Source organism: Polaribacter aestuariivivens (assembly GCF_005885675.1).
GTDB classification, from domain to species: Bacteria; Bacteroidota; Bacteroidia; order Flavobacteriales; family Flavobacteriaceae; genus Polaribacter; species Polaribacter aestuariivivens.
Map to the genome: position 1 here is coordinate 403,700 of NZ_VANR01000001.1, position 230,686 is coordinate 634,385.

Annotated in this window: 217 protein-coding genes, 6 tRNA genes and 2 pseudogenes (2 of these 225 cut by a window edge); 116 read left to right on the top strand and 109 right to left on the bottom strand. The window is 29.4% G+C overall.

The window, feature by feature from the left end:
- Nucleotides 1-142: the start of a division/cell wall cluster transcriptional repressor MraZ gene (locus tag FDT66_RS01735; protein WP_138534422.1), read on the bottom strand. It extends 326 nt beyond the left edge of the window; the window shows 142 of its 468 coding nt (coding positions 1-142); the start codon lies at nucleotides 140-142; its stop codon lies off the left edge, out of view.
- A 207-nt stretch (nucleotides 143-349) separates the two neighbouring features.
- Here FDT66_RS01735 and FDT66_RS01740 point away from each other — a divergent pair, with 207 nt between their 5' ends.
- Genes FDT66_RS01740 through FDT66_RS14105 form a run of 6 tightly spaced genes read left to right on the top strand, consistent with a single transcriptional unit; the run spans nucleotide 350 to nucleotide 4,528 of the window.
- A complete protein-coding gene (locus tag FDT66_RS01740; protein WP_138534423.1) occupies nucleotides 350-1,114 on the top strand; it encodes an alpha/beta fold hydrolase in 765 nt (254 codons plus the stop codon).
- Between the two features lie 42 nt (nucleotides 1,115-1,156).
- Complete coding sequence (yihA, locus tag FDT66_RS01745) at nucleotides 1,157-1,768, top strand: ribosome biogenesis GTP-binding protein YihA/YsxC (RefSeq protein WP_138534424.1); 612 nt, start codon at nucleotides 1,157-1,159, stop codon at nucleotides 1,766-1,768.
- Nucleotides 1,769-1,788: 20 nt separating this feature from the next.
- Nucleotides 1,789-2,475: an RluA family pseudouridine synthase gene (locus FDT66_RS01750; RefSeq protein WP_138534425.1), complete on the top strand. Its 687-nt coding sequence runs from the start codon at nucleotides 1,789-1,791 to the stop codon at nucleotides 2,473-2,475.
- A 32-nt stretch (nucleotides 2,476-2,507) separates the two neighbouring features.
- On the top strand, nucleotides 2,508-3,542 hold the full coding sequence (locus FDT66_RS01755; protein ID WP_138534426.1) for an alkane 1-monooxygenase: 1,035 nt from the start codon (nucleotides 2,508-2,510) through the stop codon (nucleotides 3,540-3,542).
- A 6-nt stretch (nucleotides 3,543-3,548) separates the two neighbouring features.
- Nucleotides 3,549-4,286 carry a nitroreductase family protein gene (locus tag FDT66_RS01760; protein WP_138534427.1) on the top strand — a complete coding sequence of 246 codons (738 nt, stop codon included), beginning with the start codon at nucleotides 3,549-3,551 and terminating at the stop codon, nucleotides 4,284-4,286.
- 2 nt (nucleotides 4,287-4,288) lie between these two features.
- Nucleotides 4,289-4,528 (top strand): hypothetical protein, encoded by a 240-nt coding sequence (locus FDT66_RS14105; protein WP_138534428.1) that lies wholly within the window; start codon nucleotides 4,289-4,291, stop codon nucleotides 4,526-4,528.
- Here FDT66_RS14105 and FDT66_RS01770 read toward each other — a convergent pair.
- Nucleotides 4,515-6,899 carry a penicillin acylase family protein gene (locus tag FDT66_RS01770; protein ID WP_138534429.1) on the bottom strand — a complete coding sequence of 795 codons (2,385 nt, stop codon included), beginning with the start codon at nucleotides 6,897-6,899 and terminating at the stop codon, nucleotides 4,515-4,517. The two genes, FDT66_RS14105 and FDT66_RS01770, sit on opposite strands and share 14 nt — an antisense overlap.
- A 74-nt stretch (nucleotides 6,900-6,973) precedes the next feature.
- Between FDT66_RS01770 and FDT66_RS01775 the strand changes: the two genes are divergently transcribed.
- From FDT66_RS01775 to FDT66_RS01790, 4 genes are all read left to right on the top strand, one after another.
- Complete coding sequence (locus FDT66_RS01775; RefSeq protein ID WP_138534430.1) at nucleotides 6,974-8,137, top strand: DegT/DnrJ/EryC1/StrS family aminotransferase; 1,164 nt, start codon at nucleotides 6,974-6,976, stop codon at nucleotides 8,135-8,137.
- A 1-nt stretch (nucleotide 8,138) separates the two neighbouring features.
- Nucleotides 8,139-9,149, top strand: a complete 1,011-nt coding sequence (gene galE / locus FDT66_RS01780) for a UDP-glucose 4-epimerase GalE (protein WP_138534431.1) — start codon at nucleotides 8,139-8,141, stop codon at nucleotides 9,147-9,149.
- A 279-nt stretch (nucleotides 9,150-9,428) separates the two neighbouring features.
- Nucleotides 9,429-9,623, top strand: a complete 195-nt coding sequence (locus tag FDT66_RS01785) for a hypothetical protein (RefSeq protein WP_138534432.1) — start codon at nucleotides 9,429-9,431, stop codon at nucleotides 9,621-9,623.
- Nucleotides 9,624-9,732: 109 nt separating this feature from the next.
- Entirely contained in the window at nucleotides 9,733-12,567 is a 2,835-nt protein-coding gene (locus tag FDT66_RS01790) for a M16 family metallopeptidase (RefSeq protein ID WP_138534433.1), read from the top strand.
- A gap of 74 nt (nucleotides 12,568-12,641) precedes the next feature.
- On the opposite strand, the gene FDT66_RS01795 is transcribed toward FDT66_RS01790, so the two are convergent.
- Nucleotides 12,642-16,031: a T9SS type A sorting domain-containing protein gene (locus tag FDT66_RS01795; RefSeq protein WP_138534434.1), complete on the bottom strand. Its 3,390-nt coding sequence runs from the start codon at nucleotides 16,029-16,031 to the stop codon at nucleotides 12,642-12,644.
- Nucleotides 16,032-16,176: 145 nt separating this feature from the next.
- Nucleotides 16,177-17,061: an ACP S-malonyltransferase gene (fabD, locus tag FDT66_RS01800; RefSeq protein ID WP_138534435.1), complete on the bottom strand. Its 885-nt coding sequence runs from the start codon at nucleotides 17,059-17,061 to the stop codon at nucleotides 16,177-16,179.
- Between the two features lie 188 nt (nucleotides 17,062-17,249).
- On the opposite strand from fabD, the gene FDT66_RS01805 reads away from it, so the two are divergent.
- From FDT66_RS01805 to FDT66_RS01865, 13 genes are all read left to right on the top strand, one after another.
- Nucleotides 17,250-17,960, top strand: coding sequence for a DUF547 domain-containing protein (locus FDT66_RS01805; RefSeq protein ID WP_138534436.1), 711 nt, complete (start codon nucleotides 17,250-17,252; stop codon nucleotides 17,958-17,960).
- Nucleotides 17,961-18,001: 41 nt separating this feature from the next.
- Complete coding sequence (locus tag FDT66_RS01810) at nucleotides 18,002-18,337, top strand: arsenosugar biosynthesis-associated peroxidase-like protein (RefSeq protein ID WP_138534437.1); 336 nt, start codon at nucleotides 18,002-18,004, stop codon at nucleotides 18,335-18,337.
- Nucleotides 18,338-18,492: 155 nt separating this feature from the next.
- Nucleotides 18,493-19,548, top strand: a complete 1,056-nt coding sequence (gene arsS / locus FDT66_RS01815) for an arsenosugar biosynthesis radical SAM (seleno)protein ArsS (protein ID WP_138534438.1) — start codon at nucleotides 18,493-18,495, stop codon at nucleotides 19,546-19,548.
- Nucleotides 19,549-19,562: 14 nt separating this feature from the next.
- The gene (locus tag FDT66_RS01820) at nucleotides 19,563-20,240 is read left to right on the top strand and encodes a TIGR04282 family arsenosugar biosynthesis glycosyltransferase (protein ID WP_171032294.1); all 678 of its coding nucleotides are present in this window, start codon (nucleotides 19,563-19,565) and stop codon (nucleotides 20,238-20,240) included.
- A 70-nt stretch (nucleotides 20,241-20,310) separates the two neighbouring features.
- Nucleotides 20,311-23,505: a SusC/RagA family TonB-linked outer membrane protein gene (locus FDT66_RS01825; protein WP_138534440.1), complete on the top strand. Its 3,195-nt coding sequence runs from the start codon at nucleotides 20,311-20,313 to the stop codon at nucleotides 23,503-23,505.
- A gap of 10 nt (nucleotides 23,506-23,515) precedes the next feature.
- Entirely contained in the window at nucleotides 23,516-24,955 is a 1,440-nt protein-coding gene (locus FDT66_RS01830) for a SusD/RagB family nutrient-binding outer membrane lipoprotein (protein ID WP_138534441.1), read from the top strand.
- Nucleotides 24,956-25,001: 46 nt separating this feature from the next.
- A complete protein-coding gene (locus FDT66_RS01835; protein WP_138534442.1) occupies nucleotides 25,002-26,336 on the top strand; it encodes a sodium:solute symporter family transporter in 1,335 nt (444 codons plus the stop codon).
- Nucleotides 26,321-27,148 (top strand): metallophosphoesterase family protein, encoded by an 828-nt coding sequence (locus FDT66_RS01840; RefSeq protein ID WP_138534443.1) that lies wholly within the window; start codon nucleotides 26,321-26,323, stop codon nucleotides 27,146-27,148. Before FDT66_RS01835 ends, FDT66_RS01840 begins: the two co-directional genes overlap by 16 nt.
- A 10-nt stretch (nucleotides 27,149-27,158) precedes the next feature.
- Nucleotides 27,159-27,653, top strand: a complete 495-nt coding sequence (locus tag FDT66_RS01845) for a rhodanese-like domain-containing protein (protein WP_138534444.1) — start codon at nucleotides 27,159-27,161, stop codon at nucleotides 27,651-27,653.
- Nucleotides 27,646-28,260, top strand: coding sequence for a TIGR04282 family arsenosugar biosynthesis glycosyltransferase (locus tag FDT66_RS01850; protein ID WP_138534445.1), 615 nt, complete (start codon nucleotides 27,646-27,648; stop codon nucleotides 28,258-28,260). The genes FDT66_RS01845 and FDT66_RS01850 overlap by 8 nt, the downstream gene beginning before the upstream one ends.
- Nucleotides 28,261-28,266: 6 nt before the next feature.
- On the top strand, nucleotides 28,267-28,968 hold the full coding sequence (locus tag FDT66_RS01855) for a DM13 domain-containing protein (RefSeq protein WP_138534446.1): 702 nt from the start codon (nucleotides 28,267-28,269) through the stop codon (nucleotides 28,966-28,968).
- 44 nt (nucleotides 28,969-29,012) lie between these two features.
- Entirely contained in the window at nucleotides 29,013-29,828 is an 816-nt protein-coding gene (locus tag FDT66_RS01860) for a purine-nucleoside phosphorylase (protein WP_138534447.1), read from the top strand.
- Nucleotides 29,829-30,713: a sterol desaturase family protein gene (locus FDT66_RS01865; protein ID WP_138534448.1), complete on the top strand. Its 885-nt coding sequence runs from the start codon at nucleotides 29,829-29,831 to the stop codon at nucleotides 30,711-30,713.
- Between the two features lie 108 nt (nucleotides 30,714-30,821).
- Here FDT66_RS01865 and FDT66_RS01870 read toward each other — a convergent pair.
- The 6 genes and pseudogenes from FDT66_RS01870 to FDT66_RS01895 all read right to left on the bottom strand — a co-directional run bounded on the left by FDT66_RS01870 (nucleotide 30,822) and on the right by FDT66_RS01895 (nucleotide 37,084).
- A pseudogene (locus FDT66_RS01870) lies at nucleotides 30,822-31,549 on the bottom strand (metallophosphoesterase family protein).
- Between the two features lie 11 nt (nucleotides 31,550-31,560).
- The gene (locus tag FDT66_RS01875; protein WP_317130831.1) at nucleotides 31,561-32,838 is read right to left on the bottom strand and encodes a BamA/TamA family outer membrane protein; all 1,278 of its coding nucleotides are present in this window, start codon (nucleotides 32,836-32,838) and stop codon (nucleotides 31,561-31,563) included.
- Complete coding sequence (locus tag FDT66_RS01880; RefSeq protein ID WP_138534449.1) at nucleotides 32,838-34,238, bottom strand: hypothetical protein; 1,401 nt, start codon at nucleotides 34,236-34,238, stop codon at nucleotides 32,838-32,840. The genes FDT66_RS01875 and FDT66_RS01880 overlap by 1 nt, the downstream gene beginning before the upstream one ends.
- 7 nt (nucleotides 34,239-34,245) lie before the next feature.
- Entirely contained in the window at nucleotides 34,246-35,079 is an 834-nt protein-coding gene (locus FDT66_RS01885; RefSeq protein ID WP_138534450.1) for a universal stress protein, read from the bottom strand.
- Between the two features lie 70 nt (nucleotides 35,080-35,149).
- Complete coding sequence (locus tag FDT66_RS01890) at nucleotides 35,150-36,151, bottom strand: glycoside hydrolase family 113 (protein WP_138534451.1); 1,002 nt, start codon at nucleotides 36,149-36,151, stop codon at nucleotides 35,150-35,152.
- A 27-nt stretch (nucleotides 36,152-36,178) separates the two neighbouring features.
- Complete coding sequence (locus FDT66_RS01895) at nucleotides 36,179-37,084, bottom strand: transporter family protein (RefSeq protein WP_138534452.1); 906 nt, start codon at nucleotides 37,082-37,084, stop codon at nucleotides 36,179-36,181.
- A 167-nt stretch (nucleotides 37,085-37,251) separates the two neighbouring features.
- Between FDT66_RS01895 and FDT66_RS01900 the strand changes: the two genes are divergently transcribed.
- From FDT66_RS01900 to FDT66_RS01935, 8 genes are all read left to right on the top strand, one after another.
- Nucleotides 37,252-38,601, top strand: a complete 1,350-nt coding sequence (locus FDT66_RS01900; protein WP_138534453.1) for an NAD(P)/FAD-dependent oxidoreductase — start codon at nucleotides 37,252-37,254, stop codon at nucleotides 38,599-38,601.
- A gap of 3 nt (nucleotides 38,602-38,604) precedes the next feature.
- Complete coding sequence (locus FDT66_RS01905; RefSeq protein WP_138534454.1) at nucleotides 38,605-40,227, top strand: 4Fe-4S binding protein; 1,623 nt, start codon at nucleotides 38,605-38,607, stop codon at nucleotides 40,225-40,227.
- Nucleotides 40,217-40,753, top strand: coding sequence for a toxin-antitoxin system YwqK family antitoxin (locus FDT66_RS01910; RefSeq protein ID WP_246034730.1), 537 nt, complete (start codon nucleotides 40,217-40,219; stop codon nucleotides 40,751-40,753). Before FDT66_RS01905 ends, FDT66_RS01910 begins: the two co-directional genes overlap by 11 nt.
- Nucleotides 40,750-41,445, top strand: a complete 696-nt coding sequence (locus FDT66_RS01915) for a glycosyltransferase family 2 protein (RefSeq protein WP_138534455.1) — start codon at nucleotides 40,750-40,752, stop codon at nucleotides 41,443-41,445. The genes FDT66_RS01910 and FDT66_RS01915 overlap by 4 nt, the downstream gene beginning before the upstream one ends.
- 1 nt (nucleotide 41,446) lies before the next feature.
- Nucleotides 41,447-42,937 (top strand): cellulose synthase family protein, encoded by a 1,491-nt coding sequence (locus FDT66_RS01920; RefSeq protein WP_138534456.1) that lies wholly within the window; start codon nucleotides 41,447-41,449, stop codon nucleotides 42,935-42,937.
- On the top strand, nucleotides 42,937-44,337 hold the full coding sequence (locus FDT66_RS01925) for a glycosyltransferase 87 family protein (RefSeq protein WP_138534457.1): 1,401 nt from the start codon (nucleotides 42,937-42,939) through the stop codon (nucleotides 44,335-44,337). Before FDT66_RS01920 ends, FDT66_RS01925 begins: the two co-directional genes overlap by 1 nt.
- Before the next feature lie 61 nt (nucleotides 44,338-44,398).
- On the top strand, nucleotides 44,399-45,427 hold the full coding sequence (locus tag FDT66_RS01930; RefSeq protein ID WP_138534458.1) for a LacI family DNA-binding transcriptional regulator: 1,029 nt from the start codon (nucleotides 44,399-44,401) through the stop codon (nucleotides 45,425-45,427).
- Between the two features lie 34 nt (nucleotides 45,428-45,461).
- Nucleotides 45,462-46,271 carry an HAD family hydrolase gene (locus FDT66_RS01935; RefSeq protein WP_138534459.1) on the top strand — a complete coding sequence of 270 codons (810 nt, stop codon included), beginning with the start codon at nucleotides 45,462-45,464 and terminating at the stop codon, nucleotides 46,269-46,271.
- Between the two features lie 13 nt (nucleotides 46,272-46,284).
- Here FDT66_RS01935 and FDT66_RS01940 read toward each other — a convergent pair whose 3' ends face one another.
- Together FDT66_RS01940 and FDT66_RS01945 are read right to left on the bottom strand one after the other, a co-directional pair.
- Entirely contained in the window at nucleotides 46,285-47,238 is a 954-nt protein-coding gene (locus FDT66_RS01940; protein ID WP_138534460.1) for a carbon-nitrogen hydrolase family protein, read from the bottom strand.
- Nucleotides 47,239-47,246: 8 nt separating this feature from the next.
- The gene (locus tag FDT66_RS01945) at nucleotides 47,247-48,038 is read right to left on the bottom strand and encodes a DUF2797 domain-containing protein (RefSeq protein ID WP_171032295.1); all 792 of its coding nucleotides are present in this window, start codon (nucleotides 48,036-48,038) and stop codon (nucleotides 47,247-47,249) included.
- 82 nt (nucleotides 48,039-48,120) lie between these two features.
- Here FDT66_RS01945 and FDT66_RS01950 point away from each other — a divergent pair, with 82 nt between their 5' ends.
- The gene (locus FDT66_RS01950) at nucleotides 48,121-49,629 is read left to right on the top strand and encodes a GH3 auxin-responsive promoter family protein (RefSeq protein ID WP_138534462.1); all 1,509 of its coding nucleotides are present in this window, start codon (nucleotides 48,121-48,123) and stop codon (nucleotides 49,627-49,629) included.
- 5 nt (nucleotides 49,630-49,634) lie between these two features.
- Here the strand turns inward: FDT66_RS01950 and FDT66_RS01955 are convergent, their stop codons facing one another.
- The 5 genes from FDT66_RS01955 to FDT66_RS01975 all read right to left on the bottom strand — a co-directional run bounded on the left by FDT66_RS01955 (nucleotide 49,635) and on the right by FDT66_RS01975 (nucleotide 56,126).
- Nucleotides 49,635-51,512, bottom strand: coding sequence for a hypothetical protein (locus FDT66_RS01955; RefSeq protein WP_138534463.1), 1,878 nt, complete (start codon nucleotides 51,510-51,512; stop codon nucleotides 49,635-49,637).
- A 56-nt stretch (nucleotides 51,513-51,568) separates the two neighbouring features.
- Nucleotides 51,569-52,546: a polyprenyl synthetase family protein gene (locus tag FDT66_RS01960; protein WP_138534464.1), complete on the bottom strand. Its 978-nt coding sequence runs from the start codon at nucleotides 52,544-52,546 to the stop codon at nucleotides 51,569-51,571.
- Nucleotides 52,547-52,616: 70 nt separating this feature from the next.
- Entirely contained in the window at nucleotides 52,617-53,654 is a 1,038-nt protein-coding gene (gene rlmN / locus FDT66_RS01965) for a 23S rRNA (adenine(2503)-C(2))-methyltransferase RlmN (protein ID WP_138534465.1), read from the bottom strand.
- 119 nt (nucleotides 53,655-53,773) lie between these two features.
- Complete coding sequence (gene queA / locus FDT66_RS01970; RefSeq protein ID WP_138534466.1) at nucleotides 53,774-54,823, bottom strand: tRNA preQ1(34) S-adenosylmethionine ribosyltransferase-isomerase QueA; 1,050 nt, start codon at nucleotides 54,821-54,823, stop codon at nucleotides 53,774-53,776.
- Between the two features lie 73 nt (nucleotides 54,824-54,896).
- A complete protein-coding gene (locus FDT66_RS01975; RefSeq protein WP_138534467.1) occupies nucleotides 54,897-56,126 on the bottom strand; it encodes a 3-phosphoshikimate 1-carboxyvinyltransferase in 1,230 nt (409 codons plus the stop codon).
- Nucleotides 56,127-56,182: 56 nt separating this feature from the next.
- On the opposite strand from FDT66_RS01975, the gene FDT66_RS01980 reads away from it, so the two are divergent.
- The gene (locus FDT66_RS01980) at nucleotides 56,183-59,287 is read left to right on the top strand and encodes a VPS10 domain-containing protein (RefSeq protein WP_138534468.1); all 3,105 of its coding nucleotides are present in this window, start codon (nucleotides 56,183-56,185) and stop codon (nucleotides 59,285-59,287) included.
- Nucleotides 59,288-59,373: 86 nt separating this feature from the next.
- Nucleotides 59,374-59,991: a type IV pili methyl-accepting chemotaxis transducer N-terminal domain-containing protein gene (locus FDT66_RS01985; protein ID WP_138534469.1), complete on the top strand. Its 618-nt coding sequence runs from the start codon at nucleotides 59,374-59,376 to the stop codon at nucleotides 59,989-59,991.
- A 2-nt stretch (nucleotides 59,992-59,993) separates the two neighbouring features.
- On the opposite strand, the gene FDT66_RS01990 is transcribed toward FDT66_RS01985, so the two are convergent.
- Entirely contained in the window at nucleotides 59,994-60,242 is a 249-nt protein-coding gene (locus tag FDT66_RS01990; RefSeq protein WP_138534470.1) for a hypothetical protein, read from the bottom strand.
- 1 nt (nucleotide 60,243) lies between these two features.
- Complete coding sequence (locus tag FDT66_RS01995) at nucleotides 60,244-60,570, bottom strand: nucleotide pyrophosphohydrolase (RefSeq protein ID WP_138534471.1); 327 nt, start codon at nucleotides 60,568-60,570, stop codon at nucleotides 60,244-60,246.
- Nucleotides 60,571-60,769: 199 nt separating this feature from the next.
- On the opposite strand from FDT66_RS01995, the gene FDT66_RS02000 reads away from it, so the two are divergent.
- Nucleotides 60,770-62,269 (top strand): nucleotidyltransferase family protein, encoded by a 1,500-nt coding sequence (locus tag FDT66_RS02000; RefSeq protein ID WP_138534472.1) that lies wholly within the window; start codon nucleotides 60,770-60,772, stop codon nucleotides 62,267-62,269.
- A gap of 1 nt (nucleotide 62,270) precedes the next feature.
- Complete coding sequence (locus FDT66_RS02005; protein WP_138534473.1) at nucleotides 62,271-63,407, top strand: DGQHR domain-containing protein; 1,137 nt, start codon at nucleotides 62,271-62,273, stop codon at nucleotides 63,405-63,407.
- Between the two features lie 152 nt (nucleotides 63,408-63,559).
- On the opposite strand, the gene FDT66_RS02010 is transcribed toward FDT66_RS02005, so the two are convergent.
- The 5 genes and pseudogenes from FDT66_RS02010 to FDT66_RS02025 form a co-directional block, all read right to left on the bottom strand.
- Entirely contained in the window at nucleotides 63,560-64,114 is a 555-nt protein-coding gene (locus FDT66_RS02010; RefSeq protein ID WP_138534474.1) for a thioredoxin family protein, read from the bottom strand.
- 130 nt (nucleotides 64,115-64,244) lie between these two features.
- The gene (locus tag FDT66_RS02015; RefSeq protein ID WP_138534475.1) at nucleotides 64,245-65,459 is read right to left on the bottom strand and encodes a BaiN/RdsA family NAD(P)/FAD-dependent oxidoreductase; all 1,215 of its coding nucleotides are present in this window, start codon (nucleotides 65,457-65,459) and stop codon (nucleotides 64,245-64,247) included.
- Nucleotides 65,460-65,547: 88 nt separating this feature from the next.
- Nucleotides 65,548-66,477 (bottom strand): GYDIA family GHMP kinase, encoded by a 930-nt coding sequence (locus FDT66_RS02020; RefSeq protein WP_138534476.1) that lies wholly within the window; start codon nucleotides 66,475-66,477, stop codon nucleotides 65,548-65,550.
- 83 nt (nucleotides 66,478-66,560) lie between these two features.
- A complete protein-coding gene (locus FDT66_RS14275) occupies nucleotides 66,561-67,028 on the bottom strand; it encodes a DUF1569 domain-containing protein (RefSeq protein ID WP_394347912.1) in 468 nt (155 codons plus the stop codon).
- Nucleotides 67,020-68,288, bottom strand: a pseudogene (locus FDT66_RS02025) (hydroxymethylglutaryl-CoA reductase, degradative); the annotation flags it as partial. The gene FDT66_RS14275 and the pseudogene FDT66_RS02025, both read right to left, overlap by 9 nt.
- Nucleotides 68,289-68,430: 142 nt before the next feature.
- Between FDT66_RS02025 and FDT66_RS02030 the strand changes: the two are divergent.
- From FDT66_RS02030 to FDT66_RS02040, 3 genes are all read left to right on the top strand, one after another.
- Nucleotides 68,431-70,623: a S9 family peptidase gene (locus tag FDT66_RS02030; RefSeq protein WP_171032296.1), complete on the top strand. Its 2,193-nt coding sequence runs from the start codon at nucleotides 68,431-68,433 to the stop codon at nucleotides 70,621-70,623.
- Between the two features lie 21 nt (nucleotides 70,624-70,644).
- The gene (locus tag FDT66_RS02035) at nucleotides 70,645-72,153 is read left to right on the top strand and encodes a peptide MFS transporter (protein ID WP_138534479.1); all 1,509 of its coding nucleotides are present in this window, start codon (nucleotides 70,645-70,647) and stop codon (nucleotides 72,151-72,153) included.
- A 96-nt stretch (nucleotides 72,154-72,249) separates the two neighbouring features.
- The gene (locus FDT66_RS02040; RefSeq protein ID WP_138534480.1) at nucleotides 72,250-72,768 is read left to right on the top strand and encodes a thioredoxin family protein; all 519 of its coding nucleotides are present in this window, start codon (nucleotides 72,250-72,252) and stop codon (nucleotides 72,766-72,768) included.
- 2 nt (nucleotides 72,769-72,770) lie between these two features.
- Here the strand turns inward: FDT66_RS02040 and FDT66_RS02045 are convergent, their stop codons facing one another.
- From FDT66_RS02045 to surE, 5 genes are all read right to left on the bottom strand, one after another.
- Nucleotides 72,771-74,786 (bottom strand): ComEC/Rec2 family competence protein, encoded by a 2,016-nt coding sequence (locus FDT66_RS02045; RefSeq protein WP_171032297.1) that lies wholly within the window; start codon nucleotides 74,784-74,786, stop codon nucleotides 72,771-72,773.
- Nucleotides 74,787-74,848: 62 nt separating this feature from the next.
- Nucleotides 74,849-75,325, bottom strand: a complete 477-nt coding sequence (locus FDT66_RS02050; RefSeq protein ID WP_138534481.1) for a C40 family peptidase — start codon at nucleotides 75,323-75,325, stop codon at nucleotides 74,849-74,851.
- Complete coding sequence (lpxB, locus tag FDT66_RS02055; RefSeq protein WP_138534482.1) at nucleotides 75,326-76,435, bottom strand: lipid-A-disaccharide synthase; 1,110 nt, start codon at nucleotides 76,433-76,435, stop codon at nucleotides 75,326-75,328.
- 1 nt (nucleotide 76,436) lies between these two features.
- Nucleotides 76,437-76,724 carry a hypothetical protein gene (locus FDT66_RS02060; protein ID WP_138534483.1) on the bottom strand — a complete coding sequence of 96 codons (288 nt, stop codon included), beginning with the start codon at nucleotides 76,722-76,724 and terminating at the stop codon, nucleotides 76,437-76,439.
- Complete coding sequence (gene surE / locus FDT66_RS02065) at nucleotides 76,712-77,482, bottom strand: 5'/3'-nucleotidase SurE (RefSeq protein WP_138534484.1); 771 nt, start codon at nucleotides 77,480-77,482, stop codon at nucleotides 76,712-76,714. The genes FDT66_RS02060 and surE overlap by 13 nt, the downstream gene beginning before the upstream one ends.
- 131 nt (nucleotides 77,483-77,613) lie before the next feature.
- On the opposite strand from surE, the gene FDT66_RS02070 reads away from it, so the two are divergent.
- The 3 genes from FDT66_RS02070 (at nucleotide 77,614) to FDT66_RS02080 (ending at nucleotide 80,847) form a co-directional block, all read left to right on the top strand.
- On the top strand, nucleotides 77,614-78,111 hold the full coding sequence (locus FDT66_RS02070; protein WP_138534485.1) for a hypothetical protein: 498 nt from the start codon (nucleotides 77,614-77,616) through the stop codon (nucleotides 78,109-78,111).
- A gap of 92 nt (nucleotides 78,112-78,203) precedes the next feature.
- Nucleotides 78,204-80,336, top strand: coding sequence for a carboxy terminal-processing peptidase (locus tag FDT66_RS02075; RefSeq protein WP_138534486.1), 2,133 nt, complete (start codon nucleotides 78,204-78,206; stop codon nucleotides 80,334-80,336).
- 73 nt (nucleotides 80,337-80,409) lie between these two features.
- The gene (locus tag FDT66_RS02080) at nucleotides 80,410-80,847 is read left to right on the top strand and encodes an acyl-CoA thioesterase (protein WP_138534487.1); all 438 of its coding nucleotides are present in this window, start codon (nucleotides 80,410-80,412) and stop codon (nucleotides 80,845-80,847) included.
- Between the two features lie 16 nt (nucleotides 80,848-80,863).
- Here FDT66_RS02080 and FDT66_RS02085 read toward each other — a convergent pair whose 3' ends face one another.
- Together FDT66_RS02085 and FDT66_RS02090 are read right to left on the bottom strand one after the other, a co-directional pair.
- Complete coding sequence (locus FDT66_RS02085; protein WP_138534488.1) at nucleotides 80,864-81,841, bottom strand: type I phosphomannose isomerase catalytic subunit; 978 nt, start codon at nucleotides 81,839-81,841, stop codon at nucleotides 80,864-80,866.
- 59 nt (nucleotides 81,842-81,900) lie between these two features.
- Nucleotides 81,901-81,982, bottom strand: a tRNA-Leu gene (locus tag FDT66_RS02090).
- Between the two features lie 102 nt (nucleotides 81,983-82,084).
- On the opposite strand from FDT66_RS02090, the gene FDT66_RS02095 reads away from it, so the two are divergent.
- The 3 genes from FDT66_RS02095 to FDT66_RS02105 are packed head-to-tail and all read left to right on the top strand — an operon-like array spanning nucleotide 82,085 to nucleotide 87,463.
- Nucleotides 82,085-83,482: a dipeptidase gene (locus FDT66_RS02095; RefSeq protein ID WP_138534489.1), complete on the top strand. Its 1,398-nt coding sequence runs from the start codon at nucleotides 82,085-82,087 to the stop codon at nucleotides 83,480-83,482.
- 4 nt (nucleotides 83,483-83,486) lie between these two features.
- Nucleotides 83,487-85,814, top strand: coding sequence for a S9 family peptidase (locus tag FDT66_RS02100; protein WP_138534490.1), 2,328 nt, complete (start codon nucleotides 83,487-83,489; stop codon nucleotides 85,812-85,814).
- 5 nt (nucleotides 85,815-85,819) lie between these two features.
- A complete protein-coding gene (locus tag FDT66_RS02105; RefSeq protein WP_138534491.1) occupies nucleotides 85,820-87,463 on the top strand; it encodes a M1 family metallopeptidase in 1,644 nt (547 codons plus the stop codon).
- 16 nt (nucleotides 87,464-87,479) lie between these two features.
- Here the strand turns inward: FDT66_RS02105 and FDT66_RS02110 are convergent, their stop codons facing one another.
- Genes FDT66_RS02110 through FDT66_RS02125 form a run of 4 tightly spaced genes read right to left on the bottom strand, consistent with a single transcriptional unit; the run spans nucleotide 87,480 to nucleotide 89,349 of the window.
- Nucleotides 87,480-88,136, bottom strand: coding sequence for a DUF2490 domain-containing protein (locus FDT66_RS02110; protein WP_138534492.1), 657 nt, complete (start codon nucleotides 88,134-88,136; stop codon nucleotides 87,480-87,482).
- Entirely contained in the window at nucleotides 88,136-88,387 is a 252-nt protein-coding gene (locus FDT66_RS02115) for a hypothetical protein (RefSeq protein WP_138534493.1), read from the bottom strand. Before FDT66_RS02115 ends, FDT66_RS02110 begins: the two co-directional genes overlap by 1 nt.
- A gap of 15 nt (nucleotides 88,388-88,402) precedes the next feature.
- On the bottom strand, nucleotides 88,403-88,720 hold the full coding sequence (locus FDT66_RS02120; protein WP_138534494.1) for a hypothetical protein: 318 nt from the start codon (nucleotides 88,718-88,720) through the stop codon (nucleotides 88,403-88,405).
- Entirely contained in the window at nucleotides 88,720-89,349 is a 630-nt protein-coding gene (locus tag FDT66_RS02125; protein ID WP_138534495.1) for a peptidylprolyl isomerase, read from the bottom strand. Before FDT66_RS02125 ends, FDT66_RS02120 begins: the two co-directional genes overlap by 1 nt.
- 112 nt (nucleotides 89,350-89,461) lie before the next feature.
- Here FDT66_RS02125 and FDT66_RS02130 point away from each other — a divergent pair, with 112 nt between their 5' ends.
- The 3 genes from FDT66_RS02130 to FDT66_RS02140 all read left to right on the top strand — a co-directional run bounded on the left by FDT66_RS02130 (nucleotide 89,462) and on the right by FDT66_RS02140 (nucleotide 93,427).
- Nucleotides 89,462-89,833 carry a BlaI/MecI/CopY family transcriptional regulator gene (locus tag FDT66_RS02130; protein ID WP_138534496.1) on the top strand — a complete coding sequence of 124 codons (372 nt, stop codon included), beginning with the start codon at nucleotides 89,462-89,464 and terminating at the stop codon, nucleotides 89,831-89,833.
- On the top strand, nucleotides 89,830-92,193 hold the full coding sequence (locus FDT66_RS02135; RefSeq protein ID WP_138534497.1) for a M56 family metallopeptidase: 2,364 nt from the start codon (nucleotides 89,830-89,832) through the stop codon (nucleotides 92,191-92,193). The genes FDT66_RS02130 and FDT66_RS02135 overlap by 4 nt, the downstream gene beginning before the upstream one ends.
- 133 nt (nucleotides 92,194-92,326) lie before the next feature.
- On the top strand, nucleotides 92,327-93,427 hold the full coding sequence (locus FDT66_RS02140) for a DUF4407 domain-containing protein (RefSeq protein WP_138534498.1): 1,101 nt from the start codon (nucleotides 92,327-92,329) through the stop codon (nucleotides 93,425-93,427).
- A 107-nt stretch (nucleotides 93,428-93,534) separates the two neighbouring features.
- Here the strand turns inward: FDT66_RS02140 and FDT66_RS02145 are convergent, their stop codons facing one another.
- Genes FDT66_RS02145 through ade form a run of 3 tightly spaced genes read right to left on the bottom strand, consistent with a single transcriptional unit; the run spans nucleotide 93,535 to nucleotide 96,303 of the window.
- Nucleotides 93,535-94,125, bottom strand: coding sequence for a PhnA domain-containing protein (locus FDT66_RS02145; RefSeq protein ID WP_138534499.1), 591 nt, complete (start codon nucleotides 94,123-94,125; stop codon nucleotides 93,535-93,537).
- Entirely contained in the window at nucleotides 94,122-94,673 is a 552-nt protein-coding gene (locus FDT66_RS02150) for a 5-formyltetrahydrofolate cyclo-ligase (protein WP_138534500.1), read from the bottom strand. The genes FDT66_RS02145 and FDT66_RS02150 overlap by 4 nt, the downstream gene beginning before the upstream one ends.
- Before the next feature lie 7 nt (nucleotides 94,674-94,680).
- Nucleotides 94,681-96,303 carry an adenine deaminase gene (gene ade / locus FDT66_RS02155; protein ID WP_138534501.1) on the bottom strand — a complete coding sequence of 541 codons (1,623 nt, stop codon included), beginning with the start codon at nucleotides 96,301-96,303 and terminating at the stop codon, nucleotides 94,681-94,683.
- A 76-nt stretch (nucleotides 96,304-96,379) separates the two neighbouring features.
- Between ade and FDT66_RS02160 the strand changes: the two genes are divergently transcribed.
- Nucleotides 96,380-97,090, top strand: coding sequence for a peptidoglycan DD-metalloendopeptidase family protein (locus tag FDT66_RS02160; RefSeq protein ID WP_138534502.1), 711 nt, complete (start codon nucleotides 96,380-96,382; stop codon nucleotides 97,088-97,090).
- Between the two features lie 57 nt (nucleotides 97,091-97,147).
- The gene (locus FDT66_RS02165; RefSeq protein ID WP_138534503.1) at nucleotides 97,148-100,417 is read left to right on the top strand and encodes an amidohydrolase family protein; all 3,270 of its coding nucleotides are present in this window, start codon (nucleotides 97,148-97,150) and stop codon (nucleotides 100,415-100,417) included.
- A gap of 87 nt (nucleotides 100,418-100,504) precedes the next feature.
- Here the strand turns inward: FDT66_RS02165 and FDT66_RS02170 are convergent, their stop codons facing one another.
- Nucleotides 100,505-100,873, bottom strand: coding sequence for an MmcQ/YjbR family DNA-binding protein (locus FDT66_RS02170; protein WP_138534504.1), 369 nt, complete (start codon nucleotides 100,871-100,873; stop codon nucleotides 100,505-100,507).
- A 70-nt stretch (nucleotides 100,874-100,943) separates the two neighbouring features.
- Between FDT66_RS02170 and FDT66_RS02175 the strand changes: the two genes are divergently transcribed.
- A complete protein-coding gene (locus FDT66_RS02175; protein WP_138534505.1) occupies nucleotides 100,944-101,924 on the top strand; it encodes a magnesium and cobalt transport protein CorA in 981 nt (326 codons plus the stop codon).
- Nucleotides 101,925-102,016: 92 nt separating this feature from the next.
- Here FDT66_RS02175 and FDT66_RS02180 read toward each other — a convergent pair whose 3' ends face one another.
- From FDT66_RS02180 to ruvC, 5 genes are all read right to left on the bottom strand, one after another.
- Nucleotides 102,017-102,364, bottom strand: a complete 348-nt coding sequence (locus tag FDT66_RS02180) for a DUF4260 domain-containing protein (RefSeq protein ID WP_138534506.1) — start codon at nucleotides 102,362-102,364, stop codon at nucleotides 102,017-102,019.
- Between the two features lie 3 nt (nucleotides 102,365-102,367).
- Complete coding sequence (locus tag FDT66_RS02185) at nucleotides 102,368-103,117, bottom strand: cyclase family protein (protein WP_138534507.1); 750 nt, start codon at nucleotides 103,115-103,117, stop codon at nucleotides 102,368-102,370.
- Nucleotides 103,118-103,207: 90 nt separating this feature from the next.
- On the bottom strand, nucleotides 103,208-104,350 hold the full coding sequence (hemW, locus tag FDT66_RS02190; RefSeq protein WP_138534508.1) for a radical SAM family heme chaperone HemW: 1,143 nt from the start codon (nucleotides 104,348-104,350) through the stop codon (nucleotides 103,208-103,210).
- A gap of 35 nt (nucleotides 104,351-104,385) precedes the next feature.
- Nucleotides 104,386-104,751: a four helix bundle protein gene (locus FDT66_RS02195; protein WP_138534509.1), complete on the bottom strand. Its 366-nt coding sequence runs from the start codon at nucleotides 104,749-104,751 to the stop codon at nucleotides 104,386-104,388.
- Nucleotides 104,752-104,877: 126 nt separating this feature from the next.
- Nucleotides 104,878-105,429, bottom strand: a complete 552-nt coding sequence (ruvC, locus tag FDT66_RS02200) for a crossover junction endodeoxyribonuclease RuvC (protein WP_138534510.1) — start codon at nucleotides 105,427-105,429, stop codon at nucleotides 104,878-104,880.
- Nucleotides 105,430-105,493: 64 nt separating this feature from the next.
- Here ruvC and FDT66_RS02205 point away from each other — a divergent pair, with 64 nt between their 5' ends.
- Both FDT66_RS02205 and FDT66_RS02210 read left to right on the top strand, forming a co-directional pair.
- Nucleotides 105,494-106,453, top strand: coding sequence for a hypothetical protein (locus tag FDT66_RS02205; protein ID WP_138534511.1), 960 nt, complete (start codon nucleotides 105,494-105,496; stop codon nucleotides 106,451-106,453).
- Nucleotides 106,450-107,604, top strand: coding sequence for a glycosyltransferase family 2 protein (locus FDT66_RS02210; protein WP_138534512.1), 1,155 nt, complete (start codon nucleotides 106,450-106,452; stop codon nucleotides 107,602-107,604). Before FDT66_RS02205 ends, FDT66_RS02210 begins: the two co-directional genes overlap by 4 nt.
- 102 nt (nucleotides 107,605-107,706) lie before the next feature.
- Here FDT66_RS02210 and FDT66_RS14200 read toward each other — a convergent pair whose 3' ends face one another.
- The 3 genes from FDT66_RS14200 to FDT66_RS02220 are packed head-to-tail and all read right to left on the bottom strand — an operon-like array spanning nucleotide 107,707 to nucleotide 109,081.
- Complete coding sequence (locus tag FDT66_RS14200; protein WP_262709553.1) at nucleotides 107,707-107,838, bottom strand: hypothetical protein; 132 nt, start codon at nucleotides 107,836-107,838, stop codon at nucleotides 107,707-107,709.
- Nucleotides 107,839-107,889: 51 nt separating this feature from the next.
- A complete protein-coding gene (mnmD, locus tag FDT66_RS02215) occupies nucleotides 107,890-108,546 on the bottom strand; it encodes a tRNA (5-methylaminomethyl-2-thiouridine)(34)-methyltransferase MnmD (RefSeq protein ID WP_138534513.1) in 657 nt (218 codons plus the stop codon).
- A gap of 25 nt (nucleotides 108,547-108,571) precedes the next feature.
- Entirely contained in the window at nucleotides 108,572-109,081 is a 510-nt protein-coding gene (locus tag FDT66_RS02220) for a DUF4920 domain-containing protein (RefSeq protein ID WP_138534514.1), read from the bottom strand.
- 122 nt (nucleotides 109,082-109,203) lie between these two features.
- On the opposite strand from FDT66_RS02220, the gene FDT66_RS02225 reads away from it, so the two are divergent.
- The 3 genes from FDT66_RS02225 (at nucleotide 109,204) to FDT66_RS02235 (ending at nucleotide 111,618) form a co-directional block, all read left to right on the top strand.
- Nucleotides 109,204-110,262, top strand: a complete 1,059-nt coding sequence (locus FDT66_RS02225; protein ID WP_138534515.1) for a branched-chain amino acid aminotransferase — start codon at nucleotides 109,204-109,206, stop codon at nucleotides 110,260-110,262.
- Between the two features lie 114 nt (nucleotides 110,263-110,376).
- The gene (locus tag FDT66_RS02230) at nucleotides 110,377-111,324 is read left to right on the top strand and encodes an MBL fold metallo-hydrolase (protein WP_138534516.1); all 948 of its coding nucleotides are present in this window, start codon (nucleotides 110,377-110,379) and stop codon (nucleotides 111,322-111,324) included.
- A 108-nt stretch (nucleotides 111,325-111,432) separates the two neighbouring features.
- Entirely contained in the window at nucleotides 111,433-111,618 is a 186-nt protein-coding gene (locus FDT66_RS02235; protein ID WP_138534517.1) for a hypothetical protein, read from the top strand.
- Here the strand turns inward: FDT66_RS02235 and FDT66_RS02240 are convergent.
- On the bottom strand, nucleotides 111,602-111,988 hold the full coding sequence (locus FDT66_RS02240) for a pyrophosphohydrolase domain-containing protein (RefSeq protein ID WP_138534518.1): 387 nt from the start codon (nucleotides 111,986-111,988) through the stop codon (nucleotides 111,602-111,604). The two genes, FDT66_RS02235 and FDT66_RS02240, sit on opposite strands and share 17 nt — an antisense overlap.
- A gap of 210 nt (nucleotides 111,989-112,198) precedes the next feature.
- Here FDT66_RS02240 and FDT66_RS02245 point away from each other — a divergent pair, with 210 nt between their 5' ends.
- Entirely contained in the window at nucleotides 112,199-112,363 is a 165-nt protein-coding gene (locus tag FDT66_RS02245; RefSeq protein ID WP_317130832.1) for a hypothetical protein, read from the top strand.
- Nucleotides 112,364-112,368: 5 nt separating this feature from the next.
- On the opposite strand, the gene FDT66_RS02250 is transcribed toward FDT66_RS02245, so the two are convergent.
- Complete coding sequence (locus tag FDT66_RS02250) at nucleotides 112,369-113,133, bottom strand: hypothetical protein (protein ID WP_138534520.1); 765 nt, start codon at nucleotides 113,131-113,133, stop codon at nucleotides 112,369-112,371.
- Nucleotides 113,130-113,690 (bottom strand): DNA-3-methyladenine glycosylase I, encoded by a 561-nt coding sequence (locus FDT66_RS02255; protein WP_138534521.1) that lies wholly within the window; start codon nucleotides 113,688-113,690, stop codon nucleotides 113,130-113,132. The genes FDT66_RS02250 and FDT66_RS02255 overlap by 4 nt, the downstream gene beginning before the upstream one ends.
- Nucleotides 113,691-113,786: 96 nt before the next feature.
- Between FDT66_RS02255 and FDT66_RS02260 the strand changes: the two genes are divergently transcribed.
- The gene (locus FDT66_RS02260) at nucleotides 113,787-114,221 is read left to right on the top strand and encodes a DUF6146 family protein (protein ID WP_138534522.1); all 435 of its coding nucleotides are present in this window, start codon (nucleotides 113,787-113,789) and stop codon (nucleotides 114,219-114,221) included.
- Here the strand turns inward: FDT66_RS02260 and FDT66_RS02265 are convergent.
- Nucleotides 114,218-114,706, bottom strand: coding sequence for a dihydrofolate reductase (locus FDT66_RS02265; RefSeq protein WP_138534523.1), 489 nt, complete (start codon nucleotides 114,704-114,706; stop codon nucleotides 114,218-114,220). The genes FDT66_RS02260 and FDT66_RS02265 overlap by 4 nt on opposite strands.
- Before the next feature lie 300 nt (nucleotides 114,707-115,006).
- Here FDT66_RS02265 and FDT66_RS02270 point away from each other — a divergent pair, with 300 nt between their 5' ends.
- Nucleotides 115,007-115,303 carry an isoamylase early set domain-containing protein gene (locus FDT66_RS02270; RefSeq protein ID WP_138534524.1) on the top strand — a complete coding sequence of 99 codons (297 nt, stop codon included), beginning with the start codon at nucleotides 115,007-115,009 and terminating at the stop codon, nucleotides 115,301-115,303.
- A 68-nt stretch (nucleotides 115,304-115,371) separates the two neighbouring features.
- Here FDT66_RS02270 and FDT66_RS02275 read toward each other — a convergent pair whose 3' ends face one another.
- The 5 genes from FDT66_RS02275 to FDT66_RS02295 form a co-directional block, all read right to left on the bottom strand.
- Nucleotides 115,372-116,196, bottom strand: a complete 825-nt coding sequence (locus FDT66_RS02275) for a thymidylate synthase (RefSeq protein ID WP_138534525.1) — start codon at nucleotides 116,194-116,196, stop codon at nucleotides 115,372-115,374.
- A 153-nt stretch (nucleotides 116,197-116,349) separates the two neighbouring features.
- Nucleotides 116,350-117,774, bottom strand: coding sequence for a NupC/NupG family nucleoside CNT transporter (locus FDT66_RS02280; RefSeq protein WP_138534526.1), 1,425 nt, complete (start codon nucleotides 117,772-117,774; stop codon nucleotides 116,350-116,352).
- A 12-nt stretch (nucleotides 117,775-117,786) separates the two neighbouring features.
- Nucleotides 117,787-118,401: a bifunctional nuclease family protein gene (locus FDT66_RS02285; RefSeq protein WP_138534527.1), complete on the bottom strand. Its 615-nt coding sequence runs from the start codon at nucleotides 118,399-118,401 to the stop codon at nucleotides 117,787-117,789.
- A gap of 328 nt (nucleotides 118,402-118,729) precedes the next feature.
- Nucleotides 118,730-119,692, bottom strand: a complete 963-nt coding sequence (locus FDT66_RS02290) for an electron transfer flavoprotein subunit alpha/FixB family protein (protein WP_138534528.1) — start codon at nucleotides 119,690-119,692, stop codon at nucleotides 118,730-118,732.
- A gap of 76 nt (nucleotides 119,693-119,768) precedes the next feature.
- Nucleotides 119,769-120,515: an electron transfer flavoprotein subunit beta/FixA family protein gene (locus FDT66_RS02295; RefSeq protein ID WP_138534529.1), complete on the bottom strand. Its 747-nt coding sequence runs from the start codon at nucleotides 120,513-120,515 to the stop codon at nucleotides 119,769-119,771.
- A gap of 219 nt (nucleotides 120,516-120,734) precedes the next feature.
- Between FDT66_RS02295 and FDT66_RS02300 the strand changes: the two genes are divergently transcribed.
- From FDT66_RS02300 to FDT66_RS02315, 4 genes are all read left to right on the top strand, one after another.
- Nucleotides 120,735-121,712: a pyruvate dehydrogenase complex E1 component subunit beta gene (locus FDT66_RS02300; RefSeq protein WP_138534530.1), complete on the top strand. Its 978-nt coding sequence runs from the start codon at nucleotides 120,735-120,737 to the stop codon at nucleotides 121,710-121,712.
- 174 nt (nucleotides 121,713-121,886) lie between these two features.
- Entirely contained in the window at nucleotides 121,887-122,414 is a 528-nt protein-coding gene (locus FDT66_RS02305; RefSeq protein WP_138534531.1) for an inorganic diphosphatase, read from the top strand.
- A gap of 122 nt (nucleotides 122,415-122,536) precedes the next feature.
- A complete protein-coding gene (locus tag FDT66_RS02310) occupies nucleotides 122,537-124,987 on the top strand; it encodes a sodium-translocating pyrophosphatase (RefSeq protein ID WP_138534532.1) in 2,451 nt (816 codons plus the stop codon).
- 81 nt (nucleotides 124,988-125,068) lie between these two features.
- Nucleotides 125,069-126,073 (top strand): App1 family protein, encoded by a 1,005-nt coding sequence (locus FDT66_RS02315; RefSeq protein ID WP_138534533.1) that lies wholly within the window; start codon nucleotides 125,069-125,071, stop codon nucleotides 126,071-126,073.
- A gap of 76 nt (nucleotides 126,074-126,149) precedes the next feature.
- Here the strand turns inward: FDT66_RS02315 and FDT66_RS02320 are convergent, their stop codons facing one another.
- The 3 genes from FDT66_RS02320 to FDT66_RS02330 form a co-directional block, all read right to left on the bottom strand.
- Nucleotides 126,150-126,311, bottom strand: coding sequence for a DUF1328 family protein (locus FDT66_RS02320; RefSeq protein WP_138534534.1), 162 nt, complete (start codon nucleotides 126,309-126,311; stop codon nucleotides 126,150-126,152).
- A gap of 187 nt (nucleotides 126,312-126,498) precedes the next feature.
- Nucleotides 126,499-126,948 carry a ferritin-like domain-containing protein gene (locus FDT66_RS02325; RefSeq protein ID WP_138534535.1) on the bottom strand — a complete coding sequence of 150 codons (450 nt, stop codon included), beginning with the start codon at nucleotides 126,946-126,948 and terminating at the stop codon, nucleotides 126,499-126,501.
- A 158-nt stretch (nucleotides 126,949-127,106) separates the two neighbouring features.
- The gene (locus FDT66_RS02330) at nucleotides 127,107-127,541 is read right to left on the bottom strand and encodes a hemerythrin domain-containing protein (RefSeq protein ID WP_138534536.1); all 435 of its coding nucleotides are present in this window, start codon (nucleotides 127,539-127,541) and stop codon (nucleotides 127,107-127,109) included.
- Nucleotides 127,542-127,685: 144 nt separating this feature from the next.
- On the opposite strand from FDT66_RS02330, the gene FDT66_RS02335 reads away from it, so the two are divergent.
- Nucleotides 127,686-128,720: a helix-turn-helix domain-containing protein gene (locus FDT66_RS02335; protein ID WP_138534537.1), complete on the top strand. Its 1,035-nt coding sequence runs from the start codon at nucleotides 127,686-127,688 to the stop codon at nucleotides 128,718-128,720.
- Between the two features lie 98 nt (nucleotides 128,721-128,818).
- On the opposite strand, the gene FDT66_RS02340 is transcribed toward FDT66_RS02335, so the two are convergent.
- From FDT66_RS02340 to FDT66_RS02380, 9 genes are all read right to left on the bottom strand, one after another.
- Nucleotides 128,819-129,019 (bottom strand): DUF6327 family protein, encoded by a 201-nt coding sequence (locus FDT66_RS02340; protein ID WP_138534538.1) that lies wholly within the window; start codon nucleotides 129,017-129,019, stop codon nucleotides 128,819-128,821.
- A gap of 7 nt (nucleotides 129,020-129,026) precedes the next feature.
- A complete protein-coding gene (locus FDT66_RS02345) occupies nucleotides 129,027-129,374 on the bottom strand; it encodes a phage holin family protein (RefSeq protein WP_138534539.1) in 348 nt (115 codons plus the stop codon).
- A 3-nt stretch (nucleotides 129,375-129,377) separates the two neighbouring features.
- Nucleotides 129,378-129,770: a YtxH domain-containing protein gene (locus FDT66_RS02350; protein ID WP_138534540.1), complete on the bottom strand. Its 393-nt coding sequence runs from the start codon at nucleotides 129,768-129,770 to the stop codon at nucleotides 129,378-129,380.
- Nucleotides 129,771-129,874: 104 nt separating this feature from the next.
- Nucleotides 129,875-130,726, bottom strand: a complete 852-nt coding sequence (locus tag FDT66_RS02355; RefSeq protein WP_138534541.1) for a 5-oxoprolinase subunit C family protein — start codon at nucleotides 130,724-130,726, stop codon at nucleotides 129,875-129,877.
- Nucleotides 130,723-131,451 (bottom strand): 5-oxoprolinase subunit PxpB, encoded by a 729-nt coding sequence (pxpB, locus tag FDT66_RS02360; RefSeq protein ID WP_138534542.1) that lies wholly within the window; start codon nucleotides 131,449-131,451, stop codon nucleotides 130,723-130,725. Before pxpB ends, FDT66_RS02355 begins: the two co-directional genes overlap by 4 nt.
- Nucleotides 131,444-132,175, bottom strand: coding sequence for a 5-oxoprolinase subunit PxpA (gene pxpA / locus FDT66_RS02365; protein WP_138534543.1), 732 nt, complete (start codon nucleotides 132,173-132,175; stop codon nucleotides 131,444-131,446). Before pxpA ends, pxpB begins: the two co-directional genes overlap by 8 nt.
- Nucleotides 132,176-133,402, bottom strand: a complete 1,227-nt coding sequence (locus FDT66_RS02370) for an Nramp family divalent metal transporter (RefSeq protein ID WP_138534544.1) — start codon at nucleotides 133,400-133,402, stop codon at nucleotides 132,176-132,178.
- An 85-nt stretch (nucleotides 133,403-133,487) separates the two neighbouring features.
- A complete protein-coding gene (gene pckA / locus FDT66_RS02375) occupies nucleotides 133,488-135,098 on the bottom strand; it encodes a phosphoenolpyruvate carboxykinase (ATP) (RefSeq protein ID WP_138534545.1) in 1,611 nt (536 codons plus the stop codon).
- A gap of 93 nt (nucleotides 135,099-135,191) precedes the next feature.
- On the bottom strand, nucleotides 135,192-135,572 hold the full coding sequence (locus FDT66_RS02380; RefSeq protein ID WP_138534546.1) for a DUF423 domain-containing protein: 381 nt from the start codon (nucleotides 135,570-135,572) through the stop codon (nucleotides 135,192-135,194).
- A gap of 73 nt (nucleotides 135,573-135,645) precedes the next feature.
- On the opposite strand from FDT66_RS02380, the gene FDT66_RS02385 reads away from it, so the two are divergent.
- Nucleotides 135,646-137,016 carry a saccharopine dehydrogenase family protein gene (locus FDT66_RS02385; RefSeq protein WP_138534547.1) on the top strand — a complete coding sequence of 457 codons (1,371 nt, stop codon included), beginning with the start codon at nucleotides 135,646-135,648 and terminating at the stop codon, nucleotides 137,014-137,016.
- Between the two features lies 1 nt (nucleotide 137,017).
- Here FDT66_RS02385 and FDT66_RS02390 read toward each other — a convergent pair whose 3' ends face one another.
- The 4 genes from FDT66_RS02390 to FDT66_RS02405 all read right to left on the bottom strand — a co-directional run bounded on the left by FDT66_RS02390 (nucleotide 137,018) and on the right by FDT66_RS02405 (nucleotide 138,981).
- Nucleotides 137,018-137,686: a tRNA1(Val) (adenine(37)-N6)-methyltransferase gene (locus FDT66_RS02390; protein WP_138534709.1), complete on the bottom strand. Its 669-nt coding sequence runs from the start codon at nucleotides 137,684-137,686 to the stop codon at nucleotides 137,018-137,020.
- 115 nt (nucleotides 137,687-137,801) lie between these two features.
- A tRNA-Ser gene (locus tag FDT66_RS02395) sits at nucleotides 137,802-137,888 on the bottom strand.
- A gap of 3 nt (nucleotides 137,889-137,891) precedes the next feature.
- Complete coding sequence (gene rimM, locus FDT66_RS02400) at nucleotides 137,892-138,416, bottom strand: ribosome maturation factor RimM (RefSeq protein ID WP_138534548.1); 525 nt, start codon at nucleotides 138,414-138,416, stop codon at nucleotides 137,892-137,894.
- 19 nt (nucleotides 138,417-138,435) lie between these two features.
- Complete coding sequence (locus tag FDT66_RS02405; protein WP_138534549.1) at nucleotides 138,436-138,981, bottom strand: 30S ribosomal protein S16; 546 nt, start codon at nucleotides 138,979-138,981, stop codon at nucleotides 138,436-138,438.
- Nucleotides 138,982-139,421: 440 nt separating this feature from the next.
- Between FDT66_RS02405 and FDT66_RS02410 the strand changes: the two genes are divergently transcribed.
- The 4 genes from FDT66_RS02410 (at nucleotide 139,422) to FDT66_RS02425 (ending at nucleotide 146,404) form a co-directional block, all read left to right on the top strand.
- Nucleotides 139,422-139,868: a ferritin-like domain-containing protein gene (locus tag FDT66_RS02410; RefSeq protein ID WP_138534550.1), complete on the top strand. Its 447-nt coding sequence runs from the start codon at nucleotides 139,422-139,424 to the stop codon at nucleotides 139,866-139,868.
- Nucleotides 139,869-140,026: 158 nt separating this feature from the next.
- On the top strand, nucleotides 140,027-144,364 hold the full coding sequence (gene dnaE, locus FDT66_RS02415; protein WP_138534551.1) for a DNA polymerase III subunit alpha: 4,338 nt from the start codon (nucleotides 140,027-140,029) through the stop codon (nucleotides 144,362-144,364).
- Nucleotides 144,365-144,440: 76 nt separating this feature from the next.
- A complete protein-coding gene (locus FDT66_RS02420) occupies nucleotides 144,441-145,748 on the top strand; it encodes a D-arabinono-1,4-lactone oxidase (RefSeq protein ID WP_138534552.1) in 1,308 nt (435 codons plus the stop codon).
- Between the two features lie 5 nt (nucleotides 145,749-145,753).
- A complete protein-coding gene (locus tag FDT66_RS02425) occupies nucleotides 145,754-146,404 on the top strand; it encodes an HAD family hydrolase (RefSeq protein WP_138534553.1) in 651 nt (216 codons plus the stop codon).
- Nucleotides 146,405-146,471: 67 nt separating this feature from the next.
- On the opposite strand, the gene gldA is transcribed toward FDT66_RS02425, so the two are convergent.
- The 6 genes from gldA to FDT66_RS02455 form a co-directional block, all read right to left on the bottom strand.
- Nucleotides 146,472-147,365: a gliding motility-associated ABC transporter ATP-binding subunit GldA gene (gene gldA / locus FDT66_RS02430; protein WP_138534554.1), complete on the bottom strand. Its 894-nt coding sequence runs from the start codon at nucleotides 147,363-147,365 to the stop codon at nucleotides 146,472-146,474.
- Nucleotides 147,366-147,400: 35 nt separating this feature from the next.
- Nucleotides 147,401-148,210, bottom strand: a complete 810-nt coding sequence (locus FDT66_RS02435; protein ID WP_246034733.1) for a hypothetical protein — start codon at nucleotides 148,208-148,210, stop codon at nucleotides 147,401-147,403.
- Between the two features lie 23 nt (nucleotides 148,211-148,233).
- The gene (locus FDT66_RS02440) at nucleotides 148,234-150,984 is read right to left on the bottom strand and encodes a carboxypeptidase-like regulatory domain-containing protein (RefSeq protein WP_138534555.1); all 2,751 of its coding nucleotides are present in this window, start codon (nucleotides 150,982-150,984) and stop codon (nucleotides 148,234-148,236) included.
- Nucleotides 150,985-151,020: 36 nt separating this feature from the next.
- Nucleotides 151,021-151,860 carry a GLPGLI family protein gene (locus FDT66_RS02445; RefSeq protein WP_138534556.1) on the bottom strand — a complete coding sequence of 280 codons (840 nt, stop codon included), beginning with the start codon at nucleotides 151,858-151,860 and terminating at the stop codon, nucleotides 151,021-151,023.
- Nucleotides 151,861-151,955: 95 nt separating this feature from the next.
- Nucleotides 151,956-152,795, bottom strand: coding sequence for a GLPGLI family protein (locus tag FDT66_RS02450; protein ID WP_138534557.1), 840 nt, complete (start codon nucleotides 152,793-152,795; stop codon nucleotides 151,956-151,958).
- A 4-nt stretch (nucleotides 152,796-152,799) separates the two neighbouring features.
- Nucleotides 152,800-153,162, bottom strand: a complete 363-nt coding sequence (locus FDT66_RS02455) for a hypothetical protein (protein ID WP_138534558.1) — start codon at nucleotides 153,160-153,162, stop codon at nucleotides 152,800-152,802.
- A gap of 120 nt (nucleotides 153,163-153,282) precedes the next feature.
- Between FDT66_RS02455 and FDT66_RS02460 the strand changes: the two genes are divergently transcribed.
- The 3 genes from FDT66_RS02460 to FDT66_RS02470 all read left to right on the top strand — a co-directional run bounded on the left by FDT66_RS02460 (nucleotide 153,283) and on the right by FDT66_RS02470 (nucleotide 156,205).
- Nucleotides 153,283-154,857 (top strand): sensor histidine kinase, encoded by a 1,575-nt coding sequence (locus FDT66_RS02460; protein ID WP_138534559.1) that lies wholly within the window; start codon nucleotides 153,283-153,285, stop codon nucleotides 154,855-154,857.
- Nucleotides 154,850-155,527: a response regulator transcription factor gene (locus FDT66_RS02465; RefSeq protein ID WP_138534560.1), complete on the top strand. Its 678-nt coding sequence runs from the start codon at nucleotides 154,850-154,852 to the stop codon at nucleotides 155,525-155,527. The genes FDT66_RS02460 and FDT66_RS02465 overlap by 8 nt, the downstream gene beginning before the upstream one ends.
- 63 nt (nucleotides 155,528-155,590) lie before the next feature.
- The gene (locus tag FDT66_RS02470; RefSeq protein ID WP_138534561.1) at nucleotides 155,591-156,205 is read left to right on the top strand and encodes a deoxynucleoside kinase; all 615 of its coding nucleotides are present in this window, start codon (nucleotides 155,591-155,593) and stop codon (nucleotides 156,203-156,205) included.
- A gap of 55 nt (nucleotides 156,206-156,260) precedes the next feature.
- On the opposite strand, the gene FDT66_RS02475 is transcribed toward FDT66_RS02470, so the two are convergent.
- Genes FDT66_RS02475 through FDT66_RS02485 form a run of 3 tightly spaced genes read right to left on the bottom strand, consistent with a single transcriptional unit; the run spans nucleotide 156,261 to nucleotide 159,138 of the window.
- Complete coding sequence (locus tag FDT66_RS02475; protein ID WP_138534562.1) at nucleotides 156,261-157,409, bottom strand: cystathionine gamma-synthase; 1,149 nt, start codon at nucleotides 157,407-157,409, stop codon at nucleotides 156,261-156,263.
- A 28-nt stretch (nucleotides 157,410-157,437) separates the two neighbouring features.
- On the bottom strand, nucleotides 157,438-158,679 hold the full coding sequence (locus tag FDT66_RS02480; protein WP_138534563.1) for a cation:proton antiporter: 1,242 nt from the start codon (nucleotides 158,677-158,679) through the stop codon (nucleotides 157,438-157,440).
- A gap of 3 nt (nucleotides 158,680-158,682) precedes the next feature.
- A complete protein-coding gene (locus FDT66_RS02485; protein WP_138534564.1) occupies nucleotides 158,683-159,138 on the bottom strand; it encodes a DinB family protein in 456 nt (151 codons plus the stop codon).
- A 42-nt stretch (nucleotides 159,139-159,180) separates the two neighbouring features.
- Between FDT66_RS02485 and FDT66_RS02490 the strand changes: the two genes are divergently transcribed.
- Nucleotides 159,181-159,531 (top strand): arsenate reductase family protein, encoded by a 351-nt coding sequence (locus tag FDT66_RS02490; RefSeq protein WP_138534565.1) that lies wholly within the window; start codon nucleotides 159,181-159,183, stop codon nucleotides 159,529-159,531.
- A 72-nt stretch (nucleotides 159,532-159,603) separates the two neighbouring features.
- Here FDT66_RS02490 and FDT66_RS02495 read toward each other — a convergent pair whose 3' ends face one another.
- From FDT66_RS02495 to FDT66_RS02505, 3 genes are read right to left on the bottom strand one after another with little or no spacing between them, the layout of a single operon-like run.
- Complete coding sequence (locus FDT66_RS02495) at nucleotides 159,604-160,077, bottom strand: hypothetical protein (protein ID WP_138534566.1); 474 nt, start codon at nucleotides 160,075-160,077, stop codon at nucleotides 159,604-159,606.
- Nucleotides 160,078-160,101: 24 nt separating this feature from the next.
- Entirely contained in the window at nucleotides 160,102-161,085 is a 984-nt protein-coding gene (locus tag FDT66_RS02500) for a glycosyltransferase family 4 protein (RefSeq protein ID WP_138534567.1), read from the bottom strand.
- A gap of 2 nt (nucleotides 161,086-161,087) precedes the next feature.
- On the bottom strand, nucleotides 161,088-161,930 hold the full coding sequence (locus FDT66_RS02505; protein ID WP_138534568.1) for a hypothetical protein: 843 nt from the start codon (nucleotides 161,928-161,930) through the stop codon (nucleotides 161,088-161,090).
- Nucleotides 161,931-162,052: 122 nt separating this feature from the next.
- Between FDT66_RS02505 and FDT66_RS02510 the strand changes: the two genes are divergently transcribed.
- From FDT66_RS02510 to FDT66_RS02550, 9 genes are all read left to right on the top strand, one after another.
- Nucleotides 162,053-162,706 (top strand): thymidine kinase, encoded by a 654-nt coding sequence (locus FDT66_RS02510; protein ID WP_138534569.1) that lies wholly within the window; start codon nucleotides 162,053-162,055, stop codon nucleotides 162,704-162,706.
- Nucleotides 162,703-163,803: an alanine racemase gene (alr, locus tag FDT66_RS02515; RefSeq protein WP_138534570.1), complete on the top strand. Its 1,101-nt coding sequence runs from the start codon at nucleotides 162,703-162,705 to the stop codon at nucleotides 163,801-163,803. Before FDT66_RS02510 ends, alr begins: the two co-directional genes overlap by 4 nt.
- A 54-nt stretch (nucleotides 163,804-163,857) precedes the next feature.
- The gene (gene mscL, locus FDT66_RS02520) at nucleotides 163,858-164,265 is read left to right on the top strand and encodes a large conductance mechanosensitive channel protein MscL (RefSeq protein WP_138534711.1); all 408 of its coding nucleotides are present in this window, start codon (nucleotides 163,858-163,860) and stop codon (nucleotides 164,263-164,265) included.
- A 175-nt stretch (nucleotides 164,266-164,440) separates the two neighbouring features.
- A complete protein-coding gene (locus FDT66_RS02525; RefSeq protein ID WP_138534571.1) occupies nucleotides 164,441-166,303 on the top strand; it encodes a discoidin domain-containing protein in 1,863 nt (620 codons plus the stop codon).
- Nucleotides 166,304-166,462: 159 nt separating this feature from the next.
- A complete protein-coding gene (locus FDT66_RS02530; protein WP_138534572.1) occupies nucleotides 166,463-167,884 on the top strand; it encodes a discoidin domain-containing protein in 1,422 nt (473 codons plus the stop codon).
- Between the two features lie 142 nt (nucleotides 167,885-168,026).
- A complete protein-coding gene (locus tag FDT66_RS02535) occupies nucleotides 168,027-168,557 on the top strand; it encodes an RNA polymerase sigma factor (protein ID WP_138534573.1) in 531 nt (176 codons plus the stop codon).
- Nucleotides 168,558-168,560: 3 nt separating this feature from the next.
- Entirely contained in the window at nucleotides 168,561-169,322 is a 762-nt protein-coding gene (locus FDT66_RS02540; protein WP_138534712.1) for a HEAT repeat domain-containing protein, read from the top strand.
- A gap of 12 nt (nucleotides 169,323-169,334) precedes the next feature.
- Nucleotides 169,335-170,129, top strand: a complete 795-nt coding sequence (locus tag FDT66_RS02545) for a DUF4097 family beta strand repeat-containing protein (protein ID WP_138534574.1) — start codon at nucleotides 169,335-169,337, stop codon at nucleotides 170,127-170,129.
- 125 nt (nucleotides 170,130-170,254) lie between these two features.
- The gene (locus FDT66_RS02550; RefSeq protein ID WP_138534575.1) at nucleotides 170,255-171,004 is read left to right on the top strand and encodes a DUF4097 family beta strand repeat-containing protein; all 750 of its coding nucleotides are present in this window, start codon (nucleotides 170,255-170,257) and stop codon (nucleotides 171,002-171,004) included.
- A 111-nt stretch (nucleotides 171,005-171,115) separates the two neighbouring features.
- Here the strand turns inward: FDT66_RS02550 and aat are convergent, their stop codons facing one another.
- Nucleotides 171,116-171,763, bottom strand: a complete 648-nt coding sequence (gene aat / locus FDT66_RS02555; RefSeq protein ID WP_138534576.1) for a leucyl/phenylalanyl-tRNA--protein transferase — start codon at nucleotides 171,761-171,763, stop codon at nucleotides 171,116-171,118.
- A 120-nt stretch (nucleotides 171,764-171,883) separates the two neighbouring features.
- Here aat and FDT66_RS02560 point away from each other — a divergent pair, with 120 nt between their 5' ends.
- Both FDT66_RS02560 and FDT66_RS02565 read left to right on the top strand, forming a co-directional pair.
- Entirely contained in the window at nucleotides 171,884-172,513 is a 630-nt protein-coding gene (locus tag FDT66_RS02560) for a YqaA family protein (RefSeq protein ID WP_138534577.1), read from the top strand.
- 53 nt (nucleotides 172,514-172,566) lie between these two features.
- Nucleotides 172,567-172,812, top strand: a complete 246-nt coding sequence (locus tag FDT66_RS02565; RefSeq protein ID WP_138534578.1) for a DUF1456 family protein — start codon at nucleotides 172,567-172,569, stop codon at nucleotides 172,810-172,812.
- Nucleotides 172,813-172,930: 118 nt separating this feature from the next.
- Here the strand turns inward: FDT66_RS02565 and FDT66_RS02570 are convergent, their stop codons facing one another.
- Complete coding sequence (locus FDT66_RS02570) at nucleotides 172,931-173,302, bottom strand: DUF3127 domain-containing protein (RefSeq protein WP_138534579.1); 372 nt, start codon at nucleotides 173,300-173,302, stop codon at nucleotides 172,931-172,933.
- 14 nt (nucleotides 173,303-173,316) lie between these two features.
- Nucleotides 173,317-174,177, bottom strand: coding sequence for a flavin reductase family protein (locus FDT66_RS02575; RefSeq protein ID WP_138534580.1), 861 nt, complete (start codon nucleotides 174,175-174,177; stop codon nucleotides 173,317-173,319).
- Nucleotides 174,178-174,255: 78 nt separating this feature from the next.
- Between FDT66_RS02575 and FDT66_RS02580 the strand changes: the two genes are divergently transcribed.
- Entirely contained in the window at nucleotides 174,256-175,407 is a 1,152-nt protein-coding gene (locus FDT66_RS02580; protein ID WP_138534581.1) for a sensor histidine kinase, read from the top strand.
- A 34-nt stretch (nucleotides 175,408-175,441) separates the two neighbouring features.
- Here FDT66_RS02580 and FDT66_RS02585 read toward each other — a convergent pair whose 3' ends face one another.
- Nucleotides 175,442-175,831: an HIT family protein gene (locus FDT66_RS02585; RefSeq protein WP_138534582.1), complete on the bottom strand. Its 390-nt coding sequence runs from the start codon at nucleotides 175,829-175,831 to the stop codon at nucleotides 175,442-175,444.
- A gap of 114 nt (nucleotides 175,832-175,945) precedes the next feature.
- Nucleotides 175,946-176,419 (bottom strand): transcription elongation factor GreA, encoded by a 474-nt coding sequence (gene greA / locus FDT66_RS02590; RefSeq protein WP_138534583.1) that lies wholly within the window; start codon nucleotides 176,417-176,419, stop codon nucleotides 175,946-175,948.
- 152 nt (nucleotides 176,420-176,571) lie between these two features.
- Between greA and FDT66_RS02595 the strand changes: the two genes are divergently transcribed.
- From FDT66_RS02595 to FDT66_RS02615, 5 genes are read left to right on the top strand one after another with little or no spacing between them, the layout of a single operon-like run.
- Nucleotides 176,572-176,991 carry a Rieske (2Fe-2S) protein gene (locus tag FDT66_RS02595; RefSeq protein ID WP_138534584.1) on the top strand — a complete coding sequence of 140 codons (420 nt, stop codon included), beginning with the start codon at nucleotides 176,572-176,574 and terminating at the stop codon, nucleotides 176,989-176,991.
- Between the two features lie 48 nt (nucleotides 176,992-177,039).
- Complete coding sequence (locus FDT66_RS02600; RefSeq protein ID WP_138534585.1) at nucleotides 177,040-178,197, top strand: 5-(carboxyamino)imidazole ribonucleotide synthase; 1,158 nt, start codon at nucleotides 177,040-177,042, stop codon at nucleotides 178,195-178,197.
- A 2-nt stretch (nucleotides 178,198-178,199) separates the two neighbouring features.
- Nucleotides 178,200-178,685, top strand: coding sequence for a 5-(carboxyamino)imidazole ribonucleotide mutase (purE, locus tag FDT66_RS02605; protein ID WP_138534586.1), 486 nt, complete (start codon nucleotides 178,200-178,202; stop codon nucleotides 178,683-178,685).
- 40 nt (nucleotides 178,686-178,725) lie between these two features.
- Entirely contained in the window at nucleotides 178,726-180,741 is a 2,016-nt protein-coding gene (locus FDT66_RS02610) for a M3 family metallopeptidase (RefSeq protein WP_138534587.1), read from the top strand.
- A gap of 48 nt (nucleotides 180,742-180,789) precedes the next feature.
- Nucleotides 180,790-182,004, top strand: coding sequence for a carboxypeptidase-like regulatory domain-containing protein (locus FDT66_RS02615; RefSeq protein WP_138534588.1), 1,215 nt, complete (start codon nucleotides 180,790-180,792; stop codon nucleotides 182,002-182,004).
- A gap of 29 nt (nucleotides 182,005-182,033) precedes the next feature.
- Here FDT66_RS02615 and FDT66_RS02620 read toward each other — a convergent pair whose 3' ends face one another.
- Both FDT66_RS02620 and FDT66_RS02625 read right to left on the bottom strand, forming a co-directional pair.
- Complete coding sequence (locus tag FDT66_RS02620) at nucleotides 182,034-183,275, bottom strand: glycosyltransferase (protein ID WP_138534589.1); 1,242 nt, start codon at nucleotides 183,273-183,275, stop codon at nucleotides 182,034-182,036.
- Nucleotides 183,276-183,749, bottom strand: a complete 474-nt coding sequence (locus tag FDT66_RS02625; RefSeq protein ID WP_138534590.1) for a heme-binding domain-containing protein — start codon at nucleotides 183,747-183,749, stop codon at nucleotides 183,276-183,278.
- Nucleotides 183,750-183,885: 136 nt separating this feature from the next.
- Here FDT66_RS02625 and lpdA point away from each other — a divergent pair, with 136 nt between their 5' ends.
- The 8 genes from lpdA to FDT66_RS02665 all read left to right on the top strand — a co-directional run bounded on the left by lpdA (nucleotide 183,886) and on the right by FDT66_RS02665 (nucleotide 192,918).
- Entirely contained in the window at nucleotides 183,886-185,286 is a 1,401-nt protein-coding gene (gene lpdA, locus FDT66_RS02630; RefSeq protein WP_138534591.1) for a dihydrolipoyl dehydrogenase, read from the top strand.
- Nucleotides 185,287-185,434: 148 nt separating this feature from the next.
- Nucleotides 185,435-186,397, top strand: coding sequence for a ribosome small subunit-dependent GTPase A (gene rsgA, locus FDT66_RS02635; RefSeq protein ID WP_138534592.1), 963 nt, complete (start codon nucleotides 185,435-185,437; stop codon nucleotides 186,395-186,397).
- Nucleotides 186,398-186,403: 6 nt separating this feature from the next.
- Nucleotides 186,404-186,856: a D-aminoacyl-tRNA deacylase gene (dtd, locus tag FDT66_RS02640; protein WP_138534593.1), complete on the top strand. Its 453-nt coding sequence runs from the start codon at nucleotides 186,404-186,406 to the stop codon at nucleotides 186,854-186,856.
- Nucleotides 186,856-187,506, top strand: a complete 651-nt coding sequence (locus FDT66_RS02645; RefSeq protein ID WP_138534594.1) for a TatD family hydrolase — start codon at nucleotides 186,856-186,858, stop codon at nucleotides 187,504-187,506. Before dtd ends, FDT66_RS02645 begins: the two co-directional genes overlap by 1 nt.
- Complete coding sequence (locus tag FDT66_RS02650; RefSeq protein ID WP_138534595.1) at nucleotides 187,503-188,216, top strand: tRNA threonylcarbamoyladenosine dehydratase; 714 nt, start codon at nucleotides 187,503-187,505, stop codon at nucleotides 188,214-188,216. Before FDT66_RS02645 ends, FDT66_RS02650 begins: the two co-directional genes overlap by 4 nt.
- A 79-nt stretch (nucleotides 188,217-188,295) precedes the next feature.
- Nucleotides 188,296-188,931 carry a YceI family protein gene (locus FDT66_RS02655; RefSeq protein WP_138534596.1) on the top strand — a complete coding sequence of 212 codons (636 nt, stop codon included), beginning with the start codon at nucleotides 188,296-188,298 and terminating at the stop codon, nucleotides 188,929-188,931.
- Nucleotides 188,932-189,027: 96 nt separating this feature from the next.
- Entirely contained in the window at nucleotides 189,028-190,950 is a 1,923-nt protein-coding gene (locus FDT66_RS02660) for a DUF3857 domain-containing protein (protein ID WP_138534597.1), read from the top strand.
- Nucleotides 190,951-190,956: 6 nt separating this feature from the next.
- Nucleotides 190,957-192,918, top strand: a complete 1,962-nt coding sequence (locus FDT66_RS02665) for a DUF3857 domain-containing protein (RefSeq protein WP_138534598.1) — start codon at nucleotides 190,957-190,959, stop codon at nucleotides 192,916-192,918.
- Nucleotides 192,919-192,976: 58 nt separating this feature from the next.
- On the opposite strand, the gene FDT66_RS02670 is transcribed toward FDT66_RS02665, so the two are convergent.
- Together FDT66_RS02670 and FDT66_RS02675 are read right to left on the bottom strand one after the other, a co-directional pair.
- Entirely contained in the window at nucleotides 192,977-193,603 is a 627-nt protein-coding gene (locus FDT66_RS02670; protein WP_138534599.1) for a CPBP family intramembrane glutamic endopeptidase, read from the bottom strand.
- 4 nt (nucleotides 193,604-193,607) lie between these two features.
- Nucleotides 193,608-194,066, bottom strand: a complete 459-nt coding sequence (locus tag FDT66_RS02675) for an Lrp/AsnC family transcriptional regulator (RefSeq protein WP_138534600.1) — start codon at nucleotides 194,064-194,066, stop codon at nucleotides 193,608-193,610.
- A gap of 157 nt (nucleotides 194,067-194,223) precedes the next feature.
- Between FDT66_RS02675 and FDT66_RS02680 the strand changes: the two genes are divergently transcribed.
- The 10 genes from FDT66_RS02680 to FDT66_RS02725 all read left to right on the top strand — a co-directional run bounded on the left by FDT66_RS02680 (nucleotide 194,224) and on the right by FDT66_RS02725 (nucleotide 208,275).
- Entirely contained in the window at nucleotides 194,224-195,423 is a 1,200-nt protein-coding gene (locus tag FDT66_RS02680) for an aminotransferase class I/II-fold pyridoxal phosphate-dependent enzyme (protein WP_138534601.1), read from the top strand.
- Nucleotides 195,424-195,513: 90 nt separating this feature from the next.
- A complete protein-coding gene (locus FDT66_RS02685) occupies nucleotides 195,514-196,731 on the top strand; it encodes a hypothetical protein (protein WP_138534602.1) in 1,218 nt (405 codons plus the stop codon).
- Nucleotides 196,732-196,752: 21 nt separating this feature from the next.
- Nucleotides 196,753-198,066, top strand: a complete 1,314-nt coding sequence (locus FDT66_RS02690) for an anthranilate synthase component I family protein (RefSeq protein WP_138534603.1) — start codon at nucleotides 196,753-196,755, stop codon at nucleotides 198,064-198,066.
- A gap of 21 nt (nucleotides 198,067-198,087) precedes the next feature.
- Entirely contained in the window at nucleotides 198,088-198,324 is a 237-nt protein-coding gene (locus FDT66_RS02695; protein ID WP_138534604.1) for a hypothetical protein, read from the top strand.
- Between the two features lie 23 nt (nucleotides 198,325-198,347).
- The gene (gene tilS, locus FDT66_RS02700; protein WP_138534713.1) at nucleotides 198,348-199,652 is read left to right on the top strand and encodes a tRNA lysidine(34) synthetase TilS; all 1,305 of its coding nucleotides are present in this window, start codon (nucleotides 198,348-198,350) and stop codon (nucleotides 199,650-199,652) included.
- Nucleotides 199,653-199,709: 57 nt separating this feature from the next.
- Nucleotides 199,710-201,089 (top strand): TlpA family protein disulfide reductase, encoded by a 1,380-nt coding sequence (locus tag FDT66_RS02705; RefSeq protein ID WP_138534605.1) that lies wholly within the window; start codon nucleotides 199,710-199,712, stop codon nucleotides 201,087-201,089.
- 15 nt (nucleotides 201,090-201,104) lie between these two features.
- On the top strand, nucleotides 201,105-203,072 hold the full coding sequence (locus FDT66_RS02710) for a protein-disulfide reductase DsbD family protein (protein WP_138534606.1): 1,968 nt from the start codon (nucleotides 201,105-201,107) through the stop codon (nucleotides 203,070-203,072).
- 292 nt (nucleotides 203,073-203,364) lie between these two features.
- A complete protein-coding gene (locus tag FDT66_RS02715) occupies nucleotides 203,365-205,944 on the top strand; it encodes a phosphoenolpyruvate carboxylase (RefSeq protein ID WP_138534607.1) in 2,580 nt (859 codons plus the stop codon).
- Between the two features lie 149 nt (nucleotides 205,945-206,093).
- The gene (locus tag FDT66_RS02720) at nucleotides 206,094-207,629 is read left to right on the top strand and encodes a YifB family Mg chelatase-like AAA ATPase (RefSeq protein ID WP_138534608.1); all 1,536 of its coding nucleotides are present in this window, start codon (nucleotides 206,094-206,096) and stop codon (nucleotides 207,627-207,629) included.
- A gap of 40 nt (nucleotides 207,630-207,669) precedes the next feature.
- Nucleotides 207,670-208,275: an MCP four helix bundle domain-containing protein gene (locus FDT66_RS02725; RefSeq protein WP_138534609.1), complete on the top strand. Its 606-nt coding sequence runs from the start codon at nucleotides 207,670-207,672 to the stop codon at nucleotides 208,273-208,275.
- 136 nt (nucleotides 208,276-208,411) lie between these two features.
- Here FDT66_RS02725 and FDT66_RS02730 read toward each other — a convergent pair whose 3' ends face one another.
- The 4 genes from FDT66_RS02730 to FDT66_RS02745 form a co-directional block, all read right to left on the bottom strand.
- Nucleotides 208,412-210,814, bottom strand: coding sequence for a helix-turn-helix domain-containing protein (locus tag FDT66_RS02730; protein WP_138534610.1), 2,403 nt, complete (start codon nucleotides 210,812-210,814; stop codon nucleotides 208,412-208,414).
- A gap of 214 nt (nucleotides 210,815-211,028) precedes the next feature.
- Nucleotides 211,029-211,613: a hypothetical protein gene (locus FDT66_RS02735; protein WP_222927905.1), complete on the bottom strand. Its 585-nt coding sequence runs from the start codon at nucleotides 211,611-211,613 to the stop codon at nucleotides 211,029-211,031.
- Nucleotides 211,614-211,713: 100 nt separating this feature from the next.
- Nucleotides 211,714-212,940 carry a 2-oxoglutarate dehydrogenase complex dihydrolipoyllysine-residue succinyltransferase gene (gene odhB, locus FDT66_RS02740; protein ID WP_138534611.1) on the bottom strand — a complete coding sequence of 409 codons (1,227 nt, stop codon included), beginning with the start codon at nucleotides 212,938-212,940 and terminating at the stop codon, nucleotides 211,714-211,716.
- 146 nt (nucleotides 212,941-213,086) lie between these two features.
- Nucleotides 213,087-215,819 (bottom strand): 2-oxoglutarate dehydrogenase E1 component, encoded by a 2,733-nt coding sequence (locus FDT66_RS02745; protein ID WP_138534612.1) that lies wholly within the window; start codon nucleotides 215,817-215,819, stop codon nucleotides 213,087-213,089.
- A 182-nt stretch (nucleotides 215,820-216,001) separates the two neighbouring features.
- On the opposite strand from FDT66_RS02745, the gene FDT66_RS02750 reads away from it, so the two are divergent.
- From FDT66_RS02750 to FDT66_RS02760, 3 genes are all read left to right on the top strand, one after another.
- A tRNA-Asn gene (locus tag FDT66_RS02750) sits at nucleotides 216,002-216,075 on the top strand.
- 21 nt (nucleotides 216,076-216,096) lie between these two features.
- Nucleotides 216,097-216,168, top strand: a tRNA-Gly gene (locus FDT66_RS02755).
- A 23-nt stretch (nucleotides 216,169-216,191) separates the two neighbouring features.
- A tRNA-Leu gene (locus FDT66_RS02760) sits at nucleotides 216,192-216,277 on the top strand.
- 263 nt (nucleotides 216,278-216,540) lie between these two features.
- On the opposite strand, the gene FDT66_RS02765 is transcribed toward FDT66_RS02760, so the two are convergent.
- The 9 genes from FDT66_RS02765 to pdxA all read right to left on the bottom strand — a co-directional run bounded on the left by FDT66_RS02765 (nucleotide 216,541) and on the right by pdxA (nucleotide 223,106).
- Nucleotides 216,541-217,236 (bottom strand): LytR/AlgR family response regulator transcription factor, encoded by a 696-nt coding sequence (locus tag FDT66_RS02765; protein WP_138534613.1) that lies wholly within the window; start codon nucleotides 217,234-217,236, stop codon nucleotides 216,541-216,543.
- A gap of 12 nt (nucleotides 217,237-217,248) precedes the next feature.
- Nucleotides 217,249-217,566 carry an Hpt domain-containing protein gene (locus FDT66_RS02770; protein ID WP_138534614.1) on the bottom strand — a complete coding sequence of 106 codons (318 nt, stop codon included), beginning with the start codon at nucleotides 217,564-217,566 and terminating at the stop codon, nucleotides 217,249-217,251.
- A gap of 1 nt (nucleotide 217,567) precedes the next feature.
- Complete coding sequence (locus tag FDT66_RS02775; RefSeq protein WP_138534615.1) at nucleotides 217,568-218,017, bottom strand: Lrp/AsnC ligand binding domain-containing protein; 450 nt, start codon at nucleotides 218,015-218,017, stop codon at nucleotides 217,568-217,570.
- 83 nt (nucleotides 218,018-218,100) lie between these two features.
- Complete coding sequence (gene accC, locus FDT66_RS02780) at nucleotides 218,101-219,441, bottom strand: acetyl-CoA carboxylase biotin carboxylase subunit (RefSeq protein WP_138534616.1); 1,341 nt, start codon at nucleotides 219,439-219,441, stop codon at nucleotides 218,101-218,103.
- An 83-nt stretch (nucleotides 219,442-219,524) separates the two neighbouring features.
- Nucleotides 219,525-220,007 (bottom strand): acetyl-CoA carboxylase biotin carboxyl carrier protein, encoded by a 483-nt coding sequence (accB, locus tag FDT66_RS02785; RefSeq protein WP_138534617.1) that lies wholly within the window; start codon nucleotides 220,005-220,007, stop codon nucleotides 219,525-219,527.
- A 26-nt stretch (nucleotides 220,008-220,033) separates the two neighbouring features.
- Nucleotides 220,034-221,029 (bottom strand): beta-ketoacyl-ACP synthase III, encoded by a 996-nt coding sequence (locus tag FDT66_RS02790; protein ID WP_138534618.1) that lies wholly within the window; start codon nucleotides 221,027-221,029, stop codon nucleotides 220,034-220,036.
- 153 nt (nucleotides 221,030-221,182) lie between these two features.
- A complete protein-coding gene (gene rpmF / locus FDT66_RS02795) occupies nucleotides 221,183-221,377 on the bottom strand; it encodes a 50S ribosomal protein L32 (protein ID WP_068361688.1) in 195 nt (64 codons plus the stop codon).
- Between the two features lies 1 nt (nucleotide 221,378).
- Entirely contained in the window at nucleotides 221,379-221,915 is a 537-nt protein-coding gene (locus FDT66_RS02800) for a YceD family protein (protein ID WP_138534619.1), read from the bottom strand.
- 156 nt (nucleotides 221,916-222,071) lie between these two features.
- The gene (gene pdxA / locus FDT66_RS02805) at nucleotides 222,072-223,106 is read right to left on the bottom strand and encodes a 4-hydroxythreonine-4-phosphate dehydrogenase PdxA (protein WP_138534620.1); all 1,035 of its coding nucleotides are present in this window, start codon (nucleotides 223,104-223,106) and stop codon (nucleotides 222,072-222,074) included.
- A 59-nt stretch (nucleotides 223,107-223,165) separates the two neighbouring features.
- On the opposite strand from pdxA, the gene FDT66_RS02810 reads away from it, so the two are divergent.
- Nucleotides 223,166-223,750: a riboflavin synthase gene (locus FDT66_RS02810; RefSeq protein WP_138534621.1), complete on the top strand. Its 585-nt coding sequence runs from the start codon at nucleotides 223,166-223,168 to the stop codon at nucleotides 223,748-223,750.
- On the opposite strand, the gene FDT66_RS02815 is transcribed toward FDT66_RS02810, so the two are convergent.
- The 3 genes from FDT66_RS02815 to FDT66_RS02825 form a co-directional block, all read right to left on the bottom strand.
- Entirely contained in the window at nucleotides 223,747-223,932 is a 186-nt protein-coding gene (locus FDT66_RS02815) for a PID-CTERM protein-sorting domain-containing protein (protein ID WP_138534622.1), read from the bottom strand. The genes FDT66_RS02810 and FDT66_RS02815 overlap by 4 nt on opposite strands.
- Nucleotides 223,933-224,088: 156 nt before the next feature.
- A tRNA-Ile gene (locus FDT66_RS02820) sits at nucleotides 224,089-224,162 on the bottom strand.
- 63 nt (nucleotides 224,163-224,225) lie between these two features.
- Nucleotides 224,226-225,197: a polyprenyl synthetase family protein gene (locus FDT66_RS02825; RefSeq protein ID WP_138534623.1), complete on the bottom strand. Its 972-nt coding sequence runs from the start codon at nucleotides 225,195-225,197 to the stop codon at nucleotides 224,226-224,228.
- A 128-nt stretch (nucleotides 225,198-225,325) separates the two neighbouring features.
- Between FDT66_RS02825 and FDT66_RS02830 the strand changes: the two genes are divergently transcribed.
- The 4 genes in view from FDT66_RS02830 to FDT66_RS02845 are tightly spaced (at most 10 nt apart) and all read left to right on the top strand, a layout consistent with a single transcriptional unit that may run on beyond the window.
- On the top strand, nucleotides 225,326-225,922 hold the full coding sequence (locus tag FDT66_RS02830) for a TetR/AcrR family transcriptional regulator (protein WP_138534624.1): 597 nt from the start codon (nucleotides 225,326-225,328) through the stop codon (nucleotides 225,920-225,922).
- 1 nt (nucleotide 225,923) lies between these two features.
- Nucleotides 225,924-227,330 (top strand): TolC family protein, encoded by a 1,407-nt coding sequence (locus FDT66_RS02835; protein WP_138534625.1) that lies wholly within the window; start codon nucleotides 225,924-225,926, stop codon nucleotides 227,328-227,330.
- 10 nt (nucleotides 227,331-227,340) lie between these two features.
- Complete coding sequence (locus tag FDT66_RS02840; protein ID WP_138534626.1) at nucleotides 227,341-228,513, top strand: efflux RND transporter periplasmic adaptor subunit; 1,173 nt, start codon at nucleotides 227,341-227,343, stop codon at nucleotides 228,511-228,513.
- 7 nt (nucleotides 228,514-228,520) lie between these two features.
- A protein-coding gene (locus tag FDT66_RS02845) for an efflux RND transporter permease subunit (RefSeq protein WP_138534627.1) crosses the window boundary here: on the top strand, nucleotides 228,521-230,686 show its 5' portion. It continues 1,332 nt past the right edge of the window; 2,166 of the gene's 3,498 nt are visible here — the first part of the coding sequence; it begins with the start codon at nucleotides 228,521-228,523; its stop codon lies beyond the right edge, outside the window.

A 230,686-nucleotide genomic window follows, 5' to 3' on the forward strand; every position in this document is an offset into this window, starting at 1 on the left:
CTAAACACGGTTGAAAAACAGCCCTTTTTATAACAAACCCATCATTAAGAACTGGTTGCAATTGCTTCTTTAGAGCTGATGAGAACATCACTCTACCTTTAGCATCTGCCTTACATTCATATGTACCAATTAAATTAATCACGAAACTTTTAAGTTTATTATAAGTATCAAAAATATATAAAATTTACCACTTTTTACCACTTTTTACCACATTGTTAATAAATATTTCATTTTTTGGATATTTTTATTTCCATAGACTTTAAAAAATGAATGTCAGTCATTTACGAAAACGTTACCTATGTGATAAAAAAGAATTACATTTGCGTTTAAGTGAACACAAAAAAAATCAATGACTGAGCAGTTAAAAACCGAAGGGAAATTTACATATGCAGAAGCTGGAAAAGGACCTGCTATTATTGTTTTACATGGATTGATGGGAGCTTTGAGTAATTTTGGTGATACTTTTAATCATTTCTCCAACAATGGCTATCATGTTTTAATTCCTGAATTACCTTTATATTCTTTACCTCTTTTAAAAACCAATGTGAAAAGCATGGCTTCTTTTTTGAAAGATTTTATGGAATTTAAAAAATTAGACAAAGCTATTTTATTAGGTAATTCTTTAGGTGGGCATATTGGTTTATATTTTACAAAACATTATCCAAAAAAAGTAAATGCACTTGTATTAACAGGAAGTTCTGGTTTGTATGAAAAAGCTATGGGTGACAGTTTTCCAAAAAGAGGAAACTACGAATTTATAGAAGAAAAAACGAGAGCCGTATTTTACGATCCAAATATAGCAGACAAACAAATGGTTGACGATGTTTTTAAAATTGTGAACGATAGAAGTGCTGTAATTAGAACTTTAGCCATGGCTAAAAGTGCTATTAGACACAATATGGCTAACGATTTGCCTGATATGAAACAACCAACTTGTATTATTTGGGGAAAACAAGATACAGTTACACCACCTGAAGTTGCTGAAGATTTTCATAAATTATTACCTGATTCTGATTTATTTTGGATTGACAAATGTGGACATGCTGCAATGATGGAAAGACCTGAAGAGTTTAATAAAATTCTTTTAGATTGGTTTACCTCTAGAAACATATAATTTTCTTCCAAAGAAATATTTACTCAAATTGTATTATTTAAAATGAAAATTACATCTGCCGAATTTGTAATGAGTAACAGCAATGTTACCAAAGCTCCAAAAGATAGATTGCCAGAATATGCCTTTATTGGACGATCTAATGTTGGTAAATCATCATTAATTAACATGTTAATGGAGCGTAAAGATTTGGCAAAAATCTCTGGAAAACCTGGAAAAACACAGTTAATAAATCATTTTAAAATTAATGACGAATGGTTTTTGGTTGATTTACCAGGTTACGGTTACGCGCAAGTTTCTAAAAAGAAAAGAGTCATTTTTCAATATTTTATTGAAAACTACTTTAAAGAAAGAGAACAACTTGTATGTACTTTTGTTTTAATTGACTCAAGACATGATCCTCAAAAAATTGATTTGGATTTTATGCAGTTTTTAGGTGAAAATCAAATTCCCTTTTGCATAGTTTTTACCAAAGCCGATAAGTTAGGAAGCTCGAAATTAAACAAACAAATCACTTCTTACAAAAAGAAATTATTACAGTATTGGGAATCGTTACCCAACACTTTTTTAACCTCATCTTCAACAGGACTTGGAAGAAAAGAATTTTTAGAGTTTATTGATGGTGTTAATGAAGATGTTGCTGAAGATTTCAAATAACAGTCTTAACAAAAGACAACATGCAATCAAACAAAGAAAATTTAGAGGTTTTATTTGAAGACAATCATATTATTATTGTCAATAAAAAAGCTGGTGATATTATACAAGGTGATAAAACTGGTGACAAACCTTTAAGCGATGTTGTTAAAGAATATGTAAAAGAAAAATACAATAAACCTGGTAACGTTTTTATTGGAACTGTACATAGGTTAGACAGACCTACATCTGGCATTGTAATTTTTGCAAGAACCTCTAAAGCATTAGAACGATTAAATAAAATGCTGCGTGACAAAACAATTAACAAAACATATTGGGCGCTTGTAAAAAATACTCCAAAAAAAACTGCTGATACACTAATAAACTTTTTAAAAAAAGATACAAAAAAAAATAAATCTTTTGTTTACAAAAAAGAAATAGAAGGTTCTAAAAAAGCTATTTTACACTATAAGCTAATCAAAAAATTAGATAATTACTCACTTTTAGAAATTGATTTAGAAACTGGTAGGCATCACCAAATTAGAACACAACTAGCAAATATTGGTAGCACCATAAAAGGCGACTTAAAATATGGAGCAGATAGAAGCAATAAAGATGGAAGTATTAGCTTACATGCAAGAAAAATTGAATTTATACATCCAGTTTCAAAAGAAAAAATTTTAATTACGTCTCCCACTCCCAATGACCCAATTTGGAACGCGTGCAACTAAATACTATCTTTAGAAAAATTTATTTTTTCTAAATGAAAGCTATAAAATATTTTTCGGTTCTATTAATTCCGTTTGCTAATTACATTTCATTCACAAATTACGGATGGCTCACTTTTTTACCAGTACTTTTTGTGTTTGGCTTTGTTCCTTTATTAGAGTTTTTCATAAAACCTAATAAAAATAATTTCACGAAAGAAGAAGAAAAAACTGAAAAACAAAACAAACTTTATACTTACTTATTATACTTAATTTTACCTATTCAAATTGTATTTTTAATATTCTTTTTTAACTCAATTCAAAATCCCGTCCTAGAAACTTATGAAATTATAGGTAGAATTTTAGGAATGGGAATTATGTGTGGTGTTTTAGGTATAAATGTTGGTCATGAATTAGGTCATAGAAATAATAGGTTTGACGAATTTATAGGAGAACTCTTATTATTAACTTCTTTAAACACACACTTTTTACCATATCATAATGGAGGTCATCATTATAACGTAGCCACTCCAAAAGATGCTGCAACTGCAAGAAAAAACGAATGGATTTTTATCTTTTGGATTCGTTCTCATTTTTCTAGTTACACTACAGCTTGGAGTTTAGAAAATACTAGAATGAAAACAGCCAACAAAACTTGGTTTCATCATAAAAACAGAATGATAGTTTATACAATTTCTACTTTTTTTTTAATTAGCATCATCTTCTTTTTTTACGGAAAATTTATAGGGATTTCATTTATTTTAGCAGCTATTGTTGGTATTTTGCTGCTTGAAACTGTAAATTATATTGAGCATTATGGCTTACTAAGAAAACAAAATGAAAACGGACGTTATGAACGTGTAAAACGGAATCATTCATGGAATTCAGACCATCAAGTTGGTCAAGTTTTATTATTTAATTTGAGTAGGCATTCAGATCATCATTACAATGGTGCAAAACATTACCAATTATTAAAATCAGTACCAGAAAGTCCACAAATGCCAACTGGTTATCCAGGTATGATGTTATTATCTTTAATACCACCCATTTGGTTTTTGGTAATGAATAAAAAACTAAAAAAACTCTCGTAACTATTTATGAATGAAGAAAAAACTGTTTCAGAAGCAATTAAATTTAGACGATCTGTTAGAATTTATGACGCAGAAAAATCAATAAATAAAAAAATAGTAAAAAAGTGTTTAGAACAAGCAGCTTTAGCACCCAATAGTAGCAATATGCAGTTGTGGGAATTTTATCATATTACTTCCAAAAAAACTATCGATCAAATCGCTCCTTTTTGTTTCAATCAAAATGCAGCAAAAACCGCACAACAATTGGTGGTTTTTGTTACCAGAAAAGATTTATGGAAACAAAGAGCAAAAGCTAATTTAGTTTTTATAGACAGTAATTTTGGTAAAAACAATCCAAAAAAAGAACAATCTAGCAGAGAAAAAACTGCTAGAAATTACTATGGAAAAATAATTCCATTTGCATATGCTGATTTTTTAGGAATTTTAGGTTTTCTTAAATATATTATGGTTTCTGTGATTGGAATTTTTAAACCAATGTACAGACAAGTTAGAAATAGCGATATGCGAATTGTTGCTCATAAAACTTGTGGTTTAGCAGCAGAAAATTTTATGATTTCTATGGCTGCAGAAGGTTATGACACCTGCCCAATGGAAGGCTCAGATACTCTGAGAGTTAAGAGTTTATTAAACTTACCTTATGGAGCAGAAATAAACATGATTGTTTCTTGTGGAATTAGAACTGAAAAAGGCATTTATGGTGAGCGTTTTAGAATTCCTTTTGAAGAAGTTTATAGGGAAATTTAAATATGTTGGATTTCTTTGGTTTTGAAATATTATATCTGATTTGTAACTTTATAGGTGGCACAATTAGATGGATTTACGGATCTATTTATAGAACGATTTTTAGAAAGCCAAAATTCAAATATAAAGAGTATGTTTTTGGAATAGAAAATTCAAAAAATCATTTTGATATTTTTGGGCATCATTTTAATAACTTAATAATTACAGTTCTATTTATAGCAATAATTGTATCTATTCTTTCTTAGACTTTAAAACTAAAATATTTTCACTTTTTTGAATGTCAGAATCATTTAAATACATTTTTACAAACTCGCCTTTTACATATTTTTCAGCTTGATCTTTATAATGTTCACTAAAAACACGACCAGATTGTCCTGTTGGTAAAATAGATAAACTATTTTCTACATCAGAAAAATCTATAACTCTTCTGGTTGATGGACCTGCAGTAATTTTATAAACACCTGTAGAATCTAAATTAAAAATTTGATTATTTATTACCTCATTACCTCCAATTGTTTCAAAAGGACCTACATTAAAAAATTTACGCAAAATACCACCAGCTTTACCAATCGCATGTTCGTGTTCTACAGAAATAACTCTATTCCAATACCAATCTTCAACATTTGTTCCAAGTTGATTTTCTAAAAACGAAAATGCTTTTTTATAGGAACTTGTAATAATTTCTTGTCTGTTTTCAACTACATCTTTGGTTTTAATATTATCCCACCAAACAGATTGTGCTTTATTAATTTGTAATGGTAAAACCTGATCTTGTAATTGAGAATTCATAAACAAATTAAAACTGTTACCCAACTCATCTTTATAAGTTGCTACTAAAAACTCATATAAAAAACGGTTGTAAATTGTAGCACCAACAGAGTTTTTTAAATAGTTTCCATCCCAATTTCCTAAAATTGAAATAGCTTTTTTTTCTGAAGCTGATAAATTAGATTGATTTATATTTTTTATAAAATCGTTTGCAATTTTTGACGCTGTCGAAGATTTTACGTCATATAACATATCAGCAACATCATTTTTTGTAAAATCATTTTTAACCTGTAACAACTCAGTAATTCTTTTTGCTCTATCTTGTGGCTGATAATAACCAGAGTATAATTTACCTCTTACAGAATCTGGCTGATTATTTGCCGAATACACGTAATTAGTAATTGGATTTATAGCTTGCGGATTCTCACTAAAAGGTAAAAATTCTACAATATCATCTTTACCGGAAGCGCCATTTAAATATGTTTTAGATGATAAACTATCTCTTAATTGATATAATTTTGCGGAGGCAAACCAAGCAATATTTCCTATGGCATCACCATACATTACGTTTAAACCTGGTGCATGAATTTTTGAAACTGCATTTTTAAAAGTAACTAATGATTTAGCATGTGACATTTCATAAGAAACATCTAACTGTTCATTTTTTAATTGCGTATAAATCCAATTCATAGCTATAGGCCTATCATCTTCTAAATGAGAAATAATACCATTCATTATTGGACCATGTCTACTAACTTTCACCTGAAATGTAGTATCTTTTTCATTTTTTACAGAAATCGTTTTATCAATAATTTTATAATTCTTATAACCTTCTGCAGTTAAATATTCGTTTTTATTGTTCGGACTGTTTTCTTCTACATAAAAATTTAAATCGTCATTTGCTAGCATTGTTAAACCATAAGCGTATTGTTTGTTATGACCTAATAAAGGAAAAGGCATCAACGCAATATTAAAACCATAAACTTCAAAATTTGGTGTTTTTATATGGTTTTGATACCAAACTGATGGTTGTGAATATCCAATATGTGGGTCATTTGCGAAAATTACTTTTCCGTTTTTTGTTTTTTCTGGTCCTAAAACCCAAGAGTTACTGCCTATAAATGTAGCAACTGGCAAGCTGCTCATAATTTTATTTACAGCAACAGACATATTTTCCTTAATTTCAGAAACTTCAGTTTTATTAATCGTTAAATTTTCTGTATTAACTTGTACCAATTCATTAAAATAGGTTGTTCCTAATTTTTCTTTGATTTCAGTTAGCAAAGGGTCTGTTTTATGTGCAACTGCAAAACTAAAAGCCATATAACCAAAAACATTGTAAACATCTTTAATTGTATAATTTTCTTTTTCAATTCCAAGCAAGGTAAATTCTAAAGGCGTTTTACCTTCATTTATATATTGATTTATTCCATTCAAATACGATTGAGTTAACACGTACGCTTCTGAATTCTTATCTAAAGTGGCAATGGTTTCAGCAGCAGCCTCTTCAATTCCTAATCCTGCAAAAAACACATCAGTTTTTAAAAGTTCTTTTCCAAAAATTTCCGATAATCTTCCAGCTGCAATTCGTCTGATTAACTCCATTTGCCATAACCTATCTTGAGCATGCACATATCCTAAAGCAACATAAGCATCTTTTTGATTTTTTGCATTTATGTGAGGTACTCCAATATCGTCAAAATGAATAGTTACATCTTCAGAAATGTTTTTAATTTCTATTTCTCCAGCATAAACAGGTTGTAACGTTTTAGCGTAGAACCAACCAGCAACAAAAATTAAAACTGCAATAAGTAGTAAGAAAATAAGTGTTTTTTTAATAATTTTCATGGAAATCTATTTGATAAATTCAAAGATAATGGAATTATATCGTATTTTTGGGTTGTTTAAAAATTCACTACTTCATGAAAAAAATTCAAATGGTAGACCTTCAAGGTCAATATGCAAAAATCAAAGAAACTGTTAACAATTCTATTGAACAAGTTTTAGAAACATCCGCATATATAAATGGGCCTTTGGTTCATGAATTTCAAGCAGATTTAGAAAAATATCTAAACGTGAAACACGTAATTCCTTGTGCAAACGGAACTGATGCATTACAAATTGCGATGATGGGTTTAGGTTTAGAGCAAGGTGATGAAGTAATTACTGCTGATTTTACTTTTGCAGCCACTGTAGAAGTAATTGCACTACTAAAATTAACTCCTGTTTTGGTTGATGTAGAAAAAGATACTTTTAATATTGATATTGAGGCATTAAAAAAAGCAATTACACCAAAAACAAAAGCAATTGTACCTGTACATTTATTTGGACAAGTTGCAAATATGGATGCTGTTATGGAAATTGCTAAAAAACATAATTTATTTGTAATTGAAGACAATGCACAAGCTATTGGTGCAAATTACACATTTAAAGATGGTACAAAAAAGAAAGCAGGAACTATTGGAAATGTTGGTACAACTTCATTTTTTCCATCAAAAAATTTAGGTTGTTATGGTGATGGTGGCGCCATTTTTACAAATGACGATAATTTAGCGCACACTATTAGAGGAATTGTAAATCATGGAATGTATGAAAGATATTATCATGATGTTGTTGGAGTAAACTCTCGTTTAGATTCAATACAAGCTGGCGTTTTAAAAGCAAAATTACCTAACTTAAATGAATATTGTGATGCTCGTAGAAATGCTGCTCGATTTTACAATAATGCCTTTAAAAACAATCCAAACATAATTACACCAACTACAAAATCTAACGCCACGAATAACTGTAGCGAAATTTGTGATGTTTGTGATTGTCATGTTTTTCATCAATATACACTACAAATCACCAATGGAAAACGAGATGAATTACATAAACATTTATTAGAAAAAGGAATTCCTAATGCCATTTATTATCCAGTAGCTTTACATGCACAAAAAGCATATAAAGATGGACGATATTTAGAAAGTGACTTTCCTGTTACAAACGAATTGATAAAAACCGTAATTTCGTTACCTATGCACACTGAATTAAGCATAGATCAATTAGAATTTATTACAAATACAATCAACAATTACGTCAACTAAAATGAAAAAAATATTAGTAACTGGAGGATTAGGCTTCATTGGATCACACACAGTTGTAGAGTTACAAAACGCAGGTTTTGAAGTGATTATTATCGACGATTTATCAAACACAACAATTAATGTTTTAGACAATATCATTGAAATTACTGGTAAAAAACCTGATTTTCATCAAATTGATTTACGAATAAAAAATGATGTTAAAAACTTTTTTGACAAGCATCAAGTAGATGGAATAATCCATTTTGCTGCCTTTAAAGCTGTTGGAGAAAGTATGCACAAACCTTTAGATTATTATGAAAACAATTTAAGTGCTTTGGTTTATCTCTTACAAGAAATGAGAGATAGAAAAATAGATAATTTTATTTTTTCTTCTTCCTGCACTGTTTATGGGCAAGCAGATGAATTGCCAATTACAGAAAAAGCACCTGTTAAAAAAGCTGAATCTGTTTACGGAAACACAAAACAAATTGGTGAAGAAATAATTGAAGACGCAAGTAAAGCTCATGGAATAAATGCAATTGCATTACGCTACTTTAACCCTATTGGAGCTCATGAAAGTGTGAAAATTGGTGAATTACCTTTAGGAGTTCCTCAAAACTTAATTCCTTTTGTAACACAAACTGCAGCTGGTATTCGTAAAGAATTATCGGTTTTTGGCGATGATTACCCTACTTCAGATGGAACAGCAATTAGAGATTATATTCATGTTGTAGATTTAGCAAAAGCACACATTGCAGCTTTACAGCGTTTAATTAACAAGAACAATAAAAAGAGTTTCGAATTTTTTAATGTAGGTTCTGGAACAGGAAGCTCTGTTTTAGAGGTAATTAAAGCCTTTGAAAAAGCTTCTGGAAAACCTTTAAATTATAAAATTGTAGGCAGACGTGAAGGTGATATTACTGCTGCATATGCAGATACAACAATTGCAAACAAAGCATTAAATTGGAAAACTGAAAAAAGTTTAGACGAAGCTTTAGATTCTGCATGGAAATGGCAATTAAAACAAAAATAACTTTTAGTAAATTTTAGTTTTACGCAGAAATCGTTCATTTTTAATTAAAAAATAGTTAAAATGAACGATTTTTTACGTTTTTTACTCAAAAAACATGTTTTTTTACTTTTGAATATGACAATCATACCGCTAATGAATTGTCATATATTTAATTATAATTCAATATAACTTTCAATCTAACATTTATAGGCTCATTTTTAAGGTTTTAACTCTTAAAACTTGATTTTACTTTCAATCTCTCTTAACTTTGTAGGTAATTATTAATGATAAATGAAACCAATGAAACTGATTAGAATTAAAAGAAAGACTCAATTAGAGCAACGTCATACAAGAAAAATGGGCGTTTTAAGTACTAACGTTACTTATATTAAAAAAACATTTTTAAACTTAATTCCTTTAAAAACACTCCACAAATACAGAGAAACCTATTACGGTGAAATAAAAGACTGTGAAGATTGTGTTTTAGCAAAATAAAAAAAACCTCAAACGTATGTTTGAGGTTTTTTTTGCGTTTTATTTAACAATGAACTTAGACAGTATTCTTCTTAATTTATTAATTTTATGTTTTTAAAATCAATCAATTATGAAAAAAATTTTTATTGCTTTTTTAGCAATTATTTCTTTTGTCGCATGTGAAAAAACATCAAAAGAAAAAGCACCAGAATTAAGTATTAATTATAAAAAAATTGAACTAGATAATGGTTTAGATGTAATTTTTCATGTGGATAAGTCAGATCCAGTAGTAGCTGTAGAATTGATGGTTCATGTAGGTTCTGCAAGAGAAATTGAAGGAAGAACAGGTTTTGCACATTTATTTGAACACTTATTGTTTTTAGAATCTGAAAACTTAGGCAAAGGTGGTTTAGATAAAATGAGTGCAAGAATTGGAGGTTCTGGAGCAAATGGCTCTACCTCTAGAGACAGAACAAATTATTTACAAACAGTACCAAAAGATGCGTTAGAAAAAATGATTTGGGCTGAAGCTGATAAACTAGGTTGGTTTATAAACACAGTAACAGAACCTGTTTTAGCCAAAGAAAAACAAGTTGTAAAAAACGAAAAAAGACAACGAGTAGATAATGCTCCTTATGGACATAACCAATATGTTATTGGAAAAAATTTATATCCAAAAGACCATCCATACAATTGGCAAGTAATTGGATCTTTAGAAGATTTACAGAATGCCACATTACAAGATGTTAAAACCTTTTTTAAAAAATGGTATGTACCAAATAATGCCACTTTAGTATTATCTGGAGACATAGATATAGAACAAGCTACAAAGTGGGTTCATAAATATTTTGATGAAATTCCAAGAGGTGAAGAAATTCCGTCTTTAGAAAAAAGACCTGGATATGTGGCAGCAACAAAGTATTTATATTATGAAGATAATTTTGCAAGAGTACCACAACTAACTATGGTTTGGCCTACTGTAGAGTCTTATCATCCTGATGCTTATGCTTTAGATGTTTTAAGTCAATATTTAACAGATGGAAAATCAGCTCCGTTAAATCAAGTTTTAATTGATGATTTAAAACTTACTTCTTATGTAGGAATGTTTTCTAGAAACTCAGAGTTAGCAGGAGAAATGCAACTTTCTATAAGAGCATTTAATAATAAAAAATTAGATGAAGTTTTAGCGGGTGTTAAAAAGGGATTTGAAAAATTTGAAAAAGAAGGTATTTCAGAAAAAGATTTAAACCGAATTAAAGCAGGACAAGAAACTAATTTTTACGGAGGTTTATCTAGCGTCTTAGGAAAAGGAACCAATTTAGCTTCGTATAATACCTATACTGGAAATCCTGGTTTTGTAACCGAAGATTTAAAAAACACAATAGCAGTAACTACTGAAGATGTTGTTCGTGTATATGAGAAATATATTAAAAACAAAAACTACATTGCAACTAGTTTTGTACCAAAAAACGCTTCAGAACTTGCTTTAGAAGGCTCTGTATTGGCAGATGTAGTAGAAGAAAAAATTGTAATTGGTGCCGAAGAAAATTTCGACCCAAAAATTGCAGCAACATATGAAAAAACACCCTCTTCTTTTGACAGAAGTATAGAACCAGAATATGGTGAAACGCCTTTATTAGCTGTTCCTGAAGTTTATAAGAATAGTTTAAAAAATGGGTTGAAAATTTTTGGTATTGAAAACGATGAAGTTCCATTGGTTCGTTTCAATTTAACTATTGATGGTGGTCAGTTATTAGAATCTATGAACAAATTAGGTGTTGCTAATTTAACAGCTTCATTATTAAATAAAGGAACAAAAAATAAAACGGTTAAAGAACTAGAAGAAGCCATTCAAGAATTAGGTGCTTCAATTTATGTATATTCTGGAAAAGAGGATATTACAATTTCTGGAACTACTTTAGCTAAAAATTACACAAAAACGTTGGCTTTAGCTCAAGAAATGCTTTTAGAACCAAGGTTTGATAATAATGAATTTGATTTACTTAAAAAAGCTACAATTGCTAGTTTACGCCAACAAGAAGCAAACCCAAATGCTGTGGCTAGAAATACCTATAACGAATTAATTTATGGGAAAGACAATATTCGTTCTAAAAATACTTTAGGAACTATTGAGTCTGTTGAAAATATTAATTTAGAAGATGTAAAAAACTTTTATAACCAATATATTTCTCCTTCTGTAGCGAAAATGTTAGTAGTTGGTGATATTTCTGAAAAAGACGTAGTAGCTTCTTTAAGTGATTTAAATGAAAAATGGACTGCGAAAGAAGTTACCATTCCTGAATATAAAACTCCAGAAGCACCAACAAAACCAACTGTTTATTTTTATGACATACCAAATGCTAAACAATCTGTTTTACAATTTGGTGCACCAGCTTTAGCGGTAACAGACAAAGACTATTATCCTGCTTCCGTTATGAACTACATTTTAGGTGGTGGTGGTTTTGCATCAAGATTAACGCAAGAATTACGAGAAGGAAAAGGATATACTTATGGAATTCGTTCTGGTTTTTCTGGAACAAAAGCCAAAGGTGCTTTTACGATTTCAAGTGGTGTTCGTTCTAATGTTACATTAGAATCTGCACAAGCAGTAAAGAAAATTTTAGAAGAATATCCAGATACATTTTCTGATAAAGATTTAGAAACCACAAAAAGCTTTTTAATTAAAAGTAACGCAAGAGCTTTTGAAACTGCTGGTGCAAAATTAAGAATGTTGTCGAATATTAGCGATTATGGTTTAGAAACTGACTATGTAAAAGAGCAAGAAAAAATTGTAAATAACATGACAAAAGAACAAATTAAAGATTTGGCTAACAAATATGTAAATCCAAATAAAATGATTTGGTTGGTTGTGGGTGATGCAGAAACACAACTGGCAAGAATGAAAGAATTAGGTTATGGTGAACCTATTTTACTTAATAAAACTGCAGAAAAAATTAAAAAGTAAAATTAAAACTTTCTACAAATTAAAAACCCCAATTTCAACATATGAAATTGGGGTTTTGTTTTAATTAAATCAAATTACTCTTTAACAACTCTTTTTATTGTTATTCCATTATCTGTAAAAATCTTTACCAAATAAATACCTGAAGCAAAATTTGTAAAATCTATCAAATCATTTTTAGCAACTTTTATTTTTTTACCCTGAACAGAATACACTTCAACTTTTTGTAATACCAAACTATTATTTAAGCTTATACTTAATTTGTTTTTTATTGGATTCGGAAATACAAAAGTATTTTTTGAAACATCTAATTGTTCTGTAGAAAGAATTTTGGCTCTACATTCAGCTTCGTTTGCAACAAACTCGCTTTTTGAATCTTTAGTCCATGTAGATAAATAGGCTGCGTTTACATCATCTACCAAAATACACGATAAGTTTGGGGTATTTACTGCGTTAAAAGATGTAATATTTGCGTTATTACCGTTCTGAAAACTTACCGTTTTTAAATTCGAATTGTTGCTAATATCTAAACTTGTTAAACTTGTAAAAGAATTTAAGTCTAATACTTCAAAATTATTATTACTTAAAACAATAACCTCTAAAGACATTGCTACAGTTTTATGTATCGTTTTGATTTTTCCAGTTCTTTTTGAAATCACACTAAAAGTAGAACCTGTTAAAGGACTTAAATCTGTGATTCCGTTTCCAGAAATATTCAAGGTTGTAATTCCTGTAAATGCCTGTAAACCCTCAACATCTGTAATACCAGTTCCACTTAAATCTAATGTTCCTGTATATGCAGCAGCTTCTGCAATACTTATTGTACCATCTCCACTAGTATCAATTGCAGGTACAATTGCTAACAAAGCTGAGGTGGTTGCAGGCGCTGTCATTACAGACCAAGTCGCAGAACAATCTAAACTAAATGAGGTTTGTGCATCTTTATTTGTCCAGTTTGTATTAGCATACGCTAAATCACTAACTTCAACACAATTTAAATTTACATTATTTCTAATGTCGAAAGCAATATTAGAAACATTTGGAAAAGAACCTAGTAATGCAGAATTGTTGCCGTTATTTAAATTTAAACTCTCTAATTCATTATTATCAACTAACAAACTGATTAACTTACTATTTTGAGAAAGGTCTAAATTTTTCAACTTGTTATTAGAACCTATCAAATACTCTAAATCTACAGCTGTAGAAGTTCCTAATGTTGTTATCAAATTATCTTTTAAACTTAAAGATTTTAATTTAGAATTATTTGAGATATCCAAACTAGTTAATTGGTTTGAAGCTACATCCAAAATTTCTAAATTGGGTTGATTTGAAATATCTACACTCGTTAATTGATTGCCTGTTAATGTTAAATTTTTTAAATTAACATTATTAGATATCACCAAATTATTTATTTGATTGTTGGGCACTGTTAATACTTCAAGATTAATATTACTAGAAACATCTATAGCTGTAAGTGATCCAGAGAGGTTTTTAAATTCTTCTAAATTAGGCAAACCACTTAAATCTACGTTTGTGATTAAATCATAACCTAATTGTATGTACTCTAAATTTGGTAAATTACCAAATGTTACAGCACTTAAAGCAGCATTGAAACCCAATGAAATTCTTTTTAATTTTAAATTGGAAGAAAAATCAATATTGGTAATCATGCTTGTAAACAAACCACCAAAAATTTCTAAATCTCTAAAATCTTCTAAACCTGTTATATCAGCTAAACCTAAACTAGATACATCTAAAGTTGTTACAGTATTAATTTTGTGAGTAAAAACTTTTTGATCGTTTGCAACACCATTTCCCATACTATTTACATCTCCTAAAGCAACTACACTTCCATTTCTGTCATGGGTTTCTAAATAATTTTCGAAAACTGCATCTGGAATATTTGTTTCTGGATAGCTACAATTTAAACTAAATGAAGTTTGAGTGTCTATTTGAGATCCATAATTTCCATTCCAAAAACTAACATCTGCAACTTGGATACAAGTTAAATTAGCGTTATTTCTAACATCAAATGAACTTACAGTGTATCCATTTTGGATATTTAAACCACGTAAGTCATTATTATTTAAAGTAAATTTCTGTAAAGATGTATTTGAATTTAAATCTAAAAATTCAATACTATTATTACTACAATCTAACCATTCTAAACTTAAGTTTTTAGAAACATCTAAATTTTTAATATTATTTTGATTGATCCATAATTCTTTTAAAACAGTATTTTTTGAAATATCAATATTAATTAACGAATTACTATTCAAATACAATTTTTCTAAAATTGTATTTTTAGCTACATCTACAGTTGTAATTGTATTACCATTCGCATTTAACTCAGTTAATGAGTCAAAATCGGCAATTCCTGTTAAATCAGATATTGATTGATTTGAAATATCTAACGTTACAACTGAATTGATATTAGAAGTTGTTACTTTATCATCATTCGCAATACCATTTCCCATGCTATTAGCTTCTAAAAAAGCTTCAAAATTATCATCTGGCACATATGTTTGTGGATTTGAACAATCTTCATTAAAAATAGCTCCATTATTTTGGTGCCAATTAGCAAGACCATTAATTGGAATTCCAGCATCTACCTCAACGCAAGTTAACATTGGATTTCCTAAAAGCTGAACAAAATCTATAGTTGCAGTTGTTCCTGTTTTTAAGTTTAAAGTGGTTAAAGAATTATTATTGGAAAGAACTACAGTTTTTAATCCTGTTAAAGTAGATAAATCTAAAGATACCATTGCAGAGAGTGAAGATGTTAAAATTTCTTCTAAAGAACTTAATCCAGAAACATTTAAAGTGGTTAAACTGGTAAATTGTTGTAAATTCAACTTTTTCAAAGAGCTTAACGTACTAAAGTCTAATGATGAAATCATTGTAGAATTTGTAAGTAAAACTTCTTCAAGTGTAGTTAAACCAGTAATATTTAAGGTTGATAAACCTACAGAACCACTAATATTTAGTTTTACTAATTTCGTATTTGAACTTAAATCTGCAGAAACTAATGCACTAAGACTTTGAAAAGTAGCGTCTTCTAAATTATTTAAGTTAGAAACATCTATTGAACTCAAATTAGGAAAATTTCCTAAGTAGATTTTTTTCAAATTAGTTAAAGTTGGTAAATTTACGGAAGCAACGTTAACATTATTTCCTAAAAATTGAAAATCTTCTAAAGCTGTAAAATCTTCCAAACCAGTTAAATCTTCAATATTTAAAAAAGACAAATACAATTTAGTTACTACATTAATTTTAGTAGTTGTTACCAAATCATTTCCATCTGTTCCATCGCCTAAACTATTAGGATCACCAACTGGAACTACTAAACCTGCAGCATCATGGGTTTCTAAATATGTTTCAAAAGCATCATCTGTGACTGTAGTTTGCGCATTGGTTTTAACAACTAAAAAGAAAGCGAGAAATAAAAAAAGTAATTTTGTTTTCATGGTGTATGTTTTTGTTCAAGCGAAACTAGATGCTTTTTTTAGAAAAAAGTCAAGGAAAAACACCCTAAAATTTTAATTTACAATATTATAAAACAAAAAACCCAAGCAAATTGCTTGGGTTTTATAATTATAATTTATAAAAAATTTACTCAAAAGAAGCACCACTTGCAGTAACGTTTCTATCAATTTTTCGCATTAAACCTTGTAAAACTTTTCCTGGTCCAACTTCTATAAATTCTGTTCCTCCATCAGCAACCATTGCTTGGATAGACTGCGTCCATCTTACAGGTGCTGTTAACTGAATCATTAAATTTTTCTTTATTTCGTCTGCGCTAGTAACTGCACTTGCTGTTACATTTTGATAAACAGGGCAAGTTGGTTCGTTAAATTCAGTCGCTTCAATTGCAGCTGCCAATTCTTCTCTTGCAGGTTCCATCATTGGTGAATGAAATGCACCTCCAACAGGTAATAAAATTGCTCTCTTTGCTCCTTTTTCAGTTAAAACTGCACAAGCTTTTTCAACTGCTTCAATTTCTCCTGAAATAACCAATTGCCCAGGACAATTGTAATTTGCAGCAACTACAATTCCATCAATTTCTGCACACGTTTCCTCTACTACTTTATCATCCAACCCTAATACTGCAGCCATTGTTGACGGAGCTATTTCACAAGCTTTTTGCATCGCCAAAGCACGTTTAGACACCAATTTTAAACCATCTTCAAATGATAAAACACTATTAGCAACTAAAGCAGATAATTCACCTAAAGAATGTCCAGCAACCATTTCTGGCTGAAAAGAATCTCCTAAAACTTTTGCTAAAATTACTGAATGTAAAAAAATTGCAGGTTGTGTAACCTTTGTTTCTTTTAATTGCTCTGCTGTTCCTTCGAACATTATATCTGTAATAGAAAAACCTAAAATATCATTCGCTTTTTCAAAATATTCTTGCGCCAAAGAAGATTTTTCGTACAAATCTAATCCCATTCCAGTATATTGTGCTCCTTGACCTGGAAATATATATGCTTTCATTTTTTTGTATTTTTATTCATTTAATTAGCAGCAAAAATAATCATTTTTATGAGAAGCGATTTTCAACTTCTCATTATATCTATATTTTAAATATAAAAAGAAAATTTCACCAATAATATTTAATAATTTTAAAGTTAAAACTGTAATTAAATAAAAAAAATGCGTCTAAAAAATAAACAAGCACAAAAATGAAAAATTTACTTTTAGCACTTATTGTCGTTTTTACATTTTATAATGTATCTGCACAAACATCAACATACAACGATTTACTGCAAAAACATGTTACTGAAAATGGAATTGTAGATTATAAAGCCTTTAAAAAAGACGAAGCTAAATTAGATAGTTACATTTCTTATTTAGAAAAAACTTCTCCAAACGATTCTTGGTCAGAAAATAAGCAGAAAGCTTTTTGGATTAATGCTTATAATGCATATACCATTAAAATAATATTAGACAATTATCCATTAAAAAGTATTATGGATATTAAAAAAAACGGAAAAACCGCATGGAAAATACCTTTTGCTAAAGTTGGTGGAAAAACATATACTTTAGATCATATTGAACATGAAATTTTACGTAAAAAATTATTTGACCCTAGAATTCATGTTGGTGTAAATTGTGCTTCTGGTTCTTGTCCGAAATTAGGAAACATAGCATTTACAGAAGAAAATATAGATACAACTTTAGAAAAATTAATGAAAGAGTTTGTAAATGATTCTTCAAGAAACAAAATTTCAACAAAAAGGATTCAAATTTCATCTATATTTGATTGGTTTAAAGAAGATTTTACCAAGAATGGTTCTGTAATAGATTATTTAAACAAGTATTCTGATACAGAAATAAAAAACAGCGCAAAAACAAGTTATTTAAAATATGATTGGAGTTTGAACGGGAAATAATTTTATTATCTTTCGCTTTTCAATCACAATAAAAACAATTGATGTCTAAAACATATTACGATTCAGCCGATTTAAGAAAATTTGGGAAAATAACAGAATGGAGTGAAGAACTTGGAAACAAGTTTTTTGATTATTATGGAAAAGTATTTGAAGAAGGTGCTTTAACTGCTCGTGAAAAATCATTAATAGCTTTAGCTGTTGCCCACACAGAACAATGTCCTTACTGTATAGATGCTTACACAAAAGACACTTTGCAACGAGGTGTTACCAAAGAAGAAATGATGGAAGCAATTCACGTTGGTGCTGCCATTAAAAGTGGCGCAACTTTGGTACATGGAGTTCAAATGATGAATAAGGTGAATAAGTTAGAAATGTAAGTAGAGAAACTTTTTTTTTACGAAAAGTAAAAAATAAGTGAATCGTTTAAAACTCTTTTTAGCGGAATCTCTAATTTCAAAAAAACCAACAGACAAATTTCTTCGTAAATACTATAAACCATCCTTAAAAAGATACTGAAACAAGTTTAGCATATATGGCTACAAAATCATTAAAAGCAAGAAATAACGATATCGCAAATACCTCTCGTCAAATGGAAATTCTTTCAAGCGGAATTTTTGAAACAGGAGAATTACCAACATTTGCAGCAAAAATTAAAGAAACAGGTCAATTTCCATTACGCCCTAAAAAATTAGAAATTCTTCAAATAAATTTAGGTTACATGTGTAACCAAGTATGTGAACATTGTCATGTAGATGCTGGTCCTGATAGAAAAGAAATCATGACTGTAGAAACTATGAATCAGTGTTTGGAAGTGATTAAAAAAACGGAAGCACACACGTTAGATTTAACTGGTGGTGCTCCTGAAATGAATCCAAATTTTAGATGGTTTGTAGAAGAAGCAAGTAAAGCAGGAATTAAAGATTTTATTGTGCGTTCTAATTTAACCATTATTAGAGCCAATAAAAAATATTACGATTTACCAGAATTCTTCAAAAAACACAATGTACACGTAGTTTCGTCTATGCCACATTGGACTCGTGGAAAAACCGACAAACAACGTGGAAAAGGTGTTTTTGATTTATCTATAAAAGCATTGCAAGAATTAAATGCGGTTGGTTATGGAATTCCAGGGTCTGACTTAAAATTAGACTTGGTTTATAATCCTTCTGGAGCATTTTTACCTGGCGATCAACAAGCATTAGAAAATGATTTCAAAAAAGCTTTGAAAGAAGATTTTGATATCGACTTTCATAGTCTCTTCGCGATTACCAATTTACCAATTAGTCGTTTTTTAGATTATTTAATTGCTTCAGATAATTATGAAGATTATATGCACTCTTTGTTAGATGCATACAATCCTGCAGCTGTAGAAAATGTAATGTGTACAAACACGTTATCCGTAAGTTGGGATGGTTGGTTGTTTGACTGTGATTTTAATCAGATGCTAAATTTAAAAGTAGCTAGCAAAGTAAAACACATCAAAGATTATAACGAAGAATTATTACAAGACAGAAATATTATTATCAACCAACATTGCTATGGCTGTACTGCTGGTGCAGGAAGTAGCTGTCAAGGTGTTGTAGCATAAAAAAATACTATTCGTTGGAAAACAAAACTGCTATTTTAATTTTTGCAAACTCTGCTGAAAAAGAAGTGGAAAGAAAATCGTTTCTTTCTACCGAAATTTTTTCTGCATTAAATAGGCAAACTTTAAAAATAGTTGAAAAATCTAAAATTAAATACTTTCTTTTTTCTGAAAAAGAACAAGTTGGTAATAATTTTGGTGAACGTTTTTCAAATGCTATAGAAACTCTTTTTAATAAGGGCTTTGATAATGTAATTACTATTGGTAATGATACACCTCACTTAAAGGTTCGCCATTTACTAGAAACTGAAAAGAGTTTGGTTTCTAACGATTTGGTTTTAGGTCCTTCAAAAGATGGAGGTTTTTATTTAATGGGAATTAAAAAAGCTCATTTTAATAAAAAAACCTTTTTAAAATTACCTTGGCAAACTAGTCGTTTACAGAAGTGTATTTCCACCATTTCAAAATCTAAAAATTTAGAAATTACTTTTTTAGAAATCTTAAATGATCTTGACAAGTCAGAAGATATTCAATTGATAATTGATAGCTTCAAAAAGCTTTCAATTTCAATTTTACATCTTTTAAAAAGATATATAAAACTTCAAAAATTATTTGTTTTTGCTACTTTTTTCAACATAAAAAAAGTATTTCATGCTCCAAACTTCAATAAAGGTTCACCTATTGTTTTTGCGTAAATAGCCATTGTATTGATAAAACTCAATACTAAAATTTCAAAATTTATTTTACACAAAAAATCAAACCTAAATGAAACATATTTTTATGTGGATTTTTATGCTATGTGTTAGCATAACATTTGCACAAACTAAAGTAACAGGTACTGTTACTGATAAAAATTCTGGTGAAAAATTACCAGTAGTAAGCGTTACCAACCAACAAGGAAATGGAACCACTACAGATGAAAATGGAAATTATTCCATAATTGTAAACTCAACTTCAGATATTTTAACCTTTACATATTTAGGTTATAAAACTCAAAAAATTACAGTTGGAAACCGAATGAACATTAATATTTCTTTGGTTGAGGAAGAAACTAATTTAAACGAAATTGTAGTAACAGCATTAGGTTTAAATAGAAAAACCAAAGAACTAGGTTACGTAGTTCAAGAATTAAAAGCAAAAGAATTAACAGAAGTTAAAACAGCCAATTTTTTAGATAACTTATCAGGAAAATTAGCAGGTGTTACTATTTCACAAGGTGCAACTGGTGTTGGTTCTTCTTCAAAAATAACCATTCGTGGTGAAGCTTCTTTCTCAAACAATAATCCACTTTTTATTGTAGATGGAACTCCAATAAATAACAACACGGTTTTTAACTTTACTGATGAATCTGCAACAGGTTTTCAAGAAATTGATTTTGGAAACGGAGCTATGGAAGTTAATCCAGATGATATTGAATCTGTAACCGTTTTAAAAGGACCTAGTGCTGCTGCTTTGTACGGAACAAGGGCTTCTAACGGAGTTATTGTAATAAACACAAAAGATGGTAGCAAAAAGAAAGGTTTAGGAATTAGTATTAACTCATCTTTAACCTTGGACACTGCTTTTCGTTTGCCAGAATTTCAAAATGAATATGGACAAGGAAATGGTGGTAATTTTGCCTACGTTAATGGACTTGGAGGTGGAGTTAATGATGTGATTTCTTATTCTTGGGGACCAAGGTTAGATGCTGGAAATTTAATTCCTCAATTCGATTCTCCAGTAATTTTAGCAGATGGAACTATAGTTCGTGGTGGAGATACTTCTTTATACAGTGGAAATACAATTACACCAACTTTATTCAAATCAAATCCAGATAATTTGAAAGATTTTTATCAAACTGGTGTAACCACAATTAATAATATTTCTATAAATGATAGTTTTGAAAGAGGTTCTTACAGATTGTCTTTTACAGATTTAGATAGCGAATCTATTATTCCTGGAGTAAATTTAGAGCGCAAAACTTTGGCTTTAAAAACGAATTTTAATCCAACAGAAAAAACACGAGTTACCTCTACTATAAATTATGTAAATTCAAGTAGTGATAACAGACCTTCAAATGGTTATGGAAGTGAAAATGTAAATTATTCTTTAGTAGCTTGGGGACCAAGATCTTTAAACATAGATAGTTTAAGAGATTATTGGCAACCAGGTTTAGAAGGCGTTCAACAATACAATTTCAATTATAGGTATTTTGACAATCCTTTTTTTATTTTGAATGAAAATACCAACTCTTTTAATAGAGATCGTGTTTTTGGAAACATTGCTGTAAATCATAAATTCACTGAGAAATTAAGCGTTTCTTTTCGATCTGGAATGGATTATTCTTCTGAAAAAAGACAGTTTAATCGTAATTTTAGTTCAAACCGTTTCGCAAATGGAGCGTATGCAGAACACGATGTTTTTTACAGAGAAATAAACACAGATTTCTTACTAAATTATACAGATAATTTTGGAGATTTTTCTTTTGATGCTTCTTTTGGAGGAAACAGATTAGATCAAACAGCATCTACAAAACAAGCGCAAACTACTAATTTAGCGCAACCAGGTATTTTTAGTTTAAACAATGCAGCTTCACCTGTTGAGTTTTTTCAATTTAATTCTAAAAAAAGAATTAACTCTTTATACGGAATTGCAAAGTTTGGGTATAAAGATTATTTATATTTAGATATCACTGGGAGAAATGATTGGTCAAGTGCTTTGGCAACTCCTTTTTCTGTGGATGGTGTTTCTTTCTTTTACCCATCAGTTTCTACAAGTTTTATTTTATCAAACGCAACAGAATTACCTAAAAGTATTTCTTTTGCGAAGTTAAGAGCAAGTGTTGCTCAGGTTGGTAATGATACAAATCCATATCAAACTTCTGGAGCTTTTGTATCACAAACTGCATTTAATGGGCAACCTACTTTTAGCAATCAAGATTTTATACCAAATGCAAATTTAAAGCCAGAAATTACTACCTCATATGAAATTGGAGCTGATGTAAGGTTTTTTAAAGATCGTTTAAATGTAGATTTTACATATTATAATTCTACAACAAAAGATCAAATTATTTCTTTGCCAATTGCAGTCTCATCAGGGTACAATCAACAAGTTGTAAATGGTGGACGTGTAAATACGCAAGGTGTTGAAGTTATTTTAGGAGGAACTCCAATTAAAAATGAAAATTTTAGATGGAATACTACTTTTAATTTTGCCACAAATAGAGCTGTAATTAAAGATTTACCTCAAGAAGATGGTCGTTTAACATTAGCTTATAGTAGAATTTACGATAGTGCCAACCAAACTGTATTTTTTCAAGTTGAAGAAGGTGGCAGAGTTGGAGACATGTATGGAACCGGTTATCAAAAAAACGAAAATGGCGATTTTTTAATAAATGATGATGGTACTTTTATTGCTGATAACACATTGAAGAAAATTGGAAATTACAATCCTGATTTTACTTTAGGATGGAGTAACAGCTTCAGCTATAAAAATTGGAATGCAAGTTTCTTATTCGATTGGAGACAAGGTGGAGAAATTGTATCAAGAACACGTGCTTTAGGAAACGTTGGTGGCCAATTAGCAGAAACTGCTTTTAGACCAGATGCTGGAATTGTAGCTCAAGGAGTTAATGTGAATACAGGACAACCTAACACAGTTGCAGTTGGCGCAGAAAGTTATTACAGGCAGTTTTACGATAGAAATCACGAAGAAAACAATGTTTATGACGCTTCTTTTTTAAAGTTACGTCAATTTTCAATTGGATATCAACTAAACTTAAAAGAAGGCTTTTTAGGGTTAGAAGATTCATCTACTTTAAACTTTTCTATCATTGGTAATAATTTGTTTGTAATTACAGAAAACCCTCATTTTGACCCAGAACAATTAGCAGTTCAAGGAAATGGTTTTGTAAGTGGTGTAGAAGATATGAGTTATGCTACTAGTAGAAGTTTAGGATTTAAAGTAGGGTTTAATTTTTAAGAAAGTTATTATGAAAAAATTTATATATATCATCGCAATTTTAGCAATTACATTTGCAAGTTGCACTAAAGATTTTGAAGAAATAAATACAAATCAAAACTCGCCAGTTTCCGTGCAACCAAGTCTACTTTTAAGACAAGTTATTTATGATTATGGTGAGCAAATGAGTTACGAAGGTTTTGCTGCAGGTAACTTGTTATCACAACATTATGCTCTTTTAGATTTCAATTTATTTGACAGACACGATTTAAAAAGTCCACAATTAGGTGGAAATCCTTGGCCAATATTTTTCACCAATTTACGTGACAATGAAATTATACTCAAAAAATCTCGTGAAACACCTGCTTTCGCTGTTTATGAAGGACCATCTTTAATTTTAAAAGCATATATGGCTGCAGCATTAACAGATATTTTTGGTGATGTTCCTTACTTTGAAGCATTTAATGGTGTAGATGGAACTGTAACTCCAAAATACGATTTACAGGAAGACATTTATCAAAAAGAAAAAGGAATTTTAGATAATTTAGATAAAGGAATTGCTGCAATAAAAGCATATAAAGCTGCAATTCCTCTAGAAGGAGATATATTATTTAATGGCGATTTAAATGCTTGGGTACGTTTTGCAAATTCTTTAAAAATTAAATATTTAATGCGCATTTCTGGTAAAGTTGATGTTTCAAATCAGTTACAAACCATTTTTACAGCTGGAAATTACATTAAAAATAATAGTGAAAATGCCACTTTTGATTTTACAAACACAGCTCCAAATAATTTTAGATTTGCGCAGTTAAGAGATGGAGATTTTACAAATTTTGTAATGTCAGAAACTGCTGAAGAAATTTTTGCTGATTTAGATGATAACAGAGTAACTACTTTTTATCAACCTTTTAAAAATTCTAATTCCAACGAATATAACGGTTTAATCAACGGAATTAATGCCTCTACCACTACTCCATCTCCAAATGACTATTCTTTAGTGGGTACAATTTTTAGAGAAGATACTTCTACTTTAGACGCAAATTTTATGACTGCTTGGGAAACTAGTTTTTTATTGGCAGAAGCTGCTCAAAAAGGTTTGATTTCCACAAACGTAGAAACTTTATACAACAATGCAGTTACATTGGCTTTTGAATATTGGAATACAAATTTACCAGCAATATATTTAGCTGGAAATGCTAATTTAAACGCAGTAGGAAAAACACCATTAGAGCAAATTATCACTCAAAAATGGATTGCAAATACAATTAATGGTTACGAAAGTTGGATTGAATTCAGAAGAACAGGATTTCCAGCTTTAAAAAATGTTGCTGCAAGTTTAAATAACGGTTTAATTCCTGTAAGAATGCCATATCCTGCAGATGCAGCTGCATTAAATGCAGAAAATTATAAAGTTGCAGAAACTGCAACAAACGGAAATAGTTTAGATGTAAAAGTTTGGTGGAACGAGTAAAAAAATGAATCCTTTTGTTTTAATATAAAGGGGTTTTTATAAAAATATGGATATAATTAATTGGCAATGGCTTTTGGTAATAAGTTCAAGTTTAATCTTGTTCTTTTTATCTCCGCTCGCAAAAACAACAGACCAGTTTTTTAAGGCTGTAAACCAAAAAAAAGCACCTAATACTTTAGTATTAACTGGAAGCTTAATCATTTCTTGGATTTTTGCAAAAAGTATTACAAATGCAGCAAATTTAGGTTTGTCTTTTGGTATTGTTGGTGGAGTTGCCTATGCTGGTTATTATCTTTCTTTTGCAGTTGCTGGTGTTATTATTTATCAATTACGAGTAAAAGGTGGTTTTACGAGTATTCATCAATTTTTAACATCTAGATTCGGAAAAAAAGCAGTGGCTGTTTTCTCTATTCTAATAGCTTTTCGGCTTTTTAATGAAGTTTGGAGTAACACCATGGTTATTGGAAGTTATTTTGGAGAACAGGAAAGTGCTTCTTATTATTGGTCTATTCTTGTGTTTACAATTTTAACCTTAGGTTATGCTTTAAAAGGTGGTTTGAGTAGCTCTATTTTTACAGATGTCATTCAAATGGTTTTATTTTCTGTTTTGCTAATTATTATTTTAGCGACTATTTTTTCTGCTGAAGAATTTACAACGAAAGAAATCATTACGTCAGGAAAATGGAGTTTTGAACTAGGTTTAAACCTCTTTTTTGCGGCTCTTATTCAATCTTTTAGTTATCCTTTTCACGATCCTGTTTTAACAGATAGAGGTTTTATAAGTTCACCAAAAGTAACACGTAAAAGTTTTTTATGGGCAAGTATTTTAGGTGCAATTTGTATTATTTTATTTAGTGTAATTGGTGTATATGCGCAGTCACAAGGTATGAAAGGGCAAGCAGCTGTAGAAGTTGGTAAAGCCTTGGGTGTTGTAATTTTATTGGTGATAAACTTTATTATGATTACTTCTGCTGCTTCTACATTAGACTCTACATTTTCATCATTTTCTAAGTTATTATCTGTAGATTTAAATTTAGGAAAAACGGTTTCTTTCGGAAGAATTTCCATGATAATTGTGGCAGTTTTAGGAACATTACCCGTATTTTTTGGAGCAGAAATTTTATCGGCAACCACCATTTCTGGAACGATGGTTATCGGGTTAACACCGGTTTTTATCTTTTGGAATATAAAAGTGCCAAAAATCAGTTTTTATGCAAGTGTAAGTTGTGGTTTAATTTTTGGAATACTTTTAGTTTTTAACAAGTTTCCTGAGTCACTAATTTTTACAAAAGGAAAATATGCAGATTTACTTTGGGTAAATCTTTGGGGTATTTTAAGTTGTATCATTTTATATTTTATTCCAAAATGGATCAAGAAATAAAACATTTAGGCAAAATATCGGGTAAAACACTCATTTTTGGAGGTGTTTACAGCAATTTACAAGCTTTGGAAGCTTTAAAACAAATTGCTGAAAAAGAAAATATTTCGCCAGAAAATTGTATTTGCACTGGAGATATTGTGGGTTATTGTGCACAACCTGAAGAAACTGTGCAATTATTAAAATTATGGGGAGTTCATAGTATTGCTGGAAATGTAGAAATTCAATTAAGAGAAAATGCAGCAGATTGTGGCTGTGATTTTAGAGAAGGTTCACGTTGTGATGGTTTTTCTCAACTTTGGTATCCTTATGCACAAAGTAAATTGTCTGAAAATTCGTTGGAGTTTTTAAAAACAATTCCCAATCATATTTCCTTTGAATATGGAAATAAACGAGTAGTTGTTGTACATGGTTCTTATTTTAATGTATCAGAATTTATTTTTAAATCTACAGATTGGGCAGTAAAAGAACCCAATTTTGAAGCAACAAATGCTAATGTTATAATTGGCGGACATTGTGGTTTGCCTTTCAATCATCAAGAAAAAGACAAACTTTGGTTGAATGCAGGAGTAATTGGAATGCCAGCTAATGATGGAAATTCATCAGTTTGGTATGCTGTTTTAGATGATTCAGATAATAGTTTTAACTTTACACATAAAACACTAGAGTACAATTACAAACTAACCAGTAAATTAATGCAAAATGGCTTGCTTCCTGAAGAATATTCAAGAACAATTGTCACAGGAATTTGGGATAATACAGAAATTTTACCTCCAATTGAAACTGGTTTACAAGGCTTTGGAATTCAACTTTAAAATTTAAAAAATGAAAAAAATATTCATCCTTTTATTATTAGTTTCCACAACAGTTTCTGCACAAAAAAAACTAGATAAATTATTAGATAAGTGGAATACCAGAAATGTACCTTACATTTCTGTAGAAACACTAGCGTTACCAAAAACAAAAGCTATTTTACTAGACGCTAGAGAAGAAAAAGAATTTAATGTTAGCCATTTAAAAGGTGCAATTCGTGTTGGTTATGATGATTTTAAATTAAAAGAAACTTTAAAAAAAATACCAAAAGATAAAAACACCAAAATAGTGGTGTATTGTTCTTTAGGAATTCGCTCAGAAACTGTTGCTCACAAATTAATTGAAGAAGGTTACACAAACGTTTACAATTTATATGGAGGCATTTTTGAATGGAAAAACGCCAATTTTAAAGTAGTAGATACACTTGGAAACGAAACTGAAAAGGTACATGCTTTCAGTAAAAACTGGGGCAAATGGCTTAAAAAAGGAAAAAAAGTTTATGAATAAAAACCTACTGCTAATATTTACTAGAAATCCTGAATTAGGAAAAGCAAAAACTCGTTTAGCAAAAAAAGTTGGTGACGAAACTGCTTTAGAGATTTATAAGTTTTTATTAGAAAGAACCAGAAATATTTCTTCGGAAGTAAAAACTGCAGATAAAGCTGTTTATTATTCCGTAAAAATTCGAGAAAATGATATTTGGAACCCTGAAATTTTTCAAAAACACCAACAATTTGGCGAAGATTTGGGCATTCGAATGAAAAATGCTTTCAAAAACGGATTTGATGCTGGCTACAAAAAAGTATTAATTATTGGGAGTGATTTATACGATTTATCGTCTAAAAATATAGAAAAAGCGTTTCATGAATTAGATACTAATGATGTGGTTATTGGACCTGCAGAAGATGGAGGTTATTATTTATTAGGCATGAATTCTTTGGAAGAAAATGTCTTTAAAAATAAAGATTGGGGAACAGAAACTGTTAGAAAAGACACTTTAACAGATTTAAAAAACAAAAAAGTGAAATTATTAGAGTTTAAAAACGACATAGATGTATATGAGGATATTGAAAACATCCCAGAAATCATGAATACGTTTATCAACTCTAAATAATTTTGTATGAAAACAACACTACTTTCACTATTTTTTGTATTCCTTTTTTTTCAAACAAATGGACAGTGTTCAGAAAATTTGAATGGCTTTGGTAACAATCCAGATGATAGTTCTTACAATGTTACTGGCGACGTTTCTATCACATTAAACACAAACAATACTGTTACATTAAAATTAGCTAGTAATTTCAGTACAGCTTCTGGACCAGATGTTCGTGCTTTTTTAGTTGATTCTAATGGAAAATCGGATGCTGTTTTAGCACAAACTTTAATTGCCGATTTGAATCATTTTGAAATTGGCTTAACACAACCAAGTGGAGCACAAACTTATACTGTTGCAATTCCAACTGGAAAAGACATCACAAAATTTGATAAAGTTTTCTTTTACTGTTTACAATTCAATCATTTTTGGGATTTAGGAACATTTAATAATTTTACTTCATCAAACTGCAGTGTTTTATCTGTGAATAGTTTTGACATCCAGAAAATAAAAGTATATCCAAATCCAGCAAAAACCGAAATTCGAATTCAAAATATGAATGCAAATTCTGCAGAAATTCGTATTTTTAATGTTTTAGGAAAACAAGTTTTTTATCGAAAGAAAAACGCATTAAAAGTAATTGACGTTTCTTTCTTACAACCAGGAATTTATATGATTAAATTTTCTGTTGAAAATGCGTCTAAAACTCAAAAATTGGTAATTCAGTAATTGATTTTAATACTGAATAATCATAATAAATAAATTCAGTATACATGAAACTACAACAATTAAAAGAAACAATTGGTTTTTTAAAATCTAACGGAGTTATAAACCCAGAAATAGGAATCGTTTTAGGTACAGGTTTAGGCAAATTAGTAGATGAAATATCTATTATATCTGAAATTACATATGCAGATATTCCTCATTTTCCACAAGCTACTGTAGAGTTTCATTCCGGAAAATTAATTTATGGAAACTTATCTGGTAAAAAAGTAATTGTAATGTCTGGTCGTTTTCATTTATACGAAGGTTACAATCCATGGGAAGTTACTTACGGCATTAGAACAATGCATGGTTTAGGTATTAAAAACTTACTTATTTCTAATGCAGCTGGCGCTATAAATTTAAATTATAAAAAAGGTGATTTAATGCTGATTGAAGACCACATAAACCTTCAAGGAAGCTCACCTTTGGCATTTAAAGGAGCCAAAGATTTTGGAAATATTTTTGCAGATATGTTAGAACCTTATTCGAAAGAGATTAATGTACAACTAAACTTAATTGCTACAGAACAAAAAATTCAGTTACACAAAGGTGTATATGCCAGCGTTATTGGTCCGCAATTAGAAACAAGAGCAGAATATAGAATGTTGCAAATTTTAGAAGCAGATGCAGTTGGAATGAGCACAGTGCCAGAAGTTATTGTTGCCAAACAACTAAATTTACCTTGTGCTGCTATTTCTGTATTAACAGATGAATGCGATCCTAAAAACTTACAACCTGTAGATATTGCAGAAATTATTGCCATTGCTGGTGAAGCTGAGCCAAAAATGATTACACTTTTTAAAGAAGTAATTAAGATATTGTAAATGAACAAGTACATAGAAATCATAAAAGACTCCTATTCCAGTTACTGGAATTATCTTAAAAATTCTGTTTTAATGGAACTGAATTGGGAGAATTATTTTTATGGTTTAATTATTATTTCTTTAGTAGTTTGGGGGTTAGAAGCTATTTTTCCTTGGCGAAAAAACCAATCATTATTCAGAAAAGATTTTTGGTTAGACACTTTTTACATGTTTTTTAATTTCTTTTTATTAAACTTAATTGTGTTGATTGCTTTATCAAATTCTGCAGCTGAAATTTTTAATGATATTTTAGGAATTATAGGTTTACAGCTCTCTAATTTTCAGTTATTAGATATTAATAAACTACCATTTTTTGCACGAATTTTTATCTTTTTTATTGTAGTAGATTTTGTGCAATGGTGGACACACAGATTATTACATAGATCTGAATTTTTATGGAATTTTCATAAAATACATCATTCAGTAAAAGAAATGGGCTTTGCCGCACACTTGCGTTATCATTGGATGGAACCTGTAGTTTATAATTCTTTACGTTATATTCCATTAGCTATTATTGGAGGTTTTTCTGCACAAGATGTAGCTTTTGTACATTTTTTTAATATTACCATTGGACATTTGAATCACGCAAACATCAATTGGGATTATGGTTGGCTAAAATACATTTTAAACAATCCAAAAATGCACATTTGGCATCACTCAAAAGAATTACCAGAAGAAAGAAAATACGGTGTAAATTTCGGTCTTACACTAAGTATTTGGGACTATATTTTTAAAACAAATTACATACCACATTCAGGAAAAGATATTGAATTGGGTTTTGATGGTGATGAAAACTTCCCTAAAGGTTTTTTAAAGCAAGAATTGTATCCTTTAAGTAAAAAGTAAACCTGTTTTTCTTGCGAAACGCAGAAAAGTAAAAAAAAATTTAAAGTAATTTATATTGATATATTAGGGGTTTCTCCACAAAGTTGATAAGATAATCTTCTGAAAAGTCTATTTATTCCTCCCTTTTTCATTTGGATATAAGCTTGGTAATTACTTTGAACATACTCTTTTGTTACTACGTTCATCGCACAAATTTTTCCTGTAAATGCTGCACCAGTATCAATATTCCAAATATTTAGAGCATTCATAGGTTTTTCTATATTAAAATTTAAAGTAGGTGTATGCCCTATAAAAATTTCATTATAATGTTTAACTCTTTTAGGATAAAATGCCGAATTTTCATCTATTTTTTGATTTGCAATCAGAGCCATTTCCCATAAAGTTCTGTCAAAATAAAAATTTTCTTTAAAAATTTCTTTTTCAACACCATGCATTGATGTAAAACCAGCATGTAAAAACAAACGATTTTCATCATCTAAATAATACAAAGGCATATTTTCGAAAAAGGTTAAATGTTGCTTTTTTTCTTCAATAGAAAAACCTTCGTAACTATCAATAGTTTCTTTTCCTCCATACATATACCAAGTAGGATTTACCTCCTCTTTTTTCAACCAATTTTCACACCAAACATCATGGTTTCCTTTGATAAAAATACAGTTAATTTTTTCTGATAAATTAATTAAAAACTGAACTACTTGAGCAGATTCGCTCCAACCATCTACATAATCACCCATAAAAATTAAGGTGTCTTTTTCTGTTATTTCCATTTTATTTAAAACCTGAAGTAAGGCTTTTAAGCCTCCATGTATATCTCCTATTGCAAAGGTTCTTTTCATAATTTATTTTTTTAAAAATATTGTCCGATTCCAAAAACCAACCCTCCTTTTGAATTGCTTTTACCATCATAAACCTTAAAACCGTAATCGATTCTAAACGTTGCATTGTATACTTTTTTACTGATAAAACGAAGTCCGAAACCACTATAAATTCTTAATTTTTCGTTTTTTAAAAAATCGTTTAACTCTCCTCCTGGATCTCTCCAAGAACCTATATCAGTAAAAATATTTGTTTGTATTGCCAACCAATTTTTATCATAAATTGTATATCTAAATTCAGAGTTTAAAGTTGCAACTCCTGTTCCTCTATCAACTAAAAAACCAACTCCTCTAATATTTACGTTATTGTCTAATGCAAATGGTGCAAATGGAGAATTTTCGTTTGTTGATAATCCAAAACGTAACCTGTTTGCCCAATTTCCTTTGTTTCCAACTCTTTTAAAATATAAAAAATCATTCCAAGCAATTAAAAATTCATTTTGAAAATCGTTTTCTGTTAGTACATATTGTGCATATAAAATGCTTTTAAAACCATTTACGTATTGATAAAAATAATTCAAAGTATCATAGGTATAAACAAGTTTAAAAAGAGCTTTATTTAAATTTAATTTTTGAGGCACTGAACTATCTGTAGCTCCAGATAAATAGGTATAATCTTCAGAAAAAATATTTACACCAAAATCTATACTATTTTTTAGGTTGAATTGATGTAATGCTAAGACTTCAAAAGAAATGTTATTGTATAAATAATTGGCTGATGTATTGTTGAAAAACAAAGGTTCTTCACTTTTCCAGTTTTGATGGTTCACAGCCAAACCCCATTTTTTAGCAAATAAATTTGGTGCTCTAAAGTTTACACCGTATGAATTGAATCCATTATTTTGATAAAAACCTCCGAAAGTAATATTTCTACCAAATAAATTATAGTCATACAAACCAATTTTAAAAGCAAACTGCTTGTTTGTTGTGGTCCAAAAATTAACTTCTGGAATAATAGTGAAATTTTCTTCTAAAAAAAATAGTACTTCATAGTTATTTTTCTCGACAAAATGCACCTCGTAAAAAGCATTACTAATAGCAGGTAATCTTTTTAAAAATATTAAATCATTCTCTAACTTTATAGAATCTAATTTTTGATGTTTTTTAGTTGTAAGTATTTTGTTTACAAAAGAACTTTTTAATTTTTCTGCACCTTTTATTTTTACCTGAATTACTTGATTTTCTTGTGAATGTAAAAAGCCTGCAAAAAGCAAAAAAAGAGTAAGAAAAAAGAAATTCTTACGCATCATTATTCAACAATAAACGTTTTTTGAATTACTAAATTCACCCAATTATCGGAACTTATTCCTAATAAATTAAATGTATTTTCATCGTCTAAAACCAATGCTGGAGGAGTAGTTCTATTCAAATTATCAATTACATTAGAATCATCATAATACGTAAAAGTTTTTTCTGTAGTAAATGTACCTGAAAGAAAAGTATTATCACTTTTTGTTAGTATTTGTAAGTATTTTTCGTTTTCTGGAAAAGTACCATCTTGCCAAGTAAAAGTTGGTTTTAAAGTTTCTGAGTAAGTAATTTCTACTGTACTTTTCCACTCTGTTGTTCTGGTTTGATTTTTTGTTCTTATTGGTTTTGAAATGTGTAATTTACCATCAGTAATATAAGTTACCACACACCAAACTTCTTTAGATCTGTTGTTGGAAAAACGCCTGAATTGATCACCAAAAACAGCAACGTTTGTTAGGTTTTTTCTTCTGTAATTTGAAAAATCTGTTTCATCTACAGTTGTATTTTCAGTTTCATAATATCTAAAATCGAAAGAATTTATTATAGGATAATAGTAAATATAGGTGGTTTCTTTATTTCCGTTTGCATTTCCAGCAAAAGCGAGTGCAGTGTCTAATGTTTTGTCTGAATTTACTGCTATGTATTCTTCTAAATTTCTTGGAATAAATTGTTTTTCAATAATAAGATTTACCCAATTATCTTCACTAACTCCCATTAAAGTGAAATTATAAATTTCATCTTCTACCAAATCTTCTGGAGTTGAAGTGTTAATATTTAAAACAACATTACTTGTGTCGTAAAACTGAAATGTTTTTTCTGTAGTATATGTGCCTGAAATAAAAGAATTTTCTTCATCAGAAATTACTTGAAAATAAATTACATTTTCTTTAATAGTACCATCTTCCCAAGTAAATTTTGGTGATAAAGTTGTTGGATATGTTATGTTTGTTGAGGCTGAATATTCTGTTGGTTTGGAGGTGTTTTTTAGTTTTATTGGGTCTGAAATATGTAATTTACCTTCTGTTAAATACGTTACCAAACACCAAGTTTCTAATGAACTTGGACGAGAAAATCTTTCTAGCTTACCTCCAAAAACAGCTTCTTGGGTTAAAGAACTTCTTCTGTAGTTTGAAAAATTAGTTTGGTCTGCATTTGCATCTTCCATTTCATAGTAACGTATATCTGTTGCTCCTTCTACAGGGTAGTAAAAAATATAATTTAAACTTGTATTTGCTTCAGCATTTGTAGCACAAGCAATTAAATTATCTATTTCACGGTTTGAATTTTCATCAATATATTGTTGTAAATTTCTTGGTACTACAACATCACCTCCATCATCAGAACAAGAAAAAAATACTGAGACAAAAAGTATAAAAAATAAAAAACGCTTACTATTCATTAATAATTTAAATTTTAAAAGTAATAATTGGTAATGCTGAATGGTTGCTTAAATCTTCAGAAATGCTTCCAGAAAAGATATGTGACAAACCTTTTCTGCCATGAGTTGCTGTTGAAATTAAATCTGCACCTATTGCATTTGAAAAATTTAAAATACCTTGTTCTATAGATCTTTCACAAACAAAATGTACATTTATTAACCTATCTATATTTCCTTCGGCTTTCATTAAAAATTGATGCGCTAAAGCATCCATTTCTGCAGTTGTTTTAAAGTTTTCGTTTGGTAAATTTACATACAAAATATGTTTTTTTGCTTCAAATAAATCCAAAGTTTTTAGCATTTCTTTAAATGCAGGAATAGATTCTTCTGAAAAATCTGTAGCAAAAACAATATCTTTAAAATTTACATCATGTAATTCATTTTTAATAACCAAAACAGGAATTTCTGAGTATCTAACTACTTTTTCTGTATTGGATCCTATAAAAAACTCTTTTAATCCGCTAACTCCGTGTGAACCCATTATAATTAATTCGGCACCAACTTCTTTGGCTACTACATTTACTTCACTAAAAACTTTGTAGTGCTTTATAATTGGCACAACTTTTACGTCTTTCAGATACTCTTTTTCTAAAAAAGTTTTGAATCTTTTTTCGGCTATCTTTAAAAAAAATACTGCTTTTTCTTGTTGATAACTTGGGCTTTCTGCTAAGTTAACTTCTTGTAAATCTAACATATGCAATGCAATGATAGATGCATTTATTTTTTTTGCTAATTGTGCAGCTGTTTTAAGTGCATTTTCTGAGTGATTTGAAAAATCTACGGGTACAACTATTTTTTTCATAAGTATTGTTTATTTAAACTACTCAAATTTAAAGCAATCTATTAGCATAAAACAGGATATTTATCATGTTTTATTGAGAATACAAAGTTCTTAAAAGTTCTTCTGCAGGTTTATTTTGCGGTGTAAATCTGTTGTTTTTTTCTCCTCCAACTCTTTCATGACTATGAAACCATTTCCATACAAAACCACCAGCAAACCAATTTTCTTTCCAAAATTGATTGTGTATTGCTTGCAATCCGTTTACTTGTGCTTGTAAATTTACACTATCTTCTACTCTATTGGAGTTCCATGGTTCTTTTCCTGAAAAATCGACACTTCTGTAACCAAATTCGGTAAATAAAACAGGTTTATTAAATTGTTTTTGAACTTTTATTATTTCGTTTTTATGTGGCGTCCAACCCAATTCAAAATCTGCTACTGATGGCGATTTTTTATCTGTTAGAGGAAAATAAGCATCTACACCTATAAAATCTAATTCACTCCAAAAAGGCACTCTTTTAAACTCGTCCCAATTTGCAGCGTAGGTTAATTTTCCTTTGTAAACTTTTCTAATTTCTTTAATTACTTTTTGCCAATAATCGGGTCTGTTTATTACAAATTGTTCTAATTCTGTACCAATACAAAAAATATCTGCTTTTAATTTTTCAGCAGCGTTTGCATAAGTTAATATAAAACTTAAGTAAGAATTTTCTAAAACTTGCCAGCTTTCTTCAGAAGTCATTTTTATATTTCCTGTAAATTCGCCGCGATAAACCCAAATATGTGGCTTTACCATAATTTTTACACCTTCTTTTTGAAATCTTTCTGCGTATTGTAATAACCCATTTTTAGTTTCTCCAAACCATTGTCTGTTCGTATTATGAATTATTTTTGGTGTTGAAAGGTTTCTAATAAAACCAAAAGGCATCAACGCAACATAATTGCTTTGTGCCTTTAAAACTGGTGTTATATGTTTGCTGTTTATAGAATCTCTTGATGCTACAAAACTGACTCCATTAATTTTTTTAGTTTGACTTTTACAAGAAAAATTTAAAATAATTAACAGTAGTAAAAGGAAGTTTTTTGTTTTCATAAATCTCCCTAAAAATACTTCTTTTTGTTAAAACAACGCTCTTAAACCAATGTTAAAACTTTCTCCTAAACCAGTTGCATTACCTCTTACGAATTTACTGTACAAAGCTTCTAAGTTTAATACGTCTGTTAATTGGTATTTACCTCCAAAACCTACTGTTGTAAAATCTTGTGTAAAATCTCCAAACCTATTTGTATGTTGTACAAAACCTAAAACTGTAGATTTATCTGATGGAAAATAACTCAAAAATAAACCAGGGTTTAAAATAAATGTATTTGAGGCAAAACTACCTTCAATAGTTGTTCTTCTTCCTAGGTTATCTGTAGTACTTACATCTTCTTTACCAAAAAAGTATTGCGTATTAAGTTCTGTAAATAATTGCCATTTTCCGCTAGAAAAAGTGTGGTCATAAAAAAATCTATTTTGAATATTCCAAGCTGCTTCATCTAAAAAAACATCATTTTTTGTTTCGTTTTTTACTAATGGAATATGAATGGAAGATTGTACAGAAAAATTACCAATGTTCTCAAAAGGTTGCCATTTTAATGATGGAGCAATTGTTGTTATTGCTGCTCTTTCATCAAAACTAAATACAGACAAAGCATTTCTACCACCAATATTATTAGAACGAAACTCTACAATTACACCTAAGTTTACTCTATTGTTATCAGAAATTCCAGTAAAAACTTCTACTGTAGATGTTAGGTAATTTTCTCTTGGCTTTGTTCTCTTTGTGCCATCAGGTCCAAACAAGTCTTTTGTTTCTGTATATAAGTTATTAAAAAACTTAATATCCCATTGATTTTTGTCTAATAATTTTGAAGGTGTGTAGGTTTGAATGTTGCTTTTATTATCATCATCTTCTTGTGCAAAAGACTGAAAACTAACTATTAAAACAGCTGTAATAAAAACTCTTGAAATTAATTTACTCATTTTGGTTGATTTTATTTTGTTGGATATTTAAAAAAACTCAAACATTAAGTCTATGCTTTTATGAAATACTTACAAACCAAAAACTTTATTTAAAACAATTCTAAACTGTATTTTAATATTAAGTTCTTAACTTTAACTGCGACATAAAAAGTAATAATCAATCAACTATGGAACATATCGTTATTATAGGTAATGGAATTTCTGGTGTAACTGCTGCAAGACATATTAGAAAAAATTCTGATAAAAAAATTACAATTGTTTCAGCAGAAACCAAGTATTTTTTTTCCAGAACCGCACTCATGTATATTTACATGGGACATATGAAATTTGAACATACACAACCTTATGAAAACTGGTTTTGGGAGAAAAATAACATTCATCTTAAAGAAGGTTTTGTGGCTGCTGTGAATACAGAAAAAAATCAACTTGAATTTACAAATGGTGAAACACTTTCTTACGACAAACTAATTATTGCCACTGGCTCTAAACCAAATAAATTTGGTTGGCCTGGTCAAGATTTATCTGGTGTTATGGGAATGTATCACAAACAAGATTTAGACAATTTAGAAAAATATGCGCCAGATAATGAAACTTGCAAGAGAGCTGTTATTGTTGGTGGTGGTTTAATTGGTATTGAACTTGCAGAAATGTTAAGAAGCCGAAAAATTCCGGTTACATTTTTAGTAAGAGAAGATAGTTTTTGGAATGGTGTTTTACCGGCACAAGAATCTGAAATGATTAATAAACATATCAAAGAACATCATATAGATTTACGTTTAAGTACAAATTTAAAAGAAATTAAAGCTGATGAAAACGGACAAGTAAAATCTATAATTATTGAAGAAACTGGTGAAGAAATTCCATGCAATGTTGTTGGTTTAACAGCAGGAGTTACTCCAAATATCGATTTTCTAAAAACCTCTGGAATTGAAACAGATAAAGGCGTAAAAGTAAACCGCTTTTTAGAAACAAATATTAAAAACATATACGCAATTGGAGATTGTGCTGAACAACATGAAGCTATAGGACGAAGAAGAAACATTGAAGCTGTTTGGTATACAGGTAGAATGATGGGCGAAACTTTAGCACAAACAATTTGTGGTAACAAAACAGCATACAAACCTGGACATTGGTTTAATTCTGCAAAATTTTTAGACATCGAGTATCAAACGTATGGTTGGGTTTTTAGTGAAAGAAACAAGAAAGAAAACGAAGCCTATTTTCAATGGAAACATCCAAAAGAAAATAAATGTATAACCATTTCTTTTGATAAAAATTCAAAATTATTTTTAGGAATAAACACTTTTGGAATTAGAATGCGTCATGAAATTTTTGACAACTGGCTTACTCAAAAAAAATCAATAGAACATGTTTTAGAGCATTTACTTGATGCCAATTTTGACCCAGAATTTTACAAACTTCATGAAAAAGAAATTGTAACAAAATTCAATAAAGAAAATAATACAAACATTCAACTGAAAAAGAAAAGTTGGAAACGAATTTTTAGCAAAGCATAAAAGATGAAAGCAATAAAATATACAGGTTTAGTAATCTTTTTAATAGGATTAGCCATTTTTACAGGAAGTATTTTTACAGGTTCTTTTAATTTAACTTCTGCTGAATTAGATGAGTTTATTAAAGAAAAAAAGTATAAAAACGAATACATCAAAGAAGAACTTACAGAAGCAGTTGTAACTTCAAAAAAAATAAACATTTTTGAATTTTCTACACTTGTAAGAAATGCCTTTGAAGAAGCAAATAAACCTTATTACAATTTAATTGACAAATACAATAAGGAAAAAAAATGGGACAAAAAAGGGGCTCAGTATCAATATATTATTAACGGCAAACCTCATACTTTAAGCTACACTTTGGCAAAAAAAGCTGGTAGCGGTTTTGTAAAAGAAAATGTAGGCTTATTGTGGTTTTTAACTTTTGGATTGGCAATTATTGGCGCTTTACTTTTTATGCTTCCAAATTTAATTTTACTAGGAAAACCAGGTATTAAAAATGATCATATTTATCACAACTCAGCTACAAACAGAGGTTTTATTGCTTGGTTGGTTTTAATTTATTTGGTTGTGTTTTATCTAGTGCTTTATTTTTATCCAGATTATATTGTAAACTGGACATTTATTTTAGATCCTATAAGTAATGCTCTAAATGGAGGTGCTGCCTCTCAATGGTTTGTATATGGATTTTTATACTGCGTTGTAATGTTAACCATGGCTGTAAGAATGTATATAAAATACAGGCATAACAAGTATCAAATTATTAGAACAACTTCAGTGTTGTTTTTTCAGATTGTTTTTGCGTTTTTAATTCCGGAAATCATGAGTAGCCTAAACATGCCAGGGTATGATTTTAAAAATGCGTTTCCTTTAGATTATGATTTTTTCTTTGAATGGAACTTAAAATCATTAACAGAAAGTGGAGGAATAGGAATTTTTATTTTGGTTTGGGGTATCGTTTTAACCTTAATTATAGTGCCAGTAATGGTATATTTTTTCGGGAAAAGATGGTATTGTTCTTGGGTTTGTGGTTGTGGAGGATTGGCTGAAACACTTGGTGATCCTTACAGACAACATTCTGATAAAAGTTTAAACGCCTGGAAATTAGAGCGATGGTTAATTCATGCTGTATTAGTCTTTTCATTAGTTATGACCATAATAACACTCTATTGTTATTTTTCTGGAGCTCAATCTTTTTTAGGCATTAATTCTCAATGGATAAAAGATACCTACAGTTTTTTAATTGGTGCTTGGTTTGCTGGTGTTATTGGTACAGGTTTTTACCCTATTTTCGGAAATAGAGTTTGGTGTAGATTTGGATGTCCTTTAGCTGCATATTTAGGTTTGGTACAACGTTTTAAATCAAGATTTAGAATTACCACAAATGGAGGTCAATGTATTTCTTGTGGAAATTGTTCTACTTATTGTGAAATGGGAATAGATGTAAGAGCTTATGCCCAAAAAGGAGAAAATATCATACGTTCTAGCTGTGTTGGTTGCGGAGTTTGTTCTGCAGTTTGTCCAAGAGGTGTTTTAAAATTAGAAAATGGTCCTGAAGATGGTAGAATCAATCCAACAGAAATTTTACTTGGAAATGATGTTGATTTGATGGACTTGGTAAATGAAAAATAAAAACTTTAACAACATTAAACGTAAGAGAAAAATATTACACCTATTTTATTCTAAAGCAATCATTGTTATTATTTTATTTTTTTGCTCAACAAATGTTTTTTCACAAAAAAAATATGAAAAAGAGTTTTATAAAAATGGGCAAATAAAGCAAGAAGGTTGGGTTTTAAATGAAAACAAGGTAGATTATTGGAAATTTTATTACGAAAATGGTAGTTTGCAAAAAGAAGGTCACTACAAAAACAATTTAGAAATAAAATATTGGTATTTTTACCGCCCAAATTCGATAGTAGAAAAGGAAGGTCATTTTAAAAATGGTGTAAAATTGAATTGGTGGTTATTTTATGACAAAAAAGGTATTATAAACCATAAATGTCAACTAAAAAATAATCAAAAAAATGGATATTGCTTAATGTATAGTAATAAAAAATTAGTGAAAGCTAGTAAATATAAAAAAGGAGTAAAAATAAAAGAATGGACAGATTTTTCTTCATTTAAAGAAGAAAACAATCTAAATGACCTAAGATGACAAACCCACTAATTAAAGTAATTATTCCTGCTTACAATGAACAAGATTCCATTGCAAACGTAATAAATGATATACCTAAAAATGTTCAAGAAGTTATTGTTGTTAGCAATAACTCTACAGATAAAACAATAGAAAACGCTACGAATGCAGGTGCTACAGTTTTAACTGAAAACAAAAAAGGATATGGTTACGCATGTTTAAAAGGAATGGAACACATACATAATCAAGAAATACAACCAGATATTGTTGTATTTTTAGATGGTGATTATTCTGATTATCCAGAACAATTAACAGAATTAGTAGCTCCTATTATTCAAAATAATATCGATTTTGTTGTTGGTGCTCGCGTAAAAGAATTGCGAGAAAATGGCGCCATGACACCACAGCAAATTTTTGGTAATTGGCTGGCAACTTTTTTAATGAAAGTTTTTTTTAATGCTAAATTTTCAGATTTAGGACCATTTAGAGCCATAAAATATAATAAGTTATTAGCATTAAAAATGGAAGATAAAACCTATGGCTGGACAGTAGAAATGCAATTGAAAGCATTGAAACAAAAATTATCTTACATAGAAATTCCTGTAAAATACAGAAACAGAATTGGAGTATCCAAAGTTTCTGGAACTGTAAAAGGAAGTGTTATGGCAGGTATTAAAATTTTAGGTTGGATTTTTAAATACAGTTTTAAATAAAATGATTTTAGAATACATCATCATAATAATTTATTCTATTTCGCTATTGCTTATATTTTTATATGCTTTGGCTCAATTAAACTTACTTTTTAACTATTTAAAAGCAAGAAAAAAAGTAGATACTTCAGAAAAATTCGACTTTAATAATAAAGAAGAAATACCCTATGTAACCATACAATTGCCAGTTTATAATGAATTGTATGTAATGAAACGCTTGTTAAAAAATATTGCAAAATTAGAATATCCAATAGATAAGTTAGAAATTCAGGTTTTAGATGATTCTACAGACGAATCTGTTGAAACTACTGCAAAACACATCAAAAAAATACAAGAAAAAGGAATTGACATACAACATATTAGAAGAAGTAACAGACAAGGTTTTAAAGCAGGTGCTTTAAAAGAGGGTTTAAAGATTGCAAAAGGTGAATTTATTGCCATTTTTGATGCAGATTTTTTACCACAAACAAACTGGTTGTTAGAAACTGTACCGTATTTTAAAAACGAAAAAATTGGTGTTGTTCAAACAAGATGGGGTCATATTAACAGAAACTACTCTACATTAACAAAAATACAAGCATTTGCTTTAGATGCTCACTTTACGTTAGAACAAGTGGGTAGAAACAGTAAGGGCCATTTTATAAATTTTAATGGAACTGCTGGAATTTGGCGAAAAGAATGTATTTATGATGCTGGAAACTGGGAAGGAGACACCTTAACTGAAGATTTGGATTTGAGCTATAGAGCTCAACTAAAAAAATGGGAATTTAAATATTTAGAAAGAGTTGAAACACCTGCAGAATTACCAGTGGTAATTAGCGCAGCTAGATCTCAACAATTTCGATGGAATAAAGGTGGTGCAGAAAATTTTCAAAAAATGATGCGAAGAGTAATTACTAGCAAAAACATATCATTAAAAACAAAAATTCACAGTTTATTACATTTGCTAAACAGCTCAATGTTTACCTGTATTTTTTTAGTTGCAGTGTTAAGTATACCAATGTTATATATTAAAAATGAATACGAACATTTAAAAGTATACTTTTATGTAATGAGCTTCTTTGTAATAAGTTCATTAATCTTTTTTGTTTGCTATTGGTATATGTATAAAAACATTTATGGTGGTGGTTTTTTAAACTTCATTAAATATATTGGTGCTTTTTTCACGTTTTTTTCAATTGCAATGGGCTTTTCTTTACATAATACTATTGCTGTTTTAGAGGGGCATTTTGGTAAAAAAAGTGAATTTGTTAGAACCCCAAAGTTTAACATAAAAAATATTAAAGACGCTTGGAAAACAAATAAGTATATCAAGAAAAAACCATCAATACATGTGGTTATTGAAGGTGCTTTGGCTATATATTTTGCCTTTGGTATGTACAGTGCATTTATTGTAGGAAATCAAGGTGGTGATTTTGGTCTCTTTCCATTTCATTTAATGCTTTTTATTGGTTTTAGTTATGTGTTTTTCAAATCTATATTTTCAAAAGCATAATGCCTTTTTCAGAAAAAAATAAAGCAATTTTTCTAATTAGTTTTAGCATAATTTTCTATTTTATTTTTGCCTATTTTTTAGAAAGAACTTCATTTTTTTCACTCATAACTCTTTGGTTTTCTTTATTTGCTTGTTTTTATTTTTTATTAAAAAACAACAACATTTCCTTTACTACTTATGCAGGTATTGCTATTCTTTTTAGATTAATTTTTCTGTTTGCAATACCAAATTTATCGCAAGATTTTTATAGATTCATTTGGGATGGGCGCATGATATTAAACGGATTTAATCCGTATTTATCATTACCAGAAACATTTATCCATCAAAACCTAGCACCAGTTTCAGATTCAAATACTTTGTATACTGGTATGGGAACTTTAAACGGTAGTCATTACACAAATTACCCTCCAGTAAATCAATTATGTTTTTTAATTGCAGCCATTTTTTCTAGCAAAAGTATTTTTGGTGCTGTAATTGTTTTAAAATTAATCATCATTTTAGCAGATATTGGAATTTTATATTTCGGAAAAAAATTATTAGAACGTTTAAAATTACCAGTTAAAAACATTTTTTGGTACATTTTAAATCCTTTCATTATTATTGAAATGACAGGTAATTTACATTTTGAATCTGTAATGTTATTTTTTTTAGTTTGGGGTTTTTATAAGTTACACCAACAAAAATGGATTTGGGCTGCAATTTTAATAGCTTGTTCAATTTCAGTAAAACTTATTCCTTTATTGTTTTTACCACTCTTTTTTCAATGGTTTGTGAAAAAAAATAATAATGAAGCTACAGTTGGAACAACTTCATTCGCTAAACAAAAATTGAATTATAAAGGTTTTTTAAATTTAATAAGTTTTTATACAATTATTATTGCAATTACAATGCTGTTGTTTTTACCCTTTTATTCATCAGAATTAATAGCAAACTACTCAAATTCTGTAGGTTTATGGTTTCGTAACTTTGAGTTTAACGCTAGTTTCTATTATGTTTTTAGAGAAATAGGCTATTTATTTAGAGGCTATAATGAAATTGCTATTATTGGTAAAATTACACCTATAGTAACAATTCTATTTTTGATTATTGTTGCTTTTTCAAGAAACAATAAAACCTTAATTCAATTAATTACTGCCATGTTGTTTTGCCTATGCTTTTATTACTTTACAGCAACAACAGTACATCCTTGGTACTTGGCGACACCACTTATTTTATCCGTTTTTACAAAATATAAATTTCCTGTAGTTTGGTCATTAGTTATTATTTTAACTTATCAAGCCTATGCAAATACTCCTTGGAAAGAAAATTTATGGCTTGTTTTTATAGAATATTTAATTGTTTTTTCTTTCTTAATTTTTGAACTCCGAAAAAAAAATCAAAATAAAGAAATTTTAAAATAACAATAGTATTATCTATTTATGCTGAGTTTTTTGTATTTTAGTTGCCTATATTTTATCATATATGAAAAGACTTACTATAAAAGACATAGCCAAAGAGTTTGATGTTTCGATTTCAACAGTTTCTAAAGCCTTAAATGATAGTTATGAAATTAGTGTAAGTACAAAAGAAAAAATTCAAAAATACGCTAAAGACAATAATTACAAACCTAACTTCAACGCATTAAGCTTAAAAAATAGGCAAACAAAAACTATTGGAATTTTAATTCCGAATATGTTAAATTACTTTTTTGCCCAAGTTTTTAATGGCATGGAAAAAGTAGCCAACGAAAAAGGTTATAAAATTATTTCTTGTATTTCTAACGAGTCTTTTAAGAAAGAAGTAGAAACTATTGAAATGCTTTCGAATGGAAGTATAGATGGTTTTATTTTATCACTTGCAGAGGAAACCGTACTTAAAAACGACTTTAAACATTTTGAAGACTTAATTGATAACGGAACTCCAATTGTAATGTTTGACAGAGTTGCAGAAGCTGTAAATTGTGATAAAGTTGTTACAGACGATTTTAAAGGAGCCTCTAAAACTGTAAAATATTTAGCAAAATCTGGTAGTAAAAATATTGCTTTTGTTTCAACTATTAGCAACTTAAAAGTTGGTAAAAAAAGACATCAAGGATATTTAAAGGGATTAGAAAAGGCAGGTTTACCAGTAAACAATAATTTAATAATAAATATTGTTGATGAAGATTATAAAAACTATGAGAATATTTTAAGTCCAATTTTTGATGCAAACGAAATTGATGCAGTTATTACTACAGACGAATCATCAGCAATTGCAGCTATGAAAGTAGCTCAAAAGAGAGGACACAAAATACCTGAAAACTTTGCTGTAGTTTGTTTTTCTAACGGAATTTTAGCAAGACACTCAAGCCCTAAACTAACAACAGTTAGCCAACATGGAGAAAAAATGGGTGAAACTGCTGCAAAATTATTAATAGATAGAATTGAAGATAAATCTGACAAAAAAGAAGCTCCAAAAACAGTTATTATAAAAACCGATTTGGTAGAACGTAACTCCACAAAAAAAGCATAATTCGTAACCTATTTTTCAGAGAAGAAACTCCTATATGAATTTAGAAAAAGTAAAATTAGTAGTTTCAGATATGGACGGAACTCTTTTAAACTCTAATGGTGAAGTTAGCAATCATTTTTTCGAAATCTTTAAAAAACTAAAAGAAAAAAACATATATTTTTGTGCTGCAAGTGGCAGGCAATACAACAGTATTGTAGATAAGTTAGCACTTATTAAAAATGATATTCATGTTATTGCAGAAAATGGGGCAATTGCAAAAAAAAGAAATGATATTTTGCTTTTAAACTCTTTAGATGCTCAAAAAATAATAAACATCATACCTACTTTACGAAAAATACATGGTGCAAATATAGTTTTGTGTTCGCAAGACGCAGCTTTTATAGAAAGTAAAGACGCTAGGTTTATAGATTTATTTCAAGAATATTATCATAGTTTTCAAGTGGTAGATAATTTAATAGAAATAGCAGAATCAACTACAATTCTAAAAATTGCTGTATTTCATTTTACTTCTTCAGAAGAATTCATTTATCCAGAAATAAAACATTTAAAAAACGATTATTTACTAAAAATATCTGGACAAAATTGGTTAGATATTTCTCATGAAAATGCCAATAAAGGAAATGCTTTAAGAGCTGTTCAAAAAATTTTAAATGTAACCAAAGAAGAAACCATGGTTTTTGGAGATTACCATAATGACATTGAAATGTTACAAGAAGCTGAATTTAGTTTTGCTATGAAAAACGCACATAAAGACATTAAAGACATTGCAAAATACACTACTGAAAGTAATAATAATTTTGGTGTAGAAGCTATTTTAGATAAATTAATTATTGCAAATGAATAATTAGAAGCAGACACTACTCATTATAAGAAACTGTACTTTGTCTTTCTCTATTTACTTGTAATTTAGTTACATCTGGTCTTGAATAATGTCCAACAACATCAAAATTTTGTCGTTCTTCTAAAACTTGATTAAAATTTAAGGTTTCTATAATTAAACCTTCTTTGTTAAGAACTGGCTCAATTAACCATTCTCCGTCAGGAGATGCAATACAAGAACCTCCATTTGCCAAAATTTCTGGAGCATCTTTTATAATTTTATCATAATGTGGAGTATCTTTTGTAAAATCTGACTTTGCCATTAAACTAGAAACAGAAATCACAAAAGAACGAGATTCTCTTGCAATAAAACGCGTTATATCTTTGGTGTTATAATCGCTCCCAGGCCAAACAGCAATGTGTAAATTTTCGCCCAAACCATACAATGCTGTTCTTGGTAAAGGCATCCAGTTTTCCCAACAATTTAAACCACCAAGTGTAAAATCTTTAAGCGAATGAACTTGCAAACCATTTCCATCACCAGGAGCCCAAGTTAAACGCTCATCAAATGTTGGTTGTAATTTTCTATGTACAGATTTTATTTCTCCTGTTTCATTTATGTATACCAAAGATGCGTAAATACTATGACCTCCTCTATTTTGAGCACGCTCCATAATGCCTAAATAAATGGCAATTTTATTTTCTTTTGCCAATTTACAAATGGAAGCTAACTCTCCTTTTTCTATAGTAATAGAATTTCTTACGTAATGTGCATGAATTTCTTTTTGTATTTTAGAGTTCCACTCAGCACCATTTGTAAGAGCAATCCAAAAAGGATAACCTGGTAATAAAGCTTCACCAAAAACAATAAGTTCGCAATTTTCTTTAGAAGCATCTATAATTGATTTCTCAATTTTTTTAATGGTTTTTTCTTTATTCAACCAAACTGGAGATATTTGTGCTAAGGCTACTTTTAAAAGATTGTTTTTCATGATAATTATTATATTTCTAAAGAAACTACGAGACCCTCATTACTTCTTATATTAAAAACAGTTTCGTCTTCAAAAATTAAGTACTGTCCTTTTATACCCACTAATTTTCCTTTAAAAGTTGGTGTTTTTTCTAAATTTAAACTTTTTGGTTTTGCTGGATATTTTAAAACTGGAAAATTTAAATTCGTTTCAGAATTGTTTTCAATAAAATATTCTAACGCTTCTTGCGGAATGTACTGCTTTAATTTTTCTCTCCAAGCAACCAAATCTTCATCTTCTACATCATTTTTTAGCATTTTACGCCAATTTGTTTTATCAGCAACATGTTCTTTTAAAGCAACTTCTGTAATTCCTGCTAAATACCTATTTGGTACCTCTACAATTTCTATGGCTTCATGCGCACCTTGATCAATCCAACGTGTTGGAACTTGGGTTTTTCTGGTAACACCAACTTTTACGTTACTTGAATTTGCCAAATACACAATATGTGGTTTTAATTGCACAGATTTTTCATATTCTAAATCTCTATCTTCTTCATCTAAATGCGCTCTACTCAATTCTGGTTTCATAATCCAATCTCCAGCAGAAGGAATATCAAAAAAACAAGATTTACAAAAACCTTGTCTGTAAATTTTCTTTTCTAAATGGCAGTTCAAACATTCGTAGGTAATAAAATTTAAAGAAATCTCTTTATTTAGTAACTGATTTACGTTAATAAAATCGGTTTTCATGTCTAAATAATAATTTATTTCCTCGCCATTTTCCGTCATCATTTTTTTTAAAACTCCTTGGTAAATCATCTTACAAATTTTAGTATTTTTAAATTTCGATTTTAACAGTATATTCGTATTAAAATCAAACCAAACAAACTTACGAATTTCTATGGCTTTTCAAATTATCAATTCTATAATTTCTTGGTTTTTAAAAAAACGAAAGCATCAAATAGAGTTGTTTTTAAAATATCCTATTGATGTACAAAACGAGTTATTATTAGACCTTGTTAATACTTCAAAAAACACCGAAATTGGAAAGAAAAATGGTTTTGCATCTATAAAAAATTATCGAGATTTTGCAGAGAAAGTTCCAATTCAAAAATACGAAACTTTTGAACCTCTTATTGAACGATGTAGAATGGGAGAACAAAATATATTTTGGCCTTCTGATATCAAGTGGTTTGCAAAGTCTAGTGGAACAACCAATGCCAAAAGTAAATTTATACCTGTTTCTGATGATGCTTTAGAATATTGTCATATGAAAGCTGGTAAAGACATGTTGTGTTGGTACATAAATAACAATCCAAAAACACAATTATTTACTGGAAAAGGCTTGCGTTTAGGAGGTAGTTCTGATGTTTATAGAGACAATAATTCGTATTTCGGAGATTTATCGGCAATTATTATTGAAAACATGCCTTTTTGGGCAGATTTTAGTTCTGCTCCCAGTCAAGAAGTTGCTTTAATGGGAGAATGGGAAACTAAAATGGATGCCATTATTGATGAAACCATTCACGAAAACATTACCAGTTTAGCTGGTGTACCAAGTTGGATGTTGGTTTTATTGAACAGAATTTTAGAGCGTACAGGAAAAGACAATATTTTAGAGGTTTGGCCTAATTTGGAAGTATATTTTCATGGAGGCGTAAATTTTAACCCTTATAGAGAGCAGTATAAAAAAATAATTCCGAAAGCAACTTTTAAATATTACGAAATTTACAATGCTTCTGAAGGATTTTTTGCCATACAAGACAGAAATCATTCCAAAGAATTGTTATTAATGTTAGATTACGGAATTTTCTACGAGTTTATTCCTATGGAAAACTATGATGAAGAAAACTCTATTGCTATTCCACTTTCTGAGGTAAAAAAAGACGTAAATTATGCCATTGTAATAACTACAAATGGTGGTTTATGGCGATATTTAATTGGTGATACTGTAAAATTTACAAGTATAAATCCGTACAGAATAAAAATTACGGGTCGTACAAAACATCATATTAATGTTTTTGGTGAAGAATTAATCATTGAAAATGCTGAAGAGGCTTTAAAATTAGCCTGTGAAAAAACAGAAGCTACAATAAAGGACTATACAGTGGGTCCTATTTTTATGGATGGAAAAGAAAAAGGTGGACATGAATGGATTATAGAGTTTGAAAAATCACCGAAAAACGTTTCTTTTTTTACAGAAATGTTAGACAATGCTTTAAAAGCTATAAACTCTGATTACGAAGCAAAACGTTACCAAAACATGACTTTAACAGCTCCTAAAGTACATGTAGCTAATGAAGGTTTATTTTATAGTTGGTTAAAGAAAAAGGGGAAATTAGGTGGCCAACATAAAGTACCTCGTTTATCTAACTCCAGAGAATTTATTGAAGAATTATTAGCTTTGTAAGTGTATTATTTTATACAGTTTTCGCAATAAGTTGCTTTTAAATATTTGTTTTCTAATAATTGAAACGTAACTCCATTATTTAAAGAAGAATTGAACATTTTACAAAAACGCTCTTTATTCATTTCTATAGCATTTAACATAATTGTTCTATAATTTTTAGAACCAATTGCATATTCATCAAACAAGGTTAAATTTAAATAATAGTAAAGTAAATCTTCATCAACAGTAATGGTTTTCACTTTATCTTCTAACAATTCTGTAGCCTCATCTGTATTTGCATAAAATGATAAAAATTGTGCTAAACTTAAATAATCGAAATTAGATAGGTAAAAGTTTTCGTAAGTATCAATTATAAAATCTACAGATTCGTCTTTTGCATCATACTTTCTTTCTCGCATATTTTTTTCGGCTTTTACAATGTGAAAGTTTACCAACATTCTATCAATTAAATTTTGGGTAATGCCATATGATTTTAAGGCTATAATTTCTTTTTTAAAATCATTCTCATTAATGTTTTGCCAGTTGTTTTTCCAAATGATAAATTTTACGACAATTAAATTGTATTTAATGTTTTTGTTTTTTGGGTCTAATGTTTCAACCTTTTTTAATTCATCAAAAGCTATTTTAGCATAACTTGCATTTAGAAGGTATTTAAAAATGCTGTTTTTATTTAAAATTGTTACAAATTTTAACTGCTTTGGTACATTTAACTTTTGCAATAAGTTTGGAGAACCTTCTGTTTTTAATTTCTCAAAAATCGAGTTTTGTACCACTAAAGCCTCGTCAATATTTTCGTTTAACACAAAATTATTAAAAGTATCTACCAACTTTTCTTTAGACATATTTTTATATTTGTCTTTCTTTTCTAACTCTAAAATAACAACAGCTTTTCTGTGGTTTTTTAAATATGTTTCTAATTCTTTAGAAACATTGGCTACTACTTTCTGTTTGATTGTTTTTTTAGGTAATTCTTTAAATGATTTATAAGGTGTTTTAGAAATATCATTTAAAAATTCTACCCAATTTTCAGAAGTAGTAATTTCTGTTACAATACTTGGTTTTTGAAATGTTTGTAATGATTTTACAATACTGTTTGCACGTTTTTCTTGCAATTCTATATTTCTTTCTAAGCTACCCTCAATAGATGAATATGCTTTAATATTTATTGTTTTTATAGTAAAATCGGTTAATTTTAAACTGTCATACAAAGGTTTAATATCTTCGGAAGAGTATTCAGTTTTATTTTTTTCAAACGGAATTACAAACTTTAAAGTTTTATATTTTGTGATATATTTATCTGAAGTACTTATTTTTTTATCTTTATATGTAAGTGAGTCTAAGTAAACACCCATGTCCAACAAATCCCAAGGATAAGATTCTAAGTTATAAATTCTTTGATATCTACAAAGTGTTTTATTGCTCAAAAAAAGAATATTAAACTCTAATTCTTCTTTTTCTAATTCCTTTGGAATTGTACCCACGTATGATATAAAATTGTTAGAGCTTGAAGATTTTTTAAAACCTCTCATTAGTTGTTGAGCAAAAACTGGCTTTAACAAAGTTCCTTTAATTTGTGATTGTAAAGTTTCTTTATCACAATCGTAAATTGATTTTGAAACTACGTCAATAGCAATACCATCACCTGATTTTTTAAAAATATTTGAGAACCATTTTTTATCATTGGTGCTAAAAAATAGTTTATTATCCTCTTTTACAATACTAAATCGTACTTCTTTCGGTTTTTGCTGAAATGCTTTTGAGAAATAACCACATGCTTGATTTCTTTCCGGGTTTGAGGTAGGAATCTTAAAATTATTTTGCGAAAAAAGAAAATTAGAAACTAATAAAGTTGTTAAAAATAGCAATTTAGAGGTAGGCTTCATTTGTTTTTTAAATTTAAAATAAAACCAAAAGTAGAAAAATTGAAGTTGTAAAAAAATTAAATTTTACGAGCTACCACATATTCAATCATGGAAACCAAAGATTTTTTATAGGCAGATTCTGGATAGTTTTCTAAAATATTTAATGCTTTATTTTTGTAATCGTTCATTTTGGTTGTGGTGTACTCTATACCTCCATTTTGTTTTACAAAACTAATAACCTCTTTTACCCTATTTTTATCTTTATTATGCTTCTTTATTGAATTTATTAACCAAGCTTTTTCTTTTTTAGAGCAGGTATTTAAAGTATGAATTAAAGGCAATGTCATTTTTTGTTCTTTAATATCAATTCCTGTTGGTTTGCCAATTTTCTCATCAGTATAATCAAATAAATCATCTTTAATTTGAAAAGCAATACCAATATATTCACCAAATTTTCTCATTTGTTGCACTGTATCTTGATTTGCTCCTACAGATGCTGCTCCAATTCCGCAACAAGCAGCAATTAAAGTGGCTGTTTTTTTTCTGATAATATCAAAATAAACAGCTTCTGTAATATCTAATTTTCTGGCTTTTTCTATTTGTAATAATTCGCCTTCGCTCATTTCACGAACAGCAATAGAAATTAATTTTAGTAAATCAAAATCTTCATTATCAATAGACAATAATAATCCTTTAGACAACATAAAATCACCAACTAAAACAGCAATTTTATTTTTCCAAAGTGCGTTGATTGAGAAAAAACCTCTACGTCTGTTACTATCATCTACCACATCATCATGAACCAGTGTTGCTGTATGAATTAATTCTACCACAGAAGCACCTCTGTAAGTTCTTTCATCAAAACCACCATTTGAAACCATTTTCGCTACCAAAAAAACAAACATTGGTCGCATTTGTTTTCCTTTTCTTCGAACAATATAATATGTAATCCTATTTAAAAGTGGTACTTTAGAAAGCATGGACGCTTTGAATTTTTCTTCAAAGAGCTCCATTTCATTTTTAATGGGAAGTTTTATGAATTCTACAGGTTTCATTCTTTACAAAATTACGAAATATTCGTAGTAAGGCCTCATTTGGTTTTGGAAACCTACAGTTATTTTAAAATTAAGCTTTATTTGCCAATTGTCCGCAAGCTGCATCAATATCTTTTCCTCTTGAACGTCTTACATTAACAGTAATGTCATGCATTTCTAAATTAGAAATATAATTATTGATTGCTGCTGAACTTGCTTGTTGAAATTCACCATCGTCAATAGGATTGTATTCTATTAAATTTACTTTACATGGCACGTATTTACAAAATTCTATAAGTGCTTTTATGTCTTCTTTTCGATCATTAATTCCGTCCCAAACAACATATTCATACGTTATGGTACGTTGTGTTTTTTGATACCAATACTCTAGAGATTCTTTTAAATCTTTTAGTGGAAATGTAGTGTTAAAAGGCATTATAGATGTTCTAACCTCATCTATTGCTGAATGTAAAGAAACTGCTAAGTTAAATTTCACAGCTTCATCTGCCATCATTTTAATCATTTTTGGCACTCCTGAAGTGGAAACTGTTATTCGTTTAGATGACATTCCTAAACCTTCAGGTGATGTAATCATTTCTATAGATTTCAGCACGTTTTTATAGTTCATTAATGGTTCTCCCATTCCCATAAAAACAATATTTGTAAGCTTACGATTATGATATAATCTGCTTTGTTTATCAATAACTACTACTTGATCGTAAATTTCATCTGGATTTAAATTACGCATTCTTTTTAATCTTGAAGTTGCGCAAAACAAACAATCTAAACTACAACCAACTTGACTAGAAACACACGCTGTAGTTCTTTTTTCTGTAGGAATTAAAACAGATTCAACAACCAAACCATCATGTAATTTTATTCCGTTTTTTATTGTTCCATCACTACTTTTTTGCATAGAATCTACCTTGATATGATTAATAACAAAGTTGTTCTCTAACATTTCTCTGGTTTGTTTAGAAATGTTAGTCATTTCTTCAAAAGTGTGCAAAGATTTACTCCAAAGCCATTCGTATACTTGATTTCCACGAAATGCTTTATCGCCATTTTCAACAAAAAAATTTCTTAATTGTTCTTTTGTTAGGGCTCTTATGTCTTTCTTTTTACTCAAAACTGAATGATTAAAAAATTAAATGATTAAACTGAAACTTATAGCAAAAATATGCATAAAAAAACTGGTGCTTAAATAAGTACCAGTTTTAATATTATGAATGTTTAAATTCTTAAAAATTATATAATTAACATAGCATCACCGTAAGTAGAAAATTTATAACCTTCTTTAACAGCTACTTTGTATGCTTCCATTATAAAATCATATCCACCAAAGGCTGCTGCTTGCATTAGTAAGGTAGATTTTGGTGTATGAAAGTTTGTTATCATAGCATTCGCGATGCTAAAATCATAAGGTGGAAAAATAAATTTGTTAGTCCAACCTTCGAAAGCTTTTAATTCTTGATTTGAAGAAACAGATGATTCTACAGTTCTCATAACTGTGGTTCCTACTGCACAAACTCTTCTTTTTTCAGTTTTTGCTTTATTAATGATATTTGCAGAAGCTTCTGGAATAATGATTTGTTCAGAATCCATTTTATGTTTTGATAAATCTTCCACTTCTACCGAACTAAAAGTACCTAAACCAACATGCAAAGTCATTTCAGCAAAATCTACTCCTTTAATTTCTAAACGTTTTAATAAGTGTTTAGAAAAGTGTAAACCTGCTGTTGGAGCAGCTACAGCACCTTCATGTTTTGCGAAAATTGTTTGATAACGCTCTTCATCTGAAGCCTCTACTTCTCTCTCAATTTCTTTTGGCAATGGAGTTTCACCTAGCTCTAGTAATTTAGCTCTAAACTCTTCATAAGAACCATCAAATAAAAAACGTAAAGTTCTTCCTCTTGAAGTTGTATTATCTATAACCTCTGCTACCAAACTATCGTCATCACCAAAAAACAATTTGTTTCCAATTCTAATTTTTCTTGCAGGATCTACTAAAACATCCCACAATCTGTTTTCCGAATTTAGTTCTCTTAATAAAAAAACCTCAATTCTAGCACCTGTTTTTTCTTTGTTACCATACATTCTGGCAGGAAAAACCTTGGTGTTATTCAACATCATAACGTCTCCTTCATCAAAGTAATTTATAACGTCTTTAAACATTTTATGCTCAATAGTTCCTTCTTTTCTATTCAAAACCATTAAACGAGATTCATCTCTATGTTCTGCTGGATATTTTGCTAATAGTTCTTCTGGTAACTCAAATTCAAAGTGTGATAATTTCATATGTATATTTTGCTATAAAGATTGCAAATATACGATATGCGAATAGGCGTTGTCAAGTGTTTGACTGTTTAATTTACAGTTCTTTAATTATAATTCCAATTTGTTGCATGTCATTCCAAAAATTTTGAAAAGATTTTGTTACTACTTCAGCATTTAATATTTTTATTGGAACTCTTAACGCCAAAGGAGCAAAAGCCATTGCCATTCTATGATCATTATAGGTTTTTATAGCAATATTCTGGTTTATTATTGATGATTTTTCCAAATGCAAACTCTCATTAGTTACAGCAATCGAAGCTCCTAATTTGGTTAATTCTTCTTTTAAAGCTTCTAACCTATCTGTTTCTTTTATTTTTAACGTGTGCAAGCCAGTTAAATTACAAGCAATTCCTTCAGAAAAACAAGCTACTGCAATAGTTTGAGCGATATCTGGAGCATTTCTTAAATCAATCTCTAAATTTTCTTTATTGGTTACTTTTTCTTTTTTAAGAATGATAAAATTATCTCCAAAAGTTGTTGAAACCCCAAAGTGCTGATAAATATCTGCTAAACAAGAATCACCTTGTAAGCTTTCTTTTTTGTAGGCTGATAGTTTTATAGTAGAACCAATTTCTGCAGATGCAATAATCGAATAAAAATAACTTGCAGAAGACCAATCGCTTTCCACAACAACTGTTTGTTTTTCAATTTCTTTTTTCGGAAGTACATTTATAATATTCCCTTCAAAATTGGCATCAATATTTAATTGATGCAACAAACTCAATGTCATATTTATATATGGAATTGAAGTAATTTCACCTACCAATTCTATGGTTAATCCGTTTTCTAATTTTGAAGCAATTAATAATAATGAAGAAATATATTGGCTACTTACATTTCCATTTATTTGCACTTTATTTGTAGTTAATTTTCTTCCTTTGATTCGAATTGGTGGATACCCAACTTTATCTTCGTAAGAAATAACTGCGCCTAAATCTTTTAAGGCGTTTACCAAAATTTCAATCGGTCTGTTTTGCATTCTTTCGGAACCTGTTAGCACAGTTTCTCTACCTTCTTTTACCGCAAAATAAGAAGTTAAAAAACGCATTGCTGTTCCTGCATGCCCAATATCTACAATTTCTTTATCGGTTGATAACGCGTGTTGCATATGAATAGAATCGTCTGAATCTGACAAGTTATCTATTGAAATTTCAGGAAACAAGTTTTGTAAAATCAGCAATCTGTTAGATTCACTTTTAGAACCAGAAATTGTTATTTCTTCCTTTATTTTTTTATCCTTTAAAACATTTAACAATATGTCCATTCTAAAACTTGATTTTAATTCTTATTTTTAAACCTCAAAACTACAACTTACCCAACATGAAAAAATTTATTTTTCTGGCAATTTGCATGATTTTTTCTGCAAACGCCAAAGTTAATGCACAAAAAAATGCTAACAAAGTTTCTAACGAATATTTTAGCGCAGTAGAATGGCGAAATATTGGTCCTTTTAGAGGAGGAAGAAGTGCTGCTGTTACTGGAGTTTCAAACAAAGCGAACCTTTTTTACATGGGCGCAACTGGAGGTGGTGTTTGGAAAACTACAGATGCTGGTAACACTTGGCAAAATATTTCTGACGGATTTTTTGGAGGTTCAGTTGGTTCTGTAGCCGTTTCTGAATCGGATAATAATGTAATTTATGTTGGAATGGGAGAAAAAACCGTTCGTGGAAATGTTTCTTCTGGAGATGGAATTTGGAAATCGGAAAATGCAGGAAAAACTTGGAAACATATAGGTTTAAAAAATTCACGCCACATTCCAAGAATGAGAATTCATCCTAAAAACCCAGATATTGTTTTTGCAGGAGTTATGGGAGATTTATACAAACCAACGCAAGAAAGAGGTGTTTACAAATCTATTGATGGTGGAGAAAACTGGAAAAAAGTGTTGTTTTCTGATGAAAATTCTGGAGTTGTAGATTTAATAATTGATCCAAATAACCCAAGAATTTTATACGCTACAACTTGGGATGTTCGCAGAACTCCTTATAGTTTATCTTCTGGCGGAAAAGGTTCTGCTATGTTTAAAAGTACAGATGAAGGAGAAACTTGGACCAACATTTCTGCAAATAAAGGTTTACCAAAAGGTATTTGGGGAATTTCTGGGGTAACTGTTTCACCAGTAAATTCTGATATTGTTTGGGCCTTAATTGAAAATGAAAAAGGTGGTGTATACAAATCTACAGATGCTGGAAAAACTTGGCATTTGATAAATTCTGAAAGAAAATTACGTCAAAGAGCTTGGTATTATACACGTTTATATGCAGATACACAAGATGAAGATATTTTATATGTGCTGAATGTTCGTTACCACAAATCTACAGATGGTGGAAAAACATATTCTACTTACAATGCACCTCATGGAGATCATCACGATTTATGGATTGCTCCAGAAGACAACCAAAGAATGATAATTGGAGATGATGGAGGAGCACAAATTTCTTTTGATGCTGGTGAAAATTGGAGTACGTATATGAATCAGCCAACTTCGCAATTTTACAGAGTAACTACAGATAATCATTTTCCATACAGAATTTTAGCTGCACAACAAGACAATTCAACCGTTAGAATTGCTCATAGAACAGATGGTGGTTTTATTACAGAATCTGATTGGGAATCTACTGCAGGTGGAGAAAGTGCACACATTGCTGTAGATCCTTTAGATGATGATATTGTTTATGGAGGAAGTTATGGTGGTTTGTTAACCAGAAAAAACCATAAAACAGGAGAAACTAGAGCTATAAACGTTTGGCCAGATGATCCCATGGGTCATGGAGCTGAAGATTTTAAATATCGTTTTCAATGGAACTTTCCAATTTTCTTTTCGCCAAATAATAAAAAACGTTTGTATGCAGCTTCTAATCATTTGCACGTAACAGAAAATGAAGGACAATCTTGGAAATTAATTAGTCCAGATTTAACAAGAAACGACCCAGAAACTTTAAAATCTTCTGGTGGTCCAATTACACAAGATAATACTGGTGTAGAATATTATGGAACTATTTTCGCTGCTACAGAATCGCCTTACGAACCTGGTTTAATTTGGACGGGTTCAGATGATGGTTTAGTGCATGTTTCTAAAAATAATGGCGATTCTTGGGACAATGTAACTCCAAAGAAAATGCCAGAATGGATGATGATTAACTGCATTGAAGTAGATCCGTTTACAAAAGGTGGTGCTTATATTGCAGGAACAAAATACAAATCTGGAGATTACAAACCTTACATCTACAAAACAGAAAATTACGGAAAGTCTTGGAAATTAATTGTAGATGGAATTGGAAACGAAGATTTTACAAGAGCTTTAAGAGCAGACCCAAAACGTAAAGGCTTGTTATATGCTGGAACAGAAAAAGGTATGTATATTTCGTTTAATGATGGAAAAAATTGGGAAACTTTTCAGCAAAATTTACCTATTGTACCTATTACAGATTTAGCCATTAAAAACGATAATTTAATTGCTGCAACACAAGGTCGTTCACTTTGGATTATTGATGATTTAACACCAATTCATCAGCTAACAAAAGCAACAGAAAAAGATGTTTTCTTATACAAACCAAAAGATGCTTATAATATGAGTGGTGGTCGTGGAAGAACTTCGAGAACTGCTGGTACAAATCATCCTGGAGGTGTTGCTGTAAATTATTTTATCAAAGAAAAAGAAGAAAAAGAGGTTGTTTCTTTATCTTTTTATGATGCAAACGATAATCTTATTAAAAAATATTCTACGAAACCAGATAAAGAAAAGAAAGAAGAAACTTTAAAAGTAAAAGACGGAAATAATATTTTCTATTGGAACATGATGTATCCTGGAGCCGAATCTGTAAAAGGAATGATTCTTTGGTGGGCTTCTTTAAGTGGACCAATGGCTTTGCCAGGGAATTACAAGGTAGAATTGGCTGTGAATGATAAAAAAATGACTCAGAATTTTAATATTTTGAGAAATCCAACTTCGGAAGCTACAGAAAGTGATATGAAAGCTCAGTTTGATTTTATTAACGACATCAATACAAAAATGACAGAGATTCATAAAGCATTAAAAAACGTAAAGAAAGTTAGAAGTCAAGTTGGGTTGTTAAAAAAAGCTATCAAAGACAAAGAAAAACACAAAGCGTTGTTAGAATATGCTGATACTTTGGTAAAAGACATGACCAAAATTGAAGAAACGTTGTATCAAACAAAATCTAAAAGTGGGCAAGATCCTTTAAATTACCCTATTCGTTTAAATAATAAATTGGCACATTTAAATTCTTTAACCAGAATTGGAAATTATGCTCCAACACAACAAGCCATTGATTTTAAAAATGAAATCACCAAAGACATTGATGCTGAATTGACAAAACTAAATGCCTTGTTTGTAAATGGTGTAAGAGAATTAAACCAAAAAGTAAAAGAAAGCAATATTGATTTGATCCAGTTGGATTAATTTTCAAGGAAAAAAGTAAATAAAAAAGAAGTAATAGTTTTATTGCTTCTTTTTTTTAAATTTACGGCAAAAATCAAATCATTTAAATGAAAAAGAAAGTCATTTTTACGTTTATTCTTTTTATAATAATTGTACTATCCAGTCAAATTATTTTTCATTTTGATATTAAAAGACAATATTATGATGCCGAAATAATTAACAAAACTGGTAAACAAAGAATGTTTAGCCAAAAATTAACTAAAATAGCTTTACTTGCTAACAATGCTATAAATACTGATGATTTTTCATCAAAAATAAATGACTTTGAAGAAAGTTTTAAAAACTTTACTGACGGAAATCATTACATAAATAACATTGACTTAGATTTTTATGAAAGTCCTTATTTAGTTGATTTATATAAAACCAACAACCTTTATTTCAGTACATTAGAAACAGCATCTTTAGCTATTATAAACGATGCTACAAATCAAGAAACGTTTCGTAATAATTTAAAAGTAATAATTAACAACGAAGAGCAGTTTTTGAACTCGATGGATAAAATAGTGAATGAATACCAAAAAATATCTGAAAGGAAAATATCAAACTTCGAAAAAATTCAATTATTTTACAATTTAGGTACGCTCGTATTACTTTTTTATGTGCTGTTTTTTATTATCATACCATTGTTTAAACAAAATGGCAAATTTACTGGCAAAATAAACTAATTCTATTTCATTTTTTTACTGGTAACCCAAATACCATAAAAAACACTGATTACAATTTTTAAACCCCAAAAAGTTTTCCATTTTCCATTGGCAAAATTTACCTCGTTTACTTTTGCAAAATCACCTGCAAAAATTTCTCGCCAAGAGTTCATAAATAACGAAATTAAAGTTACTAAAATGAAAAAAGGAATGGCAACTTTTGCAAAATTAGACCAGAAAAGTGGTTGTTTTATTTTTTGTAAAAAAGTCATTTTATTTTAATTTTTGGTTGTTGTGATGGCGATTGTGATCGCGTTTTGTTTTAATATCTAATTTCTTCTCAAAAGCATCTTGCAAATCGATTCCTGTTTGGTTTGCCAAACATAAAACTACGAAAAGTACATCTGCCAATTCTTCGCCTAAATCTTTATTTTTATCCGATTCTTTTTCACTTTGTTCTCCATAACGTCTTGCAATTATTCTTGCTACTTCACCTACTTCTTCCGTTAATTGTGCCATGTTTGTTAATTCATTAAAATAACGAACTCCGTGATTTTTAATCCAATCGTCTACCTGTTGTTGTGCGTTTTCTATGTTCATTTTTTGTAGTTTCAGAATTACAAAGTTACAAAGTATAAAAGAGAGTTTTAATAGAATAATTTAGTTTGTATCTAAACTTATTTTCTTATAACTTCGCTAACGTCGATTATAAGTCATTAAAACGACGTCATAATCGTCTAAAGTTGTATGCCATTTATGAAAAAACCGATTGAAATAAAGAAAAAAACAAAATCAAAATATGAGTTTAATAGAAAATGAACTTTCAAAAATTGATTTTATAGTAACACAATTTGATAGTGATCGAAATGTCGATTATAAATCTAATATGGAAAATATTACTAATAAAATTAAAGTCATAATTGACAAGTTTGCAAAATCTTACAGATTGGTTTCTTCTAACAGTGTAAGAGATATAAAACACTATACTTTTATTTCAAGAATAAAGGAATCAGAAAGTTTAAGAGAAAAATTCGTCAGAAATAATTTACATATACCATTTAATGAATTTATTGACAGCGAGTTTGACACAGAAGATCCAGATTTAATCCAAAATGTAAAAAAAACTCTACTTAAAATTGACGACCTTATTGGTATTAAAATTTTAACTGATTTAGATACAGATTGTGCAAAAATGTTTGAATTAATTAAATCTTCAGAGTTTGAAAAAGCAGCAAAAGCACAAGATATAGTTCTGAATAAAGAAGATATCTTAAAGCAGCCAGTTTCAATGAAAAATGGATTGAAGATTTATAAAATTAAAGGGACATTTGATAAATTTAATTTTGAATTACAGATAAAAAGTAAAATAATCTCTGCCTGGGGAGATATGGAACACTCAATATTTTATAAAGACTACGCTATTTCACCTGTAAGAGATACGGCTCAGACTTCAATGAACCACGTTGGTAAATTATTATATCAAATAGATGATTTTGTTGAAAGTATTCGAAGTGCAAATAAGGATTATACCAAGAATGCCAATGCTTTACATTTTTTACAATGGATAGAAACAAATTATAGTCACAAAATAAAAGCCTTACTCAATAATATCAGTTATGGCTTCAATAGTATTTCTGAACTTTTATATGCTGTTTATAATCATCTTAAAATTTCAGATGAAGTAGCTAAAAATGAATTAAAGTTTAATCATTTTCATTTAACCATTGCTAATGATGGTATTTCTAAACAATATTTAAATTCTAGAAATGAGATATTTGAATTTAAAATTTTAGAATCAATAGTTCAAAGTTGGCTACTAAAAGAACAAAACATAAATCAAGATAATTTACTTGAGAACACAAATATTTTCATAAACACCTTAATAGATTCAACATCTGAATTTTTAATAGTTACCAATACAGGTTATGATTTTGATGAAATGAAAGAGTTAGTTACTAATTATTATGAAATTGGTTTATCTTTTGAATGTTCTGCAAAATTTATACTTAACCTCAAAAAATTAAATAACTTTTTAGAGTTAACTTATATATTAAATGATTTATCTGAAGGATTGCTCGAATCAAACAAATTAGCCTTAATTAAGAATTGTGTATTTATTCAAAATTATGATGGTGATATAAACAAATACGTTGATACCAATCCATTGAATGTAGATAAAAACAATTTAAAACTAATCGTAATTCAAATGATCGATGAGCTTAAGAAAAACTCAAAGAAAGAAAAAAAATTCGATCAATTAATGAAGTCTTTACAAAAAATAAACGATTCAATAAACTAATATGGAATTCTCAATAATAAAATATAAACAGAATGATCACGAATTAATTTCAACTGTATTACCATTTGAAATAATTAATGAATCAAGTAAAGTATTAGTTTACGGTCAAGACGAAGGCGGTTATCAAAGAGAACCTGATTTAAATCACTACAGTAAAATAACTAAATATATTAATGAAGATAAGGCTTTTATTTTTCCAACTTCCATAATTTTAGGTGTTGATAAAAATTCAATAGATAAAATTACATCTAAGGATGAAACCAAAATTTCTATTAATAAAAAGGATTTTGATTTATTTAGAATCATTGATGGGCAACATAGGATAAAAGGAATTGAAAAAGCATTAATTGATAATCCAGAATTAAAAGACTTAATGCTAAATGTTACGATTCTAATTACACCTCAAAACAAAAGGTCAATGGAGATGGAGATATTTAACACCATTAATTCTAAAAGCAAAAGAATAAAAGTTGACTTGATTAGACTAGCAAGTTTTGAATATAGAATACTAGAAAATAATATCAAATACTCTGATTTAAATGAACATATCTCAGTACAGATAGCTCACTATTTAAATGAAGATAATTCTAAAAGAAATAAGTGGTTAAATGCGATTAAATTCGGGATTCACGAAGAACAAAAAATTGGAATAATTGGAGTCAATGCATTTATCGAATCTATTAAAAAGATTGTAAATCGATATCTTGAAAGTAAAGATTATAAAAACTTAAAAGGTAAAGAATTAATTAATTTTTCGAAAGAATCTGCACTTAGTATTAAGGAATTTATATTAGATGCTTGGACAATCGTATACGAAAAATGGCCTGATTCATTTTCAAGCAGTTATGATATGGAATTTGATACTGAAATAAAGCAATTCTATTATAGAAATAATTATTATATACAAAAAACACTTGGAACTAAAGCAATTAATTATCTTTTAGGAAATATTGTAAATGAATCAGCAAACTCAAGTTTGGATGGAAAAAGTCTAGATAAGTTTAGTGAGTTTATTAACACATCACATCTATTAAATAAAGATTGGAAATTAGGCGAAACGTTTAGTGGATATAGTTCAGAATCTGCCTTCAATAAAGTAAGTAAGATGATAACAGGAGAATTAGAAATACCTAGATAAAAAAAACGGCATACAACAATGGCTATAAGTAATTGCTTATTCTCGCCTACTTCTGAAAATCCTCGCGGATTTTCAGCTTGGTGTGTACTTGCAAAGTTAAGTGCTAACCCACGCAACTACTCATAGCCGAGACCGTTAGCGAAACTCAAAAATCACTTCCATTTAATTCCACAACCAACACTTGGCTTTTGATTTTCTAAAACAGGTTTATTTTGCAACAAATTATCTAAAGCATTTCTTATATCTTTTCCTGTTAATGGTACTCCATTATTGGGTCTGGAATTGTCTAATTGTCCATGATAAACAGCTAATAAATTTTCATCAAACACATAAAAATCTGGTGTACAAGCAGCATCGTAATTTTTTGCTACTTCTTGAGTTTCATCAAACAAATACGGAAAAGGATAATGTAACTTTTGGGCAACTTGCTTCATAAATTTTGGAGCATCTTGAGGGTAATTTTCAATCTCATTAGAGCTTATGGCTATAAAACCAATTCCTTTTTGTTGGTATTCATTCGCCATTTTTACCAACTCATTATTTACGTGAATTACAAACGGACAATGATTACAGATAAACATAATTACAGTTCCTTTTTGGCCTTTTGTCTCGGTTAAAGAAACCATTTTATCGTTTACTGTGTTTCGTAAAGTAAAATCGGGCGCTTTTGTTCCCATTGGAAAATTATTGGATTCTGTTAATGCCATAATTATGGTTTTTGGTTTTAGTTGTTTGTTTTTAGTCTTTCATTCGGACTTTATGGAGAAATCTAATATAAAAAAATAATTTTTAGATTTCTCAACTCCATTTCACTTCACATGAAGTGACAATCGTATTTTATGATTCTTCTGCTAGGGCTTTTGCACAAATAAAACCACCTGTCCACGCATTTTGGAAGTTGAAACCGCCAGTTACAGCATCAATATTTAAAACTTCTCCAACGAAAAAGAGGTTTTTGTGTTTTCTACTTTCAAATCGTTTAAAATTAATTTCTTTTAAATCGATTCCTCCTGCAGTTACAAACTCATCTTTAAACGTAGTTCTGCCATTTGCATTATACACTCCTTTTGTAAGTTGGTTTGCCAAATTTTCTAATTGGCGAGAATTTAAATCTGCCCAATTATGAGTTGCACTGATGTCTGAAAACTTAACAAAACGCTCCCATAATCTTTTTGAAATTTCAACAAAAGGCGATTTTAATATCACTGTTTTTCGAGGTTCTTTCTTTTTCAAATTCAATAAAACATTTAAAATTTTATCAGTAGGTCTAGAAAGCCAATTTACTTCAACATTATATTGGTACTTTTTATCCGCCAAAATTCTTGCACCAAAAGCAGAGAGTTTTAAAACGGCTGGTCCACTCATGCCCCAATGTGTAATTAACAAAGGTCCTGAAGCTTCTAATTTTGTACCTACAATATTTACAGTTGCATTAGGAACAGAAATACCCAATAAATCTACAATTCTTTTATCGTTGATATTAAACGTGAATAATGATGGAACTGGTTCGATTACAGAATGGTTTAAAGTTTCACATAATTCCCAAACCTTTTTAGAACTTCCTGCCGCAATTACTACTTTATCTGCCTTAAAAACTTGTTCTTTTGTGTTAACAACCCATTGATTGTCTTGTTGATAAACAGAGTTTACACCATGATTTGTCAACACTTTAATTTCTAACTTTTCAACAGCTTTTTGGAAGCAATCTATAATTGCTTGACTTGTATTTGCCTCTGGAAAAACACGATTATCATCTTCAATTTTAAGAGGTACTCCTCTATCATCAAACCATTCAAAAGTATCACCTGTCATAAATTGATGAAAAGGACCTAACAGTTCTTTTTCTCCTCTAGGATAAAATTTCACCAGTTCTTTTGGCTCAAAACAAGCATGTGTAACATTACATCTTCCTCCTCCAGAAATTTTAACTTTCTGTAAAACATCTTTTCCTTTTTCAAGAATTGTAATGTCCAAATCTGGATTATTTTCTTTCGCATTTATGGCTGTAAAATATCCTGCTGCTCCTCCTCCAATAATTATTATTTTATTCATTTTCTGTATAAAACCTCTCGACTGCACTCGAGGACATATTTAGTAAGTTAATTGTTAGGTCGAGCGCAGTCGAGATCTAAAAAATCTTTTATAAAATCATTTGTTTGAAAGTTAAAACAGTTTCAAAGCCTTTATTTTTAAAATAAGTTGGTGTTTGTTCATTTCCTGTAACCATTACAAAATCGCCACCCCAAGCACCTAAACTTTTTATTGCTCCAAAATAATCTGGAAATAACTTTTCTTTTACAGGTTGTAATTTGATGATTGAACTGATAATTTGTTCGTGTTCAACTATTAATTTATTAAATTCTGAAATTGATTTTGCTTCTAAAAATTCTTCTGAAATTTCAGAAATTCTTTTAATTTCTTTATCAAAATTATTGCCACTTTCTCTAAATTTTGCAATTCCTTCTTTGGAATCTTGTTTCTGATTTAAGTGTACAAAAAACAAATTTTCTTTAAAGTTAGGGTTGAAATCAACTTGCTTTACAACAGGTTTTTTGTCTTTAATTAGATAAAAAATGGGCGTATTATTTTGCGCACAAGCAATATCATAACCACTTCCTTTAAAAGAATTCCATAACAGTTGAAAAGCATCTACTTTTGCCCAATTTGCAATAGAGTTAATAAGTGTAGATGAACTTCCTAAGCCCCAATCTCTTGGAAAAGTAAGTTCCGTTTTTACAAGAAAGCCATTTTCCGATTTTAAAAAAGAGGGATTCATTCTTTTGGCTTCCTTTAAAATATCTAACAATGTTTCTGCAATTACATCTGCACTTCCTTCTTTACTTGAATTAAATGTAGCTGATATTAAACGCAACTTTTTTAGATCTAAAATAGCTTCAAACCAACATTCACCTTCATTTGTAAAACTTCCCCAGATAATTTCTGGTTCTTTAATGTTTTCAACAATTACATTTTGCCCAAATTTAGTAGGTAAAGCTAAAGCTGTTGCACCATCTAAAACAAGGTATTCAGCTGTAAGTAAAAGTTTTCCGTTTGAATAATAATTTTTCAAAATAGTTTTATTTGGTCGAGCGCAGTCGTAACCTAATTTAAATACGTACTTAAAACCTCTCGACTGCGCTCGAGGGGACAACTTTAAATTAACTCAAATTGTTTAAAATGATATGTAAAATGCTTTACGTGAAATTTCTGCCAATATTCATAATCTAATTCACCAAAAAATGGATGATTTTCATGTTTTGCAGTTTTAAAATGTTCATGAAAATCTTCAATTTGCTTTAGTAAATCATTGATTGATTCTTCCAAAGTTGTAAACTTTGCAGGAATTGGTTCTTCTGATAACATGGGTGCTTTAAAACCAACTTGTAACTCACCATCTGTATCTAAAAAGGCTTTTCTTCTTGCTGATTTTTCGTCTTCTACAAAAAAATCTGCATGTATTTTTCCGTTAGAAACCTTCATTAAAAAGGCCAAATGTTCTACCATTTGCTGGCCATTCATTTTACCAAAAACTGGAATTGCATCTACTTTTAAATTTGATAGTGTATTTTTTAATTCTTTACAATTTAAAAAATCGACCCAATTTGTATTTTCTTTTCTCAGTTCTTCAAATTTGGAAACTACAGCAGCATGAGCAACTGTTTTTCCCTCAAAATAAGTTTCAATTTGTTCTTTTTCTGCAGTGGTTGCTCCTAATTGATTTAAGATATTCTGCAAGTGCATTTTCATATGTCCATGCTGAATTCCTTTTGTTGTAAGTGCTCTTAAAGCTGCAAAATTTTGAGCTAAACCTGCTGTTGCAATAATTTGCATTAATTCTTTAGCAGAAGGTTTTTGTAGCATTTCTAATGATAATTTTGCTAGTGGATGTAAAGCTGTTAAACCACCAACTGTTCCCAAAGCCAATGGTAAATCTATCCAAAATTTAAAAATTCCATTATCAATAGTACAATGTGATAAACTTGTGTAATTTCCTGAACGAGAGGCATAGGCATGCACACCTGCTTCTACTGCCCTAAAATCATTTGCAGTTGCCAATACAACAGCATCAACTCCATTCATGATTCCTTTATTATGAGTGACTGCTCTGTAAGGTTCTATTTCTGCAATTTTTACAGCTTGATAAAATTTTTCGGCAAATTTCTGGGGATTTTCGCCACCTAAATCTTCAATTTTACAACTCACTTCTGCTCTTACCAAACATTCTGGAACGTAATTAGATAAAATACTCATTACAATTTCAATTTCATTGTTTCTTAATTTAGCAGCAATAGCCTCTAAACAAGAATTTATAAAATTTGCACCCATTGAATCTTTCGTTTCAAAAGTGATATGCAATTGATAATAATTTGCAAGTTTATTTGTTTTATCAACTAATTGTATATCTAAAATTCCACCACCTCGTTTTTCCATATTTTTAGTAATGGAAGCAGTTGCAGCATATAGTTCAGTTTTATTTTTATTAAAGTAGGTTTCTAAATTCTTTTTATCGCCAGAAAACATAAAATGAACTTGCCCAATTTTTGTGGTTCCTAAAACTGTAGCTTTAAAACCACCTCTAGTGCTCCAAAATTTTGCAACTAATGATGCTGCAGCAACTACAGAGCTTTCTTCAATTACCATTGGAATTGCATATTCCCTATCATTTATTACAAAATTTGGTGCAACACCCATTGGTAAATAAAAGTTAGAAATGGTGTTTTCTATAAAATCGTCATGAAGTTGTTGTAGCTTTTCGTTTTCGTTCCAATATTGCTTTATGATTGTGGTTGCGTTTGAATTATTGTTAAAATAATTTTTTGCTACCCAATTTATTTTTTCCTCTTTTGATAATTTGGAAAATCCAGATATTATTCTACTCATTTATTTTTCTGTAAACTATTGCCAACAAATATAATTCAATCCGTTAAAACAATACGCAACATTCAACATTTCTCTTTTTTTAAAACATTTTTTGCGGATTTTTCCGTAAACTTGACAAACTTTTACTAAATCGATTTTTGTAATGAAAAAACTGTTCATTTTTGCAACATTTATTTTATTAATTAGTTGCCAAGAAAACACAAATAATACATCAAAAAACACCTCTGGAACTAAAGAAATTACTTTAGAAGAAATTTGGGATGGTACATTTTCTCCTGAAAGAATGAATGCTTTAAATTCCATGAACGGTAACTTTTATTCTTTATTAAATAAAGATGAATCTGGAAACACAACTGTAGATAAATATAGCTACAAAACCTTAGAAAAGGTTGAAACCATTGTAAATAGTAAAAATTTAGATGGTTTAGATGCTTTTTCTTCATATACTTTTAATGATGAAGAGTCTTCTTTAATTTTAGGAACAAATTTTCAAAAAATATACAGACGCTCTTTTACAGGTACTTTTTATTATTACAATATTGGTTCTAAAAAACTAATTTTAATTGGTGAAGATATTCAAGAGCCTACCTTTTCTCCTGACAGTAAAAAAATTGCATACGCAAAAAACAATAATATTTATATTTTAGATTTATCAAAAGGAAACAAACTAACTCAAGTTACAAAAGATGGTGAATTTAATAAGGTTATTAATGGAATTACAGACTGGGTTTATGAAGAAGAATTTGCTTTTGTTAGAGCTTTTGAATGGGGGAAACAAAGTAATTATTTAGCTTTTTTACGTTTCGACGAAAGTAAAGTTCCAACATTTTCTATGGATATAGTTGGCTCAGAAAATTACCCAACTCAACAAGTATTTAAATACCCTAAAGCTGGTGAAAAAAATGCAGATGTAACTTTACACATGTATTCACTTGCTAATAAAACCACCAAAAAAATAGCTTTGGGCGATTATGAATACATTCCAAGAATTAAATGGTCTAATGATGCTAATATTTTGGTGGCAACCACTTTAAATCGTCATCAAAATAATTTAAACTTACACAAAGTAAACGCCTTAAGAAGTAGCTCAACATTACTACTAAATGAAACCGATAAAGCATATATAGAAATTACTGACAACCTTACTTTTTTAGATGATAATAGTTTTATTTGGACAAGTGAAAAAGACGGATTTAACCATATTTATCACTACGATTTTTCTGGAAAACTAATTAACCAAATTACCAAAGGAAAATGGGAAGTAACCGATTATTACGGTTACAACAGTAATAAAAAAAGTATTTACTATCAATCTGTAGAGAATGGTTCAATAAACAGAGGTATTTATTCTATTGATTTAGACGGAAACAATAAAAAATTATTAAGCAATAAAGAAGGTACAAATACAGCTTCTTTTAGTGATAACTTAAACTACTTTATAAATACATATTCGTCTGCAAAAACTCCTCCAAAATATTCTTTATATACTGCAGAAGGCGAAATGTTACAAGTAATAAAAGATAACGATAAGTTAAAAAATGATTTATCTGATTACAAAATGAGCCCTAAAGAATTTTCTACGATAGAAATTAATGGAAACGAGTTAAATATGTGGATGATTAAACCTGTAGATTTTGACGAAAACAAAAGGTATCCATTATTAATGTTTCAATATTCTGGTCCAGGTTCACAACAAGTCGCAAATAAATGGAATGCAAGTAATGATTATTGGCACAATATGTTAGCTCAAAAAGGTTTGATTGTAGTTTGTGTAGATGGACGTGGAACTGGTTTTAAAGGTGCTGATTTTAAAAAATCAACATATTTAAACTTAGTAAAATACGAAACTGAAGATCAAATTGCAGCAGCTAAAAAATTAGCTGAACGTTCTTATATTGATGAAGATAATGTTGGAATTTGGGGCTGGAGTTTTGGTGGTCATATGAGTACAAATTCATTATTAAAAGGAAACGATATTTTCACGACAGCAATTGCAGTAGCACCAGTAACCTCTTGGCGATTTTATGATACAGTTTATACTGAGCGTTTTATGAGAACTCCACAAGAAAACCCAACTGGTTACGATGAAAATTCTCCAATTAATTACGCAGATAAATTACAAGGAAACTATTTATTAGTTCATGGAACTGGAGATGATAATGTACATGTACAAAATAGTTTTAGAATGACAAACGCACTTATTGAAGCCAATAAACAATTCGACCAATTTATTGTTCCAGATAGAACTCATGGTATTTATAAAGGGAAAAATATGCGCTTGAATTTGTATACAAAAATGACAAACTTTTTAGAAGAGCATTTAATAAATCAATAAAAAAATAAATAAACAATAATTATGTTAGACAAAGGAGTTAGTACAACTACAGAAGATCCACAAATGTTTGGACACCCAAAAGGGTTATTTTACTTATTTTTTGCAGAATTATGGGAGCGTTTTAGTTTCTATGGAATGAGAGCGTTGTTAACGCTTTATATGGTTCAAGAAATATTTAAAGCAATTGCAGAACGAGATACAGCAACCGCTGTTGTTTATGCTTCTTATGGTTCTTTGGTTTATGCTTCCACTGTTATTGGTGGACAAATTTCTGATAAAATTTTAGGAATGAGATCTTCCATTTTTTTGGGTGGAATTTTAATGGCAATTGGACATTTTGTATTAGCAATAGAACATGATATTGCATTTTTTACAGCACTTGCATTAATTGTTGTAGGTAACGGTTTTTTTAAACCAAATATATCAACTTTTGTAGGTGCCTTATACAAAGAAGGCGATGTTAGAAAAGACTCTGGTTTTACCATTTTTTATATGGGTATTAATATTGGTGGTTTTGTAGCACCTCTTTTATGTGGTTGGTTAGCTGCTGAGTATGGTTGGCATTATGGTTTTGGTTTGGCTGGAATAGGCATGATGGCTGGATTAATTTTCTTTTGGAGTGGTATTAAAAAGAATGTTTTTGGTGATAAGGGTATGCCTCCAAGTCAAGAAATTTATGAGAAGAAAATTATAGGAATTCCTCAAAAAACATTCGTACCAATTATAGCTGTATTATTTGTACCTGTAATTGCTTATTTACTTTCTTCTTGGCAACAAAATTATGTAGGTGGAATTTTTAAATTCATTGGTTTTGCTGTTTTAGCCTATCTAGGTTACATTATGTATAGCTTAGATTCTGTTGCTCGTAAGAAATTGTTTATGGCAGTTTTAATTACTTTTTTTATGACATTATTCTGGGGTTTTCATGAATTATCTGGAAGTGTAATTACATTATTTGCTTCAAGAAACGTAGCATTAGATGGTATTATGTCTGCAAGTCAAACAAATGCTTTAAACTCGATGTTTATTATAATTTTAGCAATTCCAATTTCTCTTTTGTGGGGTTATTTGGCTAAGAATAAACTAAACCCAAGAACTCCATATAAATTTGGCTTAGGACTTCTTTTAGCAGGTGCAAGTTTTTACATACTTTCTATAAGTGGTACTAGTGCAGATGAAAACGGAATGGTTCCTTTTACATACTTATTAGTAATGTATTTTATTATTTCTGTGGGAGAATTATTCATGTCTCCTGTAGGGTTATCAAAAATTACAGATTTATCACCAAAAAATATTGTTGCTTTTATGATGGGAGTTTGGTTTTTATCATCTGCCTTCGCTTTTCAAATTGTTGGTTTTATAGGAGAACAACTAGCTATAGAAAGCACTGACAAAAATGTTGGTGGTTTAGACACTTTGAATGTTTATACAGATGGTTTCCACTTAATTGCTTTGTATGCTTTAGGCGCTGGAGCAATTGTACTATTATTTTCTCCACTGATGAAAAAATTAATGGGCAACGTTCATTAAAAACAATTAAAAAACCTCATAAATTAATTTTATGAGGTTTTTTATGCTCAAAAAGTTTATTTACAAATTTGGTATTATAATTGTATACACATCAATATGAAAAAAATTATATTCTTTTTAATAATTGTTTTTGTTGCAGCAAATATAAAAGCTCAAGATAAAGTAAAATGGTTGTCTTTTGAAGAAGCTATTGCACTAAATAAAGAAACACCAAAACCTATTTTAATAAAAGTGTTTGCAACTTGGTGTGGCTATTGTAAAAAAATGGATTTAGAAACATATTCGAATCAAACCATTGCCAAAATTATAAATGAAAATTTTTATGCTATAGCACTAAATGGTGAAGAAAAAAAAGACATCGTTTATAAAAATCATACTTTTAAATATCAAAAAAGTGGAAGAACTGCTTATCACGAATTAGCTGTTACTCTAATGAACGGAAAATTGTCTTATCCAACAACTATTTTTTTAAATAACGCAGAAGTAGTGATTGAGCGAATTCCTGGATACTTAGACAAAGAATCCTTTGAAAAAATACTTTCTTATTTATCTACAGAAAGTTATAAAACAATCAAATGGGAAGATTTTGAGAAAGACTTTAAAAGTAATTTATAAGTCTATTTAGTTAAAATAAAAGCACCATTTTTTCCTGTGTAATGAAAAGGAATATTCTTTTTCTCACAAATTATCTCCCATCTATTTATATAACTTTTATAATTGGAACCATCTGCAATTATTTGCTTGGGTTTTATTGTTTTTATTAATCTTTCTACATTTATTTTCGGAGTATATTGTAAAACAACAATAGGCTTTTCCAAATTTATTAATTTGTAAATACCCAAACTGTCAATAATTAAAATATTGTGCTTGTTGAATTTTATAAAGTTATTGAAATTTGTTGTTTTTATCTTTGAAATTGCCTCTGAAACTCGATAAGATTTTATATTATTATCATTTTTAAATTTTAAAGAATCTAAATCATGTTGAAGTAATAGTTCTTTTCCTGATCTTTTTCCAATGATTGAGAACCTACTTTTATGAAAAACAATAAATGCTTCTGAAGACAATTTTTGTTTCTTTTCAAAAAAGGTAACAGCCTGAATTAATAAAATAGCAGACAAAACATATAACAACTTTTTTTGTGATTTTTGAAGTAAAAAATCAACACCAAAGAAGATAAAAACATACCAAACCAGCATTGTTAAAAATGAAATTGAAATTTCTTTAAATAGAAAAGCTTCTTGATGAGAAATCCAACTTACAAAACTGTTCATCCAAGAAATCACTTCTCCATATATATCAGCAAAAAATTGTGGTAAAATATTTAAAATTGCCAATGTAATTAACAAAATTCCTCCAATTAAAATGTACATTAAAAAAGGAATAATTACTAAGTTAGAAGCTAAAAACAAGCTAGGAATTTGCTCAAAATAATAAATACTTAAAGGTAAAATACCAACTTGCGCTGCAATAGACACTGTAAATAATTGCCATAACTTATTTATAATTATAATTTTAGGATTCCACAAATTGTATAACTTTGGTTGCACCCAAATAATACCAAAAACTGCTAAGTAACTTAACTGAAAACCAACGTCAAATAAAAACATTGGCTTTACAATAAGTAACAAAAAAAGAGATGAGACTAATGAGAAAAAAACAATATTTTTTTTCTTAAAAGTTAAACCAACTGCTAAAAAAGTAAACATCGTAACTGCTCTAACCACTGATGCTGAAAGTCCCGCTATAAAAGCAAACATCCATAACAGTAATACAATTAGAGTAATTTTTAAATATTTACCATTTTTTAGCTTTTCTAAAGGTTGAAAAATTATTGTTAATATTAGCAAAATAACCCCCACATGTAAACCAGAAACTGCCAATATGTGAATGGCTCCTGCTCTGGAATAATCTGCAATCAATTCTTTTGAAATGTCTTGTCTTTGTCCTAAAAGCAATGCATTTATTACTGCTAACTCGTCTTTTTCAAATTGATATTTTCTTAAAGAAGCTTGAACAAAATCTCTAAATTTTGCTGACAACCCTATGAGTGAAAAGTGTTGTCTTTTTGACTTAAAATACTGGTAATTATCAATAAATATTTGTTGATGAACACCTTGTTTTGCTAGGTATGATTTATAATTAAATTGATGGGGATTTAATGGTGGTATTAATTCTTTAAACTCTGCTTTTACGTGTAAAATTTCATCTACTTTTAATGAGTTAAAAAGGCTATCTTTTTGAATATTTAGTAATACTTTACCTCTTGTTTTCGTTTGGTTTACTTGTATTAATTCCACCTCATACTTATCATAATAAAACCCTGGTTTTAAAACTTTTTTTACAACAATAACAACTTTTGAACTTTCTTGTAAATACTTTTTATAATAATTATCATAATTAACATCGTTTGCAATAAAAACCGAGAAAACACCAATAAAAAAGAAAGTTATTGCAGTTATAATTGTGGTAAAAATCTTGCTTTTAAATAGAAAACATAAAAGCAAAAAGAGAATAGGATAAAAGATTTTTTTAAAACCAAATTGCCAAAATTGAGTATAATATTGCAAACAGATTCCAAAAACCAAAAACATTGTAAAATGCATTGGCAAATAATTCTTTAACTTTTTCATAGCAAGCTAAAGATAATAATTTTAAACCAAACCACTAAACATCAAAAGGTTGCAATATATATTTAAAGAATTTTCATTGCTTTTACAAAAGCATTTTTCCAGTATTTTTCTGATAATTGTGAAATTATGACACCTCTTGAGGTTGTAGAATGTATAAAACGAATTTTGTTGTTTTTTACAGAAACAATTAAACCAACATGGTTTATACCTCTTCCTTTTTTAGAAGTTTTAAAAAACAGCAAATCGCCTTTTTGGGCTTTTTTTAATGGAATTTTCTGCCCAGTTTTTGCCATATCTCTAGAAATTCTTGGCAATTGTATATTTTCTTCTAAAAATGAAACATATACAATACCAGAACAATCCATTCCTTTTTTTGTGATACCTCCAAACCTGTATTTAACACCTTTGTATTTGAGGGCATTCGCAACAATTTTTTCTGATTTAGTATAGGTCTTGTTTGATTTTTTTGGTACTTTTTTTGAAGTACCACAACTCATTAATAATAAAATGAAAGTCCATAAAAAAACTATTTTTTTCATTTAAAATAATTCTTTTACTATTTTGGATGCTACTTTTTTTGATGCTCCTTTTCCACCTAATTTTTTTTCTAGTTCAAAATAGTCTAAAAACAACTTTTGTCTGTGTTCTTCTTCAAGGATTTTGCGAAGTTCTTTTTTAAGATTTTTTGTCGTAAAATCATTTTGAATTAACTCTTTTACAACTTCTCTGTCCATTATTAAGTTTACTAAAGATATGTATTTTAAGGTAATTATTCTTTTTGCTATTTGATAAGAAATAGCACTCCCTTTATAACAAACAACTTGTGGAATTTTAAATAATGCAGTTTCTAAAGTGGCAGTTCCAGAAGCTACCAATGCTGCATAAGAAACACTTAATAAATCGTGTGTTTTATTATCTATAAATTGTACTTTTTTAGTTCCAATAATATCTTTATAAAATTTATTTTCTTGACTAGGAGCGCCAGCAATTACAAATTGGTAATCTTCAAAATCATCAATAATAGATAACATTACGGATAACATTTTAGATATTTCTTGTTTTCTGCTTCCTGGTAACAATGCTATAATTGGTAAATTACCTAAATGATGTTTTTCACGAAAATCTTTTTCTTTTACTTGGGTTCTATCACTAATGGCGTCAATTAAAGGATGTCCTACAAATTCAACTTCGTAATTATATGTTTTATAAAATTCTTTTTCGAAAGGAAGTATTACAAACATTTTATCAATGTCTCTTTTAATGTCTTTAACTCTTCCTGCTCTACTTGCCCAAACTTGAGGTGAAATGTAATAATTGGTTTTAAAGCCAGCTTCTTTTGCCCATTTTGCAACGCGTAAATTAAAACCAGAATTGTCAATAAAAATAATTACATCTGGTTTAAATATGGCAATATCATTTTTACAGTATTTTATGAATCCTAATACTTTAGATAGGTTCATTAAAACTTCCAAAAAACCCATAAAAGCACGTTCTTTGTAGTGTTTTACCAAAGTACCGCCTACAGCTTGCATTAAATCTCCACCCCAAAAACGGATATCCGCATTTTCGTCTTGTTTAAAAAGTTCTTTCATTAAGTTAGAACCATGTAAATCACCTGAAGCTTCACCTGCAATTATGTAATATTTCATTTTAAAAAAACTTTAAAATTAAAGTTGTAAGCGCTATTAAAATAGTAGCAATTAAAACTCCTTTTGCTCTATTGTCTTGTTTCTTTTTGATAAAAACAAAAAACACAAATAAATTTGGAATCGCAGCTAAAGAAAGTACTTTCCCATACAATTTCCCTTCGTTAATCATTTTTAAAGTATCGTTAAAACTAAATTTTGAGAAATACTCTAAGTACAAAAAAATGCCTCCAAAAGTTGCAAATAACGCTACCAAAACACCAATTAAAACATCTTTTTTTACAGTTCCCATGAATTTAGTTTTTGAATCATGTGATGAGCTGTCATGTCAAATTGAACAGGAACTACAGAAATATAACCATTTTCCAATGCATAAATATCGGTATCTTGTCCCTTATCTTTATTTACAAACTCGCCAGAAAGCCAATAGTATTCTTTTCCAAATGGACTTTTTCGTTTGTCAAAAATTTCTTTCCAATATCCATTTGCTTGCCTGCAAATTTTTATACCATTAATTTCTTCTTTCTTTAAATTAGGAATATTAACATTTAAAACAACACCTTCTGGAATTCCGTTTAACAAAGCATTTAAAGTTATATTTTTTACAAATTCTTCTGATGGTTTAAAATCTGCATGCCATTTAAAATCTAATAATGAAAATCCAATTGCTGGTACACCTTCAATACCTGCTTCAATTGCAGCACTCATAGTTCCAGAATAAATTACGTTAATTGAAGAATTTGCTCCATGATTTATCCCAGAAACACACAAATCTGGTTTTCTGTTCAAAATTTGATTGATCGCCATTTTTACACAATCTGCAGGTGTTCCAGAACAAGTATACTCTAATTGAGGTCCTTCATCAATAGTTATTGGATTGCAGGTAAGTACATTATCTACAGTAATGGCATGCCCCATGCCACTTTGAGGACTGTCTGGTGCAACAACTACAACATCTCCAATCTTATTCATTATTCGTATTAACGCCCTTAACCCAGGAGCAGTTATTCCATCATCATTTGTCACTAAAATTAATGGTTTTTCTTGCATTTTAATTGTTTTAAATACAAATGTAATTTATTTTAATCGAATTTGTTTTTAACATTTTATAAAGAATGTTGTTTAAGATTTTTATGTAACATTGTAAGGAGCTAATTTATAATACAATGAATCGACTTTTTTTGAAATTTATAGTTATTTTAATACTTCTTATTTCAACTAATTTTAGAGCTCAATCAAGTTCAAACAAACCTTGTGCTGGAATAGAATATAATCAATTCGATTTTTGGATTGGAGACTGGAGTGTTTATGACACAAAAAACAATTTAATTGGTAAAAACAAAATTCAAAAAATACAAGAAAATTGTGCTTTGCAAGAGAATTGGGTTTCCAATACTAGTTCAAACAAAGGCACAAGCTATAATTTTTACAATAAGATAGATAATAGCTGGAACCAAGTTTGGATAGATAATACCGGATTTTCTTTAATTTTAAAAGGTAATTTGGTCGATGAAAAAATGGTGTTAAAAAGTAAATTAATCGAATCTGAAAAAGGAAATTATTACAATAGAATTACTTGGCATAAAAACAAAGACAACTCTGTTACCCAAGTTTGGGAATATGTAAATGAAAAAGGAAAAGTAATTTCTGAGGTATTCAGAGGAATCTATAAAAAATAAAAACAAAAATTAATTTTTAAATTTTTGGCATTATTTTAGTAGTTTAACAACTTAAAATAGTAATTAAAAATAAAATTTACGACATATAATTTATGAATTCAAAACAAAAAATAAGTATTTCCATTTTAGCATTTTTAATGTTATTATCTAGCTTTAGTTTTCAAGCTAAAAGCGAACTAGATATAAAAGACCCTAATAAAGATAAAATTCTTGTATATGTTTTAAAAAACATTCTTACAAGAGGTCATTTTGTAGTAAAAGACATGAATGATAATTTTTCTGAACAAGTTTTCAAAAACTTTATTGATGGTTTAGATCCTAGTAAAAGATATTTCACACAAGCAGATATTAAAGAGTTTTCAAAATACAAATACAAAATAGATGATCAACTTTTAAAAGACGACGTATCTTTTTATAATTTGGTTTACAATCGTTTTTCAGAAAAAACTAAAAATGCAAAACTGTATTATGCAGATTTGTTAGCTAAACCTTTTAATTTTTCTAAAAAAGAAAAAATTGATGTTGACTATGACAAAGTTCCGTTTGCAAAAAACGAAAATGAGCTCATTGATTATTGGAGAAAACAATTGAAATTAAGCACGCTTAGTAGAATTCAAGATAAAATAGAAAAACAAGAAAGTAAGCTAAAAAAAGATAAGAAATACAAAGTAAAATCTTTTGACGAACTTGAAAAAGAAGCTAGAGCAGAAGTTTTAAAAAACATGAACGAGCTTTACTTAAGAATTGAAGAATTAGAACATGAAGATTGGTTTTCAACCTTTCTAAACAGTGTTGTTGGTGCTTTTGACCCACACACAACATACATGGCACCAAGAATGAAAGAACGTTTTGACCAAGATATGTCTGGTAAATTAGAAGGTATTGGAGCAAGATTATCAAAAAAAGGAATATATACAGAGGTTTTTGAATTAGTTTCTGGAGGTCCAGCATGGAAACAAGGCGAATTAGAAGATGGTGACATTATTTTAGAAGTAGCACAAGGTGATGAAGAGCCTATAGATATTGTAGGTATGCGATTAGACGATGCTATTAAATTTATAAAAGGAAAAAAAGGAACTGAAGTAAGATTAACTGTAAAGAAAAAATTAGACGGTACAACTAAAGTTATTTCTATAATTAGAGATGTTGTAGAGCTAGAAGAAACTTTTGTAAAATCCAGCATTGTAGAAAAAGACGGTAAAAAATATGGAATTATAGATTTACCAAAATTCTACATTAGTTTTGATGATAAAAATTATCGTGATTCTGCAAAAGATATGGAACAAGAAATTGAGCGTTTAAAAGAAGAAAACGTTTCTGGCCTAATTTTAGATTTAAGAAATAATGGAGGTGGATCTTTAAAAACTGCTATTGAAATTGCTGGTTTATTTATCACTCAAGGACCAATTGTACAAGTAAAATACAGAGGTCAAGAACCAATTGTAAAAGACGACCTAGATCCGAAAATGCAATGGAAAGGTTCTATTGTCGTTTTAGTAAACGAATTGTCTGCATCTGCATCAGAAATTTTTGCAGCTGCAATGCAAGATTATGGAAGAGCAGTAATTATTGGAGGAAACCAAACTTATGGAAAAGGTACTGTACAAAGTGTCATTCCTATCAATAATTTTTATCCAAAATTTGAAGATGATTTAGGTGCTATCAAAATGACTATTCAAAAATTTTACAGAGTTAATGGTGGTTCTACTCAAATTGAAGGAGTGTATTCTGATATTGCCATACCAAGTAGATATAGTTATATGAAGTTTGGAGAACGTGATTTAGATGGTGCATTAGCTTGGGATAAAGTTCCACAAGCGAAATACACACAAACAAATTCTTACCAAAATTTTTCCGAAGTTATTAATAATAGTAAAAACAGAATTGCAAATAGCTCAAAGTTTAATTTGATAAATGACTATGCAAAGTGGTTAAAAGAAAACCAAGAAAACACTTCTTTTTCTTTAAATTATAAAGATTTTTCAAAAGATAGTAAAAAACAAGAAAATGCATCAAAAAAATACAAAACTGCATTTGAATATAATTCTAATTTAACATTTACATCTCCAAAATATGAATTTCCTTTATTTCAAAAAGATTCTATTTTAAAAGACAAAAGAGATGATTGGCATAAAAGTCTCGCTAAAGATTTATATGTTGCTGAAGCATTAAATGTTTTGAGTGAATTAAAGTTAAAAAACGATGTACACATTGTAAAAAACTAACAAAATAAATATTTTTATAACCTGATAAAATAAAATTTATCAGGTTTTTTTATTGTTTAATCTTTCTTAATTTATGAGTTTTCAAGTAACCTTCGCTACAAAATGGTCAGATTTTGACCCTAACAGACATATGCGTCACACAGCCTACAATGATTATGCTGCTGAAGTGAGAGTTCGTTATTTTGCTAAATATAACTTTTCTATTCATGAATTTACGAAACACAATCTTGGTCCGATTTTGTTTACTGAAGAAACCTCTTTTAGAAAAGAAATTCATTTAGGTGAAAATATTACCGTGAACTTAAAGTTACAAGGTTTATCTAAAAACAACGAACGTTGGAAAATTATTCATGAAGTTTTTAATGAAGCAGGAAAATTATCTGCCATCATAAAAGTTTACGGAGCTTGGATAGATTTGACGAAAAGAAAACTAACTATTCCTCCTGAAGAAACAAAAGCAATGTTCGCCTTTGCTGAAAAATCAGATGATTTTGAAGTTATAGAATTGTAAAAAAATTAATTGTAGTTTATAAATAAACTTCTAACAGTTTACTTTTTACTGAAACTGTTTGTAATTCCACATTATTTATTGAGGCTGGCAATAATATCGTTTCTCCTTTTATGATTTGATATTTTTCGTTGTTTTGTTCTATTTCTAACTGTCCTTCAACACAAATATAAATTACAAAAGAATCTAATTTAGAGTAATCTTTTTGTAATCCTCCATCAATAATTAAAATATTGGTATTAAAATATGGCGAATGAACCAACTTGTTAGATCTATTTGTTTTTGTCTCATAAGGAGTTTTATAAGAATCATAACAATTAAAATCAATCACATCAATAGCTAAGTCACTATGTAAATCTCTTAATTTACCCGTTTTAGCATCTACTCTATCGTAATCGTAAATTCGATACGTAATATCAGAAGTTTGCTGAATTTCTGCCAATAAAACTCCTGCTCCAATAGCATGCACTCTCCCCGTAGGAATATAAAAAGTATCTCCTTCAGCAACTTTTTCATGGTGTAAAACTTCTAAGATAGAACCTTCGTCTAAATGCTTTTTATACCCTTCTTTATCCAATTTTTTATCAAAACCAACAATTAATTCTGCATTTTTATCAGCTTCCAAAACGTACCACATTTCATTTTTTCCAAAAGAATTGTGTCGTTTTTTTGCAACTTCATTACTTGGATGCACCTGAATAGACAAAGGTTTTTTTGCATCAATAAATTTTACCAATAAAGGAAATTCATTCCCAAATCGTTGGTAAACTTTATTTCCTAAAAAATCTCCTTTAAATTCTTCAATTAGATTTCTTAATGTTTTTCCTTTATAAATACCTTCAGAAACAAGGGTTTCACTATTTCCTACATCAGATATTTCCCAAGATTCTCCAATATTATTTTCAGAATACTTTTTATTTAAAACTGTTTTCAATTTCTCTCCACCCCACAATCTGTAGCTAAAAACTGGAGAAAATTTTAAAGGATACAATTTCATAAAAGCTTTTTTACTTTAAACAAAAATAGCTGAAGTTTTTCACATCAGCTATTTTTTTGTACAGGCGGAGAGACTCGAACTCTCACACCTCGCGGCACTAGATCCTAAGTCTAGCGTGTCTACCAATTCCACCACGCCTGCAACTTTTCCGAAGATTTCGGGATGCAAATATAAACAATCCTTAGAAACTACAAACTTGTTCATTATAATTTTTATATTTTTGAGAGAAATAAAAAGATATTCATGAATTCTATAAATTCTTATATAAAAAATAACAAACAACGTTTTTTAGACGAATTAATCGATTTATTAAAAATCCCTTCGATTAGTGCAGACAAAGCTTACAAAAAAGATGTTTTAAATACAGCTGATTTTGTTTTAGAAAGTTTAAAAAAAGCAGGTTGCGAACATGTTGAAATGTGTGAAACACCTGGCTATCCTATTATTTATGGAGAAAAAATTATCGATACAAATTTACCCACAGTTTTAGTGTATGGACATTATGATGTGCAACCTGCAGACCCTATAGATTTATGGCATTCTCCACCTTTTGAGCCCGTAATTAAAAAAACAGATATACATCCTGAAGGAGCAATTTTTGCAAGAGGTGCTTGTGACGATAAAGGACAAATGTACATGCACGTAAAAGCATTAGAGTATATGACTTCCACAGGAAATTTACCTTGTAACGTAAAATTTATGATTGAAGGCGAAGAAGAAGTAGGTTCAGAAAGTTTGGCATGGTTTGTTCCAAGAAATAAAGAAAAATTAGCCAATGATGTCATTTTAATTTCAGATACAGGAATGATTGCCAACGACATACCTTCTATAACCACTGGTTTGCGTGGTTTGAGTTATGTAGAAGTCGAAGTTACTGGACCAAATAGAGATTTACATTCTGGTTTGTATGGAGGTGCAGTTGCAAATCCTATCAATATTTTAACCAAAATGATTGCTTCTTTGCACGATGAAAACAATCATATTACTATTCCTGGTTTCTATGATAAAGTGGAAAATTTATCAGCAGAAGAAAGAGTAGAAATGGCAAAAGCTCCATTCTCTATAGAAGATTATAAAAAATCGATTGCTATTGGTGATGTTTATGGAGAAAAAGGCTATACAACTAACGAGCGAAACTCTATTAGACCTACTTTAGATGTAAATGGAATTTGGGGAGGTTATATTGGTGAAGGCGCAAAAACAGTAATTGCAAGCAAAGCTTTTGCCAAAATTTCAATGCGATTGGTTCCAAATCAAGATTGGAGAGAAATTACGGAATTATTCAAAAAACATTTTGAGAGTATTGCTCCAAGCGCAGTAAAAGTAAAAGTTACACCACATCATGGAGGACAAGGTTATGTTACTCCAATAGATAATATTGCTTACCAAGCTGCGAGTAAAGCTTATGAAACTACTTTTGGTAAAACTCCAATTCCGCAAAGAAGTGGAGGAAGTATACCAATTGTTTCACTTTTTGAGCAAGAACTAAAAAGCAAAACTATTTTAATGGGATTTGGATTAAATTCAGATGCCATTCATTCTCCAAACGAACATTTTGGTGTTTGGAATTATTTAAAAGGAATTGAAACCATTCCTCACTTTTACACTTATTTCACAGACTTACACCAACAACAAAGTTAAAAACATGAAAATAAAAACTCTAAAAATTACAGTGGTAACTTGCTTATCGCTATTAATGTTTAATTGTACCAAAGAAGAAAAACAAAAAGAATTTACAGTGGCAGAATATGAAGCTGCAGCAAAACATATGGACAGAAGTTTGTACAGTCTTGTACATAACCAAGTTTCTGGAAGTTCTTTTGTTGCTGAGAATTCTGTATTATATGTTACCACGAATAAAGATGGAAAAAGATTTGTATTGGTTAATTCAGATTCTAAAACAAAAGAAGATGCTTTCAACCATCAAAAATTAGCTGACGTTCTTTCTAAAGAGTTAGATAAAGAAATAAAAGCTAACGAATTGCCTATTTATGGAGTTTCCATTTCTGATGATTTAAAATCGATAAATTTTTCAGCAAATAGAGAACAATACATTTATAATTTATCTGATAATTCTATTTCTAAAAAGACTTCAAATACAAAAGGAGCAAGCAGAAACGAGCATGTTTCTCCGAATGGAAAATTAGCAGCTTATATAGATAATTATAATCTTTGGGTTCGTAATCTTGAAACGGATAAAAAAACGCAAATTACTTTCGATGGAAAAGAAGATTATGGATATGCAACCAACAACGCTGGTTGGACTAAAAGTGATGGTGCTGTTTTAAAATGGTCGCCAAATTCTGATAAAATTGCTACGTTTCAACAAGACGCAAGAGGTGTTGGAATGATGTATTTAACATCTACAAATGTGGGGCATCCAAAATTAGAAGCTTGGAAACACCCACTTCCTGGAGATGAGAAAATCTTTACCATCGAAAGAGTAATTATTCATTTAGGAAACAAGCCAAAAACGGTTCGTTTAAAAATGAAACCAGATTTTCAAAGAGGAACTACAACAGACCATATTGCAGATTGGGACAATACTTTATTAGATGCACAATGGAACAAAGAAGGAACTAAATTTGCTTTTGTTTCTGGTTCTAGAGATCATAAAATAGCACATTTGCAAATTGCAGATGCAAATTCTGGACAAATAGCATCTATTCATAAAGAAGAAGTTGATACGTATTACGAATCTGGTGTTAATGCTGAAAATTGGAAAGTATTATTTGATTCTAACGAATTTATTTGGTATTCAGAGAAATCAAATTGGGGTCATATTTATTTATACGATTTAACCACAAAAGAATTAAAAAATCAAATAACTTCTGGAGATTGGCTTGTGAAACAAGTAAAACATATTGATGAAAAAAATAGACAAATCTATTTTTCTGCTGGTGGAAAAGAAGAAGGAAATCCTTACCACAATTACTACTATAAAGTAAATTTCGATGGAACAAATCTCACCAATTTAACACCATCTAAAGGAACACATTCTGTTACTTTTTCAGATGATTATTCTATGTTGATTGACACCTATTCTACAACAACAACTCCACCTGTATCGGTTTTAAGAAATGGAAATGGAGAAAAAATAATGAATTTAGAAACTGCAGATATTTCTGAATTAAAAGCCAATAATTGGCAAGAACCTATTGAGTTTTCTGTAAAAGCAAGAGACGAAAAAACAGATCTTTACGGATTAATGTTCTTACCTAGTAATTACGACGGGTCTAAAAAATATCCTGTTTTAAATTACATTTATCCAGGTCCACAATCTGGAAGTATAGGGTATTATGGTTTTAGACCTGTTTGGAGAGACTTTCAAGCAGTTGCAGAATTAGGTTTTGTAGTGGTTGCTGTAGATGCTATGGGAACTCCAATGCGTTCGAAGTCTTTTCATGATGCGTATTATGGAAACATGGGAGATAATGGTTTGCCAGACAATATTACTGCTATTAAACAATTAGCCCAAAAATACAAAGGTATGGATATAGAACGTGTTGGAATTTGGGGACATTCAGGTGGAGGTTTCGCTTCTACAAGAGCAGTTTTTGCATATCCTGATTTTTATGATGTAGCTGTTTCTGGTGCAGGAAATCACGACAACAGAAACTATGAAGCTGATTGGGGAGAGAAATGGCAAGGTCTTTTGGTTGAAGGAACTTTGGAAGGAAAAACAGATGGAACCACGAATTACGACAATCAAGCAAATCAATTAATTGCAAAAGATTTAAAAGGTAAATTATTAATTACTCATGGAACTATGGATAATAATGTACCACCATCTAACACAATGTTGGTTGTTGAGGCTTTAATAAAAGCTAACAAAGATTTTGACATGATTTTATTTCCAAATAAAAGACATGGATATGGAGATATGACTAATTATATGACTCGAAAACGATGGGATTATTTTGTAACTCACCTTTTAAATGCAAAACCTGCTCAAGGTTTTAAACTGAAATAAATACCATGAAAAAATCAATATTAATTTTATTTCTTTTTATAGGGTTTTTATCAGCAAATGCACAAAGTTTATTAAGTGAAAGAAATAAATACACAAAGCAAGATACACTTAGAGGCTCCATAACTCCTGAAAGAATTTGGTGGGATTTAACTTATTATCATTTAGATATAGAAGTAAAACCCGATGAAAAATTTATTTCAGGAAAAAACACCATAAAATATATTGTTTTAAAAGAATATCAAACGTTACAGATAGATTTACAAGCACCTTTAGAAATTACCAAAGTTACACAAGATGGAAAAGTGTTGAATGTAATTCACAATGGAAATGCTCATTTTGTACAACTTACAAAAAAACAAAAAGTTGGAAATACAGAAAGCATAATTGTATATTATGAAGGAAATCCTAAAGAAGCAGTTAGAGCTCCTTGGGATGGTGGTTTTTCTTGGAAAAAAGACAGCAATGGAAATCATTTTGTAGCAACATCCTGCCAAGGTTTAGGCGCAAGTGTTTGGTGGCCTTGTAAAGACCATATGTATGATGAAGTTGAAACTATGGATATTAGTGTTACAGTACCTAAAAATTTGATGGATGTTTCTAACGGAAAATTAAAAAGTGTTGTAGACAATGGAAATACAAAAACATATCACTGGTATGTTGCAAATCCTATAAACAACTATGGTGTAAACGTTAATATTGGTGATTACACTCATTTTTCTGAAACTTATAAAGGCGAAAAAGGCAATTTAGATATGGACTATTATGTCTTAAAACCAGATTTAGAAAAAGCAAAAAAACAGTTTAAAGACGCTCCAAAAATGATGAAGGCTTTTGAGCATTGGTTTGGTCCTTATCCTTTTTATGAAGATGGTTTTAAATTGGTACAAGTACCTTATTTAGGGATGGAACACCAAAGTTCTGTAACTTATGGAAATCAATTTAAGCAAGGTTATTTAGGTAGAGATTTATCTGGAACTGGTTGGGGTTTAAAGTTCGATTTTATTATCATTCACGAATCTGGTCATGAGTGGTTTGCAAACAATATCACCTACAAAGACATTGCAGATATGTGGATTCATGAAAGCTTTACCAATTATTCTGAAAATTTATTTTTAGACTATTATTATGGAAAAAAAGCAGCATCAGAATATGTGATTGGAACCAGAAAAGGAATTCAAAACAAAAGACCCATTATTGGAGATTACGATGTAAATAGTGGTGGTTCTGGAGATATGTACCCAAAAGGTGGAAATTTATTACACACGTTAAGACAAATTGTAAATGATGATGGAAAATGGAGAATGATTCTCAGAAAAATGAACAAAGATTTCTACCATCAAACAGTAACTACCCAACAAATTGAAGATTTTTTAAGTAAAGAAATTGGGATTGATTTAGATGCTTTTTTCAATCAATATTTAAGAGATATTAGAATTCCTGTTTTTAAATATCAAATAGCCAACAATACATTAACCTATCAATGGAAAAATGTTGTGGATGACTTTAAAATGCCTTTAAGAATTTTTATTGATGATGAACCAAAATGGATTTATCCAACATCAGAAAAGAAAGAATTACCATTATCGTCTCAACAAAAACAACAAATTGAAGTTGATAAAAACTTTTATGTTGAAGTCGAAAATAATTAAAAAGTATAACTTTAATTTATAAAGAAATATACCAAGTTGCACGAATCCAAAGTCGGTTTTCGGTTTCGTTATTGAGAAAATTACTCAATCTATAATCCAACCCAAATTCTACTTTGTCTTTTTTAGTGGCTTGATAACCTAAGTAAGGCGTAAATCGAATTTCCAAATCATCTTCATCAAAATCATACAAATATTCGTTACCTAATTTGATATAAAATTCGTTTACATCAACTCGTTCTCCATTTAAAGGTTTCTCTAAACTTGCTCTGTAACGTGTTCTAAAAGTGGTTTGTTTTTGGGTTTGATAAAATTGTTCAAAAGCAAAACGATGTCCTAATTTTAAAGATGAAAAAGAGCTGACAATATTATAATGCTGAAAAGTTCTGTGGATAATCTCTGAATCTTCGAAACGAAGAATATATCCGAAATTTACAGATTGATTGGTGTTTATTTTGAAAGATAAAATGGAAGAAACATCTACCAAACTATGAGAAAACTGATAATCTTCATCATAAACAATAGTTCTAGATTCAATACTATTTACCCATTTTGTTTGGTCTGATAGCTTTTTACCCACCACAACTTTTGGTAGTAAACCCAAATTAAAATCTGATTGTCCAAAAAGTGAAAATCCAATAAAAAAAGTGATTAAAGACGTTAGAAATGATTTCATTAAAATTCTAAATTAGTGGAATCTGACGATTGAATAAGCAACTCTTTTTCTATTTCTCCTCTTCTATTGAACAAAATTTCAAAATTCTGGTATCTTTTTTCTTTTTTGCCTTTTACAATAATTTCATATTTTGGAATTATCTTTTCATGATGTGATTTCAAATTAAATATCTCGTTATAAATAGCACTTTCATCACCTATAAATTGAATTTGAACTTTCTTAAAACGAAATTTCTTAAATTTTTTAGACAATGTGTTTTCTATTTTTTACTGTATATCCTCTTCTAAATCACTAAATTTTACAGTTTTTTCTACATCTATTAGTGTCCCATTTTCTTCAAATTCTAAACTGATTCTATGCTTATTATGGCAAACTTTAGCTTCAACTGTTTTACCATCTTGACTTTCTTCAGCATACCATTTTACTTTCTTTTTAAAATCCCACATAGTAATAATGTGTAATGCTTTTTTAGGAACGTCTGCAGTTTTTAATCGATATTCCTTTTCAAATTTAACCTGAGAAAAAGTAAAATTAAAACCGAATACAACAGCTACAACAGATAGAAAAAGTATTTTTTTTATCATTATTTCTTTATAATATAAGCTTTTAAAATATAATCTACTTTTGGGTAATTCTCTTTTAAAAAAGCATTCCCAAGCTGATTAATCTTACCTTGTTGTCTTCCTAATTTATCGCCATAACCATCATAAAACTTTAAAATATTTTCCTGACCAGAAATTACCTTTGCTATTACAGGAAAACCTGTAACACCAGAATATGCCAATTTATCTAAACGATGGTTTTCTTTTAAATTGATAAAAATTTGATTTGATCTTGTATTTACTCCTCCTCTAGCAAATGCTAAAGTCATAGAATCATTTTTTCTAATTACAGGTTCGTCTTCAATTCCTTTTTGCCAACTTTTATTTATTAAAGAATCATTATGAATTCCGAATTGTGCCACAAAATTGGGTACTACTCTATAAATGGCAACATCTTTATAATAGCCGTATTTAATTAATTGATACAAACGATCTACACCTTTTGGAGACCATTCTCTGGTTGCCTCAATATCAAAATTACCCTGAGTAGTTTCAAATCTTGCTTTAAAAGTTTCTGGCGCTTTTTTATCTAACCATTTAGCTTTAAACTTTTTAGTTGCACAAGAAGCAAAAAGTACAATACTAGCTAATAGAATTAATTTATTTCTCATTTATTTTTCAAGTATTTAAACAAATATAGCAAAATACAAAAATAAAATTTAACTCTACATTTGTAGAATTCATTTTTTTATTCTATGTTTGTAGAGTAAAAATGACATTCGTATGCAATTATCTAAAACTGAAGAACAATTAATGCAGTATTTATGGAAACGTAAAAAGGCATTTTTAAAAGATTTATTAGAAGATTTTCCAGAGCCAAAACCTGCCACAACAACAGTAGCAACTTTGTTAAAAAGAATTACTGACAAAGGTTTTATCAGCTATAAATTATTCGGAAAATCGAGAGAATATTATCCGATTATTAAAAAAACCGATTATTTTTCGAACCATGTAAATGGGTTGATTAAAAATTTCTTTAACGATTCTGCAAGTCAGTTTGCGTCGTTTTTCACAAAGGAAACCAACCTTTCTACAGACGAGTTAGAGGAATTAAAAAAGGTAATTGACAGTCAAATTAAAAAGCAACAAAAATGATTATTTACCTCTTAAAATCGGCAACTTGTTTAGCGCTTTTGTTATTTTTCTATCATTTTGTATTAGAAAAAGAAAAAATGCACAACTTTAATCGTTTCTATTTATTAGGTAGTGTGTTTTTTTCATTTTTAGTGCCATTAACAACTTTTACAACCTATGTAAAACCAATGGTTATAAATACAGTTCCAACAACCATAGAAGATTCTTTTTTTGTGGAAAATACCAATCCAATATTTATTGAAGAAAGTATCGATTATTCTCAGCTACTTCTAGGAGTCTATGTATTTATTTGTGCGATTCTGCTATTCAGGTTTACAAGAAATTTGTATAAAATTTTAAAGAAAATTCATAAAAACGAAAAAGTAAAACAAGGAAAAGCAACCTTGATATTGGTAGATGATAAAATACTACCACACACATTTTGGAATTTTATTTTTATCAACAAAAAAGATTATAATAATGGAAAAATTGAAGCAGAATTATTTACACATGAATTAACACACGTAACTCAAAAACATACTTTTGACGTTTTATTTATAGAACTTTTGCAAGCTATTTTTTGGATTAATCCGTTGTTTATTTTCTTAAAAAAAGCAATCCAATTAAATCATGAATATTTAGCCGACGAAAAGGTTATCAATCAATATAAAAATCCATTCCAATATCAGCATTTATTATTAAATAAAGCTGCTTGGAACAACGAATATTACTTGGCCAGTAATTTGAATTATTCACTCACAAAAAAAAGATTAGAAATGATGACAACACAAAGTTCTAAAACCATAATCTGGTTAAAAAAACTGGCTGTAATGCCACTTTTAGCAGCATTTACCTTCCTCTTTGCTGAAAGGGTTGAAGCACAAGAAAAGCATGAAATTATTGAAACAGTTTATGAACAACCTCAAAATGTTCAGAAAATAAAAGATTTATCTGAATCAGAAATATACAAGAAGTATTATTATAAAAACTTAACCATTCAAAGAAAAGATAAAAATGGAAAGTACGTTATTAAAAAATACAATGAATTAAACGAAGAAGAAAAATCGAGATTAATTCCACCTCCACCTTTAAAATTGAAGAAAACAACTCCAACAAAAGCACAATTTGAAGCTTTAAAAGACAAAACCAAATATGCAGTTTGGATAGACGGAAAAGTAGTTGACAATTCAATATTAAACAACTACAAATACACAGATTTTGCGAGATATTCAAATAGCCATGTGTATAAAAATGCAAGAAGCAAGCGTTTTCCTCAAGAAAATCAAGCAAGCTTAGATACACATAAATATTTTGAAACTCAAAATAAAAAAAGGGTAGAAAAATTTCAGAAATATTTAAAAGAAGAATACAAGGTTGAAGAAGTAGAAATTATTGAAGAAAAACCTAAAAAGAAAAAATATATAGACTCTCCAATTCCAACAAATAAATCTTCTAAGCAAAGTATTGGAGCTTCTTTTACCAAAAAATTTATAAAAGCTAAAGAAAATACATCGTTAGAAAAATATAATTATTTAAATAAGCTTTATGAAGGAGATAGAAATCTAAAACCACATTTTGTAAAAAGTTCAAAAGTTAGACAAGATGAATTAAATGATTTGTTTTCAAAATTAGGTAGTATGTACTTTAAACTTCCAAAATCTTATAAAAAGAAAGTAAAAAGACCTATACCTCCTCACTATCCATATTTAAGATTAATGAAAAATAATATCGTTTTTTATAAATTAAGAGATGAGCTAACCAAAGAAGATAAATTATTAATACCTCCTCCACCACCAAATCCAAAAGCTTCAAAAGAAGATATTTTAAAAGCAAAAAAAGCTTATTCTAATTGGGAAAAAAGAACTGGAAATGATTTATCTAATAAAGTAAAAAAAGAAAATAATACAGAAATAATTTATAAGTATAGGTTTTCAATTTATTTAAATGAAGAAAACAGATTTGATGTTTTTGGAAAATGGGTAACTTTAGAAAATTTAAAAAAAGAATTAAGTAAAACTCATAAACAAATTAAAAAAAAAAATACTAAAGCTCTTCTTGTTGTTCATCCAAATGCAAAAAAAGAAATATCAAATAAAGCTCAAGAAATTTTAAAAAAATATGGTATTCTTATTACAGTTGTTAGTAAATATATTCCTTGGAGTTCAGCTAAAAATATTGAAACTCCTCCACCACCACCAAAACCAGACTGGGTCTATACTTATCAAAGATTAGCTGCAAAAGTAAAACGAACTGAAGATAATAGAAAAGCAAACTTAATTTATTTAAAAGAAATTTATAACAATAAAATGTCTAATAAAGAGCGTGAAAAAGTTACGGCTCCAAATAAGATTTTACCTCCACCTCCACCAGAAAAAAAATAAATTAAATTAACTTATTTGACTGAACAATAAAATCAACACCAATTATAAATCTAAAAACCTCGAAATTCGAGGTTTTTTTATGTAACAAATTCTTTTTTAATACGTTGTACTTCTATATTTAAAATGTTACACTGTGCTTAAAAATTTCTTTCTTACCTGTTCTGGAGTCGATAAAAACCTAATTGAAAACTGTTCTAATGGTGAACAAAACAAATATGTGGGCATTGGAGCCACCGTTTTTTTTACGGCAATTATGGCAACCATTGCAGGCAGTTATGCACTTTTTACTGTTTTCGATAATTTATATGCTGCGATTTTCTTTGGATTAATTTGGGGATTGTTAATTTTTAATTTAGATCGTTTTATCGTTTCCACTATCAAAAAAAGGGACAACAAATGGAAAGAATTTTTACAAGCTTCACCACGTATTTTATTGGCAGTTATTATTGCGATTGTAATTTCTAAACCATTAGAATTAAAATTGTTTGAGAAAGAAATTAATCAGGTTTTGTTAGCAGAAAAAAACCAAATGACTTTAGATAATAAAACGCAAATAGCAGCACAATTTGCACCAGAAATCGCAAAAATAAATGCAGAAATTGAAGTTTTAAAACAAGAAATAAATACACAAGAAGCAAAAACAAATGCTTTGTACGAAACCTATATTGCAGAAGCTGAAGGTAGAAAAGGAACAAAATTATTGGGCAAAGGACCTGTTTATAAAGAAAAAAGAGAAAAACACGACGCTTCTTTGCTTTTATTGAATAATTTAAGAAAAGAAAACGCAGAAAAAATTAAAAATAAAGAAGCAGCTATTGCAACATTAATAGAAAATCAGAAAAACTACGAAAGCAAAACACAGCCTATTATTACAAATTTTGACGGTTTGATGGCAAGAATTAATGCTTTAAACAAATTGCCTTGGTTTACTTCTTTCTTTATTTTCTTGTTGTTTTTAGCGATAGAAACATCACCTATTTTTGCAAAATTAATTTCACCAAAAGGTGAATATGATTTTAAATTAGAAGACGAAGAAACTGCCGTAAAAACATGGGTAAAACAACAAGTAAACCAAAGAAATGAATTATTACAAGCAGATATTGCTGTTAACAAAAAAGTGTATGAAGATATTGCTACAGAAGAAGAAATCTATGCTTATAAACAAAAAATGGCTCGCGACTTAATGAAATTACAAGCCGATTCGTTTTATAAAAAACAACAAAAAATGTTGTAATCCCTTTTGTCTTTTAAACATTTTCCCCAAAGGGGAAAGTGAGCTACAAATTCTATAAAAAGAGTTTCGCAAGAGTGTCTCTCTCCTTTGGAGAGATTAAGAGAGGATTACTCTTTTTCCGCCATTTTTTTTACGTAATCTGTAATAATTACAATTTGGGTTGAGCCTACTCTACCTTCAATATATTTTTCGTTTTCGTGGTCTAATGAAATTCTGCGAACTGCAGTTCCTTGTTTGGCAACCATACTAGAGCCTTTTACTTTCAAATCTTTGATTAAAACTACAGAATCTCCTGCTTGTAAAATAGCGCCATTGGCATCTCTGTGAATTATTTTTTCGCTTTCGTCTAAATGATCTCCAGATTCTTTTGCGAAACGCACATCATCATCTTCTAAATACATCATGTCTAACAAATCTTTTGGCCAACCTTCGTTTTTTAAACGAGATAACATTCTCCAAGCAACTACTTTTACAGCTCTAAATTCGCTCCACATAGCATCGTTTAAACAACGCCAATGATTTACATCTGTATTTTCTGGATTTTCAATTTGATCGATACAAGTTTCACAAGCCAACAAACTACCATCAACACCACCTGTAGATGTTGGTTTTACTTCGTAAACAGCTAAATTATTGGTTGCAGCACATAATTCACATTTATTACCACTTCTGTTTTCTAAATCTTGTTGTAAACTCATTTCTTAGGATATATTATTTGGTTCAAAGCTACATCAAATTTGTGAATGTCGTTAATTTTTGAAACGGGTTTAAAAAAATTAATTCCAATTGTTTTTACGGTAGGTTTGCATTCCGCTAAAAAACCGTCGTAAAACCCTTTTCCATAACCAACTCTGTAATTATTTTTATCGGAAATTAGCATCGGCACAAAAACTAAATCTATTTCCTTTGGGTGTATTTCTTTGGCATTTATAGGCTCTGGAACTCCCCAAGAATTGACTTCTAATTTGGTGTTTTTATCGAAAATAAAATGTTGTAATGTATTGTTATCGAAATCGCACTTACTCACTACAATTGTTTTGTTATTTTTATTTAAAAAATCGATAATGGGTTGTGTGTTAATTTCATCGTATTTTCTAATGGTTAAAAAAAGATGAACAACTTGTATTTCAGAAAAATCCAATTCAAAAATTTGATTGTAAATATCTTGCTCCATTTCTAATTTTTGATTTGGAGATAATTGCTTTCTTTTTGCTTTGTATATTTTTCGAAGTTCTTTTTTAAACATACGCTTTTTATTGAATTTCTAATGAAGTAAATTGAAAACTATTTCCATCAAACAACCCTTTGTCAGACAGTTTTAAAGAAGGAATTACCAACAAAGCCATAAATGACAAACTCATATAAGGAGCTCGTAATTTACTACCCATTTGTTTAGCCATTTTATCTAATGTTGCATACGATTTTCCAATTTCTTGAGCAGATTTGTCGCTCATAATTCCTGCAACTGGTAATGGAACTATTTTTTTTTCTTTTGAATTTACAGCACAAACTCCTCCTCTATTTTCAATAATTAAATTTACAGCTTTACAAATTGCTTCGTCAGAAACACCAACTGCAATAATATTGTGAGAATCGTGCCCAACTGAACTTGCAATGGCACCTTCTTTTAATCCGAAGTTTTTGATGAATGCAATTGCTGGTTTATCATTATTATAACGATTTACAACTGTCATTTTTAAAACATCTGTTGCTGTATTTGAAACTAAATTACCATCTGTAATTAAGCTTTTTGCTTCAATTTGATTGGTAACTAATTCGCCATCCAACGCTTCAATTACTCTAATTTTTTCTGCGGAAGAATCAAATCTAAAATCTTGTATTTTCTTTTTATCTGTGTTAAAATTATTCAATACCTCAAAATCTACATGTTTTACAAACGACTTTCCGTTTTTAGCAACCAATGCTCCATTAATGTAAGTTTCCAAAACTTTGAATTTTTGTAAATCTTCCACAACAATAAAATCGGCAGTATCTCCGGTTTGTAATAACCCAACGTCTAAATTGTAATATTTTACAGGATTTACACAAGCTGCTTGTAAAACTTTAAAAACATCAATACCTTTCAAAACTGCTCTTTCACAAAGTTGATTGATATGACCTAACAACAAATCATCTGGATGTTTATCATCAGAGCAAAACATCATTTTTTCGAAATATTCTGGTAGTAAATCAATTAAAGCTTCAAAGTTTTTTGCGGCACTTCCTTCGCGAATTAAAACCTTCATTCCTTTTTGTAATTTCTCTAAACCTTCTTCATAAGAAAAACATTCGTGGTCTGTAGAAATTCCTGCAGCAATGTATTTAGTTACATCCTCTCCTCTTAATCCAGGAGCATGCCCATCAACTGGTTTGTTGTTGTTTTTTGCATGTTTTATTTTTGCTAAAACCTCTTCATCATCAAACAAAACACCAGGATAATTCATCATTTCTGCCAGATACTTAATATCTGGATTTTGCATCATTTTTTTAATGTCGTTTGAATTTATAACTGCTCCTGCACTTTCAAAAGAAGTTGCTGGCACACAACTTGGTGCTCCAAAATTGAATTTTAACGGAACTTTCTTTCCATTTTCAATCATAAATTCAACACCCTTTACGCCTAAAACATTGGCAATTTCATGCGGATCTGAAACTGTAGCAACTGTTCCGTGAGTTACCGCAATTTTTGCAAATTCAGAAGGTACTAACATAGAACTTTCAATATGTATATGTGCATCTATAAAACCTGGTAAAATAAAATTTTCTTGGTTGTGATTAGCTGTTCTAATTTCTAAAATTTTCCCATTTTTAACTTCAACCTCGCCTTTGAAAATTCTTTTATTTTGAATATCTACAATATTTCCTTGTACAATCATGTTAATACTTTTCACAAAACTACAAATAATAAAAAGGGAATTTTAAAAAACTAAATAGAAAGTATTATTTTTGATTATGAATAAAACCCAAGGCTTTATAGAGTTTAAAAATTGGACTGAAAATCAAAATTTTTCCTTACAAGAACTATTTCCTACAATAAAAAAAAATGAAATTTTTAATATTGATTTAAGTACCAAAAACACTTTAGTAAAAACGGAAAGTGAATTTAATAATCCTGAATATTTTTCAGAGAAATTAGAAGAAATTCAATTAAAAAACCCTACTAAAATTATTGCTGGTGGATATTTAGAAAAACGTGCTTTGTACACTTCAGATATTTACAATGCTACAGATAAAAATAGTCATGAAAAAAGAAACATTCACTTAGGTGTTGATTTTTGGTTACCAAGCGAAACACCAGTTCATGCCATTTGTGATGGCGAAGTTGTTTCTGCTACTCACCAAAAACCATACAAAGGTTATGGTGGTTTTATTATTTTAAAGCATACTTTTAATGAAGTAATTTTTTACACATTGTATGGACACTTATCTAAAAAAAGTACTTTAAAATTTTCTGTTGGTGACATCATTAAAAAAGATGCTAAAATTGGCGTTTTAGGTAATTATGCTGAGAATGGAGAATGGGTTCCGCATTTGCATTTTCAAATTATGCTATCACTTTTAAATTACGACAATGATTTTCCTGGAGTTGCTTTAGAAAGTGAATTAGCTTTCTGGAAAACAGTATGCCCAAATCCAAACATGCTTTTAAAAATGAACTCTTAATATAATTTGTTATCATTAAAAATATAAACCTTATTTTTATAAACCAATACAAAATTTATGATACTTAAAAAACAATTATACATTCTCTTATTTGCAATTTCTTCGATAGTAATTGCACAAGAAAAAAAAGAAAAATGGAATGTAAATAATCCGCATGAAAACTGGTTATACAATTCTTTCAACTTAAGTACAGATGAAGGTACTTGGATGAATTTAGATGTGAGTCCTGATGGAAAAACAATTGTTTTTGATTTATTAGGTGACATTTACAAAATGCCAATTTCTGGAGGAACAGCTACCATATTAAGATCTGGTTTAGCGTACGAAGTACAACCAAGATTTAGCCCAAATGGAAAATATATTTCTTTTACAAGTGATGCTGAAGGAGGTAACAATATTTGGGTAATGAAAGCTGATGGAAGTGAAGCAAAATCCATCACAAAAGAAAAATATAGATTGTTAAACAATGCTGTTTGGACTCCTGATGGAAAATCTTTAGTTGCTAGAAAACATTACACTTCAACACGTTCTGTAGGTGCTGGAGAAATGTGGCAATACCCTCTTTCTGGTGACGCTGGCTTAAGATTAACTTCAAGAAAAAACGATCAGCAAGATGTGAATGATCCTTCAATTTCTGCTGATGGAAAATATTTGTATTATGCTGAAGATATGTATCCAGGAGGTTTTTTTCAATACAACAAAGACCCAAACAAGCAAATTTATGTAATCAAACAGTACAACTTTGAAACTGGAGAAATTAAACAAATAACTGGTGGTCCAGGTGGTGCAGCAAGACCAGTAGTATCAAAAGACGGTAAGTTATTAGCTTTCGTAAAACGTGTTAGGACAAAAACAGTTTTATATATACATGAATTAGAAACAGGTAAAGAATACCCAATTTATCATGATTTAAGTAAAGACCAACAAGAAGCTTGGGCTGTTTTTGGGGTATATCCTCATTTTACGTGGTTACCAAACAACAAAGAAATTATTTTTTGGTCTGAAGGAAAAATAAATAAAATTAATATAGATTCTAAAACAGTAGTAAATATTCCTTTTGAAGTAAATCAAGATATTAAATTGGCTCAAACGCATCATGTAAAAAGAAAAGTTTTTGAACCTAGTTTTACTTCTAAAATGATAAAAGATGTAGAAACTTCTGCTGATGGAAAAACCATAATTTTCACATCTTTAGGACATATTTACAAAAAAGAGTTACCTAATGGAGCACCTATAAGAATAACCGATTTAACAGATTTTGAAGCTGAACCTAGTTTTTCTACTGATGGGAATTCTGTAATTTTTGTAACTTGGAATGATGAAGAGCTAGGTGCCATTTACAAAGTAAACTTAGATGGTACAAACTTAACAAAACTAACCTCTGAAGAAGGAATTTACAGAACACCTCGTTATAACAATGCTGGAACCAGAATTACGTATCGTAAAGAAAGTGGAAATGGCGATCAAGGTTTTGATTACACAAAAAAAACAGGAATTTATACAGCTTATTTAGATGGAACTGGAGCAAACAAAATAACTGATGATGGAGAATTTCCAATGTTTTCTGCTAATGACGAACGCATTTTTTATCAAACAGGAGGTTCTTTTTTTGGAGGATTAACCAAAAAATTAAAAAGTGTAAATTTAAATGGAAAAGACGAAAAAAGTCATTTTTCATCAAAATTAGCAAACAGATTGGTACCAAGTAAAGATAATAACTGGGTTGCTTTTATACATTTGCACAAGCTATATGTTGCTCCTTTTGTAATGAATGGAAGCGAAATTAATTTAGATGCGAATACAACATCTTTTAACGTAGAAAGCTTATCTGAAAATGCAGGAATTAACTTACATTGGTCTAACAACGACCAAAAAGTTCATTGGACATTAGGTGAAGATTATTTTACGAAAGCAATTGTAAACAACACTACAAATCCGTTTGCAAAAACCAATTTATCTTCCGAAACTACAACCACTTTAAAAATTGGTTTAACTACAAAATCAGATATTCCTGAAGGGAGAATCGCTTTTACAAATGCACGCTTAATTACAATGCATGAAGATAAAGTTATAGAAAATGGAACTATTGTAGTGTATCAAAATAAAATAGAAAAAATAGGAAGTTCAAAAGAGATTTCCATACCATCTAATGTAAAAATATACGATATGAAAGGCAAAACAATTATGCCTGGTATTGTTGATGTTCATGCACATGTTGGTGCTTTTAGAAACGGTTTAAGCACTCAAAAACACTGGCAATTTTATGCTAATTTAGCTTTTGGTGTTACAACTGCTCATGATCCATCTGTAAATACTGCTGCTGCTTTTACTTTGGAAGAATTACAAAAAAGCGGACAATTAGTAGGCCCAAGAATGTTTTCTACAGGCTTTATTTTATATGGTGCTGAAGGTGATTTTAAAGCTGTTGTAAACAACTTAGAAGATGCACGATTTGCAATATCTAGAACCAAAGCTTTTGGTGCAAAATCTGTAAAAAGTTACAATCAACCAAGAAGAGAACAGCGTCAACAAATTATGCAAGCTGCAAGAGAATATGGTGTAAACGTAGTGCCAGAAGGTGGTTCTAATTTTTATGCCAATATGAGTATGATTTTTGACGGTCATACAGGTATTGAACATAATATTCCTGTAGCTCCTTTGTATAAAGATGTTTTAGAGCTTTGGAAAAATAGTAAAACTGGTTACACACCAACTTTGATTGTAAATTATGGTGGTATGAGTGGTGAGTATGAGTGGTATCAAAAATCAAATGTTTGGGAAAACGAAACACTTTTAAAATATACACCAAGATATGTAATAGATTCAAGAGCTAGACACAGAACTATGGTGCCTGAAGAGGAATATAAAAACGGACATATTTTAACTTCAGAATCTGTTACTAACCTCTCAAAATTAGGTGTAAAAGTAAATTTAGGTGCTCACGGACAATTACAAGGTTTGGGTGCGCATTGGGAATTGTGGATGTTACAACAAGGTGGTTTATCAAATTTAGAAGCCTTAAAAGCTGCTACCATAAATGGTGCTGAATATATTGGAGCTTCTGATGAAATAGGTTCTTTAGAAAAAGGAAAATTAGCAGATTTAATTATCATGGATAAAAATCCTTTAGATAATATAAAAAATTCTAATTCTGTAATTTATACAATGATAAATGGGCGTTTATACGATATAAATACCATGAATGAAATTGGAAATTATAATAAAGAAAGGGGAAAATTTTATTTTGAAAATGAAAACTACAACCAAGGTTTTCCTGTGAATTTAAAAACAAATAGCTTTACAACACCTACTTGTAGCTGCCATTAAATTTATTATAAGAAATAACTAATAAAGGCTTTTCAAATGAAATATATTTCATTTGAAAAGCCTTCTTTTTTATTAGAATTACTTCAACTATAAATTCTCTAATTCTGCTTGTAATTTCTTTGGCAAACCTTTCACAACCAATTTATAAGAATGATTTATAAGTTCTCTAACCAAATCATCAGAAACATCTGAAGAATTTATAGTGACAGTGTTCCAATGTTTTTTGCTCATGTGAAATCCAGGTGCAATTCCTTCATATTCTCCACGCAATTCTTCAGCTTTATCTGGATTGCATTTTAAATTTATTTTCTGTTCACCATTTTCCCATTTACTTAAACCCACCAAAGCAAACATTTTATCCATTACTTTAAAAACAAGAGTTACATCATCAAAAGGAAAATGTTCTGTAACTCCTTTTTTGGCAATACAAAAACCTCTTAATTGTTCTATGTGCATAAAGTCTGTTTAAAGTAGTTTTAATTTTCAATTTAAAAAAGTATCTTTAACTAAGCAAATATTTATTCAAATGGAACAAAATTTTCTTGATAACACTACAATTATAAATTATTCTGATAAAAATTATGAGAAAACAAAATTTTTAGCACTTTCTCAAATAGATTTATCTGCTCATTCTAATTCCACAAAATGGATTAATACTTACGGCATAGAATATCAAGATGAATTTAAATCTGTTATTTTAGAAAATAATTTAGACGATTTTTTGATTAAATTATTAATGGAAGAAGAACATGCTACCAAAGTAATTGTATTAGAAAATTTACTATTTGTTACGGTTAAAGTTTTAAAAACCGAAGGAAAAACGTTAGATGATGAGCAAATGATTTTTATAGTATCTCCCAATTTTTTATGGTCTATACAAGAAAAACCAGGAGACTATTTTAATTGGATTCGTGAACGTTTAGAAGGTCATAAAGGTATTGTTAGAAAAAAGAAAGCTGACTATTTACTTTATTTAATTATTGAAGCAATTATAGACAATTACCAAGAAACTTACGCGAAACATGCCGAAATTAGTGCCTCTCAATTAAATGCAACACTTATAAAACCTACTCCAGAGTTTACATCTTTGGTAGAAACCAGAAAACAAGAATTGTTTAGTTTTAAAAAAGCTGCAATTGGTTTAAGAGACATGATTGTTAAATTAGAAAAAGTAGATATTAAAGGTGTAGATATTAAATATTTTAGTGAAATAAAAGAGCAAACCAACAACCTAATTTCTAATATAGATTTTGAATTACAAGAATTGGAAAGTAAAATAAATTTGATTTTTAGTATCCAAGGACATCGTTTAAATGAAGTAATGAAAACATTAACTATTTTGTCTGTAATTTTTATTCCCCTAACATTTTTAGCAGGAATTTACGGAATGAATTTCGAGCACATACCTGAATTAAAATTTAAATATGGGTATTTTATTTTATTAGGAGTAATGGTTTTAGTAACTTTTGGAGCTGTTTGGTATTTTAAACGTAAGAAATGGTTTTAATATTTAGTATTAATTAGAACACGAATTTCTCGAGTTTCGCTAAAAAGAATGACACAGATTTCACGGATTTTACAGATTTGATTGGTTTCATATTACCCTATTTTCCCTAAATGCGTATTTTTAAAACTATCTGTATATTTTAATCCATAACCTAAAATTCTATCGAAAGAAGAATGTCCAAAAAGAATGATTCCTATCAACTGAATACTTTCCTGTTTAAAATAAATTCCAAAAAAATACACTATAATGGCAATTGCTTTGTGATGCAAAAAATTATAACAATAAGCACCTATTTTAGGGTTTATTAAATAACCGAAAAAACTAATATCTGGAAAAAAAAATAAAGCAAGATACCACCACCAATCGAAATTTAATTGATTAAATAAAACAATTGACAGGATAAATAGCATTAATTCTTCAACTTTTATAAGTGCTTTCATAAATTACTTAATAATCTTATACAAAACAGGCTTGCTAGGTGTTGCATCATTCTCAAAAGGTGCAATCATTAAATTCAATAAATATTCGCCATCTTCTACAGAATTTGGTACGTAAATAAACTCCGTAATTGTGGCATTCATTCTTATTTTTCCAGAAGTATTCCAGAAAGCATTATGTGCTAACAACTCTCCATCATCTTTTTCCTTATCTACTGAAGGCAAATCAATTAATAAATGTTTTATACCTTTTTCTTTTAAATAAACAGCTGCTTCCTCTAGTAAATAAGGCGGATTTGTATTAGAATAACTCATAGATTTTTTATCTGTTAAATTTGGTATTGTTCTAATTACAATGGCGTCTCTTTTTTTATTTCCTAAAGCAGTTTTTAATTGTCTTGCAGAAATTACCAAATCTTCACCTTTACTTTCAGGAGCAACAGTTACTACTTCTGCAAGAAATATAAAATATTTTAAATTTTTATTTACAGAATGCACTTTTTCTGTAATATGACCCACACATTCTGTATGAGTAATATGTGAATGTGGATTGAAATGTATATTGTTAAAATTTACAACTGCACCTTCAGAAACCTTTACAATTTCTCCATCTATTTCTTCTGGAAATATCTTTGGATCATCTACATACCAAGCATTTACATTCTTTTTTGAAACATCTATAGGTATTGAAATATCTAAAGGATCTGAGATGTTTACTGTTATTTTCCTGGAATTGTATTCTATAGTTGCTTTCATTTATATACTTAACTTTTTCTGAAATTTTTACGAATATCTCAAATATACCTTTTTAAAACATATTTAAAAACTCTTAAAGTATTTTTAGTATCAATTCACCATAAAAAGATCAGATGCAATACCATCACATAAAAATTTTCCTTTTTTGGTTGTGGAAATTTTTAAAGTTCCACTTGAAGTTGTTGTTACTTCTAACAGCGCTTGTTTTATGTATTTTTCAGATTGCTTTTTTAAATATTGCAGATAGTTTTCACCGAAATCATTTTTTATTTTATCAAAAGAAATTCCCCAAATAGTTCGTAAACCCGTCATTATATATTCATTATAAACATCGGTTTTAGATAAAATTTCTCTTTCAATTGGTAATTTATTGTCTTGAATGGATTTTATATATTTCGTATTATTTCTAACATTCCAACTGCGTTGTTTCCCATCGAAAGAATGTGCAGAAGGTCCAATTCCTAAATAAGATTTTCCTAACCAATAAGCCGAATTATTTTTGCTAAAAAAATTTTCTTTTCCAAAATTTGATAATTCATAATGTATAAAATCAGCTTTTTTTAATTCTTCTAATAAAATATAAAACTGTTCTTGTGCTTTTTCTTCATCAACATTGCTAATTTTTCCTTTTGCAATTAATGTTTCTAGGGCTGTTTTGGGCTCTACTGTTAATGCATAGCTAGAAATATGAGGAATCCCAAAACTCAAAGCAGTTTTTATGTTTTCTCTCCATTCTTCATTGGTACAATCTGGAATACCGTAAATTAAATCGACAGAAATGTTTGTAAAATATTGCGAAGCAATTTGTAAACAGTTTTTAGCTTCTTTTGAATTGTGAGCGCGATTCATCAATTTTAAATCTTTCTCAAAAAAAGATTGAACTCCAATACTTAATCTGTTTATTGGTGAATTGGAAAGCTCTATAATTTTTTCTTCAGATAAGTCATCTGGATTTGCTTCTAATGTAATTTCTGGGTTTTCTACAACTACAAAATTATTGTAAACAGCATTTATTAAAAGCTGAATTTCTTCCGTATTTAAAACAGATGGAGTTCCTCCTCCAAAATAAATGGTTTCAACAGTTTTATTATCTAACTCATCTTTTCTGATTTCGATTTCTTTAACTAATGATGAAATCATTTCTTCTTTTTTCTTCAAAGAAGTAGAAAAATGAAAGTCGCAGTAAAAACAAGCTTGTTTGCAAAAAGGAATGTGAATATAGATGCCAGACATAAAATAGTTCTCAGTAGCAGTATCAGTTGGCAAACTTATTTAACACCAAATTTACCAGGGTTATTTATCATATAATTAATTAACTTTCCAACTTCTGAGTTTTCAGAAGATAAATTTTCAAAAGTACCTTTATCAATGTATTTACACTCTAAAGCAAACATTAACCAAGTTAAAGTTTCTGAATTTTCAGCATCAGAATCAGTTAATTTACTTGAAAAATGTTTTGGATATTGTCTTTTTCTATAAGCTTCTGATATATTTGCAGATACACTTCTAGAAGATCTTCTTATTTGATCTGTTAGAGAATATCTTTCTTCTTTTGGAAAAGATTTAGAAATTTCAAAAATTTTCATCGATAAATTAAACGATTTTTTAAATGCTAATAGATCTATAAAGCTCATAAGTTATGTTGTATTACAAATTGTTAACCCTAACTGCTACTGCTACTGCTACTGCTACTGCTACTGCTACTGCTACTGCTACTGCTACTGCTACTGCTACTGCTACTGCTACTGAAAACTAAAAATTTATTTAATCTTTTTAGGATTCTGCTTTACAAAACTTGCCCAACCAGTATAATTCTTACCTCCAATAACTTTACCTGAGTTGTAAAAATGACAAACTGCAGCTGCTAAACCATCTGTTGCATCTAAATTTTTTGGTAACGTTTTTAAATTTAAAAGCGATTTTAACATCAAAGCAACTTGCTCTTTACTCGCGCTTCCATTTCCTGTAATTGCCATTTTAATTTTCTTTGGTAAATACTCAGTAATCGGAATTTCTCTAGACAAGCCTGCAGCCATTGCAACACCTTGTGCTCTACCTAACTTTAACATCGATTGTACATTTTTTCCGAAAAATGGTGCCTCAATAGCAATTTCATCAGGATTGTAGGTATCAATTAATTCAATTGTTCTTTCAAAAATTAATTTTAGTTTTAAATAATGGTCACTATATTTTGTAAGAATTAATTCATTCATTTGAATAAATTCCATTTTTTTTCCTACCACTTTTATCAAACCAAAACCCATTATTGTAGTTCCTGGATCTATTCCTAAAATAATTTTTTCTATAGCCACAATCTTAGATTGTTTTTAAATTTATCATCATTATTACTGATGATTATTTATTACTTTGCACAAAATGTACAACTCGCTTTCATACAAATCTAAACAATTCTTTTGGTTGCTCATAAAACTAACTATTGTATTTGGTTGTGGATTTTTTATTTGGAAAAGATTGGCTACTAATAGTGAGTTTCATTTTCCTGATTTTTATCAAAATTTGATTAAAAACGACCTTTTTTCTATTAAAAACATCTTTTTTTTATTCATTTTTACATTTTTAAACTGGTTCTTAGAAATTACAAAATGGGAAACTCTTGCTTCATTTTGTATAAAAACAAGTAAAAAAAATGCTGCAATTCAGAGTTTTGCTTCTTTAACTACTTCTTTAATTACACCAAACAGAATTGGTGAATATGGTGCAAAAGCATTGTATTTTGATAAATCTTTTAGAAAGCAAATCGTAGGCTTAAATTTAATAGGCAATTTTTATCAAATGACAATAACGCTTGTTTTTGGAGTTATTGGGTTTTCTTATTTTGCATACAAACACAATATTTCTGTTGATTATGATAAAATGTCACAATTTGTCTTGGTGGGAATTGTAATTTTTTTAGTTCTTTTTTTATTTGTAAAATATTTTAACTCTAAAAATAATTTTATAAAAAAGATACAAGTTTTTATTTATAAAATTCCACTAAAAACAAACTTTAAAGTGGTTTTGATTTCTTTGTTACGATTTGTTGTTTTTTCGCATCAATTTTACTTTTTGCTGAAGATTTTTAAGGTTGATATTTCTTATATAGATGCCATTTCCGCCATAACATCTGTTTATTTTATTAGTTCTATTATACCTATGTTATCGGTTTTTGATGTTATTTTAAAAGGTACTGTAGCTATTTGGGTATTTTCTTTTTTTACTATTGAACCACTTGTAGTTTTGTCTGTTACAACAATTATGTGGATTTTTAATTTTGTATTTCCTGCAATTATTGGAAGTTATTTTGTGTTGACTTTTAAACCTAGCTTCGTAAAATGATTTGGTTTATCACTTTCATACTCATTACATACGCAATTTTAATTATTGCCTTGGCTTTTGGGTTTGCCAAAGCTGATGAATTTAAACCTAAAAATTTAGCGTCGAAAACTTCATTTTCTGTGATTATTCCTTTTAGAAATGAAGCTAAAAATTTGCCGGATTTACTAAAATCTATTTCCTTATTAAATTACCCAAAAGAATTGATAGAATTTATTTTTGTAAATGATGCTTCTTCTGACGATTCTGTAGAAATTATTAGTAATAACATTTCTTGTCAGGTTAAGCGCAGTCAAAACCTAAAACTACCAGATTGTGATCGAGGAAATATTTTACTTATAAATAATGTTAGAAGGTCAAACTCTCCAAAAAAAGACGCAATTACAATTGCGATTTCAATTGCTAAAAATAATTGGATTGTAACCACAGATGCAGATTGTATTTTACCAGAAAATTGGTTAAAAGCTTTTGATGATTTTATACAAGTCAACCATCCAAAAATGATAGTTGCACCCGTAAATTATGTAGCTGAAAATAATTTTTTAGAGCAATTTCAATTGTTAGATTTTATGAGTTTGCAAGGAACAACTATTGGTGGTTTTGGAATAAATTTTCCTTTTATGTGCAATGGTGCAAATTTGGGTTATAAAAAAGAAGACTTTCTAAAACTAAACGGTTTTGAAGGAAACAATACCATTGCAAGTGGTGATGATGTTTTTCTGTTTGAAAAATTTTTAGAAAGTGATAAAAAATCTGTTCAGTTTTTAAAATCAGAAGATGCTATGGTTATTACTTTTTCTGTAAAAACTTGGAAAGATTTGATAAATCAAAGAATTCGTTGGGCTTCTAAAACAAGTAGATTTAAAAATTATAAAATAAAATTAATTGGTTTATTGGTGTTTTTAGTAAACCTAATTACTCTGTTTAGTTTATTTTATTTTGATAATTTCATATTTGCTTTTCTTCCAATAACCGCGAAAATAATTATTGATTTGTGTTTATTTCTGCCAACAATCAATTTTTATCAACATAAAAAAACATGCTACAAATGGTATTTGTTTTGTGGTATTTTCTATCCGTTTTTTAGTGTGTTTGTTGTATTTAAAGCTGTTTTTTTTAAATACAATTGGAAAGGAAGAAAGTTTAAGAAGTAAATAATTTAGCAAACAGGTTTAGCCCTGATTGAAACGACATCCTTTTTTCTTTTTCAGAAAAAAGATATAGTGGAAAGCAGGAAATAGCTTCAAAAAAAAGACTTAAAATAAATATTCCATAATAGCTTCTGCTTTGAACCAAAGTATTAAAGCTATTGCTAATAGTATTACTAAAAAAAGTCCTTTTTTAGGTTTTGCTTCTTTTTTTCTTCCAAATTTTCTCTTGAATTCCATTTTACGATATTTTAATTGTGTTTTATGAAAAACATATTAAAAAGTGTGCAATTAACTTTTTTTAATTGCTCTTAACATTTCTCTTTTTCCTGGAGGTCCAGGTAAACGCTCTACAGTGAAACCAACAGCTTGCATAGCTCTTCTAACGCTCCCTTTTGCTGAATAGGTTACCAAAATACCATCTTGTTTTAAAGCTGTAAACATTTTTGAGAAGATTTCCTCAGTCCATAATTGAGGCTGAACACGAGCTCCAAAAGCATCAAAATATATTAAATGAAAAGCATTTTCATCTGTTATATCTTCAAAAAATTGCTTACGTTTTAAGAGTGAAAAACTTGGAGTAATTTGGTGTTTTTCTTCCCAAGAAACTTTGTGCATTTTATTAAAAATTGCGTTGTTATCTTTGGCATTTAAAACAGAAATAAAGTTCATTTTTTGAACTTCTTCTGGTGTAACTGGGTAAGCCTCTACACCAACGTAATTCACTGGTTTTTTTGCTTCTAAGTAAGTAATAAAAGCATTTAAACCTGTACCAAAACCAATTTCGAGTATGGAAACTTCATTTTCTGAAACCATCTTTAATCCACTTTCTATAAATACATGGTATGTTTCGTTTATAGATCCATTTTTGGAGTGATATTGCTCATTCCAATCTGGTAAATGAATGGTGGTAGAACCGTCTGAAGTTATTAATATTTCTCTTTTCAAAACTCGAAATTGGTTTTATAAAAAATTACTTTGTACCTATTAAAACACCATTTGCTTCAAAAGCAAATTCTTTTTTTGGCTCGGTAATTTTTGCAATTTCTTCTTTACTTTTTCCTGCATCTTCTGCATAATGTTGTAGTTCGTCAACTGGTGTAATTTTCACGAATGCTTTACCTGCAACAATTACTTCTTTTCCTTGAGAATCTAAAGGCATAAAAAAACCGTAATCTTTAAAACGAACCATAGTTTCTGTAGTTTTATTTAAAGGTAATTTCATCCAACATCCTTTTTTAGAACATACTTCTTTAATTTCTGAAGTAAACTTCACATCAATTGTATCACCAACATTCATGTTTTCGAATTTTGCTAACATTTGATCTTTTGTTAGTGCATCTTTTTCTGAAATTTTGTCTCCAAAAGTGGCATATGCTACTTCTTGAGTAGCTGTTTCTAGTTCCTTATTTTCTTTTTTTCCTTCTTTACAAGCTGTAAAAACTAAAAATGCTATTGCACAAAATTTAATTGCTAATTTCATTTAAAAACTATTTATTTAATTATACCACAAATGTATGAAATTTAACATGAAATCTCGTTTTTTTATATGACACCAGATAAATAAATTATGTACATTTGTAGCGAAATTTAATTGACTAAACAATGAGTTCTAAGATAGAAATTAAGCGTATTGATAAATCTAAAATAGATAGTGTAGATTTTAATAATTTACCTTTCGGAAGTGTTTTTTCAGATCATATGTTCACCTGTACATTTAAGGATGGCAAATGGCAAAATCCAATTATTGAGCCTTTTGCACCAATTTCTTTAAGTCCAGCAGCTAAAATTTTTCATTACGGGCAATCTATTTTTGAAGGAATGAAAGCTTATAAAGATGCTGAAGGAAATACACTTTTATTTAGACCTTTAGACAATTGCAAACGTTTAAACAAATCTGCTGAGCGTTTGGTAATTCCACAAATACCAGAAGATGTTTTTATGGATGGTTTAAAGGAATTATTAAAAGTTGATGAAGCTTGGATTCCAACAAATGAGGGTAGTTCTTTGTACATTCGTCCATTTATGTTTGCTTCTGGAAACGGTTTTCATGCATCTCCTGCAAACGAATATAAATTAATAATTGCTACAGCACCTTCTGGAGCATATTTTGCTGGTAAAGTAAAAGTTTTAATTGAAGAAAAATATGCAAGAGCAGCAAATGGTGGTGTAGGTTTTGCAAAAGCTGGTGGTAATTACGCTGCGCAATTTTACCCAACACAATTAGCTATAGAAAAAGGCTACAATCAAGTAATTTGGACAGATGACAATACACATGAGTTTATTGAAGAAGCTGGTGCAATGAATATTTTTATTAGAATTAATGACACTCTAATTACGAGCCCAACAAGTGATAGAATTTTAGACGGAATAACGCGTAAAAGTATTATTCAAATTGCAGAAGACATGAATATTGATGTTGAAGTTAGAAAAATTTCTGTTTCTGAAGTAATTGCTGCTGCACAAGCAGGAAACTTAAAAGAAATGTTTGGAGCAGGAACTGCTGCAGTAATTTCTCCAATTGCTGGTTTTGGTTATCAAGGTTCAGATTATGATTTACCAGAATTAGAAACTCCTTTCGCAGGAATTTTAAAGAAAGCCATTACAGATATTCAAACAAACAAAGCAAAAGACCCTTATGGTTGGAGAGTTGTTGTGAAATAAATAGTAAGTTTTTAATTATTACTGCTTATAATTTATTTTTAATAATATATAATTTTATAAAAGCATCAATTTACGTTGATGCTTTTTTTTATCTTTAATTTTTAATTTCCTATTATGAAATATTTTGCAATTACTATTTGTTTGTTTTTGTTTTCTTGTCAAAACTCAAACGTCAAAAAACAGTCTGAAAATCAACATAAAAGCGGACAATACATTACTGTTTTAGGAATTGCTCAAGATGCTGGTTATCCTCATATTGGTTGTCAAAAACAATGTTGCGCAAATTTTTACAACGGAAATTTTAAAAAACAAAAAGTAGTTTCTTTGGGTTTGGTTGATAAAGAAAATTCGCAAAAATGGTTATTTGAAGCAACACCAGACATCAGCACACAATTAGCAGATTTAGAACAAAACCATTTAAAAACTACCAATTTAATTGATGGTATTTTTTTAACACACGCACATATTGGACATTATGCAGGACTTATGTATTTTGGTAGAGAAGCTTTAGGAAAACAAGGAACAAGAGTTTATACAATGCCAAAAATGAAAGAATTCTTATCTAAAAACGGACCTTGGAATCAACTAGTAGAATTAAAAAATATTGTTTTTGAAAACCTACAAAAAGACACTAGTGTTGTTTTAAATGATAAATTAAAAGTAACTCCTTTTTTAGTACCTCATAGAGATGAGTTTTCGGAAACTGTTGGTTATAAAATTGAAGGAGAAAATAAAACTGCTTTGTTTATACCTGATATTAATAAATGGAGTAAATGGCAAAAAAATATTGTTGAAGAAGTAAAAAAAGTGGATATTGCTTTTTTAGATGCTACTTTTTTTAAAGATGGAGAAATTAACAGACCCATGTCTGAAATTCCACATCCTTTTATTGAAGAAACTGTTTCATTATTTAAAAATGAAACTTTGAAAACTAAAAATAAGGTAGTTTTTATACACTTCAATCATACAAATCCAGCATTACAAAAAACAGCAGCTGAAAAAACTAAAATTGAAAAATTAGGTTTCAAATTTGCTTTTGAAGGTATGAATTTTGGCTTGTAAGTTAAATTATTGTGCAGTTAGTTTTTAAATTTAAAAACATTAATTTCGTTATCGTTTGATATAACAGATTAAAACTTGCAATATCATTACATTGGCAAAAATTTGAAAATGAAAAACAATCTACTACTTTTTATAATTGGATTTGTTACATATAGCTCTTTTGGACAAGTCAAAGAGATTTTCCTGAATGATGACTTAGTAAATATTACAGAATCTGAATTTAAAAAAATTACCAAAGAGCCTACCATACAAAAACACAATCACAAAACTCCAAAAATCACCTCTCTAAAATAGCTTTAATATTAGGTTTAAAGTAATTTGGCCCTTTTAATACTTTACCATCTTCTCTATAAATTGGTTTTCCATCTTCACCTAATTTACTCATATTAGAGCGTTGTATTTCATTAAAAACCTCTTCAATTTTATCTTGCATTCCATGTTCTATAATGGTACCACATAAAATGTATAACATATCACCTAAAGCATCTGCCACTTCTACTAAATCGTTATTTTGTGCAGCTTCTAAATATTCTTCATTTTCTTCTTTCATTAAATTAAAACGTAGCATGTTTCTATCTTCACCAATATTTGCAATTGGTTTGTTGTTCATGTTCAATTTAAAAGCGGTGTGAAATTCGGTTACGGCTGCAATTCTTTTTTTCATTTATAGTATGTATTTCAAGGTATTATTATAACTCTAATTATTTAATAATTTGTAATTTTGTAAAATAGAATTCTTACTGATTTTTTAGATTTACAATATATTGAAACTTTATGAAAAACAAAGGTTGAAATGTGGCTATTAATCAACAAGATATAAAGAATAAATTTTATGTTTTTAAGTGCTTTTTTTACAACAGGTAGAATTATTTTTATGATTTTTTTCATTATTGCATTTTTAGCATTAATGATTTATAGCTACAGAAAAGATATTAAAAACCACGAACGCTACTATAATGGAGCTGGCAAAAAAGTATTAATTTACGGTGGTTTAATTGTAATTATTTTTATGGCTATTCGTTTTTTTTCAGGCCATTAATTACTTTAAGATCTACTTACTTTTTTTATTCTTTTTAAACGTTTCCATGCTATTTTGTGTCTTTGCGTGTACATAAAAAAGCAACTAACATCTAAAAGAAAATAAAACAAACTAATACCACTTGGTGGATTGTTACTTGGTAAAAAGTCGAAAACTCCAAAAGCTGTACTTGGCCAACTCCAAGCTCCAAAAGCTGTACCTCCAATTTCTAAAATGGCTACCAAAAGATACATAGAAAGAAAAAACAACCTATCTTTTGGTCTTTTCCAAAGTAGTAGAAATACAAAACCTGTCATTACAAAACCAAAAACATCTCCAAAAAAAAGTAAATATAGTGTAGCAAATAAAGCTATAAAATAGCCAAATAATTGTTCTATAGCTTTGTGATGTTTTTGAACTATTGATGCTTTGCTAAACATAAAAATTCGTCCGTATAAAGCTGCATGACCTAAAGGAACGTAAAAGGGTACATTTTCTAACCTATAAGTATACATATTTAAAGCTCTTGAAAACAAATACTCACCACCAAAGCCAAGAATTACAGCATAAATCATTAACTCTTTAACTCTTGGTGTGGATCTTAAATACATTTTTAAGAAACCAGCAATCATTAAAATATTAATTAATGTTTGAGAATTGGTAACGTTTTCTGCAAACCAAATTCCATCAAAAAACAATACAAAAACAAAAAATACAAAACGACCAATTTCTCTATTAAATATTGATGTAATTTGTTGTAAATCTGATTTTGGAATGTGCTTTATTTTCATTCTTCAATATATTTAAAGCAATTTATAGTATGGTCATTTACCATACCAACAGCTTGCATAAAAGCATACATTACTGTAGATCCAACAAATTTAAATCCTCGTTTTTTTAAATCTTTAGAAATTATATCGGAAATTTTTGAAGTTGCAGGAACTTCATCTCTCGAACGAAACTTATTAATTATAGGTTGATTGTTTACGTAACTCCAAATAAACTTAGAAAAAGAGCCAAATTCTTTTTGAATTTCCATAAAAAATTGTGCATTGGTGATGGCACTTCTTATTTTTAGTTTGTTTCTAATAATGCCAGCATCTTGTAAAAGTGATTCATATTTACTTTCTGGGTATTTTGCAATTTTTTTATAATCGAAATTATCAAACGCTTTTCTAAAATTTTCTCTTTTATTTAAAATGGTAATCCAACTTAAACCTGCCTGAAAGGTTTCTAAAATTAAAAACTCGAACAAAGTCTCATCATCATATACAGGTACACCCCATTCATCATCGTGATATTTTTTATATAACTCACTGCCTGTAACCCAAAAACACCTATTTTCCATAAATTTTAAAAAGTCGAAAATTAGTGTTAAATCGATTAAAAATCAACCTATTTTGGAATAATTTTTGCACCTTTATTATTATTAAACAAATTGATTATGAAACTTTTAAAATATTTTTTATTTATTTTTTGCATAATTTCATTTTTATGGGCTTGTGGTTCATCTCCAATTAAAAACGGAGATGTAGAAAAAGAACAACCTGTGGTTATTGCTAATGATAGTTTAGAGTATGAAATTATAATTATAGATCCAGGTTTTACAACTTTTTTAAATACTGTTGCGCAACCAGAAGGTTTTTACAATCAAAGTTATTTGGAGGCTAGAAACAGAGCTTGGGTAGTTACTTGGAATCAAAGAGCTCAAAACCCAAGGTCATATAATGATACTATTTATGAAAACATAATTGACTATCAACCAAATATAGATTATGGCTATGAAGTAAATTATAAGCTGTTTAACTATTTTTTATTTGCCCAGAGAAAATACAATATGAATTTGGGTGGTGGTTTTAGAACCAGAAGAATTAATTAGATTTTTTGATAACTCACAAAACTATAATCGTACTTATTTTTTTCATCAGCTTTAAAATCTTCTTTTGAAATTATTTTCCAAACTTTTGGATTTATTTCTGGAAAATACACATCTGCTTCAAAACTTTTGTGAACAATGGTAATATCTAATTGATCTGCTAAATCTTTTTCAATAGTTTCCTTATAAATTTGTGCCCCTCCAATAATAAATATTTTTTCTTCTTCTTTTGCAAGCTCAAGAGCTTCTTCTAAACTATGAGCAATTAAACAACCGTCTTTAAAATAATTTTTATTTCTAGTAATAATTACTGTTGTTCTATTTGGTAAAGGTTTTCCAATAGACTCAAAGGTATTTCTACCCATTAATATGTAATGGCCTGTTGTAATTTTTTTAAACCGTTTTAAATCTGCAGGTAAATGCCAAATTAAATCGTTGTTTTTTCCTAAGGCATTATTTTTAGCAATAGCAGCAATTACAGTAATCATATTTCAAATGAATTTTTAGCAAAAATAATAGAAATGATGAGAGAATTTGACTTTTTTAAGAGTTTTCAGCAAAAAATAAGCATTTACGAAACCGTTTTCGAGCTAAAACAACTGAAAATCAGACAGAAACTATTGCTATTATTTTTAAACATACGATAAATAATACTCCCTTTTTTTTTTGATTACCATATGAATAGCAATTGATATTATTAAAACGATAATTCTTTGTTTTTCAAAGGGATATTGTTTGAATATTGGTGATTGTTCAATAAATTTACAGAAAATTTGAAAACAAATATTATGGCAATTAAAAAACAATTTTTAAAAAGCAAACCAGTTTGTAAAGTAACTTTTACGGTACCTACTGAAAACGCAAATAATGTAGCAGTAGTTGGTAATTTTAATGAGTGGAATGCTGAAGCTACTCCATTAAAAAAATTAAAAAACGGTTCTTTTAAAGGAACTGTAGATTTAGAAGCTAATAATTCTTATGAGTTTAGATATTTAATTGATGGTGAATATGTAAACGAAGTTGAAGCAGATGCTTTTGCTTGGAACGAATTTGCTAGTGCAGAAAACTGTGTTATAAAGCTATAAAAGCTTCTAAAAATATAGAAGAGCTTTCAAACAGTTTAATTCATTTGAAAGCTCTTTTCTATTTCTTTTTAAATTGCAACTTTTCCTTTTATATGAGGATGTGGATTGTAATCTACCAGTGTAAAATCTTCGAACGTAAAATCGAAGATACTTTTAACCTCGGTATTTAGTTTCATTTTTGGCAAAGGCCTAATATCTCTAGACAATTGTAATTCTAATTGTTCAATATGGTTATTATAAATATGTGCGTCACCAAAAGTGTGAATAAACTCGCCTGCTTCATAACCACAAACTTGAGCCATCATCATGGTAAATAATGCATAACTCGCAATATTAAAAGGAACTCCTAAAAAAATATCTGCGCTTCTTTGGTATAACTGACAAGAGAGTTTACCATCTGCTACATAAAACTGAAAAAAAGCATGACAAGGTGGTAATGCTGCTTTTCCATTGGCTACATTTTCAGAAAAAGAAACAGAAGTATCTGGCAATACTGATGGATTCCAAGCAGAAACCAACATTCTTCTTGAATTCGGATTCTTTTTTAAGGTAGCTATCACTTCCTTTAATTGATCTATATCATCACTGTTCCAATTACGCCATTGATGACCATAAACTGGACCTAAATCACCATTTTCATCAGCCCATTCGTTCCAAATTCTTACGCCATTTTCTTGCAAATATTTAATATTTGTATCACCTTTAATAAACCAAAGTAACTCGTAAATAATTGATTTTAAATGTAGTTTTTTAGTGGTAACCATTGGAAAACCTTCACTTAAATCAAAACGCATTTGGTGCCCAAAAACACTTTTTGTTCCAGTTCCTGTTCTATCTCCTTTTTCGTTTCCGTTTTCTAAAACGTGCTTTACTAAATCGTGGTATTGTTTCATGCTAATGTGTATGCGTTATTTGTGTTTGTTTCTTTTGATGAAGTACACATTGTAAAAATAAAAAAAGCTTCAAGATTTTTTCGAGAAGCTTTTTAAAAATATGTAAAAGTTATCAACGTTTTGCAAATAACATTTTGAATTTATGTTTTACTATTATCCAATAATCATTCCTGCTATTGTTGCAGACATTAAAGAAGCAATTGTACCACCAATTAATGCTTTCATTCCAAATTCTGATAAAGTTTTACGTTGCCCAGGAGCTATTGATCCTATACCTCCAATTTGTATTCCAATGGAAGCAAAATTAGCAAAACCACATAGCATGTAAGTTGCCATGATTATAGATTTCTCGTAGTTCAAATGAACAACATTGGCTACATTTTTTAATTCTGCTAATTGAATATATCCAACAAATTCACTGGCAGCTAATTTAATTCCTAACAATTGCCCCATCATTGTAATATCTGCAGAATTCACTCCAATTAACCACATTAATGGCGCGAAAATAGATCCTAAAACAAACTCTAAAGACAGACTTTTATATGATGAATTTGCTGCAATTGTTTCATTTAAAGATGTAAAATTCCAGCCAAAATATTCAATCCCGTCAAAATTACCAATACCTCCTAAAATTCCGTTTATCATTGCAATAACCGCTACAAATACTAATAACATTGCTCCAACATTTACTGCCAATCGCAAACCTTCTGTAGTTCCGTTTGCAATTGCATCTAAAACATTAGAACCAATTTTTTCTTGAGAAACTCTTACATCTGTATTTACCTCTTCGGTTTGCGGATATAATATTTTCGAAATTACAATTGCACCTGGAGCTGCCATTACAGAAGCTGCTAATAAATGTTTGGCAAAAACAAGTTCTAACTCTTTGTCTCCTCCACCTAAAAAGCCTATGTAAGCTGCTAAAACAGCACCTGCAACAGTTGCCATTCCACCAATCATTACTAAAAGCATTTCAGATTTGTTCATTTTTTCTAAATATGCTTTTATCAAAAGTGGCGCTTCAGTTTGTCCTAAAAAAATATTTCCTGCAACTGACAAGCTTTCCATTCCAGAAATTCCTAAAAATTTAGACAACACTCTTGCTAATATTTTTACTACTTTTTGAATAATTCCTAAATAAAATAACAACGATGTTAATGCGGAAAAGAATATAATTGTTGGTAGTACCTGGAAAGCAAAAATGTATTGAAACTTCGTTAAATCTACCATGTCACCAAACAAAAATGCGCTTCCTGCTTTTGTATATTCTAAAATATCAATAAAAATTTCTCCAATAAAATCGAAAATTACTTGAATAAATTTTACTTTTAAAACTCCTATGGCAATAATTAATTGAATTGCTAAACCAATCCCTATTTTTTTCCAATCAATTGCTTTTTTATTAGAACTAAATAAAAACGCAATTATTAATAATGCAAACATCCCTAAAACACCTCTCCAAAGACTTCCAAAAGTAAATCCTTCACTTTCAATTATTCCTTTTACAAGTGGATCTGTACTTTGTGAAAAAATGTTTACTGATAATAAACAAAAAAGAGCTAATAATAATTTTTTCATTGTATTGTTGGTTTAAGAGCGTTTGCTAATTTCATCTCTAATTTTAGCTGCTAGTTCGTAGTTTTCATCTTCTACTGCTTTTGATAATTGTTCGTTTAGTTCTGAAACCGACAAATCAGAAAAGCTATTTTTTGCTTCGTTTATATTAAAGTCTTCAATTTCTATGGTTTCTTTTTCAAGGTCTGAAGTTTCATTAATTGCCAATTCTTCTTCTAATTTTAAATAAATACCTGCTTTATCTAAAATATTTTCATGGGTAAAAATTGGTGCCTTAAAACGAACTGCTATTGCTATTGCATCTGAAGTTCTTGTATCTATTGTTTCCTCTACTCCATCTTTTTCACAAACTAAGCTAGAAAAGAAAACGCCATCTACTAATTTATGAATTATTACCTCTTTTATATTTATTGAAAAACGATCTGAAAATGTTTTAAACAAATCATGTGTTAAAGGTCTTGGTGGTCGTATTTCTTTTTCTAAAGCTATGGCTATAGATTGTGCTTCAAATGCTCCAATAATTATTGGTAATGTTCTGTTTCCTTCCATTTCACTTAGCACTAATGCATATGCACCACTTTGTGTTTGACTGTAAGAAATTCCTTTTATAGTTAGTTTTATTAAACTCATGTATTTTTTTGGGAAAATAAAATTAGCTCTTGGTTTATTACTTTAAGGTAATTTTTGAGGGCACAATTTACTAAAAATTATATAGTGAATTGGCTTATTTTTAGGGAATTTAAGTTTTGAGAGTTACAAAAGCCTGCGTGAAGGATTGAAGCATTTGTTTGAGCTCTTTTGTTTTGCTTTTTTTGCAAAAGAAAAAGCGAGTGCGTAAAGCCTGACGAAATTATTTTTTAAATTGTAATTGAAGTAAATTAAAAAACCTATCAAATTAATTATTGATAGGTTTTCTTAAAATTTTGTGTTGAAATAATTTGGGCACGCCCAAAAAACATTATGATGCTTTAAAAGCTTTCATTTTTTCAATTAATTTTGGAACTACCTCAAAAGCGTCACCAACAATTCCATAGTCTGCTGCTTTAAAAAATGGAGCTTCTGGATCTGTATTAATTACTACTTTTACTTTAGAGGCGTTTATACCTGCTAAATGCTGAATTGCACCAGAAATTCCGATAGCTATATATAAATTAGATGCTACTGGTTTACCTGTTTGCCCAACATGTTCTGAATGTGGTCTCCAACCTAAATCAGACACTGGTTTTGAGCATGCAGTTGCTGCCCCTAAAACGTCTGCTAGTTCTTCAATCATTCCCCAATTTTCTGGTCCTTTCAAGCCTCTTCCTGCCGAAACAACTATTTCTGCATCTGCAATGGTTACTTTTCCTGTTACTTTGTCTATTTTTTCTGATTTTACACCTAAATCTTCTTCTGAAATAGTTACTTCTAAATTTTCTAAAGTTCCTTCTACCGAATTTTCATGAACTCCGAAAGAGTTTTTAGCAACTCCAACAACTTTATTTTCTGTTGAAATTACAGTGTTTGAAAATGCTTTATTTGAAAAAGCCTTTCTTTTTACTGTAAATGGTGATGTGTTTGATGGTGCTGCTACAACATTTGAAGCATAACCTGCATTTAATGCAACTGCTACAAGTGGAGCAACATACAAACCGTTGATACTTGAATCTACAACTACCACATTCGCATTTGATGCATCTGCTGCTTGTTTGATAACTGATGCATACGCTTTTGCATTAAATGTTGCCAAAGTATCGTTAGAAACAGTTAATACTTTTTCTGCTCCGTAAGTAAATAATTGTGATGCATCAGTTGCATTTATTGTTAAAACAACTAAGTTGGTACTTAATTGTTCTGCTAATTTTTTTCCGTATGAAACTACCTCAAAAGCAGTTTTTTTAAATTTTCCGTCTGTTGAATCGGCAAAAACTAAAACTGACATATATATATATTTTTTTTAAAATTATTAATTTGTGTACATGCAATAAATTAGATATTTATTTAATTGTTACACGCTGTTAAATTACTTTAGCTTCGTTGTGAAGTAAGTTAATTAAATCATCTAAGTTATCGGCATCTACTAATTTTACAGCTCCTTTTGGTGCTGGTTTTTCAAAAGATTTTGTTGTAGTTTTTGCTTCTGAACTTGTTGCTTCCAAAACATTTAATGGTTTTTTTCTAGCCATCATAATTCCACGCATGTTTGGTATACGTAAATCTTTTTCTTCAACAATTCCTTTTTGACCACCAATAACAATTGGTAAACTAGAAGAAACCGTTTCATTTCCACCATCAATTTCTCTTACAGCAGTTATGTTTTCTCCCTCAATTTCTAATCCAACACAACCATTTATAAAATTAAAATTAGATAACGAAGCCAACATTCCTGGAACCATTTGTCCGTTATAATCTGCTGATTCTTTTCCCGCTAAAACAAGATCATAACCACCATTTTTTACTATTGCTGCTAATTCTTTGGCTACTAAAAACCCATCAGTTGGATTTATATTTACACGAATTGCATCATCTGCACCAATAGCCAACGCTTTTCTCAAAGTAGGTTCTGTATTTGCTTCTCCTACATTTACAACTGTTACAGTTGCTCCTTGCTTTTCTTTAAACCACATTGCTCTGGTTAAACAAAATTCGTCGTAAGGATTTATTACAAACTGAACCCCATTTGTATCAAAAGTTTCATTGTTGTCTGTAAAATTAATTTTTGAAGTGGTATCAGGCACGTGACTAATACATACTAATATTTTCATAAATTTTAGTTTTATATCGTTTTTCTTGGTACGAAATTACGGCTTTTTTTTAAAAAATACTATGCACGCATAGTATTTTTTAAATTATTTAACAGTTTTCGAAAACGATTGCGAAATAAATAGCTAATATTTCTCTCACTTTGTACAAATGTGTTTAAAAAAATGACAATTAATTCCTTACTTTTGCAAGTGAAAAATAATAATTACAATTTATCATAGATGAAGACAGTTCAATTCAGAGAAGCAATTTGTGAAGCAATGAGCGAAGAAATGCGCAGAGATGAAAGCATTTATTTAATGGGAGAAGAGGTTGCAGAGTATAATGGTGCTTACAAAGCTAGTAAAGGAATGTTAGATGAATTTGGCGCAAAAAGAGTAATAGATACTCCAATTGCTGAATTAGGTTTTGCAGGTATTGCTATTGGTTCTGCCATGAATGGTAACAGACCTATTGTGGAATATATGACATTCAACTTCTCACTTGTAGGAATTGATCAAATTATAAATAATGCCGCAAAAATTAGACAAATGTCTGGAGGACAATTTAATTGTCCAATTGTTTTTAGAGGTCCAACTGCTTCTGCGGGTCAGTTAGGTGCAACACATTCACAAGCTTTTGAAAACTGGTTTGCTAACACACCAGGTTTAAAAGTAATTGTTCCTTCAAACCCTTACGATGCTAAAGGTTTATTAAAAGCTGCAATTCGTGATGATGATCCAGTTATTTTCATGGAATCAGAACAAATGTATGGTGATAAAATGGAAATTCCAGAAGGAGAATACATAATTCCTATAGGAGTTGCAGATATTAAAAGAGAAGGTACAGATGTTACCATCGTTTCTTTTGGAAAAATAATTAAAGAAGCATACAAGGCTGCTGACGAATTAGCAAAAGAAAATATTTCAGTAGAAATTATTGATTTAAGAACTGTTCGTCCAATGGATCATGCAGCCATTTTAACGTCTGTAAAGAAAACAAATAGATTGGTTATTTTAGAAGAAGCGTGGCCATTTGCAAGTGTTGCTTCAGAAATTACTTACAGAGTACAAAACGAAGCATTTGACTATTTAGATGCACCAATAAAAAGAATTACAACTGCAGATACACCTGCACCATATTCGCCAGTTCTATTTGAAAAATGGATACCAAATTCAAATGATGTTATAAAAGCTGTAAAAGAAGTTTTATACCTATAGTTATATTATACAATCAAAAAAAAACCTTTCCCATGTTTGGAAAGGTTTTTTTTTTTGACTAATAACAAATACTATTTCGAAATCAATTGCGTAAATTAATCAACCTAATTCTATTACAAAATAATATAGTTTCACTATTTTTGACCCCGAATTTAAATATGAAAAAAGACAGTTATGAGTGAGCAAAAAATAAAGACTTTTGATGTATTGATAGAAATTCCTAAGGGAAGCAGAAATAAATATGAATATGATTTTGAACTAAATAAAATTCGTTTCGATAGAATGCTGTTTTCATCAATGATGTATCCTGCAGATTATGGTTTTGTACCTGAAACCTTAGCTTTAGATGGAGATCCATTAGATGTTTTAGTTTTAGGACACGAACCAACTTTTCCAATGTGTGTTATTGAAGTGAAACCAATTGGAGTTTTTCACATGACTGATGAAAAAGGACCAGATGAAAAAGTTATTTGTGTTCCTGTTTCTGATCCAATTTGGAATAAGAAAAATGATTTATCAGATTTAAACCCTCATAGATTAAAAGAAATTGAACACTTTTTTAAAGTTTATAAAGATTTAGAGAAGAAAAAAGTAGATGTTGGTGGTTGGGGAGATGCAAAAGAAGCCTGTGTAATTTATGAAGACTGTGTTCGCAGATATGAGAAAAGTGACCATAAAAAAAATGGTAATTTTACTATATAAATAGTCAAAGCAATAAAAAATTATGAACCTCTTAAAATTAAACATTTTAAGAGGTTTTTTATTTCATTCTGATTTTCTTACTTTTACCGCCGTTTTAAACTAATCAAAATTAAATATAATATATGGAATCAATGATGATTTGGATGCCAATTGCAATGGCAGTTTTAGGTTTAATCTACATGTGGATTAAGCAATCTTGGGTAATGAAACAAGATGCAGGTGATGGTAAAATGAAAGAAATTTCAGATTACATTTACGAAGGAGCTTTGGCTTTTTTAAGTGCAGAATACAAATTACTTGCAATTTTTGTAGTAATAGTAAGTGTTGCTTTGGCAGCTGTTTCTTTTATAGTGCCAACAACTCACATTCTTATTGTTGTTGCGTTTATTTTTGGAGCTGTTTTTTCTGCCTTTGCAGGAAATATAGGAATGAAAATAGCAACGAAAACAAATGTTAGAACCACACAAGCTGCAAAAACAAGTTTACCAAATGCCTTAAAAGTATCTTTTGGTGGTGGAACTGTAATGGGACTTGGAGTTGCTGGTTTAGCTGTATTAGGCTTAACTGCATTTTTTATCTTTTTCTTCTGGTATTTTATGGGAAGTGAGTGGACTTCTACAATGGATATGACTATTGTTTTAGAAACGTTAGCTGGTTTTTCTTTAGGTGCAGAATCCATAGCACTGTTTGCGAGAGTAGGTGGTGGTATTTATACAAAAGCAGCAGATGTTGGAGCAGATTTAGTAGGTAAAGTAGAAGCTGGTATTCCTGAAGATGATCCAAGAAACCCTGCTACAATTGCAGATAATGTTGGTGATAATGTTGGGGATGTTGCTGGTATGGGTGCAGATTTATTTGGTTCTTACGTGGCAACAGTGTTAGCTGCAATGGTTTTAGGAAATTATGTTATTAAAGATATGGGAGGATCCATTGCTGATAAATTTGGTGGTATCGGACCTATTTTATTACCAATGGCAATTGCTGGTGCTGGTATTATTATTTCTATCATTGGTACTTTATTGGTAAAAATAAAAGACAATAGCGCTAAAGAATCTCAAGTTATGGGTGCCTTAAATAAAGGAAACTGGACTTCTATTATATTAGTTGCACTTTCTTGCTACGGTTTAGTTACTTGGATGTTACCAGAAACTATGAAAATGGAATTTTTCGGTGAAGGTTTACAAGAAATTTCTTCTTTAAGAGTTTTTGGAGCTACAATAGTAGGTTTAATAGTTGGTGCAGTAATATCATCAGTTACTGAATATTACACAGGTTTAGGTAAAAAACCAATTTTAAAAATTGTTCAACAATCTTCAACTGGAGCTGGAACCAATATTATTGCAGGTTTAGCTACTGGTATGATTTCTACATTTCCATCAGTATTATTATTTGCTGGTGCAATTTGGGCTTCTTATGCTTTTGCTGGTTTTTATGGAGTTGCTTTAGCAGCTTCTGCTATGATGGCTACAACTGCAATGCAATTAGCTATTGATGCGTTTGGACCTATTTCTGACAACGCTGGTGGAATTGCTGAAATGAGCGAACAAGAACCTATTGTGAGAGAACGTACAGATATTTTAGATTCAGTTGGTAACACAACTGCTGCAACAGGAAAAGGTTTTGCAATTGCTTCTGCTGCATTAACGTCTTTAGCTTTATTTGCTGCTTATGTAACTTTTACAGGTATTGATGGAATTAATATTTTTAAAGCGCCAGTTTTAGCAATGTTATTTGTTGGTGGAATGGTACCAGTTGTATTTTCTGCTTTGGCAATGAATGCTGTTGGAAAAGCTGCTATGGAAATGGTACAAGAAGTTCGTCGTCAGTTTAGAGATATTGCTGGAATTATGGAAGGTACTGGAAAACCAGAATATGATAAGTGTGTTGCAATTTCTACAAAAGCTTCCTTAAAAGAAATGATGTTACCAGGTTTATTAACTATTGGTTTCCCATTAATTATTGCTTTTGCTCCATTAGCTTTTGGAATGGATAAATTAGCCATCGCAGAAATGTTAGGTGGTTATATGGCTGGTGTTACTGTTTCTGGTGTACTTTGGGCAATTTTTCAAAATAATGCAGGTGGAGCTTGGGATAATGCAAAAAAATCTTTTGAAGCTGGTGTAGAAATTGATGGAGAAATGACTTACAAAGGTTCTGAAGCTCATAAAGCTGCTGTGACTGGAGATACTGTTGGTGATCCTTTTAAAGATACTTCTGGACCTTCTATGAATATTTTAATTAAACTTACTTGTTTAATTGGATTGGTAATTGCACCAATTTTAGGTGGTCATACTATTGATGAAAATGATACTACTGAAATTGTAGAAATTGAAGTTGTTAGTAATTACGAAGGAATTTCTGGTGGTGAAGACTTAAACAACAAAACAGAAACAACTGTAGAAATGCTTACAAACGATGTGAACGGAATTGTAACTGCTAACGTAGAGATAAGAAAAACTGTAAATGGAAAAACAACAGTAACTACTGAAACTTTTACAGGAACTGAAGATGAAGTAAGAGACCAACTAAAAGATGTTGAAGGAATTAAAATAAAAATTAAAGATAAAAACTAAATCATCTTTTAATCGAATTAGAAAAGCCACAAAATATTGTGGCTTTTTTTTGCTTTTTATTATCTTGTAAACAAAAAATAAATGGGCTTTTTTAGTAAAGATTCACTTCAAATTATTGTTTTTCAAAGTTATAGTACAGACTCACATTTTTATGCAAGAGGAAGAGCATTACAAGATGAAAAAATTAATTTAGAGCGAGAAAATTTTTTCAGTTTATTAATAAACACTTGGAAACGTTTTGAAAGTGATGAAGTTAAAAATACAGCGATTACAATAACTTTGCCCAACAACTTTAAAATAAATACAATAACAGACAATGCTGGCTATTTTATTATTGATGAAAAAATTGAAAACCTTTCTAGTCTAACAAATGATGAAGGTTGGCTTCATTTTAAAGCTTCTTACACCAATGTAAATGTGCGAAGAGCTATTAACAATAAAAATAAGTTTTTAGGAGAATTATTAATTCCAGATAAAAATGCAGAATTTGGAGTAATAAGTGACATTGACGATACAATTTTACATACAGGAGTAGTTTCTACCTTTAAATGGCGACTTTTATTTAATACATTTTTTAAATCACCTACAAAAAGAAAGGCTTTAGAAGGCGCCTCTAAATTTTACAGTTTGTTACATTTGGGGAAATCTGGTAAGAATGCAAATCCAATTTTTTATGTAAGTCATAGTCCTTGGAATTTGTATAGATATTTAGAAGTTTTTTTAAAGAAAAATAATTTTCCAAAAGGAGCTATTTTATTAAGAACTTTTGGAAATATGTTTCAGAAAAAAACTCCAGAAACCATTCCTCAAAAACATAAAGAAATTGTAAATATTTTAAAAACATATCCGAATTTAAAATTTATTTTAATTGGTGATGCTGGTGAATATGATGCTGATATTTATATGGAAATTGTAAAGAATTATCCGAATAGAATTGCTGCAATATATCTACGAAGTGTTAAGCACGTAAAAAAAATGGCACGCATAAAAGAATTAATTAAGGATTATTATGATACTCCTTTTCTTATAGTAAATTCTAGTAAAGAAGCTATCAATCATGCCAAAAAACAACAATTTATAAAATAAAAAACTGCTTAAACAAAATTTAAACAGTTTACTTTTTTCTTTATAAGCTATATATATTTTTATAGACTATGTGTATTTAGTTTTTTACGCCACCTCTAATTAAAGAAAGTATAAATAATACTATAAATATAAAAAATATAATTTTAGCGATTCCTGCAGCTGCTCCAGCTATACCTCCAAATCCTAATACTGCAGCTATTAATGCGATAATTACAAATGTGATTGTCCAACGTAACATAATTTTAAGTTTTTAATGGTTAATATATAAATAGTTTTACCTATTTCTTACATTACAAATCTAAACGTTTAACAGGTAGTTAATTAACCCTAACAAATTCATTCTTAACTCATACAAGTAAATTATAAGTTTTATAAATAAAAAAAAAGATGCTTTCGCATCTTTTTAATTTTTAAATAAGAATAGTTTAACTAATTTCTTCTAAAGATTTAATGTTATATAATCCGTTTTCAATCCTACTTTTTTGTGACTCTAGTAATTTTTTTGTGCTTGAAGGCAAACTTAGTTCGTTTAAAACATCATTATATTCTTCAATAGCTGCTTTTTCTCCAGTAATTGCCTCTTCTAACATAGATTCTTCATCGTCCATTGAAAACATTGCTTTTATATCCATCCAAGCTCTGTGTGCAGCTCCTGCAACACTTCCACCTTTATCAACATTTTGATTGTAAGACTTTATCTCGGTTTTTAAATCATGTCCAAAATTATATCTCTCTTGTGCTTTCATTTCGAAATATTTTTTAAGAGATACATTTTCTACATTTTCAGCTGCTTTTTTAAATCCTTTTTCTGCATCATATGTTTTTTCTAATAATGCATTTAATTTAATTCCTACTTCTTCTGTATATGTACTCATCATATAATAATTTTAATGAATGCTTGTTTGTTTTAAAGATGCCAAACAATTTACATCTTGTAGTGTTTTAACCACTTTTGCATTGTAAAATTAAGGGTATATTAGTTAGTTAATTAGTTCAAAAGAATTGATTTTTAATTCAAATAGTTTTTTTTGAATTATAAATTTTCACTCATGTGTTTTCTATATTCATTCGCCAGATTTTCTTTTTCTTTTTCTGAAAACACTTTTCCTGATAATTGAAAAAAGGTATGTTCTTCATCTTCTAAATGATGCTCTACTTTATCTCTTAGTTGTTTTGCAATTTTTAACCAAGCTGGAGAGTCGTATTCAGTTTCTTCCAACTGCTCAATTAATTCGTCAATTTCATGATGCTCTGCAATACCATGTCTTGCTTTCTCTTGCATCATATCATTAGAAATTAAAGGTTTGTAAAAATGACGCTCTTCTGCATTTGAATGAACCACTAATTCAGTTTTCAACTGCTTAAATAAAATATTTCTAGTTTTAGTATCACCAGAAGTTTCTACTAATTTATTTAACAAATCTCTCTGTTTATCATGGTCTTTTCTTATTTCTTCGTAAATATTCATAGTAAGTATTTTATATTACTAGCTAAGTTAAAAATCTCCATTATGAGTTTTATGCTCTTTTCATAATTATTTTAACCTATTTGATTTAATTAGAATATTTTTAGATTTATAATATTACACTTCAAAATTGTTTACTTTTACCTCATGATTGAAATTGAATTAAATGCTAATAGTGATATAGGCTTGATAACACAAATGAAAGAAGCCATAGGTGGAACTATTGAAGATAAATGGAGTGAGTGTATTCTTACAGTTAATAACGAAAATGCAATAGGCAATATTAGATTTATACCTTTTGACTGGGGTGTTAATTTATTAGACTTTAATATAAAATTTCATAAAGATTTTGTTTTTAGCATTAAAGCTGTAGATAAATACAATCCAATACGTTTTATATATCCTTATGTTGGTTATTTGAAACATAGATTTGGCATACATAATGAAGAAAGTAAAATTGACCAATACCAATCTTTAATTTTCACAAATAAATCTGGTGGTTACAACTATTTACATTTTCCGAAAAACGAACAATTAGAAATTAATTTTATTGAAATTGTTAGAAGAAAATTTTTAAAAAAAAGAACCACAAACGTTACCACCTTAAATGATAAACTTCATGAAATGTTTGTTGACACAAATCATGAATACAGATTTGCAAATTATGGTACTTTTAGCCTTAAAATGGCAGATCTTGTAAAAAAGCTAAAAAATGTGAAAGGAAAAGGAATGTTGCGCATTTTAAAAATAGAAGCAAAAGTGTATGAAATATTATCATTTCACATACAACAGCACAACCGTCTTTTAGAAGGTGTTTCTTTACCAACTTCTTTAACAAAGAGTGAATTAAAAATAGTTAGAAAACTAGGCAATGCTATACTAAAAAAACCTGCTGAAAGTTATTCTTTAGACGAACTTTCTATAAAATCTGGCTTAACGCAAGCTAAATTGCAAGATGGTTTTAAATTTTTGTTTAATAGAACTGTTACAGAATATATAAGGCATGTACGTTTAGAATCTGCAAGAGACATGCTTAAAAATACCGATTTAAATATTTCTCAAATAGTTTATAGCATTGGATTTAGCAGCAGAAGTTATTTTTCTAAAATTTTTAGAGAAAAGTATGACATTACACCAAATGAGTTTAAGAAAAAACTTTTGATTGTTGTACAAGAAAAATAAACATAAAAAAACCTCAATGCTTTCGCATTGAGGTAATTAATCAACCAACCACTTATAAGTTATTTAAAAAATAACCTTATAGTTTCTTTAATATTTTTCTACTTAAAAATCTTTTTTACAAGAATTAACAAACCGTATTTACTTGCGAATTTTAAAAAATTACCAACCATTGTAAGTGGTTTTAGTTGGTTTACAAAATCACTTTTTACAATTTTTAATTCTTCTAAAGCAATTTGTCTTTCTAAACTTAGCATTTTTAAGTCACGCTCTATATCAGAAAAGTTCGTATATTTTTTCATCTTTAAATTATTTTGAAAATTTATTTGACATAATTCTTATGATGGATTTATCCAATTGTTTTCTTCCAAGAAATATGAAAATTCCTAAAACAAAAAATATACCACCCACAGCCAAATAACCCAAGGCTACACTTTCAAAAAAGTCACCTAAAACAATTGCTAATGCTACTGATGAAAACATGAGTCCTATCAAAATTAATCCTCCAATTACTAAAAGTTTTGAAATGGTACTAAATGATACGGTTAACGTATGAAATGCTTTTAATTTGTAATATTCATAAGTTGCGTTTACATATTTTTTTCCCTTATCTACTCCGCTATCTGAAGAATTGTTTAAAGATTCAAATATACTCATAGATTATGCTGTTTGGATTTTTCCTTTTCCGTCTTTATTATCGCTTACGTTTTTTTGTAATTTTTTATTTTGTGCTTTTAATTCACTTAATTTTTTCTCTAAAGATGAAATTACGTCATCAGCTTTATAACTAACATTTGAAACAACATCTTCTAATTGAGCATCAAATGATTGTTTTTTTTCACTGTAAGTAGCACTTACTCTTTCTTTTAAATCAGATGCAGTTGCTGAAACTTTCTCTGATAATTCACTTGCTGTTTCAGAAATTTTATCTTTTGCTGATAAAGCTTCATTTTTTATTTTCTTTCTCGTATTTTCTCCTTTGTCTGGTGCAAATAGAATACCTGCTGCTGCACCTACAATTGTTCCTAATAATACTCCTGATAAATTTTTCATTTTTATTTTTTTTAATTATATTATATTGTGATGTATCGATTAATACACTACAAATATACAATCATATTACATTGTTATTTAACTGTATAAAGTTAAATATTGACTCAAACACTTAAACATTCAAAATTAACGATTTCATTCGTGTTTTTTTGAGCAATTCTATTGATTGAAGCTTCATTTAACTGAAGTATACGTGGATAACCTCCTGTTATTTGACAATCTCTCATCAAAATAATTAATTTTCCTGAGGGTGTCAGTTGAACTGTACCTGGTAAAACTGAAGACGTTAAAATTGAAGGAAAATTATTTTCCAAGACTTCAATTAGCCTATACCCCATTCTATCTGAATCTTTTGAGATGGTAAAACCCGTTTCAAACAATTGTTTTTGTTGTTTTTTAGACAGTAAATCAAACTCTGGACCTTTAAAACATTCAATTGCTTTTGATTTGAAGTAATTTTCATTTACTTTAATAGATGCATTTGTATTGTTTTCTTCATTATAATTTTGATTGATTTGTAAAATATCACCAGTTTTTATTGTGTATGATTTTGTAATACCTGCAAACATGCTTCTACTATTTAGTACTTTTTCTGATAAAATTCCGTTCGAAACGGCTACATAGGTTCTTGCACCAAAATTTACTTTTCCAAAAGACAAAACATCATTTTTTTTGATAACTATTTTTTGATTCAATTTGATGGCTTTTTGATTTATTTTTGGTGAAAAGTCAGCACCAGAAATACAAATGTTAGTCGCTGTCAAAAATTGAAAACTGCAATTATTAAAAGCTATTTCTAAAACGGCGTAATCTAAATTATTATTTAAAATAGTGTTTGCTAAATCTGCTGAAAAAGTATCCATAACACCAGAAAACGGCACTCCAATTGAAGAAAATCCAAACCTACCTTTGTCTTGAATTGTTGTAAAAAAACCTGCTTTTAATACCTTAATCATATTTTAAAGGTTTTTGATACTGTATAGGTATTTTGCTTTACTTCTTTTTGAATTTTCAAAAAATCATTTTTAGAAATTTCAACAAATTTTATAAAATCTCCTGAGTTTGCAAAACAAGGTTGTTGCTTGTTAATATTAAAAAAATCAATAGGAGTTTTACCTATAATATTCCAGCCTCCAGCACTTTCAGAAGGATAAACACCTGTTTGCTTGCCTCCAATACCAACAGCGCCTTTGGGTACTTTTAATCTTGGATTTGATTTTCTATTAAAATGAATTTTTTCATCCAAACCTCCTAAATATAAAAACCCAGGTAAAAAACCTACAAAATAAACTCTGTACAAACTTTGAGTGTGTAATTTTATAATTTCAGAAGTTTGTAAATTCAATTTTTCTGACATTTCTAGTAAATCGATACCAAATTCCAAATCATAACAAACTGGTATTTCCCACAAAAAGGAAGCTTTTTTAAAGGTTTTGGTTTTTGATGCATATATTTTTTTAAGATGCTCTACTTCAATCTGAAAACTATGAATTTGATGCTTAAAAATAAGTGTTAGTGAATTATATGCTACAATATAATCAACAATGCTATTATTTTTTTTGGCTTTAATTTTAGACTGAAACAGTAAAATTTCTTCAGAAATTTCCACAGCAATTCTAGGTTCCCATTCTATGAGAATTGCTTTTTCTCCAAAAGGTTTGTATGTAATTTTATCAAACAATTTTTATGTTTTTATCTTTTAAAACATTATTAATAAACTGTAAAATTTCAACGGAATTTACATGATCTCCATGCACACAAAAAGTATCTGCTTGTATTATTTTTTCATTTCCAGAAATTGTTAACACTTTACCATTTTTCAAAACATTAAATATGTGCTTAAAAACATCTTCTGGTTTTTCTATAATCGCATTTTTTTGCGCTCTAGAAACTAATGATAAATCATCGTTATAATTTCTATCAGCAAAAAATTCATATTTTATTCGAATATTATTTTTTAAAGCAATCTTTTCAATCTCAGAATTATATGGCACATATAAAAAACAATTATTGGTGTATTTTTTTATGATTTCAATAAATTTTTCCGCTTCCTTTTTCTCTTTAGCAATTAAATTATATAATGCTCCATGAGGCTTTATATGATGCATTTTCTGGTTGAAATTAAGCAATCGTTCTTGAAATAAATTCATCTGATTTTCGATGCTTATTTTTAAAACTTCATCAGATATATACATCACTTTTCTTCCAAAGTTTTTAACATCAGGAAAACTTGGATGAGCTCCTATTTTTACATTATTATCAACTGCTAACTGTATGGTTTTGTCTATAGAATTTTTATCACCAAAATGACCTCCACAAGCAATATTACATGAAGAAATAAATGGAAATAACAAGTGTTCGTTTACAACTCCTTCACCAACATCACAATTTATATCAATTTTCATTTATAAAAAATTTAGAACTTTTAAAATTCCTTTTACACCTAAAAAAATGGTAATTATTAAAATAATAAAACCTAATATATTTTGTGTTTTTGAGTTTACAAAATCTCCTAAAATTGATTTTTTATTTACAATCCACAATAAAACACCTGCAATTATTGGCAATAATAATCCGTTTGCAACTTGTGCAAATTGTATAATTTCTATGGGTTTTATTCCTACAGAAGAAAATAAAACTCCTAAAAAAAGAATGGTCATCCAAACAAATCGAAATTTTTTAGATTTTAAACCTCCACTCCATCCTAAACAACCTTCAGCTACATAAGCAGCTGCTAAAGGTGCTGTAATTGCCGAAGTTATTCCAGCTGCAAACAAACCTAAACCCATAAAATACTTTGCAAATTCGCCATATAATGGCGCCAAACCTTTTGCTAAATCAGCTGCATTAGAAACATCTGAAGTTTGTATTGCTGTTGCAGAAATAATAATAGCCATAGAAACTAAACCTCCTAAAATAATAGATATGATAGTATCTTTTTTAGCAAATTTTAAATCTTCTTTTTTATGCCAACGTTCTTTTACTAAAGATGCATGTAAAAACAAATTGTATGGCACTACTGTTGTACCAACCAAACCAATAATTGTTAAAATGCTTTTTTCTGGAAATTTTGGTATTAAAAGTCCTTTTAAAACTTCTAGTATATTCGGTTTTGTAATAATTGCTGTTGCTACAAATGAAACACTCATTAATAAAACTAAACTAATTAACGCTTTTTCTAAAAATTTGTAATTCCCGATAAATAGCAGTAAAAAAGCAATAATTCCAATTAAAAAACTCATCAAGTTAAAAGTATTAGCACCCAATGAAAAATTATAGTTTCCAAAAATACTTTCCAATCCTAAAATTCCTCCACTAATATTTCCTGCTTCGTAAGATGCATTTCCAATAACTACTGCCGATAAAATTAAAATGGTAATAAATTGTTTTAAGTAAGGTGTTTTAATTTCTTGCCTAATAACTTCAGATAATCCTTTTTGAGATATTATACCTAATCTTGCAGCCATTTCTTGTAAAATTATCGTCGCAATTATAGATAATAACATTGCCCACAATAAATTAAACCCAAAATTTACACCTGCCAAAGTGCAAAGAGTTACAGTTCCTGGACCAATAAATGCAGCTGCAATTAAAGTTCCTGGGCCAATTTTTTTAAACCATTTTTTAATCATAAATTAAATGTTGATTAAATATACTCTAAAAATAAAAAAACACCTCAAATTGAGGTGCTTTATTGAGGGAAAATAAAAAATTGTATTAAAAAGCGTAACGTTGAGGACCTCCTCTACGAATATCTTCATTTGCTACTTCTTCAAATTGCTTAAAATTGTTTCTAAAAGCGTTTGATAATTTAAATGCTGTTTTATAGTAAGCCTCATCATCATTCCAAGTTGCTCTAGGACTCAGCAGTTCTGTTGGAACTCCTGGACAAGTTCTTGGCTGTGCAACTCCAAAAACAGAATGGATATGATAATCTTCATATCTGTAGCTACCTAAATCACCATTTAAAACTGCAGAAATCATTGCTCTTGTATATTTTAAAGGCATTCTTTTACCAACTCCATATTGACCTCCAGACCAACCTGTATTTATCAACCAAACATTTACTCCAGCATCTTTCATTTTTTTACTTAACATTTCAGCATATTTTGTAGGATGCAAAGGCATAAAAGGTGCTCCAAAACAAGCTGAAAAACTAGGTGTTGGTTCTACAATTCCTGCTTCAGTTCCTGCAACTTTTGCTGTGTAACCAGAAATAAAGTGATATGCAGCTTGATTTGGTGTTAGTTTAGATATTGGAGGCAAAACTCCAAAAGCATCAGCAGTTAAAAAGAAAATATTTTTTGGGTTTTTTCCTATTGATGGTTCTTGAATATTATCTATATGATAAATTGGATAACTAACTCTTGTATTTTGTGTAATTGAAGTATCTGCAAAATCAATTACGCCGTCTTTATCCATCACAACATTTTCAAGTATTGCTCCTTTTTTTATTGCTCCGAAAATTTCTGGTTCTTGTTCTTGAGACAAATTAATCACTTTTGCATAACAACCACCTTCAAAATTAAAAACGGTGTTTTCTGCGGTCCAACCATGTTCATCATCACCAATTAAACTTCTATCAGGATCTGTAGAAAGTGTAGTTTTTCCTGTTCCAGAAAGTCCAAAAAATATAGCTGTATCTCCATCTTTACCAACATTTGCAGAGCAATGCATTGGCAAAGTGTTTTTGTATACTGGCAGTATAAAATTTAAAGCAGAAAAAATTCCTTTTTTAATTTCTCCTGTATAACCAGTTCCACCTATTAAAGCTATTTTTTTTGTGAAATTTAAAATTGCAAAATTATGTTGTCTTGTACCATCAACATCAGGGTTTGCCATAAAACCTGGTGCATTTATTACAGTCCATTCTGGATTAAAGTCTTTCAACTCATCTTCAGTAGGTCTTAAAAACATGTTGTAAGCAAACATGTTGCTCCAAGGATATTCGTTTACAACTCTAATATTTAGTTTGTAATTTTCATCTGCACATGCGTATGAATCTCTTACGAAAATTTCTTTTTCAGATAAATAATTAACTACCTTGTCATAAAGTGCATCAAACTTTTGTGAATCGAATGGAATATTAATTTTACTCCACCAAACTTTGTCTTCGGTAATTGCATCTTTTACAATAAAACGGTCTTGTGGAGAGCGTCCAGTAAATTCTCCTGTATTTACAGCAATGGCACCTAAAGAAGATGTTACTCCTTGATTTTTTTCTAAAGTTTCATTATGCAATTCATCAGAAGATAATTGGTAACGAATTGTAGCATTTTTGATTCCTAAATTTTCTAACGAAATCGATTTCGTATTTAAATTTATCATTTTTATAATTTTAGTTGTGTTTCTACTATTACGCAACAAAATTAAACAATATTTCTATACAAGTTTATTTTTGAATAAAAAATTATGTTATAATTATTGATTTCTTAATTTCTTTACAAATATCATAATCATCGAAAACCACCCCACTATAAAGAACAATCCTCCAACTGGAGTTACAAACCAAATTGTATTGGCTGAAATGGTAGATAATTGAATTGCATATATTGAACCTGAGAAAAATAAAATTCCTAAAAAAAACAAATAACTAATGAGATTTTTTTGATTTTCTGAAAAACCTTGATATGTATTTACAAAAAGCAATACAATTACATGATACATTTGGTAACGAACTGCTGTCTCAAAACTTAATAATTGTTCAGAACTGAGTGTTTCTTTTAAAGCGTGTGCCCCAAAAGCACCTAAAATTATTGCCAAGAGACCTAAAAAACAAGTAATTATAATATTTTTAAACATTTTTAGTGGTTTTTGTTAAATTTTAAACAATTGTAGTATCTTAGTATCATCACAAAAATAAGCGATTTTACTTATGAAATATATTTTAATTATTGGTGCTGGTAAATCAAGTTCTTTTTTAATAAAATATTTATTAAAAAAATCTGATGAAGAAAATTTAAAACTAATTATTGGTGATATTTCAACAGACTATGCAAATAAGCTAATTAACAACCATAAAAATGCTGAGACAATTGTTTTAGATGTTTTTAATAAAAAACAACGTGAGGAAAATATTAAGAAAGCAGCTATTGTAATTTCTATGTTACCAGCAAGGTTTCATATTGATGTAGCTAAAGATTGTATCAAGTTTAAAAAACATATGGTAACTGCTTCATATATTTCTAATGATATGAAAAAATTAGACAAAGAAGCAAAAGAAAATGGTTTAATTTTTATGAATGAAATTGGTTTAGATCCAGGAATAGATCATATGAGTGCAATGCAAATTATTGATAGAATTAGAGATAATAATGCTAAAATGTTGCTTTTTGAATCGTTTTGTGGTGGTTTGGTTGCCCCTGAAAGTGATACTAATTTATGGAATTACAAATTTACTTGGAATCCAAGAAATGTAGTACTTGCAGGACAAGGTGGAGCTGCTATGTTTATACAAGAAGGTACTTATAAATACATTCCTTATCACAAATTATTTCGTAGAACAGAGTTTTTAACTATTAATGGTAGTGGAAAGTTTGAGGCGTATGCCAATAGAGATTCCTTAAAATACAGAAATGTTTATGGTTTAGATGACATACCAACAATGTATAGAGGCACTATTAGAAAAGTAGGTTTTTCTAGAGCTTGGAACATTTTTGTACAACTTGGTATGACTGATGATTCTTATACAATTGAAAATTCTGAAAATATGAGTTACAGAGATTTTGTAAATCTATTTTTGGCCTATTCTCCATCAGATTCTGTAGAATTAAAATTGCGTTCTTATTTGAAAATAGATCAAGATGATGTAATGTGGGAAAAATTAATTGAATTAGACATTTTTAATCATAAAAAGAAAATTGGAATTAAAAATGCAACTCCAGCACAGGCTCTTCAAAAAATATTATCAGACTCTTGGACTTTAAAAGAAGACGATAAAGATATGATTGTAATGCAACACCTTTTCGGTTATGAAATTGATGGAGAAAAACGTCAAATCGAAAGTAGTTTAGTTGTTTATGGTGAAAATCAAACCTACACAGCTATGTCAAAAACAGTAGGACTTCCTGTTGCCATTGCAGCTTTAAAAATACTAAGAGGTGAAATTAAAACTCCTGGAGTTCAATTACCAATTTCTAAAGAAGTATATGAACCAATTTTAAAAGAATTAGAAGGATATGGAATTAAATTTATTGAAAAAAAGGTTCCTTATTTAGGCTATAATCCAAACACTGTAGTTGGATAGTTTACATTTTCAAATAAAAATCTTTTACTAAATCAACATACTCTTTTGTATATTGATGACGTTCAGTTTCAATAACTAAATTTGTTACTTCTATTTCTTTTTGTTGAAAAGAAAACTCCAACAAACTTCTTTTAATTTTTGATGTTTCATTCCCTTGAACTCGACAAACTCTATTTAAAAATAAGTTATTTTCTTTTGCTAAATTGATAAAACTCTCTTCTTCTTTAAAAGGTATTATTGTTGCAAATATTCCATTTTTTGATAAAATTTTAGCAACTCCAATGACCAATTCATCAAAAGATAAAGATGATGTAAAACGTGCTTTGTTTCTTGACTCATTTTCGGTTTCAAAATCGTCGTTATAAAAAGGCGGATTTGTAACAATTAAATCATACGTTTCTTCTTCCTCATAAATTTCATTAGCAAATTCTTGAAAAGTAGCATTGTAACAATACAATCTATCTCCCCAATCTGAATTCTCAAAATTTTCTACAGTTTGTTCGTAAGCATTTTCATCAACCTCAACAGCATCAATTGTCATGACGTCTGAACGTTGTGCTATCATTAAAGAAATTACACCAGTTCCAGATCCTATATCTAAAACTGTATCTGGGTAATTATCAACAGTACACCATGCACCTAATAAAACACCATCTGTTCCAATTTTCATGGCTGTTTTATCGTGATTGATTGTAAATTGTTTAAATTGGAATGGTTTGTTCAAAATTAAATACTTTTAAAAAGAAAAAATTCTACGAAGTTTTACGTAGAATTTTATTTTATCGCAGAGAGGAAGGGATTCGAACCCTCGATACAGTTACCCATATACTACCTTTCCAGGGTAGCTCTTTCGACCACTCAGACACCTCTCTAATTTACAAATACAATTCAATTAACCCTTCAGGGGTTTCAACTTCTATTGTATTTTTTTCTCTATTTACCTTTTTAATAAATTCATCTACCATAGGAATAAAAATTTCTTTTCCTTCTCTATCAATTTCAAAAAGTGGTTGTGCTGCTTTGTCGTTTATGTGAACAATAGTTCCAACTTCTCCAAAATTAGCATCAACAACTTTAAAACCAATTACTTCATGATAGTAAAATTTATCACCAGTTAATTTTGGTAACATTGTGGTTGGTAAATAAACTCCACATTTTAAAATCGAATCTGCTTCTTCTTCAGAGTATACATCTTCAAACTGTACACGTAATTGATTTCCTTTGTGAAGTGAACTTTTTTCAATAAAAAATGGAACCAAGTTTGCGCCAAATTCGACGTAAAGTGATTCCATTTCTTTGTACAACTCAGGCTCATCTGTATCTAACTTGATAACAACTTCACCTTTAAAACTATATTTTGTAACAATTCTGCCTAAATAAAAACAATCTTCTTTACGCATTATTGCTCAAAATTAAAATTTACTCAGTTGCTTTTGCTTGTGCGTCATCTATAGATTCTGGAGCAGCTTCTGTAGCTTCTTCAGTTTCTGCAGCTGGTTCCTCAACTTCTTCAACAACTGGTTTCGCTGCTTCAATTCTAGCTTCGTTTACCGCTTTTTCTGCTGCTAAAGCTTTTGCTTTTGCTTCAGATTCAGCTTTTGATAAACCTGCTTCTTTATCAGCAATTTTAGCTGCTTTTTCCTCTAACCAAGCTGCAAATTTTGCGTCTGCTTGTTCTTGAGTTAAAGCTCCTTTTCTAACACCACCAGCTAAATGATTTTTTAACATAGCACCTTTGTAAGATAAAATGTTTTTTGCAGTATCAGTTGGTTGTGCACCATTTTGTAACCATGTTACAGCTAAATCTACATCTAAGTTAATTTCTGCTGGGTTTACATTAGGATTGTAAGTACCAATTTTTTCTAAGTATTTACCATCTCTTTTTGCACGAGCGTCAGCGGCAACTATCCAATAGAATGGTTTCCCTTTTTTTCCGTGTCTTTGTAATCTGATTTTTACAGACATAATTTGTTAATTTTTTAAGGTTCACGACCTTGATTATTAAAAATCCTACCATCTCGTAGTAAGTGGGCGCAAAAATACAAAAACCTTTTGAAACTAAAACCCTAATTTTCAACATTTTTTTTAAGCGTTTTAATGGACTTTCTACTATATGTTTTTATGATGAATTTATTTCAGCATCTTTAACATTTAAAAGGTACGTTAATTAATAATAAACTGATACTGAATCGTGTTCAGTATAAAAAGGATGTCATTTCAATTCCTAACACACTCAATCAATCTTAATAAAAACCTTAAAAAAACACTAAAATTCAAATGAGTTAAGAATCAAATCTTTTGCACTAATAGAAACTTTACATCTAATCTATATTTGTAATATCATAAGATGTGAAACAATACGCATCTCAAAACAATTTATTGGAATTTAAAATGAAAATGATATTATGAAGTACACAGAAAAAGTTTCAAACAAATTAAACGAATTATTAGAAAAAAATTATGATGCAGAAAAAGGTTACTTAAATTCTGCCGAAAACGTTGAAAGTCCAAAACTAAAAATGTTTTTTAAAAATAGAGCATCAGAAAGAAGTATGTTCGCCAAAGAAATAAGAACAGAAATTTTATCTTACGGACAAATTCCTGAAGATGATGGTTCTTTTAAAGGCTTAATGCACAGAAACTGGATGACGTTAAAATCATTATTTAGCTCTAATGACGAAGAAGCAATTTTAGAAGAAGTGTTAAGAGGAGAAAAAGCAAGTTTAGAAGAATACACTGAAATTTTAAAAGAAGATTCATTTGCACCTTCTACAAGAAAAATGTTAGAAAATCAAAAACAACAAATTCAATCTGCTATCAATAGTTTAATGGTAGAAGAAGAATTGGCATAACAACTAAAATTAATCAATTATTCAATTGATTTTTAAATAGTCAATCCATTTTTGGATTGACTATTTTTTTGTTAATAAGTCAGTATAAAAAATCAACTTAAAATCTCTTATGATTTTGTAATTTTAACTCTCCAAAATTATTAGAAAAAAACCATTTTATGTACTTAGTTTTCGATACAGAAACCACAGGTTTACCCAAAAGTTGGAATGCACCAATTACAGATACAGACAACTGGCCTAGGTGTGTTCAAATTGCGTGGCAACTACATGATAAAATGGGAAATGTTATTGAGCATAATGATTTTCTAATAAAACCAGAAGGTTATAACATCCCTTTTGATGCAGAAAGAATTCACGGAATTTCTACAGAACTAGCTGAAGAACAAGGCATAGAACTAAATAAAGGTTTACAATTATTTAAAGAAGCTTTAGGGAAAACAAAATTTATTGTCGGTCAAAATTTACAGTTCGATATTAATATTATGGGTTGTGAATTTCATAGATTAGGAGTTGAAAACAACCTAACTTCGCTCCCAGTTTTAGACACATGTACCGAAAAAACAGCTTTATTATGTCAAATACCTGGAGGTCGTGGAGGAAAATTTAAACTACCAACGTTAACAGAACTACACAATCATTTATTTGGCGTTGGTTTTGGTGAAGCTCACAATGCAACTGCCGATGTAGAGGCAACAACCCGTTGTTTTTTAGAATTGATTCGCTTACGAGAATTTACCAAGGAAGAGTTAGACGTAGATGAGAGTTACTTCAAAAATTTCTCAGAAGCAAATCCAAAACCGATTCAGGTTATTGGCTTAAAACACATCAATCTAAAAAAAGAAAGTGATAAAATTCGTAAACGTCTTGAAAAGTTAAAAGACGTTGCTGAAACAAAATCTACTTCAGAAGGTTTAGCTGAATTAAAAGATGTAAAATTTGCACACTTACATAACCATACACAGTTTTCTGTTTTACAATCTACCATGCAAATTGCAAACATCGTAAAAACTGCAGCAAAAGATAATATGCCTGCAATTGCAATGACAGACACTGCAAACATGATGGCATCTTTTCATTTTGTAAGTGCCATTTTAAATCATAACAAAACTGCAGAAAACCCTATAAAGCCAATAATTGGTTGTGAGTTTAACATTTGTGAAGATCATAAAAACAAAACTGTAAAAGACAATGGTTATCAAGTTGTTTTATTAGCTAAAAACAAAAAAGGATATCATAATTTAGCTAAAATGTCTTCTATAGCATTTGTAGATGGATTTTATTACGTTCCAAGAATCGACAAAGAAGTTGTAAAAAAATACAAAGAAGATATTATTGTTTTAACTGGTAACTTGTATGGTGAAGTTCCTAGTAAAATTCTAAATCTTGGAGAAAATCAAGCAGAAGAAGCCTTGCTTTGGTGGAAAGAGCAATTTAAAGATGATTTATACATCGAGTTGATGCGTCATAATCAACAAGATGAAACCATTGTAAATGAAACTTTATTAAAATTTTCTAAAAAACATGATGTTAAAGTTGTAGCGACCAACAACACATTTTATTTAGAAAAAAAAGACGCAAACGCACACGACATTTTACTGTGTGTAAAAGATGGCGAAAAGCAAGCGACTCCAAAAGGAAAAGGTCGTGGTTATAGGTATGGTTTACCAAATGAGGAATATTATTTTAAATCTTCGGATGAAATGAAAACCTTATTTGCAGACATCCCTGAAGCAATTATAAACATTCAAGAAATTGTAGATAAAATTGAAATTTTTACGCTAGCAAGAGATGTTTTGTTACCCGCTTTTGATATTCCTGATGAATTTAAAGATCCTGAAGATGAAAAAGATGGGGGCAAAAGAGGTGAAAATAATTTCTTACGTCATTTAACATACGAAGGTGCAAAAAAACGTTATGGTGAAATAACCGAATCTATAAAAGAACGTTTAGATTTCGAGTTAGAAGTTATTGAAAAAACAGGGTATCCAGGTTATTTCTTAATTGTTGAAGATTTTATACGCGAAGCCAGAAATATGGATGTTGCAGTAGGCCCAGGACGTGGTTCTGCAGCAGGTTCTGTAGTTGCTTACTGTTTATGGATAACAAATATAGATCCTATTAAATATGATTTACTTTTTGAGCGTTTCTTAAATCCAGAACGTGTATCAATGCCAGATATTGATATTGATTTCGATGATGAAGGACGAAGCAGAGTTATGGATTATGTAATTGATAAATACGGTGCAAACCAAGTAGCACAAATTATTACCTATGGAACCATGGCAGCAAAATCTTCTATTAGAGATACTGCCAGAGTTTTAGATTTACCACTTTTTGAAGCCGATAGAATTGCAAAATTAATTCCAGGAATTAAACTAAAAAATATTTTTGGTGATGATGCCAAAAGTAAAAGTAAGGTAGATGGTTTACGTGCTGAAGAAAAACAGCTTGTAGAAGAATTAAAACACATGTCTTTTGGAAACGATCTGGTTTCTGAAACCATTAATAAAGCCACCATTTTAGAAGGTTCTGTTAGAAATACAGGAATACATGCTTGTGGCGTAATTATTACACCTGGAGATATCACAAACTATGTTCCTGTTGCTTTGGCAAAAGATTCTGATATGTATGTCACCCAATTTGACAACTCTGTAGTAGAATCTGCAGGTTTGTTAAAAATGGATTTTCTTGGATTAAAAACACTAACTTTAATTAAAGATACCGTTAAAATTGTAAAAGCAAAACATGGTATAGAACTAGATCCAGAAACGTTTCCTTTAGATGATGAAAAAACATATGAATTGTTTCAAAGAGGAGAAACTGTAGGTATTTTTCAATATGAATCTCCAGGAATGCAAAAACATATGCGTTCTTTAAAACCAACCGTTTTTGCAGATTTAATTGCAATGAATGCTTTGTACAGACCTGGACCCATGGAATACATTCCTAGTTTTATCAACAGGAAACACGGTACAGAAGATATTGAATACGATTTACCTGCCATGGAAGAATATTTGGCAGAAACTTACGGAATTACAGTGTACCAAGAGCAAGTAATGTTGCTCTCGCAAAAGTTGGCAGATTTTACCAAAGGTGAAGCCGATGTTTTACGTAAAGCAATGGGTAAAAAACAAATTGCGGTTTTAGATAAAATGAAACCAAAATTTATTGAACAGGCTGCTGCAAATGGTCACGATGCTAAAAAGTTAGAAAAAATCTGGAAAGATTGGGAAGCCTTTGCAAGTTATGCTTTTAACAAATCTCACTCTACTTGTTACGCGTGGATCGCTTACCAAACTGCCTATTTAAAAGCACATTACCCTGCAGAATATATGGCATCTGTACTTTCCAATAACATGAATGACATCAAATCCGTTTCGTTTTTCATGGAAGAATGTAAACGAATGGGACTAAAAGTTTTAGGCCCAGATTTAAATGAATCTTTCTTAAAATTTTCTGTAAATAAAGAAGGTGCAGTGCGTTTTGGAATGGCTGCAGTAAAAGGTGTTGGAGCATCAGCTGTAAGAGCAATAATTAAAGAACGTGAAGAAAACGGAAATTACACTTCAATTTTTGATTTAGCCAAACGTGTAGATTTACGTGCTGCCAATAAAAAATCTTTTGATAGTTTGGTAAAAGCAGGTGCTTTTGACTCTTTTTCAGACACACACAGAGCGCAGTATTTTGCCACAGACGAAAAAGGGTTAACGTTTTTAGAACGTGCTATGAAATTTGGTAGTAAATACCAAGAAAACGAAAATTCGGCACAAGTTTCTATGTTTGGTGAAACATCATCTGTTCAATTTCCAGAACCAGACATTCCACAATGTGAAACTTGGGGAAATATGGAACTATTAAAACAAGAAAAGGAAGTTATTGGAATTTATATTTCTGCTCATCCATTAGATGATTTTAAAAATGAAATGATATTTTGTAATGCTGCTTTAAAACATTTTAAAGGAGATATTGCAAAATATGTAGGAATGAACTTAGCATTTGCTGGAATTATTTCTGATGTACAACATCGAGTTTCAAAAGCTGGAAAAGGTTGGGCAATGTTTACTATGGAAGATTATGGTGATACACATGAATTTCGAATTTTTGGCGAAGACTATTTAAAAATGCAACATTTTTTAACCTTAAACTCATTTTTATTTGTTCGTTGTACAATACAACCTGGTTGGACCAATAAAGAAGGTGTAACTGGAGAACCAAGACTAAAATTTACAGAAATGAAGCTGTTGCATGATATTATGGATAATCTTTGTAAAAAAATAACTATAAAAATTCCTTTAGAAGATATTAAAGAAAATACTATTTTAAATCTAGAAACTATTCTTAAAAATAATCCAGGAAAACAATCTTTAAATTTTACTGTTTGGGATGAAAAAGAAAAGTTAGAAGTGAGTTTGCCAAGTAGAAATACAAAAATTCAGGTTTCTAGCGAATTATTAGCTACTTTAGAAAGTCAGCAAATTCAGTTTAAACTAAATTGATTCTTAATAGTTAATAAATAAAAAGTTTTTTTACTAAATATCAATTAAGCCTTATTTTTGTAGCTTATTTAAAATAATGAAGCCAAAAAAAAATGGTATTTGGACAAGTTGGAATGAAAATCTAACCTACAAATACAAATCTCTTTATAAAGTTACTACAGAAAAAGAATTACAAGAAATTATTAAAAAAAGCGATAAAGTGCGTTTTTTTGGTAGCAAACAATCGTCTGCAGATATTGCTGCTGGTTTAGAAAACTTAATTGATATTACTTCTTACAATAAAATTTTATCCTATAATGATACTGAACATACCATTACAGTTCAGTCTGGATTAATTTTAGGTGATTTAATAGATGCTGTAGAGGCCAAAGGCTGGTGTATTCCATGTTTACCTGATATTAACACCATTACTATTGGTGGTGCTTTAGCAACTGGAACTCATGGCACAAGTGGAAAATTATTGTGCGAATACATGACTTCTTGTACATTGGTTTTAGCTGATGGTTCTCTAAAAGTGATTAACAAAGATGATGAATTAATGAATGCAGTTCGAGTTTCTTTAGGTGCTTTAGGGGTTATGTCCACAATTACTTTTAAATGCGAGCCTATTTACACTTTGCATGTAAAAGAAGGTCCAGAAGATGATGCTAAATGGTTGCCAAAAATTAAAGTAAGACTTCAAAAACACGATTTCTTAAGAATTTTATGGTTACCTCATACTGATAAAGGCTACGTAATTACTGGAGATAAAATTGATTCAGAAACAGCAATTCAAGAAGATTTAGGTCCAGAATACTTAAAACATCGACGAAAAGCTTCTAAAATTTTATATAAATACACGCATATTTTTCCTTGGATTACGGCTATTGCAAACAAGCTATTATACAAAGGTTTTTTCAGCTCTAAAAAAGAACACAAAGGGTCTTTATACCAAGCAACTGTAACAAAATCGAGAGGTTCTACTTTAGAATTGGCAGAATGGACTATTGGTTTGGATAAATTTACAGCCGTTTTTGAAGAGTTAAAAACTGAGATTAATAAATGGAGCAACAAATCTTTTATTCATATTCCTATGGATATTCGTTTTGTATATAAAGATAGATCTTGGTTGAGTTATGCTTACGGTAAAGACATTGTAACCATTGGTTGTGTTTCCAGAAATGCTGCAACTGCAGATACCTATGAAGCTTTTAAAACTATTGAAAATATTTTTTTAAAACATGGTGGAAAACCGCATTGGGGAAAACGTTTTACAGCAAAAGATGCTGAGTTTTCTAAAATTTATGAAAAATGGGAAGATTTTAAAGTTTTAAGAAAAGAAATGGATCCAACCAATAAATTTTTGAATCCTTATTTGACTCAATTATTTAACGAAAAAAACTAAAATTTATGTTGCCAAAAGGTGTTTTATTTGATTTTGATGGAGTTGTTGTAGATAGTGCTGCAAGTCATAATGCAGCTTGGGAATCTGCTTTTAGAGAGTTGTTTAATGAGCAAATAGTGGCATTTCCTAAGCATTTATCTGGAAAATCGCCCATGGTAATTGCAAATTATTTTTGCAGTGTTATTGGTAAAGAAGTACAAACTGAAGAATTATTCTTTTTGAAAGACAAGCATTTAGACATTTATTTTAAAACTCCAAAATTATTACCTGGTGTACATGAATGTACAGATTTTCTTACTAAAAAAAGCATTAAATACGGAATTGCAAGTAATGCAACCAAACAGTTTTTAAAAAATAGTGTAGAAAAATTAAAGCTGAATTTTACCACTGTTTTCGGACTTCAAGATTATGAAAAGCCAAAACCTTCACCTGAAGCATATATAACTTTAGCAAAGGCTTTAGGTTTTACAGAAAACGATTTTAAAGACATTTGGGTTTTTGAAGACAGTTTAACAGGAACCACTGCTGCAAAATTAGCAGGTATGATTCCTATTGGAATTTTAACGCAATTTTCTGAGGAAGAATTGAAGGAAGCTGGAAGTAAAATGGTGTTTCCTACTTTGCTGGAAGCTTATCAATATTTAAAAGCTCAATAAACATTCAATTTTACCACATAAGAATATAGAAAAGATAGTATTACGTAATGAAATAGATTGAAAATTTCTAATTTGTTAACTCTGTAAATAAACTTTCTAACGTTTTATTTTCCGAACTCAATTCAAGGATTTTTAAGTTATTTTTTTGAGCAAAATCAAATATTTCTGAGCGCATATCTTCCTGAAAATTGAACGTAAGTTTCCATGTATTTTGGTTCAAATATATTGCTGAAACTAAATTTTTTAATTGATTTATTAAAACCTCTTCAACGTTTGTATTGAAAATAACTTTTATGACTTGTTGGCTATTTGTTTGCAATTCAGCTATTTTTTTATCAATAATAAGTTCTCCTTTTTTTATAATAATTACTCTATCACAAACAGCTTCAACCTCTTGCATAATGTGTGTAGAAAATAATACTGTTTTGTCTTTTCCTAAATCTTTAATTAATGCTCTTATTTCTACTAATTGATTTGGATCTAAACCTGTAGTTGGCTCATCTAAAATCAAAATTTTTGGATTGTGCAAAATAGCTGCTGCTAAACCAACTCTTTGTTGATAACCTTTAGAAAGCTTATTTATTTTCTTGTGAGCTTCTGCAGACAAACCTACTTTTTCGATACAAATTTCAATGTTGCTTTTATCAACTTTATATATGGCTGCTTGAAATTGTAAATATTCACGTACATACATATCTGAATACAAAGGATTGTGTTCTGGCAAATACCCAATTAATTTTTGTGCATCTAATGGATGCTGTAAAACATCAATTTCATCCACTAAAACGCTACCTTCATTAGGTTTTATATAACCTGTTAAGATTTTCATCATGGTAGATTTTCCTGCTCCATTTGGACCTAAAAAACCTATAATTTGTCCTTTTTCAGCAGAAAAAGAAATGTTATTTAGTGCTTTTTGAGTATTGTAAGCTTTTGAAACAGAAGAAACTTTTATAGACATATAACAAATGTAGTTGAATAAATTTAATAACGACTTTAAGCTGTTTTTAGTCTAATTTTTCTAATGTTTTTCATTCGAAACCAAGCTTTTTTGTGGCGTTGTTTGTAAAACCATAAAGTACCCAAGTCTAAAAGAAAATAAAAAAAACTAATACCACTTGGCGGGTTATGACTAGGTAAAAAATCGAAAACTCCCCAAGCTGTAGTTGGCCACCACCAACATTTATAAGTTGTTCCGATAATTTCTAAGTAGGCAACACTAATATACATGGTTAAGTAAAAAAGGCGTTCTCTGGGTTTATTTCTGAGAATAAATAATGTGGCAATAGTCATTACAAAACCAAAAACATCATTTTTAAAAACTAAAAAAACGGTTGCATAAATAAAAATAAAAATACTTAGAAATTTTTCAATTTTAATACGGTGTTTTATAATAGAGGCTGCTTTAGAAAAATACAACACTGCCACATATACAATTGCATGACCTGGAGGCACATAATGTGGTACATTACCCAATCTATAAGTATACATACCTAATAAAATAGAAAAAAGATACTCGCCAATAATTGCTATAATTACTGCAGATATCATTTGCTCTCTAACTCTCTTGTTTACTTGCCAAAAAATAATTAAAAAACCAATAAACATGCTAATATTGGCGTATAACTGGGCATTTTCAGTAATTTTCACCATATAAAAACTATCTAAAAAAAGACCAAAACCAATAAATAAAAAAAGTGCTCCTAAACTTTTAAAAGTTGCATAAAAAGGAGATTTAGATGCTAACAAACTCATACCACAAAAATAACTAAAGTAAATAAAAAATGGCTCAATAAATTGAGCCATTTTTTTTATAATATATTGTAGTATTAAAGTTGATATCTTACTCTAAAACTAATAAATCTTGGTAAAATAAAACGCTCGTTTATAGAAGAAGATATTGTACCTTGACTAATACTTGCCTCTGAACCAGTAGCTAGTAAGTTATTACCTACTAACTCATATTCCCATTTTGCATCTTTATCTTTTCTGTATGCTAATTTTGCATTCCAAATACTAAAAGTATTTGTTGCAGAACCGTTTTGTCTTTGTTCTGTGAAAGAAAAATCAGAAGTTAATGTTACAGAATTCCATAAATAAGCATCAAAATCTATAGAAGGAGAGTGATTTACAGTTTTCACATCTACATTTCTAGCTGTGTTACTTTGGTCTGAAAATGATATTCTATACCTTAAAGACACATTAGGTGCCTTTGTAAAGTTGGTACCTATTCTAGTATTAAAGCCTCTTGCATATACCTCATTTGTATTGGCATTACTATTTAAAAACTGATATGTTTTTCCGTATGAGAAATTACCACCTATTGAGGTCTGAATTTTCCCAAATCTTTTTCCAGCATTAAAGCTTGCACTTAAATTTTCATTATCTAAAGGAGAATTTATTGATGTGGCAGTAGAAACTGCTGAACCAGGAACAAAAATAGTATTTCTATTTACTTGGTCTGCAGTTTTTCTATAATTTACAAAAGCAAAAACATTTGTGTTATTGAATAAATTAAAACTTCTGTAAAATAGTCTTAAGTTATGAGAATTAGAATTTAACAATTCTGCATTTCCTGCAAAAAATGAATCATAGTCATTAGCAACAATACCTCTAGCTACTTGAGTAACATCTGTAAAATTAATTTGTTTTTTATACGTAAGGGTTAAGCTTTCACTTCTTTTAAATTGAGCAACTGCTTCAAACTCTGGCAAAATTTCTTCAAAGGTATCTTTGAAAAATTCTGTACCATATTGTGTGTTGTTTGAATTGTATGAGTGAAATGTTACACCTGGTGTAAACGTAAAAATACCTGACTTTAAACGGTATCTTACACCTGCATAAATATCTGTAAAGTTGTATTCTGTATCGTTTGTAATTTGCTCATCGTCAATACCATCTATATCTGGATTGGGATTAAACTCATTACCATTGTCTAAAATTTGAAAGAAACGAGAGTTAAAGTTTTGTTTGCTTAAAATAGTACCTGCTACAAAGTTTAAATTACTTTTTCCGTTTAAAATATAGTAGTAATCTAATTTGGCATCTAATTGATTTGATTTTACTTTTCTATCTTGTTCTAAGGTATAAAACATATTTGTTCTATCTAACCCTAAATCGTCTGCAGCATCATCAAAACCATCATTATCAACATCATTATTATTATTTGGATTATTCTCTAAAGCTGCCACATAAAACGGATCTTCGTCTTGCAATACATGTGTTACTTCTAAAGCAAAAATATTTTTTTCGTTTGCAGTATAGAAATAACTAAAATCTTGATTTATGGTATATGGTGTTGCTCTTTCAGTTTCAGTAACATCACTAAACAATCTAGAGTCTACATTTTCTGTTGTAAATTCATTTGAAAAACGACCAGAAATATTATAGTTTAATTGGTTGCTAAAGTTCTTTTTATAAACTGCTCCAAAGCGAAACAAACCTGTGTTACTTGTTTGAGAAGTTTCAGTATCTCTAAATTCATCTGGCGTTGCTGGATCTATATAATCTATATCATTTATATTTCTTTGCCCATTACTATTACTTGACCATATTAAAAACCCAGTTAAATCTAATTTTTTATTTGGAGAATAACTAAAATTGAATGCAGACAATCTAGTTTCTATTCTATTGGCATTTCTAGCGCCAGCATTTAAAAAACCAATGCCTGCACTTGCTAAATTAATATTGGTACCATTAGAAGGACTTTGTGTAACAAAACCTCCACTAAAACCTCTAACATCTCTTCTACTTAAAACAACGTCTCCTAAATTGTTTAAATCTCCAATAATATTTATGGTATATTTTGGTGTGTAGTAAAATAATTTTGGTTGAAATAAATACAATTCTGTATCTGGTGAGTTTCCTACACCTGCTGTAACATCACCAAACCAAAAATTCTTTTTACCTTCTTTTAATTTGATGTTTATAGCAACTCTATCTTGGTTGTTTTGTACGCCACTTAATTGACTAACATTACCATAATTTCTTAATACCTGAATTTTATCTACAGCATTTGATGGTATGTTTTTAGAAGCTAATTTGGTATCACCACTAAAAAATTCTTTACCATCTACCATTATTTTTTCAACAACCTTACCTTCTACCTCAATTTGCCCTTGGTCGTTTACTTCTACTCCTGGTAATTTTTTTAGAACGTCTTCTAATTTACGTTCAGAACCATTTTTAAAAGAATCTGCATTATAAATTATAGTGTCTCCTTTTATAGTTACTGGCATTTTAGAAACAATGGTAATTTCATCTAAAGAATTATCTTCTTTTAAAGTGATGTTTTTAACAATATCTTCTGTAGTAGTTGTTATTTCAAAATCGGCTGATTTGAAACCAATATAACTTATTTTTATTTCGAAAGTACTGTTTTTTTCAAGGTCTAATTTGTAGTTTCCTTTTGCATCAGTAAAACCATAAGATGCCATTTTTTTGGTTACTTTATTAATAGCTAAAACGTTTGCCATTTCTAATGGTTCGCCAATACTATCTTTTACCACACCTTTTAGTTGAACTTGGGCATTGGATATTAATGTTACCATAAAAATGGTAAGTAGTAGTAATTTTTTCATTATGTGTTTGTTAGCTTAAATTATTTGTTTGTTAAGTTAGTTTCTACCTCTTCCTCTACCTCTAAAACGCTCTCTCATTTCCTCCATTTTTTTAGTGATAATTTCTACATATTCTTCTCTACTAACTTCTTCTCCTTTTGTTGGTTGTTCTATTTCTATTTTGTCTTCTGGATTTATTACAATTTCCGTACATAAAATGGTAGTTCTACCTTCATTAACTTCTAATATTAAACCTGGTAAACCCCAATATTCTCCTGGTCCATTACTTACTGGAAGTTGTGGTGTATACCAAGCTGTAATGGTTATTTTGTTTACTTCTTCTGTATTAGCTGTGTTTGTAGAATCTTTTTTCTCATCTTCTTTATTGTTATTTCTTCTTCTTCCGAAGTTTGAAAAATCTAAAGGGTCTACATCTTTAGTTAATGTTGCGTTATAACAGATATAATTACCTATTTGTTTGGTTTCTGTTCCTAATTCCCACTTTGGAACTTCCATAGTATCTGTAATTAAGAATTTTTTTCCAAAAAACTCAGTAGATTCTAAAGCCACTAAGTTTTTAGTGTTTTTGTATTTGGTTCCACCACCTGTTAAACCTCCCCAACCTCTTCCACCACCAGCTCCAGGAGCTGCTAGCTTTTCTTCTTCTTTGTATGTAGACGATGTTTTATCAAAAGTTAAAATAAATGTTTTTTCTAAAAAAGATTTCATTCTTGCAGCAATTTGGTTTTTCTGAGCTTCAGACATTTGTCCGTTTCTAGAAAATCTACTCATATCCATTGTTGTTTTAGACATGTAAGTTGCTTTTCCTTGAAATTCCTTTTGTGCAAAGGTTGTTATTGTTACTAGCGCTAAAGCGAAGGTAAATAGTGATTTCATATTTTTTTATCTAAATTTTTGACCAAAATTAATGCTAATGGTTAATCATTAGACTTAAAAAAAACATAAAAGTTTAATTTAATTTTAAATTAATTTTAACCTCCGAATTTGATATTTACACCATTACCTAAGTCTAAACCATTTCTACCTTTCATTTTCTCCATCATTTCGTCTGTTTTTTCTTTTCTAATTTTGTTAAATTTCTTTTGAGAAACAACTTTGCCTTTTTTTGGTTCTTGAATTGTAATTTTTTCCTTTGGATTTAAAATAATTTCTGTACAAACAATTATTTTTTTTCCATCATTTATTTCTAAAATTAACCCTGGTAAACCTTGATAATTTGAAGGGCCATTGCTTAAAGGAATTTGGGGTGTATACCAAGCTGTGGTAACTATGGTTTCTTTTTTAACTTCTTCTACAGGTTCTCCATTTTTAACAGTAATATTTTTTCTTTCTACTTCTTTAGAAAAAGTGGCTTTATAACAGGTGTAAGTTCCTATATTTTTAGTTTCAGAAGATAACTCCCACTCATATTTTGGTAATTTGTCTTTGATTAAAAAGCGTTTTCCTTGTATTTCTGTTTGATTTAAATAACTGTTCTTTTTTAAATTCTTGAAATAAATATCAGATGCTCCTGAACCACCTAACGAAAAGACTTTGATACCTGCCCCACCAACCTGTGGTTTTGGCGCATTTAATTTTACATCTTCTTTGTAGGTTGATACATTTTTATCGAAATTTAAAATGTACGTTTTTTGATTCATTTTCTCCAAGCGCTTTCTAATCTCCTCTTGCATTTTATCGTCTACAGCTTTATCGTCATCTATTTCAAAATTACTTTTCTGACTTGTTTTGTATATAGCTTTTCCTTGAAAATTTTGTGCATTTACTGTAAATACAAAAAATAATACGAATGTTGTAAATATTGCTTTCATGATGTTAGTTTTTATATTTTTTTGATATTTTTATGATTGATTTGACTCCTTTTTTAGCCTTTATAATTAAAGAGTCAATATTTTTTGATTCTCCAGAAACTTTTATTGAGCTTTTAAATTTGTATTTCGATTTTTTCAAATCCATACCAAAACTCATTTCTACAATATCTTCTGGTTTATTAGATTCAAAAACTTCTTTTACGTTTTTCCAATCTATGGTTTCTAGTTCTTCAATCGTGTCTACCATATAAGAAACTGAATTTACAGTTACGCCTGAGTTTAAAGATTTTTTATTTTCTAGAGTTATTTCTTGTGCATAAAATACAGAAGCCGTAAGAAACAATAATAAAGTTATAATTTTTTTCATTTTGTCTGGTTTTAAAATTAACACTACAAAGATGCAACAGTAAATAATTTTTTTTAGTTAATGAGTGTTAACGAGTGTTAACCAACTGATTTTATTAAAATTACTACCTATATTTGAACCATGGATACAAAAAAATACCATTGGGTTTTTTATTTTATTGCAGTAACAATTGTTGCTACAATTGCTATTCAATTCTATTGGAATTATAAAAATTACGAAGAGAATAAGAGGCAAGTTACTAATGAAATTCAATTAAGTTTAGACAATGCTATTGAAGAGTATTTCTCTTCATTAGCTAAAAGTAATTTTTTAACAATTGTTGAAGCTAAAGATTTTAAAATCATTGACAATTTAAATCAAACCGAGAATCATAAAAAACCAAAATTTACCATTAATAATATTAGAATTACATCAGATGAAAATTTATCGAAAGAAAAAGTAGATTCTATGATGAATTCTACAAAAAAATTCGTTTCAAAATTTAACTCAAAAAAAGATTCTTTAAGCTACACAATAGATAAAAAGAAAACAGATTCTGTAAAAATTTATACAAAAATTACTGATTTTAAAAATCGTTACAACTTAAAATCTGACGGCTCAAAAACAGAAATTAAATATTTTAAAGGTAAAAAAGCAGCAGATAGTTTAAAACTAATTGATAACTTAAAGCCTATTTTTATTTCTTTTTTAGATCAAACCATTCAGTATCAAAAAATTGATTCTTTAATAGAAAATCAGTTAAAACAAAGAGAAATAAATATCCAAACTAGTTTTCGTCATTATAAAAAAGACACATTATTTCATAAAACAAAAGACAGTTTGTTTAATGCTAGTTACAATACCATAAAATCAAAATCTACCTACGTAAAAGAAGGTGAAGGTTTTGAGTTGGCTTACACAAATTCTAATTTAGAGGCACTAAAAAGAAGCTCTTTTGGTATATTTTTATCATTTTTATTAGCAATGGCAGTAATTTCGTCGTTATTTTATTTGTTAAAAATCATCAATCAGCAAAAGGAATTGGCAACAATAAAAAATGACTTAATAAGCAATATTACACACGAATTCAAAACCCCAATTGCAACGGTTTCTACAGCCATAGAAGCTATAGAAAATTTTAACGTTTTAAAAGATACAGAAAAAACAAAAAAATACTTGGCAATGTCTTCTGTTCAGCTAAAAAAACTACATCAAATGGTAGAAAAGCTGTTAGAAACTGCTACCTTAGATAGCGAACAATTAATATTAAAAAAAGAAACAATTGATGTGGTAGAAACCATTGAAAAATTGGCAAACAAACATCAGTTTTTACATGCCTCAAAAAATATTTCTTTCTCATCAAATCTAAAACCTATTTATGTTAATGTAGATAATTTTCATTTTGAAAATGCAATTTCTAATTTAATTGACAATGCTATAAAATACGGTGGTAATGATATAGAAATAACTATAAATTCCATTTTAAATACTACAGAAATTTCTGTTGCAGATAATGGAAAAGGAATTGACAAAAATCAACAAGAAAAGATTTTCGATAAATTTTATAGGGTTCCAAAAGGAAACACGCATGACGTAAAAGGCTTTGGTATTGGTTTGTATTACTGCAAAAAAATAATTGAAAAACACGATGGAACCTTACATTTGTCATCTACAAAAAATAATACCATTTTTAAAATAAACTTACCAAATGAGTAATATAAAAGTACTTTTAGCAGAAGACGAAGCTAGTTTAGGAATGATTGTGAAGGAAAGTTTAGAATCTCGAAATTTTACCGTTTTTCATGCAGAAAATGGTGAAGAAGCTTTAAAAATGTATGAGGAAGAAAAACCAGATATTTTGGTATTAGACGTTATGATGCCAAAAAAAGATGGTTTTACAGTTGCCAAAGAAGTAAGGCTAGAAAACAAAAAAATACCCATTATATTTTTAACTGCTAAATCACAAATTTCTGATGTATTAGAAGGCTTTAACAATGGTGGAAATGATTATTTGAAAAAGCCTTTTTCTATGGAAGAATTAATTGTACGAATTAAAGCTTTATTAAATAGAATTGAATTAAAATCGAATACAGAACACATAAAAATTGGCAAATACACGTTTAATGTAACTAAACAAATTTTATCTTTTAATGATGATGACCAACAATTAACTCATAGAGAAGCACAATTGTTATTTTATCTTTTTGAGAAAAAAAATCAAATTTTAGACAGAACTTTTATTTTGAATAAACTATGGGGAAATGACGATTTTTTTAATGCTAGAAGTATGGACGTTTTTATATCTAAATTAAGAAAGAAACTAAAAAAAGACGAAAACGTACAAATTATTAACGTACGTGGTTTTGGTTATAAATTGCTGTGTTAATTCTTTTAAAATTACAAAATTTATGTACCTTTAGCATTCTTTTTTAATTTTATACTTTTAAATATGCACGTTGCAATTGCAGGAAATATTGGCGCTGGTAAAACTACACTAACCAAACTTTTAGCCAAACATTACAAATGGAAACCTCATTACGAATCTGTTGAAGAAAATCCATATTTAGACGATTTTTACGGCGAAATGGAACGTTGGTCTTTCAATTTACAAGTATATTTTTTAAATAGTCGTTTTCGTCAAATATTAGAATTAAGACAATCTGGAAATAACATCATACAAGACAGAACTATTTATGAAGATGCCCATATTTTTGCACCTAATTTGCATGCAATGGGTTTAATGACTAATAGAGATTATAGCAATTATAGCTCTTTATTTGAGTTGATGGAAAATTTAGTTTCTCCACCAGATTTATTAATTTATTTACGTGCAGATATTTCTACATTGGTTGGGCAAATTCATAAACGTGGTCGTGAGTATGAAAACTCTATTTCTATTGATTATTTAAGTAGATTAAATGAACGTTACGAAGCTTGGATTTCTACTTACAAAAAAGGAAAACTACTAGTTATAGATGTTGATAATTTAGATTTTGTTGATAATCAAGAAGATTTAGGATACATTATAGATAGAATAGATTCTCAAATAAATGGCTTATTTTAAACTAAAAATAAAGTAATAAAAAAAGGGTGAAAATTTAATTTTCACCCTTTTTTATTTACTGACTTAATGCATTTTTTAAATCTTTTAGTAAATCGTCTATATCTTCAATTCCAACACTTAAACGAATTAAAGAATCTGAAATTCCTGCTTTTAAACGCGTAGCTTTTGGCATTGATGCGTGAGACATGGTTGCAGAATGATTCACCATACTTTCTACACCTCCTAAAGATTCTGCCAATGTGAACAATTTTATGTTTTCTAAAAATTTAAAAGCGGCTTTTTCACTTTCATCCTTTAAGGTAAATGAAACAACACCACCAAAATTTTTCATTTGTTTTTTGGCAATTTCATAATTTGGATGTCCTTCTAGACCAGGAAAATAAACATTACCAACTTTCGGATGATTTTTCAAAAAATGAGCAACCTCAACAGCGTTTTCACAATGACGCTGCATTCTAATAGGCAACGTTTTTATACCTCTTAATGCTAAAAAACAATCCATTGGACTCGCTATTGCACCAGCTGCAAACTGAATAAAGTGTATTTCTTTTGCTAACTTTTCATCTTTAACTATTAAAGCTCCCATTATTAAATCGGAATGACCACCCAAATATTTTGTGACTGAGTGCATAACAATATCTGCCCCTAAATTTAAAGGTTGTTGTAAATATGGTGTTGCAAACGTATTATCAACTCCAATTAATATATCAGAATTTACGGTTTTAACTGCTGAACAAATTGCTTTAATATCTTCAATTTTAAGCAATGGATTTGTTGGTGTTTCCAGCCAAATAAGTTTTGTTTTATCAGAAATTGACTTTAAAATTGCTTTTTCAGACTCCATATTTACATAAGTAAATTCTAGTCCGTACTTTTCAAATAATTGTGTAAATAATCTGTAAGTTCCTCCATATAAATCATTTCCTGCAATAATTTCATCACCTGGTTTTAAAGTTCTTAAAACACAATCTATTGCAGCCAAACCAGACGAAAAAGCAAATCCATGTGATCCGTTTTCTATAGAAGCTAAGCTTTTTTCCAAAGCAGTTCTTGTAGGGTTTGAACCTCTAGAGTAATTATATTCTTGATTTTCTTCAACACTAAACTGTGCAAACGTAGATGTTTGAAATATTGGTGGTACAACTGCACCTGTTGTTTGCTCAATTTTTTGACCTCCGTGAATTGCTTTGGTGTTAAATTTCATCCTTCAGTTTTATAAAGTCATAAAGAAACTATACTTCTTTTGCGTATTTTTTTATTAATTTTCCAACAGTTAAACCTTGCACTAATATTGAAAAAACTACAATAATGTAGGTAATTACTAAAAACAAATCACGTTCCATATTTTGAGTAAGACTTAAAGCCAACGCAATTGAAATTCCACCTCGCAAACCTCCCCAAGTCATAATCAAGTTTGTTTTTGGAACAAAGCCCAACTTTTTTGCGTAAATTTTTATAGGTAATAATAATGAAATATATCTTGCTAATAGCAATAAAGGAATTACAATAAAACCTGCTAAAATATAAGTTGCATTTAATGTTAGCACTAAAATTTCCATACCAATCATCACAAAAAGAATGGTGTTTAAAAGAACATCTATCAGTTCCCAGAACTTATCTACATATTGCTCAGTAACTTCACTCATAGACGATTTTCGAACGGTATCTGTACCCACAATTAAACCTGCAGTTACCATTGCCAAAGGTGCAGAAACATGTAGTTTTTGTGCAATTAAAGTTCCTCCCATAACAGCTGCTAAAGTTATTATTACTTCAGTATCATACTCATCAATACTTTTTAATAACCTGTAAGTAATCCAACCAATTACGAACCCTAAAATAATTCCTCCAATAACTTCAACTAAAAATAATTCTGCAATATGAGTTACAGAAATTTCTGTACCTCCTTTTGCTATTTGGTAAATTGTTAAAAAAACAACAACTCCTACTCCATCATTAAAAAGTGATTCTCCTACAATTTTTGTTTCTAAGTTTTTTGGCGCTCCTACTTTTTTCATAATTCCTAAAACGGCAATAGGATCTGTTGGAGATATCAATGCTCCAAAAAGTAAACAATAAATAAAATCGACATCTAATTGAATCATTTTCAACAAATAGAAAACAAAAATACCAGCTAAAAAAGTGGATATTAAAGTTCCTAAAGTTGCAAATATCAAAACCGGTTTTCGTTGAATTTTTAATTGCTGAAAATTGGTATGTAAAGCACCTGCAAAAAGTAGGAAACTTAACATTATATCTAATAATACAGTTTTAAAGTCTATACTTGTAATTAACTCTCTTTCTTTAATTAACAAGGTGTCATCAAAATAACCTAATACTAAAACAGCTAAAGTAAATACAATAGTAATTAGCATTAAACCTATGGTTGTAGGTAATTTTAAAAACTTTGTATTAATGTAACCAAAAGCAGCAGAAAGTACTATTAAAACTGTGGTGATAAAAAAATAATCCATTTTTTATAGATGTTTTTTTATTGATCTTATAATTCCATAATGAATACCTTCATGAAAATTATTAAACGCAATTGCACTTTCAATAGAATCTAACACAAAACCTGTACTTGTTGGGTATTCGTTATAAGTTTCAAAAATTCCTGCTTCGTAATCTTCTTGTAAAGTATCTGGTAAACCTATTAATAGTTCTTTTACCTCATCAAACTCTTCTTCTGTAAAAGTTTTAGTTGGTACAGTTCCTTTTTTATGGGTTTCAATTAATTCGTCAGGACATAAACAGTCTAAACCTGATAATTTATAATGCAATAATTGTTGTGTTACTACTAAATGTGCAACATTCCAAGCTATATTATTTTTAAATCCATTAGGAATTTCATGAATTTGATTTAAAGTTAAACCTTCTAATTCTTTTGTAACTAATTCACGAGATTTTCTTAAAACATCGAATTGTGTCTTCATTTTTATACGTAATTTTGAATTGTAAATATAACGATATAAATAATGAAGAAAGTTTATTTTTTGCAAACATGTGATACTTGTAAGAGAATTTTAAAAGAAGTAAATACGGATGGTTTTGAGCGACAAGAAATCAAAGGAAATCCAGTGAATACTGGTCAATTAGAAGAAATGTATATACTTTCTGGAAGCTATGAAGCCTTATTTAACAAGCGTGCGAAGTTGTACAAATCTATGGGTTTAAAAGACCAAAATTTAACAGAAGAAGATTATAAAAAATATATTTTAGACCAATATACTTTTTTAAAACGACCAGTTTTTTTGGTTGATAATGAAATTTTTATCGGAAACAGCAAAAAAGTTGTGGAAGAGTTAAAAAATAAAATAGGTTCATAATTACTATATATTAGAAATAAAAAACCTCGAAAATTTAAATTTTCGAGGTTTTTTATTGGAATCTATATTTTATTAAAATGTCATAGAAATTCCCATAGACATTCCTTTCAAATTGAAGTTAAATTGAGGTTGAAAATTAGAACTCACACTTGGTTGATCTGCATTGTATAAGTCTACAGCTTTTTCTGTTTTTCTAGAAAACCCTTTTGCAATAGGAATCGTAGCAACAATAAATGCTGCACCAACACCAGCTAAAACCCATTCTGGGTCTCCACCTCCAATTGCAGTTCCAATAGGATATCCTACCAATCCTCCTCCAATTCCTCCTAAAATCATTGCCCAAGTTTGGTTAGATTTTGCAGATTTCACCAAATCAAAAGCTTCTTGATTGTTTTTCATCAGTTCTTGCATTTCACCTAGTGTTAATGTTTTATCATTTTGAGAAAACACATAACCTCCAAATACTTTTTTCTTTTCAATTTTTTGAGCATTTACTGTTGAAAATGTTACTACTGAAAGTAAAATTGCTAAAAATACTTTTTTCATTTTTTAAAAATTTTAAGTGATTAATTAATTTGATTGATAAACTTTTATTAAATTCTCTGCTTCCTTTTTGGCACTCCAGTTTTCATTAATGGTCTCTCTTGCTGGGTTTCCTAATAAAGGAAGTTCTCCTTTTATTTTTTTTTGTAATATGGTTTCTAATGCTGTTATATTTCCTGCTTCAAACAAGTAGCCATTTTTTTTATCTTGAATTAAAGTTGAGTGAACTCCAACATTTTTAGTCGCAATTACTGAACATGCGCAAGACATTGCTTCAGCAGTTACTAATGAAAATCCTTCAGAAAAAGAAGGCACCACTACAATTTTTGACGCTTGGTAATAAGAAATAATTTCTGGAGTTTCATTTATAAAATAAACTTGTTTTTCTATAGTGTGTTTTTCGGCAATTGCTTTTAATTCTGATAAAAAATCTGGTTTATCAACTTTACCAACAATTACCAATGCCCAACTTTTATGTTCTTTCAATATTTTTGAAGCTTCTAATAAAATTACTTGTCCTTTAGCTTTTCTTACTCTTCCAGCGCACAAAATAATATTTTTTTGTTGAATATTTTTTAAGGTAACATTTTCTTTGGGTACAAATTCGTTCACATTAACTCCATGTCCAACAATGGTATTTTCAATACCTAAATTATCACTCATAGATTTTATAAGCGTAACCACTTTATCGGCACTTTTTAATAATTTTAAGGTTAATTTTGATGGTTTTGTTTCAGCATGACGTGTTGCAATTAACTTAAATTTTGCTCCAAATGCTCTGTAAATAAGCATTCTAATAATTTCATTATTTCTATGACAATGAACAACAATTTCTCTATCGGAAAACAGCATTTTTCTTAATTGTAACTTAGAAATATGTTTTCCTTTGGCGCCATAACCAAACAAATAAGTTTCAAATTTATTTTCAAAAAATGGCAAAACATTTTCTATGCTTCTTGTAACGCCAGTTCTTCGTTTGTGAAAGTGTGTATGAATTAAAACAGGTTTCAAATTTATGCGAATCTACGTTCTATAATTTCCATAAAGCGAGCTTCTAACTCTTCGTGCTTGTCCCATTTATAATCTGGTTTTACCATTTTATTGACAAATTTTTTCGCTTCTTGTTCGGTTTTTAGAGTATTTAATTGAGAAACTACTCTATTAAAATCTTCTTGACTACCATCAAATAAGTTTTTTACAAAAGCAATCCTGTCATTTAACCCAATATTAATATTTGTTTGTAGCTTATCGTTTAATGATTTTGGTTTTATTGGCTCAAATAAATTAGCCATAACATCTACTGGAATTGTATCTTCTAACTCGTCTTCTAACGTAGGCACTTTTCCAACATCTTTTGGGTCGTCTTTAAATTTCTGTGGTTTTACATCACCAAAAATAAGACCTTCCAAATCTTCAAAAGGTTGTTCTATTCTTGCTTCTTTTGCAATCTCATTGTCAGCTGCTTCTTTATCTTCAATTTTAATATTTTCTTCTATTTCGTTTTCTATTTCTTCAGAAAGAACGCCTCCTACTTCTGCTGCTAATTTTTCATTTTCTACGTTTAAGTAATCATCTTCTAAATTGTGGACTACTTTTTTTTCTTGCTCTACTTCTTTAGTTTTCTCTTCAATTTTCTTTTTCTTTTCAAAAGCTTTTTCTACTGTAGTTATTAGTTCTTCTTTTGTTTCCTGAATGTTTGACGTAGAATTTACATACTCTTCAACAAATGCTAAAACAGCTAATTTTTCATAAATTTCTTTCGATTTTTGTTTTAATAAAAACACATTGTCTTTATTTTTCATCTGTAAAATGCTGTGTGCTAAACTTATTAAATCTGATTCTAATTTTTTGTGCATAAGTTGTAAGTTGTTACTGAAATGAATTCAGCATAAATTATTATTTACTCGTAAATATTCCTAAATTTGTTGAAACTCAAAGTAACGTAAAAATATAAAAATATAACGCTTAAAATTACAAAATGTTTCTTGAAAATACAGTAAATCATACAGAACAATTTGGTTGGATAGAGGTAATTTGTGGTTCTATGTTTTCTGGTAAGACAGAAGAGTTAATTAGACGTTTAAAACGTGCACAATTCGCAAAACAACGTGTAGAAATTTTTAAACCTGCAGTAGATACGCGTTATGATGAAGAGGAAGTGGTTTCGCATAATGATAATAGAATTCGTTCTACTCCTGTACCTGTTTCTTCTAATATCCGGCTTTTAGCAAACGACGTAGATGTTGTTGGTATTGACGAAGCTCAATTTTTTGATGATGAAATTGTAGCTGTTTGTAACGATTTGGCAAATAGAGGAATTCGTGTAATTGTAGCTGGTTTAGATATGGATTTTAAAGGAAATCCTTTTGGACCAATGCCAGCTTTAATGGCAACTGCAGAATACGTTACAAAAGTACATGCAGTTTGTACGCATACTGGAAATTTGGCACATTATAGTTTTAGAAAAGCCCAAAATGATAAAATCGTAATGTTGGGTGAAATGCAAGAATATGAACCTTTAAGTAGGGCAGCTTATTACAAAGCAATGCAAAAACAAAAAGAATCATCAGCTATTTTAAAAGATGCTAAAACCAATGCCAACGATACTCAAATAAATTCAGCATCAGAATGAATAACCATGTAACTGTTTTAGAAATTGATGGTAATGCTTTAGAGCATAACCTAAATTATTTCAAACAAAAACTGCAACCAACAACTAAAATTTTAGCAGTTGTAAAAGCTTTTGGTTATGGAAGTGATGGTGTGCAAGTTGCTAAATTTTTAGAAAATAAAGTAGATTATTTTGCGGTTGCTTACGCTCATGAAGGCATTGCTTTACGTGAAGCTGATGTAAAAACTCCTATTTTGGTTTTACATCCACACATCCAAAATTTACAAGATATTGTTAATTATAGGTTAGAACCGAATTTGTATAATTTTCAAATTTTTGAAGCTTTCTTAAAATTGGCAGACGAAGCTCCATTAATGAATTATCCAATTCATATTAAATTTAATACGGGTTTAAACAGATTGGGATTTTGGCATACAGATATTCCTAAAATTATTTCTGAATTAAAAGAAACCAATCACGTTAAAGTGCAATCATTATTTTCTCATTTAGCAGCAAGTGAAGATTTAGAAGAGCAAGATTTTACCATCAGTCAAATTAACAATTTTGCATACATCGCAAAACAATTTTACCAACATTTAGGATATGAACCAATGCTACATATTTTAAATACTTCTGGTGTAGTAAACTTTTCAAAAGCACAATTTGATATGGTTAGAATTGGTATTGGCTTGTACGGTTTTGGAAATGATGATAAAGAAACTGAACAACTTAAAAACACACATAACTTAAAATCTATCATTTCTCAAATTCACATAATTAAACCTGGAGAAACAGTTGGTTACAATAGAGCTTTTGTAGCAAAAAGAACTACGAAAACAGCCACAATTCCTATAGGTCATGCAGATGGTTTGTCAAGAAAATTAGGCAATAAAAAAGGCTATGTGCTCATAAATAATCAAAAAGCACCTATTATTGGAAACGTTTGTATGGATATGATTATGGTAAACATTACCAAGATACAATGTAATGAAGGTGATGAAGTAATTGTTTTTAATCATCAAAATATGATACAACACATTGCCAACGTTTCTGAAACTATTGTATATGAAACTTTAACTGCAATATCTTCACGTGTTAATAAAATGTTAAAGCAATAGTTTTTTTTACTATTTTAGCGTTATTAACTAATTAAAAAATAGAATAAAATGGGAATGCTTAAAGAATTTAAAGACTTTGCAATGAAAGGGAACCTTGTAGACATTGCAGTAGGTTTTGTTATGGGTGCTGCTTTCAAACAGGTAGTTACTTCTTTTACTGGAGGAATTGTTTCTCCACTAATTGGCTTAATTTTTAATGCTGATTTTAAAGATTTAAAATATATCGTAAAAGAGGGTGTTGTAGATGATACAGGAAAAGTTGTAGGTGAAGTCGCTGTTTTATATGGAGATTTCTTAACCAATGTAATAGACTTTATTATTGTGGCTTTTGTTATGTTTATGATCGTAAAAGGATTAAAAAATATGAAGAAAAAAGAAGAGCCTGCTCCAGAAGCTCCAAAAGGACCAAGTCAAGAAGAATTACTTGAGCAAATTAGAGATTTGTTAGCAAAACAAAAATAAATACTATCAAATTATAAATTACAAACCTGAGCATTTGCTCAGGTTTTTTTTATGGGTTATTTCTAATTATTAAAAATAATTTTAAAACAACTATTATATGTACATAGAAACGAAAGTTTCATCCATATTATAAATTACTTATTGTAATATCTTAGAAAAATAAAAATAACAAAACATGAAAAACAATCATTTTATTTTGGTGACATTATTTTTTTTAGCATTTAGTTATGGATATTCTCAAGTTAATTCTATTAAAAATGGAATAATTTGGCGTGACACAAATGGAAATAGAGTTCAAGCAAATGGTGGTAATATTATTAAGCATAATAATATGTTTTACATGATTGGTGAAGATTATTCTTTCTCTCAAAACGGATATTTAGGTATTAATTTGTATGCCTCTCCAGATTTAATGAACTGGGAATTCAAAAATAAAATTATAGACCGTAATACAAATCCAGATATTAATGCAGGAATTCGTTTTACAGAACGACCAGGTTTACTATACAATGCCAGCACAAACCAGTTTGTTATTTGGGCACATTATGAAGGTTCAGGTTATACTGTTAGAGAAGCTGCCGTATTTTACAGCAACACAATAGATGGAAAATATACATTTCATAAATCTTTTAAACCTTTTGGAAATGAATCTTTAGATTCTAATGTTTTTCAAGAAGGTAACTCAGCATATTTTATTTCGGAAGACAGAGCAAGCGGAAATTTAAAACTTTATAAATTAACTGATGATTATCTTGATGTAGCTGAAATCACTGCGGTTATTACAAATAATGGAGCTTTAAAAGAAGGTCCAATATTATTTAAAAAAAACAATTTATATTACATCATGTGCTCTGGATTAACTGGATGGACTCCTAACCAAGGAACCTACACAACTTCTAATTCATTAACAAGTGGATGGACAAATTGGCAAAATTTTGGAGGTAAAATCACCTATGACACTCAACCTACAGCTATATTTTCAGTTCCAGGAACAAGCGACACATCATTTTATTATGTTGGAGATCGTTGGCAGGATCCAGGAAATGCCTCTGCAAAAAACATCATTTCTCCTCTTATTTTAAACACAAATAACAAAACCTTATCTTTAAAATACGTTCATGAATTCACAATAAATCAAAATACAGGATTATGGAGTCTTTATGATGGCAATACTTATGTTCCTCAAAACGATTGGCAATTGGTTTCAACTTCAAGTGAACACCCAAACTTTTTAGCTAAAAATGCTTTTGATGGTGATGAAAACACCATTTGGCATACAAATTGGAACAGTAGTACAGCTACTTTACCACATGAAATAATTATTGATCTAAAGGATAAATATGAAATAACAGGCTTTGTTTACATACCTAGATTAGACAATGATTTTAATGGTATTATTAGAAACTTTGAGTTATATTTTAGTAAAAATGGTATTGATTGGAATATGCCTGTTGCTGCAGGTTCATTAAGTTATTGGAGTGAAGTAAACTTTCAAAAAACTTCTGCTAATTTTGTAAAACTAATAGCAAGATCTGAAATAATGAACAATGTAAATTTTACATCAGCTGCAGAAATTAAATTAATGACAAATCAAACTCCCGTCTCTAAAAATGAAATTATACCTTATTACAATATAAACAATACTGGTTGGAAAACAGGATTGCAAATAGATATTGAAGAAGGAAGCAATCTTGTTATTGGACCTCAAGCAAATATTTATGGTTCTTATAGCTGGAGTGGACCAAATGGTTTTTATAGTACAAATAGAACACTTAATTTCAATCAAATTACAAATACCGATTTTGGTAAATATCAATTCAATTATTTAGATGACGAGTCGATTTTTCAAAGTAAAATTTTTGAAATAAATTCAAAAACATTAACCACAAAAAATTTTACTGAAAATTCTAATAAAATATCTTTATATCCAAATCCTACATCTAAAAAATTACATATTGCAAATGCAAAAAAGAGTACGTCTTACAGTGTATATGACTTTTCTGGTAGAGAAATCATAAAAATACAGGACAAATTATAGATATTTCTAACTTATCTAATGGACATTACTTTGTTTTAATAAACAACAAGGCATATAATTTTATCAAAAAATAAAAAATTTAATTTACATGAGCACAAAACTTTTATCCATATAAAAAATAAATTTTTAAAATAACTTACATTGATTAATATTTAAAAAATGAAAAAAATCAGTTTTAGCCTCATAGTATTATTTTTTTTAGGATTAAGTACAATACAATCTCAAAATAAATCTATAAAAAACGGTGTTAAATGGGTAGATACAAATGGTAATAAAGTTCACGCAAATGGAGGTAATATTATTAATCATAATGGCATTTATTATATAATTGGCGAAGACTATTCTTATTCAAAAACTGGCTATCAAGGAGTAAATTTATATGCATCAAAAGATTTGATAAACTGGGAGTTTAAAAACAAAATTATAGACAGAAACACGAATCCAGATATTAAAAACGGAACTCGCTTTACAGAAAGATCTAGTTTATTATTTAATCCAAATACAAATCAATTTGTTATTTGGGCACATTATGAAGATAAAAAATATAAAACCAGAGAAGCCGCTATTTTTTATAGCAATACTATAGATGGTAAATATACTTTTCATAAATCTTTAAAACCATTTGGTAACGATTCTTTAGATTGCAATGTTTTTAGAGATGGTAACGAGGCTTATTTTATTTCTGAAGATAGAAATGCGGGAGATTTAAAACTTTATAAATTATCTGCCGATTTTTTAGATGTAGTAGAAGTTACTGCTTCTATTGTTAATAATGGAACTTACAAAGAAGCTCCAGTAATTTTTAAAAAAAATGATACTTATTTTTTACTCGCATCAGAATTAACAGGTTGGAATCCAAACCAAGGATCTTACACCTATTCAAACTCACTAAAAAAAGGTTGGGCAAACTGGAAAAAGTTTGGAGGCAAAATAACTTATGATACACAACCAACTGCTGTAATTACAATTAATGGGATTAAAGAAACCTCATTTTATTATGTAGGCGATCGATGGCAAGATCCAAGCAATTCACTCGCAAAAAATATTATTTGTCCACTGTATGTAAATACAACAAACAAAACCATATCATTAAAATATGTTCCAGAATTTACCATTAATCAAAAAACTGGTTCTTGGAAAATTTATGATGAGAGCATATACATACCTCAAGATAATTGGAAACTAGTTGCTGTTTCTAGTGAAGCTAAAAATTTTCCTGCCACAAATGCTTTTGATAATGATACAAATACTATTTGGCACTCTAACTGGTTAAAAAAATCAGACTCGTTTCCTTATGAAATAATAATTGATTTAGGTAAAAAATACGATGTAACTGGTTTTGTTTACATACCAAGATTAGATGATGAGTTTTATGGAATCATTAGAAATTTTGAATTGTACCTAAGTGAAGATGGTAATAACTGGGGAAATCCAGTTGCAGCAGAAGCGTTAAGTTATTGGAGTAAAATACTTTTTAAAAAAACGACTGCAAAATTTATAAAATTCGTGGCAAAATCAGAAATTATGAACAACGCTAATTCTGCATCTATTGCTGAAATTAAACTAATTACAAGTAATTAATATCATAATAAACATAAAAATAGATAACAAAATCTTGAACAATAGTTCAAGATTTTTTTTTGATTAAAAAAAAATAAATAAAAAATGTAACCTTTTTGTAAATTGAAGGTTTTAATAATAGAAACCAACCAAAAACCAACCCTTGAAACATTTAACTGACGAGGAAATAATGTTACAAATTGCAGATGGACAATTACAATTATTATCCATTCTGTTTGATAGATATCATGTACGTATTTATAACTATTTTAATAAAATGGTGCATAATAAAATGGTTAGTGAAGATTTGACACAAGATGTTTTTTTAAAAATAATAAAGTATAAAACATCTTATAAAAACGGAAATTTCGCAGCTTGGATTTATACGATTGCAAGAAACATTTTTTCAAGTTATTATCAAAGAGTAAAAAAAGAAAGATCGAATGAAATAAATGACGATTTATTAGCTTCTGAAGAAACAACAGTTTCCGAAAGCAAACAAGAAGAATTAGATCATTTACAAAAAGCATTATTAAAGCTCAAAAGATCTGAAAGAGAGTTAATTGTAATGCATCGTTTTCAAGAAATAAAATATGAGCAAATTGCTCAAATTATAGGTAGTAGCGAAAATGCTGTAAAAGTTAAAACACATAGGGCATTAAAAAAATTAAAAGAAATTTATTTTCAAGCATAACATATGAAATGTAATCACATTCAAAATAAACTTATAGGATTTTTAGAAAATTCTTTATCAGAAGTTGCAAATTCTGAAGTAAAAGAACACCTAAAATCTTGTACGAATTGTAACAAAGAGTTAGAAGATGTAAAATCGTTTTTAAATATTCTAGACAACCAAAAAACAGAAATACCTTCTAATAACTTACGTGACAATTTTAATAAGATGCTGGCCAGTGAAATGGCAAATGCATCACCAAAAGTAATACCATTAAAACCACAACAAGATTGGAAATCTTACTTAAAAGTAGCTGCAAGTATTGTTATTGTTATCGGCGCTTTTTTGTTTGGCAAACATCAATCTAACATTACCAAAATAGCAAGTGTAAAAAATGAACATAAAGAACAAGTTTTGGCACTTTTAGAAAACACTTCTGCAAGTAAAAGAATTTTAGCTGTTACAAACGCAGAAGAATTTACTAAAAAAGACACCAAAATAATTGAAGCATTAATAAACCGTTTATTTTTTGATAAAAATGCAAATGTACGTTCAGCTGCAGCAGAAACATTGGCAAAATTTTCATCAGAAATTATCGTAAGAGATGCCTTAATTAAAGCTTTAGAAACAGATAAAAACACTACTGTTCAAATAGAATTGATTCAAATTTTAGCTAAAATTCAAGAAAAAAGAGCCATAGAATCAATGAAAAAATTATTAGAAAACGAGGAAACACCTCAGTATGTAAAACAACAAGTCGAATTAAATTTACCAAGTTTATTATAAAATTAAGAAATCATGAAAAAAATATTAATCCTATTATTATTTGTTACAAGTATTGTATCCGCTCAAAAAAAAGAATTCAAATACTCTTTATCTGGCATTAAGAAAATAGTATTAGAAAGTGGAACAAGAATTGTGTTAACAGCTGGAAACACAACAGAGTTAGTACTTTCAGACAATGCCAACAACCATAAAACATATGAAAGAGATGAGCATAAAGAAAAATTAAAAGAAGATAAAAGAAAAGGGTTAACTGCCATTTATCCTGGAGGAAAAGACAATACAGATGGTTTTGGTTTTTCCATTACAAAAGAAGGAAATGTATTGTATGTTACAGATTTAAAATCTACTTACCAAAGACATGGCATTAAGCTAGTTCTGCCAAAAACTATGAATATATCAGCAAATGCAGGTACTTTAGGATCAATTTCTTTAGAAGGTTTCACTGGCGAAGTTGAAGTTGCTACGAATGTAGGTCGTATAGAAATGAAAAACGTAACTGGCCCAATTACAGCAAATACAAGTGTTGGAAAAATTGATATTGATTTTGATAAAGTAAGCCAAACTTCACCTATAACTATTAGCTCTTCAGTTTCTGAAATTGATGTTGCATTACCTGCAGACACTAAAGCAGATATAGAGTTAAGAACACAAGGAACAGTTTACACAAATTTTGATTTTGACATACCTACCAAAAAAGGAATGCCAAATGTAAGTGGTAGAAAAACCATTAATAGTAAGTTAAATAATGGAGGTGTAAAAATTTATATTAAATCTTCAATGGGTAATATTTACTTAAGAAAAAAGTAATCATGTCATTTTAACCTTGTGGAGAAATCTCAAAAAACAGTTTTAACAGTTTAAGGTTTTAGACTCCACATTGTTTTATTAGAAATGACAACTTAAAATAATTCACAAAATTTAAATCACTAAAAATGAAAAGTTTACTCTTATTCATAGGATTGTTATTTACTTTTAACAACCTAACAGCACAAAAAAAAGTAACAGAAAACACAAAAAGCGAAAACATTAAAAACGTTTATGTGAATCTAAAATTTGCCAACAATATTGTTGTAAAAAATTGGAATAAAAATGAAATATCTGTAGAAGCAACTGTAAATATAGATGACAATAAACACAATGATTATTTTAATTTTAAAGCCGATAAAATTGGCGAGAAATATAAAATAAGTTCAGATTATGGAGATTATTTTAAAAAATACAGAAGTTATTATTCTCATTCGCACAAAAAAGATGAAGAAAATGAAAAAGACAAAGAAGATGAAGATGATTGCCACAAACATCAACACTCTAACATTGTAAATTATGTGATTTACGTTCCAAAAAACATGGAATTAAAAATAAAAAGTATTTCTGGAAGTGTGGAAGCACAAAATTATGTGGGTCAATTAAATTTAGATTTAATTAGTGGTAACATTACAGTAAAAAAACACTCTAAAAACATGTATTTAAAAACCATTAGTGGTGATATAGATATTTATGTTTCTGACGCAAAATTTGAAGCAAAAACTTTAAGTGGTGCTATTTATTCTGATTTAGAAATTGATTTTGATAAAAACAAAAAAAGTGGCTACGGATCTAAAATTGTTGCCACCATTAATAAAGGAACTTCTTCTTTAAAATTAAATACCATTAGTGGCGATATTTTTCTTCGAAAAATTTAAAAAATTGTATTTTAAATTAATTATTAACTACCATTTCCTTTTGAAAATGGTAGTTTTTGTTTGGTTTGTATCCAAACCTAAAAAACAATATATATATAAACGATAAAAAAACTACCCTTTTAATATCTCCAAAAACAAATCTCTATCTACTTCTCTTGCACCTAAACTTGCTAAGTGTTCATTATAAACCTGACAATCTATTAATTTGTAATTTTTATTTTTAGCTAAATGTATAAACGCTAGTTTAGATGCGTTTGATACTTTACTAAACATACTTTCACCACAAAAAATATTATTAATTTCCAAACCATATAAACCGCCAACTAACTTTCTTTCAGATTGAGTGCAGTCCAAGTTTTGCCAAACTTCAATAGATTTTGCAATTCCTTTTTTATGTAAGTTAATGTAAGCTTGCTCCATATCATCTGTAATCCAAGTGCCAAAACCATCTTTTCTTTCAATATTTTTACAGTTGTAAATTACCTCTTTAAAAGCTGTGTTTTCAGTAATTGTAAATTCATTTTTATTTATGATTTTTCGCATCGATTTAGATACTTTTATTTCATCTGGAAACAACACCATTCTTTCAAACGGACAATACCACACAATAGGATCATCTTCAGAAAACCAAGGAAAAATTCCGTTTTTATAAGCATGAATTAATCTTTTTTCAGATAAATCTCCACCCAAGGCTATAATACCGTGTTCAGAAGTATATTTGTAATCAGGAAATTCAATTTTATCAGAAAGCCAAATCATAAAAAAGAAATAATTTATAGCAAATTTACTGTTTTCTTAAAAAATCGTTAATCTAAAAATCTGTTATCTTTTATCTATAATTTGTGCTATTTTTGTAAATTCACAAAAACAGTTTTTTAATTGGAAAAAAAGAGAAAAAGAAAAAAGAAAAAAACAGCTTTTATAGGTAAAAGACTCCATAATTATTATGGTAGAACTGGCTTTTATGTATTTGTTTGGGAAAGTGTAAAAAAAGCATTTTTACCAATAGTTTTAGTAGTTGTAGCTGTATTTCTTTTTAATAAATATGTGTATGATATTAATGAGGGTTTAGAAACAATAACCGAAACTTTTTCTAAAACTGGTATATTAATCACTTTCTTTATTTCTGAAACATTGTTGGGTTTAATTCCGCCAGAAATATTTATAGCTTGGTCTGGAAAAACAGAAAACCCTATTTTAAATTTATCACTTTTAGCAACACTTTCATATGCTGGTGGCTTGGTGTCTTATTTTATTGGGCAAACTGCTTTAAAAATTAAATCTGTAAAAGAGTATTTAGAGGTAAAAATGGCTGCCAATTTAAAAAACACTCGCAAATGGGGAGGTTTTTTAATTCTAGTAGGTGCTTTATTACCATTGCCTTTTTCCATTGCTTGTTTAGCTGCTGGTATGATTAAGTATCCTTTTAAAAATGTGGTATTTTTTGGCTTGTTTCGTTTTGCGAGATTTGCAGCGTATGCTTGGGCTATTTTTCAAGTAGTAGATTAATTTTACATCTATTACCAACTTAAAATTAAAGCTAAAAAACTTACATTTGCACTATGGGATTAACAAATAACGATATTTTTAAAAAACTAAGAGTTGCTCACAAATTACGTGATACAGATATTATTGAAATTTGTGCTTTGGTAGATTTTAAAGTAACCAAGGGTGAATTAGGTGCAATATTTAGAGCAGAAGATCATCCAAAATATGTAGAATGTGGAGATCAATTTTTACGAAACTTTTTAAATGGTTTGGTAATTCATATGCGAGGACCTTTACCAAAGAAAGAAGCTAAAAAATAATATTTTTACTTTCTTAAAAAGAGAATAATTTATTAAAAAAAAGAGAGCGTTTATAACCAAACGCTCTCTTTTTTATTTTTATCTAAAAACTAACTTTCTAGAAAGTTTAAATTATTTACTAAAATGGTAAATCATCTGGCTCTTCATCAGAAACACTACTTGCTTCTTTAAATTGATCTACTGGAGGTAAATTACCTTGATTTGTTGCACCTTGTGACAAGTTTTCAATTCTCCAACCTTGTACAGAATTAAAGTATTTTGCTTCTCCTTGAGGATTAATCCACTCTCTACCACGTAAGTTAATAGACACTTTTACATCTTGTCCAACACTATAATTATTTAATAAATCGCATTTGTCTTGTACAAATTCAATCATAATCATTTGTGGGTATTGCTCATCAGTAGTAACTACTAATTCTCTTTTTCTAAAACCGTTAGAACCAAAAGTTTGAACGTCTCCAATTAACTTTATTTTACCAATAACTTCCATAATATAACACTTAACTATTTAATTAAAAGCACTTTCCAAGCACTTTCTACATCATTTTCTTTTAAAAACTCTTGGGCAAATGTATGTTTTTTTACGGTTTCTAACCCAATAAATTGCGGATGTTCTTTTGCAAAGTTATCAACAGTTTCTTTATTTGGAAGTTCTTCAATGTTTCCTAACATTCCTAAATTATTTCCTGTTAAAATAGTACTGTTTCTAATTTCCGAAGAAATTGAATCTACACCAATTCCTAAGGTTGATACTGGTTTTGGAATTTCAAAAAAACCATCTCTTGCTCTGGAATAATAACTACCTCCTGCTCTAGCAACCAAATCTATCTTATGCTGATCTATAGCTCCACTTTCATCCAAAACATTTTCAGCAATGTGAATTTTTAAAACCTCACATACAATTAAATTTCCTGCTCCACCTTCATCTCCAGTAAAAATAACATCATTTACTTTACACTCAAATTGCACAGGAGATTCTGCCACTCTAAAAGGTTTTATAGTATCTGATTTTAGCATTGTAAAACCAGCTTTTTCAAACTCATTTACACCTTGAGGATATTCTGTAGAGCTTAAAGACATTTGTTGAACAATATCATAATTTACCACATTTATAACTACTTCTTTTGTTGCCATTGCATTTTCTAAGGTATGTTTTGTAGTATTGTCACGAACTCTTCTTGCTGGCGAAAATATCATTATTGGTGGGTTTGAACCAAATACATTAAAAAAGCTAAATGGCGATAAATTTGGGTTTCCATCCACATCAATTGTACTTGCAAATGCAATGGGTCTTGGTGCAACTGCACCTAATAAATAACCATGTAATTTTCCGGTAGAAATTTCTTTAGGATCTATTGTAAGCATTGTAAAATATTTTGTCTTGTAAAGATACTATCAAAAATACAAATGAGTTATATAGTGGAAACCTTTATATTTGTTTTTATGAATTTTCTAACAAACACACTTTTATTTAAAAGAATTGCTGTTTTAGTTTCTTTGGTGATCGTTTCATTAATATTATGGAATACTTATATATTTTTTCAAAATTTTAAACAAGAAGAACGCTCTAAAATGGAAATTTTTGGGGCTGCAATTAAAGAATTTGCTACAAACCCCAATTTAAATGACAATTTTTTTATTGAAGGAATGATTATTGAAAACAACACAAATATTCCTTCAATTTTGGTTGATGAAAATGAAGAAATTTCTTCTTGGCAAAATTTAGATTCTATAAAGGCACAAAATCCTGAGTATCTCAAAGAACAATTAGAAAAAATGAAGAGTGAAAACAATCCTATTGTTATAAACTTTTCAGAAAATAAAACAAATAAAGTTTATTACAGAGACTCTGATTTGTTAAACAAACTCACCTATTATCCTTTAGCTTTAATTTTAATTCTTATTTTATTTTTAAGTGTAATTTACTTGTTTTACAGCTCTAATAAAGCTTCTGAAACCAATAAGTTATGGACAGGAATGGCAAAGGAAACTGCACATCAAATAGGTACTCCTTTGTCTTCTTTATTAGGTTGGATTGCCATTTTAAAGATGGAAAAAATTGATGATAAATATGTGGAAGAAATTGAGAAAGATGTAAATAGGTTAAATACTATTGCAAACAGATTTTCTAAAATTGGCTCCATTCCAGAATTAAAAAAACAAAACATTGTTGCAGTTACCAAAACTGCGTATGATTATTTAGAATCTCGAAGTTCGAAACAAATAACTTTTTCATTTGCTACCTCAGATGAAAAATTATACGCAAATTTAAATACAGAATTGTTTGGCTGGGTAATAGAAAATCTCATTAAAAATGCCATAGATGCAATGCAAAAAGAAGGTTCTTTACATATAAAAATAGCAGAGTTACCAAAAAAAATAAAAATTACTTTTTCTGATACAGGAAAAGGTATGCCAAAAAAATTATTCAAACAAATTTTTAAACCTGGTTTTACTACTAAAAAAAGAGGTTGGGGCTTGGGTTTATCACTTTCTAAACGAATTGTAGAAGATTATCACAAAGGAAAAATATTTGTGCAAAAATCAGAAATTGGAAAAGGAACTACTTTTCAAATTTTGTTGGATAAGGTTTAGTGCTATTTAGTTTCTGATACATATGAAATTCAAATTACTCGAATTTATCAGCTATTGCTTTTGCCAAATTTACAAACTCACTTTCGGTTAACTTTACTTTTTTAGCAAATTGGATATCTGCCATTTCATTTAAAGGAATTAAATGCACATGCACATGAGGTACTTCCAAACCAATTACACTCATTCCAACTCTTTTACAAGGAATCGCCTTTTCAATAGCTTTTGCAACATCGTAAGAGAAATCCATTAGGTTTTTATACTCATCTTTAGATAAATCAAAAATTTTATTTTCTTCCTTTTTTGGAACTACTAACGTGTGTCCTTTTGCATTTGGGTTGATATCTAAAAAAGCAAAAAAATCGTTATTTTCTGCAACTTTATAACTTGGAATTTCCCCAGTAATTATTTTTGTAAATATGCTCATGCGTAATTTTTTAGATGTTCGTTTTTAGTTTGAGTACTAAGATAAAAAGAAATCGGATTTTGATGTGCTCAAAATCCGATTTTATAAAATTTAGTTTCCAAGTTGTCTAATTCATTATCTCGAAATTTCTACAATTTCAAATTTCATAATTCCACTTGGAACTTGTATTTCTGCAATTTCGCCTACTTTTTTACCTAACAAGCCCTTTCCTATTGGGGAGTTTACTGATAATTTTCCATTTCTAACATCAGTTTCAGAATCTGCAACCAACCTGTATTTAAACTCCATTCCATTTGTAGTATTTTTTATTACTACGTTAGAGTGAATTAAAATCTTAGAGGTATCTAATTGACTTTCATCTAAAATACGTGCGTTAGATATTACATTTTTTAATTTTGCAATCTTAAATTCTAAATGCGATTGTTCTTCTTTTGCTGCATGATACTCTGCATTTTCACTCAAATCACCTTTATCTCTAGCATCTGCAATTTCTTGTGTAACCCTTGGTCTTTCTACCTGTTCTAAATGAACCAGTTCTTCCTTTAGTTTTTTTAGTCCTTCAGGAGAATAATATGATATTTCACTCATGGTATTTTATTTTAAAATTCAATAACTTTTTCTAACAATTACCCTTCTTGGGTTAAATTTAAAAATCCCATTACCTTCACAGGAATGAGATTATAACAAATGTACAAAATATTTGTAACTTGCCATCGTTTTTAAAGTATCAACAAAATTATATGTTTAAAAAAATAATTTTTTATATCTCATTTTTAGCATTATTAAATTGCTCTGAAAACTCACAATTGGCTAATTGTTTGCAAAGTTTTCCGGTAAATATTACTACCGATTTAAATAATCCGCAGTTAATTAATGCACAAACTCCTGGTGGTTTTGCAAATCTTACTGGTGGTGCAAAAGGTATTTTATTATTTAATGTAAATGGAAACACTTTTGTTGCTTTTGATAAAATTTGCCCAAATACAGATTGCAACTCACCTATGACTTTTGAAAGAGGATTGGTTTTAAAATGTAGTTGTGATGAGAGTGAATACAGCGTACATTTTGGTGGTTCTCCGCAAACAGATGGAGCAGAATGTCCTGCAAGAGAATATCGTGTTACAAAAATTGGTTCTGTAATTCGAATCAGTAATTTTTAGCGAATGTGATTTGAGTTGTGTATTTTTGCTAAAACAACAATTTTACACGTGAAAAACTATTTCTCTTCAGATTTTAAATTAGGCGTTCTTGGTGGTGGACAACTAGGAAGAATGCTTTTGGCAGAAACTCAAAAATTTGACATCCATACATCTATTTTAGACAATAACAAAAATGCACCTTGTGCAGCAATTTGCAACAAGTTTGTTGTTGGAGATTTATTAGATTTTGATGCAGTTTACAACTTCGGAAAAACAGTTGATTTATTAACCATAGAAATTGAAAATGTAAATTTAGATGCGTTAGATAAATTAGAAGACGAAGGTTTAACTATTTATCCGAAACCAAAACATTTACGCACTATTCAAAGTAAAGCAAGACAGAAAAATTTTTATGTAGATCATCAAATTCCTACAGCTGAATTTTCTCACTACGCATACTTAGAAGAATTAAAACATTCTTACGAAAATAATATTATTAATTTTCCTTTCGTGTGGAAAGCTGCACGTTTTGGTTATGATGGAAATGGGGTAAAAATTGTTAGAAATTTTGAAGACTTAAAATCATTACCAAATGTAGAGTGTATAACCGAAAAACTCATTCCTTTTAAAAACGAGTTAGCTGTAATTGTTGCAAGAAATGCCAATGGTAAAACTACAACATATCCTGTTGTAGAAATGGAATTTCATCCAGAAGCTAACCAAGTAGAATATGTTATTTGTCCTGCAAGAATAGATTTTAAAGTTGCAGAAAAAGCACGCGAATTAGCTTTAAAAGTAGTTAGCGAATTAGACTTTATTGGTTTGTTAGCTGTAGAAATGTTTCAAACTACAGATGATAAAATTTTAGTAAACGAAGTTGCTCCAAGACCTCATAATTCTGGACATTATTCAATTGAAGCAAGTTACACCAACCAATTTGAACAACATTTAAGAAGTATTTTAAATCTTCCTTTAGGAAATACAGAAAGTAAAGTTGCAGGAATTATGGTAAATTTAGTAGGTGCTGAAGGTTTTTCTGGAGAAGTTGTTTACGAAAATATCGAAGAAATTTTAAAAATTGATGGAGTGACACCTCATATATATGGAAAAAAAGAAACACGCCCTTTCAGGAAAATGGGTCATGTAACTATTGTTGATGAAAACATAGAAAAAGCAAGAGAAATTGCACAAAAAGTAAAAGAAACAATTAGAGTAATAAGTAAATAATTATGGTAGGTATAATAATGGGAAGCGATTCAGATCTTCCAATAATGCAAGAAGCAATAGACATTTTAGAAAGTTTTGACATTCAAATTGAAGTAGATATTGTTTCTGCTCACAGAACTCCAGAAAAATTAGTTGAATATTCTAAAAATGCACATTTACGAGGCATAAAAGTAATTATTGCTGGTGCTGGAGGTGCTGCACATTTACCAGGAATGGTAGCTTCTATGAGTCCTTTACCAATTATTGGTGTTCCTGTAAAAAGTAGAAATTCTATTGATGGTTGGGATTCTGTATTATCAATTTTACAAATGCCAGGTGGCGTTCCAGTTGCTACTGTTGCCTTAGATGGCGCAAAAAACGCAGGTATTTTGGCTGCACAAATAATTGGAGCTTCAGACAAATGTGTGTTAGATAAAATTATCGCTTACAAAGAAGGCTTAAAAATAAAAGTTGAGCAAGCTTCAAAAAGAGTAAAAAATAGTTTTTAAAACAAATAAACCCTTTAAAATTAGATAATTTACGATTTTTATGAACCCACTTTTACAAGAATTTAATACAGCTCCTTTTTCAAAAATTGAAACAAGTCATTACAAACCAGCTATAAAAAAAGCCATAGAAATTGCAAAAGAGGAAATACAAACAATTGTAGAAAATTCAGAAAGTCCAACTTTCGAAAACACTACAGTTGCTTTAGATTTCACAGGCGAAAAATTAAACAGAATTACCAGTATTTTTTTTAATTTAAATTCCGCTGAAACGAATGACAAGATTCAAAAAATAGCACAAGAAGTTTCTCCTTGGTTAAGTGAATTTAGAAATGACATTACTTTAAATGAAGCTTTATTTAAAAAAGTAAAAGAAGTTTTTAATAGTAAAGAAAAATTAGCCTTAACTCCAGAACAAGAAATGTTACTGGAAAAACAATACAAAGGTTTTGCAAGAAATGGAGCAAATTTAAATGAAGAAGATAAAAGTGAATTAAGAAAAATAGATACACAACTATCTAAACTATCTCTACAATTTGGTGAAAATGTTTTGGCAGAAACCAATGCTTTTGAAATGCACTTAACCAATGAGAAAGATGTTTCAGGTTTACCAGAATCTGCAAAAGAAGCTGCAAAACAATTGGCCAATGAAAAAGGGAAAAAAGGTTGGATTTTCACGTTAGATTACCCAAGTTACATTCCTTTTATGACATATGCAGACAATAGAGAATTGCGTAAAAAACTAGCCATTGCTGCAGGTAAAAAAGGTTTTCAAAAAAATAAAAACAACAACGAACAAATTGTTTTAGACATTGTACGTTTACGTCACAAAAGAGCTAATTTATTAGGATATAAAACACATGCTCATTTTGTTTTAGAAGAACGTATGGCAGAAACTCCAGAAAAAGTGATTGATTTTTCGAATGAATTATTGGAAAAAGCAAAACCTGCTGCTAAAAAAGAATTTAAAAATTTAGAAAAATACGCTAAAAAATTAGACGGAATAGATCAACTTCAAAAATGGGATGGAGCATATTATTCAGAAAAATTAAAAAAAGAAATTTTTGATTTAGATCAAGAAATTTTAAAACCCTATTTTAAATTAGAAAATGTAATTGATGGTGTTTTTGAAATTGCAAATCGCTTGTATGACTTAAAATTTGAAGAAGTTGCGAACATTGACAAATATCATGAAGACGTAAAAACTTACAATGTAACTGACACTAATGGTAATTTTATAGCGGTTTTTTATGCCGATTTTCATCCGAGAAAAGGAAAACGTAATGGCGCGTGGATGACAAGCTACAAACCACAACAAATTAAAAACGGAATAAACGAAAGACCACACGTTTCTATTGTTTGTAATTTCACAAAACCAACACCTACAAAACCATCACTTTTAACTTTTAATGAAGTTACAACTTTGTTTCACGAGTTCGGTCACGCTTTACACGGAATGTTAGCCAATACAACTTACAATAGTTTGTCTGGAACTTCAGTTTCTTGGGATTTTGTGGAATTACCAAGTCAGGTTTTAGAAAACTGGTGTTACGAAAAAGAAGCGTTAGAATTGTTTGCGAAACATTACAAAACTGGAGAAATTATTCCAATGAAATACGTAGAGAAAATTAAAGAATCTGCTAGTTTTCATGAAGGAATGCAAACATTACGTCAATTAAGTTTTGGTTTGTTAGACATGAGTTGGCATTCTCAAAATCCTTCAGAAATTAAAAGCGTAAAAGATTTTGAAAACGAAGCTTTTACAGATACAAAACTATATCCAGATGTTGCAGAAAATGTAATGAGTACTGCTTTTTCTCATATTTTTCAAGGTGGATATTCTGCTGGTTATTATTCTTACAAATGGGCAGAAGTTTTAGATGCAGATGCTTTTGAATACTTTTTAGAAAAAGGAATATTTAATAAAGAAGTTGCTTCTAAATTCAAAGAAAACGTACTTTCAAAAGGAGGAACAGAAAAGCCAATGATTTTGTACAAACGTTTTCGAGGAAAAGAACCCAAACCAGAGGCACTTTTAAAAAGAGCAGGTTTAATCTAATACTTCTTTTGAGGTTATTTTTATTATCATAAGAAACTTTTTAAAAACATGAAATACCAATTTCTATGGTTCTTTTTGCTCATTTCTAACTGTATTATAGGGCAAACTATAATTACAGGAACTGTTTTCGAAAAAAACAATCCTTTAGAAGGTGCTGCAGTGTATTTAAATAATACCATGGTTGGCACTACAACAAATGCAAAAGGTGTTTTTTCATTAAAAGTAAAAGAAGGCAAACATGAGTTAATCATTTCTTTTTTAGGTTATAAAACCATCAATTACAATTTAAATACATCAACTTATAAAAAACCTCTTTCTTTCACTTTAGTAGAAGCAGAAAATACGTTAAATGAAATTTTTATTGGAAAAACAAAATATGATGATGAATGGAAATACAATCTCAAAAACTTTAAAAGAGAATTTATTGGACAAACAACATTGGCTGAAAATTGTAAAATATTGAATCCAAAAGTATTACATTTCGAGTTTGATGCAAAAAATAATATTTTAACTGCTTTTGCTAGAAAGCCACTACAAATTAAACACAAAGATTTAGGCTACAAAATCACATACGATTTAGAAAGTTTTATTATCAATAAAAAATATGTAACCTATTTAGGCTATTCTCGCTACGAAAATTTAAAAGGAAGTAAAAGAAAGCAACGAAAATGGAAAAAAAACAGGCTCAAGGCATATAATGGTTCTTCCATTCATTTTTATCAATCTTTATTAAAAGGAACTTCTTATGTAGATGGTTTTATCATTAATTTGTTTAAAAGAGTACCAAACCCAGAAAGACCTAGCGAAGAAGAAATTAAAAAAGCGAGGGAACTCGTAAAATTAAATCGCTCAGTAATTAATTTTTCAGCTAAAATTGAAAAACCAAAATCTGCTATAGATTCTGCTTTATTAGTTTTAAGAAAAGTACGCTTGCCAAAATTTATTGATTATTTATACGAATCTAAAGCGCCAATAAATAAAATTATTACTAAAGAAAATGGTGTTTATAAGCTAATTTTCGAAAACAACCTTAGTATAGTTTATACCAAAGAGCTCGAAGAAAAAGGGTATATTCTTAGAAATGCTTTTAGCAAAATAAGAAAAGCATTGCCACAAACCTCTTCAATAATTCCCGTTAAAAAACCTATTTATTTAGATAAAAATGGATTATTAATAAATCCGTTAGCAGTTTTTTACGAAGGATACTGGTCTTATGAAAAATTTGCAAATACGCTACCTTTAGATTATGTTCCTTTGAAATAAGTTTATAGTCTTTAGTAGGCAGTTTTATATTACTTTTTATTTTTCGCCTCAATCCATTTACTCATATATTTTGTAGCTTGTAAGGTTTGATACTGCAACAAGCTTCCCATAAAATTATTCGTTCTATGATTTTCTAAATGATATTGAATTTTTTCTATTTTATTGAAAAATAAGTGTCCGTTTTTTTCTTTGCTGTAAATATTGTTGATAATGTTTACTCCGTTATTTTGAGCAATTTCCCAAGTTTTTTTCTCTAAATATAATATAATTGCTTTTTTAGAAAATTCAATAAAATCATCTTCAACAAAACCATTCCAATACAAATCTTCACTCATTCCTTCTACTCCAATTGAAGTGGTTACACTTGGCGTTCCACAAAGCATAGCTTCTGTTAACTTTCCTTTAATTCCTGCCCCAAAATTTATAGGTGCTAAAACCACTTTTGCATTGCCAACAACTTCATTGGCATCTTCAACAAAACCTTTAATAATAAAACCTTCTTTTTTATTGTGTAGCTGTTCTATTTGCTGAGTTACATAAGCACCATAAATATGAAGTTCTGCTTTTGGCAATTGCTTTCTAACCTTATTCCAAACTTTATTTTTCAAAGTTAAAACAGCATCTACATTTGGTTTATGAAAGAAGTTTCCAATAAAAATAAAGTGCTCTCTTTTTTCAAAATTTTTCCATTTAAGTTGATGAGTTTTATCTATTTCATCAAAAAGAAAAGGTAAATATATTAGAATAGATTCATCAATTTTGAAAGTGTTTTTCAATAACTCCATTTCAAAATTAGAAATTATTAAAGACAAATCGCATCTTAAAATAGAAGCAATTTCTCTTTTTGTAATGTCTTGTCTCAGCAGTTCATCAATAGAAAAATCTATGTTCTTTTTTAAACAGACTTCTCTTGTTTTGCGCAAACAGTGTAAATCTTCTGTATCTAAAATTCGAATTCCTTTTGGGCAGTTTTCTGCAACTCGCCAACCAAATTGTTCTTCCATCATAAAACGATCGAACAATACAATTTCTGGTTGCAAATCTTTTACAAAAATGTCGAAAGAAACATTATTTAATTCAATAGAAACTTCGTCAATTTCCAAAGTTTTTAAATCGATTGCCTTTTCGTTTTTGATTGAAGGCGAAGCAAAGGTAATTTTATAATCTCGTTCTAAAAACTGATGGATTAACTGCAACATTCTCTTTCCTGCAGCAGAAGAATTGGGTTCTACCCAAACATAACCAATTATTAATAACGATTTTTTTTGCAATTATTCAGCTTGCATTTGAAGTTTATAATCTGCCTGTACTTTTTTACCCCAAGCAACAACTGCAGCAATTTGTTCTGGCGTTAAATTCGCATTAGAATGTGTGTATGTGTAAGACTCTAAAGGCATTTCTCCTTTTTCTACTTCCTCATGTAATTCGTCCATTTTATGCTCTTTTCTTTTTAGAGAATATTTACTCCACTCAGAAAAATTCAAATGCTTTTTACCATCTTTAATATGGTCTGCCAACCAATAATTTACTGGTGTAATTTTATCGTACCAAGGATACACTGTTTTGTTGCTATGACAATCGAAACAAGTAGTTTCTAATATTTTCTTTACATCTTCTGGCGGATTTGTTTCTGCAAGAAAAGTAGATACAGAAGCTAAATCTCCATCATTTTTTTCTGGTCCAAAAAACTGAGCGATTATAAATATTACAAGTAAAACTAAAAGTACTTTTTTAAGAATTTTCATTGGTAAAATATTAAGATAATTTATGGTGGTAAAACTACGTAATTCTCACTTTATTCTGTAAAAATATCCGTATTTTTGTCAACTATATTTAAAATTTGAACCGAAAGGTTATCAAAAAGTAAAAATAAAGGTACTTATGAAATACGATATTATTGTAATTGGTTCTGGTCCTGGAGGATATATTGCTGCAGTTAGAGCTTCTCAACTTGGTAAAAAAGTCGCAATTATAGAAAAATATGCAACTTTAGGTGGAACTTGTTTAAATGTGGGTTGTATTCCTTCAAAAGCATTGTTAGATTCTTCACATCATTATTACGATGCTGTAAATCATTTTGAAGAGCATGGAATTACAGTAGAAACTCCGAAAATAGATTTCGGAAAAATGATAGAGAGAAAAGCAAAAGTAGTAGAAACAACTACTGGAGGAATCAAATACTTAATGGACAAAAACAATATTGATGTTTTTGAAGGTTTAGGTTCTTTTGAAGATAAAACACATGTGAAAATCACGAAAAATAATGGTTCTTCAGAAACAATAGAAGGTACAAATATTATTATTGCAACTGGCTCAAAACCATCTTCTTTACCTTTTATTAATATCGATAAAGAAAGAATTATTACTTCTTCAGAGGCTTTAAAATTATCGGAAATTCCTAAAGATTTATTGGTAATTGGTGGTGGTGTAATTGGTTTAGAATTAGGTTCTGTATACAAAAGATTGGGTGCAAATGTTACTGTAATTGAATATATGGATAAGATTGTACCAGGAATGGATGCTGATGTTTCTAAAGAATTACAAAAAGTTTTAAAGAAACAAGGTGTTAAGTTTGCTACAAGTCATAAAGTAAGCGCTGTTGAAAGAAATGGCGATACAATTACCGTAAAAGCAACTGATAAAAAAGATAGAGAAATTGAATTTTCTGGAGATTATTGCTTGGTTTCTGTTGGTAGAAAAGCATATACAGAAGGTTTAGGTTTAGAAAAAGTTGGTGTGGAAGTAAATGAGCGCGGACAAGTTTCTGTAAACGATCATTTACAAACCAATATTAATAATATTTACGCAATTGGCGATGTTGTAAAAGGTGCAATGTTAGCACACAAAGCAGAAGAAGAAGGTGTTGTTGTTGCTGAATATTTAGCTGGCGAAAAACCTCATATTGACTATAATTTAATTCCTGGTATTGTTTACACCTGGCCAGAAGTTGCTGCAGTTGGTAAAACTGAAGATGAATTAAAGGAAGCAAAAGTTGATTATAAAGCTGGTAAATTTTCGATGAGAGCTTTAGGTAGATCTCGTGCAAGTGGAGATATTGATGGTTTTGTAAAAGTGTTAGCAGATAAAAATACCGATGAAATTTTAGGAGTTCATATGGTTGGCGCAAGAGTTGCTGACTTAATTATGGAAGCTGCTGTAGCAATGGAATACAGAGCATCTGCTGAAGATTTAGCAAGAATTTGTCATGGTCACCCAACATATTCAGAAGCAGTGAAAGAAGCTGCAAAAGCGGCTTGGGATGGAAAACCGTTAAACGCATAATCAGCTTATATTATAAAAAATGATAAAAACCTTTTAAGTTAGAGCTTAAAAGGTTTTTTGTTATATATAAATTTCCTAAAGTTTAAAATTTATGGCAATTTTTACCCTATTTTTCTTAATTCAATATTAATTCTGCATCTTTGTATTAATGGTAGGAATCGTTTACAAATCCACAGGTAGTTGGTATCACATAAAAGCTGATAATGGAAAATTTTACGAATGTAGAATTAAAGGAAAGTTTAGAATAAAAGGTATTAAAAGTACCAACCCAATTGCTGTTGGTGATAAAGTAGTATTTGATATTGAAAAAAAGGGAGATGAAGAAACTGGAGTTATTAAAACTATTTTAGATAGAGATAATTTTATTGTTCGTAAATCTGTAAATCTTTCCAAACAAACACATATTATAGCAGCAAATATAGATCAGGTTTTTCTGTTAATTACAATAAACAACCCACCAACATTTACCACTTTTATAGATCGTTTTTTAGTTTCTACAAGAGCATATAGAATAGATACTGTTTTGGTTTTTAACAAAATAGATTCTTATGAAATTGAAGAAAGAGCAGAAATTATGTATTTAAAAGATATTTATACAGCCATTGGTTACAAATGTATTGAGGTTTCTGCAACCCAAAACATTAATATTGATAAAGTAAAACATTTAATGGTAGGTAAAACCTCTATGTTTGTTGGTCATTCTGGTGTTGGAAAATCTACTTTGGTAAATGCAATAGAACCAGTTTTGGAGCTAAAAACTAAAGAAATTTCAGACCAACACAAACAAGGTCAGCACACAACCACATTTGCAGAAATGTTCGACCTAAGTTTTAACGCCAAAATTATAGACACTCCAGGAATTAAAGGTTTTGGTGTGGTAGATATTGATAAATATGAACTAGGAGATTATTTTCCAGAATTTTTTGCTTTGAAGCAAGATTGTAAATTCAATAATTGTTTACATTTAAAAGAACCACATTGTGCTGTTAAAGAAGCCTTAGAAGATGAAAAAGTATCTTGGTCGCGCTACAAAAGTTATCTTCAAATTATAGAAGGAGAAGAAGAAACTGAACATTTTAGAACAGATATTTGGAATGAAGACGACAATTAAAAAACCATGAAAACTGTAATTCAAAGAGTTTCAAAAGCAAGCGTAACTATCCATAAAAATAAAGTTGCCGAAATTGAAGCAGGACTTTTAATTTTACTTGGAATCGTACCTGAAGATACCCAAGAAGATATTGATTTTTTGGTAAGAAAAATTGCAAACCTCCGCATTTTTAATGATGAAAACAATGTAATGAACAATTCATTATTAAACATTAATGGTGAAGCAATTGTAGTAAGTCAATTTACATTACATGCAGCTACAAAAAAAGGCAACAGACCTAGCTACATTAAAGCTGCAAAACCAGAAATAGCAATTCCTTTGTACGAAGATTTTATAAAAACATTGGAAAAAGAACTGAATAAAAAAGTGCAAACTGGTACATTTGGTGCAGATATGAAAGTGGAATTGTTAAATGATGGTCCTGTTACAATCATTATCGATTCAAAAAATAAAGAATAATGAGTTTGGATTTTATAAACATCCATACACACAAAAAAATTGCTAGTAAAAACGTATTTTCAATTGAAAATAAATATCCAAATTCGCAAAACTTTTCTCACCCTTTTTCAATCGGTATTCATCCTTGGTTTATCAATAAAAATAGTATTGATGAAGAACTACACATCATTGAAAACAAAATAATACACGAAAACTGTTACGCATTAGGTGAATGTGGTTTAGATAAGTTGATAGAAATTGATTTTAAGCTTCAGAAGGAAGTATTTATCAAACAAATTCAAGTATCAGAAAAACACAAAAAACCATTAATAATTCATTGTGTTAAAGCGTTTCAAGAAATTATTGAGATAAAAAAAGAACTCAAACCAAAACAAACTTGGATTGTTCATGGGTTTAATAAAAATTTTCAAATTGCAGATAACTTCATAAAAAATAACATACTGATATCCTTTGGAGAAGCAATCATTAAAAATGAAAAATTACAAAAAGTAGTGGAAGAAATTTCTATAGATAATTTTTTTTTAGAAACAGACGATTCCGAAGTTGATATTGAAACAATTTATCAGAAAACTTCAATTATAAAACATATTGAAATGGAAGAACTTCAACAAAAAATTAAAAATAATTTTAAAAAAATATTTAACACATGAGTTGGTTAGAACGTACAGAACTATTAGTACAAAAAGAAGGTTTAGAAAAATTAAAAAAAGCCAATATTTTAATAGTCGGTTTGGGTGGTGTTGGTAGTTATGCTGCAGAATTTATAGCTAGAGCAGGTGTTGGCAAAATGACTATTGTTGATGGTGACGTTTTTGATGAAACCAATAAAAACAGGCAATTACCAGCATTAGATTCAACTATTGGAAAACTAAAAACTGAAGTTTTAGCAAGCAGAATTAAAGAAATAAACAGTGAAATTGAATTAACAATGCTAACCGAATTCTTATCACCAGAGAGAGCATACGAAATAGTAACAAATAAATTTGATTATGTTTTAGATTGTATAGATAGTATTACACCTAAAATAAATTTAATTGTTGCAGCGAGAAGAAAAAAGGTGAAAATTATTTCTTCAATGGGTGCAGGAGGTAAATTAGATGCTACCAAAATTAAAGTAAAAGACATTTCTAAAACTAAAAATTGCACGATGGCAAGAGTTTTAAGAAAACGCTTAAAAGATCGTAAAGTAGATAAGGGTGTAAAAGCAGTGTATTCAGAAGAAGTTCAAATCTCTAAAAGTGTAAAAATTACAGATGGTACCAATTACAAAAAATCTTATTATGGTACTATAAGCTATATGCCTGCAGCTTTTGGACTACAAGCAGCAGCACATGTAGTTAATTTTATCTTAAAAAAGTAAAAAATAGTTTCCAAGGGAAATAAATTCATTGTATATTTGCCACGGAAAATAATTCCAATAATCAATTAATTAAAATAACATGAAAAAAATAATTTTATCATTAGTAGTTGTAGCATCTATTTTAACAGGATGTAAAGGCGAAAAGAAAGAAAAAGTAGAAACTAAAGAAGAAGTAATTGTTGAAGAAGTTGCTGATTTAAATAATGTTGACGTTGAAAACTCTGTAATTACTTGGAAAGGTACAAAGCCAACAGGAGCTCACAATGGAACAATTATGTTAAAAGAAGGAACTTTAATTGTTGAAGATGGAAACTTAACAGGTGGTGAATTTGTGGTTGACATGTCTTCAATTAAAAACTTAGACATTCCACAAGATAAAGAAGGAAATGCAAAATTAGTAGGTCACTTAACATCAGCAGATTTTTTCGATGTTGAAACTTACCCAACTTCAAAATTTGTAATTACAAGTGTTGAAGAAAAAGATGACAATATTCACGTAACTGGTAATTTAACAATTAAAGACGTTACAAAAAGCATCACAATTCCAGCAATGTTATCAACAGAAGGAGATACAACTACTTTTAAAAGCGAAACTTTCACAATTGATAGAGCAGATTTTAATGTAAAATATGGTTCTAAGAAATTTTTCGACAACTTAAAAGATAAGTTTATTGACGATTTAATGGAAATTTCTTTTACCGTAAAAACAAAATAAATAGCAACCTAATATCTTTTTAAAGATTCACAAAAGCTCAAAAAAATTATTTTTTTTGAGCTTTTTTTTTATATTTGAGCTGCTATACATTTTTGCATGATAAAGAAACATTTTCCCCTCAAATTAGTTGTATTATTATTTTTACTATTTTCTGTTGACATTACTTTCAGTCAAGACGATATTTTACCTTCAATTCTAATACCTTCCAAATTAAAAGAAAATGCAAATGCTGTTGTTAGAAACGCATCTATAGAAATTACTATCGATGATTTTGACAAAATGATTGTTAAAAAAAGAGAAGTTGTAACTGTTTTAAACAAACTAGGAAACGTAGATGCAAGAATAGCAGAAGCTTATGATGAAGATACGAAAATTACAGATTTATCTGCTACAATTTATGATGCTTTTGGAAAAGAAATAAAAAGATATAAAGAACGTCATTTTGAAGATGTAAGTGCTGTAGATGGAGGTACTTTATATTCTGACTCTAGAGTTAAATACGTTAATTACACACCCATTTCATACCCGTACACTTTGGTTTTCGAATCTGAGTACAAAACTTCTACAACAGGTTTTATTCCTTTGTGGTTACCTGTAAATGGATATTTTGTTGCTGTAGAAAATAGTACTTATAAAATCAACAACCCAAACAAAATTCCTTGGAGATTCAAAAAAACAAACTTTAAGGGTTTTCCTATAGAAACTAAAGAATCTGAAACTGAAATTACCTACTCTATAAAAAATCAACCAGCCTATAAATACGAAAACTCAACAGTTCATTACAGAGAAATTTTACCAAAAGCAGTAATTACGTTAAACAAATTTGCTTTAAAAGGAGTTACTGGTGAATATAAAAATTGGAAAGAGTTTGGTTTATGGATGAATACAAAACTTTTAAACGGAAGAGATGTTTTAAACCCAAGTACCATTGCCAAAGTAAAATCACTAGTTCAAGGAGTTGAAAACCCGATAGAAAAAGCAAAAATCGTTTACAAATTCATGCAAGACAAAACGCGATACATTAGCGTACAAGTTGGTATTGGTGGTTGGGAACCTATTGCTGCAAACGAAGTAGATAAAGTTGGTTATGGAGATTGTAAAGGACTAACAAATTATACAAAAGCTTTATTAAAAGCTGTAGGAGTTACAGCATATTATACAGTTGTTTATGCAGATGAAAAACGTGATATTGATAAAGATTTTTCTTCCATGCAAGGTAATCACGTAATTTTAAACATACCAAATGAGGGTAATGATATTTGGTTAGAATGCACAAGCCAAACCATACCTTTTGGTTTTCTGGGTGATTTTACAGACGATAGAAATGTTTTAGTCGTAACTCCAGAAGGTGGTGTTATTAAAAGAACATCAACTTATAAAGATAAAAAAAACTTACAAACCACTGTTGGTGAAATCAAATTAAGAAAAGATGGTTCATTAAAAGCAACTTTAAAAAGAGTTTCCAAAGGTTTACAATATGATGATAAATCTGGTTACGAAGGTTATACAGATGAAGAGCTTTACAAAAGCTACAAAACAAATGATTGGAGTTATAATAACAACTTAGAAATTGAATCAGCAAAATTAACTAACAACAAAACTGATGTTGTTTTTACTGAAGAAATTGAAGCTTCAATAAAAAACTACGCAACAATAAACGATACCGAATATATTTTTAGAGTAAATGTTTTTGGAAGAAACAGTTATGTACCAAAAAGATACAGAAAAAGAAAACTTCCCTTAAAAATATATCGTGGATATAAAGATGAAGATACTTTTACCATAACAATTCCTGAAGGTTATAATTTACAATCGTTACCTCCAGAAAAAGTAATCACATCAAAATTCGGAAACTATAAAGTAAATATTTCTAAAATAGATAACTCCTCATTTAGCTATCACAGAACGATATCAATAAAAGAAGGTGTGTATCCTAAAGAAGACTACGAATTGTACAGAAGCTTTAGACGAAGTATTGCAAAATATGAAAATATAAGAATCGTAATAACCCCAAAATAAATAAAAATGAAAAAGATTATTTTCACACTGTTTTTAATGAATCAAATTGTAATATTAGCACAAGATTACAAATTTGGAAAAGTATCAAAAGAAGAACTAACAGAAAATTTTTATCCTTTAGATTCTACTGCAGATGCTGCTTATCTTTATAAAAGTAGAAGAACATATTTCGATTTTTCAGTAAGCAGTGGCAATTTTCAATTGGTTACAGATTTTCACGAAAGAATAAAAATTTACACAAAAGAAGGTTTCGATTTTGCAACAAAATCTGTCGTTTATTATAATCCAGATAGTGGAGAAAGTGAGACTGTTAGTTCTATTAAAGGATACACATTTTATTTAGAAAATGGTAAAGTAAAAAAAGAGAAATTATCTAGCAAAAGTATTTTTAAAGATAAATTAAGTAAGTTTAATAGCGTAAAAAAAATTACAATGCCAAATATTAAAGAAGGTGTCGTAATAGAATTGCGTTATAAAGTAATATCTCCTTACGCAACTAGTATAGACGATTTAGAACTTCAATTTGGTATTCCTGTAAAAAAGCTACATTCTCAAGTAGAAATTCCAGAGTATTATGTGTTTAATAAAAAAAGTATTGGATACCATCATATAAAAATGGAAACAGATTCTAAGTCAGGTAGGATAGGAAATACAGGATACAGAATAAATGTATATGAATTTAATGACACAAATATACCTGCTTTAAAAGATAACGAGCCTTACATAAGTAGTGTAAAAAACTACAGAGGAGGAATGAGTTTTGAACTTACGCAAACAAATCTATTAAGTATTGGAGGAGGTATTGAAAGTTTTTCCAATACTTGGGAAAATGTAAGTAAAAAAATATACAAGAGAAGCAGCTTTGGAGGAGAGTTAAGCAAATCTAGTTATTATAAAGATGATTTAGAAACAATTTTAGCAACTGCAAAAACAGATTCAGACAAAGTTATTTCAATCTTCAAATTTGTAAAAAATCAAATTAAATGGAATGGATATTATGGAATTTACTCAGACAATGGAGTTAGAAAAGCTTATAAAGAAAGAGTAGGAAATGTAGCAGATATCAATTTAATGTTAACAGCAATGTTACGTTCTGCAAACTTAAACGCAGATCCTGTTTTAGTAAGTACAAGAACAAATGGAGTTCCGTTTTTCCCAACAATAGATGGTTTTAATTATGTAATTTCTTTGGTAGAATTTTCTGCTGGTGGTTTTATGTTATTAGATGCAACTGAACCTTTTAGTTCACCAAATATTTTACCAAGAAGAACTTTAAATTGGAATGGTAGAAGAATTTCAAAAAATGGAAATTCATCTTGGATAAGATTAACTTCATCTACTACAGCAGCGCAAGAAAACAATATTATGATTAATATTTCTGATGATTTAAAAGTAAAAGGACTTTTAAGAACTAAGTTTTTTAATTTAGATGCGTTAACATATAGAAGAAATCACAATCATTTAAATGAAGAAGATATAATTACCAATTTAGAAGAAAAATCTAACATCGAAATTGAAGATTTTAAACTGGTAAATAAAAAAGCTGTTGAAAAACCAGTTATTAGAAACGTAAAATTTAGTAGTGAAGATTTAATTGAGAGTATTAATGGAAAACTTTACATAGAACCTCTACTGTTCTTATCTCAACATAAAAATCCTTTTAAATTAGAAGAGCGTAAATTTCCTGTAGATTTCACTTCTCCTTGGTCTATTAAAAACGTAGTTTCCATAAAACTTCCAAAAGGGTATAAAGCAGAAAATTTACCAGAAAGTTTAGCAATAGGTTTACCAGAAAATTTAGGCGTTTTTAAATTTCAGGTTACAGAAGCTGCTGGTAAAATTAATACCATATGTGTACTACAATTTAACAGTGCTATTGTTGCTCCACAACATTATAGTGCACTCAAAGATTTTTACGGAAAACTGGTTAAAAAAGAATCAGAAAAAATTGTGCTTGTAAAAATTTAATTTTAAAAATAACATCTTAAAAAGTCCGAAGTGAAAATTTCGGACTTTTTTAATTTTATTAAGTTGGAAAACCCAACATACTTCCCATACCAACAGTAAAAAGCCAACAGCCATAAAGTGCGTGTTCTATTGAAACTAAAAACGTTGATTTTGTTTTATTGTAAGTAATTGCAAACAACAAACCACCAATAAAAGTAATTGCAATTACAATGCTGTTTTTAAAAAAAAGATGTGCTAACGAAAATAAAATAGCATTTATAAAAATAAATAAACGTTCATTTTTAAATAAGTTTTTATAACGTTTAAAGTAAAAAGTTCTATAAAGTAATTCTTGAGGATATACTGAAAAAGCAGCATAAAAAAACAAAATTAAAAGCCACTTTATTGGTTTGTGTAAAACAACATTAAAAAAACTATCATTGTCAGTAAACCATACAAACAAAGTTGTTACTATTGCAATTACTAAAAACTTTAAAAAAGTCGTTCTCCAAAAGTCTTTCCAATGAATATCTTTTCTAATTTTAAATTGAATTTTTTCAACCTTAAAAAGCACATACAAAACATACACAAAACCCAAAACACCAATACTTAATTTTAAAATTGGCAAATAATTAATCGTAAAACTAATAGGAATTAGTACAAACAAGAAAAAAAGCTCTATGAGTTTATAATTTACAGTTTTCATAAAATCAAACATTTATAGATGTTGTATTTTTCACTTTACCAATTGTAAAAATACTATGTGTACTTCCAATATACTTTATGGCAGTTAATTTGGTAACCATAAAATCACGATATGCATCCATATCTTTTACATAAATTTTTAAAACATAATCATAATCGCCACTAACATGAAAACATTCAGAAACTTCTTCCAATTTTAAAATTTCACGCTCAAATGTAATTACATATTCTTTTGAGTGCTGTACCAATTTAATGTGGCAAAAAACTAAAAAAGATTTTTCAATTTTATTTTTATTGATGATAGCCACATACTTTTCAATCACTTTTTCTTTTTCTAATTTCTTAATACGCTCATAAACTGCAGTTACAGATAAATTTAACTGAAGAGAAAGTTGTTTTGTGGTTTGTTTGCTATCCTTTTGAAGCAAATTAATTAGTTTTTTATCCGTTTTATCTAGTGTCATAATTAAAAATTTTCTAAAATAAAGAAAAGAGATGTTTAAATATAGTTTTAAAAACTAATATATTAAATTAATATAGAATAAAAATCTATATTAAACCCTAAGTATTGATATAAATTCTAAGTAAAGCTATTTTTACATAAAATTAAAACATTTAATTATGAAATTCAATCCTGCAGATAAAATTCAAGATTTACAATATTTTGGTGAATTTGGTGGAGTAAATCCTTCAATTTCAGATTCTTCAACGTACACATTTCTTTCCGCAAAAACAATGTTTGATACTTTTGAAGGAAATGCAGATGGTTGTTATTTATATTCACGTCATTCATCGCCTTCAAACTTATATTTAGGTGAAGCTTTAGCTGCAATGGAAGGTACAGAAACTGCAAACGTTTCAGCTTCTGGAATGGGCGCAATTACACCTGTTTTAATGCAATTATGTGGTGCTGGAGATCATATTGTTTCTAGCAGAACCATTTATGGTGGTACGTATGCTTTCTTAAAAAACTTTACACCAAGATTTGGAGTAGAAACTTCATTTGTAGATATTACAAAATTAGAAATTGTAGAAGCTGCAATTACCAAAAACACAAAAGTTTTGTATTGCGAATCTGTAAGCAATCCTCTTTTAGAAGTTGCTGATATAGCTGGTTTATCCAAATTAGCAAAAAAACACAACTTAACATTGGTGGTAGACAATACGTTTTCACCATTATCCATTTCGCCTATAAAACTTGGAGCAGATATTGTATGCCACAGTTTAACCAAATTTATAAACGGTTCTTCAGATACTGTTGGTGGTGTAGTTTGTGCATCACAAGAATTTATAAACGATTTGCGAAACGTAAATAGTGGTGCAAGTATGTTATTAGGCTCAACTATGGATTCTTTAAGAGCATCATCAATACTAAAAAATTTAAGAACGTTACATATTAGAATGAAACAACATAGTTTTAACGCTTCTTTTTTAGCCGAAAAGTTTGAAAAAGATGGTTTAAAAACAGTATATCCAGGTTTACAATCTCATCCTTCACACAACCTTTTTAAAAGTATGATGAATACCGAATATGGTTTTGGAGGTATGTTAACTATTGATGTTGGTTCGCTAGAAAAAGCAAATGAATTAATGGAGCTTATGCAACACAAAAACTTGGGTTATTTAGCTGTAAGTTTAGGTTTTTACAAAACATTGTTTTCTGCTCCAGGAAGTTCAACATCATCTGAAATACCAGAAAAAGAACAAAAAGAAATGGGTTTAAGTGATGGTTTAATTCGTTTCTCTATTGGCTTAGATGCTCATATAGAAAGAACATACCAAATGATGAAAACTTGCATGAAAGAAGTTGGTGTTTTATAACTTTATTGTAATATAAAACGTCTTTCAAAAATTTGTGTATTTAAGTTTTGTGACATCTTAGCATTTTAAAACTTTGCGTATTTTTACCAAATGCAAAAGAAGTTTTTCTTTCTTTCATACATTTTATTTTCTCTTTTTTCCTTCGGACAAAAGCAAGATTCTATTTCTTTAAAAAACGGAATAGACAAACCAAGCATGTTACCAATACATCATTTTGGGTTGTTTTCTGCTAGAATAAATCAAAACTTTAAAGTTCGTACACCAGAAAAAACTACTGTAATTTTTTCCCTTTCTAGCGCAAATACATTTCATCCGTTTGTAGAAATGTATTTACCAAAAGATGAAGCCACTAGAAATCAACTGCGTGAGCAAATTTGGTTTAATAGAAATTTTTATAGAGACCAACAAAGCACACCTGCTGAATATGAGAATATTATTATTGATGCCGTTTTTAAAAATTTTAGAATCGATTTTAACACCAAAATTGCTAAAAACCACGAAATTGGTATTACACTTCGCTCCTATTTAGTTACCAAAGGAAAATATCCGTTTTCATTTTTTACAAGTGATGAAACGATAGAGTGGTTTCATAGCAATATTGCTGGTGGAGAAGATCCTTTCGGACGAAAATATTATGGTTTGAACCAAGTACATGTTCGTTATCAAGATAGAAATGGAAAAAAATTAGAATTAAAAGATGGTCAATTTATTTTTGCAGGAATTGAGGTAAATCATTTTTACTATCCAAATTTTATCAAACTTAAAAAAAGAAATATTTCTGTAAATTTTGGATCTCATTTAGGTATTAATACTTCTAAAGAAAATCCTTCTATAGATTTTGGTTTTTCTGGAAATATTGTAAAAAAATGGATACTAAAAAACACAAATGAAATAAGAACTGCATTTGGAACTGCCATTTTAACAAGAAATATTATAAATTTTAAAGAAAACGTTCAGCTCGGAAACAACAAATATTTGGGCAGTTTCGAAGCAATGTTAGAGTACACAAAATACACTCGCAAGGGAAACTACCATTCAATTTCTGCAAATTATCAAATTCAAACAAGTTTTAGCAAACAAGACGAAGCCAATTATTATCAATTGGTAGGTAAATGGCAAGAAATTCATTCTGGTTGGCAAAACGGATTTGAAAAACTGTACGATTACCAATCTGCTTGGAGTTGGATTTACACCTATGGTAGAAAAAACTACAACTTTTCTATATATTTAAAAGAAGATTTATCATTAAATAATTCTCCAGATGTACAAACAGGAATCAGTTTAAAAATTCCTATTTCTAACAAATAAGATTTGTATTTTTGTACAAATATGCAAAGAACCATTCGTACTTTTTCTGTTGACAATAGTAAGCATTTCAAACAAAATTTATTGTATTGGAGCCAAAAATTTACAACTGCACTTTGGTTAGATTCTAATAATTACGAACAACAATATACCAGTTTTAATGCTGCTTTAGCCGTAGAAGAATTTACTGCCATCAAAACAGATTATAATAACGCTTTTGAAAAACTAAAAGAATATCAAACTATTACAAATGATTATATTTTTGGATACATTTCTTACGATGTAAAAAATGATGTAGAAAAACTACATTCTAATAATTTTGATGGTTTACAATTTGCTGACTTGTATTTTTTTCAACCTCAAAAATTAATTTTCATTAAAGAAAATTTTGTAGAATTTCACTATTTAAAAATGGTAGATGATGAAATTGAAATTGATTTTGTTGAAATTTCTAAAAACACATCGCAATCGAAAAATCTTAAAAGTGAAAAATCTAACTCCGAGGTTAAAATAAAACTAAGAATTCATAAAGATGAATATCACAAAAAGGTAAACAAAGTTTTAGAGCATATAAAAAGAGGTGATATTTATGAAGCTAATTTCTGTCAAGAATTTTATGCCGAAAATTCAACTATAAATCCTATAGAAGTTTACAAGCATTTAAACGAAATTTCTGAACCTCCTTTTGCTTCTTTTTTGAAGATAGATCATCAATATGCATTATGTGCTTCACCAGAAAGATACCTTAGAAAAGAAGATTTAAAAATAATTTCACAACCCATCAAAGGAACTGCAAAAAGGTTGGTAAGTAAAATTGATGATGAAAAAATTGCAGCAGATTTAGCTAGAGACCAAAAAGAACAAGCAGAAAATGTTATGATTGTAGATTTGGTAAGAAATGACTTATCTAAAACCGCTACAAAAGGAAGTGTAAAGGTTGAAGAATTGTGCAAAGTATATTCTTTTAAACAAGTGCATCAAATGATTTCTACAGTAGTTTCTGAAATTGAACAAAACACACATCCTGTAGATGTTATTAAAGAAAGTTTTCCAATGGGAAGTATGACTGGAGCTCCAAAAGTTTCTGCGACGAAAATCATAGAAAACCTTGAAGAAACCAAACGTGGTTTGTATTCAGGTGCCATTGGCTATTTTACACCAACTAACAATTTTGATTTTAACGTAGTAATAAGAAGCATTTTATACAATGAAGAAAAAAAGTACGTTTCATACTCTGTAGGAGGTGCAATTACAATAAAATCTTCTTCAGAAAAAGAATATGAAGAGTGTTTATTAAAAGCAAAAGCAATGAAATATGTTTTATTAAACTCTGAATAATTTTTTAAAAAATAGCTTTAAATGATTCCAAATAAAGAAATACTTTTTCAAAAAACATATGAAAGTTTAACTGAAAAACCTGGTGAACAAAATATGTTTAATAAATTTTTAGAATTGTATCCTGCTGAATGGAAACAATTAAAAATTGCGTTTTCAAAATTTAACAGAAGCAAACAATTTGGTAAAACAATTCCGTTACCAAAACCCGAAATGTCTTTAAGAAAAGAGATAAGAGTTTGGTTGAAAAAGCAACGTTAAAAAACCTTACTTTTGATACTGAAATGCAAAACAAATTTAAAAACCATATATATAAAAACCTTCCTTTTTTAAAGGATAAAAAACTATTGATTGCAATTTCTGGAGGAGTAGATTCTGTAGTTTTAGCACAACTTTTAACAACCTTAAATTTTACTGTTTCTTTAGCGCATTGTAACTTTCAACTTCGAGGCTTAGAAAGTGATTTGGACGAAGAATTTGTAATTAATTTAGGCGAAAAACTAAATTTACAAACGTTTACAACAAATGTTTTAATCAATCCTAATGGTTCAATTCAGCTAGCGGCAAGAGAGTTTAGATATGAGTGGTTTCAAGAACTCATTGAAACACATAATTTCGATTTTGTTTTAACAGCACATCATGCAGATGATATTTTAGAAACATTTCTTATCAATTTAACACGTGGTTCTGGGTTGGATGGTTTTACAGGGATTCCAGAAATAAATGGAAATATTATTCGCCCTTTATTACCCTTTTCTAGAGAGGAAATTAAAGCATATGCTACTTCAAATAATATTTCTTGGCGAGAAGATCAAAGCAATGCTTCCACAAAATATGTTCGTAATAAAATAAGACATCAAATTGCGCCAGTTTTAAAAGAAATTAACCCCAATTTGTTAACTTCTTTCGCTAAAACTATTGATAATTTAAAAGAAAGTAAAGAAATTATTAATGACAGAATTAAAGATGTTGTTAAAGAAATTACTACTGAAAAAGACGGTATTTTAAAATTTGAAATTTCTAAAATTCAACAATTAAAAAACCCAAAAGCCTACTTGTATGAAATTTTAAAAAAATATCAATTTACAGAGTGGAATGACGTTTTTAATTTACTATCAGCACAATCTGGCAAACAAATTTTATCTGAATCGCATATTTTATTAAAAGACAGAAACTTTTTAATTTTATCTGATAGAGATTTTGAAATCGCACAAGAACCCTCCTATTTTATTCACGAAAACACTAAGGAAATTAAAAGTCCAATTCAGTTAACTTTTGAAGAAGTTACTCAAGAAAACAAACAACATAAAAACACTATATATGTTGGTGCAGAAAAATTACAGTTTCCATTAATTGTTAGAAAATGGGAAAATGGCGACTATTTTTATCCTTTAGGAATGCAAGGAAAAAAGAAGCTAAGTAAATACTTTAAAGACGAAAAACTATCACTCTTTGAAAAGAAAGACTTATGGTTACTTTGCAACTCAAAAAATGAAATTATTTGGGTAATTGGTAAAAGACAAGACCAAAGATTTGTATCAAAAACAGCCTCGAAAAATATAAAAATAACCCTAATAAAACATAAATAAAAAAGGTTTTTGTACCTTTAAAACTTTATAAAACTTTAACCAAAAACAAACTTAATTATGAAAAATTTATGGCTCTTCATAGCAGCAATAGTAATAATATCTTGTAAACCAGAGAAAGAAATAGATTATTCACTTATTTCTGGTAAAATAGAAAATACAGATGCAGAAAAAATAACCATTTATAGTCAATTTGATACAAGCCAAAAAACAGAAATTAATATTGCAGCAGATGGTACTTTTAGCGATACTTTAAAAATGAATACTGACTTTTATCTGTTTAGAGAAGGTAGAAACATGACGGTTTTATACGCTCCAAATGGAAGTGATGTAAACATTACTTACAACGCAAAAGAAAAAGACTCTACAATAACTTTTAAAGGAAACACAACTGCCATTAACAATTATTTAATTGAAAAAAATCGTCTTTCAAAAGATTTAATAAGTGACAACAAAACACTTTATTCTAAAGAGGAAGCAGCTTTTAAAGAAGAATTATTAGCAGCGAAAAGCGCTAAAGAAAACCTACTTGTAAAAACAGATGCAATTCCTGAAGATTTTAAAACAAAAGAAGAAAAAGATATTAATTACGAATATTTAGCAACGCTTAACAATTACCCTTCTTATCACGGTTATTATGTTGGAAATAGAGATTTTAAAGCTTCAGAAAATTTTCTTGATGAACTAAAAAATGTAGAGATTGAAAATGAAAGTGATTTTCTTTACTCTACATATTACAGAAGTATTGTTGGTTCTAAGTTAAGAGATAAAGCAAATGATTTGGTAGAAAAAGATTCAACCTTATCTAGAGATATTGCTTATTTAAAAGCAATATCAGAATTAAAAAACCAGACAATAAAAAACAAACTTTTGCTTGAAGATGCCTTGTATGGAATTACTTACACAGATAATTTAGAAGAGTATTATGCGATTTTTTCTGAAAATTCTACAAATGAAAAAAACAATGAAAAAATAGCAGCAGATTATAAAAAATTAAAATCTTTAGCAAAAGGAAATCCTTCTCCACAATTTACGGATTATGAAAACAATGCAGGTGGCACAAAATCGTTAAGCGACTTAAAAGGAAAATATGTTTATATAGATGTTTGGGCAACTTGGTGTGGACCTTGTATTGCCGAAATTCCTTCTTTGAAGAAAATTGAAAAGGAATTTCATGACAAGAATATTCAATTTTTAAGTATTTCTATCGACGAAGAAAAAGACCATGATAAATGGAAAAAAATGATTGTAGATAGGGAGTTAGGTGGTATGCAATTAATGGCAGATAATAATTGGGAGTCTCAATTTATAGAAGATTATATGATCAAAGGAATTCCACGTTTTATTTTGTTAGATCCTCAAGGAAATATTGTTACTGCAAATGCTCCAAGACCTTCTAACGAAAAATTAGTAACCTTATTAAACGAATTAGACATATAAAAGTTTAAAGTTATAATGAAGATTTTTTTTCCCTTTTTCATATTTTTCATTGCTTTTACAGGATTTTCACAAACAGAAAACAATCCTATTGTTTGGAACTCTTCTATCAATAAAATTTCAGAAACTGAATATGATGTAGTTCTAAAAGCAAACTTATTACAAGAGTGGCATTTGTATTCGCAATACAATCCAGAAGGCGCTTCACAACCATTAGAAATTGTAATTCCAGAAAACAAAACTGGTTACGAATTAATTGGTAAGGCTATAGAAAGTGAAACTGTAAAAGAGTTTTCGGAAATTTGGGAAAAGGAAGAAATTTTCTTTAAAGATAATGCAACCATAACTCAAAGGGTAAAAATCACAGATACAAGCATTACCTCAATTACAATAGATGTTTACGGGCAAGTTTGTAAAGAAGCATGTATTCAGGTAGAAGAGTCTTTTTCTTTTGCATTGGATGGGAAAAAGCTAGAAAAAATAACTATTGTTTTAAATTTTAAAAGTAAAAAATTAACTCAAAATTTAAAATTAGATTTAAAAAACACAGCTTTACTAGAAGTAAAAACAGATAACTCTGATACAGGTGATTCTCTTTTTAATATTTTTCTATTAGGTTTTGTTGGAGGTTTGTTAGCGCTTTTAACACCATGTGTATTTCCAATGATACCATTAACGGTTTCGTTTTTCACAAAACAATCTCAAAGTAAAAGAAAAGGAATTTTAAACGCCATTTTATATGGTGTTTTTATTGTAATAATTTACATTCTATTAAGTGTTCCTTTTCACTTAATTGATGGCTTAGACCCAAATATATTAAACACCATTTCAACAAATATTTGGTTGAACATTTTCTTTTTTGTCATTTTAGTGTTTTTTGCATTTTCTTTTTTTGGTTTTTACGAAATAACACTGCCAAGTTCTTGGGGAAACAAGATGGATTCTGCCTCAAATGTTGGAGGTTTTATAGGGGTGTTTTTCATGGCACTAACTTTAGCAATTGTATCATTTTCTTGCACAGGACCAATTTTGGGTTCACTTTTAGCAGGTTCTTTAGGTACAGTTGGTAATCCTGCATTTCAACTTTCTGCGGGTATGACAGGTTTTGGACTAGCTCTAGCACTACCCTTTGCATTATTTGCTTTGTTTCCTAACTTACTAAACTCTTTACCAAAATCTGGTGGATGGTTAAATACCACCAAAGTAATTTTAGGTTTTTTAGAACTAGCTTTCGCTTTTAAATTCTTGTCAAATTCAGATTTAGTTGGTCATTGGGATTTTTTAAAACGTGAAATTTTTATTGGTATTTGGATTCTGATTTTCTTAGGATTAGCATTGTATTTATTAGGTAAAATAAAATTCCCTCATGATTCTCCAATTAAAAAACTATCGTTTTTTAGAATTTCTTTTGGTGTTTTAGTAATTGCATTTGTAATTTATTTAATTCCTGGAACTTTTAAAAATCCAACTTGGAGCTTACATTCATTAAGCGGTTTTCCTCCTCCACAATTTTATAGTATTTACGAACAAGAATCAGACTGTCCTTTAGGTTTAAACTGCTATAAAGATTTTGATGAAGGCTTAAATGCTGCAAAAGAAACCAACAAACCCATTTTATTAGATTTTACAGGTTGGGCTTGTGTAAACTGTCGTAAAATGGAAGAAAATGTTTGGAGTAATCCAGAAATTTATTCAATTTTAAAAAACGATTATGTGTTAATTTCTTTATATGTTGATGATAATGAAAAAGAACTTCCAGCATCAGAACAGTTCGATTTTGTAAAAGCAAATGGAAAAGTTAAAAAAATTAAAAGTTATGGTGATAAATGGTCTACTTTCCAGGTTTTAAATTTTAAAAATGCATCTCAACCATATTATGTGTTAATGAATGCTGATTTAGAAATTTTAAACACTCCACAACAATATACAGATATTGAAACCTACAAAAATTGGTTAGAAAAAGGGCTGGATAATTTTAAGAAGTAAATGTTTTAGGGATAAAAACAGTAAATTATACATTTATAATTTACAAAAAATATTACACCAATATTTTATAAAAGGTTTTCAGTAAAAATATACTGAATTGTTTTTTTAAGATTCACTTACCTCAAGAATTTGACATTATTTAAAAAACAAGAAATATATGCAGCTATTTTATTTTCTTTAAATTTCCCCTTTTATTTATATCGTTTTCGTAAATAAATAGGCAATTATTAAGAAAAAAACAAGTTCTGTAACATCACTTTTTTGTAGCTTTACCTTATAAAATATACAAAAAATGTCTGCATTACCTAAACTTTCTCGTTTTAATGAAAATGTGTTGTCAAAATACCAAATTTACAACAGTATTTTTATGACTTTACCTTTTGATACTATTAACAATACTGGTGTTTTACTACCTTTATTTCATGAAGTATGTAAAAAAGGATTTGAAGAGGGTAAAAATCCTACAGAAATTGTAGAAACGTTTTTTAAAAAATACCAAGAAAACCCTTCTGATAAAGAAAAAACTGATTTATTATTTCGATTCATACAATATATAGAGCGTCAAGTTGTATTATTTGATGCCATTGAAGATGCAGCTTTTCCTGTTGTAAATAATATGGATGGTATTGGAACGCTAAGAAACTCAAAAGAAACAGCCATTTTAGGAGATAAAAAAGAAGAACTAAAAGCCTATTTAGAAGAGTTTAAAGTACGTGTAGTTTTAACTGCACATCCAACACAATTTTATCCAGGATCTGTCTTAGGAATCATTACAGATTTAGACAAAGCAATTCAAGAAGATGATTTGTTATTGATAAAAAAATTACTTGCACAATTAGGAAAAACACCATTTTATAAAAAAGAAAAGCCATCGCCTTTTGATGAGGCTGTGAGTTTGATTTGGTATTTAGAAAATGTATTTTATGAATCTGTAAGTAAAATTTACAACTACATCCAAAACAACATTTATGATGGCAATCCTATGGATAATGAAATCATAGATCTTGGTTTTTGGCCAGGTGGTGATAGAGATGGAAATCCGTTTGTTACTACAAAAATCACATTAGACGTTGCTGAAAGATTACGTCAATCTATTTTAAGAAATTACTACAGAGATGTAAGAAGGTTAAAAAGACGCTTTACTTTTGATGGTGTTCAAGAAATTTTAACAAGAATTGAAAAAAGACTATACAAACACGTTGTAAGAAGTTATAGCAAGGTAAATTTTTCACAAAAAATTCTTTTAGAAGAGTTAGCAGCTGCTAGAGAAATTGTAGCGACCAAGCATCAATCTTTATTTATTGAAGAATTAGACGATTTTATTAATAAAGTAAGAATTTTTGGTTTTCATTTTGCAACACTAGATATTAGACAAGATAGTAGAGTACACCATAAAGCATTTACACAAATTGTAAAAGACATGCAACAAATTGGTGACACTACATTTCCAGAAAACTATCTTCACCTCTCAGAAAAAGAACAAATAGAAATACTTTCGGTTGTAAAAGGAAATATAGACGCCAATATTTTAACTGATGAAATTTCAGTAAAAACGATAGAATCCATGTACGCTTTAAAAGAAATACAAGCAAGAAATGGAGAACGTGGTGCAAATAGATACATTATTAGCAACAACCAAACTGCTTTAAATGTTATGGAAACATTTGCCATGTTAAATCTTTGTGGTTTTGAAAACGAATTACCTGTAGATGTTATTCCACTTTTTGAAACTGTAGAAGATTTAATTAATTCGGAAGATGTTATGAGAACTTTGTATTCTAATAAAGTATACAGACATCATTTAGCGAAAAGAAAAAATAAACAAACCATTATGTTAGGTTTTTCTGACGGAACAAAAGATGGTGGTTATTTAATGGCAAATTGGGGTATCTTTAAAGCAAAAGAAGCACTTACCAAAATCTCTAGAGAATTTGATATTGAAGTTATTTTCTTTGACGGACGTGGAGGACCACCAGCAAGAGGTGGAGGAAAAACGCATCAATTTTATGCCTCTTTAGGGCCAACTATTGAAGACAAAGAAATTCAATTAACCATTCAAGGTCAAACAATTAGCTCTAATTTTGGTACTAAAAACTCAGCACAATACAATTTAGAACAATTATTGAGCTCTGGTATTAAAAATGATATTTTTACGAAAGATCAATTAAACGATAATCATAGAAAACTAATTGACGATTTAGCTAAAACAAGCTATAAAACTTATGTTGATTTTAAAAATCATCCAAAATTTTTACCGTACTTAGAAAAAATGAGTACACTAAAATACTACGCAAAAACAAATATTGGTAGTAGACCTAGCAAACGTTCTAATTCTGATACTTTAGATTTTTCTGCACTAAGAGCCATTCCATTTGTTGGGAGTTGGAGTCAATTAAAGCAAAATGTACCAGGTTTTTTTGGAGTAGGAACTGCTTTAAAAAAATATGAAGACGCCAATCGTTTTGACGAAATTGTTGAGTTTTATAATGCTTCAGATTTCTTTAAAACACTTTTAGAAAATAGTATGATGAGTTTAACAAAATCTTTTTTTGAACTAACTGCATACATGGCAAATGATAAAGAATTTGGTGAGTTTTGGAAATTGATTTATGAAGAGTTTAAAACTACTAAAAGACTCTTATTAAAGTTAGCTGGTCATAAAGAATTAATGGAAAATTTCCCTGTAGGAAAAGCATCTATTGAAATTAGAGAGCAAATTGTTTTACCACTATTAACCATACAACAATATGCTTTAAAGAAAATTCAAGAACTGCAAAAAAACGAAGATAATTCTGAAGAGTTAGAAGTTTTTGAAAAAATGGTGATGCGTTCCTTATTTGGAAATATTAATGCGAGTAGAAACTCTGCATAAAATATTTAAAAAATAATTTTTAAAATCAGGTTACCTCTAAGTTAAGAGATAACCTGATTTTTTTTTTAATAAAACAACACCTATTTTGATTGTATAATGTTTGATAATAATTCAATTGTGAATTATTTTTTATATTTAAACAAAAAAATATGCTCGTTAAAGTTTTTGGTTCTGCTGTTTTTGGTATTGAAGCAACTACAATTACTGTAGAAGTGAATATTGATAAAGGAATTGGTTATCACTTAGTAGGTTTGCCAGATAAAGCTGTAAGCGAAAGTTCTTTTAGAATTTCTGCTGCTTTAAATAATAATAATTACAAACTTCCTGGAAAAAAAATCATCATAAATATGGCACCTGCAGACATTCGTAAAGAAGGTGCAGCTTATGATTTAACCCTAGCAATAGGCATTCTTACAGCTTCTAATCAAATACAATCTACAAATATTAATGACTATATTATCATGGGCGAACTTTCTTTAGACGGAAGTTTACAACCCATTAGAGGCGTATTGCCAATGGCAATTAAAGCAAGAGAAGAAGGTTTTAAACACTTTATTTTACCAAAAGAAAATGCTAAAGAAGCAGCTATTGTAAGTGATTTAGAGGTTTTAGGAGTAGATAATATTATGGAGGTAATTAATCATTTTAATAATGATAAAAAAATTGAACCTACAATTGTAGATACTCGAGCAGAGTTTTATAAAAATATCGATTTTCCAGAATTCGACTTTTCTGATGTAAAAGGTCAAGAATCTATAAAACGCTGTATGGAAATTGCTGCTGCTGGTGGTCATAATATTATTTTAATTGGTCCTCCAGGTTCTGGAAAAACAATGTTAGCCAAAAGATTGCCAAGTATTTTACCTCCAATGACATTGCACGAAGCCTTAGAAACAACAAAAATTCATTCTGTAGTTGGTAAAACAAAAAACGAAGGTTTAATGTATCAACGACCTTTTAGAAGTCCACATCATACAATTTCCAATGTTGCTCTTGTTGGTGGAGGCCAATATCCAAAACCTGGAGAAATTTCATTATCTCATAATGGTGTACTGTTTTTAGACGAATTACCAGAATTTAAAAGAGAGGTTTTAGAAGTTATGAGACAACCTTTAGAAGATAGAGACGTTACCATTTCTAGAGCAAAGTTTACAGTAACATATCCATGTAGTTTTATGCTAGTAGCTAGCATGAATCCAAGTCCCTCTGGTTTTTTTAACGACCCAAATTCGCCAATGACCTCTACTCCACAGGAAATGCAACGTTATTTAAGTAAAATTTCTGGACCTCTTTTAGATAGAATTGACATTCATATTGAAGTTACTCCTGTTCCTTTTGAAAAATTATCTGAAGAACGAAAAGGAGAGTCTTCTGTAGAAATTAGAAAACGAGTTACAGCTTCAAGAGAAATACAATCTAAACGTTTTAAGGATTTTGAAAACATACATTATAATGCACAAATGAATGTGAAACAAATTCGTAAATTTTGTATCTTATCAGAAGAAAGTAAATTACTTTTAAAAACTGCAATGGAAAAACTAAATTTGTCTGCAAGAGCTTATGATCGTATTTTAAAAGTATCAAGAACCATTGCAGATTTAGCGAATAGTGAAGCCATTGCTCCAGATCATATTGCAGAAGCTATACAATATAGAAGTTTGGATAGAGATGGTTGGCTAGGGTAATTAAGTACAGCAATTTATTTTAAACTTAAAAAAGTAAAATATGTTAACAAAACTAAATACTACAAACAGAGTAAATATAGGTTTATCGCTTGCAATTGTATTTTTATTGGTATTGGCTACTAATAGAATTGATAAAAGACATTTTGAAACTGTACAAAACACTTTAAACACCATACATAATGATAGAATTTTAGCACAAGACTATGTTTATAAAATGAGTGGGATTTTACATCAAAAAAGAATTTTACTTTTAGATAGTACAGCTATTGATAAAGAAATAGTTTTAAACACGCAATTTGAAACGTTAATTGATGTTTTTGCAAAAACTAAATTAACCACAAATGAATCTAAAAAATTTAAAAGTTTACAAAAGAATTTTAACGAACTTAATAAAATAGAGCAAAGTAATTTTAATAGTGGTAACAACAAAAATGTAACGAAGTATTTAGATGCTTTGGAAACCGATTTAAATAATTTGGCTTTAATACAAGTATCTGAAAGTAAAAACTTAATTAGTATTGCTCAAAAATCGTTGGATAACAACAAGTTTATATCTAACTTAGAAATTGGGTTTTTAATTTTAGTTGGTTTTATAGTACAATTTGTTATTTTTTATAGGGTAAAAAAACAAAAAAGTGAATTATAACATCTAGTTACTAAACGAGGTTACAATAGGCTAGCAAACAAGTGTAGCCCTGATTGAGTGGCTTGTTTGAGCTCTTTTATCTCTTGGAAAAGAGATAAAAAGCGAGTAACGAAAGCAGGAAATAGCTTCAAAAAAACTATGCTTCCATAGACATTAAAACCATTTTCAATTCCATGTAGGTAATATCGGAATCTACCTTTTCTTTAAGAGCCGTTAAACCCTTTACATCATCAGCTTCTTCAATTTGATTGCGGATTTTTTTATAGCGTTTTAATTCAATTAATTCCAACACATCTATGTCGCCAGAAGAAATGTAATTCGCCAAATGATTTTCGATAGTTCCTGCTGTTAAACTGCGTTCTTTGGCAATTTCTTTGATTGATAACCCTGATTTAAACAACTCAAAAGAAATTTGTTTTGTAGGTTTTTTATCTTCTTTTTTCTGCTCGTTAAATTTGTTTATTCCGTTTTCTGAGCAGTAATTATTAATAACTTCTAAAATTTCATCTCCATATTTTGCTACTCGAGTTTTACCCATTCCTTTTACTTTTAATAATTCTTTTGAGGTTCTTGGTAACTCATCGCACATGGCGTATAAAGTTTCTTGGGTAAATATTTGAAACGCAGGAATATTTTCTGCGATTCGAATTTCGTCTCGTAATTCTCGTAGTTTTAAAGCCAAAATTGGATCGCGTTTCGAAGCAACTTTTTTCTTCTTTTTAGGTTCCATTTTTTGTAAAACCGCTTTTGCTCTTACTTCTAAATACGTCTGAACTTTAAATCCTGTAGTCATTTTTTTTAAGGCGAATAACTTTTCTTCTAACTTTTCTTGAAGTGAATCAAATTGTTTCGAAAAATCTTTTTTAACAGCTTTATTATCTGTGGAAAAATTAATGGCATCTAAAGGTTTTGAAATGTTATTTTGTGTGTGATTTAAAAAATAGGCAACTGCTTTTGTAAATCGCTCATGAATTTTGGAACTGTTTTCTGGAAGTACATTGTCTTCCGAAAGCATTTTTAGTTGATTTTTAAATCCGTTTGAAACTTTCATTAAAGCAATTACTCCATCATCTTTTATGGTTTGCAGATGATCAATTACATCGCCTTTTATACTGGTTTGATTTTTATAAAAAATATCAATTAATCTAGAAACTGGATACAAAAATGGTTGGTAATCAAACAATTCCGAAATTAAATTGAGTTGAAATTCAATTTCAGATTGGTTTAAAATATTTTCGTCAGGATGATTTTCTTCAATTTCTTGATTAAATACGCTAACGGTTTTATCGTTAATAATTGCGTTGCTGGTTATAGGTGTTTTTAAAACCAAACCTTCCAAAGAGGTACACCTACTTAACGCTACATAAGTTTGCCCGTGAGCAAAAGAAGCCTCAGCATCTATTATTGCTTTTTCGAAGGTTAAACCCTGACTTTTATGAATAGTAATTGCCCAAGCCAAACGTAATGGAATTTGTGAAAAAGCACCCACCAAATCTTCTTTTATCTCTTTAGTTTCCTCATTTATAGAGTAATTAATATTAGACCATGTTTCTTTTTCTGTAACAATTTCATCAACTTCATTACCACATTGTACGGTTACAGAGGTTTTAGAAATGTCTGTAATAATTCCTATTTTTCCGTTGAAATATCTTTTTTCTTGAGAAGAATCGTTTTTAATAAACATGACTTGTGCACCTACTTTTAATTCTAATTTCGCTGCATTTGGATACGAGTTTTCACTGAATTTTCCTGAAATTTCAGCTTCAAAAAAACGACTTTTATTGGTAATTTTATTCAGCTCTGAATTGTTGATTAAATTCGCTCTGTTATTATGTGTTGTTAGTGTAATATACCCTTCCTCTTTACTTGGCGAGAAAGTTGGATTATAACGTTCGTTTAAAATTTTGGCAGATGTTGAAGATAAATTATCGTTTCGAATTTCATTTAAAATAGTAATAAAATCTTCGTTTTTCTGACGATAAATATGTTTTAATTCAATAGAAACTACATTTGCTTCTTGAAAAGCTTTTGAACTAAAAAAGTAAACAGTTTCATAATGATTTTGAAGCAAACTCCATTCATTTGGACGAACAACTGGCGCCAATTGTTGTAAATCGCCAATCATTAAAATTTGTGCACCACCAAATACTTTATTTCGATTTTTATAACGACGCATCACTTGATCAATGCCATCTAATAAATCTGCACGAACCATAGAAATTTCATCGATAATTACTAAATCTAATGATTTTATAATATCAATTTTTGTTTTTGAAAATCTGCGTTGTTGGTTATTTGGAGACTGATTTGGTAAAATAGGTCCAAAAGGCATTTGAAAAAAAGAATGAATGGTAACGCCTTTTGCATTAATTGCTGCAACTCCTGTTGGTGCAACAATAACCATTCTTTTTAATGATTCTTTTTTAATTTGATGTAAAAAAGTAGTTTTTCCTGTTCCTGCTTTTCCAGTGATAAACAGATTTCTATCCGTTTTTTCGATGAAATTTATTGCAAGCTCAAGTTCTTTATTTTCAATCATTTCAATTTCTACTTTCCTTTTAAAAACTTTTAAATTTTATTTGTTATTTCTTTTGATAAAATCTTATTATAAATTGCTATTTGTTGTGATTAAATTACCAAAAATTTCTATGCTGTTTCAACATTATCAGATATTGCAAAAGATTTCGAAAGATACTAAAATAAAAAAATCTCAAGCGTTAACTTGAGATTGAATTCCTTAGATCTCTAACAATTTATTTGAATGGGTTACCACTAAAAGTAATACCTATTGCATTTGCATTGTAAGTTTTATTAGAAGAATCTTGATAATTCATGATCGTATAACTTATACCAATCCATTTCCAGCCAAATTCGAATTTAGGTCCAAAGCCTCCAGTAAAAGTTTCATTAGCCCCTAAACCATCTGCATTGAATTTAATATTTTGATGAGAAACAATTCCTGCCGCTAATCTAAAATCTTTTCCAATCATATAATTTGCAGATAAATCTAGTGGAATTCTTGTTAAAGTAATATTATAGTTTGTTGCCTTTGTGGTTACATATTTAAAACCAACAGTTGCTCTTAAAGAAAATTTTTGTGATTCAGAAAAAAATAATTCTCCTCCTGCAAAAATGGTACCTCCTTGACCTGCATTTACAGATTGGTTGCTATCGTCTTCAAAATAAATTTCTGCAACGCTATCACCTCCAAATTCCAAAGCACCACCTAATAAAAATTTTAATTTTAAAGGATTTTTATTTTCTACAGTATTTTCTTGAGCATTTAAATTAAAAATACACATAGAAAAAAGCAATACACATATTTTAATAGTTTTCATTTTATAAAAATTTAATAAAGTAATATTTTTTTGATTTTATCCTAAAAAATCCCAAGTTCTAACCTAGGATTTTTTATATTCTCATTTGTGAAACTGACTACTACATTTCTAATGCTTTTGTAGGATTGTTATCCATTAATAATTCAACTGGATTTTCTAATGCTTCTTTAACAGCTACTAAAAAACCTACAGATTCACGACCATCAATAATTCTATGATCGTAAGACAATGCAACATACATAATTGGTGCAATGGTAACTGCCCCATCAACTGCAATAGGTCTGTTTACAATATTGTGCATTCCTAAAATTCCACTTTGTGGAGGATTTATTATTGGTGTAGACAACATAGAACCGAAAACACCACCATTGGTAATTGTAAAAGTTCCTCCTGTCATTTCATCAATAGTAATTTGTCCATCTCTAGCACGTAAAGCCAAACGTTTCACTTCACTTTCTACTCCTCTAAAAGATAAGTTTTCCGCATTTCTAATTACAGGAACCATTAAACCTTTTGGTCCAGATACTGCAATAGAAATATCTTGAAAATCGTGTTTTATTTGATAATCTCCATCTATCATAGAATTTACATCAGGGTACATTTTTAAAGCCCTCACAACCGCTAAAGTAAAGAAAGACATAAACCCTAAACCAACTCCGTGTTTTGCTTTAAAGTCTTCTTTATATTCTTTACGTAAATCAAAAATTGGTTGCATGTTCACCTCGTTAAATGTTGTTAACATGGCAGTTTCGCTTTTTACAGCTACCAAACGTTCTGCTACTTTTCTACGTAACATAGACATTTTCTTACGCTCTGTTCCACGAGTTCCATTAGCAGGCTGTGTTCCCATAGATGGAACTGCTTTTACAGCATCATCTTTGGTAATTCTACCATCTTTTCCAGTTCCTTTTATTGAAGAACCATCCATTCCTTTTTCTGCTAATACTTTTTTCGCTGCTGGTGATGCAACTCCAGAAGCATATGTTTCTTTCTTCTCTTGGCTTGGAGCATCTGCTTTTTCTTTAGTAGGCGCTTCTTTTGTAGGTTTAGAATCTGTTTTTTCAGTGGTATCTCCCTCAGGTTTTTTACCATCAGTATCTATTAAACAAACCACTTCTCCAACAGCAACAGCATCACCTTCTTCTGCTTTTAAAGTAATTATTCCACTTTCTTCAGCTGGTAATTCTAATGTAGCTTTGTCAGAGTCTACTTCTGCAATTGGTTGATCTTTTTCAACGTAATCTCCATCTTCAACTAACCAAGTTGCAATTTCTACTTCTGTAATTGATTCTCCTGGAGAAGGAACTTTCATTTCTAAAACACTCATGGTTTCTTATTTTATTTATGCTGAACTTGTTTCAGCACCTCAATTTAATTATTTTATTTTTATTTTTTAGGCGTTTTAACAGGCTTTCCACTATATCTTTTTGCTAAAAAAAAGCAAAAAGGATGTCGTTTCAATCCTTAACGCGCTTACTCATTACTAAAAACACTGTCAATAACCGCTTTATGACGCTTTTTGAATCTGGTGCTGGAACCTGCTGCTGGAACAGCATAGTATTTACGAGAACGAACATTTAATTTTACCAAATCGAAACGTTCTAACATAAAGCTCCAAGCGCCCATGTTTCTTGGTTCTTCTTGTGCCCAAATATAATCTTTCACATTTGGATATCTATCTATGACTTTCTGTAATTTTTCTATATGCAATGGAAATAATTGTTCAATTCTTACCAAAGCAATATCTTCTCTTTCTAAGTTTTCTCTTTCTTCTAATAAATCGTAATAGAATTTACCCATACAGAAAACCAACTTTGTAACCTTTTCTGGGGTTATAGTATCGTCTATTACTTCTTGAAATTCACCAGTTGCTAAATCTTCGATAGAAGAAATTACTTTAGGGTGACGTAATAAACTTTTCGGAGTAAATACAACCAATGGTTTTCTATAATCACGTTTCATTTGACGACGTAATAAGTGATAGAAATTTGCTGGTGTTGTACAATTAGCCAACGTCATGTTATCTTCTGCACATAATTGTAAATAACGTTCTATTCTTGCTGAAGAATGTTCTGAACCTTGGCCTTCATAACCATGAGGTAATAAAACTACAATTCCGTTTTGTAGTTTCCATTTATCTTCTGCAGCAGAAATATATTGATCAAACATGATTTGTGCTCCGTTTGAAAAATCTCCAAACTGTGCTTCCCAAATGGTTAATGTATTTGGATTAGCCATTGCATATCCATAATCAAAACCTAATACTCCATATTCAGATAAAAGAGAGTTGTAGATGTACATTTTCCCTTTATTATCTGGATTTGTATTTAATAAATTTATTCTTTCTTCTGTAACTTCGTCTCTTAAAATTGCATGCCTGTGTGAAAAAGTTCCTCTTTCTACATCTTGTCCAGAAATTCTAACATTAAAACCTTCTTCCATTAAAGAACCATAGGCTAAAGTTTCTGCCATACCCCAATCTAATTGGTTTGTTTCAAAAACCATGTTAGCTCTTCCTTTTAAAATACGTTCTGCTTTTCTAACAAATTTTACACCTTTTGGAACTGTGGAAACTACTTTAGAAATATTTTTTAATTGATTTACGCTGTAAGAAGTATCTACAGCTTCTAACATACTTTCCAGTTCTTCACGTTCAAAACCTTCCCATGTAGATTGCATAAATTCTTTTACTTTAGAAGTTTTATCTTCCTTAGATAAATCGAACTCGCGCTCTAACATTCCTTTAAATTCTGATGTAATTTCAGATAGGTAATCTTTATCTATGCTACCTTCCTCTAATAATTTACCTGCATAAATATCTTTAACATTTTCATGTTTTGAGATGGCTTTGTATAGTTTTGGCTGTGTAAAACGAGGTTCATCACCTTCGTTATGTCCATATTTTCTATATCCTAATAAATCTATGAAAATATCAGTTTTAAACCGCATTCTAAATTCTAATGCCATTGTCATTGCATGACAAACTGCTTCTGTATCATCCGCATTTACATGTAAAACTGGCGATAATGTTACCTTACCTACATCTGTACAGTAAGTACTTGAACGCGCATCTAAGTAATTTGTAGTAAAACCTATTTGATTATTTACTACTATGTGAATTGTTCCTCCAGTTTTGTAGCCATTTAGTTTTGCCATTTGAACCACTTCATAGGCGATTCCTTGGCCCGCAATTGCTGCATCTCCATGAATTACTATTGGAAGAATTTTACTAGAATCTCCATCGTACTTTCTATCAATTTTTGCTCTTGTGATTCCTTCTGCAACAGCTGCTACAGTTTCTAAGTGAGATGGATTTGGCACTAAATTCATTTTTATTTCATTACCATCTCTATACGTTTTACTTAAGGTTAAACCTAAGTGGTATTTTACATCACCATCAATATCATCATCTTCAAAATCTTTACCTTCAAATTCACTAAACAAATCTCTTACAGGCTTTTTAAATATGTTTACTAAAGTATTTAAACGACCTCTGTGTGCCATACCTAATACACATTCTTTTACCCCAAACGTTTCAGCTGCTTCTCTTAGAGCGACACTTATTCCTGGAATTAATGCCTCTCCTCCTTCCAAAGAAAATCTTTTTTGACCTACATATTTAGTTTGCAAAAAACTCTCAAAAGTAACAGCCTGATTTAGCTTTCCTAAAATATATTTTTTTGCTTCAATTGAGTATTTTGGATGGTTGTCATTTTCATTTAAACGATTTTGCCACCATTTTAATTTTTCTGGATTTCGCATATACATATACTCTACTCCAATAGAGTCGCAGTATATATTTTTTAAATGATCTATGATTTCAGATAGTTTAACTCTACCTAAACCTAAAACATCGCCAGCAGAAAATTCTTTATCAAGATCGTCTTTTGTCAAACCAAACTCTTCAATTTCTAGAGTTGGTTTGTATTGCCTTCTTTCTCTTACAGGATTTGTTTTTGTAAATAAATGACCACGTGTTCTGTAACCGTTTATTAAGTCTACAACTAAAAACTCTTTTTTTACTTCTTGTGGAATTTCTGAAGAATTTTTTACGTCCGTTAAAGAATAGTCTTCATTTGCTAAATCATAACCTTGAAAAAAACTTCTCCAACTTGGTTCAATTGCATCTGGATTAACTAAGTATTGATCGTATAAATCGGCTATAAAGCCTGTATGTGCTGCGTTTAAGAACGAAAATTTGTCCATATAATTTTTTGTGCTTTGTATATAAGCTTATTCTAGAAACAAAAATACAATATTTGAAATAAAGGAAGAATTTATTTTTGTTATAAAAATTCAAAAAAAATTTATTTTTTTTTGAATTTTATTTGGAGATGTATTAAAAAGATATATATTTGCACTCGCTAAACACAAAATGTGTAGCAAACTCCTCTTTAGCTCAGTTGGTTAGAGCATCTGACTGTTAATCAGAGGGTCCAAGGTTCGAGTCCTTGAAGAGGAGCAAGTTCATAATACATTGACTGCGAAAGTAGCTCAGGGGTAGAGCATCACCTTGCCAAGGTGAGGGTCGCGGGTTCAAATCCCGTCTTTCGCTCTATTATGAAAAAAAATACCAATGCTGAAGTGGTGGAATTGGTAGACACGCTGGACTTAAAATCCAGTGAGCAGTAATGCTCGTATGGGTTCAAGTCCCATCTTCAGTACAAAAACCGTAACATTTAGTTGTTACGGTTTTTTGTTTTTATGACAAAAAAACAAGAGTTGAAAAAAATTCAACTCTTGTTTTAATAATCTATAAATCCCCCAATTTATGATTATCTTATTGTACTACTATAACCTATTATAAAAAATTATAACTCTTTAAGAATTACACTACAAATAAAAGATTTCCTTTTTAGATTGAGATTTATTTTCGATGAAAGAAATAAAACAATAGTTGAATAGTTTGGAATTGAAGATTAACGAACTATAGCAAATTCAGTTTTTCTATAAGAGCACTTTTATGTGATCTGCTTATTGGAATTACATGTTTTTGTATCAACACAGAATTGTCTTGAATATCAATTATTTTATCTGTATTAATAATATAAGATCTATGAATTCTCATAAAGGTATTAGATGGTAATTTTTTGTCAACTTTTTTTAATGTAGAATGTACTATAAAATTTTTCTTTTCTGTTTTTATATTTATATAATCACCTTTTGCTTCAATTAATAAAATTTCTGGAATATTTATTTTAATTAATCTCTTATCGACATTTACAAATATATAATCTTGATTTTCTGTTTTTAAATTCTCTTTATTTGTCTTGTTTTTAATTTTAGACAGCTTTTCTATAGACTTCAAAAAACGATTTAACTTTATTGGTTTTAATAAATAATCTACTACAGAGTCATATTCAAAAGCTTCTAGTGCAAATTCTTTATCGGAAGTAGTAAGAATTATTTTTGGTGACGTTTTTAATGTTTTTATAAAGTCAAACCCTGAAAAAGTTGGCATATGAATGTCTAAAAAAACGATTTCCACTGTATTTGAATTCAAATATTTTATAGCATCTATAGCAGAAGAGAACTCTTCTTTAACCAATAATTCTGTTTGTTTACAAAGCTGCTTTATTACCAATCTTGCAGTGGCGTCATCATCAACAATTATACAATTCATAACTTTGGATACTTATTTAGTATTTAAATATACATTAATTCTATTTAAAACATCTACAAATTTGTTGTATTGTTCTAAATCTCCATTTTTTATATTTCGTTCTAATTCAGAAGCTAATTCAAAACTTTTTTTCATCCCAAGCATGCTAATTTTGTGCTTTATTTTGTGAATATCTAATGAGACTTGTTCGAAATTATTATTTTCAAAATTTTTTTTTAGTGTGAGAAATTCTAACGGAAATTCAGCTTTTAAAATTGATAGCATTGAAGCCTCAAAATCTTTATCTCCTCCTGAAATTTCACGTACGTAATTTAAATTGGGAGTTTCCATATTAGATAGAAATTTGACGCTTTATTTGTTGATTCAAAGAAATTAAGGTTTCTGTTCTAGAAATACCTTTAATCGTTTGAATATTATTTTGTAAAATATCTAATAAGTGATCGTTACTTTTACAAAGTATTTTGATAAAAATAGGATAATTACCAGTTGTGAAATGACTTTCTACTACTTCTGGAATATTTTTTATTTTTTTTACAATTACTGATGTTTCGCTAGTTGCGTTTATGAAAATTCCTACAAATGCGGTTGTTGTATATCCTAAAGATTTAGGATTTAAAATCATTTTATAACCTTCTATCAGCTTAGATTTTTCTAACTTTTTCAGCCTTTGATGAATGGCTGCTCCAGAAATTCCGACTTCTCTAGCAATGCTTAAAACTGGTGTACGAGCATCTTTTGTGAGGGTTTTTATAATTATCTTGTCTATTCCGTCAATTTTCATTTTGCATTTATTTTGTATAAAGGTAAAAAAATAGAGAACACAAATTGTATTCTCTATCTTTCATAATAATATAAAAAACTAAATTATGGCTTTATTACAAAATCTTCCATAAATTTAGTTGTATAATTTCCGGAAACATAATCTGGATGATCCATTAATTGCCTGTGGAAAGGCACTGTAGTTTTTACACCTTCAATAACAAATTCATCTAATGCTCTTTTCATTTTATTTATTGCTTCTTCTCTTGTTTGAGCAGTTACAATAAGTTTTGCAATCATAGAGTCATAGTTTGGTGGAATCATATAACCTGCGTACACATGCGTATCCATTCTTACTCCATGACCTCCAGGTGTATGTAATGTTGTAATTTTTCCTGGTGCAGGTCTAAAATTATTGTGCGGATCTTCTGCATTAATTCTACACTCTATAGAATGTAATTGTGGATAGTAATTTTTACCTGAAATAGGCACTCCAGCAGCTACCAAAATTTGTTCGCGAATTAAATCGTAATTAACAACTTCTTCAGTAATTGGGTGTTCTACTTGAATTCGAGTATTCATTTCCATAAAGTAGAAATTTCTGTGTTTATCAACTAAAAACTCTACTGTACCTGCGCCTTCATATTTTATGAATTCTGCCGCTTTTACAGCTGCATTACCCATAGCTTCTCTTAATTCATCTGTCATAAATGGAGAAGGAGTTTCTTCTGTTAACTTTTGGTGACGTCTTTGAACAGAACAATCTCTTTCAGATAAATGACAAGCTTTTCCGTAAGAATCTCCAACGATTTGAATTTCTATATGCCTTGGCTCTTCTATAAGCTTTTCCATATACATATCGTTGTTACCAAAAGCTGCTTTAGATTCTTGTCTTGCAGAATCCCAAGCTTCTTTTAAGTTTTCAGCTTTCCATACCGCTCTCATTCCTTTTCCACCTCCACCTGCAGAGGCTTTTAGCATTACTGGGTAACCTGTTTCTTTTGCTAACTTTTCACATTCTTCAAAATCAGATATTACACCTTCACTTCCAGGAACACATGGCACACCAGCAGCTTTCATAGTAGCTTTTGCGTTTGCTTTGTCTCCCATTTGATCTATCATATCACCAGTTGCTCCAATAAACTTGATATTGTGTTCTTCACAAAGTCTAGAAAATTTAGCGTTTTCTGATAAAAAACCATAACCTGGATGAATTGCGTCTGCATTTGTGATTTCTGCAGCTGCAATAATATTTGGCATTTTTAAATATGATTCTGAACTTGCTGGTGGACCAATACAAACTGCTTCATCTGCAAACCTTACATGCAAACTTTCGGCATCTGCAGTAGAATATACTGCTACAGTTTTGATACCCATTTCTTTACAGGTTCTAATTACACGTAAAGCAATTTCACCTCTATTGGCAATTAATATTTTTTTAAACATAATTTAAGAGTTATAAGTTATAAGTTATGAGTTATGAGTTAGAAAGTCTAAAATCTAAACTCTAAAAATCTAAACTCTAAATATTACGACGGATCTACTAAAAATAAAGGTTGATCAAATTCTACTGGAGAAGAATCGTCTACTAATACTTTAACTATTTTACCTGATAATTCAGACTCTATTTCGTTAAATAATTTCATTGCTTCGATAACACAAACTGTATCTCCAACATTAATTTCAGAGCCTACTTCTACAAAATTTGGTTTTTCTGGAGCTGGCTTTCTATAAAATGTTCCAATAATTGGAGATTTTATAGTAATTAAGTTTGCATCAGCCTTATCATCTGCTGCTGGAGCTTCTTCTGTTTGAGGAGCTACATTTTGTGGAGCCGCAACTTGTTGCATTGGCACAGCTTGTTGCATTGGTGCTGCTTGTACAATTGTAGTTTCCGTTTTGTCTGAACCTGTTCTAATTGTAATTTTTACATCTTCCATTTCTAACTTTACCTCGCTAGCGCCAGATTTAGCTACAAATTTTATAAGATTTTGAATTTCTTTAATATCCATTTTTCTTATTGTTTAGTTGTTTGTATTTATGAGTTGTATGCCCATTTTAAGTATGCAGCTCCCCAAGTGAAACCTCCACCAAATGCGGCAAAAATTAAATTATCTCCTTTTTTTAGTTCTTTTTCATAATCTGCTAATAACAAAGGTAATGTTGCGGAAGTTGTGTTTCCATATCTATGAATATTCATCATTACTTTTTCTGATGATACTCCTACTCTGTTTGCTGTAGCTTCAATAATTCTTTTGTTTGCTTGATGTGCTACCAACCATTGTATTTCTGGTTCTGTAAGATTATTTCTTATAAGCATTTTTTCTGCAACATCTGCCATATTAGAAACAGCATATTTAAAAACTGTTTTACCTTCTTGATATACAAAATGCTTTTTTTCTTTTACAGTTTCAATTGTTGCTGGCATGATAGAGCCTCCAGCTTCGATTCTTAAAAAGTCTCTTCCAATTCCATCACTTCTTAAATACTCATCTTGTAAACCTAAACCTTCTGAGTTTGGTTCAAACAAAACTGCTCCTGCTCCATCTCCAAAAATAATACAAGTAGCTCTATCTTTATAATCTATAATTGAAGACATTTTATCTGCTCCTATTAATAATACTTTTTTGTATCTACCAGATTCAATATAACTTGAAGCTGTAGACATACCATATAAAAAGCTAGAACATGCTGCTTGTAAATCGTAACCAAAAGCATTTATTGCACCTATTTCTGTTGCTACATATGCTGCTGTTGAGGCTACTGGTAAATCTGGTGTTGCAGTTGCAACAATTACTAAATCTATTTCTTCTGGGTTAATATTTGATTTTTTTATCAAATCTTCAGAAGCTTTAATAGCCATATAAGAAGTACCTAAACCTTCTCCTTTTAGTATCCTTCTTTCTTTTATTCCAGTTCTTGTTGTAATCCACTCATCGTTAGTATCTACAAAACTTTCTAACTCTTTATTTGTTAAAACGTATTCTGGAACATACTTTCCAACAGCTGAAATTGCTGCAGTGATTTTAGTCATAATTTTTGTTTGTTATCCAAATGTTAAGGAACTTCAAAGTAATGAAAATATTTTCACTTTTAGGTAAAAAAGTTATCAAAAACCATGAAATCTAGTATAAAAACGCAAAAAAACCCTCAATATTGAGGGTTTTTTATATAAAATAAAAATTTTTTATGCTTCTGCTGCTGCAGACTCTAATACTACTTGACCTCTGTAGTATAATTTACCTTCATGCCAGTGAGCTCTGTGGTATAAGTGTGCTTCACCAGTTGTTGGGTCTGTAGCTATCTGTTGTGCAGATGCTTTATAATGTGTTCTCCTTTTATCTCTTCTTGTTTTGGATATTTTTCTTTTAGGATGTGCCATTTTATGTCTTTTTATCTGTTATTAAATTCTTTAATTTATCCCATCTTGGGTCTGTTGTTTCAACAGTTTTTACTTTTTTTATTTGTAATTCTTTTAATTTTTTTAATGCTTCAGATTCCATTGTACCATCAATAACTTTTGGATGTACTCTTTTGTTTGGAACTGCCAACACAATCATTTCATAAATAAACTGTGCTACATTAAATTGATACGCTTCATGAGGTAATATTAAAATTTCTTCATTATCATCATTATATTCTGGCCCAAACTTAACAACTAATGGTAATACTGATGTTATTTTTTGGTCAAACATTTCGTTTGTTACGTCACAAGGAACATTTACAGTTCCTTCAGCTGTAAAAACAAGTTCAAATAAAGTACTTTTTTTTACAAATTCTAATGTTACATTTACTGATGATTTTTCAAAATCCTCATAATTAAATTTACTAAAGAACGTATTATCAATCTTGTATTCAAATATATGTTTACCTTCTTTTAATCCTACAAACGATATGTTGAATTGTTTTAAGTCTTTCATTACCATACATCAATTGAGCGTGCAAAGATATAAAAAAATGTTTTCATACAATCTTTTCTTTCAAAAAAAGAATTTAATTAATAGTAAAAACTTTTTTATGGTTAAATACCCCCACCTTCATTCTTTGTATTTACAGTTTTAAATTAGAAAAATTTATTATTTTATTGGTAATACATTTTGGGTGAGTTCTACATGTTCGTTTCTATTTCTAAAAATTTGAATTGCTGCAAATAAAGCTTCTTTAAAAGAAGATGAATTAGCTAAGTTTTTTCCTGCAATGTCAAAACCTGTTCCATGATCTGGAGAAGTTCTTATTTTGTTTAAACCTGCTGTAAAGTTTACACCATTTCCAAAAGAAAGTGCTTTAAAGGGAGCTAAACCCTGATCGTGATAGGTTGCTAAAACACCATCAAATTGTTTGTAAGTTTCTGAACCAAAAAAACCATCTGCAGCATAAGGCCCAAAAACGAGTTTTCCTGTTTTTTTAATTTCATTAATAGTAGGTGTTATGATTTCATCATCTTCTTTTCCTATAACCCCCTTATCACCACAATGAGGATTTAAACCTAAAACTGCGATTTTTGGTTTGCTAATTCCAAAATCCTTTTTTAAAGATACATGCATTACTTCAACTTTAGTTTTTATAAGTTCTGGTGTTATTGCTTCAGCAACTTTTGAAATTGGAATGTGACCTGTTATAAGACCAATTCTTAATTTATCTGTCATTAAAATCATTAAACTTTCACCGTCTAAATTTGCTTCTAAATATTCTGTATGACCAGGGAAATTAAATGTTTCTGATTGAATATTATCTTTATTGATAGGGGCAGTTAGCAAAACGTCTATTTTATCTTCTTTTAAATGCTCCATAGCACTTGCCAACGATTTGGCAGCATACTCTCCTGATATTTTTGTAGACTGACCTAAATCAATAGAAACTTCTTCTTTCCAAATATTTAAAACATTAATTTTATTGTGATTAATTTGATTAACGGATGAAATTCCGTGAACTGGCATTTCTAAATTTAGTGCTTTTTTATGGTAAGAAATAACTTTAGTAGCTCCAAATAAAACCGGAGTACAAAAATCTAACATCCTTTTATCTTCAAATGTTTTTAAAATTACTTCTATTCCAATTCCGTTTAAATCTCCAATTGAAATTCCAACAATAATTTTATCAGATTTATCCATAGTAACTCTTGTAATATTAGTATTTTTGATTTGTACAAAAGTAACCAAAATTTAGCGAAATGTTTACAGGAATTATAGAAACACTTGGTGTTGTAACAAATATCGAAAAGGAACAAGAAAATATTCACTTTACTATTAAAAGTAATATTACTAACGAGTTAAAAATTGATCAAAGTGTGGCTCACAATGGTGTTTGTTTAACTGTAGTTGCCATAAATAAAGATGAGTATACTGTTACAGCAATTAAAGAAACAATAGATAAAACAAATATTGGGTTTCTTAAAACGTCTTCGGAAGTAAACTTAGAACGTGCTATGAAATTAGGTGACAGATTGGATGGACATATTGTTCAAGGTCATGTAGACGAAACTGGAATATGTACGAATATTGAGAATCAAAACGGAAGTACACTTTTTACATTTCAATATCATGCTGAGAAAAATAATATTACTATAGAAAAAGGTTCCATAACCGTTAACGGAGTAAGTTTAACTGTTGTAAATTCTAAAAAAAATTCTTTTAGTGTAGCAATTATACCTTATACTTTAAATAATACTTCATTTAAAACCTTAAAAATAAATGATAAAGTAAATTTAGAGTTTGACGTAATCGGAAAATATGTTGCAAGATTAACTAAAAATTAAAAATTACTTTTTAATTTTTTTACACCATAAATAATACCGGAAAGTAAAAGCACTATTAACCCTCCATCAACTGGAAGACCAGGTGGTGGTGGTGGTGGTACTGGTGGTGGTACAATTTGACCATTCACCATAGATGTAAAGATAAGTACTGTAAACAGTACTAATAAAAGATTTTTCTTCATTTTATATCCCCCCAGATTAAAATTTTGAAATATATTTTGCAAATATATAATAATTAAATTAATGTTTGCAAAAAATTAAAATAGCCTCAAATAAATATTTTAAAATTTATACAAAACAAAAAAACCTTACATTTCCGTAAGGCTTTTAAAATAAAGTGGTCCCACTTGGGCTCGAACCAAGGACCACCTGATTATGAGTCAGGTGCTCTAACCAACTGAGCTATGGGACCGAAATTATTGGGTGCAAATGTACTATTTATTTTAATTATTTTGCAACAAAAAAGTAAAAATACTTAAACAGACCTGTTCATTAACCACAAACCAAAGTTTTTGAGGTTTTTTTTGTCTGTTTCTTTAATATCCATATGATTTAAAGTTTCAAATGCTTTGTTTGTATAACTCTCTATTTCTTCTTTTATTAATATAGGAATTTCATTTAATAAAAAAATTCTTTTGACGTCTGCTATTTTAACTGTATTCTCTTTTCTCTTTTTTCTATATAAATATTTTAGTTTTCCCACTTCATCTTCACTTGCTACTTCTAGAGCTTTTAAATAAAGGTATGTTTTTTTATTTTCTATAATGTCTCCACCAACTTGTTTTCCGAATGTTTCTGGGTTACCAAAAGTATCTAAATAGTCATCTTGAAGTTGAAATGCCAATCCTAAATTTAAACCAAAATCGTATATTAAATCGGCATTTTTATCATCGGTTTTAGAAACAATAGCTCCCATTTTTAAAGCTGCAGCAACTAAAACTGATGTTTTTAAGCGAATCATGTTAATATATTCATCAATAGTTACATCATTTCTAGTTTCAAAATCTACATCTAATTGTTGTCCATCACAAACCTCTATAGCTGTTTTACTAAATAGTTTTGCCAACTTTTGAAAAACTATTGGTTCATAATTTTCAAAATATTGATATGCCAAAATTAACATAGCATCACCGGAAAGAATACCTGTGTTAATACTCCATTTTTCATGAACGGTTACTTTTCCTCTTCTTAATGGTGCAGCATCCATAATATCATCATGAATTAATGTAAAATTATGAAACACCTCAACAGCTAGAGCAGCTGGCATTGCTTTTATATAATCAGAAGAAAAAATATCTGCAGCCATTAAAGTTAAAATAGGCCGTATTTTTTTGCCTCCAAGTTGAAGAATATAATCTATAGGCTCATATAAATTTTTAGGTTCTCTAACCCAAGTCTGTGCTTCTAAATAGTTTAGAAAATCTTTTTGATAATGTAGAATATCCAAAATCTTATTTTTTTTGTAAAAATAATGTAAAGAAATTTTACTTTCTAAATGAAACGTTAAAAAAAGATTAAAACTTTGGAAACTTTTTTTGTTTCTAAAGTTTCCATTCGTACATTTGCATCTAAATTATGAAAGATAAAATTATTATAAAGGCTGGAGAACTTTTCTTAAAATTAGGTTTTAAGAGTGTAACTATGGATGATATTGCCAATGAATTAGGCATATCTAAAAAAACGCTCTATAAATATTTTAATAATAAACATTCTTTGGTTGAAGAAACTACATCTACGCTTCACGAATCTTGTTTAGCGAGTGTAAATATGATTTCTGAGAGAGGATATAATGCGATTGAAGAAAATTTTGAAATAAAAAAAATGTTTAAAGAAATGTTTCAAAATTCTCCATCATCGCCAATTTATCAACTTAAAAAATATTATCCGCAAGTTCATCAGAAAACGATGGAGAAAGAAATTGTTCTATTTTCTGAGTGTTTAAAAAAGAATATTGAAAAAGGAATTAAAGATGGCTATTACAGAAAAGATACAAATGTAGATTTAGCAACACAATTTTACTTTTCATTAGTTTTTAGTGTTCATGAAAATACCATAGAAAATTATAAAATACCTAAATTAGAGCAAGAAGTTTTAGTGTATCATACAAGAGCAATTGCTACTGAAAAGGGCTTGCAAGAATTAAACAATCAACTTAAAATCAATCAATTATAAAATGAAGAAATATATTTACATACTTTCTTTTTTTGCATTTATACAAACCATAAATGCACAAGAGAAAATAATGAATTTTTCTCTACAAGAGGCCATAGATTTTGCTTTAGAGAATAGTTACAACACAAGAGCTGCAAAAAACGATATTAACTCTGCAAAAGAAAAAGTTTGGGAGACCACTACAATTGGTTTACCTCAAATTAATGGAAAAGTAGATTATCAAAACTTTTTAAAACAACCAGTATCATTATTACCTGCTGCAGCTTTCGACAACACCACCTCTACTGTAAATACTGTGGAAGATTATTTCGACTTGATGCCTAACAGAGAACCCACACCTCCAGAAGGTTTTATTCCAGTGGTATTTGGAACAAAGCAAAATGTAAATGCAACTGTAACTTTAACACAGTTACTGTTTGATGGTTCTTATTTAGTTGGGCTACAAGCGTCAAAAACATTTTTAAAAATTTCTAAGCAAGCAGAAGAAAAAACTGAATTAATAACAAGAGAGGCTGTTATTAATGCTTATGGAAATGTTTTGGTAACCGAAAAAAGTATTTCAATTTTAGAAGGGAACATAAAAATCTTACAAAAAAACTTTAATGATGCTAAAAAAATATACGAAAACGGATTGAATGAAGAGGAAGATGTAGAGCAATTGGAAATTACTTTAGGCAACTTAAAAAACCAATTAAACAGTGTTATTCGAATGAAAGAAATTGCCTATCAAATGTTAAATCTTTCTATGGGAAATCCAATTGATACTAAATTAACCCTAACAGATTCTTTAGATGGCTTAGCTGAAGATAATATAAGTTTGGCGCTAATAAATACAGAATTTAACTACAACAATCATATCGATTTTAAAATTTCTGAAAATGATAGAGAAACAAAACGATTAATGATGAAATTAGAACAAAGTAAAGCGTTACCAAGCTTAAGTGCTTTTGTAAATTATGGTACACAAGCTTTTTCAGACTCATTTTCATTTTTTGACAGTAACCAACAATGGTTTCAATCTTCTTTATTTGGTGTAAGTTTAAACGTTCCAATTTTTAGTAGTTTAGGAAGAACATCTAAAACTGCACAAGCAAAAATAGCATTAGAAACTGCAGATTTAAGATTAGAAGAAACCAAACAAAAATTGTCTTTACAAGCTCAAAAAGCAAAAAACGATTATCAGTTAAGTATTCAAAACTACGAAACAAATAAGAAAAATGTTGGTTTGGCAGAAAGAATAGAAAAGAAACAAAGAATTAAGTTTTTTGAAGGAATTTCTTCCAGTTTCGATTTATTACAAGCACAAAATCAATTATATACACAGCAACAAAATTACATCCAATCTATGCTAGATGTTATTGCCAAAAAAGCTGCTTTAGAAAACGCATTAAACTTACCAATCAAATAACCAAAATATCATGAAAAAAATATACACCATCCTTTTAGCATCGCTTGTTTTCGCTTCTTGTGGAGATAAAAAAGAAGTTTCTTTAGAAGATGTTTTAGCATCAAATGATGTAGAACAAATTAAATCTAAAAAAGCAGATTTAGATGCAAAACAACAAGAAATAGCTGCAGAATTGCAAAAAATTAACGACAAGCTAGATACTTTAAATGAAGATAAAAACATTCCATTAATTACTACTTATAAGGTAAAAGAAGAAGTTTTTACACACTTTATTGAGTTACAAGGAAACGTACAAACAAAGCAAAATGTTTTAGTATATCCAGAAATGCCAGGGATTTTAGAAAGTGTTTTTGTAAAAGAAGGCCAAAGAGTTTCTAAAGGTCAAGTGTTAGCAAAAATAGATGATGGAGGAATGTCTTCTCAATTAGCACAATTAGAAGCAAACGCACAATTAGCAAAAACTACTTACGAGCGTCAAAAAAGATTGTGGGATCAAAAAATTGGCTCAGAAATTCAATTTCTACAAGCAAAAACAAATTACGAATCACAAACAAATGCTGTAAAACAATTAAAAAGTCAGTTAGGTAAATCTACCATTAGAGCACCATTTTCTGGAATAATAGATGAAGTTTTTAAAGAAAGAGGAACTGTAGTTGCTCCAGGTATGGGTTCAGAAATTTTTAGAATCGTAAACCTTTCTAATATGTATATAGAAACAGAAGTTCCAGAAACATACATTGGTAGTATTACAAAAAACAAAGATGTTGAGGTAAATTTTCCTGTTTTGGGTGAAACTGTAAATTCTAAAATAAGACAAGTTGGTAATTACATCAACCCAAGTAACAGATCATTTAAGATAGAAATTGGCATACCAAATTCATCAGGAAATATAAAACCAAACCTAACTGCAAGATTAAAATTAAACGATTATACAAATCCGAACGCGATTTTAATTCCGCAATCTATAATTTCTGAAAATGCAAAAGAAGAGCAATTTATTTATATCATTAAAGATAAAAATGACAATAATGAAGCAGTTGCAGAAAGACTTATTATAGAAACAGGAAAAACACAAGGAGATTTAATTGAAGTTACAAAAAACCTTGCAGCAGATGCAGAAATAATCATGGAAGGTGCAAGAAGTGTAAACAATGGTCAGGTTGTGAAAGTAATTAATAAATAAGACGAAAATGGCGAAAAAAAATAAAAACGTAGATAAAGAATTTAAACTTTCATCTTGGGCAATAAATAACAAAACCACCATTTATGTCTTGATGTTTTTAATTCTTTATTTAGGAATTTCGGCATATTTTACAATGCCTAGAGAAAACTTTCCAGAAATAAACGAAACTAAAATTTACATAAGTTCTGTTTATCCAGGAAACACTGCAGAAGATATTGAAAAATTGATTACAAATCCGTTAGAAGATAGACTTAAATCTGTAAGTAATGTAGTTGAAATTACTTCAACTTCTCAAGAAGATTACTCAATAATTACGGTAGAATTTGATGAAAAAATTGCTGTTGACAAAGCAAAACAAAAGGTAAAAGACGAAATAGATCAAGAAACTGCTGGCGAAGATTGGCCAACTTTTAATGGTGCAAAAGTAACACCAAATGTTTTTGAATTGAGTATGTCTGAAGAAATACCAATTCTAAACATCAACATTTCTGGAAATTATCCTGTTGCAAAACTCAAAGAATATGGAGAATATTTACAAGATGAAATTGAAGACTTAACAGAAATCAAAAAAGTAGATATTCGAGGAGCACAAGAAAAAGAAGTAGAAGTTGCTGTAGATATTTACAAAATGATGGCTGCCAAAGTTAGTTTTGATGATATTACAAACGCCATAAACCGTGGAAACGTAACCATGTCTGCAGGTAATTTTATTACAAGTCAGCAAAGACGTACCATTAGAATTATTGGAGAAATTGATAAACCATCAGATTTAGGAGATTTTGTGATCAAATCAGAAAACGGAAATCCAATTTACTTAAAAGACGTTGCCAAAATTTTCTTTAGAGACAAAGACAAAACAACTTACGCAAGAGAAAATGGTGAACCTGTTGTAATGTTAGACGTTAAGAAAAGATCTGGAGAAAACATGGTTGCTGCTGCAGATAAAATTGGTGTAATTGTTAGAGATGCAAAAGCTAATAATTTTCCACCAGATTTAAAAGTAACCATTGCAAATGATCAATCTCCAAAAACTATTGGACAAGTAGATGATTTAGTAAATAACATCATTTTTGGAGTTATTTTAGTAGTTATAGTATTAATGTTTTTCCTTGGATTTAAAAACGCAATTTTCGTTGGTTTTGCCATACCAATGTCTATGTTTATGTCTTTAATGATTTTAGGAGCGTTAGGTTATACATTAAATACAATGGTACTTTTCGGTTTAATTATGGGACTTGGAATGTTGGTAGATAATGGAATTGTAGTGGTAGAAAACGTATATCGTTTAATGGATGAAGAAGGAATGAGTAGAATTGAAGCTGCCAAAAAAGGTATTGGAGAAATTGCATTTCCTATTATTATTTCTACAGCAACAACAGTTGCAGCTTTTATTCCTTTAGGTCTTTGGCCAGGAATTATGGGACAGTTTATGGTAATTTTACCAATAACATTATCTATTGTTTTAGGTTCTTCTTTATTTGTTGCTATCTTCTTTAATTCTGTTTTGGTTTCTCAATTTATGAGTACAGAAGATAAAGACATGCCTTTAAAAAACATCATTAAACTAACAAGTATAATGGCGGTTGTTGGGTTGCTAATTTTCTTCTTTGGAGGAGAATATAATGCTTTAGGAACTTTAATGATTTTTACAGGAATTATGTTGTGGGTGTATCGTTTATACTTAAGAAAGGCTGCCAATTATTTTCAAAAAAACACTTTGGTTTCTTTAGAAAACTGGTACGAAAGACAGTTGAAAAAAGCACTTTCTGGTTGGGCTCCATACATTTTAGTACTTGGAACATTTATTTTATTATTTGTTGCATTTGCAGGTTTTGGTTGGTCTGTTGGTGAACAAAGAACAAAAATTGAATTTTTCCCAGACAACAAACCAAACCAAATTATTGTTTATATAGAGTACCCTGAAGGAACAGATATTGAGAAAACAAATCAAATCACCAAAGAAATCGAACAAAAAGTATTCGGAGTTTTAAATCAAGACATGTATACTGATGGAGATTATAACTTTTTAGTAGAAAGTACAGTTTCTCAAGTTGGTGAAGGTGCTGGAAACCCACAAACGGATGGAGGTTCTTCCGCAGAAATGCCACACAAAGGAAAAATTACAGCTTCTATGCGTGAGTATAAATACAGACGTGGAGAAGATAGTGAATTG

What these genes read in the sequence shown, in the direction of transcription:
- FDT66_RS01740 (WP_138534423.1), top strand. Translation starts at nt 350, where the DNA reads ATGACTGAGCAGTTAAAAACCGAAGGGAAATTTACATATGCAGAAGCT.
- yihA (WP_138534424.1), top strand. Translation starts at nt 1,157, where the DNA reads ATGAAAATTACATCTGCCGAATTTGTAATGAGTAACAGCAATGTTACC.
- FDT66_RS01750 (WP_138534425.1), top strand. Translation starts at nt 1,789, where the DNA reads ATGCAATCAAACAAAGAAAATTTAGAGGTTTTATTTGAAGACAATCAT.
- FDT66_RS01755 (WP_138534426.1), top strand. Translation starts at nt 2,508, where the DNA reads ATGAAAGCTATAAAATATTTTTCGGTTCTATTAATTCCGTTTGCTAAT.
- FDT66_RS01760 (WP_138534427.1), top strand. Translation starts at nt 3,549, where the DNA reads ATGAATGAAGAAAAAACTGTTTCAGAAGCAATTAAATTTAGACGATCT.
- FDT66_RS14105 (WP_138534428.1), top strand. Translation starts at nt 4,289, where the DNA reads ATGTTGGATTTCTTTGGTTTTGAAATATTATATCTGATTTGTAACTTT.
- FDT66_RS01770 (WP_138534429.1), bottom strand. Translation starts at nt 6,899, where the DNA reads ATGAAAATTATTAAAAAAACACTTATTTTCTTACTACTTATTGCAGTT.
- FDT66_RS01775 (WP_138534430.1), top strand. Translation starts at nt 6,974, where the DNA reads ATGAAAAAAATTCAAATGGTAGACCTTCAAGGTCAATATGCAAAAATC.
- galE (WP_138534431.1), top strand. Translation starts at nt 8,139, where the DNA reads ATGAAAAAAATATTAGTAACTGGAGGATTAGGCTTCATTGGATCACAC.
- FDT66_RS01785 (WP_138534432.1), top strand. Translation starts at nt 9,429, where the DNA reads ATGAAACTGATTAGAATTAAAAGAAAGACTCAATTAGAGCAACGTCAT.
- FDT66_RS01790 (WP_138534433.1), top strand. Translation starts at nt 9,733, where the DNA reads ATGAAAAAAATTTTTATTGCTTTTTTAGCAATTATTTCTTTTGTCGCA.
- FDT66_RS01795 (WP_138534434.1), bottom strand. Translation starts at nt 16,031, where the DNA reads ATGAAAACAAAATTACTTTTTTTATTTCTCGCTTTCTTTTTAGTTGTT.
- fabD (WP_138534435.1), bottom strand. Translation starts at nt 17,061, where the DNA reads ATGAAAGCATATATATTTCCAGGTCAAGGAGCACAATATACTGGAATG.
- FDT66_RS01805 (WP_138534436.1), top strand. Translation starts at nt 17,250, where the DNA reads ATGAAAAATTTACTTTTAGCACTTATTGTCGTTTTTACATTTTATAAT.
- FDT66_RS01810 (WP_138534437.1), top strand. Translation starts at nt 18,002, where the DNA reads ATGTCTAAAACATATTACGATTCAGCCGATTTAAGAAAATTTGGGAAA.
- arsS (WP_138534438.1), top strand. Translation starts at nt 18,493, where the DNA reads ATGGCTACAAAATCATTAAAAGCAAGAAATAACGATATCGCAAATACC.
- FDT66_RS01825 (WP_138534440.1), top strand. Translation starts at nt 20,311, where the DNA reads ATGAAACATATTTTTATGTGGATTTTTATGCTATGTGTTAGCATAACA.
- FDT66_RS01830 (WP_138534441.1), top strand. Translation starts at nt 23,516, where the DNA reads ATGAAAAAATTTATATATATCATCGCAATTTTAGCAATTACATTTGCA.
- FDT66_RS01835 (WP_138534442.1), top strand. Translation starts at nt 25,002, where the DNA reads ATGGATATAATTAATTGGCAATGGCTTTTGGTAATAAGTTCAAGTTTA.
- FDT66_RS01840 (WP_138534443.1), top strand. Translation starts at nt 26,321, where the DNA reads ATGGATCAAGAAATAAAACATTTAGGCAAAATATCGGGTAAAACACTC.
- FDT66_RS01845 (WP_138534444.1), top strand. Translation starts at nt 27,159, where the DNA reads ATGAAAAAAATATTCATCCTTTTATTATTAGTTTCCACAACAGTTTCT.
- FDT66_RS01850 (WP_138534445.1), top strand. Translation starts at nt 27,646, where the DNA reads ATGAATAAAAACCTACTGCTAATATTTACTAGAAATCCTGAATTAGGA.
- FDT66_RS01855 (WP_138534446.1), top strand. Translation starts at nt 28,267, where the DNA reads ATGAAAACAACACTACTTTCACTATTTTTTGTATTCCTTTTTTTTCAA.
- FDT66_RS01860 (WP_138534447.1), top strand. Translation starts at nt 29,013, where the DNA reads ATGAAACTACAACAATTAAAAGAAACAATTGGTTTTTTAAAATCTAAC.
- FDT66_RS01865 (WP_138534448.1), top strand. Translation starts at nt 29,829, where the DNA reads ATGAACAAGTACATAGAAATCATAAAAGACTCCTATTCCAGTTACTGG.
- FDT66_RS01875 (WP_317130831.1), bottom strand. Translation starts at nt 32,838, where the DNA reads ATGATGCGTAAGAATTTCTTTTTTCTTACTCTTTTTTTGCTTTTTGCA.
- FDT66_RS01880 (WP_138534449.1), bottom strand. Translation starts at nt 34,238, where the DNA reads ATGAATAGTAAGCGTTTTTTATTTTTTATACTTTTTGTCTCAGTATTT.
- FDT66_RS01885 (WP_138534450.1), bottom strand. Translation starts at nt 35,079, where the DNA reads ATGAAAAAAATAGTTGTACCCGTAGATTTTTCAAATCACTCAGAAAAT.
- FDT66_RS01890 (WP_138534451.1), bottom strand. Translation starts at nt 36,151, where the DNA reads ATGAAAACAAAAAACTTCCTTTTACTACTGTTAATTATTTTAAATTTT.
- FDT66_RS01895 (WP_138534452.1), bottom strand. Translation starts at nt 37,084, where the DNA reads ATGAGTAAATTAATTTCAAGAGTTTTTATTACAGCTGTTTTAATAGTT.
- FDT66_RS01900 (WP_138534453.1), top strand. Translation starts at nt 37,252, where the DNA reads ATGGAACATATCGTTATTATAGGTAATGGAATTTCTGGTGTAACTGCT.
- FDT66_RS01905 (WP_138534454.1), top strand. Translation starts at nt 38,605, where the DNA reads ATGAAAGCAATAAAATATACAGGTTTAGTAATCTTTTTAATAGGATTA.
- FDT66_RS01910 (WP_246034730.1), top strand. Translation starts at nt 40,217, where the DNA reads ATGAAAAATAAAAACTTTAACAACATTAAACGTAAGAGAAAAATATTA.
- FDT66_RS01915 (WP_138534455.1), top strand. Translation starts at nt 40,750, where the DNA reads ATGACAAACCCACTAATTAAAGTAATTATTCCTGCTTACAATGAACAA.
- FDT66_RS01920 (WP_138534456.1), top strand. Translation starts at nt 41,447, where the DNA reads ATGATTTTAGAATACATCATCATAATAATTTATTCTATTTCGCTATTG.
- FDT66_RS01925 (WP_138534457.1), top strand. Translation starts at nt 42,937, where the DNA reads ATGCCTTTTTCAGAAAAAAATAAAGCAATTTTTCTAATTAGTTTTAGC.
- FDT66_RS01930 (WP_138534458.1), top strand. Translation starts at nt 44,399, where the DNA reads ATGAAAAGACTTACTATAAAAGACATAGCCAAAGAGTTTGATGTTTCG.
- FDT66_RS01935 (WP_138534459.1), top strand. Translation starts at nt 45,462, where the DNA reads ATGAATTTAGAAAAAGTAAAATTAGTAGTTTCAGATATGGACGGAACT.
- FDT66_RS01940 (WP_138534460.1), bottom strand. Translation starts at nt 47,238, where the DNA reads ATGAAAAACAATCTTTTAAAAGTAGCCTTAGCACAAATATCTCCAGTT.
- FDT66_RS01945 (WP_171032295.1), bottom strand. Translation starts at nt 48,038, where the DNA reads ATGATTTACCAAGGAGTTTTAAAAAAAATGATGACGGAAAATGGCGAG.
- FDT66_RS01950 (WP_138534462.1), top strand. Translation starts at nt 48,121, where the DNA reads ATGGCTTTTCAAATTATCAATTCTATAATTTCTTGGTTTTTAAAAAAA.
- FDT66_RS01955 (WP_138534463.1), bottom strand. Translation starts at nt 51,512, where the DNA reads ATGAAGCCTACCTCTAAATTGCTATTTTTAACAACTTTATTAGTTTCT.
- FDT66_RS01960 (WP_138534464.1), bottom strand. Translation starts at nt 52,546, where the DNA reads ATGAAACCTGTAGAATTCATAAAACTTCCCATTAAAAATGAAATGGAG.
- queA (WP_138534466.1), bottom strand. Translation starts at nt 54,823, where the DNA reads ATGAAATTATCACACTTTGAATTTGAGTTACCAGAAGAACTATTAGCA.
- FDT66_RS01975 (WP_138534467.1), bottom strand. Translation starts at nt 56,126, where the DNA reads ATGGACATATTGTTAAATGTTTTAAAGGATAAAAAAATAAAGGAAGAA.
- FDT66_RS01980 (WP_138534468.1), top strand. Translation starts at nt 56,183, where the DNA reads ATGAAAAAATTTATTTTTCTGGCAATTTGCATGATTTTTTCTGCAAAC.
- FDT66_RS01985 (WP_138534469.1), top strand. Translation starts at nt 59,374, where the DNA reads ATGAAAAAGAAAGTCATTTTTACGTTTATTCTTTTTATAATAATTGTA.
- FDT66_RS01990 (WP_138534470.1), bottom strand. Translation starts at nt 60,242, where the DNA reads ATGACTTTTTTACAAAAAATAAAACAACCACTTTTCTGGTCTAATTTT.
- FDT66_RS01995 (WP_138534471.1), bottom strand. Translation starts at nt 60,570, where the DNA reads ATGAACATAGAAAACGCACAACAACAGGTAGACGATTGGATTAAAAAT.
- FDT66_RS02000 (WP_138534472.1), top strand. Translation starts at nt 60,770, where the DNA reads ATGAGTTTAATAGAAAATGAACTTTCAAAAATTGATTTTATAGTAACA.
- FDT66_RS02005 (WP_138534473.1), top strand. Translation starts at nt 62,271, where the DNA reads ATGGAATTCTCAATAATAAAATATAAACAGAATGATCACGAATTAATT.
- FDT66_RS02010 (WP_138534474.1), bottom strand. Translation starts at nt 64,114, where the DNA reads ATGGCATTAACAGAATCCAATAATTTTCCAATGGGAACAAAAGCGCCC.
- FDT66_RS02015 (WP_138534475.1), bottom strand. Translation starts at nt 65,459, where the DNA reads ATGAATAAAATAATAATTATTGGAGGAGGAGCAGCAGGATATTTTACA.
- FDT66_RS02030 (WP_171032296.1), top strand. Translation starts at nt 68,431, where the DNA reads ATGAAAAAACTGTTCATTTTTGCAACATTTATTTTATTAATTAGTTGC.
- FDT66_RS02035 (WP_138534479.1), top strand. Translation starts at nt 70,645, where the DNA reads ATGTTAGACAAAGGAGTTAGTACAACTACAGAAGATCCACAAATGTTT.
- FDT66_RS02040 (WP_138534480.1), top strand. Translation starts at nt 72,250, where the DNA reads ATGAAAAAAATTATATTCTTTTTAATAATTGTTTTTGTTGCAGCAAAT.
- FDT66_RS02045 (WP_171032297.1), bottom strand. Translation starts at nt 74,786, where the DNA reads ATGAAAAAGTTAAAGAATTATTTGCCAATGCATTTTACAATGTTTTTG.
- FDT66_RS02050 (WP_138534481.1), bottom strand. Translation starts at nt 75,325, where the DNA reads ATGAAAAAAATAGTTTTTTTATGGACTTTCATTTTATTATTAATGAGT.
- lpxB (WP_138534482.1), bottom strand. Translation starts at nt 76,435, where the DNA reads ATGAAATATTACATAATTGCAGGTGAAGCTTCAGGTGATTTACATGGT.
- FDT66_RS02060 (WP_138534483.1), bottom strand. Translation starts at nt 76,724, where the DNA reads ATGGGAACTGTAAAAAAAGATGTTTTAATTGGTGTTTTGGTAGCGTTA.
- surE (WP_138534484.1), bottom strand. Translation starts at nt 77,482, where the DNA reads ATGCAAGAAAAACCATTAATTTTAGTGACAAATGATGATGGAATAACT.
- FDT66_RS02075 (WP_138534486.1), top strand. Translation starts at nt 78,204, where the DNA reads ATGAATTCAAAACAAAAAATAAGTATTTCCATTTTAGCATTTTTAATG.
- FDT66_RS02080 (WP_138534487.1), top strand. Translation starts at nt 80,410, where the DNA reads ATGAGTTTTCAAGTAACCTTCGCTACAAAATGGTCAGATTTTGACCCT.
- FDT66_RS02085 (WP_138534488.1), bottom strand. Translation starts at nt 81,841, where the DNA reads ATGAAATTGTATCCTTTAAAATTTTCTCCAGTTTTTAGCTACAGATTG.
- FDT66_RS02095 (WP_138534489.1), top strand. Translation starts at nt 82,085, where the DNA reads ATGAATTCTATAAATTCTTATATAAAAAATAACAAACAACGTTTTTTA.
- FDT66_RS02100 (WP_138534490.1), top strand. Translation starts at nt 83,487, where the DNA reads ATGAAAATAAAAACTCTAAAAATTACAGTGGTAACTTGCTTATCGCTA.
- FDT66_RS02105 (WP_138534491.1), top strand. Translation starts at nt 85,820, where the DNA reads ATGAAAAAATCAATATTAATTTTATTTCTTTTTATAGGGTTTTTATCA.
- FDT66_RS02110 (WP_138534492.1), bottom strand. Translation starts at nt 88,136, where the DNA reads ATGAAATCATTTCTAACGTCTTTAATCACTTTTTTTATTGGATTTTCA.
- FDT66_RS02120 (WP_138534494.1), bottom strand. Translation starts at nt 88,720, where the DNA reads ATGATAAAAAAAATACTTTTTCTATCTGTTGTAGCTGTTGTATTCGGT.
- FDT66_RS02125 (WP_138534495.1), bottom strand. Translation starts at nt 89,349, where the DNA reads ATGAGAAATAAATTAATTCTATTAGCTAGTATTGTACTTTTTGCTTCT.
- FDT66_RS02130 (WP_138534496.1), top strand. Translation starts at nt 89,462, where the DNA reads ATGCAATTATCTAAAACTGAAGAACAATTAATGCAGTATTTATGGAAA.
- FDT66_RS02135 (WP_138534497.1), top strand. Translation starts at nt 89,830, where the DNA reads ATGATTATTTACCTCTTAAAATCGGCAACTTGTTTAGCGCTTTTGTTA.
- FDT66_RS02145 (WP_138534499.1), bottom strand. Translation starts at nt 94,125, where the DNA reads ATGAGTTTACAACAAGATTTAGAAAACAGAAGTGGTAATAAATGTGAA.
- FDT66_RS02150 (WP_138534500.1), bottom strand. Translation starts at nt 94,673, where the DNA reads ATGTTTAAAAAAGAACTTCGAAAAATATACAAAGCAAAAAGAAAGCAA.
- ade (WP_138534501.1), bottom strand. Translation starts at nt 96,303, where the DNA reads ATGATTGTACAAGGAAATATTGTAGATATTCAAAATAAAAGAATTTTC.
- FDT66_RS02160 (WP_138534502.1), top strand. Translation starts at nt 96,380, where the DNA reads ATGAATAAAACCCAAGGCTTTATAGAGTTTAAAAATTGGACTGAAAAT.
- FDT66_RS02165 (WP_138534503.1), top strand. Translation starts at nt 97,148, where the DNA reads ATGATACTTAAAAAACAATTATACATTCTCTTATTTGCAATTTCTTCG.
- FDT66_RS02170 (WP_138534504.1), bottom strand. Translation starts at nt 100,873, where the DNA reads ATGCACATAGAACAATTAAGAGGTTTTTGTATTGCCAAAAAAGGAGTT.
- FDT66_RS02175 (WP_138534505.1), top strand. Translation starts at nt 100,944, where the DNA reads ATGGAACAAAATTTTCTTGATAACACTACAATTATAAATTATTCTGAT.
- FDT66_RS02180 (WP_138534506.1), bottom strand. Translation starts at nt 102,364, where the DNA reads ATGAAAGCACTTATAAAAGTTGAAGAATTAATGCTATTTATCCTGTCA.
- FDT66_RS02185 (WP_138534507.1), bottom strand. Translation starts at nt 103,117, where the DNA reads ATGAAAGCAACTATAGAATACAATTCCAGGAAAATAACAGTAAACATC.
- hemW (WP_138534508.1), bottom strand. Translation starts at nt 104,350, where the DNA reads ATGTCTGGCATCTATATTCACATTCCTTTTTGCAAACAAGCTTGTTTT.
- FDT66_RS02195 (WP_138534509.1), bottom strand. Translation starts at nt 104,751, where the DNA reads ATGAGCTTTATAGATCTATTAGCATTTAAAAAATCGTTTAATTTATCG.
- FDT66_RS02205 (WP_138534511.1), top strand. Translation starts at nt 105,494, where the DNA reads ATGTACAACTCGCTTTCATACAAATCTAAACAATTCTTTTGGTTGCTC.
- FDT66_RS02210 (WP_138534512.1), top strand. Translation starts at nt 106,450, where the DNA reads ATGATTTGGTTTATCACTTTCATACTCATTACATACGCAATTTTAATT.
- FDT66_RS14200 (WP_262709553.1), bottom strand. Translation starts at nt 107,838, where the DNA reads ATGGAATTCAAGAGAAAATTTGGAAGAAAAAAAGAAGCAAAACCTAAA.
- FDT66_RS02220 (WP_138534514.1), bottom strand. Translation starts at nt 109,081, where the DNA reads ATGAAATTAGCAATTAAATTTTGTGCAATAGCATTTTTAGTTTTTACA.
- FDT66_RS02225 (WP_138534515.1), top strand. Translation starts at nt 109,204, where the DNA reads ATGAGTTCTAAGATAGAAATTAAGCGTATTGATAAATCTAAAATAGAT.
- FDT66_RS02230 (WP_138534516.1), top strand. Translation starts at nt 110,377, where the DNA reads ATGAAATATTTTGCAATTACTATTTGTTTGTTTTTGTTTTCTTGTCAA.
- FDT66_RS02235 (WP_138534517.1), top strand. Translation starts at nt 111,433, where the DNA reads ATGAAAAACAATCTACTACTTTTTATAATTGGATTTGTTACATATAGC.
- FDT66_RS02240 (WP_138534518.1), bottom strand. Translation starts at nt 111,988, where the DNA reads ATGAAAAAAAGAATTGCAGCCGTAACCGAATTTCACACCGCTTTTAAA.
- FDT66_RS02245 (WP_317130832.1), top strand. Translation starts at nt 112,199, where the DNA reads ATGATTTTTTTCATTATTGCATTTTTAGCATTAATGATTTATAGCTAC.
- FDT66_RS02250 (WP_138534520.1), bottom strand. Translation starts at nt 113,133, where the DNA reads ATGAAAATAAAGCACATTCCAAAATCAGATTTACAACAAATTACATCA.
- FDT66_RS02255 (WP_138534521.1), bottom strand. Translation starts at nt 113,690, where the DNA reads ATGGAAAATAGGTGTTTTTGGGTTACAGGCAGTGAGTTATATAAAAAA.
- FDT66_RS02260 (WP_138534522.1), top strand. Translation starts at nt 113,787, where the DNA reads ATGAAACTTTTAAAATATTTTTTATTTATTTTTTGCATAATTTCATTT.
- FDT66_RS02265 (WP_138534523.1), bottom strand. Translation starts at nt 114,706, where the DNA reads ATGATTACTGTAATTGCTGCTATTGCTAAAAATAATGCCTTAGGAAAA.
- FDT66_RS02270 (WP_138534524.1), top strand. Translation starts at nt 115,007, where the DNA reads ATGGCAATTAAAAAACAATTTTTAAAAAGCAAACCAGTTTGTAAAGTA.
- FDT66_RS02275 (WP_138534525.1), bottom strand. Translation starts at nt 116,196, where the DNA reads ATGAAACAATACCACGATTTAGTAAAGCACGTTTTAGAAAACGGAAAC.
- FDT66_RS02280 (WP_138534526.1), bottom strand. Translation starts at nt 117,774, where the DNA reads ATGAAAAAATTATTATTAGCTCTTTTTTGTTTATTATCAGTAAACATT.
- FDT66_RS02285 (WP_138534527.1), bottom strand. Translation starts at nt 118,401, where the DNA reads ATGAGTTTAATAAAACTAACTATAAAAGGAATTTCTTACAGTCAAACA.
- FDT66_RS02290 (WP_138534528.1), bottom strand. Translation starts at nt 119,692, where the DNA reads ATGTCAGTTTTAGTTTTTGCCGATTCAACAGACGGAAAATTTAAAAAA.
- FDT66_RS02295 (WP_138534529.1), bottom strand. Translation starts at nt 120,515, where the DNA reads ATGAAAATATTAGTATGTATTAGTCACGTGCCTGATACCACTTCAAAA.
- FDT66_RS02300 (WP_138534530.1), top strand. Translation starts at nt 120,735, where the DNA reads ATGAAGACAGTTCAATTCAGAGAAGCAATTTGTGAAGCAATGAGCGAA.
- FDT66_RS02305 (WP_138534531.1), top strand. Translation starts at nt 121,887, where the DNA reads ATGAGTGAGCAAAAAATAAAGACTTTTGATGTATTGATAGAAATTCCT.
- FDT66_RS02310 (WP_138534532.1), top strand. Translation starts at nt 122,537, where the DNA reads ATGGAATCAATGATGATTTGGATGCCAATTGCAATGGCAGTTTTAGGT.
- FDT66_RS02315 (WP_138534533.1), top strand. Translation starts at nt 125,069, where the DNA reads ATGGGCTTTTTTAGTAAAGATTCACTTCAAATTATTGTTTTTCAAAGT.
- FDT66_RS02320 (WP_138534534.1), bottom strand. Translation starts at nt 126,311, where the DNA reads ATGTTACGTTGGACAATCACATTTGTAATTATCGCATTAATAGCTGCA.
- FDT66_RS02325 (WP_138534535.1), bottom strand. Translation starts at nt 126,948, where the DNA reads ATGAGTACATATACAGAAGAAGTAGGAATTAAATTAAATGCATTATTA.
- FDT66_RS02330 (WP_138534536.1), bottom strand. Translation starts at nt 127,541, where the DNA reads ATGAATATTTACGAAGAAATAAGAAAAGACCATGATAAACAGAGAGAT.
- FDT66_RS02335 (WP_138534537.1), top strand. Translation starts at nt 127,686, where the DNA reads ATGATTGAAATTGAATTAAATGCTAATAGTGATATAGGCTTGATAACA.
- FDT66_RS02340 (WP_138534538.1), bottom strand. Translation starts at nt 129,019, where the DNA reads ATGAAAAAATATACGAACTTTTCTGATATAGAGCGTGACTTAAAAATG.
- FDT66_RS02345 (WP_138534539.1), bottom strand. Translation starts at nt 129,374, where the DNA reads ATGAGTATATTTGAATCTTTAAACAATTCTTCAGATAGCGGAGTAGAT.
- FDT66_RS02350 (WP_138534540.1), bottom strand. Translation starts at nt 129,770, where the DNA reads ATGAAAAATTTATCAGGAGTATTATTAGGAACAATTGTAGGTGCAGCA.
- FDT66_RS02355 (WP_138534541.1), bottom strand. Translation starts at nt 130,726, where the DNA reads ATGATTAAGGTATTAAAAGCAGGTTTTTTTACAACAATTCAAGACAAA.
- pxpA (WP_138534543.1), bottom strand. Translation starts at nt 132,175, where the DNA reads ATGAAAATTGATATAAATTGTGATGTTGGTGAAGGAGTTGTAAACGAA.
- FDT66_RS02370 (WP_138534544.1), bottom strand. Translation starts at nt 133,402, where the DNA reads ATGATTAAAAAATGGTTTAAAAAAATTGGCCCAGGAACTTTAATTGCA.
- pckA (WP_138534545.1), bottom strand. Translation starts at nt 135,098, where the DNA reads ATGATAAATTTAAATACGAAATCGATTTCGTTAGAAAATTTAGGAATC.
- FDT66_RS02380 (WP_138534546.1), bottom strand. Translation starts at nt 135,572, where the DNA reads ATGTTTAAAAATATTATAATTACTTGTTTTTTAGGTCTCTTGGCAATA.
- FDT66_RS02385 (WP_138534547.1), top strand. Translation starts at nt 135,646, where the DNA reads ATGAAATATATTTTAATTATTGGTGCTGGTAAATCAAGTTCTTTTTTA.
- FDT66_RS02390 (WP_138534709.1), bottom strand. Translation starts at nt 137,686, where the DNA reads ATGAAAATTGGAACAGATGGTGTTTTATTAGGTGCATGGTGTACTGTT.
- rimM (WP_138534548.1), bottom strand. Translation starts at nt 138,416, where the DNA reads ATGCGTAAAGAAGATTGTTTTTATTTAGGCAGAATTGTTACAAAATAT.
- FDT66_RS02405 (WP_138534549.1), bottom strand. Translation starts at nt 138,981, where the DNA reads ATGTCTGTAAAAATCAGATTACAAAGACACGGAAAAAAAGGGAAACCA.
- FDT66_RS02410 (WP_138534550.1), top strand. Translation starts at nt 139,422, where the DNA reads ATGAAGTACACAGAAAAAGTTTCAAACAAATTAAACGAATTATTAGAA.
- dnaE (WP_138534551.1), top strand. Translation starts at nt 140,027, where the DNA reads ATGTACTTAGTTTTCGATACAGAAACCACAGGTTTACCCAAAAGTTGG.
- FDT66_RS02420 (WP_138534552.1), top strand. Translation starts at nt 144,441, where the DNA reads ATGAAGCCAAAAAAAAATGGTATTTGGACAAGTTGGAATGAAAATCTA.
- FDT66_RS02425 (WP_138534553.1), top strand. Translation starts at nt 145,754, where the DNA reads ATGTTGCCAAAAGGTGTTTTATTTGATTTTGATGGAGTTGTTGTAGAT.
- gldA (WP_138534554.1), bottom strand. Translation starts at nt 147,365, where the DNA reads ATGTCTATAAAAGTTTCTTCTGTTTCAAAAGCTTACAATACTCAAAAA.
- FDT66_RS02435 (WP_246034733.1), bottom strand. Translation starts at nt 148,210, where the DNA reads ATGGCTCAATTTATTGAGCCATTTTTTATTTACTTTAGTTATTTTTGT.
- FDT66_RS02440 (WP_138534555.1), bottom strand. Translation starts at nt 150,984, where the DNA reads ATGAAAAAATTACTACTACTTACCATTTTTATGGTAACATTAATATCC.
- FDT66_RS02445 (WP_138534556.1), bottom strand. Translation starts at nt 151,860, where the DNA reads ATGAAATCACTATTTACCTTCGCTTTAGCGCTAGTAACAATAACAACC.
- FDT66_RS02450 (WP_138534557.1), bottom strand. Translation starts at nt 152,795, where the DNA reads ATGAAAGCAATATTTACAACATTCGTATTATTTTTTGTATTTACAGTA.
- FDT66_RS02455 (WP_138534558.1), bottom strand. Translation starts at nt 153,162, where the DNA reads ATGAAAAAAATTATAACTTTATTATTGTTTCTTACGGCTTCTGTATTT.
- FDT66_RS02460 (WP_138534559.1), top strand. Translation starts at nt 153,283, where the DNA reads ATGGATACAAAAAAATACCATTGGGTTTTTTATTTTATTGCAGTAACA.
- FDT66_RS02465 (WP_138534560.1), top strand. Translation starts at nt 154,850, where the DNA reads ATGAGTAATATAAAAGTACTTTTAGCAGAAGACGAAGCTAGTTTAGGA.
- FDT66_RS02470 (WP_138534561.1), top strand. Translation starts at nt 155,591, where the DNA reads ATGCACGTTGCAATTGCAGGAAATATTGGCGCTGGTAAAACTACACTA.
- FDT66_RS02475 (WP_138534562.1), bottom strand. Translation starts at nt 157,409, where the DNA reads ATGAAATTTAACACCAAAGCAATTCACGGAGGTCAAAAAATTGAGCAA.
- FDT66_RS02480 (WP_138534563.1), bottom strand. Translation starts at nt 158,679, where the DNA reads ATGGATTATTTTTTTATCACCACAGTTTTAATAGTACTTTCTGCTGCT.
- FDT66_RS02485 (WP_138534564.1), bottom strand. Translation starts at nt 159,138, where the DNA reads ATGAAGACACAATTCGATGTTTTAAGAAAATCTCGTGAATTAGTTACA.
- FDT66_RS02490 (WP_138534565.1), top strand. Translation starts at nt 159,181, where the DNA reads ATGAAGAAAGTTTATTTTTTGCAAACATGTGATACTTGTAAGAGAATT.
- FDT66_RS02495 (WP_138534566.1), bottom strand. Translation starts at nt 160,077, where the DNA reads ATGAAAAAAGTATTTTTAGCAATTTTACTTTCAGTAGTAACATTTTCA.
- FDT66_RS02505 (WP_138534568.1), bottom strand. Translation starts at nt 161,930, where the DNA reads ATGCACAAAAAATTAGAATCAGATTTAATAAGTTTAGCACACAGCATT.
- FDT66_RS02510 (WP_138534569.1), top strand. Translation starts at nt 162,053, where the DNA reads ATGTTTCTTGAAAATACAGTAAATCATACAGAACAATTTGGTTGGATA.
- alr (WP_138534570.1), top strand. Translation starts at nt 162,703, where the DNA reads ATGAATAACCATGTAACTGTTTTAGAAATTGATGGTAATGCTTTAGAG.
- mscL (WP_138534711.1), top strand. Translation starts at nt 163,858, where the DNA reads ATGCTTAAAGAATTTAAAGACTTTGCAATGAAAGGGAACCTTGTAGAC.
- FDT66_RS02525 (WP_138534571.1), top strand. Translation starts at nt 164,441, where the DNA reads ATGAAAAACAATCATTTTATTTTGGTGACATTATTTTTTTTAGCATTT.
- FDT66_RS02530 (WP_138534572.1), top strand. Translation starts at nt 166,463, where the DNA reads ATGAAAAAAATCAGTTTTAGCCTCATAGTATTATTTTTTTTAGGATTA.
- FDT66_RS02540 (WP_138534712.1), top strand. Translation starts at nt 168,561, where the DNA reads ATGAAATGTAATCACATTCAAAATAAACTTATAGGATTTTTAGAAAAT.
- FDT66_RS02545 (WP_138534574.1), top strand. Translation starts at nt 169,335, where the DNA reads ATGAAAAAAATATTAATCCTATTATTATTTGTTACAAGTATTGTATCC.
- FDT66_RS02550 (WP_138534575.1), top strand. Translation starts at nt 170,255, where the DNA reads ATGAAAAGTTTACTCTTATTCATAGGATTGTTATTTACTTTTAACAAC.
- aat (WP_138534576.1), bottom strand. Translation starts at nt 171,763, where the DNA reads ATGATTTGGCTTTCTGATAAAATTGAATTTCCTGATTACAAATATACT.
- FDT66_RS02565 (WP_138534578.1), top strand. Translation starts at nt 172,567, where the DNA reads ATGGGATTAACAAATAACGATATTTTTAAAAAACTAAGAGTTGCTCAC.
- FDT66_RS02570 (WP_138534579.1), bottom strand. Translation starts at nt 173,302, where the DNA reads ATGGAAGTTATTGGTAAAATAAAGTTAATTGGAGACGTTCAAACTTTT.
- FDT66_RS02575 (WP_138534580.1), bottom strand. Translation starts at nt 174,177, where the DNA reads ATGCTTACAATAGATCCTAAAGAAATTTCTACCGGAAAATTACATGGT.
- FDT66_RS02580 (WP_138534581.1), top strand. Translation starts at nt 174,256, where the DNA reads ATGAATTTTCTAACAAACACACTTTTATTTAAAAGAATTGCTGTTTTA.
- FDT66_RS02585 (WP_138534582.1), bottom strand. Translation starts at nt 175,831, where the DNA reads ATGAGCATATTTACAAAAATAATTACTGGGGAAATTCCAAGTTATAAA.
- greA (WP_138534583.1), bottom strand. Translation starts at nt 176,419, where the DNA reads ATGAGTGAAATATCATATTATTCTCCTGAAGGACTAAAAAAACTAAAG.
- FDT66_RS02595 (WP_138534584.1), top strand. Translation starts at nt 176,572, where the DNA reads ATGTTTAAAAAAATAATTTTTTATATCTCATTTTTAGCATTATTAAAT.
- purE (WP_138534586.1), top strand. Translation starts at nt 178,200, where the DNA reads ATGGTAGGTATAATAATGGGAAGCGATTCAGATCTTCCAATAATGCAA.
- FDT66_RS02610 (WP_138534587.1), top strand. Translation starts at nt 178,726, where the DNA reads ATGAACCCACTTTTACAAGAATTTAATACAGCTCCTTTTTCAAAAATT.
- FDT66_RS02615 (WP_138534588.1), top strand. Translation starts at nt 180,790, where the DNA reads ATGAAATACCAATTTCTATGGTTCTTTTTGCTCATTTCTAACTGTATT.
- FDT66_RS02625 (WP_138534590.1), bottom strand. Translation starts at nt 183,749, where the DNA reads ATGAAAATTCTTAAAAAAGTACTTTTAGTTTTACTTGTAATATTTATA.
- lpdA (WP_138534591.1), top strand. Translation starts at nt 183,886, where the DNA reads ATGAAATACGATATTATTGTAATTGGTTCTGGTCCTGGAGGATATATT.
- rsgA (WP_138534592.1), top strand. Translation starts at nt 185,435, where the DNA reads ATGGTAGGAATCGTTTACAAATCCACAGGTAGTTGGTATCACATAAAA.
- dtd (WP_138534593.1), top strand. Translation starts at nt 186,404, where the DNA reads ATGAAAACTGTAATTCAAAGAGTTTCAAAAGCAAGCGTAACTATCCAT.
- FDT66_RS02645 (WP_138534594.1), top strand. Translation starts at nt 186,856, where the DNA reads ATGAGTTTGGATTTTATAAACATCCATACACACAAAAAAATTGCTAGT.
- FDT66_RS02650 (WP_138534595.1), top strand. Translation starts at nt 187,503, where the DNA reads ATGAGTTGGTTAGAACGTACAGAACTATTAGTACAAAAAGAAGGTTTA.
- FDT66_RS02655 (WP_138534596.1), top strand. Translation starts at nt 188,296, where the DNA reads ATGAAAAAAATAATTTTATCATTAGTAGTTGTAGCATCTATTTTAACA.
- FDT66_RS02660 (WP_138534597.1), top strand. Translation starts at nt 189,028, where the DNA reads ATGATAAAGAAACATTTTCCCCTCAAATTAGTTGTATTATTATTTTTA.
- FDT66_RS02665 (WP_138534598.1), top strand. Translation starts at nt 190,957, where the DNA reads ATGAAAAAGATTATTTTCACACTGTTTTTAATGAATCAAATTGTAATA.
- FDT66_RS02670 (WP_138534599.1), bottom strand. Translation starts at nt 193,603, where the DNA reads ATGAAAACTGTAAATTATAAACTCATAGAGCTTTTTTTCTTGTTTGTA.
- FDT66_RS02675 (WP_138534600.1), bottom strand. Translation starts at nt 194,066, where the DNA reads ATGACACTAGATAAAACGGATAAAAAACTAATTAATTTGCTTCAAAAG.
- FDT66_RS02680 (WP_138534601.1), top strand. Translation starts at nt 194,224, where the DNA reads ATGAAATTCAATCCTGCAGATAAAATTCAAGATTTACAATATTTTGGT.
- FDT66_RS02685 (WP_138534602.1), top strand. Translation starts at nt 195,514, where the DNA reads ATGCAAAAGAAGTTTTTCTTTCTTTCATACATTTTATTTTCTCTTTTT.
- FDT66_RS02690 (WP_138534603.1), top strand. Translation starts at nt 196,753, where the DNA reads ATGCAAAGAACCATTCGTACTTTTTCTGTTGACAATAGTAAGCATTTC.
- FDT66_RS02695 (WP_138534604.1), top strand. Translation starts at nt 198,088, where the DNA reads ATGATTCCAAATAAAGAAATACTTTTTCAAAAAACATATGAAAGTTTA.
- tilS (WP_138534713.1), top strand. Translation starts at nt 198,348, where the DNA reads ATGCAAAACAAATTTAAAAACCATATATATAAAAACCTTCCTTTTTTA.
- FDT66_RS02705 (WP_138534605.1), top strand. Translation starts at nt 199,710, where the DNA reads ATGAAAAATTTATGGCTCTTCATAGCAGCAATAGTAATAATATCTTGT.
- FDT66_RS02710 (WP_138534606.1), top strand. Translation starts at nt 201,105, where the DNA reads ATGAAGATTTTTTTTCCCTTTTTCATATTTTTCATTGCTTTTACAGGA.
- FDT66_RS02715 (WP_138534607.1), top strand. Translation starts at nt 203,365, where the DNA reads ATGTCTGCATTACCTAAACTTTCTCGTTTTAATGAAAATGTGTTGTCA.
- FDT66_RS02720 (WP_138534608.1), top strand. Translation starts at nt 206,094, where the DNA reads ATGCTCGTTAAAGTTTTTGGTTCTGCTGTTTTTGGTATTGAAGCAACT.
- FDT66_RS02725 (WP_138534609.1), top strand. Translation starts at nt 207,670, where the DNA reads ATGTTAACAAAACTAAATACTACAAACAGAGTAAATATAGGTTTATCG.
- FDT66_RS02730 (WP_138534610.1), bottom strand. Translation starts at nt 210,814, where the DNA reads ATGATTGAAAATAAAGAACTTGAGCTTGCAATAAATTTCATCGAAAAA.
- FDT66_RS02735 (WP_222927905.1), bottom strand. Translation starts at nt 211,613, where the DNA reads ATGAAAACTATTAAAATATGTGTATTGCTTTTTTCTATGTGTATTTTT.
- odhB (WP_138534611.1), bottom strand. Translation starts at nt 212,940, where the DNA reads ATGAGTGTTTTAGAAATGAAAGTTCCTTCTCCAGGAGAATCAATTACA.
- FDT66_RS02745 (WP_138534612.1), bottom strand. Translation starts at nt 215,819, where the DNA reads ATGGACAAATTTTCGTTCTTAAACGCAGCACATACAGGCTTTATAGCC.
- FDT66_RS02765 (WP_138534613.1), bottom strand. Translation starts at nt 217,236, where the DNA reads ATGAATTGTATAATTGTTGATGATGACGCCACTGCAAGATTGGTAATA.
- FDT66_RS02770 (WP_138534614.1), bottom strand. Translation starts at nt 217,566, where the DNA reads ATGGAAACTCCCAATTTAAATTACGTACGTGAAATTTCAGGAGGAGAT.
- FDT66_RS02775 (WP_138534615.1), bottom strand. Translation starts at nt 218,017, where the DNA reads ATGAAAATTGACGGAATAGACAAGATAATTATAAAAACCCTCACAAAA.
- accC (WP_138534616.1), bottom strand. Translation starts at nt 219,441, where the DNA reads ATGTTTAAAAAAATATTAATTGCCAATAGAGGTGAAATTGCTTTACGT.
- accB (WP_138534617.1), bottom strand. Translation starts at nt 220,007, where the DNA reads ATGGATATTAAAGAAATTCAAAATCTTATAAAATTTGTAGCTAAATCT.
- FDT66_RS02790 (WP_138534618.1), bottom strand. Translation starts at nt 221,029, where the DNA reads ATGACTAAAATCACTGCAGCAATTTCAGCTGTTGGAAAGTATGTTCCA.
- rpmF (WP_068361688.1), bottom strand. Translation starts at nt 221,377, where the DNA reads ATGGCACATCCTAAAAGAAAAATATCCAAAACAAGAAGAGATAAAAGG.
- FDT66_RS02800 (WP_138534619.1), bottom strand. Translation starts at nt 221,915, where the DNA reads ATGAAAGACTTAAAACAATTCAACATATCGTTTGTAGGATTAAAAGAA.
- pdxA (WP_138534620.1), bottom strand. Translation starts at nt 223,106, where the DNA reads ATGGATAAATCTGATAAAATTATTGTTGGAATTTCAATTGGAGATTTA.
- FDT66_RS02810 (WP_138534621.1), top strand. Translation starts at nt 223,166, where the DNA reads ATGTTTACAGGAATTATAGAAACACTTGGTGTTGTAACAAATATCGAA.
- FDT66_RS02815 (WP_138534622.1), bottom strand. Translation starts at nt 223,932, where the DNA reads ATGAAGAAAAATCTTTTATTAGTACTGTTTACAGTACTTATCTTTACA.
- FDT66_RS02830 (WP_138534624.1), top strand. Translation starts at nt 225,326, where the DNA reads ATGAAAGATAAAATTATTATAAAGGCTGGAGAACTTTTCTTAAAATTA.
- FDT66_RS02835 (WP_138534625.1), top strand. Translation starts at nt 225,924, where the DNA reads ATGAAGAAATATATTTACATACTTTCTTTTTTTGCATTTATACAAACC.
- FDT66_RS02840 (WP_138534626.1), top strand. Translation starts at nt 227,341, where the DNA reads ATGAAAAAAATATACACCATCCTTTTAGCATCGCTTGTTTTCGCTTCT.